Here is a 230,686-nt window from a genome sequence, read left to right as displayed (position 1 = left end):
CCGCAAGCGCCACCGACCACACGACGCCGAACGGGAACTCCCCCTCGGCCGCCTGCGGGACGACGACGGATCCGCCGGGCCCCTCCCCCGAGTACACCGTGAGCGCGGCGAGCATGCCGAGGCCCGCGGCGAGCACGGCGCCACGGTCCACGACGAGGAGCCGGATCGCCACGAGCAGGGCCAGGCAGCCCGCGCCCCCCGCGATCAACCCGATCGGCAGCCGCCCCCACGCGACCACGGGGTGTGAGATCGTGCCCGCCACGCCGAAAACCGCGCCCGCGACGGCGGCGAGGAGCCAGGACACCAGGCGAGAGGGGATCGGGGCGCGCATGGGCCCAGAATACGCCGAGGGCCCCGGGAAACCCCGGGGCCCTCGGAACGCGCGGATTAGTTCTGGCGCTTCAGGCGTGCGGTCGCGCGGCTGCGCTCCGTCTGGTCGAGGATGACCTTACGGATCCGGACCATCTCGGGCGTGACCTCGACGCACTCGTCCTCGGCCGCGAACTCGAGCGACTCCTCGAGCGACAGGATGCGCGGCGGCGTCATGGACTCGAAGGAATCGGCGGTCGCCGAACGCATGTTCGTGAGCTTCTTCTCCTTCGTGATGTTCACGTCCATGTCGTCGGCGCGCGAGTTCTCGCCGATGACCATGCCCTCGTAGACCTCCTCCGTCGGCCGGACGAAGAAGGACATGCGCTCCTGCAGCGCGATCATCGCGAACGGCGTCACGACGCCCGCGCGGTCAGCGACGATCGAGCCCTGCGCGCGGGCCTCGATCTGGCCCGCCCACGGGCCGTAGCCGTGCGAGAGCGCGTTCGCGATGCCCGTGCCGCGGGTGGTGGAGAGGAACACCGTGCGGAACCCGATGAGGCCGCGGGAGGGCACGACGAACTCCATGCGGATCCAGCCCGTGCCGTGGTTCGTCATGGTCTCCATGCGGCCCTTGCGCGCCGCGAGGAGCTGGGTGATCGCGCCGAGGTACTCCTCGGGGACGTCGATCGTCAGGTGCTCGAACGGCTCCTGCACCTTGCCGTCCTCGTCCTTGCGCGTGACGACCTGGGGCTTGCCGACCGTGAGCTCGAAGCCCTCGCGGCGCATGTTCTCGACGAGGATCGCGAGCTGCAGCTCGCCGCGGCCCTGCACCTCCCACGCGTCGGGCTTGCCGATGTCCTTCACGCGGATCGACATGTTGCCGATCAGCTCGCGGTCGAGGCGATCCTTCACCATGCGCGCTGTGAGCTTGTGGCCCTTCACCTTGCCAACCAGCGGCGAGGTGTTCGTCCCGATCGTCATCGAGATCGAGGGCTCGTCGACCGTGATCGCCGGCAGCGGGCGCACGTCCTCCGGGTCGGCGATGGTCTCGCCGATCATGATGTCCTCGAAGCCCGCGATGGCCGCGATATCGCCGGGGCCCGCCTTCTCGGCGGGGAAGCGCTCGAGCGCCTTGGTCATCATGAGCTCGGTGATGCGGGCCGACTGCTGCGTGCCGTCGCTGCGCACCCAGGCCACGGTCTGACCCTTCTTGAGTTCGCCCGAGAACACGCGCAGGAGCGCGATGCGGCCGAGGAACGGGGACGAGTCGAGGTTCGTCACCCACGCCTGCAGCGGCGCGTCGTCGTCGTAGGTCGGGGCGGGGACGTGCTCGAGGATCGCCTCGAACAGCGGCTCCAGGTCCTCGCCGTCGGGCAGGGTGCCGTCGGCGGGGCGGGTGCGCGAGGCCACACCCGCGCGGCCCGAGGCGTAGACGACGGGGACGTCAAGCAGCGCGTCGACGTCGAGGTCGGGAACGTCGTCGGCGAGGTCGCCCGCGAGGCCGAGGAGCAGGTCCTGCGCCTCCGACTCGACCTCCTCGATGCGCGAGTCGGGCCGGTCCGTCTTGTTGATGAGGAGGATCACGGGGAGCTTCGCCTCGAGCGCCTTGCGGAGCACGAAGCGGGTCTGCGGGAGGGGACCTTCCGACGCGTCGACGAGGAGGACGACGCCGTGGACCATCGAGAGGCCGCGCTCGACCTCGCCGCCGAAGTCCGCGTGCCCCGGGGTGTCGATCACGTTGATCGTGATGGGCTCGTCGGTGTGCGCGCCGTTGTAGGAGATCGCCGTGTTCTTGGCGAGGATTGTGATCCCCTTCTCCTTCTCGAGGTCGTTCGAGTCCATGGCGCGCTCGTCGACGTGCTCGTGGTCTCCGAACGATCCGGTCTGTCGCAGCATGGCGTCGACGAGGGTCGTCTTGCCGTGGTCGACGTGCGCGACGATCGCGACGTTGCGGAGGTCGGAACGGTGGACAAGCGCCATGAAGGGGTCCTTCGAGGTAGGGAATCACCCCGAAACCGGGGCACCCCATCCTATCGCGCGCGCCTGTGCGCTCCCACCACGGGCCGTCAGGCGGCACCGGGGACGACGAAGCCGCCCGTCACGCCCAGCGAGAACGCGATCCACACGAGGATGACCGCGCCGGCGGCGACGGCCGGCCAGTCCCACCCGCGCCGCACGTCCGCCGGCTCGCCCTCCGCCTGCGCGTGCAGCTGCTCGAGGGACTCCACCTGCAGCTCCGCCGGATCCACGTCCTGGCGCTTCAGCGAGCGGTGCATGCGCCGGGACGCACCTCCCCACGCCGTCACCGTGCCGCCGGAGCGCAGGGTGAGCTCGACGCTGTAGCGCAGGCGCAGGCTCCGGACGGCCGACCACGGCACGTCGACGATGCGGAGCACATTGTGGAAGCGCACGCCGCGCGTGTCGGCGACGATGCGGGGCGCCGTCTGAAAGATCCACACGAGCCAGACCACGCCCGCGAGCCACGGCGCGACGAGGAACGCGTCCCAGGCGGTGGCGCGGGCCGCCATGTCGGCCACGAGGAACACGCTCACGGCGGCCGCGAGGCCCAGCCACACCCACCCGAGCACAGAACGGAACACGACGGGGTAAGGCGAGGAGGGCATGGCGCCCAGCATACGAAACGCCGCTGGGCGCCCTCCCCGCAAGGAGGGCGCCCAGCGGCGCGTCCGGCTCGGCGTCAGGCGCCGAGCGCCAGGTCCCGGCCCGGGATCGCGTCGAGGAGGCGACGCGTGTACTCCTGCTCCGGCGACTCGAAGACCCGGTCGACCGAGCCCTGCTCGACGACGCGCCCCTTCTCCATGACGCACACCAGGTCGGCGGCGACGCGCACGACCGCGAGATCGTGCGTGATGAAGAGATAGGTCAGGTCGAGCTCCGACTGCAGGTCGGCCAGCAGCTGGAGGATCTGGTCCTGCACGAGCACATCCAGCGCCGAGACCGCCTCGTCGAGGACGACGATCGAGGGCTTGAGCGCGAGCGCGCGCGCGATCGCGATGCGCTGGCGCTGACCGCCCGACAGCTCGTTCGGGTACCGGTACGCGAGCTCCTGCGGGAGCGCGACCTGCTCGAGCAGCTCCTCGACGCGCGCCTTCTGCGACGCTCGGTCCCCCACGCCGTGCAGGCGCAGCGGCTCGGAGATCAGCGCGCCGATCGAGCGCAGCGGGTCCAGGGATCCGTACGGATCCTGGAAGACGGGTTGCATGCGCCCGCGCAGCGAGAACACGTCGGCGCGGCTCATCTCGGTCGTGTCCCGACCCTCGATGCGCACGGCGCCCGACGTCGGCTTCTCGAGTTGGAGCACCATCTTGGCGACCGTCGACTTGCCCGACCCCGACTCGCCCACGAGCGCGAGCGTCTTGCCCTTCGGGATCTGGAACGACACGTCGTCGACGGCGCGGAACGGCTCCGCGCGGAAGCCGCCCTTGCGGATCGAGAAGTCCTTCGTGAGGTTCTCGACCTCGACCACGGCCTTCTGCTCCGTGAGCGCCGTCGTGGAGGCGATGTCGCCCGACTCGACGACCCGCGTCTGGATCCGCGTCGAGGCGAGGCTCGGCGCGGCGGCCACGAGGCGCTGCGTGTACGGGTGCTGCGGATCCGCGAGAATCTCCCGGCTCGGCCCCGACTCCACGATGCGCCCGCGGTTCATCACGATGATCCGGTCGGCGCGGTCGGCCGCGAGGCCGAGGTCGTGCGTGATGAAGAGCACCGCGGTGCCCTTGTCGCGCGTGAGCGACGCCAGGTGATCGAGGATGACCCGCTGCACCGTCACGTCGAGCGCGCTTGTCGGCTCGTCGGCGATCAGGAGCTTCGGGTCGGCCGCGAGGCCGATGCCGATCAGCGCGCGCTGGCGCATGCCGCCCGAGAACTGGTGCGGGAACTGGTGCATGCGGCGCCCCGCGTCGGCGAGGCCCGCGTTCTGGAGCACCTCCACCGCGAGCTTCTCCACGTCCTTGCGGCCGGAGGCGAGCCCGTTCGCGCGGATCGTCTCCTTCACCTGGAAGCCGATCGACCACACGGGGTTGAGGTTCGACATCGGGTCCTGCGGGACGTAGCCGATCTCCCGGCCTCGGATGTGCTCCATCTGGCGGCGTCCGAGGCCCGTCAGCTCGCGGCCGTCGAGCGACACGGATCCGCCCGTGACGGCGCCCGTGCCCGGGAGCAGGTCGATGATTGCGGTCGCCGTCGTCGATTTGCCGGATCCCGATTCGCCGACGATCGCGACCGTCTCGCCCGGGTAGATGTCGAGGTCCACGCCGTGCACGACCTCGCGCTGGTTCTTGCCGCGGCCGAACGCAATGCGCAGGTCGCGGACGGACAGAAGCGGCTCGCTCATCGCTCAGCCCTCGCCTTCGGATCCAGGGCGTCTCGGAAGACCTCGCCCAGCGTGATGAATGCCAAGACAGTGATGGTCAGCGCAAGCGACGGCCAGAACAGGGCCATCGGCGCGGTGCGGATCGAGGTCTGCGCCTGGCTGATGTCGGCGCCCCACGAGACCACCCCGCCGCCGAGGCCGACGCCGAGGAAGGACAGGACCGACTCGGCCACGATCGCATTGCCGAGGCTGATCGTCGCCACCACGATGACGGGCGCCATCGAGTTCGGGAGGACGTGCACGAGGAGCGTCTTGAAGCGGCTCATGCCGAGCGCGATCGACGCCATGACGTAGTCCGATTGCTTCACGCGCAGGATCTCGGCGCGCACGATGCGCGCCGTGGACGCCCACGAGAATCCGCCGATCGCGAAGGCGAGCGTCAGCATGGTGCGCTGATCCGCCGGCATCACGGTCATCACGACGATCGCCGCAATGATGTAGGGAATCGTGAAGAAGATGTCGCCGACGCGCGACAGGAGCGAGTCGAGGAACCCGCCGTAGAAGCCCGCGAACGCCCCCATCACGAGGCCGATGGTCGTGCCGATCAGGGTCGCAAGCAGGCCCACGACGACGGACGTGCGCGCCCCGTACGCGAGGCGCGACCAGATGTCGCACCCCTGGCGCGTAAAGCCGAGCGGGTGCCCGGCGGTCGGGTCGCCGTTGCTGTTCGCGAGAACGCAGGCGCCGCCCGACGGCTGGACGCTCGTGAACAGGCTCGGGAACGCCGCGACGATGACGATGATGACCGCCACGACGACGGAGACCCAGAACAGGGGCCGGCGGCGCATGTCACGCCACGCGTCGAGCCAGAGGTTGCTGCGCTTGTCCGACACGCGCACCTGGTCGACGACGACCTCTTCCGCGCCGGTCGGCGCCACGAAGTGAGAGTTACGAGACATAGCGGATCCTCGGGTCGAGCAGGCCGTAGAGCAGGTCGATCAACAGGTTGATCAGGACGTACACCACGACGAAGACGGTCACGAACGACACGATCGTCGGCGTCTCGTGCTTGAGGATCGCCTGATAGAGCGTGTTTCCGACGCCGGGGATGTTGAAGATTCCCTCGGTCACGGTCGCGCCCACCATGAGGATGCCGAACACGGTGGCCATGTCGGTGACCATGGGGATCAGCGAGTTGCGGAGCACGTGCACCGGGATCACGCGGCGGCGCGGGAGGCCCTTGCCGTACGCCGTGCGCACCCAGTCCTGCCCGAGGGTCTCGATGGTCGAGGCGCGCGTCAGGCGCATGCTCGTCGCGTACACGCCGACGGCAAGCGTCATGGCGGGGAGGAGCAGGCCCGCCCAGCCGTTGTTCGCGCCCACGGTCGGGCTGAACCAGCCAAGCTGGACACCGAAGATGAACTGCGCGCCAAAGCCGATGACGAACACGGGCACGGCGACGAAGATCAGCGCGATGACAAGCATGAGGTGGTCGAACCACGAGTTCTTCGCGAGCGCCGAGGCCAGGCCGATGATGATCGCGAGCGCGAACGCCATCACGACCGCCTCGACGGCGAGCCGGAGGGTCACGGGGAAGGTCCGCAGGAGCGTGTCGAGGACGGGCTGGCCGTCGAACCCGACACCGAAGTCGAGGCGGAAGATCCCCCCGAGGTAGTTCAGGTACTGCACGATGAACGGCTGGTCGAGCAGGTACCGCTCGCGCAGCTGTTCGAGCAGGGCGTCCGGCGGAACCTTGTCGCCGAACAGTGCCGCAATGGGGTCGCCGGGCATGGCGAACACCATGTAGTAGATCAACAGGGTGGCGCCCAGGAACACCGGGATCACCTGCAGGATCCGTCTGAGGATGTAGAAAGCCACCCTCATCCTCCCTTCGGGGATGGGTCAGGTTGTCGGGCGGCCTGATGCCGCCCGCGTGGCGACGCGGGGCCGGATCGCGGCCCCGTCACACCACAGGCCGCGGGGCGGTGACTGTCGTCACCGCCCCGCGGCTCACGAAAAGGCTCGGGTCAGCCCTTCGTGATGTTGTAGTACAGCGGAACCGAGTTCCAGCCAAACTCCACGTTGTCCACGGTGTCCGCCCAGCCGGCGGTCACGTTCGAGTACCACAGCGGCGTCGCGGGCAGGTCCTGGAGCAGGACGGCCTGCGCCTCCTCGTAGAGCTCGTTCGCCTCGGCGGGATCGGTGGCCGAGATGCCATCCGAGAGCAGCTGGTCGAACTCCTCCGAGGAGTAGTCACCGTCGTTCGAACCGGCGTTCGTGGCGTACAGCGGGCCGAGGAAGTTGTACAGGCCCGGGTAGTCCGCCTGCCATCCCGTGCGGAAGGCCGACTGGATCGTGCCGTTGGTTACGTCCTCGCGGAGGCCCGCGAAGTCCGGGTAGGGCTCGCCCACGGCGTCAATGCCGAGCGTGCCGGCGATCTGGTTGACCGTCGCGTCGACCCAGGCCTGGTGGCCGCCGTCCGCGTTGTAGGCGAGGGTGAAGGTGCCCTCGTACGGGCTGATGGCGTCGGCCTCGGCCCAGAGATCCTGAGCGGCCTCGGGGTCGTAGGACAGGACCTCTTCGCCCTCAAGCTCGTCGGTCCAGCCGTCGATGACGGGCGACGTGAAGTCGCTCGCGGGGGTGCGGGTGCCCTGGAAGATCACGTCCGTGATCTCCTCGCGGTCGATCGCCATCGAGATGGCCTGGCGACGCAGCTGGCCCTCCTCGCCCTGGAAGTGCTCGAGCCAGCCGGGGATCGTGAAGGACTGGAAGATGGCGGCCGGGTCGTTGACCCAGTTGTCGCCGAGCTCGTCCTGGTAGGTCTCGAAGGCCGAGTCCGGGATCGCGTCGATGACGTCGAGGTCGCCACCGAGGACGGCCGAGTACGCCGCGTCCTGCGTCGAGTAGAAGACGATCTGGAGGCCGTCGTTCTGCACCTCGCGCGGGCCGTCGTAGTCGGGGTTCGCCACGAGGTCAATCTGGACGTCGTGCTGCCAGGCGTCCTCGCCGTCGAGCATGTACGGGCCGTTGCCGACGGGGTTCTCGCCGAAGGCCTCCATGTCCTCGAACGCGACGTCGGGCAGCGGGTAGTAGGCCGAGTAGCCCAGGCGCTGCGCGAAGTCCGAGGCCGGCTTGTTCAGCGTGATCGTGAAGGTGTAGTCGTCGACCTGCTCCAGGCCCGACAGCTCCTCGACGTTCTCGTCCCAGCTGAAGCCCTCGATGTCCTCGAAGAAGTAGCTGGACAGCTGCGCGTTGTCGAGCGCGGCGCCGTAGTTCCAGGCGTTGATGAAGTTGTCGGCCGTGACCTCTTCGCCATCGGTGAACGTCAGGCCCTCGCGGATCTTGACGGTCAGCTGGGTCGGCGAGTCGACGGTGATCTCCTCGGCGACCTCGTTCTGCACCGCGCCGTCGGCCTGGTACGAGATCAGGCCAGCGAAGATGCTGTCGAGGATCTTGCCGCCGCCGACCTCGTTGGTGTTCGTCGGGATCAGCGGGTTCTGCGGCTCGTTGCCGTTCGCCGTGATGATGCCGCCTCCGGCCGCCTCACCGCCGCCGGTGTCGCCGCTGTCGCTCGAGCAGCCCGCCAGGGCGAGGCTGCCGACACCGACGAGCGCGAGGCCCGAGAGGGCGATCTTGTTGCGCTTCACGTGTGCTCCTAGTAGAAGGGTTGAATACCGCCCGCGGGGTCATGCTGTGACATGCGGGCTGCGCGGTTGACTTTAGGCGCTGGTTCGGATTGCTCCAAATCATTCTCCGAACCGTTACACAGGCTTTATTCAGACCCGCGGATGCTTGGCAGATTGCTCCAAGGTTGCTGGGAAGGCGTCCGATTCGACCCTCATGCTTCCGTGACAACCTATTGATGTGACCACTTCGCTCTCGCGCACCCGGATCCGCTGGGAGATCGGGATCGTGCTCGCGCTCTCGCTCGGGCAGTCGGCGCTCTACTCCGTGCTCTCGTTCGTGCGGTCAGCGACGGCGGGGGTGGCGCTCTCGGAGCAGGCGACCGCCCTGAATCCCGAGCGCGCCGACCAGGCGCTGTGGGACGCGGTGTACCGCGTGTGTGACGTCCTCTTTGACCTCTGCCTCGTCGCGCTCGTCGTCTACCTCCTCTGGGAGCCCGGCCGGAGCGCGCTTCGCCGGATCGGCCTCGACGTCTCGCGCGTCGGGCGCGACGCGGCCGTCGCGATCCTGCTACTGGCGGCGATCGGCATCCCGGGCCTGGCGCTCTACGCCGCGAGCCGGCTCGCGGGGCTCACGCTCGAGGTGCAGGCCGGATCCCTCGACGCGGCGTGGTGGACGATCCCCCTCCTCGTGCTCTCGGCCGCGCGCGCGGGGCTCCTCGAGGAGGTCATCCTCAACGGATATCTCGGCGAGCGCCTCGACGAGCTCGGCTGGCGCGCGTGGCGGATCCTCGCCGCGATCGCGCTCTTGCGCGGCCTCTACCACCTCTATCAGGGCCCGGCAATGGCGGTCGGAAACGTCGCCATGGGGCTCGTGTTCGGAGGGGTGTACCTCCGGTGGCGCCGCGTCATGCCGCTCGTCATCGCTCACACCCTCCTCGACACGTTCGCCTTCGTCGGCTACCCCCTCGCGGCGCCCTACCTCCCCTAGCTATGTCCGCATTTCTCCGGCAATTCTTGCCCTCAGGGGCGTAGACATACCGGAGAAATGTGGACTTGCCCGGGCGGCGGCCTCGTTCACAGGACGCCTTGTGGATCCGATCGTCCCCATCGGCGGCCTCGGCGACCGCGCAACCTGCCCAGGGCGGGCAGGGTGAGCGCATGACGCTCGCCCCGACGCTCGCCCGGCTTCGCCCCAGCCCCGTTTCGCTGTTCTCCCGGGCGCTGCTCGGGCCGTCGTTCGACCACGCGGTGCGCGGCCGGGCGCTCGCACGCGTCGAGCCGGGGGTCTACGCCGATGCCGCGGAGTGGGACCCACTCCCGCCCTGGGGTCGGTACCTCGCGCGCGTGCACGCCGTGGCTGCGCGCCGACCCCAGGCGGTCTTCGCCCTCGATTCCGCGTGCGCGCTGCACAGTCTCCCGGTTCTCGGGCACCCGCCGCACGTGCACATCCTCGCCGATGCGCGCGGACGCGCGCGGATCACGGGATCCGTGCAGACGCACTTCCGCACGGACGCCCTCCTCGCCGTGTCGGAGGACGAGGTCCGCGCATCTCGACCTCGACCGGTTCGTAGCCGAGAGCGTCGTAGAACCCGAGCACGCCCGCGTTGTCCCGGCGCACCATCAGCTGCACCTTGGGGCAGCCGAGTGCCGTGAGCCGTCGCTCCGCCTCCGCCACGAGCGCCACCCCGATGCCCTCGCCGCGACACGCAGGATCCGTCGCGAGATACGACAGCCACCCGCGGTGCCCGTCGTAGCCAGCCATGACGGATCCCACCACCGCACCGCCCGCATCCGCCACGAGCAGGAGGTCGGGCCACACCGAGCGCGCCCGGGCGATGTCGGCCCGCGGATCGTTCCACGGACGCGTGAGCGCAGCGGCCTCCCACAGCGCGACGACCGCGTCCTCGTCGCCGGAAGCGAAGGAGCGGATCCGGACCGTCACCGCGCCCGCTCCACGCGCGCCTCGAGCCCCCGCCGCACCGCGGGCCACTCCCCCGCGAGGATCGAAAACACGACGGTGTCGCGCACGTGTCCGTCGGGCATGATGCGGTGGCTGCGCAGCACGCCGTCCTGCTTCGCGCCGAGCCGGGCGATGGCCTGGCGCGAGGGGTGGTTGTGCCAGTGCGTGCAGAACTGGACCGCGATGCATCCGAGCTCGTCGAATGCGCGCTCGAGGAGCAGGAGCTTCGCCGCGGGGTTGATACCGGTGCCCTGGGCCGACGGCCGCAACCAGGTGTATCCGATTTCCAGCCGCCGGTTGGGTTCGTCGAGGGAGCAGAACGAGGTCATGCCGACCGCGGTGCCGGAGGACGGGTCGACGATCGCCCACGGCGCCATCTCGCCCGCCCGCTGCCGGGCGAGGCGACGTTCGATCTCCGCCGCGACGTCGTCCGGCGCCGGGATCGAGGTGAACCACAGCCGCCACACGTCGCCGTCGGCCGACGCCACGCGCAGATCCGCGGCATGCTCCGGCGCGAGCGGCTCGAGCCGGGCACGGGCGTTTTCCAGGAGCGGCGCGTTCTCGAAGACCATCCGCATAACCTATCGTCATGGGCACACCGGAATTCGTCCTCGACCTGCGCGCAAAAATCGGGCACGATCCCCTCTGGCTGGCGGGCGTCACCGCCGTCGTGGTCCGCGACGGCGACGTGCTGCTCGTCGAGCGCGCGGACAACGGCCGCGTGACGCCCGTGACCGGCATCATCGACCCGGGCGAGGATCCGATGACCGCGGGCATCCGCGAGGTGAGCGAGGAGGCGGGCATCACCGCGAAGCCCGAGGCGCTCGTGTGGGTGCACGCGCTGCCGCCCATGACCTACCCGAACGGGGATCAGTCGCAGTACCTCGACATCGTCGTCCGGTGTCGCGCGGACGGAGGCGATCCGCACCCCGCGGACGGCGAGAACACACGGGCGTGGTGGTGCCCCGTCTCGGAGCTCGACGCGGCCGGCCTGGACCCGGACATGCGCGAGCGGATCCGCGTCGCGCTCGAGCACGAGGGATCCGCGAGGTTCACCGCGTGATCGATCACGAGGCGCGGCGGATCCACGTGAGCGCCGTCGTCTTGCGGCACCCCGACGACGGCCGGATCCTCACCGTCCGCAAGCGCGGCACGAACATGTTCATGCAGCCGGGCGGCAAGCCCGAGCCGGGTGAGACCGCCATAGACGCGGCCGTGCGCGAGATCCGCGAGGAGCTCGGCGTGGCGCTCGATCCGACGGCCATGCGCCTGCTCGGCGTGTTCGAGGCGCCCGCCGCGAACGAGGGCGGATACGCCGTGCGGGGAACGGTGTTCACGCATCCTCCCGTGGAGGTGCGCGCGCCCGCCGCGGAGATCGAGGAACTGCGGTGGGTGGATCCGGACGAGGCGCTCTCGGACGACCTCGCGCCGCTCATGGTCACGCGGATCCTGCCGGCCCTCCGTGCCGCGGCCGCCTAAGTCCACAATTCTCCGACATGTCTCCGCCTCAGGGGGCAAGAGTCGTCGGAGAATTGTGGACTTAGGGTTAGGCGAATGCCTCGATGGGCGGGCAGGCGCAGACGAGGTTGCGGTCGCCGTAGGCCTGGTCGATGCGGCGCACGGGGGGCCAGTATTTGCCGGTGGGGCCCGCCGGGAACGCCGCGAGCTCGCGCGGGTAGGCGTGCGGCCAGTCGCTCGCCGCGACGGACTCCGCCGTGTGGGGCGCGCCGACGAGCGGGTTGTCGTCCGCGGGCCACTCCCCCGCCGCCACGCGCGCGGCCTCGTCCGCGATCCGGATCATGGCGTCGCAGAACCGGTCGAGCTCGCCCAGGTCCTCCGACTCGGTCGGCTCGACCATGAGCGTGCCCGCGACGGGGAACGACATCGTCGGCGAGTGGAACCCGTAGTCGACGAGGCGCTTGGCCACGTCGTCCACCGTGATGCCCGTCTCCTCGCGGAGCGGGCGGAGATCGACGATGCACTCGTGCGCCACGCGACCGTCGTCGCCCGTGTAGAGGATCGGGAAGCGGTCCGACAGGCGCGCCGCGACGTAGTTCGCCGCGAGCACGGCGGACGCGGTCGACTCCGCGAGGCCCTCCCGGCCCAGCATCCGGATGTACACCCACGTGATCGGCAGGATGCTCGACGACCCGTAGGGCGCGGCCGACACGGGGCCGATGCCCTCGCGGTGCTCCTGCGCCATCGCGTGCGACGGCAGGAACGGCGCGAGGTGCGCCTTCGCCGCGACGGGCCCGACGCCGGGGCCGCCGCCGCCGTGCGGGATGGCGAACGTCTTGTGCAGGTTGAGGTGCGAGACGTCGCCGCCCAGGTCGCCGAAGCGCGCCTGCCCGACGAGAGCGTTGAGGTTCGCGCCGTCGATGTAGACCTGCCCGCCCGCGTCGTGGACGGCGGCGGTGACCTCGAGCACGTCGTGCTCGAACACCCCGTGCGTGGACGGGTACGTGATCATGAGCGCCGCGAGCGTGTCCGCGTGCGTGGCGATCTTCGCCCGCAGGTCCGCAAGGTCCACGTTCCCGCGCTCGTCGCACGCGACCACCACGACGCGCAGCCCCGCGAGCACGGCGCTCGCCGCGTTCGTGCCGTGCGCGGACGAGGGGATCAGGCACACGTCGCGCCCGCCGTCGCCGCGGGAATCGTGGAAACGGCGGATCGCGAGGAGCCCCGCGAGCTCGCCCTGCGAGCCCGCGTTCGGCTGCAGCGACGCTGCGTCGTACCCCGTCAGGTCGGCGAGCCACTCTTCGAGCTCGCGGATCATCTCGAGGTAGCCCGTCACGCGCTCGGCTGGCGCGAACGGGTGGATCCGGCTGAACTCGGGCCACGACGACGCCTGCATGGCCGCCGCGGGGTTGAGCTTCATCGTGCAGGACCCGAGGGGGATCATGCCGCGGTCGAGCGCGTAGTCCTTGTCGGCGAGGCGCTTGAGGTACCGCATCATGGCCGTCTCGGAGCGGTGCTCGCGGAAGACGGGGTGGGTCAGGTAGGCGTCGCGGCGCACGAGCGCGCCCGGCAGGGCGGATCCGCCCGCCTCGCCCAGCCGGGCCCCGAAGGCCGCCGCGACGGACGCGAGGTCGGCCGGCGTGGTCGCCTCGCCCACGGAGATCCCGACCGTGTCGGCGTCGACGAGGTGGAGCAGCACGCCGTCGGCGTCCGCCCGCCGGACGATCTCGGCGGCCCTTCCGGGCACGACCGCCCGCACCGTGTCGAAGAACTCCCCGTGCGCGAGCGCGACCCCGCCCGCGCGGAGCGACGCCGCCAGGCCGGCCGCGCGCGCGGCGATGTCCGTCGCGATGCCGCGGATCCCGTCCGGTCCGTGGTACACGGCGTACATCGAGGCCATCACGGCCAGGAGCACCTGCGCGGTGCAGATGTTGCTCGTCGCCTTCTCGCGGCGAATGTGCTGCTCGCGCGTCTGGAGGGCGAGGCGATAGGCCGGCTGGCCGTCGGCATCGCGGGACACGCCGACGAGGCGCCCCGGCAGCTGTCGCTCGAGCCCCTGGCGCACCGCCATGAAGCCCGCGTGGGGCCCGCCGAAGCCGAGCGGCACGCCGAAGCGCTGCGTGGATCCCACGACAATGTCCGCGCCCAGCGAGCCGGGCGAGGCGATGAGCGCGAGGGCCATGAGGTCCGCCGCGGCGACCGCCTGGGCGCCCCGGTCGTGCGCCGCCTGGATCACCGCGGACGGGTCCCAGACGCGGCCCGATGCGCCCGGGTACTGCACGAGCACACCGAAGAACGCCTCCGGCAGGTCCTCGCCGCCCGCGAGGTCGCGCTCGGCGAGCTCGATCCCGACGGCCGACGCGCGCGTCGCGAGCACGGCCTTGGTCTGGGGCAGCGCATCGACGTCCACGACGAACACGGGCGAGGCCTGTCCGCGCACGGCCCGCCGGGCGAGCAGCATCGCCTCGACCGCGCTCGTGGCCTCGTCGAGCATCGACGCGTTCGCCACCGGCACGCCCGCGAGGTCCGCGACCATGGTCTGGAAGTTCAGCAGGGCCTCGAGCCGCCCCTGGGAGATCTCGGGCTGGTACGGCGTGTAGGCGGTGTACCAGGACGGGTTCTCGAAGACGTTGCGCTGGATCACCGCCGGGGTGATCGTGTCGCTGTACCCGAGCCCGATCATGGGGCTCGCGACGCGGTTTTTCGCCGCGAGCGCGCGCAGCTCCGCGAGGGCCTGCGCCTCGCTCACGCCCTCCGTCGGGACGGCGCCCGCCGCGTCGACGGAGCGGATCGCCTCCGGAACGGCCGCGCGGAGGATGCCGAGCGCCGAGCTGCCCTCCGCGCCGATCGTGGCGGCCATGTGCTCCTGCGCGCCGATCGTGCCGACGTGGCGCTCGAGGAACGGGCGCGTCACGCGTCGGCCCCCGTGAGCGCGGCGTAGGCGGCGCGGTCGAGGAGGCCCGCGACCTCGCTGGCCACGCGCACCTTCACGAGCCAGCCGTCGCCGAACGGATCCGCGTTCACGAGCGCCGTGTCGGCGTCGGCCGCCTCGTTGATCTCGACGACCGTGCCCGACACGGGCGCGTAGAGCTCGGACACTGACTTCGTCGACTCGATCTCGCCCATGACGTCGCCGGCGGCGATCTCCTGGCCGACGGTCGGCATGTCGATGTAGACGACGTCGCCGAGCTGCTCGGCGGCGTGGTCGGTGATGCCGATCGTCGCGATGTCGCCCGAGACGGCGACCCATTCGTGCTCGGCGGTGTAGGACAGGGTGGTGAGATCGGTCATTTCTGGCTCCGGTAGAAGGGAAGGTCGGTGAGGGTGGCGGGGATGCGCGTGCCGCGAACGTCGATCGCGAGGGCCGCGTGGACGGCGCCCGGATCGACGTACGCCATCGCGATGGGGTGGCCAAGGGTGGGGCTGAGGGCGCCGCTCGTGACCTCGCCGACGACGCGGTCGCCCGCGTAGACCGCGTATCCGGCGCGGCCGGCCCGGCGGCCCTCGCTCGCAAGTCCGACGAGCACGCGGGCGCCCGGCCGCGGCGAGGTCGCGGCCTCCCCGACGAACCCGGTCTTGTCGGCGGGGATGATGCGCCCGAGGCCGGCCTGCGCCGGCACGATGCCGCGCCCGAGCTCGTGGCCGAAGAGCGGCATGCCCGCCTCGAGGCGGAGCGTGTCGCGCGCGGCGAGGCCGGCCGGCACGAGGCCGTCCTCGGCCCCGGCCGCGAGGAGCGCGCGCCACAGGTCCGCGGCGAGCGCCGCGGGCACGTACAGCTCGAAGCCGTCCTCGCCCGTGTAGCCCGTGCGGCCGACGAGGAGGTCGGATCCGCCGAACCTCGCCCAGGCGAACCCGTAGTTCTTCAGCTCGCCGAGGCGGCCCGCCCCGTCGATCTCGCCCGTGCGCTCGAGGATCCGCCGCGACGCGGGGCCCTGCAGTGCCAGCAGCGCGTAGGCGTCCGACTGATCGTCGACCGCGACATCCGCCGCCCCGGACGCGCGCTCGGCGAGCGCGGTGGCGACGTCCTCGCGGTTGCCGGCGTTGGCTACGACCAGGAACGCGTCGTCCGCAAGGCGGTAGACCACGAGGTCGTCGATGATTCCGCCGTCGGGCGCGAGGATCATCGTGTACTTCGCCCGGCCCACCGCGACGCGGGAGAGCCGGCCCGCGAGCGCGGCGTCGAGGAAGGATCCGGCACCCGCGCCCGAGATGAGAATCTCTCCCATGTGGGAGATGTCGAACAGGCCGGCGCGCTCGCGCACGGCGCGGTGCTCGGCGAGGTCGGAGGTGTAGCGCACGGGCATGCGCCACCCGCCGAAGTCGGTAAACGTCGCGCCGAGCGCGGCGTGTTCGGCGGCGAGCGGGGTCTCGCGGAGGGGCGGTGGAGGGGACGACATGGAGTTCTCCCGGTCGGGCGGACGCGCCCCGGTCGAGGCGCGATGAGAACTCCCCCTCTGTCATGAACCTGAGAGCTTCGACGCGACCGGGGTCGCGCCTTTCACCGTCGGCGGCAGCGCGGCACTACCTGCGCTGCTCTTTTCAGAGCGGCCGGATCCGACAGCGGTAACGACACCTGAGAGATTGGCGGGGAGGCTTGCTCCTTCGGTGACCGGGGTACCCCGGTACTCTCCCGCGCGGATCGTGCGGCCTGTATTCGGTTGTGCGCCCTCAGCGTACCCGCGGCGGGACCGCCTGTGCCACGGCCCCTCCGCGCGTCACGGGCGCTGCGCGAAGAAGGCGCGCTCGTGGCGGGCGGAGACGACGAACGCCTCGCGCATGCGCTCGAGCGCGGCGTCGTCGGCGCGGTGCGCCGCCCGCTGGGTCCAAGCGATGGCCTCGCGCGTGGCGTCGCGAAACGCCGGGTCGTCGTAGGTCTGGAGCCAGTCCTCGTAGGGGTGCCCTGACCGTGAGGCGCGGGCCAGCCGTCTCCCCACGTCGTCGTAGATCCAGAAGCACGGCAGGACGGCGGCCGCGAGGACACCGTGGTCGCCCGCGGCCGCGGCCGCCTCGAGATGTCCCAGGTAGGCGCGGGTCTCCGGCGAGGGCTCGGGCGGATCCCCGGCGACGCGCGAGCGGTGCAGCGCCATCTCGGTCTCGACGCACGCTCGCGCGGACGCGGCCCAGAAGGCGCGCTCGTCCGCGCTCGGCGCGATCTCGCCGAGCCCGGCCAGCACGCGCGCATAGGCCCCGAGGTAGACGGCGTCCTGCGCGAGGTAGTGCGCGAACCGTTCCTGCGACAGGGACCCGTCCCCGAGCGCGGCGACGAACGGATCGCGATCGATATCCGCCCGGATCGGCGCGATGTCCTCCCACCACGACGCGCACTCGGCCCGGCGGCGCGGCGGCAGGGCGCCCGCGCGGTGGGCGTGCGCGTGATCGACGGGACCGGATCCGTGCCCCACGTCGAGCGCGTCCGCGGCCGCGAGCGCACCGCGGAGCCAGTCGCGGGCGAGGCGCGTCGCCCAGACCCAGTCGGCCTCTCCGGCGGCGATCGTGGCGAGCGCGGAAGAGAGCGAGCATCCGGTCCCGTGGGTGTGCGGAGTGTCGATGCGATCACCCTCGAACCACACCACCTCGCCCCCGGGGCGGACGAGGGCGTCCGGGCAGTCCGCCGAACCCAGGTGTCCGCCCTTCGCCAGCACCCGCACGCCGTGCCGCGCCGCCAGGGTCCGTGCCTGCGCGGCCAGCTCGTCGCGCGTGCGCGCGGCGGGCGCCCTCACCAGCGCGGCGAGCTCCGGGACGTTGGGCGTCACGACATCCGCGAGCGGGAGGAGTGCGTCGAGCGCGCCCTCGGCCTCGGCGCGGAGCAGCCGATCCCCGCTCGTGGCGACGAGGACGGGGTCGAGCACGATCCGGGGCGCACCCAATAGCCCCGCGAGCCAGCCCTGCACGACGTCGATCGTCGCCCGGTCCGCGAGCATCCCGATCTTGACGGCGTCGATCCGCACGTCGGCCGCGAGGGCGTCGAGCTGGTCGGCGAGCACGCCCGGCGGCGGCACGTGCACGGCTTGCACGCCCCGGGTGTTCTGCGCCGTGAGGGCCGTGATCGCGGCCATGCCATACCCGCCGCACGCGGCGATCGACTTCAGGTCCGCCTGGATCCCGGCGCCCCCCGACGGATCCGACCCCGCGATCGAGAGGACGTGGGGGATGCGCGTCATGCGGCCCCCCGCCATTCGGCCGCGAGGTCCGCCGCGGCCCGGCGCGGGTCCTCCGCGAGGCACACGGCTCGCACGACGGCGACGCCGGCGGCGCCCGCCGCCCGCGCCGATGCCGCGTCCCCCGTCCCGAGGCCCCCGATCGCGACGACCGGCACCTCCCGCGCCGCGCGGCACGCGCGCGCGAGCCCGGCCCAGCCGAGGGGATCCGGATGGTCGGGCTTCGTGGGCGTCGCGCGGACGGCGCCCGCGCCGATGTAGTCGACGGTCCCCGCGGGCAGCGCGTGGATCGCGGCGATCTCGCGCGGCGTGCTCGCGCTCACCCCCACGACGGCGCCCTGGCCGACGATCCCGCGGACGTCGCTGGCGGACAGGTCGGACTGTCCGACGTGGACGCCGTGGATCCGCGCGCCGGCCGCCGCGGCCGCGAGGTAGACGTCCACCCGGTCGTTGATGAGAAGGCGCGCCGTCCCCGCCAGCGCCGCGGCGCACTCCGCCACCAGGTCCCGAAACGCCCCGGCCCCCAGCCGCTTCGCGCGCAGCTGGATCGTCCCCGCTCCCCCGGCCTCCGCCGCGGCCACGACCGCCGCGACGTCTCGCCCGGCGAGCGTCGCGAGGTCGGCCACGACGTAGGTGGCGAGCGCCGCGCGGGCGCTCACGCGGCCACCTCGATCGGGCGGGACGCGAGGTCGGCGGGCGCCACCTCGGCGAGCGCGTCCAGGAACGCCACGGCGAAGGATCCCGGACCGTCCGCGCGGCCCGCGGCGCGCTCGGACGCCTCGGCGTACAGCGCGTGCGCGGCCGCTACCGCCGCCGACGGGCCCGCATCGGCGGCGCAAGCGACGAGCGCCGCGACGACGGCGCCGAGCGAGCACCCGCCCCCGGTCATGCGCGTGAGCCACGCGCTGCCCCCGGAGATCCGCAACTCCCGCTCGCGCGCGACGACGAGGTCCTGCGGCCCGCTGACCGCGACCACGGCGCCGGTCTCGCGCGCGAGGCGGCGCGCCGCAGAGAGGGCCGCGTCGACGTCGCACGTCGCGTCCACCCCGCGCCCGGCCGCGGCCTCCCCCGCGAGCGCCCGGATCTCGGACGCGTTGCCGCGAATCGCGGCAGGCCGGTCGGCGAGGAGCTCGCGCGCGAAGCCCGTGCGCAGGGTCAGGGCGCCGACGCCGACGGGGTCGAGCACCCACGGGGTTCCGGAGGCGCGCGCCGCGGCGACGGCCTCGCGCATCGCCACGCGGGAGGCATCGTGCGGCGTGCCGACGTTGACGAGGACGGCGGAGGCGGCCACTGCGCACTCCCCGGCCTCCCCCGGCAGATCCGCCATGACGGGCGCCGCCCCCGCCGCGAGGAGCGCGTTCGCCGTGACGTTCGTCACGACGGCGTTGGTCAGGCACTGGACGAGAGGCGCCTCGCGCCGCATGCGTTCCAGCGGGCCAGCGAGGTCGACGCCGTTCGGGCGCGCAACAGTGTGCATGGACATCCCTCCGCTCGTGTCACCGAGATCAGGTTCAGCGGGTGTGTTCTCAGTCCCCGGCGGGGACACCCCGTGTCTCGCGACGACCCTATCGCACGGGTCCGCAGGCCCCCGACTTGCCCTTATGGTCCAAAGCACCTAACGTGTGGCACATCTTCAGGTCATACCGACCTTTCCCATTCGAGGATCCTCATGCCCGCCACCCGCATCACCCTCGCCTCCCGCGCCGACGCCTCCGTGGCCGCCGCCCTCGCCGCCGGGACGGACGACTCCTGCACGACCGACCTCCAGGCGCCGCCCTGGGAGTTTGACCGCGTTCCCGGGTACGGCCCCGGCTCGTCGATGGCGGACGCCTTCCCGCCCGCGTCGCCGGTCCAGGGCGAGCTGCCCGCGTCCTATCGCGCGGCGTCCGACGAGGAGCTGCACGACCGGATCCGCCGCGCGAAGGAGGCCCTCGGCGAGCGCGCGGTGATCCTCGGGCACTTCTACCAGCGCGACGAGATCGTCCAGCATGCGGACTACGTCGGCGACTCCTTCCAGCTCGCGCGCGCGGCGACGGAGCACCCGGAGGCCGAGGCGATCGTCTTTTGCGGCGTGCACTTCATGGCGGAGACGGCGGACCTCCTCTCGGGACCCGACCAGGCCGTGGTCCTGCCGCACCTCGGCGCGGGGTGTTCCATGGCCGACATGGCGGACATCGACGAGGTCGAGGACTGCTGGGAGCAGCTCGAGGACGTGCTGGGGCCCCTCGACGAGCCGGACGAGGACGGCCTCGTCCCCGTCGTGCCCGTGACGTACATGAACTCCTCGGCCGCGATCAAGGGGTTCGTCGGGCGCCACGGCGGCATCGTGTGCACCTCCTCAAACGCCCGCGCGGTGCTCGAGACCGCGCTCGCCCGCGGCCGGCGCGTGCTCTTCTTCCCCGACCAGCACCTGGGCCGCAACACCGCACGGGCGATGGGCATCCCCCTCGACCAGATGCCGCTCTGGAACCCCCGCCGGCGCCTCGGCGGATCCTCCGAGGGCGACGTGCGCGCGTCGCGGGTCCTGCTCTGGCACGGGTTCTGCTCGGTCCACCGCCGCTTCACGGTCGCGCAGATCGACCAGGCGCGCACGGAGCACCCCGAGGTGCGCGTCATCGTGCATCCCGAGTGCCCCATGGACGTCGTCGACGCGGCGGACGAGTCGGGATCCACCGACGTCATCCGCCGCGCGATCGAGGGCGCCACGGAGCCCACGACGTTCGCGATCGGCACGGAGATCAACCTCGTGCGCCGGCTCGCGGCCGAGAACCCGCAGCACACGATCTTCTGCCTCGACCCCGTCGTCTGCCCCTGCTCGACGATGTACCGCATCCACCCCGCCTACCTCGCCTGGGCGCTCGAGAAGCTCGTGGACGGCGAGGTCGTCAACCGCATCCGCGTCACGGGCGAGGTCGCCCGGCCGGCGCGCGTGGCGCTCGAACGCATGCTCGCGGCGACCCCCTCATGACGCGGGTGCTTATCGTCGGCAGCGGCGTCGCGGGCCTTGCGGCGGCGCTCGCCGCGGACGCGGCGGGGGCGGAGGTCGAGATCGTCACGAAGGCGGACCCTGCGGGCGGATCCACCTGGCACGCGCAGGGCGGCATCGCCTGCCCCGTGGACGCGGGCGACCGCGCCGCGCACGCCCGCGACACGATGGCCGCGTCCGCCGGGCTCGCGGACGCTCGCGCGGTCGCCGCGCTCGTGGACGGATCCGCCGGCGCCGTCCGCGCCCTGGCCGACGCGGGCGTCGCGTTCGACCGCGACGCCGCGGGCGCCCTCGCCCGGGGTCGCGAGGGCGCCCACTCGCGGACCCGCATCCTTCACGCCGGCGGGGATGCGACCGGCCGCGCGATCTCCCGCGCGCTGCTTCACGCGTGCCGCGCCCGGGGGATCCGCCTGCGCTCCGGCGCGATGGTCGCGGATCTCCTCCTCGATCGCGGCCGGGCCCGCGGGGTGCTCCTCACGGACGGCCGGATCCTCGAGGCAGACGCCGTCATCCTCGCCACGGGCGGGATCGGCGAGGCGTACCCGACCTCCACGAACCCCGCCGTCGCGACGGGCGACGGGATCGCCGTCGCCCTCCGGGCGGGCGCCCGCGTCGGCGACATGGAGTTCGTGCAGTTCCACCCCACCGTTCTCGCCCGCGGGGGGCGTTTCCTCGTCTCTGAGGCCGTCCGCGGCGAGGGCGCCCGGCTTGTCGACCGCGACGGGCGCCCCGTGATGGCGGGGATACACCCGGCGGGAGACCTCGCCCCGCGCGACGCCGTCGCCCGCGCGCTCGCCCGGGTCGAGGCGCGGCAGGACGGCGCCCCCGCGCTCCTGGATGCGACGGGCCTCGGCCGGGCGTTCCTCGCCCGCCGATTCCCGACGATCGACGCCGCGACCCGGCGCGCGGGGCTCGACTGGTCGCGCGAGCCGATCCCGGTCTCCCCCGCCCAGCACTACCTCATGGGCGGCGTGGTCGCCGACCTCGATGGGCGCACGACGGTCGCGGGCCTGTGGGCCGCGGGCGAGACCGCGCGCACGGGCGTGCACGGGGCGAATCGCCTCGCCTCGAACTCCCTCCTCGAGGGCGCCGTCTTCGGCGCCCGGGCCGGCCGCGACGCGGCGACGGCGCCGCTGTCCGCGCCGCGGCGCCCGGATCCCGTCCCGCCGGCCGAGGGAGAGGGAGGAGCGTTCACCCGCGCCGAGCTGCAGGCCGTGATGTGGGCGGCCGCGGGGCTGTTCCGCGACGCCCGCGGCCTCGCCGACGCGCGGCGCACCCTCGCCGCGTGGGGTGGCACGAGCGCCACACAGGAGGATCGCAACCTCCTCGCGGTCGCGCGGGCCGTGGTCGACGCGGCCGCTCGCCGGCGCGGATCCGTGGGCGCGCACGCGCGCACGGACGACGACGCGAGGGCCGCCGCGTGACCGCGCGAGGGCTCGTCGAGGACATCGTCGCCCGCGCGCTGCGCGAGGATGCCCCCTGGGGCGACCTCACGGCCGCCGCCTTCCTCCCCGAACCCTCGACGGCCACGGCGGACCTCGTCGCCCGCGAGGCGGGCGTCTTTAGCGGCGGCGACGCGTTCCGCGCCGCGTTCGCGCTCACGGATCCGGCCATCCGCGTGTTCGAGGTGGCCGCCGAGGGCACCCCCTTCCAGCCGGGCGACGTGCTCGCGCGCGTCGCGGGGCCGGCGCGGAGCGTGCTGGAGGCGGAGCGGGTCGGGATCAACCTCGCGCAGCGGCTCTCTGGCGTCGCAACCCTGACCGCGCGGTTCGTCGCGGCCGTCGCCGGCACCGGCGTACGCATCGCCGACACGCGCAAGACGACGCCGGGCCTGCGCGTCCTCGAGCGCGCGGCCGTCCGGGCGGGCGGGGGCGCCAACCACCGGTTTTCCCTGTCGGACGCGGTCATGGTGAAGGACAACCACCTGGTCGTCCTCACCGCCAGCGGCGCGTCGCTGACGGAGGCGCTCCGCGCGGGGATCTCCCGCCTCCCCCACACGGCCCACGTCGTCGTCGAGGTCGACCGGCTGGACCAGATCGAGCCCGTGCTCGCGGCGGGCGTAGACACGATCCTCCTGGACAACTTCTCGCTCCCGGATCTCCGGGCGGGCGTCCAGCAGGTCGCGGGGCGCGCGCAGGTCGAGGCCTCGGGCGGCGTGACGCTCCGGCGCGTAGCCGAGATCGCGGCCACAGGGGTCGACGTGATCTCGGTGGGCGCGCTGACGCACTCGGCCACCGCGATCGACCTGGGGCTCGACGTCCGCGTCGCCTGATGCGCTACGTCGACAACGCCGCGTCGGCGCCGGTCACGGCGGAGGTGCGCGCCGCGATCGCGCCATTTCTCACGACCGGGTACGGCAACCCCTCCAGCGCGCACGACCTCGGCCGGGCCGCGCACGCCGCCCTGGATCGCGCCCGCCGGGTCGCGGCCGCCGTCGTCGGGATGCGGCCCGCCGACGTTGTGTTCACCTCCGGCGGCACGGAGGCGAACAACCTGGCGGTGAAGGGCATCGCCCTCGCCGCCCGCGGCCGGCACATCGTGACGACGCCCATCGAGCACTCGTCCGTCCGCGGGTCCGTGGCCTACCTCGAGCGCCTCCACGGCGCGCGGGTCACGGTCGTCCCCGTCGACCGCGCGGGGCGCGTGGACCCGGACGACGTCACGGCCGCGCTCACCGACGACACGGCGCTCGTCACGGTCGGCCTCGCGAACAACGAGATCGGGACCGTCCAGCCCGCCGCCCGGATCGCGGCCGTCTGCCGCGCGGCGGGCGTGCCGCTGCACCTCGACGCCGTGCAGGCCGCCGGCTGGTTGCCGCTGTCGTCCCTCGGCGCCGACGCCGTCTCGCTCGCCGGCCACAAGATCGGCGCCCCGCAGGGCACCGGGCTCGTCGCGATCCGGTCGCGGATCCCCGTCGAGCCGCTCCTGCACGGGGGCGGCCAGGAGCGCGGCCGCCGCGCGGGCACGGAGTCGGTCGCGGGCGCCGTCGGGCTCGCCACGGCGCTTGCCGCGGCCGAGGCGCACCGGGAGGACAACGCGCGACGCGTCCGCGACCTCCGGGACGCGTTCGTCCGCGACGTGAAGGCGCGGATCCCCCAGGTCGTCCTGACGGGTCACCCAACCGAGCGCCTGCCGTCGATCGCGAGCTTCTGCGTGCCGGGGGTCAACGGCGAGGCGCTCCTCGTCGAGCTCGAGCGCGACGGGGTGATCGCGTCGAGCGGATCCGCCTGTCGCGCGGGGAGCACGGATCCGTCCCCCGTCCTGCTCGCGCTGGGGCTCACGCCCGACGAGGCCCGCACGGCCGTGCGGTTCTCGCTGGCGCACGACGATACGCGGCCTCTCGGCCCGGTCGCCGAGGCGCTCGCGGCGGCGGTGGGTAGGCTCGCGGTGTGACGAGCACAGGCGACGACGATATCCGCGTGGCGGTGTCCACCGTGATCTTCTCGCTCCGCGCCCGCCCGGACGGCGACGTGCTGATGATCCCCCTCGTCCGGCGCACTCGCGAGCCGTTCGCCGACAGGTGGGCGCTCCCCGGCGGGTGGCTCGGCGGCGCCGAGGGGCTCGAAGACGCCGCGCGGCGCACGCTCGGCGAGACCACGGGGCTGCAGGCGAGCTGGCTCGAACAGCTCTACGCGTTCGGCGACGTCGACCGCTCCCCCACCCGCGTCGTCTCCGTCGTGTACTGGGCGCTGCTGCGCAGCGACCTCGTCGAGCGGCAGCGCGCCGCGGCCGACGCCCCGGAGAACGTCACGTGGTTCGACGTCGACGACCTGCCCGCGCTCGCCTTCGACCACAACCGGATCGTGGACTACGCGGTGTGGCGGCTCCGCAACAAGGTCGGATACAGCCGCATCGCGGCGGGCCTCCTGCCCGACGAGTTCACCCTCGCCGAGCTGCGGCAGGTCTACGAGACCGTGCTCGGCCGGCGGCTCGATCCGTCCAACTTTCGGCGCCTGCTCGAGGGATCCGAGGCCCTGCTCCCGACGGACGGGTTCCGGACGGGCCCGCACCGACCCGCGCGGCTGTTCCGATACAACGCTGACGTCGAGATGGCCGACCGCGGCCCGCTGTCCGCGTAGGGCGCCCTACTCAAGCGCGCGCCCCGTCGCGAGCTGCTCGGCCGCGAGCTCCGCGTAGAGCCCGCCCGCCCGCACGAGGGTCTCGTGGGTCCCGGACTCGACGATGCGCCCGCCGTCGAGCACGTGAATGACGTCGGCGCCGATGACCGTCGACAGCCGGTGCGCGATCGTCAGGGTCGTGCGCCCGCGCGCCGCCGAGGCGATGGCCTCCTGCACGACGCGCTCGCTCACCGTGTCGAGCGCGCTCGTCGCCTCGTCCAGGAGCAGGACGGGCGGATCCTTGAGGAGCACGCGCGCGATCGCGATCCGCTGCTTCTCGCCGCCCGAGAGCCGATACCCACGCTCGCCGACGACGGTCTCGTACCCCGCCTCGAAGCCCGCGATGCGCTCGTGGATGTTCGCCTGGCGGCAGGCGCGCTCGATCTCGGCGTCGGTCGCGTCGGGCTTCGCGTAGCGGAGGTTTTCCCGGATCGTCGCGTGGAAGAGGTAGGTCTCTTGGCTCACGATGCCGACGTGATCGACGATGTCCTCGCCGGCCAGGTCCCGCACGTCGGCGCCCGCGAAGCGGACGGATCCCTGGGCCGCGAGATACAGGCGGGGCGTGAGATAGAGGACGGTGGTCTTCCCCGCCCCGGACGGACCGACGAAGGCGACGTGCTGCCCGGGTTCCGCGACGAAGCTCACGCCATCGAGCGTCGGGGCGGACTCGGCCGACGCATCGGGGTATCGGAATGTGACGTCCCGGAACTCGATGCGCCCGAGCGGCCCTGGCGCGGCAGCCAGCGGGAGCGGATCCGGCCGGTCGACGATCGCGGGCGTGAGGTCCAGGTACTCGAAGATGCGCGCGAACAGCGCCGCCGACGTCTGCACCTCGAGAGCGACGCGCATGAGGCTCGTCAGCGGCATGAGGAGCCTCGCCTGCACCGTCGTGAACGCGACGATGGCGCCGGCGGTGATGGATCCGACGTCGCCCGCGATGAGAAAGCCCGCCGCCAGGTAGATGATCGCGGGAATGGCCGACATGAGGACGGTCACGACCGCGAAGAAGCCCTGCCCGCTCATGGTCTGGCGCACCTGGAGCGCGATCTGGTTGTCGTTCTCCGCCGCGTAGCGGGCCAGCTCCGCGCGCTGGCGATTGAACGACTTGGACAGCAGGATGCCGGACACGCTCAGGGTTTCCTGCGTGATGGCCGTCAGCTCCGACAGGGACTGCTGCGTCTCGGACGCGATCCGCGCGCGCACCTGCCCCACGCGGCGCTGGATGAGAACGAGCGGCGGCATGACAACGAGCGCGAGGATCGTGAGCCGCCAGTCGATGAGGGCCATCGCGACGATCGAGGCGATCACCGTGACCGTGTTCCCGAGAATGCTCGTAACCGTGCTCGTGAGGACCCCGGACACGCCCCCGACGTCGTTCTGCAACCGGGACTGGATCACGCCCGTCTTCGTGCGCGCGAAGAAGGACAGCTCCATAGACTGGAGGTGCTCGAACATGCGGACCCGCAGGTCGCCCGTGACGCGGTTGCCGACGCTCGCCGTGAACCACGTCTGCACCACCTGGACCAGCGCGCTCGCGACGTAGAGCCCGATCATGAGCCCGACGAGCGCGGCGAGGAGCGGAATGTTCACGCCGCCGGAGGCGGGAAAGAGCGCGTCGTCGAAGACGCGCTGAATCACGAGCGGCGGCACGACGCCGAGCGCCGCCCCGATCACGACGAGGAGAGCCGTCACGACGATGCGCGGCACGTAGGGGCGGAACAGTCCCGCGACGCGAGAGCCCAGGTGATCCACGCGCGGCGCCTCCGCGTTCAGCCGGCGCTGCGCGCGCTCGTCGATCGGCCGCATCCCGCGCCCTCCACCCATCGGTCGTCCCATGCTCACGGCTCGAGCCTATGCCCGCGCGGAGGGGGTGAAATCCGCGTAAATCTCGCGGGGAACGGAATGCTGGAAACCGAAGGGCGGTTAGTCTTGAACGTCTGCCTGCGAGGCGCCTTTTCGCCTGGCCCGAGGCGGACTCGGACCCTTCATACACGGAGTACTTCTTGACGACCGGAACCGGACCCGTGCGCGCCTCGAGCGCGACGCACGACACGATCGACCCCGCAGGGATGCGGGTCATCTGGCTGCTCCTTATAGCCGCCTTCGTCGCCATCCTCAACGAGACGACGATGGCCATCGCCATTCCCGAGCTGAACGTCACGCTCGGGATTCCGCCTGAGCAGGGGCAGTGGCTCACGAGCGCCTTCATGCTCACGATGGCCGTCGTGATCCCCACGACGGGCTTCCTCCTGCAGCGTTTCACGACGCGCCAGGTGTTCCTCGCCGCGATCTCGGCGTTCGCGCTCGGCACGCTCGTGTGCCTCGTCGCCCCCGGATTCCTCACGCTCCTCGTCGGGCGCATCATCCAGGCCGCCGGAACCGGCGTCATGATACCGCTGCTCATGACGACCATGATGAACGTCGTCCCGGCCCGCTCCCGTGGGCGCATGATGGGCCGCGTCGGCATGGTCATGTCGCTCGCCCCCGCGATCGGCCCGACGCTCTCGGGCGTCGTCCTCGACACGCTCGGCTGGCGCTGGCTCTTCGGGATCATCCTGCCGATCGCGCTCGTGGCGATGGGCCTCGGCGCGAAGTGGATGACGAACCTCGGCGAGACGACGCACGCGCCCATCGACGTCGCCTCGATCATCCTCTCCGCCCTGGGCTTTGGCGGCATCGTCTACGGTCTCAGCCAGTTCGGCGGGCACGGCGCGGACGGATCCTCCGGCCCCGGCGCGCTGCCGTGGATCATCATCGCCGCCGGCGTCGTGTTCCTCGCGCTGTTCGTGTGGCGTCAGCTCGTGCTGCAGAAGAAGGACGACGCCCTGCTCGACATGCGGGTCTTTCTCTCGCGCAACTACGTTCTGTCCGTCATCATCATGGCCGTCGTCGCGCTGTCGATGTTCGGCACGTTCTCGCTGCTGCCGCAGTACCTCCAGAACGTCGTCGGGCTCGACGCGACCCAGTCGGGTCTCGTCCTGCTTCCGGGCTCGATCCTCATGGGCGTCCTCGGCCCCGTCATGGGCCGGATCTACGACGCCCGCGGGCCGCGGACGCTCCTCATCCCGGGCACGATCATGATCGCGGCCGCGATGTTCTTCTACGCGCAGGCCACGGTGGTCACCCCCGTCTGGATGCTCGTCGGCATCCAGATGATCATGTCGCTGGGGCTCGCCGGATCCTTCACTCCACTGTTCTCCGCGTCGCTCGGCTCGCTCGAGCGCCGGCTGTACTCGCACGGATCCGCGGCGCTCAACACGCTGCAGCAGGTCGCGGGCGCCGCGGGGACCGCGCTGCTCATCTCGATCTACTCGACGTACCTGCACGCGGGCGAGCTCGAGGGCCTGTCGACCCCCGAGGCGGGCGCGCCGGGCGCGCAGGCCGCCTTCCTCGTCGCGGCGTTCATCGCGCTCGTGCCGGTCGTCCTGGCGTTCTTCATCCGCAAGCCGGAAGAGGACGACGCGGCGCCGCACGTCGGCCACTAATCGCCTCCTGACGCGACCCCCACCCCCTCGCATCGAGGGGGTGGGGGTCGCGTCCTTATCGGCCGCGGATCTACTCGCTCTCGGCGGCGCGGACCTCGTCGCGACGGGTCTTGGCCAGGCTCGCCACCGTGGCCACGGCGACCGTGGCGCCGATGAACAGCAGCGAGAACCAGATCGGGATCTCCGGCGCCCACTCCACGTGCTCGCCGCCGTTGATGAACGGCAGCTCGTTGACGTGGAGCGCGTGCAGCAGCAGCTTGACGCCGATGAAGGCGAGGATCACGGCGAGCCCCTGCGCGAGGTACACGAGCCGCTCGAGCAGCCCGCCGATGAGGAAGAACAGCTGTCGTAGCCCCATGAGCGCGAACGCGTTCGCGGTGAAGACGATGTACGCCTCCTCCGTGAGGCCGTAAATCGCAGGGATCGAATCGACGGCGAAGACGAGGTCGATGAATCCGATCGCCACGATGGTCATGAACATGGGCGTGACCAGGCGCGACCCGTCGCGCACCGTCGTGAGCCGGTCGCCGTCGTACACGTCGCTGACCGGAAGGAACCGCCGCACGATGCGCATGAAGCGCCCGTTGGCGGGGTTGTGGTCGTCGTCGCCGAAGGCCTGGCGATACGCGAGGAACAGCAGGAGCGCGCCGAAGATGTAGAAGATCCACGAGTAGTTCGCGATGAGCCCGGCGCCCAGAGCGATGAACGCGCCGCGCATGACGAGCGCGATCACGATCCCGATCATGAGGACCTTCTGCTGGTACTTCTTCGGCACCGCGAAGCTCGTCATGAGCAGCAGAAAGACGAACAGGTTGTCGATCGACAGCGCCTTCTCGGTGAGGTAGCCGGCGAAGTATTCGCCGCCGTACCCCCAGCCGGAGACGACGCCGATGCCGACGCCGAACAGGAGCGCAAGGCCGATGTAGAAGACCGACCAGCGGGCGGATTCGCCGACGGTCGGCTCGTGCGGGGTGCGGACGTGCGCGAAGAACTCGTACACGAAGAACGCGATTGTGACGGCGATCGTGATCGCCCAGGTTAGGGGGCTGACGTCCATGCAGGACTCCTCGGGGTGGGTGGCACGGAAATGACGCCAAGGTCTCCTCCGTCCCGGCGGTGACCGGGCCGGCGCCGCGGGACGACCTCGTTGTGTCCGTATTGACGCGTGCGCCGCAGGCGGGAGTACTCCCCTTGCTTCCGGATAGCGTACACGGCGCGGGAGGCGAATCCGCCCCGCGGCCGCTCAGGCGCGCGCCGCGTCGAGCGCGAGGCCGGACGCAAAGCGGCGCTCGGCGCCCGTAAACGGGTCGCGGAAGGCGAGCTCCGCCGCCAGCAGCTGGAGCTCGTGGGAGAAGTCGTACGGATCCGGATCCGTGTCCACCGGATACACCGGGTCGCCCATCAGCGGCAGCCCCAGAGCGTTCATGTGCACGCGCAGCTGGTGCGTCTTGCCCGTGTACGGCGCGAGACGGAACTCTGCCACCCGGCGGCCCGCGTGCGCGAAGGTGCGGAGGAGGCGGATCCCCGTCACGGCGTTGTCGGGCCCCGGCACCTCCTCGACCTGGCGCTGGCCGTCGCGCTTGACGAGGCGGGAGCGATAGACGACCTCCTCGCCGCGCTCCGCCCCGAGCGGAAGCGGGTCGCCCTCGCGCCAGCCGTCCGGAAGCAACGCCAGGGCGCGATAGGTCTTCCGCATCCCGCGCTCCTGAAACATCCGCTGGTACGCGCCGCGCGTCGAGGGGCGGCGGGACAGCGCGAGCAGACCCGCCGTCACGCGGTCGAGCCGGTGGATCGCGACGAGGTCGTCCTCGCCCCGCTCGACGCGCAGTCGGGTGACGACGCATTCGCGCACGAAGAGCCCGTTCGGCGTCGAGGCGAGGAAGTGCGGCTTGTCCACGACGAGGAGATCCGCGTCCTCATGCACGATGCGCACCTCGAACGGCACGCGCCGCTCGGGGAGGACCGGCTTGTGGAAGACGTAGAAGCCGCCGGGGATGAGCGGATCCTCGAGCGCGACGCGGCGACCCTCCTGATCCGTCAGCTCGCCCGGCCCCGTGAAGTACGCGGGGCCGATCGGGATCGCGCCGAAGGCCTGCTCGCGCCCCAGCGTCCGCGGCAGCACGACCTCCGCGAGCCACTCCCCGACGCTCGCGGGCACCGGATCGTCGCGCTGCGCGTGCGTGGCGGACCCGCCCGGCGCGCGCAGGCGCGCCGCCGTGATCCCGTCCCGCGGCGCGAGGATGCGCTTCCCGAACCTCGGCACGGCGGTCAGCGGCGGTGCGGGACCTCGAGCGGCCCCGTCACGCTGAGCTCGTCCTGCCAGCACTCGATGCCCGACACCCCGGGCAGGAGGTCCCGTGTGAAGACCGGGTCGCGGCCCGCGCGGCGCTGGCGCTGGTAATCCCTCAGGAGGGCGAAGACGATCCCGGACAGCAGGGCGAGCGCCACGAGGTTCGTCAGCGCCATGAATCCCATCGCGGCGTCCGCGAAGCTCCACACGACGTCGGCCGACAGGACGGATCCGACAAGCACCGCAATCACGACGAACGCGCGGTAGCCCATGAGCACCGACCGGCGGGTGGAGATGAACTCGATGCTCGCCTCGCCGTAGTAGTAGTTGCCGATGATCGAGCTGAAGGCGAGCAGGAAGATGATGACAGCGAGAGCCAGGAGCGACCAGCCCCCGAGGGCGCCGACGAGCGCGATCTGCGTCAGCTCGAGACCCACCGGCGCGCCCGCGAGGTCGGGCACGGCGGTGAGGATGATGAACGCCGTGATCGAGCAGATGAGGAACGTGTCGAAGTAGACGCCGAGCGACTGCACGAGGCCCTGCTTGACCGGGTGCGTCACGGCGGCGCTGGCGCCCGCGTTCGGGGCGGATCCGAGCCCCGCCTCGTTCGAGAACATGCCGCGCTTGATGCCCGTAAGCACGATGTATCCGAATGCCGCTCCGACGACCTCGTTGTAGCCGAAGGCGTCGGCGAAGATCGTCCCGACGGCCTGCGGGATCCGCTCCCACGACACGGCGACGACGGCGAGGCCGATGAGCAGGTACGCGAGCGCCATGAGCGGAACGACCGCCTGCGTCACGTGCGCGATGCGACGCACGCCGCCGAACACGACGAGCGCGGTGAGAAGCGCGACGACGACGCCCGCCACCCACGGCAGCCACGCCGGCGCGGATCCGCCGGTCGCCGACGCGACGGCTCCGTCGAGCGCCGCGGCGATCGTGTTGGCCTGCAGCGAGCTGAACGCGAACGGGAAGCAGACGATGAGGATGACGGCGAAGATGACGCCGAGCCAGCGCGCGTTCAGGCCGCGCTGCATGTAGTAGGCCGGGCCCCCGCGGAAGCCGTCGCGGTCCCGCACCTTGAACAGCTGGGCGAGCGTCGACTCGGCGAACGCGGACGCCGCGCCGATGAACGCCATCAGCCACATCCAGAACACCGCGCCGGGGCCGCCGATGGCGATCGCCGTGGCGACGCCCGCGATGTTGCCCGTCCCGACGCGAGAGGCCGCCGAGATCGTGAAGGCCTGGAACGCGGAGACCGACTGCAGCTCCCCGTTCGCGTCGCGGGGGGTGCGATCCCCCAGCGTGCGAAACATCTCGGGGATGAGGCGGAACTGCACGACGCCCGACCGGATCGTCAAATACAGGCCGAGGAGAACGACGATGGGGAGCACGACCCACGTCCAGAAGAGATCGCCTTTGGTCGCGAGCCAGGTTGCCACGGATTCCATCGCGCCAGTATCGCCCGTCGGGACGCGTGCGGGCGGCAAAAGCGCGGCCCGGCGCGCGAATGGGGTGCCCCCGGTGGGACTCGAACCCACACTGTGCCGAGTTTAAGTCGGCTGCCTCTGCCATTGGGCTACGGGGGCCGGATACGCGCGGGGCGCCCCGGCGGTCGTCAGACCTGCTCCGGGGCGCCCCGCGCGCGGCATCACGCCTGCGCGTCGTCCGCCTTCGGCTTCGGCCGGGACGCGAACGCCTCGAAGAAGGCGCGCGGCCGCTCGACGGCCTTGATCTGCACCTGGTCGCGGCCGAGGAAGAAGTTGTGGTACCAGCCCCACAGCACGCGCCACTTGCGCTCCCACGTGGGCATCGCCAGGCCGTGGTACCCGCGGTGTGCGGCCCACGCGAAGAAGCCCGTCAGCGCAATCTTCCCGGACTGGAAGGCGCCGTTGTACAGGCCGAGGCCCGCAACCGCACCCATGTTCTTGTGCACGTAGTCGACGGGCTCCTCGCCGCGCAGCACGGCCACGAGGTTCTTCGCCAGCCGCTTGGCCTGGCGCACGGCGTGCTGCGCGTTCGGCACGCACATGCCGCCGACGCCGCCGCCCGTGAGGTCGGGCACCGCCGAGACGTCACCCGCGGCCCACGCACCCTCCACCACGACGCCGTTCTCGTCGACGACGCGGAGGTCGGCCTGCGCCGAGATGCGGCCGCGCGCCTCGCGCGGCAGGTCGCTCCCGTTCACGACCTGCGGGTTGGCCATGACGCCCGCGGTCCAGATGATGAGGTCGCTCGGGTATTCCTCGCCCGTGTTCGTCTTCACGACGCCGTCGGTGGCGTCGGCGCACTGCGTGTCGAGGTGCACGTGCGCCCCGCGGCGGGCGAGGTCCTTCATGACCTTCTCGGCCGTCTCGAGCGACACCTCGGGCATGATCCGACCCATCGCCTCGATGAGGTGGAACTCGGTCTCCTCGAAGTCGATCTCGGGGAACTTCTCGAGCAGCGCGTTGGCCGCCGAGCGCAGCTCGGCGAACGTCTCGATGCCCGCGAAGCCGCCGCCCACGACGACCGTCGTCAGCAGGCGCTTGCGCAGCGGGTCGCCCTTCGGGAGCGCCGCGGCCTTCTCGAAGTTCGCGATCAGCGTGTCGCGGGCGTACTGCGCCTCCTCGATCGACTTCATGCCGATCGCGTTCTCGGCGATACCCGGGATCGGGAACGTGCGCGAGACGGATCCGGCGGTCACGACAATGTGGTCGTACTCGTACTGCCACGGCTCCGCGCCCTCGGGCGAGATGGTCGCCGTCTTGTTCGCGTGGTCGATGCCCGTCACCTTGGCGTTTATGATCCGCGTCTTCTTCAGGTGGCGGCGGTGCGAGACGACCGCGTGACGCGGCTCGATGGCGCCCGCGGCGACCTCGGGGAGGAAGGGCAGGTAGGCCATGTACGGGAGCGGGTCGACCATGACGACCTCGGCCTCACCGGCTCGCAGGTGCCTCTCGAGCTTCCACGCGGTGTAGAAACCGGCGTATCCGCCGCCGACGATGAGAATCTTGGGCACGGAAACTTATCTCCTTGGACTTGTCAGGGGTTCGGCCCGCGCTGCGCGCGAGCCGAACGAATGCGCCGGGACACTGCGACGACGCCGAGCACGAACAGGATACCAGCGGCGGAGAGCGCGACGAGCGGCAGCGTGACGTCCCGGAGGCTCTCGGCGGACGGGAGGAACGGGCTCCCCGCCTCTGCGGGGCCGTCCACGGCCGGGAGCGCGGGCAGCTCGACGGGGTCGGGCGTCGGGGTCACGGCGGCCTCCGGCTCGCTCCCCGCCGCGCGGTTGATGCGCACCCACTCCGCGAGGCTGCCCATGGGGTTCTCCGAGACGAGCGGCACGTCGTCCTCGATCGCCGCGCGCGCGTCGACGATCCCGAACCCGTAGAGCGGATCCCGTTCCCCCGTCTGCTCGGGGGCCGGATCCGCGGTCTGCACGATGCGGTTGATGACGTTCACGGCGTCGAGGCGGGGGTAGGCCGAGCGCACGAGCGCCACGATCCCGGAGACGATCGGGGCGGATCCGCTCGTCCCGCTCCACTGCTCGACCGTCCCCGTCGGGCTGATCCCGAGCAGCTGCTCGCTCGGCGCCGAGACGCCGATCGTGATGCCCTGCGTCGAGGCGTCCTCGCTCGCCCGCCCGTCGGGGTCCACGCCGGCGACCGTGAGGACGCCGGGGATCGTCGCGGGCGCCCCGACCATGGTCGTGCCGCTCACGCGGTTACCCGCCGCGACGACCACGACGACGTCGTTGTCGTAGGCGTACTGAAACGCGTCGTCCCAGCTCTCGTCCCACTGCGTCTGGTTCGTCGTGAATGACAGGTTGATGACGTCGGCGCCGTTGTCGACGGACCACCGCATCGCGTCGGCCACCTGGTCCGAGAAGGGCACGTCGCTGACGGATCCGAACCCGAGGGACACGGCGAGGAGGTCCGCCTCCGGGGCCACGCCGATCATGCCCTCCTCCTCGCCCGTGCCGCGCGCGGCCGCGAGCGAGGCGACCCAGGTGCCGTGGCTCCGGGTGTGCACGTCGCTCCCGAGCGGCGTGCGCCCGTCGGCCGCCCCCACGCCCGAGACGTCCGTGCCACCCGCGACCGCTCCGTCGAGCTCGTCGATGTCCGCCGCGACGCCGCTGTCGATTACGGCGATCGTCACGCCCTGGCCGCGCGCGGTGTCCCACGCGTCCTCGATGCCGTAGGCCTCGAGCCAGTACTCGGCCGCGCGGGTCGGGTCGGGCTCCTCCGTCGGGGTCGGCGTGGGGGTGCGTTCCGCAGCTACCGCGGCCCCGGGGAGCGCGACGGCACACGCGACCGCCAGCGCGGCGCACGCCGCGGCGATCGCACGGGCCGCCCGCCTCATGCCGCGGGGTCGCCCTCGGACAGCGCCGCGCCGGGCTCCGCGCACGCGCAGCGCTCGGGCGACCAGGCGGATCGCTCGAGCGCGAGGTCGCCGATCGGGTTCACGCCGGGGCCGGCCGCGAGCGCGTGCCCGGCGAGCGCGTGGAGGCACTTCACGCGCGTCGGCATGCCGCCGGCGGAGATGCCCTCGACCTCCGCCACGTCGCCGTACTGCGCGCGATCCGCCAGGTACGCCGCGTGCGCCCGCGCGTACGCCGCGCGCACGTCGGCGTCCGCCTCCAGGAGCTCGGTGAACTCGACCATCAGCTGGCCCGACTCGAGGCGCGACATCTCGGCCGTGGCCTCGGGATGCGTGAGGTAGTAGAACGTCGGGAACGGCGTGCCCTGCGGGAGGCGGGGGGCCGTCGCGACGACGGTCGGGTTGCCGCACACGCAGCGCGCGGCGATGCCCACGACGCCGCGCACCTCACGGCCCAGCTGGGCGGTGAGCACGCGGAGCTCGGCGGGGCGGACGGCGTCAAAGGGGGGCGTGGTCACCCTCCGAGGGTACCGGCCCCGCCCGACGAAACCCTGGTGGGGCGGTCGGGGCTAGTCCTCGGGGAAGACGTCGGGGTCGATCGCCGTGGCCTGCTCGGCGAGCCCCGAGGCGACGACCGAGCGGAGCATGGATCCCATCCAGTCGTCCTCCCGCTCGGAGACCTCGGGATCCACGGCGTCCGGCTCCGTGGCCGCCGCCGCGTCGGCCGGCAGGTCGTCCTGCACGAGGAACACGACCTCCCCGGGAAGCACGTAATAGAGGCGCTCGCGCGCCTGCGTCATGATGTACGCCGGGTCCTGCCACCGCGCCTGCTCGAGCTCGAGGGCGGCGATCTCGTCCTCCGTCGCCGCGACGCCGGCGCTCGCCTGCGCGATCTGCTGCCGCATGTCGATGTATCCGCCGACGGACGGCACGAGCACGAACGCCCCCAGCACCACGAGGCCGGCCATGATCACGGCGAATCCCGAGAGGCGGATGCCCGCGAGCCAGCCGCGCACGTCGACGCGGGGCGAACGCGAAGGGGAAGCCGCGCGTGATGACATGCGGCTTCCCCTTTCGTCGTGCGTGATGTCGCTCAGCCCTGGAAGCGCGGGTAGGCGCCGCGACCGGCGAACGTCGCGGCGTCGCCGAGCTCCTCCTCGATGCGCAGGAGCTGATTGTACTTCGCGACCCGGTCGCTCCGAGCGGGCGCGCCGGACTTGATCTGACCGCAGTTCACGGCGACCGCGAGGTCGGCGATCGTCACGTCCTCGGTCTCGCCGGAGCGGTGCGACATCATGGCCGTGTAGCGGGCGCCGTGCGCCATGGCCACGGCGTCGAGCGTCTCGGTGAGCGTGCCGATCTGGTTGACCTTGACGAGCAGCGAGTTCGCCACGCCCTGGTCGATGCCCTGCTTCAGGCGCTCGGGGTTCGTGACGAACAGGTCGTCGCCGACGAGCTGGACCTTCTCGCCGATGCGGCCGGTGAGCTCCTTCCAGCCCTCCCAGTCGTCCTCCGCGAGCGCGTCCTCGATCGTGACGAGCGGGTAGTTGGCGAGCAGCTCCTCGTAGTAGCCCGTGAGCTGCTCCGCGCTCCAGTCCTTGCCCTCGAAGCGGTACACGCCGTTATCGAAGAACTCGGTCGAGGCGACGTCGAGGCCGACCGCAATGTCGCTGCCCGGCGTGAACCCGGCCTTCTCGATCGCCGCGAGCAGGAAGTCGAGCGCCTCGCGGTTGCTCGGCAGGTCGGGGGCGAAGCCGCCCTCGTCGCCGAGGCCCGTCGCGAAGCCGCCCTTCAGCAGCTCCTTCTTCAGGACGTGGTACGTCTCTGCGCCCCAGCGGAGCGACTCGGCGAACGACGACGCGCCGTGCGGGACGAGGAAGAACTCCTGCATGTCGATGCCGTTGTCGGCGTGCTCGCCGCCGTTGATGACGTTGAGCGCCGGAACGGGCAGGACGTGCGCGTTCGCGCCGCCGATGTAGCGGTACAGAGGCAGGTCGGCCGAGTCGGCGGCGGCCTTCGCGACGGCAAGGCTCACGCCGAGGATGGCGTTCGCGCCCACGCGCTTCTTGTTGGCCGTGCCGTCGACCTCCATGAGGGCCTGGTCGACGAGCCGCTGGTCGGACGCGTCGAGGCCCTCGATGGCCGGGCCGAGCTCGTCCACGACGCTCTCGACGGCCTTGAGCACGCCCTTGCCGCCGTAGCGCGAGGCGTCGCCGTCGCGCAGCTCGTATGCCTCGAAGGCTCCCGTCGAGGCACCGGAGGGCACGGCGGCCCTCTGCACGATGCCGTCGTCGAGGAGGACCTCGACCTCGACGGTGGGGTTGCCGCGCGAGTCCAGGATCTCGCGAGCGCCTACTGCTTCGATCTGTGCCACGGAATGACTCCTTAGAAGGTGACGATGTGGGGCGCCGAGCGCCCGCCGCCAGTCTATGACCCTCGGCGACGCCCGTCACATGGGCGCCGCCTGGCGCGTCACCGGGCGGCGTGAAGCACGCGCCCCTCGCCCCAGACCTCGACGACGCGCCAGCCGGGGGTGAGGAGCACGGCGTCCGCCGCGAAGCCGGGGTCCAGGGATCCGAACGCGTCGCCCTGGCCCAGGGCGCGCGCGGGCACCTCCGTCGCGGCCCGCACGGCCTCGCCCACGCCGACGCCGGCCTCGTCCACGGCGCGCGCGATCGCCCGGTCGAGCGTGAGCGTCGAGCCCGCGATCGCGCCGCCTCCCGCGAGGCGGGCGACCCCGCCCTGGACCGCGACGTCGAGCTCGCCCAGCCGATACGCCCCGTCCGGCGCCCCCGCGGCGGCCATCGCGTCGGTCACGAGCGCCACGCGTCCTGGCGCGGCATCGAACGCCATCCGCACGACGGCGGGGTGCACGTGCACGCCGTCGTTGATGATCTCAAGCGTGACGTCGGCGCGCGACAGCGCGGCGACGACGGGGCCGGGCGCGCGGTGATGGATCGCCGCCATCGCGTTGAACGCATGCGTGAGGATCGTGGCGCCCGCGTCGAACGCGGCCGCGGCGCCCGCGAAGTCGGCCGACGTGTGTCCGACCGCGACGCGCACGCCGGCGGCCCGGAGCTGGCGCGCCGCGGCCGCCGCACCGGGAAGCTCGGGCGCGAGCGTCACCTGCACGAGGGCCCCGGCCGCCTCGGCCAGGAGGGCCGCGACCTCCTGCTCGGTCGGCGCGCGCAGGAGGTGCTCCGCGTGCGCGCCCTTGTGCGCGGCGTCGAGGAAGGGCCCCTCGAGGTGCGCGCCCACGACCAGCGGATCCGCGCGCGCGAGAGACGCCACACGGCCGAGCCGCTCCGCGAGGTCCTGGCGGGAGGCCGTGACGAGCGAGAGGACGTGCCGCGTTGTGCCGTGCGCACGGTGAGTCTCGAGCGCGCGCCGGATCTCTGCCTCGTCCCCGTCGTAGCTGGCGCCGCCCCCGCCGTGCGCGTGGATGTCGACGAACCCCGGCGCGAGGAGGAGCCCGGACGCGTCGACGACGCGGCCCGCCGGCCCCGCCTCCTCGCGCCACGTCCCGCCCGCGCCGCGGGCCGCGATCCGGCCGTCCCGCATGAGGATCCAGCCGTCGTCGATCACCTCGCCCGACGAGACGAGGCGAGCGGAGTGGATCAGCGTCATACGTCGATCTTGCCACCCGCCTGTCGCCCGCCGCGGGCGAACCCGAGGTGAACAGCGCACGACACGCGGCGCGCGACGCGCGCCCGCGCGGGGCGCCGTCACTACGCTCGGCGTATGTCGTCGACGCTCGCCCGCCGCCTCAGACTCCCGGACGCCGTCGCGATCGGCCTCGGTTCGATGATCGGCGCGGGGGTGTTCGTGGTCTTCGCGCCTGCGTCGGAGGCCGCGGGCGCGTGGCTGCTCGCGGGCCTCGTCATCGCGGCGTTCGTCGCCTACTGCAACGCGACGAGCTCCGCGCAGCTGGCCGCCGTACACCCCGTCGCGGGCGGCACGTACGCCTACGGCCGCGCGGAGCTGGGCGCGTGGTGGGGCTACGTCGCCGGCTGGGGGTTCGTCATCGGCAAGACCGCGAGCGCCGCCGCCATGGCGCTGACGTTCGCGGCCTACGTGGCCCCCGGGTGGGAGAAGCCCCTCGCGGCGGCGGCCGTCGCGGCGCTGGCGGGCCTCAACCTGCTTGGCGTCACGCGCACGGCGCTGGCGACGAAGATCATTGTCGTGCTCGTGATCGGCGCGCTCGCGGTCGTCGCCGTGGCGGGCGTCGCCGCGGGTCCGGCCGGCCAGGCCGCCGACGCCGGCGCTCCGGCCGGCGTATACGGCGTCCTGCAGTCCGCGGGCCTGATGTTCTTCGCGTTCGCGGGCTATGCGCGCATCGCGACGATGGGCGAGGAGGTCGTGGATCCGGCCCGCACCATCCCCCGCGCGATCGTCGTCGCGCTCGCGGGCGCCGTGGCGGTCTACGCCGTCGTCGCCGTCGCGGTTCTCGTGGCGCTCGGGCCATCGGGCGCGGCCGGATCCGCCGCTCCGCTCGCCGACGTCGTGGCCGCCGCCGGGTGGGACGCGGCGGGCCCCGTCGTCCGGGTCGGCGCCGCGCTCGCGAGCCTCGGCGCGCTGCTCGCCCTCCTGGCGGGCCTCGGGCGAACGAGTCTCGCCATGGCCCGCGAGGGCGACCTCCCCCGCGCGCTCGCGGCCGTGAGCGCCACGCGGCGCGTCCCCCACCACGCCGAGATCGCGATCGCGGCCGCCGTCATCGTGGTCGTGCTCGTCGGGGACGTGCGCGGGGCGATCGGGTTCTCGTCGTTCGGCGTCCTGATGTATTACTTCGTCGCCAACGTCGCGGCGCACCGGCAGGGCCCCGCGGTGCGCCGATACCCCCGCGCCCTGCAGGTCGCGGGGGCGATCGGCTGCGTCGTGCTCGTCGCGACGCTTCCGTGGCAGTCGATCGCGATCGGCCTGGCGGTCACCGCGATCGGCGTCGCGCTACGCGTGGCGCGCCTCGTCGCCGAGCGCCGCGCGCTCTAGGGTCGGCCTGCCTGGCCGCTCAGCCGAGCGACTGCGTCTCGAGCGAGCCGGGTGCCGCCCCCGCACGGACCGTGACGAAGGCCGTGTATCCGTCGGCCTCGGCGCGGGCGAGCAGGTTTTTGAGGTTCTTCGTGCGCTGCTCGAGGCGCACGCGCGCGCCGGTCTCCACGAGGGCGGCCTTGTGCGCGAGGAGCTCGGCCAGCGGCACGTCGCGATCGTGCACGAGGACCACCGCGGGCGCCGCGGCGCGATCCGCGACCTCGACGAGGTCGACGATGCGCTCGAAGCCAATGGAGAATCCCACCGCCGGGACGTCCTGCCCGAGGAACCGGCCGATCATGCCGTCGTAGCGTCCGCCGCCGCCGAGCGAATACGACACGAGCGGGTGGGCGATCTCGAAGATCGTGCCGGTGTAGTAGCCCATCCCGCGCACGAGGAACGGGTCGAAGACGAGGGGCGCGGCGCCGCCCGTCGCGCTCGCGACCGCATCGCCGACCGACACGAGGTGGTCGACGACCTCGTCCGGCACACCCTCGGGAAGGCGCGAACGGATCTCCGCGGGCCCGAAGGCGCCGCGGGCGGATTCGGCCGGCAGCGCACCGAGGAAGGCCTCCAGCCGGTCGACGGCCGTCTCGTCGGCCCCCCGCTGGCGAAGCTCGGCCGCGACGCCGTCCGCGCCGATCTTGTCCAGCTTGTCGATCGTGATGAGGACCGCCGGGCGCGCCGCCTCGGGGAAGCCGAAAGCCTCGAGCATCGCGTCGAGCGCGCGGCGATCGTTGATGCGGACGCTCGCGCCCTCGAGCCCGAGGGCGGAGAGCGCGTCGAGCGTCGCGGCGATGAGCTCGGACTCGGCGCGGCCCGTGGCGTCGCCGATGATGTCGATGTCGCACTGGACGAACTGACGGTAGCGCCCCTTCTGCGGGCGCTCCGCGCGCCACACGGGCGCGATCTGCACGGCCCGGAACACGCTCGGCAGCTCGCCGCGGTGGGTCGCGTAGAAGCGCGACAGGGGCACGGTGAGGTCGTATCGCAGCCCGAGGTCGCTCAGCGCCGCCGGGTCCTCCGCCGCCGCGCGCACGCCGTCGGCGTCGAGCCCGCGGCGCAGAACGTTGAACGCCAGCTTCTCGTTGTCGCCGCCCACGCCCGCGTGCAGGCGGTCGTAGTCCTCCAGGACGGGCGTCTCGATCTCGTCGAACCCGTGGGCGCGGTAGCGCTCGCGGATGACGGCGAGCACGCGCTCGCGGCGGGCCTTGTCGGCGGGGAGGAAATCGCGCATTCCGCGCGGCGGGTTCACGGTGGCCATAGGGTCCCTATTCTTCCACCTCCGCGCGCCGCACCTCGTCCGCGAGCGCGCGCACGCGGGCGCGGAGCGCCCGCTCGGCGTCCCAGCCGCGCGCGCGGGCGAGGGCGGCAAGCCCCGCGAGGACCTCGCCGAGCTCCTCCTCGCTCGCGGGCAGGAGGGCCTCTCCCGAGTCCGCCTCGATGGCCTCCGACGCGGCGATCTCCTCGCGGAACTCCAGGCCCACGCCCGCGCGCTCGGCGCGACCGAGCACCTTCTGCGCCAGCGCGAGCGCGGGCATCGCGGGCGACACACCGTCGAGTACCGAGGTGCGCGCGGGCTTCTCGGCGGCCTTCGCCGCGTTCCAGAGCTCGAGCACGCGCTCGGGCGTCTCGGCCACTTCGCCCGCGAACACATGCGGGTGACGGCGGGTCATCTTGTCCGCCAGCGTCGCGGCCACGTCCTCCAGGGTAAACGGGTCGGCCTCGTCGGCCGCGGCCACCTCGGCGTGGAAGAGGACCTGCCAGAGGAGGTCCCCCAGTTCCTCGCGCAGCCCGGCACGGTCGCCGCGCTCGATCGCGTCCACGACCTCCGCCGCCTCTTCCGTGGCGTAGGGCGCAAGGGCGTCGTGGGTCATCTGCCGCGACCACACGCAGGTCTGGTGCACGCGCCGCATGACATCGACGGCGCGCAGAAGCTCGGGGGTGTGGGAGGAGGCCATGCCCCCATTGTCGACGACGAACGGCCCGCCGGGATCGCTCCCGACGGGCCGTTCCAGGGCGCTCAGGCCGCGGCGTTCTCCTCCGCCGCGATCCGGCGATGGTGCGCCGCGCGCCAGGACACGAGGAATCCCGACAGCACGAGCGAGATGAGAGATCCGATCAGCACGCCGAGCACCGCCTCGTCGGCGACCTCGGGCCGCGAGGCGAACGCGAGGCGCGACAGGAGCAGCGACACCGTGAACCCGATCCCGCCGAGCGCCGCGGCGGGCAGGATGTCGGCGAAGGCCACCTCGGGCCGCCCCCTCTCGTCCCGCCCGATGAAATTGGCCAGCCACCCGAACAGCGTGATCCCGATGAGCTTGCCGACGGGGAGCGCGATGACGATGCCCCACATCGCGGGCGAGATCTCGGCGACGCTCTCGACCTGCGGGATCATGACGAGCGCCGAGAAGAAGGCGAACACGGGCAGGACGAGGCCGTTCACCCACGGTTCGAGCGCGTGGCGCGCGCGCATGCCCTCGTCCTGGCGAATGACGAGCCCCAGCATCACGCCGGCGAGCGTCGCGTGGATCCCCGCGAGGTAGATGAACGCCCACGCCACGAGTGCGATCGCGATCATGAGGGGCACGACGAACGCCTGGTTGCGCCGCGACCGGAACCGGCTGAGCACGGCGAACAGCGCGACCAGGGCGAACCCGATGAGGAGGTTCAGAAGGTTCAGGTCGGTCGTGAAGAGGATGGCGATGAAGAGGATCCCGACGATGTCGTCGATGATCGCGAGCGCCAGCAGGAAGACGCGCACCTTCGTCGGCAGGCCCTTGCCGAACATCGCCAGCACGCCGAGGGCGAAGGCGATGTCGGTCGCCGTGGGGATCGGCCAGCCGTGCACGGCGTATTCGTCGCGCCCCGCGATCGCGAGGTAGATCCCGATCGGGACGATCACGCCGCCCGCCGCGGCGATCGCGGGCTTGATGGCCTTGCCGACGCTGTTGAGCTGCCCCCACGTCAGTTCGTACTGGAGCTCGACGGCGACGGTGAAGAAGAACACGGCGAGCAGCAGGTCGGCGACCCAGTCCGACAGCTCGAGCTTCAGGCCGAGCGTCTCGGGGCCGAACTCGACGTGGCTCGCGTGGATAAGGTCCTCGCCGAACGGGAGGTTCGCGAGGATCAGGCCGAGCGCGGCGGCCCCCAGAAGGAGAAACGCGGGGAAACGCTCGGAGCGGAGGAGTTTCATCGATGCCTTTCGGTTGCCGATTGACCGCGGACCGTACGGGCCGCGGCGCCGACCAGACTTCCCGGCACACCGCGTCCCACCCTATCGGGACCGCGCGCCGTGACCTGTCAGGCTACTGCGCGCGATCCTGCCCCTCGCCGGCCGCGGCCGCGGAGAGGGGGAACAGGGCGTCGAGCAGCTGGCGTACCCAGGCCAGCAGGTCCGCGTCCGCGAGGGCCTCTCCGCCGGCCGTGGGAAGCGGAACGAGGAGGGCGTCGCCGGAGCCGATGAGCTTCGCGCCGGGGTACAAGCGCTTCAGCCGTACCTGCATCGAGTCCGGCAGCCCGGCGGGCGCGATCCGCAGGTTCTTTCCCATCGCGACGACGTCCGAGAGGTTCGACTGCGCGGCGCGCCGGCGCAGTCGCGCGACGTCCACGAGACCGCGCACGGGGGCCGGCGGCTCGCCGTAGCGATCCGCGAGCTCCTCGACGACGCGGTCAATCGCGTCCTCCTCGGCGCCGGCAGTCGCCGAGGCCGACAGCTTCTGGTAGGCCTCGAGCCGGAGGCGCTCGCTGTCGATGTAGTCGTCGGGGATCCGCGCTTCGAGCGGCAGCTCGAGCCGCAGCTCGACCGGCCCGTCGCCCTTCTCGCCTCGGAACTCGCTCACGGCCTCCCCGATCATCCGCAGGTAGAGGTCGAACCCGACGCCCGCGATGTGACCGGCCTGCTCCGCGCCGAGGAGGTTCCCCGCGCCGCGCAGCTCGAGATCCTTCATCGCGACCTGGATGCCGCTGCCCAGGTCGTTGTGCACGGCGATCGTCTCGAGGCGGTCCGCCGCGGTCTCCGAGAGCGGGCGATGCTCGTCGTAGACGAAGTAGGCGTAGGCGCGCTCGCGCCCGCGCCCCACCCGGCCGCGGAGCTGGTGGAGCTGGGCCAGACCGTACTTGTCGGCGCGGTCGACGATGATCGTGTTCGCGTTCGCGATGTCGATGCCGGTCTCGATGATCGTCGTGCACACGAGCACGTCGAACTTGCGCTCCCAAAAGTCGTCGACGACCTGCTCCAGCTGGTGCTCACCCATCTTGCCGTGGGCGACGGCGATCCGGGCGTCGGGCACGAGCTCGGCCAGGTGGCTCGCGACGCGCTGGATGCTCGTGACGCGGTTGTGCACATAGAACACCTGCCCCTCGCGCAGCATCTCGCGTCGGATGGCGGCGGCGACCTGTTTGTCGTTGGACGGGCCCACGTAGGACAGGATCGGGTGGCGCTCCTCCGGGGGCGTGGCGAGCGTCGACATCTCGCGGATCCCCGTCACCGCCATCTCGAGCGTGCGGGGAATCGGCGTGGCGCTCATCGCGAGGATGTCGACGTTCGTCTTGAGCTTCTTCAGCGCGTCCTTGTGCTCGACGCCGAAGCGCTGCTCCTCGTCGATGATGAGGAGTCCGAGGTCCTTGAACACGACCTGGTCCGTGAGGATTCGGTGCGTGCCGATCACCATGTCGACGGATCCGTCGAGCAGCCCGCGCAGCGTGTCCCGCGCCTGCTGCGGCGTCTGGAAGCGGCTGAGCGCCTTCACCTTCACGGGGAAACCCGCGAAGCGCTCCTGGAACGTCTCGAGGTGTTGCTTGACCAGCAGCGTCGTGGGCACGAGCATCGCGACCTGCTTACCGTCCTGGATCGCCTTGAAGGCGGCGCGCACGGCGACCTCGGTCTTGCCGAAGCCGACGTCGCCCGAGAGGAGGCGATCCATGGGGGTCGCGCGCTCCATGTCGCGCTTGACCTCGTCGATCGTCTGGAGCTGATCGGGGGTCTCGGCGAACGGGAACGCCTCCTCGAGCTCGCGCTGCCAGGGCGTGTCCGGCCCGAAGGCGTGGCCCTTCGACGCCATCCGGGCCGAGTAGAGCTTCACGAGCTCCACCGCGATGTCTCGGACCGCCTTGCGCGCCTTCTTCTTCGCCTGCGCCCAGTCGGACCCGCCCATCTTCGACAGCTGCGGGTTCTCGCCGCCGACGTACTTCGAGAGCAGGTCGAGCTGGTCCGTGGGGACGAACAGCTTGTCGCCCGGATAGCCGCGCTTCGAGGGCGCGTACTCGAGCACGACGTAGTCGCGCGTCGACTTCTGCGCGCCGCGACCCCCCGTGGACACCTCGCGCTGGACCATCTCGACGAAGCGGCCGATGCCGTGCGTCGCGTGCACGACGGGATCCCCGGGCTTCAGCTGGAGCGGATCCACGACGTTGCGCCGCCGGGAGGCGAGCTTCTTCACGACGCCTGCGTCCTGCGCGATCGTGCGCCCGTAGAACTCGGAGTCGGTGAGGACGGCGACCCGGGCCTCCTCGGACACGAATCCCTTCTCGACCTGCGCGCGCAGGAGAGTCGCGACCCCCCGCTCGGGCGCCTCGGCCAGCGCGTCGACGATCCGCGCGGCGACACCGCGCTCGGACAGCACGTCGCGCGCCCGGTCCACGAGGCCCGTGCCGGTACCGGCGACGACGACCGCCCACCCGTCCGCGACGAGCCCGCGCACGAACTCCGTCGCGCCGTCGACGTTGCCCTGGAAGGACGCGGGCGCGTCGGCCCGGATCCGCATCGAGGACGCTCCGGGGGCGAGCGCCTCCCCCGCATCCGCCAGCTCCTCCGCGATCTCCCCCAGCCCGGAGTCGAAGGGGCTCAGGGTCCACCACACCCCGCCGCGCGCCGCCGCCGCCTCGCGCAGATCGCCGACGCCGACGAAGCCGGCGTGCGCCAAATCGAGCGGCGCCTCGCCGCCGGCGGTGGCGGCGTTCCACGCGGCCTCGAGGAACTCCGCGTTCGTCTCGGCGAGGCTCGTGGCGCGCGCGAGCGCGCGCTCGGGGTCCACGAGCGCCACGGCCGCGCCCTCCGGGAGATAGTCGACCACGCTCACGAGCGGACCCGCGACGAGGCTGGAGAGCGACTCCATCCCCTCCGTGGGGATTCCCTCCCCCATTCGCTCGAGCATCTGGCCGATCCCGGGGTATTCGGCCTGGAGCTCCCGCGCGCGCTGCCGGACCTCGGGGGTGAGCAGCAGCTCGCGGCTCGGCATGAGCTCGATCCGCGCGATCGTGCCGGGGGCGGAGCGCTGGTCGGCGACGGAGAACTCGCGGATCTCGTCGACCTCGTCGCCGAAGAACTCGACGCGATACGGGTGATCGGCCGTCGGCGGGAAGACGTCGAGGATCCCGCCGCGCACGGCGAACTCGCCGCGCCGCGACACCATGTCGACCCGGTGATAGGCGAGCTCCACGAGGCGCGGGGCGATGTCTTCCAGCCACAGATCGCGGCCGCCGGCGGCGAGCACGATCTCCTCGGCGTCGCCCAGCCCCGGCGCGATCGGCTGCATCGCCGCGCGCACGGACGCCGTCACGATGAGCGGGGTCTCGCCGTCCCAGCGCGCGAGCCTGCGGAGGGTTTGAAGCCTCCGGCCGACGACCTCGGGGCTCGGGCTCAGGCGCTCGTGCGGGAGGGTCTCCCAGGCGGGCAGGTCGACCACGTCGGCGACCGGCAGGTAGGCCGCGAGGGCCGCGGCTAGCTGCTCCGAGCGGCGGCTCGTCGGCGCGATCGCCACGAGCACAGGCGGGTGGCCCGCCCCGCGGCGCCGCTCGAGGAGGGCCGCGAGCGCGGGCGCGTCCAGGCCGTCCACGGCCGAGAACTCCGCGTCGACCGAGGAGCAGGCGATCGCCTCCCGGAACGAGGACGACGTGTCGAGGGCGCGCAGAATCCCGGAAAGAGTCACGGCACCAGTCTACGAGGGACCCCCGACGCGCGGCCGTAGGATGGCCGCGTGACGACGCCCCCGCCCCCGCGACCCCGCGCGCTCGGGGTCGTGGCGTTCGCCGGAGCGGTCGCCTCGCTCGTCCTCGGCGCCGCGGCGATCATGCTCGCGGGGTGGTCCATCTCGCGCGCGCTGCACTTCACCGACTACCCGGACCTCGTCCAGGACACGGAGGCGCAGCTGTGGGAGAGCGCCGGATCGCTGGCCTTCTCGGCCGCGTGGCTCGCGGCGGCGTGGATCCTCCACGCGCTGCTCGCGGCGTGGGCCCTCGTCCAGGGCATCGTCGCCGTCGCGGTGGGGCGCGGCCGGGCGTGGGGCGTAGCGGCGATCGTCATCGCCGCTCTCGCGTGGCTCCCGCTCACCTGGGTGGCCCAGGAGGCCGTCCTCGCGGGATTCCTCGGCCTCGTGCCCTTTTTCGGGTGATCAGGCCCGCGGCGCGTGCACGCGCTGTTGCGCCGCGGTCAGACCCTCGTCCGCGATCAGCTCCGCGGCGTCCGCCGCGTCCGACACGAGAATGGGGAGATTCTGGCGTTCCGCGGATCCGAACTCGGCGAGCACCCAGTCGGCCGGATCCTGCCGCCCCGCCGGGCGGCCGATGCCCACGCGCACCCGCGCGAAATCTGGCGTGCCGAGCGCCTTCTGGATGTCGCGGATCCCGTTGTGCCCGCCGTGTCCGCCGCCGGACTTGAGCTTCAGCTGGTCGAACGGGATGTCGAGTTCGTCGTGAACGACGATGAAGCGCTCGGGCGCGACGCGGTAGAAGGACGCGAGCGCCGCGGCGGGGCCGCCGGAGGTGTTCATGAAGCCGTTCGACTTCGCGAGCACGAGCTTCGCGGCGCCGGGGCGGAGCCACGCCTCGGCCACGCGCGCGCCCGCCTTGTGCTGCCGCCACGAGGCATCGCGGCGGGCCGCGATCTCGTCGACCACCATCTGGCCGACGTTATGACGCGTGCGTTCGTACCGCGGGCCGGGGTTCCCGAGGCCCATGATCAGCCAGGTCTCCGCCATGGCGCTCTCCTCTGTCGTCGCCGAGACGGGATGAGGGGGCGCGGTGTCCCCGCGCCCCCTCATCCCGGTGTCGATACCGAAATCGTTACTCGGCCGACTCCGCGCCGTCCTCGGCGGGCGCGGCGGCCTCGTCGTCGTCGTCGGACGCGCTCGGCGTCGAGATGCCCACCACGAGCAGCTCGGGGTCGTCGGCGAGCGTGACGCCGGCGGGGAGCGTGAGGTCCTTGGCGTAGACGTGCTGCCCGTCCTCGAGGCCGTCGATGTTCACGACGATGTGCTCGGGGATGTGCATTGCCTCGGCCTCGACCGTGATCGCCGTCGCGCTGAGCGTCGCGATCGTGCCGGAGAACGACTCGCCCTCGGTGACGTAGGGCACATCGACCGTCATCTTCTCGCCGCGCGTGACGACGACCAGGTCGATGTGCTCGATGATCTGGCGCACCGGGTCGCGCTGCACGTCCTTGACGAGCGCGAGCTGGCTCTCGCCGTCGAGGTCGAGGTCGATCACGGCGTTCGCGTGACGCACGATGAGGCCCGTCTGGTGCCCCGGGAGGGCGAGGTGCTTGACCTCGGTGCCGTGGCCGTAGAGGACCGCGGGGATCTGGCCGGCGGCGCGCAGGCGGCGGGCGAAGCCCTTGCCGAACTCGGTGCGAACCTGGACGGTGAGCTTGTTGCCATCGCTCATGGGTGTCTCCTGTCTCGGTGCACGCGTACCGAGGCGGGCCGCGTGAGTGAACGTGTGTCTCGACTCCAACGCAGGACGTGAGGAGAGCAGTTCTGCCCGCATCACCGCGTCGATAACGGAGGCGCCGAAGCGCTTCCCTCGCCGAGGTCGTCGTCTATCGTACCCGATCGGCGCGATAGGATCGATTCTCGTGCGCGTTTCGCGCGCCCCCACCCCAAGCACCTACGGAGACCCCCGCGCATGGACGCTTCGCACATCGTCGCCCTCGTCATCGCCGCCCTCGCCACGTGCACGACGATCGGGTTCGTCGGCGCCCTGTTCACGCTCGGTCGGCAGTCGTCCTACAAGGACTGATCGCCCCCTCCGTTTCGCCCGCGGCGCGGGGAGGCCCCGCGACGGGCTAGCCTGGGGTCATTCCTGATCCCCCTTCTCGAAGGAGTCGTGCGTGAACCAAGCCGCAGCCAACATCGGGGTCGTCGGCCTCGCCGTGATGGGCTCGAACCTGGCCCGGAACCTCGCGAGCCGTGAGGGCAACACGGTCGCGGTGTACAACCGCAGCCGCGAGAAGACCGACCAGCTGGTCGCCGAGCACCCCGAGGCCGGCTTCCTGCCCGCGTTCGACTACGCCGAGTTCGCGGCCACGCTGTCGAAGCCCCGCACGGCCATCATCATGGTCAAGGCGGGCCGGGGCACCGACGCCGTCATCGACGAGCTCGTCAAGGTCTTCGAGCCGGGCGACATCATCGTCGACGGCGGCAACGCCTACTTCCCCGACACGATCCGCCGCGAAAAGGCGGTGCGCGAGACGGGCATCAACTTCGTCGGCGCCGGAATTTCGGGCGGCGAGGAGGGCGCGCTGAACGGCCCGTCGATCATGCCCGGCGGATCCGACGAGTCGTGGGTGACGCTCGGCCCGATCCTGAAGTCGATCGCCGCCGTCGCCCCGGACGGCGAGCCCTGCGTCACGCACGTCGGCCACGACGGCGCGGGCCACTTCGTGAAGATGGTCCACAACGGCATCGAGTACGCCGACATGCAGCTCATCGCGGAGGCGTACGACCTCATCCGCCGCGGCACGGGCAAGACCCCGACCGAGATCGCCGACATCTTCGCGGCGTGGAACACGGGCGAGCTCGAGTCCTACCTCATCGAGATCACGGCCGAGGTCCTGCGCCAGGTCGACGCCGAGACGGGCAAGCCGCTCGTCGACGTCATCCTCGACCAGGCCGGCGCCAAGGGCACGGGCGCGTGGACGGTCCAGACCGCGCTCGCGCTCGGCGTCCCCGTGTCGGGGATCGCCGAGGCGACCTTCGCGCGCTCGCTGTCCTCGCACCCCGAGCAGCGCGCGGTCGCCTCGGCCCTGCCCGGCCCGGCCGAGCCGTTCGAGGTCGCCGACGCCGACGCCTTCATCGCCGACGTCGCGCAAGCGCTGTTCGCGTCGAAGATCATCGCCTACTCGCAGGGCTTCGACGAGATCCGCGCCGGCGCCGCCGAGTACGGCTGGACGATCGACCTCGGCGCCGTGTCGAAGATCTGGCGCGAGGGCTGCATCATCCGCGCCCAGTTCCTCAACCGCATCGCCGACGCCTACGCCGGCGAGCCGGACCTGCCGGTGCTCGCGACCGCGCCGTACTTCGCCGACGCGCTCACGCGCGGACAGGCCGCCTGGCGCCGCGTCGTCGTCGCGGCCACCGTCGCGGGGATCCCCTCGCCGGCGTTCAGCTCCTCGCTGGCGTACTACGACGGTCTGCGCGCCGACCGCCTCCCGGCCGCCCTCGTGCAGGGGCAGCGCGACTTCTTCGGCGCGCACACGTACAAGCGCATCGACAAGGAAGGCACGTTCCACACGCTGTGGTCCGGCGACCGCTCCGAGATTGAGGCCGAGGACACGCACTGACATCGTCCGCGCGAAACGAGGATCGCCCCCGCCATGCGGCGGGGGCGATCCTCGTTTCTCAACGGTGCGCTCAGGCCCACGCGGTGACGTCCTTCACCCGGCCGCCCTCGAGCCGCAGGCGGCGGCGCGCGCGACGGAACACGGCGGAGTCGTGCGTCACGAGGATCAGGGTCAGCCCGTCGCTGTTGAGGCCCTCGAGAAGCGCCATGATCTCGTCGCGCGTGCGCTCGTCGAGATTTCCCGTCGGCTCGTCCGCGAGGAGCACGCGGGGCCGGCCCGCGATCGCGCGGGCGATCGCCACGCGCTGCTGCTGTCCGCCGGAGAGCTCCGCGGGGAGGTGATCGGCGCGTTCCGCGAGACCCACCTGCGCCAGCGCCTCCGCGACGCGGCGCGCGCGCTCGGCGGCGTCGAGCCGCAGCGGCTCGAGCCCCATGTTCACGTTCTGGGCCGCCGTGAGGGTGGGGATCAGGTTGAACCCCTGGAAGACGAAGCCGATCTCCCCCGCGCGCAGCCGCCCGAGCGTCCGCGGCGAGGCGTCCGTGAGATTCGTCGTGCCGAAGGCGATCGCGCCCGACGTGGGCGAATCGAGCGCCCCGAGCATCTGCAGGAGCGTGGACTTGCCGCCGCCCGTCGGGCCCTGGATCGCGACGAACTCGCCCTCCTCGATCGCGAGGTCGACGCCGCGGAGCGCCTGCACCTCGCGGCCCTTCTGCGCGTAGGTCTTCGTGACGGCATCGAGCGTGTACAGCGCGGTCATGGGGTTCTCCTGGTCCGTGGGGGTGTGCGCGATCGTCGACATCTCAGGCCACCGACCTCAGCGCCTCGGCGGGGCTGAGCCGCGCCGCGCGCCATCCGCCGATCGCGCCGGCGACGAGGCCGCCCGCGATCGCGAGCCCGACGGCCGCGAGGATGACGCCCACGCTGACGGGCGCCGACAGGACGACGTCCGCCGCCGTCTCGGCCGCGGGGGCCGCCCCGAAACCTCCGCCCATGCCCTCGCCGCCGGGCGCACTCGCCGCGGCGTCGCCCGCCGACGACGAGAGCGTCGGGTGCACGAGGTTGATGACGAGGACGCCGACCAGCCCGAGCGCGACGCCCGCGACGCCGCCGATGATGCCCTGCACCACCGACTCGCCCGCGACCTGGCCGACGATCCGGCCGTTCGTCCAGCCGATTGCCTTCAGCGTGCCGAACTCGCGGGTCCGCCGCGAGACGCCGGAGATGGTGAAGAGCACGGCCAGCAGGACGGCGACGGCCAGGACGATGATCGACAACCAGGTGCCGAGGCCGGAGATGAGGCTCGAGGCGCTCGTGAGGGATCCGGAGACCGTCGCGGCGAGGTCGCTCTGCGAGCTCACCGTGGCGTCCGGCAGCTCCTCCTCGAGCGCGTCCTGCACCTCGGCGATCGCGTCCGAGGAGGTCGCCTGGACGTAGACCGTCGAGATCGCGTCCGTCTCGCCCGACAGGTCCTGGGCGACGTCCAGCGGGATGAACACATCGGCGGCCGTGTCGGCCTCGTCCGTCGCCGACGCCACGACGCCGACGATCTCGACGTCCTCGCCGCCGAGCTCGACCGTGTCGCCGACCGCCAGCTCGTTCGACGTCGCGTAGGTCTCGTCGACCACCGCGACGAGCGCGCCCGCGTCCGAGGCCTGGAGGGCGCGGCCGTCCACGACCTCCGCCGAGGAGAGCGGGCCGACCGTGGTCGCGGCGTCGTCCACGCCGAGGACCGACAGCGAGTTCAAGTCGAACGCGCTCCCGCCCGCGCCGTCGAACCCGCCCGAGGGCGGCGCCTGCATCTCGCCCTCGCCGGGCGGGGCGGCCTCGCCGGACTCCGACGCCTGCGACGGGATCTCGCCGCTGAACTCCATGTTCGACAACGCCAGCGCGGCCGAGACCGCCTCCACGCCGGTCGTGCTCGCGGCCGTCTCGCTGGCGGAGGCGTCGAGCGTTCCGCGCCCGCGCTCCACAGAGAGCGTGGACTGCGACAGCTCGGTGGTCCCGTCCTCGCCTGCCTGCTCGCCGCCGAACTCGAAGCGCTGGCCGCCGCCTTCGCCCGGCTCCGCCGCGGCCCCCGTAACGGTCAGGTCCGTCCCCACGCCGTACACCGACGCGAGCGCCTCCTCCTGTGCGTCGGACACGCCGCGCGCCAGGGACGTGGCGATGATGACGAGGGCGATCGCGACCGCGAGGCCCGCCGCGACGATGGCCGTCTGGCGCTTTCTCCCGGCGAGCTCGCGCCGGAGATAGGTGCCGTACATGAAGTCTCCTTTCGCCGCCCGCTCGGGCGGCCAGGAGAGACGCTATGAACCGCGTCAATGGGAGTCGTCAGCCGTTCTGATGAGAAGGTGATGAATCCCGAACCGCGTGAGGCTTGGCCGGCAGGCTCACGATGAACCGCGTCGCGCCGGGCCGGCTGTCCACCGAGATCTCGCCGTGGTGCGCGTCGACGATCGCCTTGACGATCGAGAGCCCCAGCCCCGATCCGCCGGTCTTCCGGGCTCGGCTGACGTCCCCGCGCGCGAACCGCGTGAACAGGGTCGCCTGGATCTCCGGCTCGATTCCGGGCCCCGTGTCGTCGACGGTGAGGATGGCGCGAGTCTGGGATCCCTCGCCCGTCGTCGCCAGCGAGACGGTCACCGAAGTGCCCTCGGGCGTGTGCGTGCGCGCGTTCGCGAGGAGGTTGGTCACGACCTGTGTCAGCCGGGCGCGGTCGCCCGCGACGAGCACGGGCTCCTCCCCCACCTCGGCCCCCCAGTCATGCTCCATGCCGGCCATGGCCTGGTCCCCGACCGCGTCGACGACGACCTGGCGCAGGTCGACCATGTCGTAGACGAGCTCGTGCCCCTCGTCGAGGCGGGCGAGGAGGAGCAGGTCCTCCACGAGGCCCGTCATGCGCTGCGACTGCGCCTCGATGCGCTGCAGCGACTGGCGACTGCCCTCGCTGAGCGTGCCGTCGCGCAGCGACAGCTCGCTGTAGCCGCGGATCGAGGCGAGCGGCGTGCGCAGCTCGTGGCTCGCGTCCGCCACGAAGCGGCGCATCGTCTCCTCGTTGCGCTGGCGGGCCGAGAGCGAGTCCTCCACGTGGTCGAGCAGCGTGTTGAGCGCGGCGCCCACCCGGCCGACCTCAGTCGCCGGATCCGCCTCCTCGGCCGGGACGCGCTCGGCGATCCGCACGTCGCCCTGGTCGAGCCGCTGACGCGAGACGCGCGTCGCTGTGGCCGCGACGCGGCGGAGCGGGCGGAGGCCCCGGCGGATGATGCCGGAGGTCGCGACGCCGAGCAGGAGCATGCCGCCGACCGTCGCGAGCCCGATCGACCAGAACATCTGCTGCAGCGTGAGCTTTTCGGCGGCCGTGGACATGCCCAGGGCCGCCACCGGCTCGCCGCCCTGGGACGGGATGCCCATGACGCGGAACTGGCCGAGCCCGCTGATCGTCACGGTCGTCAGCCCCTCCGTGCCGTCGATCGCGCTGAGGAGCCCCTCGATCTGGGCGTCGGAGAGCGTGTACCGGTCGTAGTCGTTGCCGACGACGGCGCCCGTCGCCCCCGTGAAGGGGCTGTCGATCACGAGGAGCATGCCGGGGGACGCGCGGGTGCGCTCGAGCTGCTCGCCCGCCGTGCCGTCGAGCATCGTGATGCCGAACTGCCCCGTCAGGGCGCTCGTTGCCTCGCGCAACCGGCTGTCGACCTGCCCCGTGAGGACGTTATTGAGGATGACGCCCGTGACGACGGACACCACGATGAGGATCGCCGCGACGATGGCGAACACCGCGAGCATCAGACGCGTGTGCAGCGCCATGGGCGGCTTGACGGGCGCGTCCGGCGCCTGTGCCGCCCCCGGGCGGCGCGACATCACTGCGGGGCCTTGATCATGTACCCGACGCCGCGGACCGTGTGGATGAGCGGCTCGCGGCCCGCGTCGATCTTCTTGCGGAGGTAGGAGATGTAGAGCTCGACGACGCTCGACTTGCCGCCGAAGTCGTAGTTCCACACGCGGTCGAGGATCTGGGCCTTCGACACGACGCGGCGCGGGTTGCGCATGAGGAACCGCAGGAGCTCGAACTCCGTCGCGGTGAGCTCGATCTCCGCCTCGCCGCGGAGCACCTCGTGGCTGTCCTCGTTGAGGCTGAGGTCGCCGACGCGGAGGATCGGCTCGGGCTCCGCCGCGAGCGCCGTGCCCGAACGGCGCATGAGCGCGCGCAACCGGGCCACGACCTCCTCCAGGCTGAACGGCTTCGTGACATAGTCGTCGCCTCCCGCCGTGAGCCCCGCGACCCGGTCGCTGACGGCGTCCTTCGCGGTGAGGAAGAGCACGGGCACCATGTTGTCCTGCTGCCGCAGGCGCTGGAGGACGGCCATCCCGTCGAGGTCCGGCATCATGATGTCGAGCACGATGGTGTCGGGCTGGAAGTCCTTCACCGACTGCAGGGCCTCGGTGCCGCTCCCGGCCGTCCGAACCTCCCACCCCTCCATGCGTAGTGCCATCGACAACAGGTCGGTGAGCATCTGCTCGTCGTCGACGACGAGCACGCGTACGGGCGTGCCATCGGGCCGGGTCAGCGCGGTCGAGGTCGTGGGGTTCGTCATGCTTCTCATTGTCCGCGCATACCTATGCGAACGCTATGGGGTCAGCTATGTCCGACCTGTGAGTCCCGCCCCGGGTGGTGGCGGTCTAGGCGGCCCCGTCGAACATGCTCGTAACGGATCCGTCGTCGAAGACCTCCTGGATCGCGCGCGCGAGCAGCGGCGCGGCCGACAGCACGGTCAGCGACGCGAAGCGGCGGCGCTCCGGGATCGGGATGGTGTCTGTGACGACGACCCGGTCGATGGCCGGGTCCTGGAGCCGTTCCGCCGCGGGGTCGCTGAAGATCGCGTGCGTCGCCCCGACGATGACCTTCTTCGCGCCGTTGGCCTTGAGCGCCTGGGCCGCCTTGACGATCGTGCCCGCCGTGTCGATCATGTCGTCGACCAGGAGGCAGGTGCGCCCCTCGACGGTGCCGACGATCTCGTGCACCGACACCTGGTTCGCGACCTTCGGGTCGCGCCGCTTGTGGATGATCGCGAGCGGCGCGTCGAGCGAGTCGCTCCACGTGTCGGCGACGCGCACGCGACCCATGTCGGGCGACACGACCGTCAGGGTCGCGCGCTCGACCGGCGTGAGCGTCTCCTGGAAGTGGCCGAGCAGCACGGGCTTGGCGAAGAGGTGGTCGACGGGGCCGTCGAAGAATCCCTGGATCTGCGAGGCGTGGAGATCGACGCTCATGATGCGGTCGGCGCCCGCCGTGTGGATCAGGTCCGTGATGAGGCGCGCCGAGATCGGCTCGCGGCCGCGCCCCTTCTTGTCCTGGCGCGAGTAGGGGTAGTACGGAACGACGACCGTGACGCGCTTGGCCGAGGCGCGCTTGAGCGCATCGAGCATGATGAGCATCTCCATGAGATCCTCGTTGATCTTCTCGCCGAAGGACTGCACGAGGAAGACGTCGGTTCCGCGCATCGAGACCTCGAAGCGCGTGTAGATCTCGCCCGACGCGAAGGTGCGGTGCTCGGTTGGCGCGAGCTCGATTCCGAGGCACTCGGCGACGTCGGCGGCGAGCTCGGGGTGGGAGCGCCCCGTGACGACCACCATGCGCTTTCGGGTCTTCTGCTCCATGCCCGGGGCGATCCCCCGGTCAAGGTCAAGGTCAACCGTCTTGTTCTTGCTGGCCATCGGTCGCTTTCTCTGAGGCTCGGGAACGCCGCGCGGCATCCGCCGCCGCCGTTCCCGCTCTGTTCTTCTCGACCCACCCCACGAGGTTCCTCTGGGGGGAGACACTGAGGGCGAGGGCCCCCGCGGGGACGTCCTTCCGGATGACCGCGCCGGCGCCCGTCTTGGCGCCATCGCCCAGTCTAACGGGGGCGATCATGACCGTATGCGAGCCGGTGTGCACCTGGTCGCCGATGACCGTGCGGTGCTTCAGCACGTCGTCGTAGTTCGCGGTGATGGCGCCGGCGCCGAGGTTGACGCCGGATCCGATCGTCGCGTCGCCGACGTACGACAGGTGCGGGACCTTGCTCCCCTCGCCCACGGTCGAGTTCTTGATCTCGACGAAGGTGCCGGCCTTCGCGCCCGCGGCCAATTCGGCGCCCGCGCGGAGGTACGCCCACGGGCCCACGGTCGCGTTCTCGCCGATCACCGCGAGGGTGACATCGCTGCGCCGCACGGTCGCGCCCCGGCCCACCTCGGCGTCGCGCAGCGAGGTATCGGGCCCGATGATCGCGCCGACGGCGACCGTCGTCGCGCCGAGGATGTGCGTGTTCGGCAGCAGGGTGACGTCGGGGGCGAGCGTCGCGGTGTCGTCGATCCACGTCGAGCGCGGATCCTCGACCGTCACGCCCTCGAGCTGCCAGCGACGGATCACCCGCTCGTTCAGGATCCGGGTCGCCTCCGCGAGCTGGACGCGGTCGTTCACGCCGAGCGCCGCGAGCGCGTCCGGCGCGGCGACCGCGGCGACGACGTCGCCCGCGCCGCGCAGGATCCGGATGACGTCCGTCAGGTACATCTCGCCCTGCGCGTTGTCCGTGCCCACCTCGGCGAGCGCCTGGCGCAGCGCCGCGGCGCGGAAGACGTACACGCCCGAGTTGATCTCGGTCACCGCGAGCTCCTCGGCGGTCGCGTCCTTCTGCTCGACGATCCTCTCCACCAGGCCGTCGGCGCCCCGGATGACGCGGCCGTATCCGTCCGGCTGGGCGAGCTCGGCGCCGAGGATCGTCGCGGCCGCCTCCCGCCGTCGATGCTCGTCGAGCAGCGCGCGGAAGGTCGCGGCCTCCAGGAGGGGCACGTCGCCGGAGAGGACGAGGACGTCGCCCGCGAAATCGGCCGGCAGGTCCGCGACGCCGAGCTGCGCCGCGCGCCCCGTGCCGGGCACCTCGTCCTGGTCGACGGCGCGCGCCCCGGGATAGTCGGCGAGCGACTCGACGACCCGGTCGCGCTCGTGCCGGACGACGACGCGAACGTGCGGCGTGCCGAGGGCCTCGGCCTGGCTCAGCACGTGCCCGAGGAGCGTGCGCCCGCCCAGGCGGTGCAGGACCTTCGGGGTGGCCGACTTCATGCGCGTTCCGCGCCCGGCCGCCAACACCACGATTGCGAGATTGTGCTCAGTCACGCTCCGCCACCAGGATTCGAACCCGGACCTCACGGCTCCAAAGGCCGTCGTGCTGCCATTACACCATGGCGGATCCGCGGCCACGGGCCGCTCGCACCAGTCTTGCACGAGCGGGCCGATTGCCGCCCGAGCGCCCCGGCGCGCGATAATCGTTCGATGGGCACGGAACGGGACGAGGTCGATCGCATCGTCGGCGCGTGGAGCGCCGAGCGCGACGACCTCGATTTCTCCCCCATGGAGGTCCTGTCCCGCGTCGACCGCCTCTCCCACCACCTCGACCGGGCGCGGCGCGAGGCCTTCCGCCGGACGCACATCGAACCGTGGGAGTGGGACGTGCTCTCGGCCCTCCGGCGCGCCGGCGAGCCCTACCGCCTGAGCCCCAAGCAGCTGCTCCAGCAGACGCTCGTCTCGAGCGGGACGATGACGAATCGGATCGACCGGCTCCGCGAGCGCGGGCTCGTCGAGCGGTCCTCGGATCCGTCCGACCGCCGCGGCGTCCTCGTCACGCTCACCGAGGAGGGCCGCACCCGCGTCGACGCCGCGATCACCCGCCTCATCGACGCCGAGGCCGACCTGCTTGCCGGCATGAACAAGACCGACCAGAAGCGCCTCGCGGCGCTCCTGCGCCACCTGCTGATCTCCTTCGACTGAACAGGACTCCCCCTCCATGGCACATCTCCTCGGCGGCGAGGACATCCACGTCGAATTTCCCGCAAAGGTCGTCCTCGACGACGTCACGATCGGCATCGCCGACGGCGATCGCGTCGGCATCGTCGGGCGCAACGGCGACGGCAAGTCGACGCTGATGAAGGTCCTCATGGGCGTGTCCGAGGCCGACAGCGGGCGGGTCACGCGCCGCGCGGGGCTCCGCGTGGGCATGCTCAGCCAGGACGACGACCTGCCGGAGGGCGGATCCGTGCGCCACGCGATCGTCGGGGACGCGCCCGAGCACGAGTGGCTGGGCGACGCGCGGATCCGCGACGTGCTCGCCGGGCTCACCGGCGACCTCGACCTGGGCGCGAACGTCGCCTCGCTCTCGGGCGGCCAGCGCCGGCGGGTGGCGCTCGCGCGGCTCCTCGTCGGCGACTGGGACGTCGTGGCGCTCGACGAGCCGACCAACCACCTCGACGTCGAGGGCATCTCCTGGCTCGCCCAGCACCTCGCCCGCCGCTGGCCGGACGGCCAGGGCGCGCTCCTCCTCGTCACCCACGACCGGTGGTTCCTCGACGCCGTCTGCACCCGCATGTGGGAGGTGCACGACGGCATCGTCGATCCCTTCGAGGGCGGGTACGCCGCCTACGTGCTCCAGCGCGTCGAGCGCCAGCGCCAGGCGGCGGTCGTCGAGGAGAAGCGCCAGAACCTCATGCGCAAGGAGCTCGCGTGGCTTCGGCGCGGCGCGCCCGCGCGCACCTCGAAGCCGAAGTTCCGCATCGAGGCGGCCAACCAGCTCATCGAGAACGAGCCGCCCGCGCGCGACGCCGTCCAGCTCACCCAGCTGGCGACGGCGCGGCTCGGCAAGGACGTCGTCGACCTCCTCGAGGCGGGGGTGACGTACGGCGAGCGCGAGGTCCTCTCCCGCGTCGAGTGGCGCATCGCTCCCGGCGAGCGCACGGGGATCCTGGGCGCCAACGGCGCGGGCAAGTCCACCCTGCTGGGCCTGATCTCGGGCACCGTCGCCCCGACCTCGGGCCGCGTCAAGCGCGGCAAGACCGTGCAGATCGCCTACCTCGACCAGCGGCTGTCCGAGCTCGACGCGGTCGCCGACCTGCGGGTGCGCGAGGTGCTCGCCGAGCAGAAGACCTCCTACGTCGCCGGGGGCAAGGAGCTCACGCCCGCGCAGCTCCTGGAGCGGCTCGGCTTCCGGACGAGCGAGCTGTCCACGCCCGTGCGCGATCTCTCGGGTGGACAGAAGCGCCGCCTCCAGCTGCTCCTCGTACTCCTCGACGAGCCCAACGTCCTGATCCTCGACGAGCCCTCGAACGATCTCGACACGGACATGCTCGCGGCGATGGAGGACCTGCTGGACTCGTGGCCGGGGACGCTCCTCGTCGTCAGCCACGACCGCTACCTGCTGGAGCGCGTGACCGACCAGCAGTACGCCGTCATGGGCGGTCGCCTCAGGCACCTCCCCGGCGGGGTCGACCAGTACCTCGAGCTGCGGCGCGCGGAGGCGGCGGGCCCGTCCGCCCGCGCGGCCGAGCCGGCCCGCGAGCCCGGCCTCACGGGGGCCGAGCGCCGCGCCGCGGAGAAGGAGCTGAGCGCGATCGACCGCAAGCTCGCGAACCTGCGCTCCGACGCGGCGCGCATCCACGACCGGATGGCGGCGCACGATCAGGAGGACTTCGTCGGCCTCGGCGCGCTGAACGACGACCTGCGGGCGATCGGCACCGAGGTGGACGCTCTCGAGGAGCGCTGGCTCGAGCTCGGCGAGGCGCTCGAGTAGCCGCTCAGCGCTCGGGGACGAACCGGACGCGCGTGCCGGGGCGGAGCTGGCCCGCGCGCGGGAGATCTGCCGCCGCGACGACCGCGATGACCGGGTATCCGCCGGTCGTCGGGTGGTCGGGGCCGAACAGCACGGGCTCGCCCGACGGCGGCACCTGCAGGGATCCGATTTCGACCCCCTCGCTCGGGAGGTCGAGGCGCGGCGCGCGCAGCGGCCGGGCGCCGTCCGCCGGGACGAGGCGCGCACCCACCCGGTCCGCCTGACCGCTCACGCTCCACGCGGTCGCGACGAGATGGGCCCGTTCGGCGGCCGCGAAGGCGTCGGCGCGCGGGCCGAAGCGGATCCGCAGCGTCGCCACCGGGCCGAGCGACGCCAGCGGCTCGGGCGCGCCGACCGCGCCCCGCGGCGGGGCCCCGACGGCGAGGAGGTCGCCGGCGGCGAGCGGCGCCGGGCCGAGCCCGCTCAGGCGGTCGTGGCTGCGGCTCCCGAGCGTGGCGGGCGCCACGATCCCGCCGCGCACGGCGAGATAGGCGCGGAGCCCGCCGGCCGGCGACCCGAGGCGGAGCGTCTCGCCGCCGCGCAGGAGGAACGGTGCCCCGGACGGGGCAGGGTCCTCGCCGGCGTACGCGTCGAGGGCCGCTCCCGACAGCGCGAGCACCTGGTCCCCCACCGCGCGCACCTCCAGCCCGCCCAGCGTCTCGATGACCGCGGCGTCGGCGCCGTTGCCGACGAGGCGATTCGCCTGCCGCGCGGACGCGGCGTCCGCCGCCCCGGACGCCGTGACGCCGAGAGCCGCATAGCCCGGACGTCCCCGGTCCTCGAGAAGCGACAGCGGACCCGGGTGAACGACCTCGATCGCCGAGCCCGGGCGCGGGTCCGCCCGGCCGGGGATCGGCGCCGGGCCCGGCGCAGCCGGTGCGGCGCCCGTCGCCCCGCGCGCGGCCGCGCGCACGGCGCGAAACCGCACGGCGTCGCCGGGGGCGATTAGCGCTGGCGGGTCGCGCTCGATGTCCCACAGGGTCCGATCGGTGCGGCCGATGAGCCGCCATCCCCCGGGCGACGCGCGCGGATACACCGCGGAGAACTCGCCCGCAAGCGCGACGGATCCCGCCGGAACCGACGTGCGGGGGCTCTCGCGGCGCGGCACCGCGAGGCGCGGGTCGCCGCCCGCGAGGTACGCGAAGCCCGGCGCGAAGCCGCCGAACGCCGCGACCCACGCCGATGCCTGGTGCGCGGCCACGACCGTCTCGGGCGACAGGCCCGCGACCTCCGCGACGTCCCCGAGATCCGCGCCGTCGTAGACGACCTCGATCTCCACGGTGCGGCGCGGCTCGGGCGCGACCGGCGGCGCGTCGAGGGCCGCGAGGAGCGGCTCGGCCCGGCGCGCCGCCCGGGCGCTCGCGAACCGCACGAGAACGGTGCGCGCGGCCGACACGACGTCGACCTGCCCGAGCGACTTCTCGTCGACGAGGGTGCGGAGGGCGGCCACCTCGGCGAGCGAGCGACACTCCACGAGGAGCGCGCGCTCACCCGCGGGCCGCACGCCCACCGGCCGCGTCACGCGAAGCTCGCGATCTCGACGCCGGTGCGCTCGAGGCCCGCTCGCACGGCGCGGGCGAGCTCGACCGCGCCGGGGGTGTCGCCGTGCAGGCACACGCTGTCGGCCGGAACCGACACGACGGATCCGTCGATCGCGAGGACGGAGCCCTCCTCGCAGAGGCGCACGACCCGGCTCGCGACCTCCGCGGGGTCGTGGAGGACGGCCCCCTCGGCGTTCCGCGGCACGAGCGAGCCGTCGGGCGCGTACGCGCGGTCGGCGAATGCCTCCCGCACGCCGCGGAGACCGCGCCGCTCGGCGACCTCGAGCGCCACGGATCCGGGAAGCAGGAGCACCGGCAGCGCGTCGTCCACGGCCGCCACCGCGGCTATCACGGCGCGCGCGTGCGCCTCGTGCGTCACGATCGCGTTGTAGAGCGCCCCGTGCGGCTTGACGTAGGAGACCGCGCCACCCGCGCGCCGCGCGAGCGCCTGGAGCGCGCCCACCTGGTACACGATGTCGTCGGCGAGCTCGCTCTCCGTGTAGTCCACGAAGCGCCGGCCGAAACCCGCGAGGTCGCGGTAGCCCACGTGCGCGCCGATCGCGACGCCCCGGTCCACCGCCCGGCGGCAGGTGCGCGCGATGACGGTGGGGTCGCCCCCGTGGAACCCGCAGGCCACGTTGGCGCTCGTGACGACATCGAGCATGGCCGCGTCGTCCCCGAGCGTCCACGCCCCGAAGGACTCGCCGACGTCGCTGTTCAGGTCGATGGCTGCCCGCATGCCCCGACCCTATCGAGCGCGCAGCTCAGACAACGCGGGCGCCGTGCGCGGGCGCCGAGACGTGCAGCGCCTCGTGCCCGCGGCGCGCGAACATCTGCTGCAGGCCGCGCGCGTCCTCCGCCGACTCCGCGAGAAAGGCGAGGGTCGGCCCGGAGCCGGACACGATGCCCGCCAGCGCCCCCTCACGCTCGCCGAGGTCCAGCACCTCCGCGAGGTCGCGCCGCATCCGCAGCGCGGGCGCCTGGAGGTCGTTCGCGAGCGCCCCGGCCAGCCGACGGGCGTCCCCCGCGACGAGCGCGTGCAGGACGTCGGGGTCCACGACCGGCACCTCGGCGGGCGCCGGGACGACGGCCCCGCCGCCTTCGCGCTGCCGGTCGAGCTCCGCATAGACCTCGGGGGTCGACAGGCCGTCCGGGTTCGGCACGATGACCCACTCGAAGCGGCCGCGCGCGAGCGCGGGGCTCAGTCGGTCGCCGCGCCCGGATCCCACCGCCGTGCCGCCCTGGAGCGCGAACGGCACGTCCGCGCCGAGGCGGGCGCCCAGGGCGTGCAGCTGCCGCATCGACAGGCCAGTCCCCCACAGCGCGTCGCAGGCCACGAGCGCGGCCGCGGCGTCGGCGGATCCGCCACCCATGCCGCCCGCGACGGGCACCTCCTTGCGCACGTCCAGGTGGACGCCGCCGGGATGACCCGTCTCGGCCGCCAGCAGGCGCGCGGCGCGCAGCGCGAGGTTGCGGTCGTCGGTCGGGACGCCCGATACGTCCACCGTGCCCGACACCTCGATCGTGAAGTCGTCGGACGGCGTCGCGACGAGGTCCTCGTACAGGGACACCGCCTGGAAGGCCGTCGCCAACTCGTGGTACCCGTCGGGCTGTAGCGCGCCAACCTCGAGGAACAGGTTGATCTTGCCGGGCGCCCGGACGCGCACCCCGTCGAAGGTCTCCGCCAGTGTCATTCCCCCACCCGACTCACTCGCCCGAGGGCGCGGCCCAGATGTCGCCCGCGAGGGCCGCCGAGGCGCGGTCGATGGCCCGGAGCTCCTCCGCGTCGAACGCGGGCCCCGTCAGCGCCCCGAGGTTCTCGTCGATCTGCTCGGTGCGCGACGCGCCGATCAGCGCCGAGGCCACGACCTCGTCACGCAGCACCCACTGGATCGCCAGCTGCGCGAGCGTCTGCCCGCGCGCCTCGGCGAGGGCGGCGAGCTCGCGCAGCCCCGCGAGGGCGGTCGGCGTGAGGTGTTCCCCGACCGACCATCGCTTCTGGGAGCGCGCCGCCGTGCCGTCGCCGAGGTACTTCCCCGTGAGCAGGCCCTGCGCGAGCGGCGTGAAGACGATGGCGCCCATGCCCGCCGTGCCGAGCGCGTCGGTCAGCCCGTCCTCGATCCACCGGTTCGCGATCGAGTAGGAGGGCTGGTGGATGACGAGCGGCGTGCCCATCGACCGCGCGATCTCCTTGGCCTGGAGCGTCCGCTCCGGCGAATACGACGAGATGCCGACGTACAGCGCCTTGCCCTGCCGCACGAGCGTGTCGAGCGCGCCGATCGTCTCCTCGAGCGGCGTCACGGGATCCTCGCGGTGCGAGTAGAACACGTCGACGTAGTCCAGCCCCATGGCGGCGAGCGAGGCGTCGGCGCTCGCGAGGAGGTACTTTCGCGAGGCCCAGTCGCCGTAGGGACCCGGCCACATGTCGTACCCCGCCTTGGTCGAGATCACGAGCTCGTTGCGATACGGCGCGAGGTCCTCGCGGTAGATCCGGCCGAAATTCTTCTCGGCGGATCCGTAGGGCGGACCGTAGTTGTTCGCGAGGTCGAAGTGCGTGATGCCGCGGTCGAGCGCGTGGCGCAGCAGGGCGCGCTGGTTGTCGATTGGGACGTTGTCGCCGAAGTTCCACCACAGGCCGAGCGAGAGCGGCGGGAGGTACAGCCCGGAATCGCCCACCTGGCGGTACGTCACCCCGTCGTAGCGGTCCCGCGCGGCGTGGTACGGCTCGTGCAGCTCTGCGACGGGTCGGGCGTGGAATCTCGGCGAATCGGTCACGCCCTCAGGCTACCCGTGCGCGGCCTGCGCCCGCGCCACGGCCAGGAAGTCGGCGAGGCTGAGGGACTCGCCGCGCGCGGTCGGGGCGACGCCCGCCGATTCGAGGATCTCCGAGGCGCGGGCGGCGGATCCGCCGAGCGCGCCGGCGAGCGCCTGCCGCAGCATCTTGCGGCGCTGCTGGAACGCGAGGTCGATGAGGCGGAAGGTCCTCTCTCGCTCCTCGAGCGTGCCGGCAGGCGATTCCGCGCGCTCGAACGCGACGAGCACGCTGTCGACGTTGGGGACCGGCCAGAAGACGTGGCGCGAGACGGTGCCGGCGAGACGCCAGGCCCCGTACCACGCGGCCTTCAGGCTCGGGGCGCCGTAGATCTTCGACCCGGGGCCGGCCGCGAGGCGCTCGCCGACCTCGGCCTGCACCATGACCACGCCGCGCTCGAGGCGCGGAAAGGTCCGCATGAAGTGCAGGAGCACGGGGACGGAGACGTTGTACGGCAGGTTCGCCACGAGCACGGTCGGGTCGCCCGGAAGCTCCTCGACCGTCATGGCGTCGTGGAGGATCACCTTGAGGCGCCCCTCCGGCACGCCCCGCTCCGCCGCCGTCTGCGCCAGGCGCGCGGCGAGGCGCGGGTCGATCTCGACCGCGCTCACGCGGGCCCCGGTCTCGAGGATCGCGAGCGTGAGCGACCCCAGCCCCGGCCCGATCTCCACGACGCTCTCGGCGTCCGTCACGCGCGCCGTCTGGACGATCTTGCGCACGGTGTTGGCGTCCACGACGAAGTTCTGGCCGAGCTTCTTCGTCGGTGTGACGTCGAGCTCGGCCGCGAGCGTGCGAATGTCGGCGGCGCCCAGCAGGCGTACGGGGGTCATCTCGCCATCCTCTCACCCGCGGCCGCCCCGGCCTCTCAGGCGTCGAAGGATCCGTACACGTCGCGTGTATTCTGCGCGACGTGGGCGCAGAGCGCGTCGAGGTCGGCGCCGAGGTGCTCCGCGATGAAGCGCATCGTCAGCGGGACGAGGTAGGGCGCGTTCGGACGCCCGCGGTACGGGACAGGGGTGAGAAACGGCGCGTCGGTCTCGACGAGGATCCGCTCCGGGGGCGTGACCGCGAGCGCGTCGCGAAGATTCTGCGCGTTCTTGAACGTGACGTTGCCCGCGAACGAGAGCCAGCACCCGGCGTCGAGGGCCTCCCGCGCGACCTCGGCGTCGCCGGAGAAGCAGTGAAACACCGTGCGCTCGGGCGCGCCGACCCGCGCCAGGGTGTCGAGGACCTCGCGATGCGCGTCGCGGTCGTGGATCTGCATCGCGACGCCGTGCTTCTTCGCGATCGCGATATGCGCCTCGAACGAGGAGAACTGCGCCGGGCGCCCCTCCTCGCCCGTGCGGAAGAAGTCGAGCCCCGTCTCGCCGATGGCGCGCACGCGCGGGCGGGCGGCGAGCTCGTCGATGACGCCGATCGCCTCCTCGAGGCGCCCCTCGCCTTCGTAGACGGGCGCGTCGTTCGGATGGATCGCGACGGCGGCGAGCACGCGCGGGTCCCGCTCCGCGGCGTCGGCCGCCCAGCGCGAGGACGCGATGTCCCCCGAGGCCTGCACGACGCCCGCGATCCCCGCCGCCTGCGCGGCCTCGAGCTGCTGCTCGAGCGAGAGCCCCTCCTCGCCGTCGGCGATGTCGAGGTGGCAGTGGTTGTCGTACACCGGGACCGCGAGGGGCTCCGGGATCTCCGGGCGCGACAGGTCGCGCCGCCCGGAGGTCGACCGCGCCGTGACGTAGGTGTCGGCCATCGGCGCCGTCAGTCCTCCTCGATGCGCGGGAACAGCGGCTGGATCTTCGACACCGTCGCGCCGGCGCTCAGCTGGCCCCACCGCCCCGCCTCGCGCAGCGGCTGCGCGCGCAGCTCGCCGAGCGCGGCCTCCGCGCCGAGCGCCTCCCACAAGGTCTCGGTCGACTTCGGCATGATCGGCGAGAGCAGCACCGCGAGCGCCCGCAGACCCTCGAGGCAGGTGTACAGCACGGTCTGCAGCCGGCCGCGCAGGTCCTCGCTCTTCGCGAGCGCCCACGGCTCGTTCTCCGTGATGTAGCCGTTCAGCGCGTCGACGATGGTCCAGATCTCGTCGATCGCCTGGTCGATGCGGAACCGCGCGACGGCCTCGTCGGCGCGCTGCGCGGCGCCCTCGACGAGCCGCTGGATCTCGAGGTCGCCGTCGGTGTAGTCGCCCGACTCCGGGACGGATCCGTCGAAGTACTTGGCGGTCATCGCGACCGACCGCGACGCGAGGTTGCCGAACCCGTTCGCGAGCTCCGCCTGGTAGCGCGCGGACATGTCCTCCCAGGAGAAGGATCCGTCCTGGCCGAAGGCGATCGCGGACAGGAAGTAGAACCGGTACGCGTCGCTGCCGAACGTCGACACGAGCGTCTCGGGAGCGATGCCGGTCGCCTTCGACTTCGACATCTTCTCGCCGCCGACGAGCAGCCAGCCGTGCGCGAAGACGCCCTTCGGGACCTCTAGGCCCGCGGCCATGAGCATGGCCGGCCAGATCACGGCGTGGAAGCGCAGGATGTCCTTGCCGACCACGTGGTAGCCGGGCCAGCGGCGCGCGAAGTTCTCCTCGTCCGAGCCGTATCCGATCGCGGTCGCGTAGTTCAGCAGCGCGTCGACCCACACGTAGATGACGTGCGAGGAGTCCCACGGCACCGGGATGCCCCAGTCGAACGCGCTCCGCGAGATCGACAGGTCGTTGAGGCCCTGCTGCACGAAGGCGACAACCTCATTGCGCGCCGACTCGGGCTGCACGAAGTCGGGCTGGTCGCGGTAGAGCTCGAGCAGGCGGTCGCCGAACTCGCTGAGCTTGAAGAAGTAGTTCTTCTCGTGCAGGAGCTCGAGCGGCTTCGAGTGGATCGCGCACACCTTCAGCCCCTCGAACGCGCCCGTGCCCATCGCGACGTCGCTCTCGGGCTTGAACTCCTCGCACCCGACGCAGTACAGCGCCTCGTACTCGCCCGCGTAGATGTACCCGCGGTCGTAGATCGCCTGGATAAACGCCTTCACGCTCTCCTCGTGGCGCTCCTGCGTCGTGCGGATGAAGTCGTCGTTGGCGACGTCGAGCGTCTCCAAAAGCGGGTACCACGCCTCGGCGACGAGCTTGTCGACCCACTGCTGCGGGCTCACGCCGTTCGCTGCGGCCGCGCGCATCATCTTCTGGCCGTGCTCGTCGGTCCCCGTGAGCATCCACGTGTCGTCACCCGCCTGGCGGTGCCAGCGCGCGAGGGTGTCCACGGCCACCGTCGTGTACCCGTGCCCGATGTGCGGGACATCGCTCGGATAGTAGATGGGCGTGGTGATATAGAACGAACCGCCGGAAGTCACGCCTCTAGTCTATTGGGTGTCCCGCGGCGACTCCCGCGCGCGGGCTCTCAGGCACCGTGCGCGAGCGGCAGGCGGGAGCCGATGTCCTGGAGCGTGATGTTCGCGGGCAACAGCGCGCCGTAGAGGCGCTCGAACACCGGCAGGAGCTCGCCGTACACGCCCGCGTCCGCCGCGATCGGCTCGACGACGTCGCGCACGGGTACGAGGTCGGCGGCCACGTCGATCGACTCGATCGCGCCGAGCGCCTCCATGCCGAGCAGGGCGGCGCCGAAGCCGGATCCCTCGTGCCCGTCGGGCATGCCGATCGCGCCGCCGAAGGCGCTGGCCAGGGTCTGGCGCCAGATCTGGTGCTTCGTCACGCCGCCCGTCGCGCGGATCTCCGAGATCGGCAGGTCCGCCTGCCGCATGGACTGCAGCACGAGCGTGAGCTGGAGGGCCACGCCCTCGACTGCGGCGCGGACGAGGTGCGCGCGCCGGTGCGCGCGGGTGAGCCCGACGTACGCGCCGCGCGCGACGCCGCCCCAGCGGGGCGCGCGCTCGCCGAGGAGGTACGGGAGCATCACGAGCCCACCCGCGCCCGCGGGAACGGTCATCGCCTCGTCGAGCAGCTGCGCGGTCGACAGGCCCGCGTCGCCCCCGGCGATCTCCGAGCGCACCCAGTCGAGCACGACCCCGCCGTTGTTGATGGCCCCGCCCGTGACCCACCGGTTCTCCGTCAGCGCGTAGCAGAACACGCCGCCGTTCGGATCCACGGCGGGGCGGTCGACCGCGACCCGCAGGGCGCCGCTCGTGCCCACGGAGCAGGCGACCACGCCCGGTCGGACCGCCCCGACCCCGAGGTTCGCGAGCGGGCCGTCGCCGGCGCCGACAACGACCGCGGCGTCGCGCGGCAGGCCCGTCTCCCGCGCCGCCTCCGCGGTCACGCCCCGCAGCACGGCGGTCGTGGGGACGAGTCCGGGGAGCTGGTCGGCTCGGATCCCCGCGAGGGAGAGCGCCTCGTCGTCCCAGCGCACCGCGTGGATGTCCATGAGGCCCGATGCCGAGGCGAGCGAGTGATCGATGACGAGCTCGCCCGCCATGCGCCACAGCACCCAGTCCTTGATCCCGGCCCACGTCGCGGCGCGCCGGACGAGGTCCGGATCCGTGCGCCGGAACCACATGAGCTTCGCCAGCGGCGACATGGGGTGAATCGGGGTGCCGGTGCGACGGTGCAGCGCGAGCCCGGCGCCGGAGTCGCGCAGCCGCGCGACGTCCTCGGCGGCCCGCGTGTCCGCCCACGTCACGACGGGCGTGAGGGGCGCGCCGTCGGCGTCGAGCGCCATGATCGAGTGCATGGCGCTCGAGAAGGAGACACCCGCGACCCGCGCCGCGCCGATCTCCGCCACGACCTCGCGAACGCCGCGGTAGACGGCGTCGAGGATCTGGTGCGGGTCCTGCTCGGCGTGGCCCGGGTGCGGCTCCGACAGCGGGTATCCGTGCGAGGCTTGCGCGATCGCGCGGCCGTCCACCGTGTACGCGACGACCTTCGTCGCCGTCGTGCCCATGTCGATGCCGACGACGACGTCGGGTGCGCTCATTGTGGTCCTTCTCCTTCTGACTCGCTCAGGCCGCGTCGCCGAGCGACACGACCACCTTGCCCGACTGCCGCGAGTCGCGCGCGAGCTCGAACGCCCGGTCGACCTCCGCCACGTCGATCACGTGCGTCACGACGTCGCCAACCCGCGGGTCCGCCGCGAGGATCCGGATCGCCTCGTCGATCTCGTCGCGGAAGCGGAACGCGCCCCGGAGCGCGATCTCCTTCGAGATGAAGGGCGCGAGGTTGACGCCGATCGGCTCGTTCGGCACCATCCCGACCTGCACGACGACGCCGCGCCGGCGCGCGGCGACCCCCGCGGCGCTGATCGCGACGGGGGCGCCGGAGCACTCGAAGACGACGTCGAACTCCTCGGCGGGAAGCGCCTCCTCGGTCACGCGCACGACGCGATCGGCGCCGAGCGCGAGGGCGCGCTCGAGCGGCTCGGGCAGCACGTCGCTCACGACGACGTGCGCGGCGCCGCGCGCGCGGGCCGCCACGAGCGCGAGCAGGCCGATGGGTCCGGCTCCCGACACGAGAACGCGGGCCCCGGAGAGGTCCCCCGCGCGGGTCGCCGCGTGCAGCGCGACGCCGAGCGGCTCGGCGAGCACGGCGCGGTCGACGCCGAGCCCCTCCGGCAGCACCCGCACCATGCCGGCGTCGACGACGAGGAGCTCCGCCATCGCGCCCTGCGTGTGCGGCCACGTCGAGGCGCTCCCGAGGTAGGAGCCGCCCGGCCACAGGTGCGGCTGATCCGCCGTGCCCGGCACCTCCGACCCGAACCGGGCGGGGTGGACCGTAACCGGCGTCCCGGGCGCGAGGGCGCCGGACGGATCATGGTCCACGACGCCCGAAAGCTCGTGGCCCGGCGTCAGCGGCTCGCGCACGATGTACTCGCCGTTCGCGCCGTGGAAGAAGTAGTGCAGGTCGGACCCGCAGATCCCGACCCGCTGAACGCGGATCCGGACCTCGCCGTCGCCCGTCTCCGGCGCCTCGCCCTCGCGGACGGCGATCTGGTCCTTGCCATCGATCCATACAGTGCGCATCAGTGCTCTCCTTCTCACACGACCGCGGTCATGCCGCCGTCGACGACGATGTTCTGGCCCGAGACGAAGCTCGACGCGTCGGACGCGAGGAACAGCAGGGCCCCGCGCAGCTCGCGGACGTCGCCCCACCGGTGCGCCGGCGTGCGGTTCACGAGCCACCCGTTGAACTGCTCGTCCTCGACGAGCGCGCGGTTCATGTCGGTCGCGAAGTAGCCCGGAGAGATCGCGTTGACCTGGATGCCGTAGCGCGCGAGGTCGGCGGCCATCCCCTGTGTGAGCAGCGCGACGCCGCCCTTCGACGCCGAGTACGGGGCGATCGTCTGACGCGCGAGCTTGGACTGCACGGATCCGATGTTGATGACCTTGCCGGAGCCGCGCTCGACCATGTGCGGCGTCACGAAGCGCGAGACGTAGAACATGCTCGAGAGGTTCGACGCGATCACGGCGTCCCAGTCGGCGACCGGGAACTCCGAGATCGGCGCGCGGCGCTGCAGACCCGCGTTGTTGACGAGGATGTCGGGCGCCCCGTGCTCCGCGACGACCTGGGCCGCCGCCTCCTCGACGGCGGCCGCGTCCGTGACGTCGAAACGCACGGTCGCGGGCGCGGTCCCCGTCGCCTCGCCGATCTCGGCGGACGCGGCGGCGAGCTGGTCGGCGTCGCGGCCGTGGAGCACGACGCGCGCGCCCGCCTCCGCGAGACCGGTCGCGAGGGCGCGACCGAGGCCGCGCGAGGAACCCGTCACGAGCGCGAGGCGCCCGGACACGTCGAAGAGGTCGGTGGACATGTCTCCTCCTAGAGGATCGCGTAGACGACGAGGACGAGGACGAATCCGACGACGGACTCGATCGCCTGCTGAACCGTCCACGTCTTGAGCGTGGTCTTGACGTCCATCTGCATGAGGCGCCCGACGAGCCAGAAGCCCGAGTCGTTCACGTGGCTCGCGAAGACGGATCCGGCGGCCGCGGCGAGCGTGATCGCCGCGACGTCGACGGTGCTGAACGATCCGCCGGTGACGGCGGGGGCGAGCAGGCCCGCCGTCGTCACGAGGGCCACGGTCGCGGATCCCTGCGCCAGGCGCAGGATCACGGCGATGAGGTAGGCCGCGAAGATGATCGGCAGCCCGAGGTCGGACAGCGTGTCGGCGAGCGCGTCGCCGATGCCCGAGGCGCGCAGGACGCCGCCGAACATACCGCCGGCGCCCGTGATGAGGATGACGGAGGCGACGGGACCGAACGTCGAGTCGACGAGCTTCTCGAGCGCCGAGCCGTTCTCGCCGCGGAACTTCCCGAGCACGAGGAGCGCGATGAGCACCGTGATGAGCAGCGCGATCGGCGAGCTTCCGATGAGCATGAGCGCCTGCACCCACACCTGGGTCTCGTCGACGACGCCGATCGAGCCGAGTGCGTCGAGGCCCGTGTTGAGGAAGATCAGCACGAGCGGGATCAGCAGGATCCCGATGACGGTGCCGGCCTTCGGCGGGTTCGCGGGCTGGTCGTCGTCGCTCGCGCCGAACAGCGGCGGGACGATCATCGGGAAGCGCTTGTTGACGAACTTGCCCCACAGGTAGCCCGAGACGTACCAGGTCGGGAACGCGATGACGATACCGATGAGCAGGACGACGCCGAGGTTCGCGCCGAAGAACTCCGAGGCCGACACGGGGCCCGGGTGCGGCGGCAGGAAGACGTGCATGACCGAGAAGGCCACGGCGCCGCTGAAGCCGTACAGCAGCAGGTTCTTCCCGCCGATGCGGCGCGCGACCGCGAAGATGATCGGCAGCATGACGACAAGGCCCGCGTCGAAGAAGATCGGGAAGCCGAGGATGAGCGAGGTCACGCCGAGCGCGAAGGCGGCGCGCTTCTCGCCGAAGACGCGCACCATCATCTCGGCGATGACCTTCGCCCCGCCGGAGGACTCGATGAGGCGGCCGAGCACGGCGCCGAGGCCGATGAGCAGCGCAACGGATCCGAGTGTGGATCCGAAGCCGCCCACGAGGGTGCTCACGATCTCCCCGGTGGGGATGCCCGCGGCGACCGCGGTGAGCAGCGACACGAGCACGAGCACGAGGAAGGCGTGCAGGCGCAGCTTGATGACGAGGAACAGGATGAGCAGGACGGCGCCGGCTGCGATGCCCAGCAGCGGCCCTGCTCCGAGTGTCTGAGTCCACTCTTCGGTCATGGGATTCTCCGTTGAATTCGGTCCGGGCGCGATCCGTCGGCGGACGCGCTCGGCGAAAAAGTATTACTTATCGACACAGTAAAGTATCACTATTGAAAGCGAGAGGGGACCCGATGGCGGGTGGCATCCACGGCGGCGTGGTCGATGACCTCGGCACGCTCATCGCGTCGGGCGAGATCCCGCCCGGCTCCGTCCTCACCCTGGCGCGCCTCGAGAGCGACTTCCAGGCGTCTCGGACCGTCGTGCGGGAGGCCGTGCGCGTGCTCGAGAGCCTCGGGCTCCTCGCCGCCCGGCGGCGGGTGGGCATCACCGTGCGCCCCCGGGAGGAGTGGGACGCGTTCTCCCCGCAGCTCATCGGGTGGAACCTGCACGGACCATTCCGCCAGCAGCAGCTTGAGGCGCTCATGGAGCTCCGCGTCGCCGTCGAGCCGATGGCCGCCCGCCTCGCCGCCCAGCGCGCGAGCGACGCACAGCGGGCCGAGCTGCGGCGCCTCGCGGAGGAGCTCCGCCACCTCGGCGCGCGCGGGCTCGGCGCGAGCGACGCCTTCCTCGCCGCCGACGTCGCGTTCCACGATGTGCTCCTCGCCGCCAGTGGGAACCCGCAGCTGAACGCGCTGCGCGCGCCCGTACGCGAGGTCCTGACCGGCCGGTCCCGCCTCGGAATGACGCCGTCGGTGCCCGCCGCGGGCACCCTGGAGGAGCACGAGGCGGTGGCCTCGGCCATCAGTCAGGCCGATGGCGCCGTCGCCGAGGCCCACTCCCGCCACCACATGATGACCGTCTGGGACGAGATCCAGCAGGACCACTCGCTGCGCTGACGGCTCACCCGTCGCGCAGGGCGGCCTCGTACAGATCGCGCGCGGCGTGGCCGGTCGCCTGGGCCACCTCGCGCGTGGCGTCCTTCAGGCGCGTGCCGGATCCGACGAGCTCCCGCACCCGCCGGAGCGCGTCCTCGAGCGGGACCTCGCGCGCGGCCGCACCGCCGATGACGAGGACCACCTCGCCGCGGACCCCACCCTCGGCCCATGCCGCGACCTCCGCGAGCGTGCCGGTCACGACCTGCTCGTGGAGCTTCGTCAGCTCGCGCGCCACGGCAGCGGGCCGGTCCGCGCCGAACGCCTCGGCCATGTCGGCGAGCGTCTGCGCCGTGCGCGTCGGCGCCTCAAAGAACACGAGGGTCCGCGGATCCGCCGCCACGGCCGCGAAGGCGCGGGCCCGCTCCCCCGGCTTGCGCGGGACGAAGCCCTCGAACGCGAAGCGATCGGTCGGCAGGCCCGACACCGCGAGCGCCGTGAGCACCGCGCTCGGCCCTGGGACCGCCGTGACCTCCACCCCCTGCTCGCGCGCGGCGCGCACGAGGCCGTAACCCGGGTCGCTGACCGTCGGCATGCCCGCGTCGCTCAGCACGACGACGTCGGTCTCGCGCGCGAGGCGGACGATCTCCGGCGAGACGCGCTTTTCGTTGTGGTCGTGGAGCGGGATCAGGCGCGGCCGGTTGTCGATCGCGAGGGCCGCGAGCAGGCGCTGCGTGGTCCGCGTGTCCTCGGCGGCGACGACCGTCGCCTCGCTCAGCAGTTCGACGAGGCGGCGAGACGCATCGCCGAGGTTGCCGATCGGGGTGCCCGCGAGGATGATCATGCGACTCAGCCTAGGCTGGCCGGGTGACCGTTCGCCCTCCGGCCGATAGCCCCGCGCGTCTCGCCCGCTGGGCCGTGCCCGTCGCCGTCCTTGCGGCCGCGGCGGCCCTCCGAATCCCGGGCGTGGGCGGCCCCGAGGCCCTCATCTTCGACGAGACCTACTACGTCAAGGACGCGCTCACGCTGTGGCACCTCGGCTACGAGGGCACGTGGGGGCAGGACCCGAACCCGGCGTTCGAGGCGGGCGACACGTCCGGCTACACGGCCGCGGGTTCGTTCGTCGCACACCCGCCGCTCGGAAAGTGGATCATCGCGCTCGGGATGGCCGCGTTCGGCGACGGCCCGTTCGGCTGGCGCATCGCGACGGCCGTCGCGGGGACGCTCCTCGTCGGGCTCGTGTACCTCGTCGGCCTGCGCCTCTCGCGCTCCGCCCCGATCGCGGGGGTGGCCGCGGGCCTCGTCGCGATCGACCCCCTGGCGATCGCGATGAGCCGCGTCGCGCTGCTCGACACGCACCTCGCGGTGTTCCTCCTCCTGGGCTTCTGGTTCGTCCTCCTCGACCGAGACCGCACCGCGCGCGCGATCCGGGCCGGGGCGGGGCGGGATCCGATCGCGGGGCCCGTCGTCTGGGCGCGCCCATGGATCCTCGCGGCGGGCCTCGCGTTCGGGTGCGCCACCGCCGTGAAGTGGTCCGGGCTCTACGCGATCGCCGTCGTGGGCATCGCCCTCGTCGCGGCCGACGCGATCGACCGGCGGCGCGCGGGGATCCGGCTCTGGGCGCCCTCGGCGATCGGCCGCCAGGGCCCCGCGACCTTCCTCCTCTTCGTGCCCCCCGCCGCCGCGGCCTACCTCGTCGCCTGGAGCGGCTGGCTCGTCACGTCCGGCGGGTACGGGCGCGCAGCGTCCGCGAACCCGCTCGCCGCACTCGTCGAGTACCACCGGGCGGTCTTCGCCTTCCACGCGGGCGTCGACTCGCCGCACACGTACGCGAGCCCCGCCATCGAGTGGATCGCGATGCTGAACCCCACGCTGATGTACCGCGAGACGCCATCGTGCGCGGGCGGCAGGGAGTGCGTCGCGCTGATGGCCGCCCTCCCGAACCCCCTCATGTGGTGGCTGGGCGCCGCGGCGGTGGCCGCGTTCGCGATCCGCCTCGTCGGCGGCGCGATCCGGCGTCGGCCTGTGCGGGGGGCAGAGGCCTTCGTCCTCGTCGGCGTCGCCGCCACCTACGCACCGTGGCTCCTGCTTCCGGGGCGCACGATGTTCAGCTTCTACGCCGTCACGGTCCTCCCGTTCGTGGCCCTCGCGTACGCGCTCGCGCTGCAGCGGATCCGGGCCCCGCGGCCGCTCGTGCTGCTCCGCGATGCCTCGGTCGGGGAGATCCAGCGCGAGCAGGCGCGAGCGGACGCAGCGCAGCGCACGCGGCGGGCCGTGACCTCGGTCGTCCTGGGAGCCACGGTCGTCGTCGCCCTGTTCTTCCTGCCCTTCGGGACGGGCTGGCCGCTCCCCGAGCCGCTCTACCGGGCGCACCTCTGGCTCCCGAGCTGGTTCCTGTAGGCCCGCACGACGACGGGCGCCGGACCCCCGAGGAGATCCGGCGCCCGTTGCGAGGCCCTAGTTGAACTCGAGCGGGTGGGAACCCACGCGGCCCGACCCGTCGCCCGGGTCGATCGCGTCGATCGCGGCGATCTCGTCCGCCGACAGGGCGAAGTCGAGCACGTCGAAGTTCTGCGCCATCCGCTCGCGGCGGGACGACTTCGGGAACACGATGAAGCCGCGGTCGAGGTGCCAGCGGATGACGACCTGCGCGGGCGTCTTGCCGTGCGCCTCGGCCGCCGCCACGACGGCGGCGTTCTCGAACAGCGGGTACTTGCCCTGGCCGAGCGGGCCCCACGACTCGGTCTTCATGCCGTGCTCTTCGCCCCAGGCGGTGACGTTCGCCTGCTGGTAGGCGGGGTGCAGCTCGATCTGGTCGACCGCCGGGACGACGCCGGTCGCGGCGACGACGGCGTCGAGGTGCTCGGGCAGGTGGTTGGACACGCCGATCGACCGCGACAGCCCCGCGTCGCGGATCTCGACGAGCTTCTCCCACGCGTTCACGAAGGTCTTCTTCTCGGGCGTCGGCCAGTGCGTGAGATAGAGGTCGACGTAGTCGAGGCCGAGCTTGTCGAGGCTCTCGCGGATCGCGGCGTGCGGCTCCTCGCCCGCCTGGCGGTCGTTCCAGAGCTTCGTCGTGACGAAGAGCTCCTCGCGCGGAATCCCGCTCTTCGCGATGGCGGCACCCACGCCCTCTTCGTTGCGGTAGATGGCGGCGGTGTCGATGTGGCGATAGCCGACCTCGAGCGCCTCGGAGACGGCCTGCTCCGCCTCGTCCGCGGGGACGAGGAAGACGCCGAAGCCGAGCTGCGGGATGTCGAAGCCGGAGTTGAGGGTCACGGTGGGAACGGTCATGACCCCACGATAGGCCCGCGCGACAGGGGCGGGACGGGACGGGAAAGAATCCGCCCCGCCGCGCCCCGCGCGCTCAGGCCGCGACCCGCTCCCGGCGCGCCACGCGCGCGAACAGCCGATCGAAGACGTTCATCCGGTCGAACTGCAGCGCGAACGCGCGTGCCCTCGCCTCCCAGTCCGCCCGCTCGAGGGAGGACATCTGGAGGATCCGGTCGAGCGCGGCCGTGATCTGCGCGGGCGCCTCCACGTCGACGATGAGCGCCGTGTCGCCCACGGCCTCCCCCACGCCGCCCGTCGTCGTCGTGATCGCCGGGCCGCCGCCCGCGAGCGCCTTCTCGGCCAGCGCGATCCCGAACGTCTCGACGAACTCCGGGCGCGGCTTCGTCGGGAGGGCGTAGGCGACGGCGCCCGCGAACAGGAACGGCTTCTCCGCGTCGTCGACGTCGGTCAGGAACACGATCCGGTCCGCGGCCGAGGACGCCGCCGCGTAGTCGCGCAGCTCCTGCTCCTCGGGTCCGCGCCCCGCGATGACGAGCTTCTTGTCGGTCGCGGCCGAGGCCGCGAAACCGTCGATGAGGTCGTCCACGCCCTTCGCCGCCGCGAGGCGCGAGAGGTAGAACACGTATCCGTCGCGCACGAGGCCGCGCGCCGCGAGCCGCGCCTCGACCTCGGCCGGGTCCAGGTCGAGGAACAGCGACGAATCGATCGCGGGATACGAGATGTCGATCCGCTCGGTGCAGCGGCGCGCGTAAGCCGTGCCGTGCCGCTCGTCCAGGCGCTGTGCCTCCTCGACGATCAGGTCCTTCGTGTACTGGCTGACGGCGACGCAAACGTCGCTCGCGAGGTACCCCTCCAGGACGTGCGCGGCGGCGCCGAAGCGGTCCTCGATCACGCACTGCCGCACGACGTTCGTGACGTCGGAGCCCACGGCCTCCGCGATGGTCACGACGTCGACGGGAAGGCCCGTCCGGCGCGCGACCTCGACGGCGTCGGTGACGGCGGTCGTGTGCGGCGAGAGGTACAGGGACATCGCGACGGTCGGGACCCCGTCCGTGAACAGCTCCACGAGGCGCCCCACGAGACCCCCGATGTAGCGGCCGTCGACGACCTTGTAGTCGCCGACCGGGTCCGGCCGCTCGACCGTGATGCCGGGGCTGTACGGCATGACCGTGTCGAGCGGCTTCAGCGGCAGGCCCGCGGCCTCCAGGCGCTCGATCGGCCAGGTGACGATGCGGACCTCCTCGAAGCCGCGCGCGATCGCGGCCTCCGCGAGATTTCGTGCCTCTCCCGAGTGTCCGCAGATCACCGGATCCGCTCGGACAACGATGACGAGTCGACGGTGCATGATGGCTCCTCACTGTGTGCCGGGTGGCCCGAGACTACGTTCCGCGTGTAACGCGGGTGCACCCGGCGTGTTACGGCTGGGGACGGGCCGGATGAACGTCCGTCGTCACAGCCGCCGCGTGACCTCGGCGGCCTCGGACGGGTACGAGGGCGGGCGGTGCTCGCGCGCCCACTCGCCCGGTCGCGCCGCGAGCTCCAGGCGCAGCACGCCCCCGCCGCGCACCTCGGATCCGGTCAGCCACCCGCGGTCCAGGTCCTCGCCGTTGAACCGCGCGCCGACCACGTAGCGCGGGCCCCCGCCCGCGCCCGCTTCCGCGAACCCGACCGCCTCCACGCGGAGGTGCTCGCCGGACGGGAGGTCGATGCCGGCCTCCGGCCAGGCGGGCGCGTTCACGAGGAAGAGGTCCTGGCCCGCGACGGGAAAGAGCCCGAGGCTCGCCCACACGACCCACGAGGACAGGCCGCCCGAGTCGTCGTTGCCCGGGAGCCCCCCGCGCCCGACCCCGAACATATTCGTGAGCGCCGCGTGCACGATCTCGGCCGTGCGGTCGGGCCGGCCCGCGTACATGTAGGCCCACGGGGCCTCCATGTCCGGTTCGTTGTTCAGGCCCTCGAAGCGGCCGAGCGCATAGCCCGCCTCCATCTCCTCGCCCGACGGGTTCACGCCCGGCTGGACGACGGGATCCGCGCCGTACCCGAAGAAGCGGTCCAGCATCGCGACGAAGGCCTCGTCTCCCCCGGCGAGCGCGATCCGCCCGGCCATGTCGTGGGTGAGCCGGTAGGAGTAGTTGTACTTCGTGCCCTCGTAGAAGGTGGACTCGCGCAGGAGGCCCGTCCCGGGGTCGAAGGCGTTGCGCCAGCGGCCGGCCAAGAGGCGGCACTCGGCCGCGACTCGCGCGTCGCCCACCCGCTCGGCCACCCGCGCCGTGCACCAGTAGGCGAAGGCGATGTCGAGGGTGTGGCTGATGGGCTCGGCGCGGCCGCCGGTGAGGAAGTCCTCGCCGTAGGCCCGCCGGAGGTCGGCGAGCATGTGGACGAGGGCCCAGTCCCAGTCGATCCCGGGCACCCCCGCGGCGCACAGGTCCGCGAGCATCGTGTGCGCGAGCCCCGACGCCTGGCGGGAAAACCGGTCGGATCCCTTCGCCATGCGGTACCCGATGGGGAAGTTCCCCTCCTCCTCGCACACCTGGATCAGCGCGTTGGCCAGGTCGGCGCTGCGCTCGGGCGCGAGGAGGCTTACGAGGGGCAGCTGGGTCCGATAGATGTCCCACATCGTGCAGATGTCGAAGGCGTAGGGCCCGGGCGTCGGCCACTGCGGGCTCTCGTTCGGCGCGATCGCCGGCTTGATGAAGGAGTGATACATCGCGGTGCCGAGGACAGTGCGGGCATCGGGCGCGCCGGCGTCCGTGCGCCCCTCGACCGCGATGGGGTCGAGGTGCTGCGACCAGGCGGCCCGCGTGGCGGCGTGGCGGGCGTCGTATCCCGTGCCCCCGGGGCAGTCGCCGAGGAGGTTGGCGCGGGCCTGGTCGACGCCGCGCAGCGAGAACCCGATGCGCAACTCGATCGTCTGGCCCGCCGTGACGGAGCCCTGCCACATGAGCCCGAAAGGGCGCATGGTCGTCGGGCGGATCGCGTCGAAGTCGAGGCGGCGCCCGCCCGGCATGAGCCGCCGGTCGTACCAGAGCAGCTGCCGCCAGTGCGGGGTGTCCGCCTCCATGTGCAGGGCGAGCGGCGTGCCCTCCACGACGATCTCCCCCTGGGCCTGGCCGATGTCGAGCGATTCGAGGTGGGCCCGGAGCGGCACGGTCGCGCCGTACGGGATGTCGAGGCCGCCGACCGAGAGGTCGATCACGAGGCGCGCGTCGGCGGTCTCGGGGAAGGTGTAGCGGTGAACGGCCGACTTCGGCCCCACCGTCACCTCGCCGCGGATCCCGTTGGACAGCGTGAACGCGTAGGCGCCGGGGGACGCCGCCTCCTCCGTGATCTCCCACTCCCGGCCCAGCTCGTCGAGCCGGTCGATCATCGGGGTCACACGCACGTAGTTGTAGTACTTGCGGATTGCGCCCGTGCCGGACTGCTGGAAGTGCGTCACCCCGCTCGCGACCGGGCGTTCGCGCATGCGGGGCGGCACGCCCTCCGTCGACAGCGCGTACTCGCCGTACCCGGTGGGGTACGCGCCCGAGTAGGCGCACGCGGAGACCATGCCGAGCGGGTACGTCGCGCCGGGGTGCGTGTTCCCGATCTGGGGCTTGGGCCACCACCAGGTGGCCGCGAGCCCCGTCGGCTGAGGCAGGTCGGTGGGCTGCGTTCCGATGAACGGATCGACGTCCGCGAGCTTCATCTCCCCGAAGGTAGCGGGCCCACGTGTCCGGAATATGACGCGCGTGCGGCGCGCGGTCGCGGATAGACTGAAACGCTATGTCCGAACCCGTGCTGTCGTTCCCGCCCGAGCTGCCCGTCAGCGCCGCGCGCGCGGAGATTGCGGACGCGATCCGGGACCACCAGGTCGTCGTCGTCGCCGGCGCGACGGGATCCGGCAAGACGACCCAGCTGCCGAAGATCGCCCTGTCGCTCGGGCGGGAGCGGATCGCCCACACGCAGCCGCGCCGCCTCGCCGCGCGCACGATCGCCGAACGCGTCGCGGAGGAGATGGGCGTGCCGCTCGGCGGCGCGGTCGGATACAAGGTGCGCTTCACGGACCAGGTGTCGGACGACACCCGGATCGCGCTCATGACCGACGGGATCCTTCTCAACGAGATCCATCGCGACCGCCTGCTCACGCGCTACGACACGATCATCATCGACGAGGCGCACGAGCGCTCGCTCAACGTCGACTTCCTCCTGGGCTACCTGAAGCGGATCCTGCCGGAGCGGCCGGACCTCAAGGTCATCATCACGTCGGCGACGATCGATCCCGACTCATTCGCGCGACACTTCGCCTCGCCCGATGGCACGCCCGCCCCCGTCATCGAGGTCTCGGGCCGGACCTTCCCCGTCGAGATCCGCTATCGGCCGATCGGCCGGCCCGACGCCGACCAGGCGCCGGAAGCGGACGTCGACGAGCGCCCCTACGACGTCGACGACGAGGTGCAGGCGATCGTCGAGGCGCTGAGGGAGCTCGATCGCGAGCCCCGCGGGGACGTCCTCGTCTTCCTCCCCGGCGAGGCGGAGATCCGCGACGCGGCCGACGCCGTGCGGGGCGCGTTCTCGAAGGACGCCGCCCCGACCGAGGTGCTGCCGCTCTATGGCCGGCTGAGCGCGGCGGAGCAGCACCGCGTGTTCGAGCCGTCGCGCGTCGCCGGTGTGAGGCGCCGCGTCATCATCGCCACGAACGTCGCGGAGACCTCGCTCACCGTGCCCGGCATCAAGTACGTCATCGACGCCGGCACCGCCCGCGTCTCCCGCTATGCCGCGCGCGCCAAGGTCCAGCGCCTCCCGATCGAGCCGGTCTCGCAGGCCTCCGCGCAGCAGCGCTCGGGCCGCGCGGGCCGCACGAGCGCGGGCGTCGCGATCCGCCTCTTCTCGCACGCCGATTTCGCCTCGCGCCCCGAGTTCACGGATCCGGAGGTCCTCCGCACCTCCCTCGCCGCCGTCGTGCTGCAGATGCTCGCGCTCGGCTTCGGCGACATCCAGGCGTTCCCGTTCCTCACGCCCCCGGACGGGCGCGGCGTGAAGGCGGCGTTCGATCTGCTCACGGAGCTCGGCGCGGTCCAGCTCGGGCGGGGAGGAGCGGATCCGCGGCTCACCCGGACGGGGCGCCAGATCTCGCGCCTGCCGATCGACCCGCGGTTCGCGCGGATGATCGTCGAGGGCGAGCGCCGCGGCGTCGCGGGCGACGTGCTCGCCATCGTCGCCGGCCTCTCGATCCAGGACGTGCGCGAGCGCCCCGAGGAGCGCCGGGAGCAGGCCGACGCCGCCCACGCGCGGTTCGCGGATCCGACGAGCGATTTCCTGTCGCTCCTCAACCTGTGGAACTACCTGCGGGAGCAGCAGCGGGAGCTCGGGTCGAGCGCGTTCCGACGGCTCGTGCGATCCGAGTTCCTCAACTACGTGCGCGTGCGGGAGTGGTTCGACGTGCACCGCCAGCTGCGCTCCCTCACCCGCGGCGCGACCGAGGGGGCGTCGGCCGCGACCGGATCCGCCGACGCCGACGCGCTCCACCGCGCCCTGCTCGCGGGCCTTCTCAGCCAGATCGGCGTGCTCGACGAGCGCGAGACGCGCAAGAGCCAAGGGCCGCGCGGCCGCCGCACCGCCGAGTACCGTGGGGCGCGCGGGGTGTCGTTCCAGGTGTTCCCCGGATCCGCGCTCAAAAAGCAGCGCCCGAAGGCCGTGATGGCCGCGGAGCTCGTCGAGACCTCCCGCCTGTTCGCGCGCACGGCCGCCGCGATCGACCCGGCCTGGGCGGAGGAGCTCGCCGGCGACCTCGTCAAGCGCCAGTTCTCGGAGCCGCACTGGTCGAAGGATCAGGGCGCGGCGATCGCCTACGAGAAGGTCACGCTGTTCGGCGTCGAGATCGTGCCGCGCCGGCGCGCGCAGTTCGCGCGCGTGGACCGCCCCGCGGCCCGCGAGATGTTCGTGCGGCACGCCCTCGTCGAGGGCGAATGGGATCCGCACGCGCTCCCGAAGCAGGCGACCGCGTTCCTCCGCCAGAACGCGAACCTCCGGCGTCGGCTCGAGAAGCTCGAGGAGCGCGAGCGCCGGCGCGACATCCTCGCGGGCGACGAGGCCGTGTTCGCCTTCTACGACCAGCGGATCCCCGCGGACGTGTTCGACGTGCGCAGCTTCGACGCCTGGTGGCGGCGCGAGCGCGCGGACCGGCCCGACCTGCTCTCGATGCGCGAGGCGGACCTCCTCGACGGCGAGGCGACCGCCGACGCCCGGGACTTCCCGCCGACGTGGCGCCAGGGCGACCAACGGCTCGACCTCGCCTACCGCTTCGAGCCCAGCGCCGACGACGACGGCGTCACGGCCGTCATTCCGCTCGCCCTGCTCGCGAGCGTGGAGCCGGCCGGCTTCGACTGGCAGGTGCCCGGGCTCCGCGACGAGCTCGTGACCGCGATGCTCAAGGCGCTACCGAAGGCGATGCGCCGGCACGTCGTGCCCGCCGCCGACTGGGCGGAAAAATTCTCGGCAGAGCTGCGGGGGCTGGGCCCCGAGGACACCGACGGGCGGCCGGCCACGACGCTCGCCGACGCGCTCGCGCGGCTCGTGCAGCGCCAGGCCAACCAGCGCGTATCCGCGAGCGATTTCGACCTCGCGCGGGTGCCGGCGCACCTCACGATGTCCTTCCGCGCCGTGGACGCCCGCGGTCGCCGCGCGGGGTCCTCGCGCGACCTCGCGTCGCTGCAGCGCGAGCTGTCGGGGCGCGCCCGCGACTCGGTCGCGCGCCAGTTCGAGGCGCCCGCGCCGCGACCGGGGCGCGCCGCCCAACCGGCGCCCGCGCCCATCGAGACCGCGGGCCTGACCGACTGGACCTTCGGGGAGCTCCCCGCCTCCGTCGACACCCGCGTCGCGGGCGGCATCGTGCGCGGCTTCCCCGCGCTCGTCGACGAGAAGACCTCGGTCGCCGTGCGCCTCGAGGCGACGACGGATCAGGCCGCGCGGCTCACGCGGAGGGGCCTCCGGCGGCTCCTCCTGATGACGGTGCCCTCCCCCGTGTCCTACGTGCAGGAGCACCTCTCTTCGGCCGAGAAGCTCGCCCTCGCCGCCGCGCCCGCGCCGTCGCCGAAGGCCGTCATCGAGGACTGCCGGGCCGCCCTCTTCGACGCCGCGATCGCCCGCCACGGCGCGGTGCGCGATCGCGCCGCGTTCGAGGCGCTGCGCGCCGAGGTGACCGCCGGATCCGTCGAGGACGTGTTCGCCGCGGTCTCCCTCGTCGCAAAGATCCTCACGCTGTGGCGCGAGGTCGAGCGCGACCTGAAGAAGACGACATCGATGACGCTGCTCGGCGCGCTGAGCGACGTCCGGGCGCAGGTCGCGGGCCTCGTGCACGCGGGCTTCGTGACGCAGACGGGCATGGAGCGCCTGCGCCACCTCCCGCGGTACCTCGAGGGGGCGCGGATCCGGCTGGCTGCCCTCCCCGACGCGCCCGGCCGCGATCGCGCGTGGATGACCGAGTTCGAACGCGCCGCCCGGGCCTTCCAGGACGCGGGCGGCACCGTTCCGCTCGGCGAGGACGCGGATCCGCGCCTCGAGCGCGCCCGGTGGATGCTCGAGGAGCTGCGGGTGGGGCTGTTCGCCCAACGGCTGGGCACGGCGGAGACGGTCTCGGTGCAGCGGATCCAGAAGGCGCTCGCGGGCTGACGCCCGCACGCGCCTGTCGGCCAGCGTCCCTATAATCGGCGCACATGCCCCCCGCCGCTCCCGCCCCCGCCCCCGCGCACGCGCCGCGCCTCGATGTGCAGGGGCTGCGCGCCGTCGCCGTTCTCGCGGTGATCGCCGACCACGTCTTCGCCTGGCCGCGCGGCGGCTTCGCCGGCGTGGACGTCTTCTTCGTGATCTCCGGCTTCCTCATCACCGGGTTGCTGCTGCGCGAGATCGATCGCACGGGGCGCATCTCGTTCCGCCGGTTCTACGCCCGGCGCGCGAAGCGGATCCTGCCCGCCGCGGCCATCGTCATCTTCGCGACGGTCGTGGCCTCTGTCGTGCTCCTCGGGCGGTCCGAGGCGAAGAGCGTGGCGATCGACGGCGTGTTCAGCGCGCTGTTCGTCGGCAACTGGCGGTTCGCGGCCGAGGGCGTCGACTATTTCGCGCAGGGCACGCCGCCGTCCCCCCTGCAGCACTTCTGGTCGCTGGGCGTCGAGGAGCAGTTCTACCTCGTGTGGCCGTGGCTGATGCTCGCCATCGTCGTGTTCGCCACCTCGCGGGCGGGCAAGAGCCTCGTGTCGGCCCGCCGTGCAACCGTCGTCGCAATCGCGCTGCTCACCGCGGCGTCCTTCGGGTGGGGGCTCTATGAGACGGCCACGAACCCGGCCGTCGCGTACTTCTCGACCTTCTCGCGCGCGTGGGAGCTCGGGGTCGGGGCGCTTCTCGCCTTCGCCCCCGCGCTCGCGCTCTCGCCCGGACTCCGGCGCGCGCTCGCGTGGGGCGGGCTCTTACTCATCGCCCTGTCGCTCGCCGTCGTCTCGGGGGACTCCCCGCTCTGGCCCGCGCCCCTCGCCCTCCTCCCCGTCGCCGGCGCGTTGCTCGTCATCGTCGCGGGCGGCGGCGGATACCGCGGGCCCGCGCCCCTCACGGTGCGCCCCGTCACCTACGTCGGCGACATCTCGTACAGCCTCTATCTCTGGCACTTCCCCGTCGCGATCCTCCTCGTCACGCTGCTCCCCGCGGGCAGCGTCGCCTACGGCGTCGTCGCCCTCGCTGCCACGGCGATCCTGTCGGTCGCGAGCTACCACCTCGTCGAGGATCCCGCCCGCCGCGCCACGTGGTTCCGCCGGCAAGGCGCGATCGCGGCCCCCACGCGGGCGTGGCTGCCCACCATCGCATCGCTCGCGGTCGTCGGGCTCGGGGGGGCCGCCGCGTTCGTCGCGGTCGACGCCGTGCGCGCGCCGGCCGGGGCCGCCACCGCGGCCGTCGTCGAGACGGCGGACGGTGAGATCGACTGCCGCGGCGCGGGCACATCCGCGCACCCGGACGCCTGCGCGGACGCCTCGATCGAGACGCTCGCCCCGGCCCCCGCGGACCTCCTCGACGACACCGGCGGCGCCTACGCCTGCTATTCCACGACCGACGTAGAGATGCAGACCTGCCACTACGGATCCGAGGACCCGGACGCGACGCGCGTCGCGCTCGTCGGCGACAGCCACGCCGCCGCGCTGCTGCCGGGGCTGGAGCCGCAGCTCGCGGACCGCGAGTGGTCGCTCGACACCTACGTCGGGCGAGGGTGCATCCTCCGCGAGAACGCGGACGTCGCGGACGACTGCTCGCGCGCGCGCGGCGACATCAACGCGCGCCTCACCTCCGGCGACTACGACCTCGTGATCGCGACGTCCTCCCGCGCGTACTCGCCCGACGTCCCGTCGCAGCAGGCCATGCTCGAGGCGATCGCGGGGGCGGGCACGACGGTCGTCGTGGTCGCCGACAACCCCCTCCCGTCCGAGGACGCGATCGCGTGCACCACGCGCCTCGGGGTCTCGCCCGCGAGCGCGTGCGCCACGGCGGCGGCGGCGGCCCTCGGCCCCGAGCACACCCTCCAGACCGCGGCGGAGGGCGCCGGGGTCCCGGTCGTCGACCTCACGGACCTCTACTGCACCGAGGAGGCCTGCGACGGGATCATCGGGGGCGTCCTCGTCTACCGCGACGCGGCGGGGCACACGACCGCGACGTGGGCGCGCAGCATCGGCCCGTACCTCGCCGACGCGATCGCGCGCGCCGCGGCCTGAGGCCCGCCGCGGGACACGCGCCTGCGCCGCGCGGCGCGAGCTTGGTATCTTGATGTCGAGAGATTGCTGGGCCGAACCGGCACACCCCGACATCAGGAGCGCCACCGAAGCATGTCCAAGATCATCTACACGAACACCGACGAGGCGCCGCTCATGGCGACCTACTCGCTGCTTCCCATCATCGAGGCGTTCGCGAAGAAGGCCGGCGTGGAGTTCGAGACGCGAGACATCTCGCTCGCGGGCCGCATCCTCGCGCAGTTCCCCGAGCGCCTCGCGGACGACCAGCGCATCGGCGACGCGCTCGCGGAGCTCGGCGAGCTCGCCGAGGATCCGTCGGCGAACATCATCAAGCTGCCGAACATCTCGGCCTCGATCCCCCAGCTCAAGGCCGCGATCGCGGAGCTCCAGCAGCTGGGCTTCGACGTCCCGAACCTGCCCGAGGACCCGCAGAGCGAGGACGAGAAGGACATCGCCCAGCGCTACGACAAGGTCAAGGGCTCGGCCGTCAACCCCGTCCTCCGACAGGGCAACAGCGACCGCCGCGCGCCCGGCGCGGTCAAGGCCTACGCCAAGGCGCACCCGCACCGCATGGGCGCATGGTCGCCCGACTCGAAGACCCGCGTCGCGACGATGGGCGAGAACGACTTCTTCTCGAACGAGAAGTCGTACGTCTCCCCCGCGGACGACACGCTCCGCATCGAGCTCGTCGGCGCCTCGGGCGAGACCACCGTGCTCAAGAGCGCGCTGCCGGTGCTCGCCGGCGAGGTCGTCGACGGCACCTTCATGAGCGCGAAGGCGCTCGACGCGTTCCTCGCGGAGCAGGTGCGCCGCGCCCAGGAGGACGGCGTGCTGTTCTCCGCCCACCTCAAGGCCACCATGATGAAGGTCAGCGACCCCATCATCTTCGGCCACGTCGTGCGCGCGTATTTCGCCCCCGTCTTTGAGGCGTACGGCGACGACCTCTCGGCCGCGGGCCTCTCGGCGAACGACGGCCTCGGCGCCATCTTCGCGGGCCTGTCGGCCCTGCCGAACGGCGCCGAGATCCGCGCCGCCTTCGACGAACGCCTCGCCGCCGGGCCGAAGCTCGCGATGGTCAACAGCGACAAGGGCATCACGGGACTGCACGTGCCGAGCGACATCATCATCGACGCCTCGATGCCCGCCATGATCCGCATCGGCGGCCACATGTGGGGCCCGGAGGGCGAGGAGGCCGACACGCTCGCCGTCATCCCGGACTCGTCCTACGCCGGCGTCTACCAGGCCGCGATCGACGACTGCAAGGCGCACGGCGCGCTCGACCCCCGCGAGATGGGGACTGTGCCGAACGTCGGCCTCATGGCGCAGAAGGCCGAGGAGTACGGCTCGCACGACAAGACCTTCGAGATCCCGGAGGCCGGCACGGTGCGCATCGTGACCGGATCCGGTGAGGTCGTCATCGAGCACGACGTCGAGGCGGGCGACATCTGGCGCGCCTGCCAGACGAAGGACGCGCCGATCCGCGACTGGGTGAAGCTCGCGGTCACCCGTGCGCGCCTCTCCGGCACGCCCGCGGTCTTCTGGCTCGACGAGAACCGCGCGCACGACGCGCAGCTCATCGCGAAGGTCACCGAGTACCTGGGCGAGCACGACACCGACGGCCTCGACATCCGGATCATGGCGCCGGCCGCCGCGACCGCCCTGTCGTTCGAGCGGATCCGCCAGGGTCTCGACACGATCTCGGTCACGGGCAACGTCCTGCGCGACTACAACACGGACCTCTTCCCGATCCTCGAGGTCGGCACGTCGGCGAAGATGCTCTCGATCGTCCCGCTCATGGCGGGCGGCGGGCTCTTCGAGACAGGCGCGGGCGGATCCGCCCCGAAGCACGTCCAGCAGCTCATCGAGGAGGACTACCTCCGCTGGGATTCGCTCGGCGAGTTCTTCGCGCTGGCGGCGTCGTTCGAGCACCTCGGGCAGACGACCGACAACGCCAAGGCCCGCGTGCTGGCCGCGACGCTCGACGCCGCGACGGCCACCTTCCTCGAGCTCGACCGCTCGCCCGGGCGCAAGCTCGGCACGATCGACAACCGCGGCTCGCACTTCTACCTCGCACTGTACTGGGCCCAGGAGCTCGCCCAGCAGACCGAGGACGCGGAGCTGGCCGCGGCCTTCGCCCCGCTCGCGAGCTCGCTCGCGAGCGACGAGGAGAAGATCGTCGCCGAGCTCATCGCCGTGCAGGGCCGGCCGGCCGACGTGGGCGGGTACTACCGCCCCGACGACGCCAAGGCCGCGGCGGTCATGCGGCCGTCGGCCACGCTGAACGCCGCGATCGACGCGTTCTGACGCCCCTCTCCCGAAGGCTCCCCGCCGCCCGCGCCCACCGCGCGGGACGCGGGGAGCCTTCGGCCGTTGCCGGGCCGCGCGGGCTCGGGCTTCCGTGAGGTCGGGCGCGTAGGCTCGAGGCATGACCTCACCTCAGGACGATGGGCGCGTAGCCGTCTACCTCGACTTCGACAACATCGTGATGAGCTGGTACGACCGGGTGCACGGGCGCAACTCCTACAATCGCGACCGCGCCCGCATCGCCGAGGATCCGACGGAGCCGGAGATCGCCGAGCGCCTCGCCGCCGCCACGGTCGACGTTGGCGCCATCCTCGACTACGCGGCCAGCTACGGCACGCTCGTTCTCACGCGCGCGTACGCCGACTGGTCCTCCCCCGTCAATGCGATCTACCGCCGCCAGCTCGTCGGCCGCGCCGTGGACCTCGTGCAGCTGTTCCCCGCGGCCGCATACGCCAAGAACGGCGCGGACATCCGGCTCGCGGTCGACACGGTCGAGGACATGTTCCGCCTCGCCGACCTCACGCACGTCATCGTCGTCGCGGGCGACAGCGACTACGTGCCGCTCGCGCAGCGCTGCAAGCGGCTCGGCCGCTACGTGATCGGCGTCGGCGTGGCGGGGTCCACCGCCAAGTCGCTCGCCGCGGCGTGCGACGCGTTCGAGCCGTACGACACCCTCCCCGGCGTGCCCCCGATTGAGAAGCCCGCGAAGGTCGAGAAGAAGCGGGACCAGCCCGCGGACGACGCCTCACCCGCGCCGGAGAAGAGCGACCAGAAGCCGACCCGGCGACGGCGGTCGGCCCGGCCCGCGGAGGAGCCCGCGTCGAACGACGCCGTGCCCGCGTTCGGGGACACCCCGCCGGAGGACCTCCACGCGGTCGCGACCCGCCTCCTGGAACGGGCGCTGCGCGTCGGGCAGGACAAGGGGGACGCGCAGGGCTTCCTCTACGCCTCCGCCGTCAAGCAGCACATCCGCCGCATGGATCCGTCCTTCAGCGAGAAGGCGCTCGGCTACCGCTCCTTCAACGACTTCCTCACCTCGCGCGACCAGCTGGCCGAGGTCCGTGAGGACGGCCACGAGCGCCTCGTGCGCCTGAAGGCGTAGGGCGCGGCGCCGGGAGCCCGCTCGATCACGCGGGGCCTCCCGTGCTCGCCCGCGGCGCGAGCTCCGGGGCGAAGATGACGGGCGTGCGGTCCGCCTCACCGCGCATCTCGGCGCGGAGCGTCTCCCACAGCCGCTCCCCGATCTCGGCGAGGCGGGCGGTCATCGTCGTGAGGGACGGCGAGGAGAACTGGGCGAACGGAATGTCGTCGAATCCCGCGACCGCCAGGTCGCCCGGCACGCGCACACCCTCCTCCGCCAGGCGCCCGAGGAGCCCGAGCGCCACGACGTCGTTGAACGCGACGACCGCCGTCGCACCCGACGCGCGCACCGCGGGCCACGCCGCGTGGCCGTCGGCGAACGCGTGTCCGCAGGGAATCTCGAGCACCTCTACGTCGGCGCGGTCCGCGCGCACACTCTCCAGGCCGCGCTGACGCGCCTCGTTCGAGCGGCTTTCGGGCGGGCCGGCGAGATAGGCGAGGCGCCGGTGCCCGCGGTCGACGAGGTGCTCCGCCAGCTCGCGGACGCCCGCCTCGTAGTCGACGAGCACCGACCCGGCGCGTTCCCCCGTGGTCCGGTTCAGCACGACGACGGGAGCGACGCGCGGCAGAAGGGCGTCGAGTTCCTCGCGCGTCATGCGCGGTGCGAAAAGGACGACGGCGTCCGTGCGGTTGCGCACATCCACGACCACCGCCGCCTCCCCCGCGCTCTTCTCGAGCGTGTCCGCGATCAGCACACGATAGTCCTCCCGCGCCGCGGCGCGATGCAGGCCGTGGAGCACCTGGTGGAACATGGGGTTCGCGAGATCCGGAACGACGACGCCGATGGTCCGGCTGACGCCGAGCGAGAGCGAGCGGGCGGTCTCGCTGCGGGTGTACCCGAGCTCCTCCACGGCGCGCCGTACCCGCTCGGCGATGTCCTCCCCGACGGTCGCGACGCCGTTCATCACGCGGGACACGGTCGCCTTCGACACGCCCGCGGCCTCGGCAATGTCGGAGATCGTCGTCTCGCGGGCGGGGGTGCGTCGGGCGCGCTTGCCAGTCATGTGCCTATCCTCGCCGCCCCCGGCCCCGATGTGTGCGAGCGCCGCGATGGCGGGAGACCTCCCCCACGCGAATCGCGTCGGGATCCGGAAGATCGGCATCGATGATCGGATTGCGGTATCGGCACTCGCCCGTGAGTCGTGACACACTCGGAACAGTACACGAGAAACCGGTTACCGGTACGGTGGATCCACCCCGACCCCAGGACGGACACGATGACCTCCCCCCGCAACGACGCGGCCTCCGAGCGCGACATCAAGATCGCGCGCCTCGCGCGCCTCCTCGACGATCGCGACCGCGACGCCCTCCACCTCACCTCCTCCGCGAGCCTCGCGTGGCTGCTCGGCGGCGCGCGTACCGCGGTGCCGCTCGGCGGCCCGCCCGTGCTCTCCGCGACCGTCGCCCGCGACGGGGCACTCGTCGTCACGACCCTCGCGAACGAGGTCGACCGGCTCGCGAACGAGGAGGTGCCGGACGCCGCGTGGCGCGTGATCCCCTGGCACGGGAACCTCGCGGCCGCGCCGGCGGGCGCGCTCACCGAGGGCGAGGTCGCGGCCGAGCTGCGCCACGCGCGCGCCGCGCTCCTCCCCGCGGAGGTCGACCGCTACCTGGCGCTCGGCGCCGACACGGCGCGCGCGCTTCGGCGCGTCCTCGAGCGCGCGCGGCCGTCCTGGACCGAGCGCGAGCTCGCGGCGGAGATGGCGCGCGAGGCGTACCTGATCGGCGCCGAGCCCGCCGTGCTCCTCGCCGCGGGGTCGGCGCGCGGCCACGTGCCGCACCCCCTCCCCACGCACGCCCCGCTCGGCGGCCGCGCGATGGCGGTCGTGACGATGGTGCGCCACGGCCTCCACGCCAGCGCGACGCGCTGGGTGGAGTTCGATGCCGACGGCGCACGCGCCGACGCGGACGCCGCGCTGCGCGAGGTCGAGGCCGACGCGTTCCGCGCGACCCGGCCCGGCCGCGCGGTCGCCGACGTCCTCGCGGATATCGCCGCAGCCTACCCCCGTCACGGCTTCGCGGACCGCGCGTGGGAGGCGCACCACCAGGGCGGCGCGACGGGGTACGCGGGCCGGGATCCCAAGGCGAGCCCCGCCCTGTCCGATTGCGTGAGGTCGCCGCAGGCATTCGCGTGGAACCCGTGGGTCCCGGGCGCCAAGGTCGAGGACACGGTGCTCGTGTCCGAGGGGAAACTCGAGGTCCTCACGGCGGACCCGGAGTGGCCCGCCACGGTCGTCGCGGGACGACCGCGCCCCCTCCCGCTGGCGCGCCACGCCGCCCCATCGGATTGACGCGGCCCGCGTCCGCCCGCCATACTCTCCCGTGAGAAACCGCTTTCTTCAAAGCCGAAGGATTGTCATGCCCCTCCGCCGCTACGCGCTCATCGGCACCGGATCCCGCGCGCAGATGTACCTCGCCGCCCTCGCGAACGACTACACGGACGTCGCCGAGCTCGTCGCCTGGTCCGACCCGAACCCCGGCCGCCTCGACTGGTCCGCGGCTGCCCATCCGGCGCTCGGCGCGCCGCGCCGGTTCGACGCCGCCCGCCTGGCGGACCTCGTGCGCGAGGAGGCCGTCGACGTGGTGATCGTCACGAGCCCCGATCACACGCACGCCCGCTACGTCGTCGCCGCGCTCGAGGCCGGCGCGGACGCGGTCGTGGAGAAGCCCCTGACGGTCGACGAGGAGGGGATCCGCGAGATCGCGGCGGCGGCCGAACGCACGGGCCGGCGCGTGACGATCACCTTCAACTACCGCTACTCCCCCCGCAACTCGGCGCTCAAGCAGGTCATCGCCGCGGGCGAGATCGGCGAGGTCACGAGCGTCCACTTCGAGTGGGTCCTCGACACGGCCCACGGCGCGGACTACTTCCGCCGGTGGCACCGACAGAAGGAGAACTCCGGCGGCCTCCTCATCCACAAGTCGAGCCACCACTTCGACCTCGTGAACTGGTGGATCGGCGACGTTCCGGCGCGGGTGTTCGCCTCGGGAGGGCTGCGCTTCTACGGCGCGGACAACGCCGCGCGGCGCGGCCTCGGATCGCGGCCCGAGCGCGGGACCACGGACGACCCCGCGCGCGACGCCTTCAGCCTCGACATGCGCGCCGACGACAAGCTTCGCGGGCTCTACCTCGACCAGGAGCACCACGACGGCTACGTCCGCGACCGCGACGTCTTCGACGCGGGCATCACGATCGAGGACAACCTCGCGCTGATCGTCGACTACGCGCGCGGCACCACGCTGAGCTACGCGCTGAACGCGCACTCGCCGTGGGAGGGGTACACGGTGGCCGTCAACGGCACGAAGGGCCGCGCCGAGCTGACGGTCGTCGAGCGCGGCAGCGTGCAGGTGGACGAGGACGGCCGCACCGTCGTGGATCCGAGCGCGCGCCCCGACCTGGTCGTGGGCGACGCGGCCCGGCCCGCGGGCGAGCGCCTCGTCGTGCAGAACCACTTCGCGCCCGCGCGGGAGGTGCCGATCCCCGAGGGCGTCGGCGGCCACGGCGGCGGCGACCGCGTACTCCTGGACGATGTCTTCCGCGGCGCGGGATCCGATCCCCTCGGCCGCACGGCCGACTGGACCGACGGCGTGCGCAGCGTCGTGGTCGGCGTCGCCGGCAACCTCTCCCTCGACCGCGGACTCCCGGTGCGGGTGGGCGACCTCGAGATCGGCGCGGCCTCCGGCGCCGTGTCTGACGCGCGCGACGAGCGATGAGTCGCGTCGTCGTCACGGGCGGCGCCGGCCGCCTCGGCCGGAGCGTCGTCGGCGCCCTCGTCGACGCCGGCCACGAGGTCGCGTCGCTCGACGCCGTCACGCTCGAGGGCCTCCCGGCCGAGCAGGAGCGACTGGACCTCCTCGACGCCTCCGCCACGAGCGCGGCGTTCTCGCGGATCCGGCCCGACGCCGTCGTGCACCTCGCCGCGATCGCCGTGCCCGGCGCGCTCCCGGATCCGGAGATCTTCCGGATCAACACGCAGCTCGTGTTCTCCGTGCTGCAGGCGAGTCTCGACGCGGGCGCCGGGTCGATGCTGCTCGCGTCGAGTCCGACCGTCATGGGGTACGGGGCCCCGCGGGGCTGGGCCCCGGACTACCTGCCGCTCGACGAGGCCCACCCGGCCGCGCCGTGGAACGGTTACGGCGCGTCCAAGGTCGCGATGGAGACAATCGTGCAGATGGCCGTCCGCCAGCACGGCGATCGGGTCCGGTTCGGCGTCTTTCGCCCCTGCTACGTCATCGCCCCCGAGGAGTGGGAGGGCGCCGCGACCCAGCAGGGGCACACCGTCGAGGAGCGCCTCGCGGATCCGGCGCTGTCCGCCGTGGCCCTGTTCAACTACGTCGACGCGCGCGACGCGGGCGAGTTCGTCGCGGCATGGCTCGCGGCCACGGGCGTGCCGAACGGGGCGACCTTCTTCGTGGGCGCGCCCGACGCGCTCTACGACGGCGACACGGCCGACGCCGTGCGCGCCCACCTGCCCGCACTCGCGCACATCGCGGACCAGCTCGCGGGCACGGCGTCCGTGTTCTCGAGCGACCGCGCCGCGGCGCTCCTCGGCTGGCGCGCCACGCGGTTGTGGCGCGACCAGCTCGTCCGACACACCCCGCCGCTGGAGGCATCCCGATGACGAACCTGGCCATCCCCGACCGCGTGCTGTTCTTCCCGGTCACCCCCTTCGACGACCATGACCGCGTCGACGAGGATCTGCTCGCGCGCCACGTCGCGGAGCGCGTCGCGAGCGGGCCCGGCGCCGTCTTCGCGGCGTGCGGGACGGGCGAGTTCCACGCGCTCTCGCTCGAGGACTACCGCGTCGCGATCCGCGCGGCGGTGACCGCGACGAGCGGATCCGTGCCCGTCCTCGGCGGGGCCGGCGGACCCCTCGGGCACGCCCTGGCCTGCGCCCGGATCGCCGCGGAGGAGGGCGCCGACGGCCTGCTCGTCATGCCGCCCTATCTCGTGGGTGCGCCGCAGGAGGGCCTCCTCGCGTACGTCGAGCGGATCGCGCGGGAGACCCCCGTGCCGCTCATCGCCTACCACCGCGCCAACGCGCAGTTCACGCCGGCCTCGGTCGCGCGCCTCATCGAGAACCCCCGAGTCGTGGGGATCAAGGACGGCGCGGGCGACCTGGCCGTGGCGCAGCAGTTCGTGCTCGAGGCCGAGCGATCGGGGCGCGACGTGCTGTTCTTCAACGGCCTCCTGACGGCCGAGATGACCCAGGCCGCCTACCAGGCGATCGGCGTGCCGATGTATTCCTCGGCCGCGTTCGCGATGGCCCCGCGGCCCGCCGTGCGCTTCTTTCGTGCGCTGCGCGAGGGCGACACGCACACGCAGCGGGCACTCCTCGAGGGGTTCTTCCGGCCGCTCGTCGCCCTGCGCGACGAGACGCCGGGCTTCGCCGTCTCGCTCGTGAAGGCGGGCGTGCGCCTCGGGGGAATCGCGGCGGGATCCGTGCGCGCGCCGCTCGTGGATCCCACGCCCGAGCAGACCGCACGGCTGGCGCGCATCCTCGAGCGCGGCGAGGAGCTCGCGGCGTGAGCACCCCCGCGATCGCCTCGCTCAAGACGCGCCTGATGCGGATCCCGCTGCGGCGGCCGTGGGGCGCGGACGTGCGGGAGATGCACGTCGTCGAGACGGTCGTGCGCGATACGGCGGGCGGCGCGGGGTGGGGATTCAGCTGGACCCCGACCATCGGCGCGCACGCCGTGGAGCAGCTCCTCGCGCGAGACATTGCGGATCACGCGCGCGGTCTCCCGGCGGATCCGCGCATCTGGCAGGGCGTGTGGGAGCACCTCCACGAGGCCGGCTCCGGCGGCATCACGACGATCGCGCTCGCGGGCCTCGACCTCGCGCTGTGGGATCTCGCCGCGCGGCGAGAGGACCGGTCGGTCACCGACCTGATCGGGCGCGCCCACGACCGGCTCCCCGCGTACGGCAGCGGCGTGAACCTGCACTACTCGACGGACGAGCTCGCCGCGCAGGTGCGGCGCTGGATCGACGCGGGCTTCGACGCCGTGAAGATCAAGGTCGGCAACCCCGACCTCGCGCGCGACGTCGCCCGTGTCGAGGCGGTGCGCGAGATCCTCGGCGCGGACCGCACGCTCATGATCGACGCGAACCAGCGGTGGGACCTCGAGCGCGCCACGACCGCGATGGGCGCCCTCTCGCGCTTCGACGCGGCGTGGATCGAAGAGCCGCTGCGCGCCGACGACATCGCGGGCCACGCCGAGCTGCGGCGCCGCATCGACGTGCCGATCGCGCTCGGCGAGAACCGCCACACGATCTACCAGTTCCGCGACGCGATCGACGCCGGCGCCGTGGACATCATCCAGCCGAACGTCGTGCGCGTAGGCGGGATCACCCCGTTCCTCGCGATCGCGGAGCTCGCGCGCGAGCGAGGCGTGCGCATCGCCCCCCACCTGCTGCCGGAGCTGTCGTCGCAGCTCGCATTCTGCCTGCCCGACGAGACCTGGGTGGAGGACGTCGAGGACGCGGGGCTCTTCGACCTTGGCGCCCTCGCGGCGCCCACGGGCCTCGACATCCGCGACGGCGTCGCCACGGGCGGGCCCGCGCGGGGCCTCGGCATCCGTTTCGCCTAACCGTCCCGACCCGCACCTCGACCGACAGGAGATCCTCCGTGACCGATTCGACCACCCAGGACGTCGACGCCCTCTGCCGCGCCGCGCGGATCGCCTTCGGCTCCTCCGCAGCCGCCACCGACCGCGAGCGCGCGGCGTGGCTGCGCGCGGGGGCCCAGGCGCTCGACGCCGCGGCCGGCGAGCTCGTTCCGCTCGCCGACGAGGAGAGCCGCCTCGGCTCCGCGCGCCTCACGGGCGAGCTCGCGCGCACGACGAGCCAGCTGCGGCTGTTCGCGTCCGTCATCGAGGAGGGGTCCTACCTCGAGGCGACGATCGACCACCCGAACCCCGACGCGACGCCGCCGATCCCCGACCTGCGTCGCGTGCTCCGCCCGCTCGGCCCCGTCGCCGTGTTCGCGGCCTCGAACTTCCCGTTCGCGTTCTCGGTCGCCGGCGGCGACACGGCGTCCGCGCTGGCGGTCGGCTGCCCCGTGATCGTCAAGGCACACTCGGGGCACCCGCGCCTGTCCGCGCGCGTGGCCACCATTCTCGGTGACGCCCTCGTCGGCGCGGGGGCGCCCGCGGGGATCCTCGCGCTCGTGTCGGGTCGGGACGCCGGCCTCGCGCTCGCGGACCACGAGGAGATCACCGCGATCGGGTTCACCGGCTCGATCCCGGGCGGCCGCGCGATCCACGACCGCGCCGCCGCGCGGCCGCGCCCCATCCCCTTCTTGGGGGAGCTCGGGTCCCTCAACCCCGTCGTCGTCACCGCCGCGGCGGACGCCGCCCGCGGCGCGGCGCTGGCCGAGGGCCTCGCGGGCTCGTTCCAGCTCGGCGTCGGGCAGTTCTGCACCAAGCCGGGCATCGTGTTCGTGCCGGTCGGATCCGCCGTCGAGTCCGCCATCGCGGCGCACGTGGGCGACGCCGGGCCGATGCTCACCGACCGCATCGCCGCCTCGTTCGCGGCCGGGGCCGAGCGCGTGCGCGAGGTGACGGGCGTCGACGCGGTGGCCGCGGGCGACGGAGCCCTCGTCGCGGCCTGCGATACCGCGACGCTCGCGGCGCACGCCGGCACCCTGCTCGAGGAGGTGTTCGGTCCGTTCACCCTCCTCGTCCGCTACCGCGACGAGAGCGACCTGCTCGCCGCCCTCGATCTCCTCGAGGGCAACCTCACCGCCACCCTCCACGCGGAGGAGACGGACGAGATCGGTCGGATCCTCCCCGCGCTGGAGGAGCGCGCGGGACGCGTGCTGTTCGCGGGCTGGCCGACGGGGGTCGCCGTGAGCTGGGCGCAGCACCACGGCGGACCGTGGCCCGCGACGACGAGCCAGCACACCTCGGTCGGCGCGACGGCGGTGCGGCGATTCCAGCGCCCCGTGGCCTACCAGCAGGCGCCCGAGCGCGCCCTTCCCGCCGCGCTGCGCAAAAACAACCCGCTCAGGATCCCCCGTCGGGTCGACGGCGCGCTCGTCGTCCCCGGGGACGCGGGCGCGTCGTCCCGCTGACGCCGGCGCGACGGTTCGATCCCCCGTTTCGCGCCGCGCGCCCCCTGCTCCGCGAGGAGCCGGGGGCGCGCGGCCGTCCGAGGGCGCTTACAGCGTCGCCGAGAAGGGGTCGAAGCCGGCCGGAACGGTCGGCACGGGGGCCGAGATGGAGCTGTCGACCGCGAGGAACTCGCCGGTCGCGGCGGACTCCTGCGCGGAGAGCATGACGTCGAGCACGTGATATCCGAGCTCCCCCGTGGCGACATGCGAGCGGTCCTCCGCAATCGCGCGCACCATGTCGAGCACACCGAGTCCGCGCCCGACGACCACGCCCTCCTGCGCGACGTCGAGGAACTCCTGGCCGCCCCAGTCGCCGTCGGCGAGGGTGGTCTGCGCCTTGACGTACTGGATCGTGCCGTCGAACATGTTCGGGTCGGGGAGGAAGATGGACCCCTCCGTCCCGTGCACCTCGAAGACGCCGTGGCGCTCGAGGGCCGAGTCGAAGCTCAGCAGGCTGGCCGACTGGGCACCGCTCTCGAAGCCGGCGATGACCTGCAGCGAGGTGGGCACCTCGACGGGGAAGGTCTCCCCCGCCTTCGGGCCCGAACGGATGACGCGCTCGGCGAGCTTCTTGCGGCCGACGGCGGCGACGCGATCGACCGAACCGAACAGACTCACGAGGCCCGTGAAGTAGTACGGCCCCATGTCGAGCAGCGGTCCGGCGCCCGCGGCGAAGAGGAACGCGGGATCCGGATGCCACAGGTCCGGCCCGATCGTCTGGAAGGTGGTCGACGCGAACATCGGCTCTCCGATCAGGCCCGATTGGATCGCGCGCTTCGCCGACTGAAAGCCCGGGCCGAGCACGGTGTCGGGGGCCTGACCGATGCGCAGCCCCTTCGCCGCCGCGTCCTCCAGCAACTGCTGGGCGCCCGCGCGGTCGAGCCCGATCGGCTTCTCGCTCCACACGTGCTTGCCCGCGGCGATCGCAGCCGAGGAGACCTCGATGTGCGCGGCGGGGATCGTCAGGTTGACGACGACCTGCACGCCCCGGTGCGCGAGCACGTCCTCGGCCGAGCCATGGCCGGGCACGCCGTGCTTCTCCGCCTGCGCCTTCGCGCGCTCCGGCAGGAGGTCGCCGACGATGAGCACCTCCACGTCCGGGAACGACGCGAGGTTCTCGAGATAGGTGTCGCTGATGACACCGGCGCCGATGACGCCCACACCGACGGCGGTCACGCGACGTACCCCCCGTCGCGGAGGAACGCGAAGCTGGCCGCGATGTCCTCGAAGACGTCGCCCGGGGCGTTGTCGTACTCGATGACCGCGTACCGCAGGCCTGTGGCGGCGTGCAGGGACTCCGCGAGGGGAACCTCGGCGGTGCCCGCATGGCGCTGATCGAGCTCGGCGCTGGCGAACGCCGGCGCGTCGGGCGCGAACGGGTTGGATGAGGGCACGATGCCGTCCTTGACGTGGACGGCGACGAGCCGGTCGCCCAGGCGAGACACGAGCCCCGGCACGTCCTGCTGTCCGGCCGCGGCCCAGAACAGGTCGAGCTCGATCTGCACGTCCTCGCCCGTGAGCGCGAGGAAGCGCTCGTAGGCGGTCACGCCATCGAACGACGCGACGAACTCCTGCGAGTGGTTGTGGTAGCCGACCTGGAGTCCGAACCCCTGGGCGACCTCCTTGAGCGTGGCGAAGCGCTCGGCGATGTCCGCAACGCCCTCCTCCGTCGACCACCGGTCGAGCGCCACGAAAGGATCGATGACCGTCGTCATGCCGATCTTCGCCGCGGCCTCGAACACCACCTCGGGGGCCGGCGTGGGAATGGATCCGTCCGGCGTCCAGAGCACGTCCGAGAGGATCGGCGCGTGGCCGGTCGGGGCCGCGAGGCCGGCACCGTCGAGCGCGGCGCGGATCTGGTCGGGGCGGCCCACGAAGTCGAAGGCCTCCACGTTCTTCAGACCGATCGCCGCGATCTTGTCGAGCGAACCAGCCATGTCGGCGGTGAATTCCTGGGCCAGGCTGTACAGCTGGACGGAGGCTTCGGGCAATGCCATGACGTGACCTTCTTTCGTACGTCGTTGTGATCGAGCGGGTCGCGCGTCCGACGGTGCGGGCGCTACATCGCCACGCTAACACCAAAAACCTTCCTTTGGAGGTTTTCGGCCGACTATGTTGGCGTCATGCCCAGCGAAGACGATGTCATCGGCAGACGGGGCTCGTATGCGAAGGGCGTCGCTCGCCGCAAAGAGATCCTCGACCGCGCGATCGAGGTCTTCACCGAGCGCGGCGCTGACGGCACCAGCCTGCGGCGCATCGCGCAGGCCATCGGGGTCTCGCACGCGGCGTTGCTGCACTACTTCGACTCGCGCGAGCAACTCCTCGTCGCGGTCTACGAGCACGCCGAGGAGCTCCGCGCGGCCGGCGAGGACGACCCGGGCCCGGGTCGCGCGATCGACATCATCGTCGGCGCGGCCGTCTCGAACCTCCGGGTCCCGGGGCTGGTGGAGCTCTACAGCACGCTCGTCGCCGCGTCCCTCGAGGCGCGCAGCGAGACCGGGAAGGCGTACTTCACCCAGCGCTTCGAGCGGGTGCGTGCGGATCTGGCCGAACGACTCCGCGCCGATCAAGCCGCGGGCGTCGTCCGTTCGGACGTCGACCCGGAGCCGATCGCCGCGTTGATCGTCGCCGCCTCCGACGGCCTGCAGATCCAGTGGCTGTTGGATCCATCCATATCCCTGCAGGACACGCTGGGCGCCTTCGCGACGCTGCTGCGCCCCTGACCCGCCGGGCGCGGGAGCGCCCGTGAGGCCAGGACGGCCCGGCGGTCAGCGGGGATCCGCGAGCGGATCCGCGACGAGCGCGTCAAAGACCCGTTCCGCGGCGCCGATCAGCAGCCGGTCGGCGCCGAGCGCCGCGGCACGAATCTCAAGGTTCTCCGCGGGAGCGGGGAGCATCTGGTCGCGCACGCCGCGGTCGAACGCGCGCGGGTCCGACGCCCGGAGCAGCGCGAGGAAGCCCCCGAGGACGATGACGCGCGGGTTCAGGACGTTCGCGGCGTTGGCGAGGGTCGCCTGCAGGATGCGGCGCTGCCGAGCGACCTCGTCCGCCACGTCCGGCCCCGTCGCCGCGGCGAGCGCGCGGCCGAGGGCGTCGTCGTCGGCCGCGCTCATCCGCACCGCCGCGAGGAGGCGGCCGCGGTTGACCTCGTCCTCCAGCACGCCGCCCGGCACGCGGCGATCCGCGCCCGCGGAGATCGAGGGCTGATTCTGCCCCCACTCCCCGGCGTATCCGCCCGCACCCCCGACGTGGGAGCCGGCGAGGATGAGCCCGCCGCCGATGCCGCTCGCGCCACCGTTCAGATAGACGACGTCGTCGCAGGCGCGCGCGGATCCGAAGAGCCCCTCGGCAACGGCCCCCGCCGACGCGTCGTTCGTGGCGACGGCGGGCAGGCCCGTCGTGCGCGCGAGCTCGCCCGCGAGATCGGCCTCGCGCCACCCGAGGTGCGGCGCCACGCGCACGAGGCCGTCCGCGGCGCGCACGAGGCCGGGGACGGCGGCGGCCACGCCCCGCACCCGGGCGCCGGCGAGCGGCCCGCGGCGCCACGCGGCGAGCGCGTCGCCGACGTAGCGCGCGGTCTCGGCCGGCGTCACCCGCCGCTCCACGGGGTGCCGGATCCGGGCGACGACCCTGCCGCCGAGCGCGACCGCCCCGATCTCGACCGCGTCGACTTCGGGGTTCACGGCGAGGGCGAGCACGCCCGGCCCGGGCTCGACGACGGGCGACGGCCGCCCGACGCGCCGGGTGGGGTCCGGTTCGCGCTCCGCGACGAGGCCCGCCTCCGACAGCGCGCCGACGAGGTCGGAAATCGTGGAGCGGTTCAGCCCCGTCCGCGCCGTCAGCTCGGCGCGCGAGAGCGCCCCGTCGCGGTGCACGAGCCGCACCACGGATCCGAGGTTCGCGCGGCGGACGTCTCCCGCGCTCGACCCCCGGCTCGTCATGCTCGTTACCCTAGCCGCCCCTCCGCGCCTGTCAGCCCGCGGGCTCGGCGGGTCCCCCGGGCCGCGCGTTCCGTGTTATGTTGCCGACAACAACTTTTTACCGACGGCAACGACGACAAGGTGGTCTCACATGTCCCTCACCCCCACCCCCGCGGACCGGTTCTCCTTCGGCCTGTGGACGATCGGGTACAACGGCACGGATCCGTTCGGCGGCCCGACGCGGCCGGCGCTCGACGTCGTGCACGGCGTCGAGAAGCTCGCGGAGCTCGGCGCGTACGGGCTCACGTTCCACGACGACGACCTCTTCGCGTTCGGATCCACGGACGCGGAGCGCCAGAAGCAGATCGATCGTCTGAAGGGCGCGCTCGCGGACACGGGCATCGTCGTGCCGATGGTGACGACAAACCTCTTCAGCGCCCCCGTCTTCAAGGACGGCGGCTTCACGTCGAACGACCGCCAGGTGCGTCGCTTCGCGCTGCGCAAGGTGCTCCGCAACCTCGACCTCGCCGCCGAGCTCGGCGCGAAGACCTTCGTCATGTGGGGCGGCCGCGAGGGCGCCGAGTACGACACGGCCAAGGACGTCCAGGCGGCGCTCGAGCGCTACCGGGAGGCCGTCAACCTGCTCGGCGACTACGTCACCGACAAGGGATACGACATCCAGTTCGCGATCGAGCCGAAGCCCAACGAGCCCCGCGGCGACATCCTGCTCCCGACGCTCGGCCACGCGCTCGCCTTCATCGACTCGCTGGAGCGCCCCGAGCTCGTCGGCCTCAACCCCGAGACGGGCCACGAGCAGATGGCGGGCCTGAACTTCACGGCGGGCATCGCGCAGGCGCTGTACCACGGCAAGCTCTTCCACATCGACCTCAACGGCCAGCGCGGCATCAAATACGACCAGGACCTCGTGTTCGGTCACGGCGACCTGCACAACGCATTCTCGCTCGTCGACCTCCTCGAGCATGGTTCGCCGGAGGGCGGCCCCGCCTACGACGGCCCGCGCCACTTCGACTACAAGCCGAGCCGCACGGAGGACGAGGCGGGCGTGTGGGAGTCCGCCGCCGCCAACATGCGCATGTACCTCCTCCTCAAGGAGCGCGCCGCCGCGTTCCGGGCGGACCCCGAGGTCGTCGAGGCGCTCGCGGTCGCGCGAGTCGCGGAGCTGCGGCAGCCGACGCTCGGGGCCGGAGAGTCGTACGACGACCTGCTCGCCGACCGCTCGGCCTACGAGGACTTCGACGCCGACGCCTACCTCGGCGGCAAGGGCTTCGGATTCGTCCGCCTGCAGCAGCTCGCGACCGAGCACCTGCTCGGCGCGCGATCCTAAGGGCCCGGCACCGTGAGGCTCGTCGCGGGGGTCGACTCCTCCACGCAGAGCTGCAAGGTCGTCGTCGTCGACGCCGAGACGGGGGCGCTCGTGCGCTCGGGCCGCGCGCCGCACCCGGACGGATCCGAGGTGGATCCGGAGCACTGGTGGCAAGCGCTCGTCGCGGCGATCGACGACGCGGGCGGGCTGGACGACGTCGACGCGTGGGCGATCGCCGGCCAACAGCACGGGATGGTCGCGCTCGACGGCGACGGCCGGGTGATCCGCGACGCCCTCCTGTGGAACGACACGCGCTCGGCGGGCGCCGCGGCCGACCTGACCCGCGAGGTCGGCGCCGGCGCGTTCGCCACGCGCACGGGCCTCGTGCCCGTGGCGTCGTTCACGATCACGAAGCTGCGGTGGCTCGCCGATCACGAGCCCGCATCGGCCGCGCGCGTCGCGGCCGTCGCCCTCCCCCACGACTGGCTCACATGGCGCCTCCGCGGGTTCGGCCCCGCGGGCGGGTCTCGGCGGGGACCCGTCCTGGAGGAGCTCGTCACGGACCGGTCGGACGCGAGCGGCACGGGATACTTCGACCCCGAGCGCGCCGCGTACGACCGGGAGCTGCTCGCCGCGGCGCTCTGTCGGGACGCGGCGGGTATCGTCCTGCCGAGCGTTCTTGCCCCGGACGCCGCGGTCGCCGACGAGGCGGGCCGCGTGGTCGCCGCGGGGTGCGGTGACAACGCGGGCGCCGCGCTCGGCATGGGCGCCCGCGCCGGCGACGTGGGCGTCTCGATCGGGACGAGCGGCACGGTCTTCGCCGTGGCCGAGCGCCCCGTCCGAGACCCCACGGGGACGGTCGCCGGGTTCGCGGACGCCTCCGGGCGCTATCTGCCCATCGTGACGACCCTGAACGCGGCCCGCGTGCTCGACGCCGTGGCGGCCCTCCTCGGAGTGGACCACGACGAGCTTTCCCGCCTGGCGCTCGCGGCGGATCCCGGATCCGCAGGGCTCGTGCTCCAGCCGTGGTTCGAGGGCGAGCGGACGCCGAACCGGCCGGACGCGACCGCCACGCTGTTCGGCATGACGCTCGCCACGACCACGCGCGAGAACCTCGCGCGGGCCGCCTTCGAGGGCGTGCTGTGCGCGCTCGCCGACGGGCTCGACGCGATGCGCGCGGGCGGCGTCGAGGCGCGGAGGGTGCTCCTTACGGGCGGGGCCGCCACCTCGGCCGCGACCCAGCGGATCGCCGCCGAGGTGTTCGGGCTGCCCATCGTCGTCCCCGCGCCCGGCGAGTACGTCGCCCTCGGCGCGTCGACGCAGGCGGCGTGGGCGCTCGCGGGTGAGCGCCCGTCGTGGGCCGCCGCCGCCCAGGCGGAGCTGCCCGCGGCCCCGCGCCCCGACACGCGCACCCGCTACCGCGCCCGCCTCTGAGGGTAGCGTGGGGGCATGGCTCAGGCAGTGCAGTTCACCCGTATCGGCGGCCCCGAGGTCCTCGAGCTCGTGGAGGTTCCGGATCCGGTGCCCGCGGCCGGCGAGGTCGCGATCCGCGTCGAGGCCGCGGGCGTCAACCCCATCGAGCGCAAGCTGCGCACGGGCGTGCGCCCGCTCGCGGGCGACGGCCCGTGGCGCGCGGGCTCCGACGGCGCGGGAATCGTGACGGCCGTGGGCGCCGACGTCGACGGCCTCCGGGTGGGCGACGCCGTCGCGTTTTTCGGCGCGCACGGCGCATACGCGACCGACGTGCGGGTGGACGCCGCGCACGTGTTCCTGCGCCCGGCCGGCGTCTCGGCCGCGCAGGGTGCGGCGCTCGGCATCCCCGCCGGCACCGCCTATCAGGCGCTCCGCTCGCTGGGGATCCGCGAGGACGACACGCTGCTGATCCACGGCGGGTCGGGCGCCGTGGGGCAGGCCGCGATCCAGTTCGCCGTGCTGTTCGGCGCGCACGTGATCGCCACGACGAGCGCGGGTCGCGCGAGCCGGGTCCGCGACCTCGGCGCGGAGCCCGTCGTGTACGGGGACGGGCTCACCGGCCGCGTGCTCGAGGCCGCACCCGACGGCGTGACGGCCATCCTGGACTGCGCCGGGGCCGACGGCGTGCTCGAGGCGTCCCTCGAGCTGCTCGAGGACACGAGCCGGATCGCCACGATCGTCCTCGGCCAGAAGGCCGACGAGCTCGGCCTCCGGGCCTTCGCCGGCGGGTCGCGCCGCCCCCTCACCCCGCAGCAGAACGCGTGGCGCGCCGAGGCCGTGCCCGTCGCCCTCGCGCTCATCGCGGCGGGGTACTTCGACGTCGAGATCGGCGAGTCGTTCTCGCTCGACGAGGCCGGGCGGGCGCAGTCCGCGGGCGAGGCAGGCGCGCCGGGCAAGCTCCTCCTCGTTCCCTGACGCGGGCCGTCATGCGCCGTCACGGGGCGTCACACGCGCTCGACCGCGGGCGCGCGCCGGGCGAGAATGAGGGCATGACGACCGACGGATTCGCGACGACCCAGCTGCACACGGGATACGTCCCCGGGACCCCGCAGAACACGGTCGCGACGCCGATCTATCAGTCGTCGGCATACCAGTTCTCCTCGCTCACCGAGGCGCGCGAGCTGTTCGCGCTCCGGCGCCGCGGCAACATCTACAGCCGCAACGGCACCCCTACGCAGGCGGTTCTGGAGCAGCGCATCACCGCGCTCGAGGGCGGCGTCGGCGCCGCCGCCGTGGGATCCGGCCAGGCCGCGACCGCGGTCGCAGCGCTCGCCCTGGCGGGCCGCGGCGGGCACATCGTCGCGGCGAGCTCCCTCTACGGCGGCACGGTGGACCTCTTCGACACCACGCTCGTCGACCTCGGCATCGAGGTCACGTTCGTCGATCAGGACGACCTCGCGGCGTGGCGCGGGGCGGTGCGCCCCACGACCCGACTCTTCTTCGCGGAGACGGTCGCCAACCCCGTCGCCCAAGTGCTCGACATTCGCGCCGTCGCCGACATCGCGCACGCCGCCGGCGTCCCCCTCGTCCTCGACAACACCGTGGGCACGCCCTACCTGATCCGCGTGCGCGACCACGGCGCGGACGTCGTGGTGCACTCGGCGACGAAATTCATCGGCGGCCACGGCACGTCGCTCGGCGGGCTGGTGGTGGACCTCGGGACCTTCGACTTCGCGGCGGATCCGGCGAAATGGCCCGCGCTGTTCGAGCCGCACTGGCGTTTCGGCGACGTCGCGCTCTGGGACGCGTTCGGGCGGACGGGAGCGCTGACGACGCTTCTCAAGAGCCGCTTCGTCGCCGACCTCGGCCCCGCGCTCAGCCCGTTCAACGCCTTCCAGCTCCTCGAGGGCCTGGAGACGCTGGACCTGCGCGTCGGCCGGCACGCCGCCTCAGGGCTTGAGGTTGCGCGCTTTCTCGCGGACCACCCGGCCGTCGGCCGCGTCTTTCATCCCGGGCTTCCCGACAACCCGTACGCGGCGCGCGCCGCCGAGTACTATCCCCGCGGCGTGCCGTCGGTGTTCGCCTTCGAGCTCGCGGATCCGGGCGCGGACGACGAGGCCGCGTTCGCGCGGGTCGCCCGCGTGGTGGACGCGCTTAACACCATCAAGCTCGTGGCCAACATCGGCGACGCGCGGACGCTCGTGTGTCACCCCGCGTCCATGACCCACAACCACATGACGCCGGATCAGCTGGCGGCCGCCGGAATCTCCTGGGCGACGATCCGCATCTCCGTCGGCCTCGAAGACCCGGGCGACCTCATCGCGGACCTGGACCGCGCGCTCAGCGCTGCCTGACCGCCGGCGGCGCGCTAGCGTGGTCGCTCGTGATCCTTCCTGACCTCGGCGCCGTCGCCTGGGCCGCGCTGGCCATCGGCGCGCTCACGATCGGCGTCTCCAAGACCGGACTCCCGGGCGCGAACACGCTGGGCATCGCTTTGTTCGCCAGCGTACTGCCGGCCAAAGAGTCCACCGGCGCGATGCTCCTCCTCCTCATCGTCGGAGACGCGCTCGCGCTGTGGCTGTATCGCCGCCACGCGGACTGGCGCGCGCTCGTGCGCCTCGCGCCCTCCGTCATCGTCGGCCTGCTCGCCGGCGTCGTCTTCCTCGCTCTCGCCGACGATGCATGGGTGCGGCGGACGATCGGGGTCGTCCTCCTCGGCCTGATCGCGCTCACGCTCTGGCGCCGGCGGGCGTCCTCCGAACAGGTCGGGCAGGGGCCGGGAGCGCGCGCGCTCTACGGCTCGCTCGGCGGATTCACCACCATGGTCGCGAACGCGGGCGGGCCCGTCATGTCGATGTACTTCCTGGCCTCGCGCTTCTCGATGGAGGCGTTCCTCGGCACGGCGGCGTGGTTCTTCGCGGTCGTGAACGTCACGAAGGTGCCGTTCTCGATCGGCCTCGGCCTCATCACCCCGACGACCCTCGCGATGGACGCCCTCCTCGTCGTTCCGGTGCTCGTCGGGGCCGCCATCGGGCGCTGGGCCGTGACGCGCCTCAGCCAGCGCCTGTTCGATGCGATCGTGATCGGGCTGACGGTCGTCGGGGCCCTCTACTTGCTCGTCTGACGCGCGGGCCCCGCTCCGGAAAAACCCAACGGCCCCGGGAGGAGCACTCCCCCGGGGCCGTTCACAGCAGGATCAAACCTATGCGGCCGTTCTGTCAGACCGCTGAACGCGGAGTGAACATCCACCGCATTGTGCCGTGGTCAGCGGCCGCGACAGCATCATACCGCTCGCTCTCACCGCGCAGATTGCTCACGCCGCCCGGGCCTCGTTGGCGTCGGTGGCGTCGTCGACGCTCAGGCCATGCGGCCCGGCGTCGACCACGACCTCGCGCGGCGCGCCCGCGACGAGCAGGTCGGCGAGGCGATCGTCGACCTCGCGCTGGATCAGCCGCCGGAGCGGGCGCGCCCCAAACTCGGGCTCGTGGCCGTGCTCGGCGAGCCACGCCACCGCGGCCGGCGTGACGACGAGCTCGACGCCCTGCGCGGCCGCCCGCGCGCGCGTCGCCTCCAGGAGCAGCTCGACGATGCGCGCGAGCTGCTCACCCTCGAGCCGGCGGAACAGCACGATCTCGTCGATGCGATTGATGAGCTCGGGCCGCATCGTCTCGCGCAGCCGCCCCATCACGCGCGCCCGTAGGTCGTCCGAATCCGCGTCGGCACCCGCACGGGAGAACCCGATCGCCCCCTGCCGCGCGGTCAGGAACTCGCTGCCGATGTTCGAGGTCATGATGACCACGGTGTTCCGGAAGTCGACGGTCCGGCCCTGCGCGTCGGTCAGGCGGCCGTCCTCGAGGACCTGCAGGAGCAGCGTGAACACGTCGGGGTGCGCCTTCTCGATCTCGTCGAAGAGGACGACGGAGTACGGGTTACGGCGCACGCGCTCCGTGAGCTGCCCGGCCTCGTCGTGACCGACGTACCCGGGAGGGGCCCCGACGAGCCGGCTGACCGTGTGCTTCTCCGAGTACTCGCTCATGTCGAAGCGCGCGACGGCTGCCTCGTCGTCGAACAGGCTGTCCGCGAGGGCCTTCGCGAGCTCGGTCTTGCCGACGCCGGTGGGACCGAGGAACAGGAAGGATCCGTCCGGCCGGCGCGGATCCGCCATGCCCGTGCGGCTCCGCTGCACGGAGCGGGCGATGGCCGCCACGGCCTCGTCCTGACCCACGACCCGGCGGTGCAGCTCGTCCTCGAGGGCCGCGAGGCGCTCGCGATCGGCCGCGCCAATCCGGCCCGCGGGGATCCCCGTGAGGCGGCTGATGACGCCCGCGATCTCCTCGGCGCCCACGACCGGAACCGCGGCATCGGCGCGCGCCAGTTCGGCCTCGACGGCCACGATCTCGTCGCGGATCCGCGAGGCTTCCTCGTACCGCTCCGCCGCGACCGCGTCGCGCTTCGCCTCGTCCAGCTCGGCCCGGCGCGCCCGCAGCTCGTCCGGGCGCGCCGCCGGGCCCGTCCGCAGGCGGCGGCGGGCGCCCGCCTGATCGATCAGGTCGATCGCCTTGTCGGGCAGGACGCGCTCGGGGAGGTACCGCGCGCCGAGAGTCACGGCCGCGGCCAGCGCCTCGTCGGTGAACCGCACCCCGTGGTGGCTCTCGTACGCCTCGCGAAGTCCCCCGAGGATCGCGATCGCGTCATCGATGCCCGGCTCCCCCACGCGCACCTGCTGGAACCGCCGCGCGAGCGCGGGATCCTTCTCGATCCGCCGGAACTCCGCGAGCGTCGTGGCGCCGATGAGCCGCAGCTCGCCGCGCGCGAGGCGCGGCTTCAGGATGTTGCCCGCGTCGATCGCGCCGGATTCCCCGCCGCCCGCGCCGACGATCGTGTGGAGCTCGTCAATGAAGAGCACGATGCGCCCGTCGGCCGCCGCGACCTCCGCAAGCGTCGACGTCAGGCGCTCCTCGAAATCGCCGCGATAGCGGGCGCCCGAGAGCATGCCGGCGATGTCCAGGCTCACCACGCGCGCCTGGCTGAGCGCCGCCGGGACCTCACCGGCTGCGATCTTGCGCGCGAGCCCCTCGGCGATCGCGGTCTTGCCGACCCCGGCCTCACCGACGAGGACGGGGTTGTTCTTCGTGCGGCGCGCGAGGATCTCGATCGCCTGCTCGATCTCGGCGTCGCGGCCGATCACGGGGTCGATCAGGCCTTCACGCGCGCGCTCGGTGAGGTCGGTGCCGTACCGCTCGAGCGCGGTCGGCTCGGCCGCCTGCTGCGACTCGCGCACCTCGCTCTCCGGCGCGGACTCGCCGCGCGCGGCGTGCACGAGTGCCTCGGCCGTGACGCCGGCCGCCTCGAGGATGCGCCCGGCCGCCGCGTCCTGGGCCAGGACGAGGGCGAAGAAGAGGTGCTCGGGATCCACGTAGGTCGACCCCGTGGAACGCGCGACCTGCACGGCCTGAAGGAGCGCGCGCCGCAGCGCCGGGGTCATCGTCGCCGCGTCGGCGTCGGCGGCCGCGGCCGCGGCGGGCAGCGACGCCTCCGCCGACGCGGCGATCTCGCGCGGATCCGCGCCGATCGCGTCGAGCACGCGCGCGATCGCGGGATCCGCGACGAGGCCACGGAGGACGTGCAGGGCGTCGAGCTCCGCCTGGCCGCGCTCCAGCGCGAATCGCCCCGCGGCCTGCACGGCGTCCATCGTGCGCGCGCTGAGCACGCGGGTCAGGTCGATCGAGCGCGCCGAGCGGGCACGCTCGGACGCCAGGTAACGCGCGAGGAAGTCGTCGAACGACCGCGCACCGTCGTCGGGCTGGGTGGTGTCGGGCATGGCCCTCCCCTTCGTGAGGTTGACTCGATACGGCTCAACTTTCAGACATTGAGTCGAGCCATGTCAAGTTCAACGACACCCGGTCGGAGGTATTCCCGATCAGTCGCTCGGGGTCGACGGGTGCGCCTCTCGAGCGGATCCGAGAAGCGCGACGAAGCCGACGATCGCGGGCGCGGCAAACAGCGCCGCGATCCCCCAGTGCGCGTACGCGCCGGTGACGGATCCAACCGCGATCGCGAAGATGAGCACCTGGACGACGATGCCACCCGAGCGCCCCCAGGATCGCCCGCGCCACACGCCCGTCGCGAACGACGCGATCGCGAAGGCGCCGAGGGCGGACAGGACGATGAGCGCGATCGCGGTGGGCATCGCCGCGACGGGCGTCGACGCGGCCCAGACGACCTGCCAGCCGGTGACGACGGCGAGCGCGAGCGCCTCGAGCGCGAGCAGCCCCACCGCCACGTATGTCGCGCGGCCGCGGGCGAGCGAGGGAGAGGACATGGGCGCCTTTCCGAAGGCGCCCGGCCGACGGATCGGCTCGCGACCGGGCAATTTCGAAAAACCCTTGATCGACGGGGGCACCTGTATGACAATTGTTAACGGTGTGTTTCCCACAGCGTGGTGGGGCGCGTGGCCACGAGCCCCGTCGCACATCCAGCCTAATCGACCCGACGATGAACGCTGAATCTCCCCCGGAAAGACCCCACCTCGCAAGGAGCACCACCACATGGATTGGCGTGACAAAGCCGCCTGTTTGACCGTCGACCCCGAGCTGTTCTTCCCCGTCGGAAACACCGGGCCGGCCGTCGACCAGATCGAAAAGGCCAAGTCCGTGTGCGCGCAGTGCACCGTGACCGAGGTCTGCCTGCAGTACGCCCTCGAGACCGGGCAGGACTCGGGCGTGTGGGGCGGCCTCAGCGAGGACGAGCGTCGCGCGCTCAAGCGCCGCGCCGCGCGCGCCCGCCGCGCCAGCTGACCGTCCGCGCGACCGAACGCCCCGCCTCCGGCGGGGCGTTCGCCGTCTCAGGAGCGGATCCAGCGCATCGGGATCTCGATGACGACCTCCGTGCCGCCGTCGAACGCGGTGCCCGTCCCGGAAATCGTCTGCCACTCGATGGATCCGCTGAGCTCGCCCTGGATCAGGGTCCGGACGATCTGCGTCCCGAGGCCGCGCCCCACCTGACCCTCGGGCAGCCCGCTGCCCGTGTCCCGCACCCGCACGGTCAGCGTGTGCTCCGACCGCTCGGCGACGATCTCCACGTCGCCCTCGCGGCCCGCGAGGCCGTGCTCGACGGCGTTGGTGACGACCTCGGTCAGCGCGAGCGCGAGGGGCGTCGCGTACTCGCTCGGCAGGGTCCCGAAGGTCCCGGTCTTGCGCGTGTGCGCCACCGTGTTCTGCGCCGCCGCGACCTCCGCGACGAGGCGCAGCACGCGCGTGAACACCTCGTCGAAGTCGACCTTCTGCGACAGCCCCTCGGAGAGGGTGTCGTGCACGACGGCGATGGCCGCCACGCGCTGCATCGCCTGCAGGAGCGATTCGCGCGCCTCGTCGCTCGAGGTGCGCCGCGCCTGGATCCGGAGCAAAGACGCGACGGTCTGCAGGTTGTTCTTGACGCGGTGGTGGATCTCGCGGATCGTCGCGTCCTTCGTGATGATTTCCTGCTCCTGGTTGCGAAGCTCGCTCACGTCGCGGCACAGCACGATCGCGCCGATGCGCTCGCCGTGATCGCGGAGCGGGATGATCCGCAGCGCGACCGTCACGCCGCGGGCCTGGATGTCGCTGCGCCACGGCGACCGCCCCGTGAGGAGGACCGGGAGCGAGGACTCGTCGGCCGACGCGTCGCGCTCGGTCGGCATGATCGTGCGCGCGACGTCGGAGAGCGTCTCGCCCTCGAGCTCGTCCACGAACCCGATCCGGTTGAACGCGGACAGGCCGTTGGGGCTCGCGAAGGTCACGACGCCGTCCACGTCGAGGCGGATCATGCCGTCGGCCGCGCGGGGCGCGCCGCGGCGCGGCCCCATGGGCGCCGTGGTGTCGGGGTAGTCCCCCGTCGCGATCATGCCGAAGATCGCGTCGGCGCACTCGTCGAACGTGAGCTGCTGGCGCGACGGCGCGCGCACCTCGCTGAGGTTTGTGTGGCGCGTCAGCACGCCGAGCACGGAGCGCCCGTCCGTGCCGCGGCGCACGATCGGCACCGCCTTGACCCGCGTGGGCGTCTCCTCGAACCACTCGGGGCTCGTCGAGTCGACGATGAGTCCGCTCTGAAAGGCCTCGCGGACCTGGCTCTGCCACTGGGGGCGCACCTTCTCCCCGACGATGTCGCGGTAGAAGAGAGTCGCGGATCCACTCGGGCGCACGTGCCCGACGGCCTGAAACGAGTCGTCGGTGGTCTGCCCCCAGATCACGATGTCGGCCGATGCCAGGTCGGCGAGCAGCTGGCCGTCGCCGTGCACGCGGTGGAGCCATTCGATGTCCGTCTCGCTGAGACGGTCTTGGGCGGTGAGGAGATCGCTGAGGGTCGACACCCTCTACAGCGTAGCCGCGAGCCGCGACACCGCGTGTGCGAGCGGGGCGCGGCGCCGCGGCAGCACGGGCGCGGCCGCGCGCAGCGCCCTGTCGCACCCGGCCGGATCGTCCGGCAGGAGGTGCGCGGCGTCCGCCCCCGCGTGCTGGGCGAGCGCCTCGCGAACCTGGCCGCGCGGGTCCAGACCCAACGGGCCCGGACGCACGCGGTTGACGACGGGAATCACCTCGGCGCGCGGCGCCGCGGCCTCGAGCTGGTCCAGCCCGCGCACGAGGCGCGCGAGGCCCACGGGATCCGCCTGGCCCACGGCAATCACGCGGTCGGCGGTCGACAGGGCCGCGAGCGCGGCCTGGTTGCGCCGCGGCGCCTCGATGTCGCTCACGATCTCCTCGTCGCGCTCGACGGGCGCCGCGACGTCGACGATGACGGCGTCGGCCCACGAGCGCGCGACCTGCAGCGCCTCCGCGACCCGCCGCGCGGAGAGCTCGGGCCAGCGCTCGGGTCGGTTGATGCCGGTGAGAACCTCGAGCGACCAGTCCCCGGCCGACACCTGCGCGCTCAGTCGGGTGAGCTCCGCGCCGTCGAGGACGCCGTAGTCGGTCTGTCGACACGCGGCCGGGAACCCCGGCGCCTCCGGCGGGAGCGCGAGCCGCTGCGCGACTGACGGCGCGTGCGTGTCGGCGTCCACGAGCGCGACGCGGTCTCCGCCGCGGGCGCGCGCGGCCGCCAGTGCGAGCGCAACGGTCGTCCGCCCCGGCGCCCCGTGCGGGCCCCACACCACCGTCACCGACCCCTCCGCCACGGCGTCGTGACGCCGTTCGTCGAGCTCCTCCGCGCGAATCGCGGCGACGATCTGCGCGCCCGTCGCGTCCGGCGACACGGGGCTGGCCAGCCCGAAGGCGGCAACCGCCCGCCGCTCGGACGGGCGCTCGGCGAGCATCACCAGCCGCGCCCCGCTGCGATCGCACATCGCGATCACCTCGGGGGCGAGCACCTGGCGCGTCGCCGGCGCGACCACGCTGTCCGCCTCGCGCAGGGCGTCCCAGACGCGGGAGGCCGGGTCCGCGACGGCGCCCACGAGCTCGTCCGCCCGCACGAGGGCCGCGACCTCGACGCCCTCCGCGCGGATCTCCTCCGCCACGCGCGGCCCGATGGGTGGGTCGACGGCGACGAGGACGCTCACCCGGCGCCGCCCGACGTGGGCACAGCCGAGAGGGCGGATCCGCCCGCGGTGTGCCCGAGGACGTCCGCGACCTCGTCGCGGTCGATCACCAGCTCCAGGCGCGACCCCGGGTCGGCCACGACGCCGTCGTCCTCGAGAACCGCCGCGACGACGGCGCGCTCGACCACCACGACCGGCTCGCCATACGACCCCGGCGCGACGAGGGGCGCCGCCCACAGCTCGACGGGCGTACCGGGCACGACGCCCGCGGGCGCCTCCAGCGCACTGCGCACCACCACGGTGGTCGTGCCGGCCGAGGCGGCCGCCCCGACCGCCGCGGCCGGGACGAGCTCGCCCGGCGCGATGGTCCGCACGGCCACGACGCCGTCGGCGAGGTCGTCCGGAGTCAGGTAGGCCTCCTGGGACGCGGCCAGCTGAACATCGACGGCCTCGACGTCGCCCGCCGTGACGGCCTGGCCCGGCACCAGCGCCTCCCGGGCGACGAGGACCGGCTCCGTGTTCCGAGCGCCGTCGACGATCGCCCACACTCCCGCGACGGAGCCCAGCACGAGGACGATGCCGACGAAGAAGCGCGGATCGAGCCGGCGCCGGCGCCGCGAGACGGTGGTTGCCATGCCGCGATCGTGGCAGATTCTCCCGCTGCGGCCCGAAAGTTATCCACAGGCTCCCGCGCGCGGTGCGACCGGACGCGGCACGCCGCATAATGGAGGCATGTCGACAGGCCCCGGCGCGCACCTGCTCACGCCCTCCGCGGTCGCCGAGCTGCTCGCGATCGCGCCCGACGAGGTCGTTGCCCTCATCGAGGAGGGCGCGCTCCGCGGCGTGCGCGTCGGCTCGCCGCCGGTGTGGCGCGTCGAGAAGGACAGCGTGCGGGACTACCTCGAAGACCGCAACGAAGAGAGCCGCCGGCACGCGCTCTGGCACGAGTCCAACGTCGCGAGCATGCCCGACGTCTGGGGCACGCACTCGCCCTTCTGAGCGCTCGTCAGAATTCCCGCACGTCCGCCGCCCGCGGGATCCGGATCGACGAGATCGCCCCGAACGCGATGATCGCCACGCCCGTGACCTCGGACGCGCGCGGCGCGCCCGCGAGATCGTGGAGCGCGAGGTCGAGGTGATCCGCCCCGACCTGGCGCGGGGTGCCGCTGGCGACGCGCCCGTCGCGCCGGTGCACCCGGATCGCCTGCCGGCGCCGGGTCAGCGCGCGCAGCACATAGCCGAACCCCGCCCGCCTGCGGAGGGGATCCTCGGGCCCGGCGGCGCGGACGGGCTCCGCGCCCCGCCAGCCAACGACTGCGTCGATCGGCGCGACGAGCCCCGCGCCGTCGTCCCCCTCGGCGGCGACCCAGTCCGCGCCGACCGCGACGATCCGCGCGGGGACCGATCCCTCGCCCGCGAGCTCGAGGACGACGCGGCCGCCGCCCGCGAGGTCCACGAGTCGGTCGCGCAGCGTCCGCGCCGCGCGCCGTGTCCGCTCCCCCTCTTCGTCGTGCGCGCGCCGCTCGGCAGCGCGCTCCTCGGCGAAGCGCCGCTCCAACTCGTCGAGGAAGTCGCCCCCGGTCGGGTCCGTCATGCGAGCGAGACTAGCGGCCGGCCGCAGGGGGCGCCGAGGCGCCCACAGGCATATCTGCCTCTCCCCTCGGCGGCCGCCCCGTGGTGTCCTAGGCGGCACCGATATCCATGGGCATCGCCGAACGGTACGGGGGGAAGAAATGACTCTTGGCGCACGCACCAGACACACCGAGAACGAAATACGCGACCTGTTCGCGCCGCAACACACGCGCACCGACGCGTTGCCGGATCCGGAGCCACTCATCGCGACGCTCGCGGGCGGCGTCCTCGAGGTCATCGCGGGGGTCCGCGAGGTCGACCAGCTGGCCCGCTGGCTGGCGGAGGACCCGTACCGCGCCCTCGTCGTCCGCGCCAACCTCGCGGCCCGGGCACGGAGCGCCCGCGCGCAGTCGGCGCTCCGGCCGACCTACGCGATCCGCTCCGTGCACGTGTCCCACCCCGCCGACGGCGTCGTGGAGGCGACCGCGGTGGTCGCGACACCGCTGCGGACGCGCGCCGTGGCCCTGCGCCTCGAGGGCTACGACGCGCGCTGGCGCGCCACCAGCCTCGCCGTGCTCTGAGCTCCTACTGCCGGTACGACGCGAGGAAGTTACCGAGGCGCTCCACGGCCTCGGCGAGCACGCGCTTCTCCGGCAGCGTCACGACGCGGAGGTGGTCGGGGGTCGGCCAGTTGAAGCCCGTTCCCTCGACCAGCAGGATCTTTTCCGCGACGAGAAGGTCGTAGATGAGCTGCTTGTCGTCGTGAATCTCGTGCACGTTCGGGTCGAGCCGGGGGAACGCGTAGAGCGCGCCCTGCGGCTGTACGCAGCTCACGCCGGGGATGGCGTTGAGGCCCTCCCACGCGACGTCGCGCTGGTCGTGCAGGCGGCCGTCCGCCGCGATGAGCGCGTCGATCGATTGCGTGCCGGTGAGGGCGGCCAGCACGGCGTGCTGCGCGGGCACGTTGGGGCACAGGCGGGTCGAGGCGAGCACCTGGATCCCCTCGAGGAACCCGCCCGCGTGGCCCTTCGGCCCCGTGATGACCATCCAGCCGGAGCGGTACCCCGCCACGCGGTAGGTCTTCGACAGCCCGTTGAAGGTCAGGCACAGCAGGTCCGGCGCGAGCGACGCGGTCGGGATGTGCGTGGCGCCGTCGAACAGGATCCGGTCGTAGATCTCGTCGCTGAGCAGCAGGAGCGAGTTCTCGCGCGCGATCTCAACGATGCCCTCGAGGACCTCGCGCGAGTACACCGCGCCCGTGGGGTTGTTCGGGTTGATGACGACGATGGCCTTCGTGCGCGGAGTGACCTTGGCGCGGATGTCCTCGAGGTCGGGCTGCCAGGCGTTGTCCTCGTCGGCGAGATAGTGCACGGGCGTGCCCCCCGCGAGGCTCGTCATGGCCGTCCACAACGGGTAGTCCGGCGCGGGGATGAGGACCTCGTCGCCGTCGTCGAGTAGCGCCTGCATCGTCATGGTGATGAGCTCCGACACGCCGTTGCCGAGGTAGACGTCATCCACATCGACGCGCGGGAACCCCGGCTCGTTCTCGTACCGGCTGACGATCGCGCGGCGCGCCTCGACGATGCCGCGGCTGTCGCTGTATCCGTGCGCTGCGGGGACCGCGCGCAGCATGTCGCGCACGATCTGATACGGCGCCTCGAAGCCGAAGATCGCCGGGTTTCCCGTGTTCAGCTTGAGGATCGTGTGCCCGTCGGCTTCCAGCCGCGTCGCCTCTGCCAGTGCGGCGCCACGGATCTCGTAGAGAACGTTGCGGAGCTTGGAGGACTGGTCCAGGGGACGGGGGCTGTTCATCCTGCCAGGATACGGTCCGCCATACCCCCGGGGCGACACGCGAGCGGGCCCGCGGCGGATTCCTCCACCACGGGCCCGCTCGACGCGCGTTAGCCGCGGTCCTTCTTTGCCTGGCGCCGCCGCTCCTCGCGGTTCTGGGGCGCGGCGGATCCGCCCGTGGGCCGCTGCGCGCGCGCCGTGTCGCCGCTGCGCACCTGCCCCGTGTCGTCGCGGACCTCGACGGCCCCGTCCTCGTCGGGCGCGGAGTACGCCAGCTGCTGCGGCGCATCCGGCGTCGCCTCGAGCCCCTTCGCCTCGACCTGCTCCGCGCCGTCGGCGGAGGTGCCGACCTTGACCTCGAGGTTGAAGAGATACCCGACGGTCTCTTCCTTAATCTGGCCCATCATCGACTCGTACATCGAGTGACCCTCGCGCTGGTACTCGATGAGCGGATCCCGCTGCGCCATCGCCCTGAGGCCGATGCCGTCCTTGAGGTAGTCCATCTCGTACAGGTGGTCGCGCCAGCGGCGGTCGAGCACCTGCAGCACGACGCGGCGCTCGAGCTCGCGCATCGCCTTCTCGCCGAGCGCCTTCTCGCGCGCGTCGTACGCGATCCGCGCGTCGCTCAGGATCTCGCGGATGAGGCCCGCCTGATCGATCCCGCCCTTGCGGCCCGCGGCCTCGGCGGCCACTTCCTCGATCGTCACGCCCACGGGGTAGAGCGCCTTAAGCTCCGTCCAAAGCGCGTCGAAGTCCCAGCTCTCGTTGTGGCCCGTCGCGGTGTGCTCGCGGATCACCTGGGTGATCGCGTCCTCGCGGAAGCGCTCCACGCGCCCCTTGATGTCGTCGCCCTCGAGGATGACGCGCCGATCGGAGTAGATCGCGAGGCGCTGGCGGTTCAGCACGTCGTCGTACTTCAGGACGTTCTTGCGCGACTCCGCGTTGCGCGACTCGATCTGGGCCTGCGCGTTGCGGATGAGGCCCGTGATGGCGCGACCCGTGATGACCTGCGAGTCGTCGAAGTCGGTGCGCGCGAGCATCGCGTCGGCCAGCGGCGAGCGGAAGCGTCGCATGAGCTCGTCCTCAAGCGAGAGGTAGAAGCGGCTCTCGCCCGGGTCGCCCTGACGACCCGATCGCCCGCGGAGCTGGTTGTCGATGCGGCGGGACTCGTGGCGCTCCGTGCCGAGCACGTACAGGCCGCCGACCTCGCGGACCTTGTCGCCCTCGGCGTCGACCGTGCGCTTGACGGACTCGAACACCTCGTCCCAGGCGGCCTCGTACTCGTCGGGCGTCTCGTCAGGGTCGAGGCCGCGCGACTTCATCTCCTGGACGGCGAGGAACTCGGCGTTCCCGCCGAGCATGATGTCGGTGCCGCGGCCGGCCATGTTTGTCGCGACCGTGACGGATCCGAGCCGTCCCGCGCGGGCGACCAGTTCCGCCTCGCGCGCGTGGTTCTTCGCGTTGAGGACCTCGTGGCGGATCCCCCTTTTCGACAGGAGCGTGGACAGCAGCTCGCTCTTCTCCACGCTGACCGTGCCGACGAGCACGGGCTGCCCCGTCTCGTGGCGCTCGGCGATGTCCTCGACGACCTGCGCGAACTTGCCCTGCTCCGTGCGGTAGATCAGGTCCTGCTCGTCCTTGCGGACCATGGGCTTGTTCGTCGGGATCGGGATCACGCCGAGCTGGTAGGTCGACATGAACTCGGCGGCCTCAGTCTCGGCCGTACCGGTCATGCCGGCGAGCTTGTCGTAGAGGCGGAAGTAGTTCTGGAGCGTGACGGTGGCGAGGGTCTGGTTCTCGGCCTTGACCGGCACGTTCTCCTTCGCCTCGATCGCCTGGTGCATGCCCTCGTTGTAGCGGCGGCCGGCCAGGATGCGCCCCGTATGCTCGTCGACGATCATGACCTCGTCGTTCATGACGACGTAGTCCTGGTCGCGGTTGAACAGCGCGATCGCCTTGATGGAGTTATTGAGGAACGAGATGAGGGGCGTGTTCGCCGACTCGTAGAGGTTCTCGACGCCGAGGTAGTCCTCGACCTTCTCGATGCCGGGCTCGAGGACGCCGACCGTGCGCTTTTTCAGGTCGACCTCGTAGTCGACGCCCTCCTCGAGGGTGCGGGCGATCTTGGCGAACTCGGCGAACCAGCGGTTGGCCTCGCCCGCGGCCGGGCCCGAGATGATGAGCGGCGTGCGCGCCTCGTCGATGAGGATCGAGTCGACCTCGTCGACGATGGCGAAGAAGTGCTCGCGCTGGACGAGGTCCTCCTTGCGCCACGCCATGTTGTCGCGCAGGTAGTCGAAGCCGAACTCGTTGTTCGTGCCGTAGGTCACGTCGCAGGCGTATTGCTCGCGGCGCTGCGCCGGGGTCTGGCCGGACACGATGACGCCCGTCGTCATGCCAAGGGCGCGGAAGATGCGCCCCATGAGCTCGGCCTGGTAGGACGCGAGGAAGTCGTTCACGGTGATCACGTGGACGCCCTTGCCCGCGATCGCGTTGAGGTACGCGGGGAGGGTGGCGACGAGGGTCTTGCCCTCACCGGTCTTCATCTCGGCGATGTTGCCGAGGTGCAGGGCCGCGCCGCCCATGAGCTGCACGTCGTACGGCCGCATGCCGAGCGTGCGGCTGGCGGCCTCGCGAATGGCGGCGAACGCCTCGGGCATCAGCTGGTCGAGGCTCTCGCCGTTCTCGTGGCGCGCGCGCAGCTCGGCGGTCTCGTTCCGCAGGTCCTCGTCGGTGAGCTGCGCGTAGTCCTCCTCGAGCGCGTTGACCGCGTCGACGACGCGCTGCAAGCGGCGCCGCAGCCGTCCCTCTCCCGCGCGGAGCAGCTTCTCGAACGGATTTGCCACGTGTCACTCCTCGATCCGATGCGGCGGGTGCGTTGATCACTCGCCGGCGCCCGCCGCCGTCCGGCCGCGGGCATACCCGCCCATGCTATCCGCCCGACCCGATGTTCGCGCTCAGGGCTCGGGGCGCCCCGGCCGATCCATAGGCCGGGCGCGGAGGGAGACACGCCCTAGGATCGAGGCATGGTGTTCTGGGGCAAGAGGAAGCGCGTCGAGCAGGAGAAGCAGGACGCCGCCGACGCGGACCTCGCCGTGCGCGCGCAGCAGGCGCTCGTCGCGGCGGACGAGCGGATCCGCACGACGCGCGACGAGCTCGAGTTCGCGTCGGCCGAGCTCGGCGACGCCGCGACCAAGGACCTGCGCGACGGCCTCGACGCGGTCGCGACGCACATGCGCGAGGCCTTCGAGCTGCACCAGCTCAACCACGACCACATCCCCGACACCCCCGAGGAGCTCCGCACGCGCAACGCGCGCATCGCGCAGCTGTGCGACTGGGCGGAAGACGTGCTCGACGAGCGGACCGAGGTGCTGCGCGAGCGCATCGAGAAGGTCCGCGAGGCGCCGCAGACCCTCGAGCGGGTGCGCGCCGAGGCCGCGGCACTCGCCGAGCGGCTGCCCGGCGCCGAGGAGACCATCGCGCGGCTGGGCGCGCGGTACTCCCCTGCGGCGATCCAGCGCATCGGCGCCAACCCCGCGGAGGCGCGCCAGCTGCTCGAGTTCGCGCGACACTCCGCGGAGGTCGCGGGGCGCCGGCGCGCGGACGGGCGCCGCGACGACGCCATGGTCGCCCTCGAGACGGCGACGGAGGCCGTGCGCCGGGCGCGCACGATCCTCGACGCGGTCGATGACTTCGAGATCGAGGCGATGCGCACCCAGACGACCCTGTCGGACGTCGTCGCCGATTCCCGAAGCGATCTCCTCGAGGCGCGCGCGGAGAGCGGATCCGCCCGGGTGCGCCAGGCGATCGCCGAGCTCGAGCAGGCGCTCGCCGCCGTGACCCCTGCGGGCACCCCGAGCGACCCGTTCGCGGAGCTCGCGGCGCTCAGCGAGAAGAACGCCGCGCTCGACGCCGCCCGCGAGCGCGCGCAGCGCAACATCCCCTCGATCGACCACGTGCGCCACGACGTGGACGCGGCCGACCGGGCGATCTCGCACGCCCGCAGCCTCATCGACGGGCACCGCGGCTGGGTGGGAGCCGACGCGCGCACGCGCCTGGCCGAGGCCGAGCGCGTGCGCATCGACGCGGGCACGCTCGTCGCCGACGAAGACACGCGCGAGCGCGCGCAGTCGCTCGCCCGCCGCGCGGCGCAGCTCGCCCACGAGGCGATGCAGCTCGCGCAGCGCGACATCGACTCCTCCCGTCACGGCGGGTACGACGACGGCATGCGGGGCTACCGGGGCGGCTTCGGCGGCCGCGGCGGCATGGGGGGCATGGGCGGCGGCGACATGATCGGCGGCCTCATCGGCGGGGCGCTCCTCGGCGGCCTCATCGGCGACATCTTCGACTGAACGGTCGGCGCCGGGCGCGCCACATCGCTCATAGAATTGTGCGGATGACTACTTCCTCCGATCGCGCCGCCTGGGACGCGTGGCGCGCCGCGCGCCGCGACGCCCTCACCGCCCCCGAGGGAAACCTCGCGCTCGTCGAGACGCGCTGGCTGGCGCCCGGCGAGGCGCCCGACCTCGACGCGGCGCAGCGCGGCCTGGCGCCCTCCGTCCACGTGACGACGCTCACGCGCGAGAACATCGACACGGGCGCGCCCGAGCACGGGCTGCGGTTCTGGGACGTCGACTCCCCCGCGAACCGCCGGTTCGCCGGCGTCGAGAGCTTCGCGTACGACCCAGACTGGGTGATCCCCGCCCGCTACGAGCGCGCGCCCGACGGGCACACCGTCGCCTTCGAGCACCTCCGCGACAACGGCGGCACGCGCGAGAAGGCGGTGCCGGGCACGATCCACGCCGCGATCGCCGGGCACGAGTACGCGCTCAGCGCGTTCGACGACGACGGCCGGCTCCTCCTCGTGTTCGGGGATCCGACGAACGGATCCGAGACGTACGGCGCCGGCAGGTTCCTCTTCGTCGACGACCCGTCGGGCGGCGCCGTCACGCTCGACTTTAACCGCGCCTTCGTCCCGCCGTGCGGTTTCAGCGACCAGTACAACTGCCCCATGCCTCCCCTCCAGAACCGCCTCGCCGTCCCCGTCACGGCCGGCGAAAAGACACCGCGCTTTCGCGACTGACACACAGCAGAAAGATCCCCATGCGCCTCACGACCCCGCTCGCGGCCGCCGCACTTGCCGGCGCGCTCGTCCTCACCTCGTGCTCGTCGAGCCAGAACCCCGGCCCCGATGAGGGTGGCGTCGCCCAGGCCGACGCCACGATCTATGTCGGATCCCTGTACGAGCCCCAGAACCTCGACAACACCTCCGGCGGCGGGCAGGGCGTCACGGAGGCTCTCACGGGCAACGTGTACGAGGGCCTGTACCGCCTCGCCGACTCGGGCGAGGTCGAGCCGCTGCTCGCCGCCGCGCACGAGGTGAGTGAAGACGGCCTGACGTACACGTTCACGCTGCAGGACGGCGTGTCCTTCGCCAGCGGCAAGACGCTCACGGCCGACGACGTCGTCTACTCGATCGAGAAGGTCATCGCGGACGACTCGCAGTCGGCGCGCAAGAGCCAGCTGGAGGTCATCGACTCCGTCGCCGCGGTCGACGACCAGACCGTGCGGGTGACCCTCTCGGAGCGCTCCATCTCCTTTCTCTACAACCTCTCGTACGTGTGGATCGTCAACAGCGCGTTCGAGGGCAACCGCTCCTCCGAGGCCGACGGCACGGGCCCGTACGTTCTGGACACGTGGACCCGCGGATCCGCCCTTAGCCTCGTGCGCAACGACGACTACTGGGGCGAGGCGCCCGCCAACGGCGGCGTCGTGTTCACCTACTTCAGCGACGCGACCTCGCTGAACAACGCCCTCCTCACGGGCGCCGTCGACGTCGTCACGAGCCAGCAGTCCCCCGACGGGCTCGCGCAGTTCGAGCAGACCGACGACTTCACGATCACCGACGGAAACTCGACGACGAAGCTCCTGCTGGCTTTCAACGACGCGGCCGCGCCCTTCGACGACGTCCGGGTGCGCCAGGCCGTGTCCGCCGCGATCGACGACGAGAAGCTCCTCGAGTCCGTGTGGGGTGACTACGGCACGCTCATCGGCTCGATGGTGCCGCCGACGGATCCGTGGTTCGAGGACCTGACCGACCTCGACACGTACGATCCGGACCGCGCCGCGGACCTCCTCGCCGAGGCGGGCTACGAGGACGGGTTCACGTTCACGCTCGACACGCCGAACTACGATCCGCACCCGACCGCCGCCACGTTCATCCAGTCGCAGCTCGCCGAGGTCGGTATCACGGTGGAGATCAACACGATCACCTCGGACGAGTGGTACACGAAGGTCTATCAGAACCGCGACTTCGAGGCCACGATGCAGGAGCACGTGAACGACCGCGACCTCGTCTGGTACGGCAACCCCGACTTCTACTGGGGATACGACAACGCCGAGGTCCAGGAATGGGTCGCCCAGTCCGAGCTCGTCTCGAGCGAGGCCGAGCAGACCGAGCTGCTGAAGCTCGTCGCGCGCACGACGGCCGAGGAGGCCGCGAGCGAGTGGCTCTACCTGTACCCCCAGATCGTCGTGGCCTCGTCGGCGCTGTCGGGCTACCCCGTCAACGGCCTCAACTCGCAGTTCTTCGCGTACGACATCGAGAAGGCGGCGTGACGCGCGCGTGACGCGATTCCTGCTGCGGCGCGCCGCCTTCCTTCTCGTCTCGCTCGCGCTCGCGAGCGTCGTCGTGTTCTTCCTCCTCCGCGTACTGCCGGGCGACCCCGCCAACGCGCTCGCGAGCGTCGGGGCGACGGAGGAGCAGATCGAGGCGGCGCGCGCCGCGGTGGGATCCGACCAGCCCCTGCCCGCGCAGTTCGCCGCGTGGATCGCGCAGGCCGCGACGGGCGACCTCGGCACGTCCCTCGTCAGCGGGCTCCCGGTCGGCCCCGAGGTCGTCCAGCGCCTGCGCGTGACGCTCCCCCTGACCGCCGCGGCGTTCGCGCTCGCGGTCGCCATCGCGCTGCCGTGCGGCTACGTCGCCGCGACGCGCGCGCGGACGTGGTACGGCCAGGCGCTCGGCGCCGTGGCGCAGCTCGGCATCGCCGTTCCCGTGTTCTGGCTCGGGATGATCCTCGTCGTGGTCTTCGCGCTGCGCCTGCGGATCCTCCCCGCCGGCGGGTTCCCCATCGACGGATGGGCGGATCCGCTCGCCGCCGCGACCGACCTCGTGCTGCCCGTCGTCACGGTCGCGATCGTCATGAGCGCGTCCCTCATCCGTTACGTGCGCTCGGCGGTCCTCGACGTCGCGGGGAGCGACTTCGTGCGCACGGCGCGCGCGATGGGCGCCACCTTCGGTCAGGCGATGCGCCAGCACGGCGCGCGCAGCGCCGCCGCCCCCGTCGTCGCGGTGCTCGGCATCGAGCTGGCCTCCGCGTTGCTCGGCGCCGTCGTGGTCGAGCAGGTGTTCGCCCTCCCCGGGCTCGGATCGCTCCTCGTCACCGGCATCGAACAGCACGACTACCCGGTGATTCAGGGCGTGCTCGTCGTGACGACGCTGGCGGTCCTCGTCATCGGCTTCGTCGCGGACATCTGCCAGCGCCTCATCGACCCGCGCGTCGGCGCGGCGGGGGCGGCGTCATGACGCGACGTCGCGCGACGCTCGCCGCCGGCATCGTGCTGGCGGGTCTCATCGCCCTGATCGCGGTCGTCTCGTTCGTCTGGCTGCCGCACCCGCTATCCGATACGTCGGGCGGCCGCCTCGTCCCTCCCGGCACGGACGGATACCCGCTCGGCACCGACCGGCTTGGGCGCGACCTCGTTACCCAGGTCATGATCGGCGCTCGGATCGCGCTGGCCTCGGGCCTCGGCGCCGTGGCCATCGCCGCGGTGCTCGGCGTCGCGTGCGGCATCGCGGCGGCCTTCGCGCGCGGCTGGCTCAACGACACGATCGCCGCGTTCCTCGACATTCTCATCGCCTTCCCCACGCTCCTCGTCGCGATGCTGATCGTCGCGGCGCAGCCCGCGAGCCTCGGCACGGCCATCCTCGCGATCGGCATCGCGCAGAGCGCGATCATCGCGCGGCTGACGCGGATCCTCGCGGTGCGCGTGCTCGAGTCCGACTTCGTCACCGCCGCCCGCGCCGCGGGAACCCGCTGGCCGGGCCTCGTTTTCGGCCACGTCCTGCCGAACGTGTGGACGACGCTGGCGGTCAGCCTCGCGCTGCAGTTCGGCCTCGCGGTCCTGGCCGAGGCGAGCCTGTCGTACCTCGGCCTCGGGGCCCCGCCGCCCAACGCATCGTGGGGTCGCCTCCTGCAGGAGGCGCAGCAGACCGTACTCGTGCAGCCCGCCGGCGCGATCGTTCCGGGGATCCTCCTCATCGTCCTCGTCGTGGGCGTGAACCTCATCGCCGATGGCCTGCGGGACGTGCTCGACCCCGGCACCCAGCGCGTCGGGAGGGCATCGTGACCGCGCCCGTGCTCGAGGTGGATGCCCTGTCGATCCGCGCCGGCGACCGGGTGCTCGTGGACGACCTCAGCTTCTCCGTGCGCCCGGGCGAGCGGGTCGGCCTGATCGGGGAATCGGGCTCCGGCAAGTCGCTCACGACGCTCGCGATCCTCGGCCTGCTCCCGGAGCAGCTGACCGCGTCGGGGCGGATCCACCTGGGCGGCGTCGACGCGATCACGGCGCCCGAACGCGACCTCGTCCGCGTGCGCGGGCGCATCGCCGCGCCGGTGTTCCAGGAGCCCGCGACGGCGCTCGACCCGCTCATGCGGGTGGGGCGGCAGGTCGCGCTCCCCCTCGCCCGGCACCGGCGGTTGCGCGGCGCGGCGCTCCGCAGCGAGGTCGCGCGGCTGTTCGCCGACGTCGCCCTCACGGATCCGCGGATCCCGCGCGCCTTCCCCCACGAGCTGTCGGGCGGACAGCGCCAGCGCGTGGCGCTCGCCATCGCGCTCGCGGCGGATCCGCGGGTGCTGCTCGCCGACGAGCCGACGACCGCGCTCGACGTGTCGGTGCAGGCGGAGGTCCTCGCCCTCATCGACCGCCTCGCGCGCTCCCGCGACATGGCCGTCGTCTTCGTCAGCCACGACCTCGCCGTCGTCTCCCGAATCGCCGATCGCGGCCTCGTGCTGCGCGCCGGGGCCGTGGTCGAGGAGGGGCCCGTCGACGCCCTCCTGCGGCGGCCGCGCGCGGCCTACACGGCCGACCTCGTCGCCGCCGCGCGGCGCTTCGAAAACGCCGCCCGCCCCGGGAGGACCGCATGAGCACCGACCCCCTCCTCGCCCTCGACCGGGCCACCGTGCGGTATCGCGGATCCACCGCGCCCGCGCTGTCCGACGCCTCGCTGGAAGTGCCCGCGGGCGGGCGCCTCGCGATCGTCGGCGAGTCCGGCGCCGGCAAGTCCACCATCCTCCGGCTGTTGCTCGGGATTGAGGCCCCGACGACCGGGGCCGTCCGCTACGCCGGACAGGCGCTCGCGCGCCGCGACCGCGCCCGGATGCGCGCGTTCCGCCGCGACGTGCAGTGCGTCTTCCAGGATCCGCGCGCCTCCCTCGATCCGCGCCGGCGCGTGGGCGCGACAGTTGCGGAGCCACTCGTCTCGCTCGGCCTCGCCCGCGGCGCCGAGGTCCGCGCGCGCGTGGGCCGGGCCCTCGCCCGCGTCGGGCTCCCCGAAGACGCGGCGCGCCGCTTCCCGCACGAGTTTTCCGGCGGGCAACGTCAGCGCATCGCGATCGCGCGCGCGATCGTCGCGCGGCCGCGCGTGCTCCTCGCGGACGAGCCCGTCAGCGCGCTCGACGTGACGACCCGCGTCACGATCGTCGACCTCCTGCAGGAGCTCCTCCAGGGCGAGGAAATGGCGCTCGTTATGGTCTCGCACGACCTCGGCGTCGTCGCCGAGCTGTGCCGCGAGTCTATCGTGCTCGAGCGGGGCCGCATCGTGGAGCGGGGCGCGACGAGCACCGTGCTCGCCGCGCCCCGCCATCCCTACACGCGGGCGCTGGTCGAGGCCGTGCCCCGCCTGCCACCCACGTGAGGGGTGTGTCTCCCTAGCTCGCCAGCTGCTCCTCGGGCGGGGCCTGCGTCTCGAGCGAGATGACGCCGTAGTCCCAGCCGCGGCGGCGGTACACCACGCTGGGGTGGTCGGTGCGCGCGTCGACGAAGAGGAAGAAGTCGTGGCCGACGAGCTCCATCCGGTCGACGGCCTCCTCGACGGTCATCCACTCCGGGCCGAACGTCTTCGTGCGGATGACGACGGGCGAGTACTCCTCCTCCGTCTGCTCCTCCTGCACCGGCACGGATCCGGTCGAGACGGCGTGGAGAGTGGCCGCGTCGACGGGGGTGATGTCGATGCCGGCCAGGGATCCCGTGCCCTTCTCGAGGTGCGCGCCGTGCGGGCGCTGGCGATCCGTCACTTTCTTGTCCTTCGCGCGACGCAGCTGCGTCGTCAGCTTGTCGAGGGCGACCTCGAGCGCCTGGAACTTGTCCTCGGCGCGGGCCTCCGAGCGCGCGACCTTGCCCTTGCCCGTGACGGTCAGCTCGACCTTGGCCTCCTCGACGCGGCCCCGATGGTGCGCCGACTGCGTGACCTTAACGTCGAGCCGATCGGCCCGGGGAGCGAGGGTCTCGACGCGCGAGAGCTTCTCATCGATCACGGTGCGAAACCGATCGGTGATGCTGACGCCCACGCCGACGATGCTGGTGTCCATCCTGTGCCTCCCATTCCGGTTCGCCCGGAGTGAGCGAACCTCGGTCGCTACGTGGTCTCACCGTACTGAGAGTTCACCGCCGTGTCACCCATCGATTGCTTTCCGTTCCGAATGAATCTCCTCGCGGGGCTCGCCGCCCCGTCCGGCGCGGGGACGCGGGCAGGGGTGGCGGCCAGCGCGGCGACCCCGACGACGTCGAGCCGGGCGTGTCGCGCGGCGCGCACGGCCTCCGCGAGGGTCGCGCCCGAGGTGAGCACGTCGTCGACGAGCACGACACGCCCGGCGCCGCGGGCGTCGGCCACGAGGGCCCCCGCCAGGTTCTCCTCGCGGGCGCCTCGGCCCAGGCCGCGCTGGTCGCCGACGGCGCGGCCCCAGCTCAGCACGCGGCGGGGGCGGGCGCCCGCGGCGCCGAGGAGCAGCTCGGCGACGTGGAACCCGCGCCGCCTCGCCGATTCCGGCCGTTGCGGGACGGGAACGGCCCACACGGGGCGCCCGTCCGAGGCGGCCTCGAGCGCCGCGGCGAGGGCCGGGGCCAACGCCCTGGCGACGCCGGTCCGCCCCGACTGCTTGAGCGCGCGCAGAACGCGCGCGGGGACGCCGTCGTACGCGAGCCCCGCCCACGCCGCGCCCGCGTCGCCCGGCAGCGCGACCGCGAGCGGCGCGGGCCGGCATGCGCGGCGGCACGGCCCGCACACGGCCTCGCCCGGCGCCCCGCAGCCCGCGCACGCGACGGGCAGCACGAGGGCGAGGGCCTCGTGCCACCGCGGACGCATCGGATCCATTCCTCGACCCTGCCGGATCCGAGCTCCTGGCGCCCCGCCGGCGGCCGCGCGCCGGGGAGGACACGCCGCCGGCGCGGGGTGGGGACGCGTCAGAGGGCGGGGGGAGCGCCCATCTGCGTGGCGAGCACGACGACGCCCTGTCCCGCCTGTCCCCAGCCCGTCGTCGCGCGCACATAGAGCGAGCCGTCCGAGGTGAGGATCCGCTCCCGAGACTGCGGATTGCCGTATGTCATGGCCGTGACGACATACGGCGCCGTTATCGACGTCGATGTTCCTCCCACAATCTGCTCGCGGATGATGGTGCGCCCGTCCGACGGGATCGTCGCCGCAACGACGGCGTCCGTCACCCAGGCCACGCCGTCGATCGGCTCGGTGTACGCCCCGATCTCGATCGGCTCGGTGAGGCCCACGGGCGCCCCGTCCTCGTCGCGCTCGACGCCCGCGACGAGGAGGACCGAGCGATCGTCCTGGATGCCCGCGATCGCCACGCGTGCCCCGTCGCGCGAGACCTCGACCGCGACGATCTCCGAGAAATCGGACACCTCCGCGAGGGCGCGCCCCTCGCCGTCGCCCCAGACGCGCACGGGGGCCGTGCCGCTCGCCTGCGCCGCCCACGCGTACCCGAACGGATCCAGCGAGGGCTCGACCCAGCCCCCCTCGTAGCTCAGCGCTTCGAACGTCCCGTCCGCGCGCACGCGCCACAGCTGTTCGCTCGCGGTCTGCACGATCGCCTGGCTCAGGTCGGCCGAGACCGTGATCGCGGTGGCAGGATCGCCCTCCCCCGAGTCGGGCGTGAACCGCGCGATCATCGCCTCGGTCAGTCCCTCGATCGGGGTGATCTCGCCGCCCGAGAGATAGCCGAAATCGTCCTCGGTCAGGGCGATGGCACGGGCGTCCGGCCGGACGTCCACGACGTTGTCCAACGGCGCCGACACCTCCCGGCCGGCCACGGTGATCCGCACTTCGGTCGCCCCGACACCGGCGAGCGTGTTCTCGAGCTGCGAGCGCATGCGCGCCCGCACGGCGTCCGCGGCATCGAGGGCCTCCTCCGACAACGCAACGGTAGCGACGCCGTCCTCGACCGTCACGCTGCCGGCGACCGTCACGTTGGAGAACGCGGTCGTCACCGCGGGCGCGAGCCACGACGACGGGTCGCCCTCGACGAGGAGCTCCGTGAGGCGCTGGGTCTGATCGCCCGTGTCGGCGAGCCAGCGCACGTCGGGGACGAGCCGTCCGCCGGGTGCGGAGAAGAACACGGCCTGGGCGGTGAAGATGCTCTCGAAGCTCCCGCTCTGGACGACGACGCCGTCCGGCGCCTCGGCGATCCGCCACTGGCCGTCGACCAGCGCGAGCTCGTACTCCAGGCGGCGGACGATGCCCGCGCTCGCCGCGTATTGCCCCTCGTCGGAGACGACCGCCGTCGGGGTCACCCGCGCCGTGACGACGCCCGCCTCGTCCGACGTGTCGCTCGCCACGAAGTCGCTCACCTCACGCTCGTTCACACTGTCGACCGTGACGCGGGCCTCAGGTTCCCACTCCGCCGCGGCGTCGGCCGTGAGGAACTCGCGAGCGATGGCCCAGTCGCCCGCCGGGCTCTCGCTCGCGTCGAGGAACCCGAGCACGATGTCCTCCGGCGAGGCGCCGTCCGCTGGACCCTCCGGGGTGAACTGCCAGCGGACGTCCGACGACGTGCTTCCGACCTCCTCGCCCGGCTGCACGTACCCCGTGGTCGGGAGCCCGGCGCACCCCGCGAGCAGCAGCGCCGCCCCGATCGCCGCCACCGCCGACGCGCGCCGCATCCTCATTCCTGCCCCTCCCGCGTGTTCTCGTGGTGCACGACGAGCGTCTCGGTGCTCGGGCCGTTGCCCGCGAGCTGGTCGCCGACCGTCAGCGCCTCCGGCGGCTCGACGGCGATCGGGGAGACCGCAAACCCCGCGTCGCGATCCCGGGGCAGCGTCAGGACGAAGTGCGTGCCGACGCCCAGGTGGGACCAGACCTCGAGCGTGCCCCCGTGCAGTGTCGCGTCGCCGAGGGCGATCGACAGCCCCAGCCCCGTGCCGCCGAGCGTGCGCTGACGCGAGGGATCCGCCCGCCAAAATCGGTCGAAGACGCGTTCGACGTGCTCGGGCCGCATCCCCAGCCCGTAGTCGCGCACGCCGACGGCGACGGCGTCGCGCCCCGCGACGACCGTGATGTCGATGGGCTGCCCTTCGCCGTGCTCGATCGCGTTGCCGACGAGGTTGCGGAGGACGCGGCGGACGCGGCGCGCATCCATCTCGACGATGTCATCGCCGTCGGCTGGCCGCACGCGCAGATCGGTGCCCTGCTGGCGGGCGATCTCCGCCATGCCGTCGACCACTGCGACCGCGAGTTCGGACAGGCCCACGTCCTCGCGCTCCAGCTCGACGGATCCCGCGTCGTAGCGGCTGATCTCCAGGAGGTCGGTGAGCAGTTCCTCGAACCGGCTCACCTGCTCGTGGAGCAGCTCGGCCGAGCGCGCCGCGATGGGCGCGAAGGTGCCGCGCTCGCCGTAGAGCACGCCGGCGGCGAGCCGGATCGTCGTGAGCGGCGTGCGGAGCTCGTGCGAGACGTCGGAGACGAAGCGCTGCTGCACGAGGGAGAGATCGGCGAGCTCGCGGATCTGCGACTCGATGCTGTCAGCCATCTGATTGAACGAGCGAGCGAGGGTCGCCAGCTCGTCGTCGCCGTGCGCGGCCAACCGCGCGGAGAGGTCTCCCGCCGCGAAGCGCTCGCTCGTCGCCGAGACCTCGACGATCGGCGCGGTAACGGCGCGCATGACGAGCCACATGATCCCCGCCACGAGGATCACGAGCGCGACGCCCGTGATCCACAGCGTGAACTGCACGAAGGCCAGGGTATCGGCGACGTCGACGAGCGGGTACGCCAGGTACACCTCGTACACCCCGACCCCCGGCATCTCGAGCTGCTGACCGACGACGATCGCGGGGATCTCGCTGCCGTCCTCGAGCGTGAGCGCGATCGACTGCCACCACTGCGTGTCCGAGACCGTGCGAACCTGCTCGCGCAGGGCGTCCGACAAGAGCTCGGGACCGAACAGGTCGGGCCGCAGCGTGAACGCGCTCGGAGCCAGGTCGGTCGACTGCTCCGGGATGGGAAAGCCCAGGATGAACTCGGTCGAGGACGAGGCCGTCTTGAGGTTGTCGAGCATGGTGTTGCGCAGGGCCTGCACCGCCGCTCGGTCGGTCGCGAGCGGCGCGGCGTCCGCGACGCTCTCCTGCGTGAACTCGATCGTGCGGTTGGTCGCCTCCGTCACCTGCTGCCGGCGCGCGTCGAAGAGGTCGGTCTGGATCGCCAGCGCGGCCCAGACGATCGCGATGAGGATCGCGATCGTCGTCGTCGCGGTCGTGAGCAGAATCGTGCGAAAGCGCATCGATTGCCGCCAGGCGACGACCGGCCGCCGGAGCGCTCGCCGCGCGATGCGAGCGATCGCGCGCACGCGGGGCCGGAGCAGGGGCATGTCGACGTCAGGCGACGGCGCCGGCGCGGTATCCCACGCCGCGCACCGTCATCACGATGCGGGGGTTGTCGGGGTCGATCTCGATCTTCGAGCGGAGGCGCTGGACGTGCACGTTCACGAGGCGCGTGTCGGCCTTATAGTGATACCCCCACACCTGCTCCAGCAGCTGCTCGCGCGTGAACACCTGCTGCGGCTTCGAGGCGAGCGCGACGAGCAGCTCGAATTCGAGCGGGGTCAGGGAAATGACCGCGTCGCCGCGGTGAACCTCGTGCGCCGCGACGTCGATCGCGAGGTCGCCGATCCGGAGGCTCTGCGCGTCGTCCGCGGGGACGGGGCGCAGGCGGGTACGGATCCGCGCCACGAGCTCCTGCGGGTTGAAGGGCTTGACGATGTAGTCGTCGGCCCCCGCCTCGAGCCCCGAGACGACGTCGGTCGTGTCCGACCGAGCCGTGAGCATGATGATCGGCACGCCGCTCTCCGCGCGAATCTCGCGGCAAATCGCGATGCCGTCCTTGCCGGGGAGCATAAGGTCCAGAAGCACGAGGTCGGGCTTCTCCGCGCGCCAGGCCGCGACGGCCGCCTCACCGTCCGCGCAAAACGCCGTCTCGAAACCGTCCGTGCCGAGGACGATGCCGATCATCTCGGCGAGAGCGGTGTCATCGTCGACCACGAGGATGCGTCCAGTCATGCCCCCAGCGTAATCGGCGCGCCGCCCGACGAGCCGTGCCACACCGCGCACGGGCCGAGGGCGTGTGGAACGATAGGTGCGGGGAGGATTCACGTGACATATCCATCGACGCCGGGCTGGACGCCCGCGCCGCGACCGGGCCTCGTGCCGCTGTATCCCTACGGGTTCGGAACGATCCTCGGCGCATCGTTCCGGGTCCTCAAGGGCAACCCGAAGGTGCTACTGCTCTTCGTCGTCGGGGTGCAGACCCTCGCGATGGTGCTGTTCCTCGCCGCCATCGGCGGGATCTCCTTCGCCGCCTTTTCCCGGGCCGACACCGTGTCCCCGACATCGCCCGAGTTCGAGCAGCTGATGTGGGGCGCCACCGCGATCGTGCTCATCGCGAGCCTCGTGATGGCGTTCGCGCTCGCCGCGGTGACCATCCTCGCCCAGGGCGTTGTGGTCGCGGAGGTCGCGCACGCGGCGCTCGGCGAGCGGGCGCCGCTCTCCCGCCTCTGGCGACGGGTCGGGCCCGCGTTCTGGCGACTGTTCGGCTATTCGCTCCTCGTCGCCCTCGCCACGACGCTCGCGCTCGCGCTCCTGGCGGTCCCCGCCGTCGCGCTGGCGCTCGTGAATACGCCGCCTGCATGGGTCGCGTTCGTGTTCGTGATCCTCGCCGCGATCCTCGGCGGATTCGTCGTGTACGCCTGGCTCGGCACCAAGCTGTTCCTCGTTCCCTCCGCGATCGTGCTCGAGGGCGCGGGACCCATCGCCGGGATCCGCCGTTCCTGGGCCCTCACGCGTGGACGGTTCTGGGCCACGTTCGGCGTCGTCGCGATCCTGGCGGTCATCACGAACACCGCCGCGGGCGTGGTCTCGGGGCTGGGGTCACTCGTCTCGCAGATCGTCATCGGGCTCTTCATCCCGTTCGCGGCGGGAGCGGGCGGCGAACCCTCCGCCGCGGCGATCGCCGGATCCCTCGGGGTCAGCTTCCTGGTGTCACTGTTCTCGTTCGTCGTCTCGGCCGTCCTCACGATCGTGCTGTCGGCCGGCGGCGCCTTGACCTACCTCGACGCGCGCATGCGCGACGAGGGGATCGACCTGCGCATGCAGCGATACGTCGAATCCGGCGGCGCGTCGGGCGACCCGTACACCGTCGAGCGGGACCGGGCCGCGGCGGATCCCGCGGGCGGCGCGCCCATGTACGCGGCGCCCTCCCCCGTCGCCGCCCGCACGCCCACGCCCGCACCGAGCGCGTACCCGGAGCCCCTCCCTCCCCGGCCGGCGCCGCAATCCGGCCCGGGAACGTGGGCGCCCCCCGCGCCGCCCACGTGATCCGGGGCGCGGCCGCGCTCGTCGATCGCGACGACGCGCGGGAGTGGGCGGAGCAGGAGCTGGCGGATCCCGTCTATCGAGAGGCCGAGCCGACGCTCTTCGATCGCGTGGCGCAGGCGATCGGCGAGTTTCTGCAGTCGCTGTTCTCGCCGAACGTCGCGGGCACGGGGTGGAGCCCCTTGTGGACCATCCTCGCGGTCGTGCTCGTCGCGGTCGCGGTGCTCGTCGCCTTCTGGATCTGGGGTCGACCGCGGGGCGAACGCGGGAGCCAGGCGCCGCGGCCCGCCGCGCTGTTCGACGGCGACGCGCGCCCCGCGACCCAGCTCCGCCGCGAGGCCGCCGCGGCGGCCTCGCGCGGAGACTTCGACGCCGCGGTCCTCGCCGGGTACCGCGCGCTCGCGCGCTCCCTCGCCGAACGCGGCCTCGTCGAGGAGCGCCGCGGGGAGACGGCGCAGGCGTTCTGCCCGCGCGCGCAGGCCTTTTTCGTGCGCGAACGGGCGGAGCTCCAGGCCGCCACAGATGCGTTCGACGACGTGCGCTACCTCCGCCGCGCGGGCACGCGCGCGCAGGCGGACCGGATCGCGGAGCTCGACGCCCGGATCCAGGCCGCGCGGCCCGACCGGGCCCCCGACGAGGCGTTCGCGTGAGCGTCCTGCCCGCGCAGGCGGCCCCGTCCCCGCGCCCGCGACGCCGGGCGCGAGCGATCGCGGCCTGGGCCGCGATCGCGGTCTTCGTGCTGGCCGCGGCCGGCATCGGCGCCGCGCTCGAGCGCGAATGGACGGCGCCGGAACCCCTCGCGCCCGACAGCCCGCGGTACGACGGCGCGCGCGCCGTCGTCCAGCTCCTGGATGGCCGCGGCGCGCGGGTCACCCCGGCGCACGACCTCGACGAGGCGCGCGCGGCGCTCACGCCGGACTCCACATTGGTCGTCACGGACGCGCGGATGGTCGACGTCGACGTGCTCCGCGCCCTCGCGGATGACGCCGCGGGGACGGTGCTGCTCGATGCCGACACCGTCGCGCTCGGCGCGTTCTTCCCCGACATCGGATATGGCGGCCGCGGAGACGGCTCACCGGTGGCCCCCGCGTGCGACCTCCCGGTCGCATCGAACGCGGGCGCGGCCACGGTCGGCGCCGCGTACGCGACGGGCGCGACGCGCGGCGTCACCGCGTGCTACCCCGTCGACGAGGGGTACGGCCTCGTCCGCGCCGAGCTGGGCTCGGGGTCCTGGGTCGCCGCGCTCGACGGCCGCGCGGTCCTCGCCAACGAGGCGCTCGCCGACGAGGGCAACGCGGCGCTCGCGCTCGGCCTCATCGGCGGCACGGGCGAGGTCGTCTGGTACGTCCCCTCGCCGAGCGACGCCGGGGCGACCGGCGCGGCGCCCGGCCTGGGGGATCTCACGCCCGCGTGGGTCACGCCCGCGATCACCCTCGGCGTCCTCGTGGTCGTCGCCGCGGCGCTCTGGCGCGGGCGCCGATTCGGGCCGCTCGTGGCCGAGCGGCTCCCCGTCACGGTCCGCCAGTCCGAGACGCTCGAGGGGCGCGCCCGGCTCTATCGGGCGGCGGGAGAGGCCGACCACGCGGGCGCGGCGCTGCGGGCCGGCGCCCTCGCGCGGATCCGCCGTCGCCTGGCCGTCGCTCCCGATCTTTCCGCGCCGGGCGTCGTCCAGGCAATCGTCGCCAGCGGTCGCTCCGACCCGGCCGCCGCCGAGGTGCTTCTCGCCGACCTCCCTCGCGACGAGGCGGCGCTCCACCAATTCGCCCACGACCTGCGCGCGCTCGAACGCGCCGTCTCACGACACGATCCGGGGGAAGGACCCACGACATGACCGAATCCGCCCAGACGCCCGGCCCCGACGCCGACCACCTCCGCGAGGCCGTCGCGCGCGTGCGCGGCGAGGTCGCCAAGGCCGTGGTGGGCCAGGACGGCGCCGTAAGCGGGCTCCTCATCGCCCTGCTCGCGCGCGGGCACGCGCTCGTCGAGGGCGTGCCCGGCGTCGCGAAGACGCTCCTCGTGCGCAGCTTCGCCCGCGCGCTCGGGCTCGACACGGCGCGCGTGCAGTTCACGCCCGACCTCATGCCCGGAGACGTGTCCGGCTCGCTCGTCTACGACGCCACGGCGGGCGAGTTCACCTTCCGGCCCGGCCCCGTGTTCACCAACGTGCTCCTCGCCGACGAGATCAACCGGACCCCGCCCAAGACGCAGTCGGCGCTCCTGGAGGCGATGGAGGAGCGCCAGGTCTCGAGCGACGGGGTCACGCGGGCCCTGCCCGAGCCGTTCCTCGTCGCGGCGACGCAGAACCCCGTCGAGCACGAGGGCACGTACTCGCTCCCCGAGGCGCAGCTGGACCGCTTCCTCCTGAAGCTGACGATCTCCGTGCCGGACCGCGACACCGAGATCGGCGTCCTTCGCCGCCACGCCGAGGGTTTTTCGCCCCGCCACCTCGAGGCGATCGAGCCGGCCCTCGCGCCCGCCGACATCCTCGCGGCGCAGTCCGCCGTAGACGCCGTGTCCGCGACGGCCGACGTGCTGGCCTACATCGTCGACCTCGCGCGGGCCACGCGGGACGCGCCGTCGGTGGAGCTCGGCGCCAGCCCGCGCGCGGCCACGGCCCTCCTGGCCGCGGCGAAGGCGTGGGCCTGGCTCGGCGGCTACCCGGCGATCACCCCGGACCACGTCCAGGCGATGGTCGTGCCGGTGTGGCGCCACCGGATCCAGCTGCGTCCCGACGCCGAGATCGAGGGCGTCTCCGTCGACGCCGTGCTGCGATCGGCGCTGGCCCAGACCCCGGTCCCCCGCTAGCGGCGTGTTCGTCACCGGCCGATTCCCGATGCTCGTCGCCGCAGGCGCCGTGCCGCTCGTCGCGCTCGGCGCCACGGCGCCGCGCGCCTGGGCGATCCTCGGCGCGTGGGCGGTGGTGTGCGTCGCGGTCGCGGCGATCGACGCGCTCGCGGCGCCGCGCACCGATGGCCTGCGGATCGGCCGGGACGCGCCGGCACGCGCGCGGCTGGGCGAATCCGTCCGCACGCGGATCCGGTTCGTCAACGCGGGCGGGCGCACGGTGTCGCTCCGCGCCCGCGACGCGTGGCAGCCGACCGCCGGCGCGCCGGCGGAGCGCCTGAGCGCACGCATCCCGCCGCACGAGTCGCGGACCCTCGAGGTGCCCCTGCTCCCCCGGCGGCGGGGCGAGATCGTGAGCGCGTTCGTCACCGTGCGCACGCTCGGACCGCTCGGGGTGGCCGGGCGACAGGCGAGCATCCCGTCGGAGGCGCGGATCCGCGTGCTCCCCCCGTTCCGGGCGAGGCGGCACCTCGCCAGCCGCGTCGCGCGCCTCCGCGAGCTCGACGGATCCACCTCTCTCCTCGTGCGGGGGCGCGGCACCGAGTTCGACTCGCTGCGCGCGTACGTTCCGGGCGACGACGTGCGCTCGATCGACTGGCGCGCGACGGCGCGGTCGCGCGAGACGGTTGTGCGGGCCTGGCGCCCCGAGCGCGATCGGCACGTGACGATCGTGATCGACACGGGGCGGACGTCGGCCACCCGCGTCGAGGACGGCACGCGTCTCGACGCGACGTTCGAGGCGGCGATGCTCGTGGCGGCGCTCGCCGACCGCGCGGGCGATCACGTGCACCTCCTCGCCTTCGACCGCGAGGCCCGCGCGCGGGTCTCGGGCGCGTCGGGCGCCGACCTGCTCCCCGCGATCGCGGACGCGCTCGCCGGCGTCGACCCGCGGCTCATCGACACGGACTGGGACGCGGCGCTCGCCGAGGCGCGCCGGATGGCCCGGCGCCCCAGCCTCGTCGTCCTCCTGACGGCGCAGGACGACGTGACGAGCTCGCGCGCGTTCCTCGCGCGACTCCCGGGCCTCGCCCGCGGCGGGACCGCGGTCCTCGTGGGCACCGTCACCGACACGGACCTGACCGGAGCCGCGCGGTCGGCGGGGAGCATGACGGAGGTATTCCGCGCCGCCGCCGCCGAGGCCGCTCTGCGCGAGGCCGAGCGGGTCGCCTCTGCGATCTCCCGGGCGGGCGCGGAGGCGCTCGCCGACGGGCCCGAGGCCCTCCCCCCGCGGATCGCCGACCGCTACCTCGCCCTGAAGCGCGCCGGGCGGCTGTAGCTCCTTGCGCCCGGCGGCGATCGGGGGCATGCTGGCGACGCGTCCGCCAGTGGTCGCGGACGCCTCCCCGAGGAAAGGATCCGCCGTGGCCGAAATCGACTTCACGACGACGCAGACCGGAACGCCCGTCACGAGCGACGAGCACTCCCTCACGACGGGCGCGGACGGGGTCACCGCGCTCCACGACCGCTACCTCGTGGAGAAGCTGGCATCGTTCAACCGCGAACGCGTGCCCGAGCGCAATCCGCACGCGAAGGGCGGCGGCGCCTTCGGCACCTTCCGCGTCACCGAGGACGTCTCCCGGTACACCAGGGCGGCGGTCTTCCAGCCCGGCGCGGAGTCGGAGGTCCTCCTCCGCTTCTCCTCGGTCGCCGGCGAACAGGGCTCGCCGGACACGTGGCGCGACGTGCGCGGGTTCGCGCTCCGGTTCTACACGTCCGACGGCAACCTCGACATCGTGGGCAATAACACGCCCATCTTCTTCATCCGGGACGCGATGAAGTTCCCCGACTTCATCCACTCCCAGAAGCGCACGGGCGCCGCGGGGCTGCGCGACGCCGACATGCAGTGGGACTTCTGGACGCTGTCCCCCGAGTCCGCGCACCAGGTGACCTACCTCATGGGCGACCGGGGCCTGTCGCGATCCTGGCGCCACCTCAACGGCTACGGGTCACACACCTACCAGTGGGTCGCGGCCGACGGCGAACGCTTCTGGATCCAGTACCACTTCGTCTCGCGCCAGGGCGTCGAGCTCATGACCGCCGACGAGGCCGAGAAGATGGCCGGGGCCGACGCCGACCACTACCGGCGCGACCTGTTCGAGGCGATCGAGCGCGGCGACTACCCGACGTGGGACGTGTTCGTGCAGGTGATGCCGTACGAGGACGCGAAAACCTATCGCTTCAACCCGTTCGACATGACGAAGGTGTGGCCGTTCCGGGACTACCCGCGGATCCGCGTCGGCGAGTTCACGCTCGACAGGAACCCGCAGAACTTCTTCGCGGACATCGAGCAGGCCGCGTTCTCGCCGGGGAACCAGGTTCCGGGCACGGGAATCTCGCCGGACAAGATGCTCATGGCGCGCGTGTTCGCGTACAACGACGCGCACCGCCACCGCATCGGCGCGAACTTCAGCCAGCTGCCGGTGAACCAGCCGCACGCGGCGCCCGTGTTCACCTACCAGCACGAGGGCGCGATGCGTTATCACGCGAACCCCGCCGGGACCCCGGTCTACGCGCCGAACTCGTTCGACGGGCCGCGCGCCGACCCCGCCCGTGCGGTCGAGGCGTCCTGGGAGTCGGACGGCGAGCTCGTGCGCAGCGCGTACACGCTGCACAGCGAGGACGACGACTTCGGGCAGGCCGGGACCCTCTACAGCGAGGTCTTCTCGGACGCCGCCCGATCGCGCTTCCACGACACGCTGGCCGGCCAGTACCGGGCGCTCACGGTCGAGGCGATCCGCGAGCGCTTCCTCGCCTACTGGGGCCAGGTCGACCCGCGGATCGTCGACGGGATCCGCGCGGCGCTCGGCGAATGACGGACGCGGGGGCGGGCGCCCGCCCCCGCTCATCGGAATCATTCAGAACACGGTAGGATCGCGAGAGTGACCTCCGACCCGATGCCCGACGCCGCGGACCTGCTCCGCGGCGCGGGCCTGCGCGTCACGATGCAGCGCCGCGCCGTGCTGGAGGCGCTCGCCGGTCGCCCGCACGCCCCGGTCGACGAGCTCCACGTGGCGGTGCACGCGCGCATCCCGGGGATCGCGGTCCAGACCGTGCACGGCATCGTCAACGACCTCACCAACGCGGGCATCGCGCAGCGGGTGAGCCTGCCCGGCGCCGCGTGCGCGCTGTACGAGATCGCGGCCAATGACAACCACCACCACATGCAGTGCGTCGTGTGCGGCCGCGTGGAGGACGTCGCGTGCGCCGTGGGCGAGGCGCCGTGCCTGCACCCGTCCCACGATCACGGCATGCGCCTGCTCGAGGCGAGCGTGACCTACCGCGCCGTGTGCGCGGCCTGCGACGCCGCGTAGCCCGACGTCGGGATCAGCCCGCGACGAGCCGGGGCGTGCCCGCCTCGTACTCCGTCACGTCGCCCGTCTCCCCCGCGCGCGCCGCGCGCCCGCCGAGGCCGAGCATGTACGCGAGGAAGACGCCGAGCGCCGCCGCGCCGATCCCGATCTTCACCGCGGGCGGCCAGTCCTGGCGCGTCACAAAGCCCTCCACGACGCCCGACAGGGCGAGCGCGAGAACGAGACCCACGACGACCGTCGCGAGGGCTCGCCCCTCCGCAGCGAGGGCGGATCCGCGCGACGCGCGCCCCGGGCTCACCCACGCCCAGAAGATCCTGAAGCCCGCGGCGCCCGCGACGAAGATGGCGGTCATCTCGAGGAGGCCGTGCGGCAGGATGAACGCGAAGAACTCCGGCCCGTGCCCGAACCACGTCATCACCGCGGCGGAGGTCCCGATCCCGACGGCGTTCTGCAGCAGCATCCACGCCGGCCAGAACCCCGTCACCCCGAACATCACGCACTGCGCGGCGATCCACGCGTTGTTGGTCCAGACGAGCCCCGCGAACACGCCCTCGGCGTGCTCGCTGTAGTAGCCCACGAAGTCCTCGTCGGCGTACTGCCGCAGCTGGGCCTCGTCCCCGAGCGCGGCCATCGTCTGCGGATCCTGTTGCAGCCACCACGCGACGAGGGCCGCGATCGCCACGAACGCCGCCGCGATCGCGAGCGTGAGCCAGCGCAGCCGGAACAGCGCGGCCGGCAGCTGCCGGGCGAAGAACCGCGGCACCTGCCGCCAGGGGTTCTCCGGCGCCCCCGTCAGGCGCAGGCGGGCGCGGGAGAGCGTGCTGGAGAGGTGATCGCCGGCGGTCGATCGGCCGAGGGCGGTCTTGATCGTCGCGAGGTCGGCCGACGCGGAGCGGTAGAGCCGCACGAGCTCGTCGGTCTCGGCGCCGGTGAGGCGGCGCCGGCGCGCGAGCGCGTCGAGGCGGTCCCACTCGGCGCGACGGACGTCGATCAGCGCATCGATGTTCACCTGATTTACTGTACGCATGTCGCCGACCGCCCATCCCACCGGATCGACCGACGCCTTCGCGGTCCACGACGACGAGGTGCTCACCGGCGAGGCGGTCGCCCTCGACCTGCAGCCGCTCGGGCTCGGCCTGCGCATCGCCGGCGGCCTGATCGACGCGGTCGTCGGGTGGGGCCTGGTCCTCCTCATCGTCGGGTGGGGCCTGCAGAGCCTCGCGGCGGGGGGCGTGCTCGACGAGGCGACGCTCCAGATCGCGACGATCATCGCTTACGTCGTGTGTTTCGCCGGGATCCCGATCACGGTCGAGACGCTCACGCGGGGCCGCAGCCTGGGGCGTCTCGCGGTCGGGGGCCGGATCGTGCGCGCCGATGGCGGCGCCGTGGGATTCCGGCACGCCTTCGTGCGGGGCCTCGTCGGGGTCCTCGAGATCTATCTGACGTTCGGCGGCCTCGCGCTCGTCGTGGCGGCCTTCACGCCGCGCGGGCAGCGCCTCGGCGACCTCGTCGCGGGCACCCACAGCGAGCGCGACCGGCGGCCGCCGCTCCCGGCCGCGCCGCCCGAGGCGCCGCCGGCGCTCGCCGACTGGGCCCGCGTCGCCGACGTCGCGCGCCTACCGGACCGCACCGACCAGCGCATCGCGCGGTTCGCCGCGGGCGCTCACCGGATGCACCCCGCCGTGCGCGCGCGGCTCGCCGCCGATCTCGTGCGGGAGGCCGCGCCGTTCGTCTCGCCCGCGCCCGCGGCGCCGCCCGAGGCGGCGCTCGCCGCGATCGCCGCCGTGCGCCGGACGCGCGAGCGCCAGGCGCTCCTCGCGGAGAACGCGCGCGCCGGGGCGCTGGCGCCCGGCGGCTGAGGGCGAGAGTTAGGCGTCGTCGCGAAAGAGCGCGTGGCGGAGGACGGTCCAGCCCTGCGGCACGGACAGGCGGTCGGTGTGCAGCGCGCACAGGTCGTGCGCGTGCGGATCGTTCCCCGCGCCGAGCGGCCCGAGCGCCGCCATCCGGCCCGCGTAGTCGAACGTCATCGTCGCGAGCGCCTCGCGCTCGCAGCCGACCTTCGAACAGATTCTCTCACCCACGCGCTCGAGCCTATGCTGAGGGGATGAAGTGGTGGGACCGCGCGCGCCGCGCCGAGCATGATCAGGCGGTGCCCCGCCCCGCGGCCGGGCGCCACGGCCGGCACGGCCGCGTCGGGCGAAGCGCGCTCACCCGACCCCCCGTCCCCGCGATCGGCTCGCGGTTCGACCGATTCGAGATGACGGTGACCTCGACGGCGGATTTCCTCCGCGGCACGTGGAGCGACCTCCGCGACGTGCGGTTCGAGATCGCGAGCATGCCGATCGCGGAGTCCGACGAGACCGTGCCGCGCTGGAGCGTCGACGTCCCCCGGCGCCGCATCGTGCTCTACCGGGTCGCGATCGAGCGCCTGTCCAAGGCGCACGGCGTGCCGCTGCTGCAGGCCGACGAGTTTCACCGCCGCGCGCTCGTCGAGGGCGCCGTCTTCCGCGCCGCGGCCGAGTACCTCGGGCGCGATCCGTTCGACCTCGGCGCGGATCCATACCACTGAGCCGCGCGGCTCGGCCCGCTACGGGACGACGGTGATCGGCTCCGGCGTCGCCACGTCCGGCGCGAGCGGGAACGCCCCCATCGCCTCGTCCGTGGCGGAGGAGACCATGCCGAAGACGGCGCCGTCCTCGACGACCACGCGATAGGTCGCGTCCGCGTCCAGGACGAGGGACTCCGAGGCGCCCGCGGCGACGTCGAGGACTTCCTCCTCGTCCGCGCCCAGGCGCACCACCCGCACCCGGGCGGGCCCGTCGGCGGCCGCGGCCACCGAGAGCCGCGCGCGGCCGTTCTCCGTCTCGGGCACGGCGACGAGTGTCTCGCCCTCGACCACCTCGGGCGCGGCGAGCCACGCGAAGTCGCGCGTCCCGGTCTCCTTGACCGCGGCGACGACGGCCGCGGCGCCGTCCACGCGCACGGTGTAGCGGCCGGGCTCGAGCTCGTCGAGCGCTACGTCGATCGGCGCGGCGTTCTCGATCGGGACGGCGGTCGAGGACGCGGTCTCGCCCGTCTCCTCGTCGATCACCGCCACCGTGACCTCCTGGGCCTCGCCCGAGGTGCCGAGCAGGCGCAGGAGGGGTTCCGCGCCCGGTGTCTCGGCCGCCTGCTCGGTGACCACGACGCCCGGGATCACGGCCGAGGTGGCCGGGGTCGTCGGCGCCTGGATGTCGATGCCGCGCGGCTCGAGCGTGTCGATGATGCTCGTCTGCAGCGCCGATCGCACGGGGGCGCCCTCGGAGGTCACCCGAATCACGGGCGCCTGCTCGCCGCCCGCGATGCTCGCCACGGGGACGGCGCGCGTCGTGTGGGCGGGGAGCGCGAGCTCGCCGCCCGGGGGAACGGATCCGCCGTCGACACCGAAGACCTCGAGCGTCACGGTGGCCGTCACGTCGGAGGAGTTGGCGAGCGTGATGATGCCGGTCGTCCCCGTCGCGGTCGCGCCGCCGACGAGCCAAGCCTCGGAGGCGCCGGTGCGGCACGCCGACATTGCGTACCCGCCGAGATCCTCCTCGTCGAGCGACGCGGACACGGCGCCGGCGACCGATACCGCCTCGTCGCCGTCCGGGCGCTGCGAGACGACCGGGGCGTCGCCGACGCCCTCGAACTCCAGCGCGTCCGCCACGGCGGGTTCCTCGCCGCGAGCGTTCTCCGCCGTCAGCGTCGTGCCGGCGGCGGACGAGACGCCGGCGGCGTCGGCGGCATCGCGGCCGAGGGCGACGATGTCGCCGTCGCAAGACATGACGATCTCGGCCGGGACCGGCGCCACCTCCACGCGCGGCGCCGCGGCCTCGCCGCCGCCTCGGCCCGTCAGCGTCGGCCAGGGGGCGACCGCGACCGCGGCGACCGCCACGGCGAGGACGAGGCCCGCCGCGACGCCGGACAGGCGCGCGGGACTCACGCGGATCCTCATGCGTCGGCCTCCTGCCGTTCGCCGATGATGCGGGGAGAGGCGGACACCGCGGGGCGGGTCGCGCGCGTCGGGAAGGCGAGGAGGAGCGCGGCGACGAGGAGCGCGACCTGCAGCGCGGTGACGAGCCATACGGCGGTGGTCTCGGAGGCCGTCAGCCCGTCGCGCTCCGCGATGTCGCCGTCGACCCGCCACAGCACGCCGCTCGTCGTCTCGCCGACCCGCACGAAGCCGGCGCGCTGGTCCATGGAGGCGGTCGCGGTGAGCGCCATCACCCGCTGGTCGGCGTTCTGCGCCCCGGGCTCCTCGCGCAGGAGCACGAACGAGATCCCGGCTTCGGCGAGCGGCTCCGTCACGGCGGTCGCGCCGCCGGAGACGATGTCGGCGGCAAGGGACGCCAGCCAGACGTCCTCGTCCGTCGCCTCCAGCGCCGTCGCCTGAACGCTCGAGCGCCCCCCGAGCGTCTCGCTGGCGCCCCAGATCACGGTCGCGGCGGCGGATCCGTCCGCGAGCGGCGTGAGCGCCAGCGTCCCGATCTCGCGATCGTTCTGCGCCTCGGCGGCGACGTACGCCGGCAGCGTCGTGTCGCTCGCGTCGTGGATCGCCGCCGCGCCGCGGTGCAGCGCGGTCGCCTGCGGAACGATCGCCACGGCCGCGAGCGCCACCGCGACCGCGGCCACGAGTCCGGGGCGAACGCCGATGGTCCCCATCCGATCGATCGTGATCGCGCTCGCCGCGACGAGCCCGAGCCAGGCCAGGCTCGCGGCGGCCCCGGCCCACACGGGCACGGCCTGGCCGTTCGCGAACGACAGCAGGGCCGTCGGGGCGACGAGCGCGGATGCCGCGCCGAGCGCCGCGACGGCGAGCGCGCTCACCGCGAGACGCGTGCGCCGGGTCGCGGGCGCCGCCAGGGCCAGCACCACGACGGGGACCGCGAGCACGAGGTACCACGGCGAGAGAGTCTCGGCGAGGTCGGCCGGCGCGCCGAACCCCGCGAGAAGGCCCTCCCAGGCCCCCGCCCCGACGGCGTCGCCCGCGGGCTCCACCATCCCCGGGTCAGACAAGATGGCCCAGGGCGTACCCCGGCGGACCTGCTCGACCACGAGCGGGGCGAACATCGCCGCCGACGGCACGATCACCCAGATGACGCGGCCGACCGCGTGCTTCGCCCAGACGGCCGCCGCGACGATCCCGAGGGCCCAGGCGACGAGAACGGGCGGCCACAGCCACGGCCCGCAGGCGAGTACCCCCACCAGGAGGAGCGAGGCGGCGCCGGCGGTCGTCCAGGATCGGTGCGCCGCGGCGACCGCAAAGGCGAGCCACGGGAGGAGCAGGTGGAGCAGGACGGCAGCGGGCCGTCCCGACATCAGGGCGTCCCAGAACGGCGGCGCGACGCCCCACAGCACGGCGAAGCCGATCCGGGCGGCGGATCCGTTCGCGACGCGGGTCGCCGCGAACCACCCGCCCAGCACGGCGAGCGGGAGCGCCGCGACCCAGAGGATGACGAGCGCGAACGAGGGCGCCGCGGGCCACAGCGACCCCACGAGGGCGACAACCGCTCCGAAGGGATCCGCGGCCCCGACGTCGAAGACACCCTCCGCGCGGAGGCCGAACAGCGCGTCCGACCATAGGCCCGCGAGCGTGCGCCGGAGCGGGAGGAGCGCGCCCCCGCCGATCCCGGACCAGGTGAACAGCGCCACGAACGCGGCCACGCTCACCGCGAGCGCCGCGAGCACCGCCCACGCGCCGCCGCCCGAGAAGAAGCGCAGGGGCGCCCGGGAGCCGACCCGCGCGTCCTCGGCGGCGTGCTGGCGCTCGCGCAGCTCGCCGCGCGGAATGCGCAACGGGTCGACCTGACGCCAGCTCCCCGTGCGCCCCTGGGCGATGCGTCGGCGCGAGCGCACGATCGCGCCGACGCGCACGAACTCCGTGGCCGCCGCCATCCACTCGGGGGCCACGCGCCCCGGCGTCTTCGCGAAGAGCGCGACGCCCGAGCTCCACAGCGCGAGGGGAAAGAGCAGGATCCACAGTACGGGCGCGAGCGCGACGGGCGCGTACGCAATCCGCCGGTGCAGGTACGCGACGCGCGCGACGTAGGCCCGCGTCAGCGCGAGCTGGGTCGTCGGCGCCACCTGGACCCGCGCCTGCGGTGCGAGCGCGACGCGCCGGCCCGCGAGACGGGCGCGCACGCCCATGTCGAGACCCTCATCTGCGCCGAGGAGCGCGCGGTCCGGCACGAGCTGCGCCACAACGTCCTCGCGGACGAGCATCCCGCGCACGTCGGCGCCGAGCACGTCGTCCGCGTGATCGTGCTGGCCCTGGTCGTACTCGCCCCGCGCGAGCTCGACGCTGCGCCCCGAGGCGGTCATCGTCACGCCGAACGACTCGAGCACGCGGCGGTTCGCGGCCCGGACCACCTTCGGGGCGGCGAGCGCGACCGACGGCTGCCGCTCGAGCGCGGCCGTGAGCTCCGCGAGCGCGGCCGGCTCCGGGAGCGTTCCCTCGTCGAGCAGCCACACGGCGCGACCGGCCGGCACGCGCGCCAGGGCGAGCTCGACCGCGCCGCCGAAGGGGATACTCTCGGGCGCCTGGACCGCAGCCTGCGCCCGCGAGGCGTCGACGGCCTGGCGCAGGGGCGCGGGGTCGCCGCAGACGACGACGGTGAGCCCCGCGATCGGGACGGTCTGTGTGCGGAGCGCCGCGAGGGAGCGCTCGAAATCCGCCACGGCGTGGGGGGACGACCGCGCGATGAGGACGACGTGAACTGGGGCGGGCATGACCCGGCAAGCCTAAGCGCCGCGCGGCGTCACGCCGTCAGGGACACGCGGGCTCGCGGGCGAGTCTAGGAGGCCTGCTGCGCGCGCTTGAGGCGGCGACGCTCGCGCTCGCTGAGACCGCCCCAGATGCCGAACCGCTCGTCGTTCTCGAGCGCGTACTCGAGGCACTGCGCGCGCACGTCGCACGAGTCGCAGATCCGCTTCGCGTCGCGCGTCGAGCCGCCCTTCTCCGGGAAGAAGGCCTCCGGATCCGTCTGCGAGCAGAGCGCCTCCGACTGCCACGACAGCGCGCCGTCGTCGCCCTCGTCGTCCCCGCGACGCGGGACGCCCGGGACCCCGAGCTCGACGGGGTCGACGAACCAGTCGGCCGGCGCCTCGGAACGGTTAAGCGGTGCGGTCATGGTGCTCTCCCCCTCGGTCAGTCCTGATGCAGGTACCTTCCCTGGGTAATTACACCCGTGTGATTCACGAATTTCAAGTCGCGGATCGTAGAGGGTTCATGCGCGGATTGAAGGTGTGAGGGATATCGGCGTGTCGCGGGCGGACCTCAGGCGCCCTCCTCGGCCAGGAAAACCTCGCCGGATCCCTCGACGCTGACCTCGCCCGCGCCCGCGATGATCACCGCGCGTCCCGCGGGAATCGTGGCCTGGTCTGCCCCCTCCCACACCGTCACGGATCCCGCGACGCACAGCGCGATGGCCGGACCCGACACCGCGACGCGCGCGGGCTGCTCGGACGAGACCTCCGCGCGCAGCAGGCGGAAGTCGCGCACCGGCGCGGGGTACTCCTCGAAGCCGTGGCTCCCCCCGTTGAAGGCGCGCGGCAGCACGACGGGCACGGGGCCCGCCTCGGGGGCGATGATTCGCATGAGCTCGCCGACGTCGATGTGCTTCGGCGTGAGGCCCCCGCGCAGCACGTTGTCGCTCGCGGCCATGATCTCGACCCCGAGGCCCGACTGGTAGGAGTGCAGCTGACCCGCGCCGAGGAAAAGGCCCTCGCCGCGCCGCAGCACGACGAGATTCATGAGCAGGCCGACGACGACGCCCGCGTCCCCGGGGAAGTCCGCGGCGTTGTCGCGCGCGACCGACAGCTCAGTCGCGAACTCCGTCGAGCGGGCGTCGCCGAGCGCCGCGAGGATCGCGGTCACGGCCTCGTCCGCCTCGCCCGAGAGGAGCCACCCGACTGCGTCGGTCAGGGAGGCCGCGTCGGTCGCGCGCGCCACGAGCGGAGCGGCCGCCTCCCCCAGAGCGGCGAGGAGGCGCCGGGTCGCCGCGGGCTCCCGGAGACCGCACAGCGCGACGAACCGGTCACTCAACGCCACAATCATCTCGGGCTTGTGGTTGTCATCGACGTAGTTGCGCACGGCGGGCGCCTCGTCGTTCTCCCGCCGGTAGCCCGCCTCCGCCTGCGCCTTCGTCGGGTGCACCTGGATGGACAGGGCCTTCGAGGCCGCGAGGAGCTTGAGGAGGTACGGCAGCCGCGCGCCGCCGCCGACGCGCTCGTCGCGGATCCACGCCTCGAGCGTGCGGCCCGTGCCGTCGAGCACGTCGGCGGGGTCGGACGGGTGATCGCCGAACCACACCTCCGCCTCGGGCGCGTCGGCGTGTGCGCGCCCCTCGAGATCCGCGATCAGCGATCGCGAGCCCCAGTCGAATCCGCGCGGGGCGTTGGTCAGTGTCGCGAGCATGCCTCCAGAGTAGGGCCGCGCGGGCCGGGCACGCGCACGTAGCCGCGTAGTCTGAGGGGCATGGCGCACCGCACCCGGCACCCCGTCGCTCCCGCGCCGCGCGCGCCCCAGCGCGAGTCGACGGCGCACCTCGCCCTGCGCGCCTACGCGACGTTCGTGCTGTTCTCCGCCCTCGCGTACTCCTGGTGGTACAACCTGCTCGGCACGGTCGGCGCCGGGGTCCTCATCGCCGCGTGCGTGCTGGGGACGCTCGGCATCTGGATCCCGCACCTCGCCCGCCGGCGCGGGCGTCGCGCGTACCCGTGGCGCCGCCTGCCCTGGGTCGCGCTGGCCTACGTGGCCCTCGCGCTCGCGTCCACCGCGTGGTCGGCCTGGCCGCTCGCGACGGTCGGCACCTGGGCCGTCATGGTGGCGTTCACGCTCCAGGCGCTGTTCCTCGCGGACATGCTCACGTGGGGCGAGATCATCCGCGCCCTCGAGGTCGCGCTCCGCTGGGTTCTCGGGGCCTCGCTGGCCTTCGAGGCCTGGGTCGCGCTCTTCGTCGGTCACCCCATCCTGCCGAACTTCTTCGCGACGGAGGGCACGCCGGATCCGCACTGGTACTGGGTCCGGGGGAACCTCTTCGACGACTGGTTCGTGGGCGACCGCATCCAGGGCATCGTCGGCAACGCGAACCTGATCGGCATGCTCGCCCTCGTCGCGCTCATCGTCTTCGGTGCGCGCCTACGGCTCGCGATCCTCAACCGGGCCTCCGCCGAGACCCTCGTGTTCCACGGCCTGTGGATCGCGCTCGCACTGTGGATGCTTGCGCGCGCCGGGTCGGCGACCGCGCTGGCGGCGGGCGCGGTCGCCGCGGGCGTGCTGCTCGTCGCGCTCGTCATGCGCCGCCAGCGCACCGCGCGGGGCCGGACCCGGGTGTACGCCGGCTTCACCGCGCTCGCCGTCGCGCTCGCGGCCGCCGGGTGGGCGCTGCGCGGGCCGCTCCTCGACGCCCTCGGCCGCGACGGCGGGCTCACCGGCCGCGACGCGATCTGGTCCGCCGTATGGGAACGGGCGGCCGCCCACCCCGTCGTGGGCAACGGGTTCTCCTCGCCCTGGGTCCCCTGGCACCCCGCGTTCGCCGGGTGGATCGTCGACCACGACATCACGGTGTTCCAGGCGCACAACATGTGGCTGGACACGTTCCTGCAGCTCGGCACCCTCGGCGTCCTGCTCGTCGCGGCGGTGTACGGATCCGCCCTGTGGCGCGCGTGGTTCTTCGCGGTGGACCGTCCGCGGTGGGACGCGCACGCCGAGCGCGCGTACTCCCCGCTGACGCTCGTGCCGATTCTCCTCATCTGGGCGCTCCTCGCGCAGGGCCTCACCGAGTCGAACCCCGTGATGTTCTGGGGCTGGCTTGTCGTGGTGATGTTCGTCGCGAAGCTGAAGGTCTCCCCCGTCCTCACCCACCCCGACTCTGGCGCCGACATCGGCCGCCGCCGCCCGCGCCGGGGCGTTCCGCGCGTCGCGCAGCCCGCGGTCACCCCCGCCTCATGACCTCGATGCGCCGGGCTGCGCGGACGGCGATCGCGGACTCACTGCGGTCGGCGGCGTTCGCCCGCGCCTACACGGTCACGGCGCTGGGGGCGGGGCTGCTCACGGCGGCGATCGATCGCGTCAACGGGCCCGTCACGCTCGCCACGATCGTGACGGGGCTCGCCGTCCTCGGCGGCGCCGCGCTGTTCGCCCGGCGCGACGAGCTGTCGCTCGTCGGGTTCGCGCCCACAAGCCTCGTCGCCTTCCTCGCCTGGGCCGCGGCGAGCGCCGTGTGGGCCATCGACGGGGCGCACGCGCGCGCCGTCGCGGCGTGGCTGTCGCTCGCGGCGTGGGCGCTCATCGGGGCGACGATCGCGCACCTGCGGGACACCCTGCAGATCGCGCGCGCCGCGGGCGACGTCTTCCGCGCCCTCCTGGCGTTGTCGCTCGCCCTCGAGGTCCTCTTCGGGATCCTCCTCGACCAGCCGCTGGGCCGCCTGGGGATCGCCGGGGACCTCGCCTACGGCGGCCCCATCCAGGGCCTGTTCGTTACCCGCAACCTCCTCGGGTTCGTCGCCGTCCTCGCCCTCGTCACGTTCGCGATCGAGTGGCGGGCGCGCGCCGTGGCCCGCCCCGTCGCCGTCGCCTCGCTCGTGCTGGCGGGGCTCATGACGGTGCTCTCCGGCTCCCCCGTCGCCTTCGTCCTCTCAGCGACGCTCGTCCTCGCGGAGCTCGCGCTCGCCCTCGCGCGGCGCGCCCCGCGCGGGCGGCGCGCGCGCGTCCACCTGACCCTGGCCGGCGGCGCGCTCGTCCTCGTCGCCCTCGCCTTCTGGTTCCGGCACGCGATCATCCGCTTCTTCGCGGCGCGGTCGGGGTTCGCCGCGCGCGCGGACCTCTGGAACGCACTGATCGACTGGGTCCGCCACAAGCCGGTGACCGGTTGGGGACTGTTCGGATCCTGGCAGGGCGAGCCGTTCCCCACGAACATCCTCGCCGTCGAGCTCGGCGGCGCGCACGGATCCGCGCTCAGCGCGTACTTCGACGTGCTCCTGCAGCTCGGGTGGGTGGGCCTGCTGCTGTTCCTCCTCGTCGGGCTCTTCGCGCTCGGGCGGGCCTGGCTCGCCGCGGCCGACCGCCGCTCCGTCGTGTACGCGTGGCTCCCGCTCGTCCTCGTCGCGATCCTCGTCGAGTCCGTTTTCGAGAGCTACGCGCTGCACGACATCGGGTGGCTCCTGCTCGTCGTGTGCGCCGTGCGCGCGGGCCGCGAACGGTCGTGGCGCGCGCGCCTCGACCCGGCCGCGCCGGTGCCGTCCCCGCTCCGACCTCAGGGCAACGCGGGGCGGGCCGGGTAGAGTTCGTCACGGCCTGTCCGCGCGCGAGCGGGCACCGATTCCTCACTCCTCGGAGCAATGCGCCTATGCCGACTGTCCTCCAGCACGTCGTCCTCCCCACGGAGAACGACCCGGACCTCCTGCCGCTGTACCTCGACGCCGACACGTGGTCGACGATCGACGGCGAACCCGTGCGGGTCGCGAGCAACACGCAGATCGGCGACGTCCTCGGCCGGCGCAGCGTCCGCGTGCGCGCGGGCGGCCGCACCTCCTTCGGGACGTACTTCAACGCGTTCCCCGCGTCCTACTGGCAGCACTGGACGGGCGTGCGCCAGATCGCCCTCACGGTCCACACGAGCGGGCCCGCCACGGTCCTCGTGTATCGCTCGAACGGATCCGGCATCTCGCAGCGGGTCGACCTGGCGTCCGTCGCGGACGACGCGGAGACGACGTTCGATCTGCCGCTGACGCAGTTCTCCGACGGCGGCTGGATCTGGTTCGACGTCGTCGCCGGTTCCGAGGACGCCACGGTCCTCTCGGCCGAGTGGACGACGGACCACTCCCCCGCGCGCACGGGCCGCGCGTCGGTCGGCATCACGACGTTCAACAAGCCGGACTTCTGCGTCGCGACCCTCGCCGCGCTCGCGGAGAGCCCCGAGGCGCTCGAGGTCATCGACCGGATCTTCCTCATCGACCAGGGCACCCGCCGCGTCGACCAGCACGAGGGATTCGCCGCGCCGGCCGCCGCGCTCGGCGACACTCTCGAGGTCATCGCGCAGCCGAACCTCGGCGGATCCGGCGGATTCTCGCGCGCCATGGTCGAGACGCTCCGCCGGCCCGAGAGCGACTTCGTGCAGCTCCTCGACGACGACGTGCGCATCGAGCCCGAGGCCATCCGGCGCTCCGTGCTGTTCGGCCGCTACGCCACGACACCGACGATCGTCGGCGCGCACATGTTCGATCTCCTCGACCGCGCGAAGCTCAACGCCTGGGCCGAGGTCGTCGACGAAGAGCCGTTCATGTGGCGCCCGCTCCATGACGACGTCTTCCCGCACGACTTCCGCCAGGCCAACCTGCGCCAGTCGCCGCTCCTGCACGCCCGGATGGACGCCGACTACAACGGGTGGTGGATGTGCCTCATCCCCACCGCGGTCATCCGCGAGGTGGGACTCGCGCTCCCGGCGTTCCTCAAGTGGGACGACGCGGAGTTCTGCCTGCGCGCCCGTGAGGCGGGCTTTCCGACCGTGTCCCTCCCGGGCGCCGCGCTGTGGCACGTGTCCTGGGTGGGCAAGGACGACGCGATCGACTGGCAGGCGTACTACCACGCGCGCGGGCGGCTCGTCGCGGCGCTGCTGCACTCCACGGCCCCGCGCGGGGGCACCGTCCTCCGGCACAGCCGGAGGGCCGACCTCAAGCACCTCATGATGATGCAGTACTATCCGACCGAGCTGCGCCACCTCGCCCTCGAGGACGTGCTGTCCGGTCCCGGGCACCTGCACCGCACGCTCACAACCCGCATGCCCGAGGCGCGCGCGCTCGCGGCGTCGTTCCCCGAGACCGTCGTGCACACGGATCCGGACGACGTGCCGCGGTCCCGCCGCGGGATGCGCGTGTTCCCGCTGCCGCGCCGCGGCGAGAGGGCGGGCCCGGCGGGCCTCGCCCGCGCCGTGTTCACGGCGCGCATGCTCGCCCGCCAGTTCCTCCGCGCCCCCGCCGCGCACCACGCGGAGATGCCGGACGTCGAGTTCGGCAAGCGCGACGCCGACTGGTGGCGCGTGTCCCACGTCGACTCCGCGCTCGTCAGCGCGGCGGACGGCTCGGGAACCCAGATCTACACGCGCGACCGCCGCTCCTACCGCCGGCTGCTGCGTCGCTCGCTGCGACTCCACCGCGAGCTGGCGGCCCAGTGGCCCCGGCTGGCGCGCGAGTATCGCGCCGCCCTCGACGACCTCGTCTCGGAGCCCGCCTGGCGCGCGCACTTCGAGCACAACGCATGACCGCCTCCCGCGAAAGGGCCACCCCCGTGAGCGCACCCGAGTTCGACCCGACGACCGCGACGATCGTCGCGGTGACCTTCAACCGGTCCCACCTCCTCGCGCGGCTACTCGAGTCCATCGAGCGCATGGATCCGCAGCCGGGCCGCGTCGTCGTGATCGACAACGCCTCCTCCGACGACACGACCGAGGTCGTCGCCGGCTTCCGGGACACGATGGGGCCCGAGCTCGTCTATCGACGCCTGGAGGAGAACACGGGCGGATCCGGCGGGTTCAGCGAAGGGATGCGCACGGCGTACGAGCTCGGCTCCGAGTGGATCTGGCTCATGGACGACGACGTCGAGGTGCTGCCGGACGGGCTGGCGGCGATGGGCCGCTGGACGCCGCGATTCCAGAGCATCCAGGGCCGCCGCTACGACTACGACGGCTCCGAGTTCTATTGGCAGTACCGAGTATCGACCTCGCTCGGCATTCCCATTCCGTTCGCGCCCGCCGACTTCGACGACTCCGGCTACCGCGAGATGAACTCCGGCTGCTTCGAGGGGATGTTCATCCACCGCGACCTCGTGGCGAAGCTTGGCCTGCCGGATCCGCGGTTCTTCATCTACTGGGACGACACCGTCTACGGCTACCTCGCGTCGCTGCACACGCCCTGCGCGATCGTCAATGAGTTCGTCCTGCAGCGCACCCGCGAGATCAAGCAGTGGGACATGGGCACGCGACACCTCAACGCGTCGAGCGACATGTACCGCTACTACATCATGCGCAACCGCGGCATCATGCGGCACTACTACGCGGCACACGGAGACTATCGCCCGGTGCGGTTCGCGATCGGCACCGCCGCGACCTTCGCAAAGGAGCTGATCCGGCTCGGCTTCGTCGAGCGGAAGGTGACGGGCACGGGGTGGCGCAACCTCTGGCGGGGCATGCGCGACGGCCTCCGGATCTCGCGCGACACGAGCTTCGCGATCATGCCCCCGCTCGAGGCGGCGGACCACGATGCTCGAGGTTGACGAGACCGCGCGCGTCGACGAGACCGTGCGGTTCAATCACGGCCGCGAGGCCGTGCGCATCGGCCCGGGCACCCGGATCTACCGCGGGAGCGAGCTCACCGCTCCCGTCACCGTGGGAACCGACGTCTTCATCAACCGCGACGCGTACGTCCGCCCGCACACGACGATCGGCGACCGCGTGAACCTCGGTCCCTTCGTCCGCCTCGTCACCGACTCGCACGCGATCGGCCCGCACGAGCGGCGCGCCGGGACGGTGCGCCACGACCCGATCGTCCTGGGCGACGGATGCTGGATCGGCGCGTCCGCCACGGTCCTCGGGGGCGTCACGGTGGGCGCCGGGGCCATCGTCGCCGCGGGCGCGATCGTGACCGAGGACGTCCCCGAGGACGTCGTCGTGGCGGGGGTGCCGGCCCGCGTCGTCAGGCGTCTCGAGCGCTGACCTCCGCCACGGGCGCCGTCCTCCCCGCCGCGATCGCGGCGACGATCGGGAACGCCGCCATATAGGCGAGCGCGTAGCGCGTGTTGCCGGACACCGGCCCCGCGAAGAAGGTCAGCCACATCAGGGCGGTCGGGATGACGACGCCCAGCCCGCGGCCGTCGCGCCGCCGGATGAGGATGACGGCCGCGATCACCCACAGCCACGCCACGAATCCCGCCGACATCAGCGAGGACAGCACGGGCACGTCCTGGTACGCGCCCCCGAAGAAGTTCACGCGCGTGTTCAGCCCGCGCAGCCCCGACGGCTCGTCGTTCGCGGGGATGTCGAGCGACAGCCCGCGCGAGGGAACGTCGTTCGTGTGGTACCGCATCATGGTGTGCGGCGAGATCCCGTTCGGGGACCACCACCCCGCGGTGTTCGCGAGCGTGGCGGTCACGGCGCTCCCGGGGAAGCGCTCGACCAGGCCCCACCACCCGACGAGGAACTCCGACATGCTGCGGTCGTCCCAGTTCTCGCGCGCATCCGCCTTGACGGGATCCGACACCGACGGGTTGTACGCGTTGCCGATGCGCTCCGCACCGCGGTCCGCGAACACGTCGTCAAGGAAGGCAACGTCGGCCGGCGTGAGCTCGCCCTGGTGCTCGCCCGCGATGCGCGCCAGCTGCTGCAGCGGAAGCGAGTATGCCTCGGTGGGCGGGCCGGGCTGCATGCCGACCGCCCGATAGAACGGCCCGACGACCAACGCCCACACGATGGCCGTGGCGACGAACACCGCGGCGAAGCCCTTCCAGTGTCGTCGATACGCGATCGCGAGCACGATGAGGCTGAGGAAGACGACGTACACGCCGTTGCTCCGCAGCGCGCACAGGGCGATCCCCGCGACGAGGAAGACCGCCCAGGGCCAGCGCGCCGGGCGCGGGCGCGCGGGCTTCAGAATCTCGACGAGGGCGACCGCGTAGACGACGAACGCGCTCATGAACGGCGTGTCCTTGAGCACCGAGACCGACGCGATGCTGATCTGCGGGAGAAGCGCGAGCCATGTCGCGGAGGCGACCCATACCCATCGCGGCGCGCCCCAGGCGGCGATGCGCACGAGCACGAACGTGAACGCCGCGCTGGTGGTCAGCAGCTGGACGCACGCGGCGAAGCCGACGGCGAACGCGTCAGACCAGCCGAACAGGTCCCAGAGCCACTGCCACAGCTGCACGATGACCGTGTGGCCCACCGGCTCGTAGCTCTCCCAGGGCCCCAGCCCCCGCACGTACGAGATGCTGCGGTAGCTGTCGAACGAGATCAGCCCCGGCCACCACACGAGCCAGTACGGCACCCGCGCGAGGACCAGGCCCGCGAACACCGCGGCGATCCACGCCCACCGGCGCCGTCCGCCCCGAGCCGACAGCCCCTCGATGACGCGACCGCGGCGGCGCTCGTCGCCCGCTTCGGCGCGGAGGAGCCTCGCCTGCCGCCGATCGGCCGCCGTGAGCACGGCGGCCACCGCGATCGCGGCGAGGTAGGCGACGCCCACGAGACGCACCGCGGCCCACGCCGTCGGATCCAGCGCGGAGAGATCCGCCTTCTCCGACTGCAGGGAGAGCGCCGCCAGCTCGGTGAGCGAGAGGAGCGCGCCGAGCGGAACGCTCCACGCCCACACCGACCGGCCGGGCTCCGCGGCGAGCAGGCGCGCGCCCGCGAACCACAGCGCGGCGCACACGATGACGGCGGCGACGGAGGATCCGTCCCACGCGGCCAGGAGCCCGTCCTGCCCGCCCGTGGCGGCGAAGATCGCGCCCGTCGCGACGAGCGCCCCCGCGCCGGCGATCACATGATGCCGGACCCTCACGCGCCATCCACCTCCGGCGAGCGCCAGCCCCGCCACTGCTCGAAGGACCCCTGCACGAGCTGCGAGGCGGTCCGCTCCCACGTGTGCTTGGACGCGTGGCGAATGTACATGTATCCGAGGCTCTGGGTGCGGTACGCGACCCCGCCCTGCGTCTCGACGCGGATGAGCACGGAACGGTCGGTCGAGTTCGGCGTCGGCCGCCACCCGCCGAGGGCGTCGAACGTCGACCGCGAGAGGAGCATGGCGCCGCCCGCGACCTGATCGTGGTACCGCTCCGTCGCGAAGGTCCGGTGGACGGTCTGTCCGACCTCCTCGAAATAGAGGAACTCCGTCGTCTTGCCGACGATGTCCGCCCGCGAGTAGAGCGCGGCCAGCACGAGGTCGGACACGTGATGCTCGCTGTACCAGTCGTCGTCATCGAGCTTGGTGATCAGGTCGCCGGACGCGTGGCGCACGCCCTCGGCGAGCGCGCCGCCGAACAACACGGATCCCGGCACCTCGACGATGCGCACCGCGAGGTCGCGCAGGTCGACGCCGTCGAGACTCGGCGCGGGCACGCCGTGGACGACGACCACGACCTCCATGTGCGGATAGGTCTGGCGCGCCATCATCTCCAGGACGCCGGGCACGAGCTCGCTGCGCATGGTGGACAGCACGACGCTCACGCGCGGGAGGTACCGCGTGCCCGTCGCGGACGCCACGGCGCTGGCGAGCCGGAAGAATCCGCCGTGCTCGTGCATCGCGAGGCGGCGCCCCTCGACGGCGCGCAGGTCCCGCTCGAGGCCCAGCTGCTGCCGGTAGGGCCGCCGGATGACATCCGCGAGGGCGGGGGCGAGGGCCTCCGCCGGGACGTCGACGGCGGCGGGGAGGCTGTGAAGGATCGTGTCGGTGGCGGTGATCTCCGCAAATCGTGCGGCCAGGCCCTCCGGCAGCGCCGACAGGCCCGAGAGGTCGATGCTCTCGACCCGACGCAGCGCGCGCACGGTGGGCGCGTCGAGGGGACGGCGGACGTCGAACTCGACGGGGTGCGCCGTGGCGTGTTCGACCGGCAGGACCCGGGCGCGGTTTCCGTCCACGACGAGCCGCCTGGCCGGCGGCGAGGGCTGGAACGTCAGCGGCCGGCCGATCGGGTTGTGCGTCAAGAGGTCGAGGACGGGCAGCTCGGTGCGCGGCCGCCCATGCGCGGCCTCGTCCGTCGAGAGATGATGCGTCGCCATCTCCTCCGCGAGGCGGCGCGGCCCGCCGATCGCGACGTCGGCGCGAAAGAGGCCCACGCCCTGCAGCCGGTCCACCATCGGCTCCACGGGCGGCACGGTCCGCGTCGGAAGGAGCGCGAGCGCGTCGCGCCCCGCGCCGGGCGCGACCGCGACGAGCGGAAAGCCCGCGCCCGCGTGGGGCGCATCGGGCGCGAAGACCCCGATCAGAGCCGCGGCGATCTCGGTCACGCTCGTCGGCTCCGTCACTGTCACGGTCGCGGACGCGCGGGAGCCGCGCGCATCGAAGTCGGACGAGAAGCCCGACAGCGCGCGGATCTGGCCCAGGCGACCGCGCCAGCGCGGCACGGGGGCCTCCCAGTGGGCGAGCCGCACGACCATTCGCGTGACGCGCGCGACCGGATCGCGCGGGAGGGCGAGGACCCGCAGCGCGTCGACGCCCTCGAGCTCGAGGTCGAGGACTCCCCCCGCGACCTCGGGCCGGCCGACGAGCGCGTCGATCTGCTCGGTCGCGACGCGGACCCTGCCGCCCGGCGAGGAGTCGCCGGAGGCGGTGCTCGTGCGTCGGATTCTGGGCATGCGCATCCCCTTGTGGTGTCGAGAGAAGGTCACGGAACAGGCTAGCCGGGCGGCGCGGGCGCGCTCAGCGGCGCTCGGTCAGGCGTGTCACGAGGTCCGCGTATGCCTCGCCCATGGCGCGCGGCGGGCGGGCGTCCGCGAACGCGCGCGCGGCCGCGCGCGCCTCGGGCGCGAGGAACCACTCGTCGGCGAGGAGCCCGGCGATCGACTCCGCGGGATCGTCATGATCGAAGAAGCGGATCCACGCCTGGTCGCCGTAGTCCTCGACGAGGTGCGGCTCGTTCGGGAGCAGGACCGGCACGCCGTAGGTGGCGGCGAGGTGCATCGTCCCCGAGTTGAGCACGCGCCGGTAGGGCAGGACGAGCAGGTCCGCGGCTCCGAACCAGGACGGCAGGTCCTCGTCGAGCACACGCTTCAGGTGGCGCGTGATGCGGGCGCCGCTCTCGTCGAAGGACTTCAGCGCGTTCTGCACGGGCCCGAGCGGCCGCCCCGCGATCAGCACCTCGAGGTTCGCGCCGCGCGAGGCCGCCAGCGCGGTCGCGCGGGACAGGTCGACGATGCCCTTGTAGGGGCGGATCCACCCGAAGAACATGACCGTCGTGCGGTCCGCGCTCGCGCCGATCGCGGACCGCGCCTCGGCGGCGGGGACGGGATCGCCGTACACGCCGTCGTAGCTGCTGTGCTCGATCACGACGACCTTTTCGGGCGGGATCGAGTAGAAGTGGCGCGCATGCTCGACCGTGTGGGGGCTCAGCACGTGAATCGCGTCGGCGAGCTTTCCCAGCACCCGGTGGAGCCGCACGGCCTGCGGGCGGTACGCGGTGTCGTGCGGGAGGACGTTGTGCACCGTCCAGAGGATCGGCCGCCCCAGCGTCTTCGCCGTGAACAGCGCGTCGAGGAACAGATCGACGCGGCGCTCGGCGTCCGCCTCGTCCTCGGCGTCCTCCGTGACCGGCGTCGGCCACTGGATGTGCACGAGACCGCGGCGCTCCGGGCTCGTCAGCTCGATCAGCGTGTCGCGGAAGGTCGTGCGCCCCGTCGGCTCGAACCCCCGCTCGATGGCCACGGCCTGCAACATCCGGACGTACGGGTTATCGAGCCATCCCGGATAGTTGAAGATCCGAGTCTCGTAGGGCGCGTCGGGCATGGGGGCGAGTCTATCGGCCGGCCGCTCGGCATTCCCGGCGGGCCGCCAGGACGCGTCGGGCTACACTTTCGGGGTGACTTCTGCCGATCTTCGCACCGACGCCCCCGCGATCGTCACCCGCAACCGCTGGCGCGACGCCTTCGACGGAACGCTTCCGGAAGGGTGGGAGCCGACGATGTCCGTCTCGGTGATCATCCCCGCGTTCAAGAGCAAGACGCTCGAGTTCACGCTCGCCTCGCTCGCCGCGCAGGACTACCCGGAGCACCTCCTCGAGGTCGTCGTTCTCGACGACGGCGGCGGTGAGGAGCCCGTCGAGATCGGCGAGTACGCCCACCCCAACACGCGCCTCATTCGCGTGCACGAGGTGAACGACGGCTGGGGCCGCTCGAACGCCACCGATATCGGCATCAAGGCGACGACCGGCGACATCATCTACTGGGTCGACTCGGACATGATCCTGTTCCGCGACAACGTGCGCCAGCACGCCAAGTGGGCGCACTTCATCCCGGAGGCCGCGACGATCGGCGACAAGGGCTTCATCGAGGAGTGGGACTACACGCCGGAGGAGGTCTACCGGAAGGTCCTCGACGGCACGATCGCGGACGACTACGACCGCTCGACGCTCCACGAGCACTGGTCGAAGGAGATCTACCGGAAGACCGACGACCTCAACGACTCCGATGGCCGCAACTACTCGACGCACATGGGCGCCTGCGCGTCCGTGACGCGCGAGGTGTACGACCGCACCTTCGGCCAGGACACGCGCCTGCACCTCGGGGAGGACACGGAGATCGCCTACCAGCTGTGGCAGGCCGGCGCCGTGTTCATCCCCGCGCACGACGCGCTCTCGTGGCACATGGGCCGCGGCACGATCCAGGATCACGCCGCCAAGGTCTCCTGGCACAACGACGTCCACTTCGCGCAGCGCATGCCGATCCCCCGCTACCGGCGGCGCGCGGAGAATCGCGTCTGGGAGGTTCCGCTCGTCACGGTCGTCGCCGAGGTGACCGCCGAGACCGCCGCCTGGGCGCGCCCCGCGATCGACCGCGTCCTCAACAACACGCAGACCGACCTCCGCGTGGTGCTCGTCGGTCCGTGGTCCGAGCTGCACGAGGGGCGCCGGCGCATGCTCGCCGACCCGATGAACGAGCTCTACCTCGTGCGGGAGTGGTTCCGTTCGGATTGCCGCGTCGTGCTCGCCGAGGAGCGCCCGGAGTCCGTCTTCCCCTCCCCCTTCCGCATCGACATGCCGATCACCGCGGAGCTGTCGAGCACGAGCATTCACGACATGTACCGGGCGATCGACACGCGGTGGCTCGGCGCGATTCGCTTTTTCACCCCGGGCCACGACAACGCCGACGCGGTCACGATCTGGAACTCGGCCGCGGTCGCGCGCGCCCGGCGATACGTCTCGCCGGACTTCCCAATCGAGGACGCGGTTGCGCGCGTCGCCGGGTTCGAGTGGGCGTCGAGCGAGGTGGCCTCGGTGAGCGATCTGCGCGAGTCGGGCGAGACGGAGACGAAGATCGTCCGCGTGGATCCGCGGGTCGCGCAGCTGGAGAAGGACCTGTGGCGCATGCAGCGCCGCGCAGAGGCCGCGGAGGCGGCCGTGCGCGACCAGGTCTCGCTCGCGCGCGGTGTGGCCCGCAAGGCGAACGCGCTCACGGGGGGACGCGCGGGCGTCGTGCTCCGGAAGGGCAACCGCCTGCTCGGCGGCAACCCGTCCCGCATCGCCCGGCGCCTGCTGGGGCGCTGACCCCGGCGGGTCCCGCACGCGGCGCGCGTTCCTCCGGGCGCCCTCGCCGGGCGGCGGATCAGCTGTCGGCGTTGTAGGCGTCCAGGACGGCCTCGATGTCGTCGTCCATGACCAGGCGATGATCGCGAATGTAGAGGCCCCGGCGGCAAAAGCGCCGGAGGTCCGATTCGCGGTGGCTGACGAAGAACAGGGTGCGCCCCTCGTTGAGCATCTCGTCGATGCGCGCGTAGCACTTTTCGCGAAACACCTTGTCCCCGACGGCGAGCACCTCGTCGACGAGCAGGATCGGCTCGTCGAGTTGCGAGACGACGGCGAACGCCAGGCGCACCTTCATGCCGTTGGACAGGTGCCGGTAGGGCGTGTCCTGGAAATCCTCGAGCTCGGCGAACCGGATCATCTCGTCGTACCGGGAGGCCACCTCGGCTCGGCTCATGCCGTGCAGGCCCGCGGTGAGCGCGACGTTCTCGCGCACCGTGAGGTCGCCCACGAAGCCGCCCGTGATCTCGATCAGCGGCGCGACGCCCCCGCGCACGCGCACCGTGCCCTCGTCCGGGAGGAGCACCCCGGCAACGAGCTTCAGGAGGGTCGACTTGCCCTCGCCGTTGCGCCCCACGACGCCGATAGCCTCGCCACGGCGCACCGAGAAGCTCACGTCCCGCAGCGCCCAGAACTCCCCGCGCGGGGTGCGCCGCGAGGCGCTGGCGAAGAGCGACTTGAGCGAGCGTCGACCCCGCCGGCTCCGGCGAAAGCGCACGCCGAGCCCCTCGACCTCGATCGCATTCGCGACGCGGTCACTGCCCATTACAGCTCCTTCAGAACGGCCGGCTCGAGGCGGCGGAACACGAGCGTCCCCACCGCGAGGAGGGCGATGCTCATGCCCACACTCACCCAGACGGCGAACGCGTCCCACTGATCCGGAAAGAACGCGGCGCGATACATCGTCATGATGCCGGCCAGCGGGTTGAACGCGCCCAGCTCGCGGAAGACGCCCGGCAGGTCGTGCATCCCGTAGATAATCGGCGTCGCGTAAAACAGCGCGCGCAGGATGAGGCGCGTCGTTCGTTCGAGGTCGCTGAAGAGCACGCACAACGGAGCGACGAGGAGGCCGAGGCCCGTGAGAAAGACCAGCTGCACCACGACAGCGACCGGGAACCACAGCGCGCCCCAGCCGACACTCGCGCCCGCGCACACGGCGAACAGCACGAGCACGGGCAGCGAGAACAGGAACTCCACACCCTTCGAGACCACGATGCGCCCCACCCAGATGGACCGCGGGATCGCCGTCGAGCGAACGAGCTTCGCGTCGCGATTGAACGCGCGCGTGAAGTCGGTCACCGACTGGTTAAACCAGACCCACGGCAGGAGGGCCGAGATGAGGAAGACGATGTACGGCTCCGCCCCCACCGAGCGATGGAAGATCACCGTGAACACGAACCAGTAGATCCCGCTCATGACGAGCGGATCCAGCACGCTCCACACGTAACCCAACCAGCTCGTCGCGTACCGCACGCGCAGGTCGCGCGCCGAGAGGAGCCACAGCGAGTGCAGGTAACGCCGGAGCGTGCCCGGCGCGCCGACGCCCGCTGGACGCTCGCGCCCCGCGGGCGTCATCCGTGTCGCCGAAGACGTCGCCGCGCGCCGCCGGCAAGCCGGCGCGCGCGATCCGCGAGCCGGCGGGCGGCTCCCGCGACGAGCTCCCGACCGGACGCGTCGTCGAGGGAGCGGGGATGCTCGGGCGTCGCGTCAGCCCGCGACGCCGCTTGCTCGCGCAGGGCGGCCTCGCCGTGCTGCCGCGCATCGGCCGCCAGGCCGATGGCCGCGCGGACCGCGAGATCCACCGGCACGCGGGCCGCGACGTTGTGCCCGTCGTCCTCGGTAAAGCGGGACGGCGCGCGGAGTGCCGCGAGGTCGCCGACCACGCGTACCCCGGACGCCTCGATCTCGTCGGCGTGGGCGGCGCCGCGCGCATCGGCGATCTGCGCGGCCCAGCGCGGCAGGAGGAGGCGTCGCTCGTCTTCGCCCGGCGTGCGGTTCAGTAGCGCGTGCGGGAGATCGATCGGGAGCCGCCCGCGGCGGCGCTCGAGCGCCGTGTTCGGCCGGTCGTACTCGCGGTTGAGCGCGAGCATCACGGATGCCTCGTCGACCGTCATGCTGCGGTTCGACACGCTCCCGCGCTCCTCCGCCTGGAGCATCGTGCGCGGGAGGCCGAGCATGTCTTCGAACGCGTCGGTCAGCTGGCTCCGGTGCGCGGGGTCCACCACGACGACCGTGACGTTCTCCGGGCCGAGGACGCGCGCCCACCGAGCGACGACCTCGCCCTGCGAGGCACGGCGGCGAAACGCGTCCACCTGCCAGCGTGTATGCGCGTCGGGCGCCTCGTCGTCGGTCAGGATGTAGCGGATCCACGTCTCGAAGTCGTGCAGCATCGTCGACTTGAGAAATTCCTGCCACGTCGAGGTGACGATGGTGCCGAACTGCCGCACGGACACGACCGCGTGGAGCTGCGGGCCGAGCTCGTCCCGGAAGCGGCGTGCCTGGTCGTCATCGCACTCCGAGATCCACTCGTGCGAGACCCACACCCGCGCGTCCTCGGCCTCCTCCACGCGGCGACGGAGGTCCTCCCAGTGCTCCCGGCCGGGGACCCCGGAGGTGTCCGCCACCTTCTTGTTCATCAACGCCGCGGCGGGCAGAAGGTGATCGTGACGCTTGGTCAGCGTGCGCGGGTACACCACGCCCGACGACGCCAGACGCCCGCGCAGGCGCACAGCCGTGCGCTGCAACGCCGTGGTGCCGGTCTTCGGGAGGCCGATGTGCAACAGGCGGGCGCCCGGCGGCAGGAGAAGCGGGGAGGCACCGGCCGGCGGCGCGTCGGTCCCGAGAGCGGCGTCAGAGTGCGAGGCGGTCATGGCGCGGCTCAGGCGAGCTTGTTATTCCACATCGACAGCGCCGAGCCGATCGCCATGTGCATGTCGAGGTACTGGTACGTGCCGAGTCGGCCGCCGAAGTGGACGTCCCGCTCCCCCTTGGCGAGGTCGCGGTAGGCGAGCAGCCCCGAGCGGTCGTCGGCCGTGTTGACCGGGTAGTACGGCTCGTCGTCGCGCTCGGCGAAGCGCGAGAACTCGCGCATGATGACCGTCTTGTCGGTCGGGTAGCTCTCGGCGCGCTCCGGGTGGAAGTGCTTGAACTCGTGGATCCGCGTGAAGGGGATGTCGGCGTCCGGGTAGTTCATGACCGGGGTGCCCTGGAAGTCACCGACGTTCAGCACCTCCTCCTCGAAGTCCAGCGTGCGCCAGCTGAGGGCGCCCTCCGCGAAGTCGAAGTACCGGTCGACGGGGCCCGTGTACACGACGGGCAGCTGACCCACGACGGCCTGCTTGTGGAAAGGCTGCGAGGCGTCGAAGAAGTCGGTGTCCAGGCGGACCGTGATGTTCGGGTGGTCGGCCATCCGCTCGAGCCACGCCGTGTAGCCGTCGGTCGGGAGGCCCTCGTGCGTGTCGTTGAAGTACCGGTTGTCGTACGTGTACCGGACGGGCAGGCGGCTGACGATGTCGCCCGACAACTTCTTTGGATCCGTCTGCCACTGCTTCGCCGTGTAATCGCGGAAGAACGCCTCGAACAGGGGACGGCCGACGAGGGCGATGCCCTTCTCCTCGAAGTTCTGCGCGGTGGCGGCGTCGAACTCGCCCGCCTGCTCCTTCACGAGCGCGCGGGCCTCGTCCGGCGAGTACGCGGCCTGGAAGAACTGGTTGATCGTTCCCAGGTTGACGGGCATCGGGTAGACGACGCCCGAGTGGTTCGTGTAGACGCGGTGCACGTAGTTCGTGAACGACGTGAAGCGGTTGACGTACTCCCACACGGTCTCGTTCGAGGTGTGGAACAGGTGCGCGCCGTAGCGGTGCACCTCGATCCCCGTCTCGGGCTCGGCCTCGCTGTAGGCGTTACCGCCGATGTGGGAGCGGCGGTCGATGACGGTGACCTTGCGGCCCGCGTTCGCGGCCCGCTCGGCGATGGTCAGTCCGAAAAAGCCGGAGCCGACGACAAGAAGATCCGTGTCCATGCGTTCATTCTTCCATCGACGCCGCGGGAAACCCGACAGGCCCATCCGAATGTCACGAACGGATCACGTGCGTGAGAGATCAACCCGCCGGGAGCTCGCCGCACTGATCGATGCGGTACAGCTCGGTAACGCCGTCCGTGGCCACGCGCTCGAAGAGCCCCGCCTCGACGGCCCGGTGCGGCCCCGGGAAGTGGTTGCCGGACGGGTCTCCCCCGCCGAACTCGTGCGGGTCGTAGAGCACGTACCGCACGCGCAGCGCGTCGAGCGCGCGGCACACATCCGGGTTGTCCTCGATGTCCTCCAGGTGCCAGGCGAGCGCGAGGCGGTCGGCGTCCCACTGTCCGTTGACATGCGGAAACACCGGCTCGCGATCCGCGTAGAGACCGGTCAGCGCGGACCCGTCCCACGGATCCCCGAGCACGCGCTGGTCGGCGGGAACCGTCTCGCGCACCACGGTGTCGAAGAAGTCCTGCTGCGCCGCCGAGATCACGGCCCACTCTGCGCGTTCCGCCGGCTGCGCGAACACCGCGGCGATCGCCGCGGTCGTGCCGGTCAGCGCCAGCACGAGCCCCGACGCGACGACCGCCACGGCGGCGAACCCGACCGACGCGAACGCGGCGACGCGCCGCCCCCGCGCGGTCGCGCGCGCCGCGAGGCGCCCGAGCGCGACGGCGCCCCACGCCGCGAGCGGAACGGCGACGACCGGGAGGGACGCCGCGATGCGGAACCGGTCCTTGTACCAGACACCGGTCGCCAGCTTCGCGACCGCGCCGTCCGACCCCGCGGCGAGGACGTAGAGCGCGGCCGCGATCGCGAACGCGACAATCAGCCACCGCGCGGATCCGCGGCGGACGAGCGCGCCGATTCCGGCTGCGATCAGCGCGGCGAGAACGATCGCCGGGCCCGTCACCGTGCCCACGCCCGTGCCGAACTGCTGGAGAAGCACCTGGGCGACCCCGGCCCCGACGCCCTGCACGGCCGCGGCCTGCGGGCCTTCGAGGCGGTTCTCGAGCGGCTCGTCGAACAGCCCGAGAACCCCCACCGCGTAGACCGCGCCCGCCGCGAGGGCCGCGGCCGCCAGCGCGCCCCCCGCGACCAGCGCACGCACGGTCGCGCGGCGGCGGCTCCCGCCCGCGCACCACCCGCGTCGCACGACAGCGGCGAGGAGCCACACGACGAACGGGGCGACCAGAACGGCCCAGGTCGGCAGGACCCGGGGGTGGGCGACGGCCAGCGCGCCCAGAGCGACGGCGAGGGCGGCGGAGCCGACCAGGATCGCGCGGGCGCGCCGTCCCGGCGGCGCCTCCGCGGCGCCGCGCGCGACGAGCACCCCCGTCGCGCAGGCCGCCGGAAGGAGGGCGTGCGCGAGGAACGTCGGGTAAATCGTGCCCCACGCGAGGAGCGAATAGGGGAAGGCTCCGAACGCCGCGGCGAGGAAGAGGGCGCACACAACCGCCACGTCGCGGCGCGTGCGCGGCAGGACCACCTGCGCACACCACGCGACGCCCGGCACCCACGCCAGCGCCGCGACCGCGAGCCATGCCGCGTGGAAGGCCACCGGAATGCTCGCGCCGGAGACCTGGCTCGTCGCGACGGCGATCAGATGCCACCCGGAGGGGTAATACGCGATGCCCGCATCGGCCGTCTCAATGAGCGAGCGGAGGGTCAGGGGCGAACCCGACCCGCCGTCGAGAATCGATGCCGCCGCCGACAGGTGGAAGACGTTGTCATACGTCTGCGAGATACGCTCGGGACCCGCGACGCCGGCCAGCGCGACGACCGCGATGACGGCGGCACCCGCCAGCCAGGCGCCGGCGATCGCGAGCGGCGGGGCCGTGAGCGGCGACACGACGCGAGCGGGGCTCGCACGCCGGATCAGCCACGCCGCGGCGAGACCGACCAGGGCGGGCGCGAGCGCATACCAGGCCGCGAAGGCGATCCCCAGCGCGCCCGCGACCGTCGCCGCGCCGCCCAGGCAGACGACGCTCACGAGGCCGGCGACCGACACGCGCGCGAGGATGCCCATCCTGAGCGGCGCGAGCGCGATGAGGCCGGGCCCGAGCAGCACGACCGCCGCCGCGGCGAACGCGGGCACGCTCCCGACCCAGCTCATCGCGCGCCCCGGACCGGCGGATTCACTCGGTCGCGCGGTAGGTGAGGTAGTTGAGCCTGCTCACCTCGCGGCGCGACTTGAGCACGCCATCGAGTACGAGGCCGGCGGACCAGGAGAGCGCCCCGCACACCGACAGGCCGATGACCACCACGGCGGTCGGGAGCCTCGGGACAAAACCCGTCTGGGCAAACTCCACGATCAGTGGGATCCCCAGGATGACCGCCACGAGCACGAACAGGGCACCGATGAGCCCGTAGAAGAACAGCGGCCGCTCGTGCCGGATCAGCTGCACGACGAGATTCAGGATGCGGAAGCCGTCGTGGTACGTCCGCAGCTTCGATTCGCTCCCCGCCGGACGGTCCTTGAAGCCGACCGCGACCTCCGCCTGCGGCACCCGAATGCTCATGACGTGAACGGTCAGCTCCGTCTCGATCTCGAACTCGCGCGACGCGGCCGGGAAGCTCTTGACAAACCGGCGCGACATGACCCGATAGCCGCTGAGCATGTCGCTGACGCGATCCCCGAACACGGAGGACACGAGCCAGTTGAAGCCGCGGTTACCCAGTTCGTGCCCCGCGCGGTACGCCGACACCGTCTGCTCCTCGCGGACGCCCAGGACGTGGTCGTAGTGCCCCTCGCGGAGCGTCCGAATCATCTCCGGGAGCACCGCCGCGTCGTACGTGTCGTCTCCGTCGATCATCACGTAGATGTCGGCCTCGATGTCGGCGAACGCGCGGCGCACGACGTTGCCCTTCCCCTTGCGCTCCTCGCGCCGCACGATGGCCCCCGCCTCGCGCGCCACCTCCGCCGTGCGATCGGAGCTGTTGTTGTCGTACACGTAGACGACCATCTCCGGCACCGCAGCACGCAGGTCGGCGACGACCTTCGCGATCGCGAGTTCCTCGTTATAGCAGGGGACGATGGCCGCGATGAGGGGCTGAGGCATGGGGGAACTTCCGGCACGTAGGATGGGTGGGCTCCACGGCGGGAGGTCGCTCAGCGCCGCCGGAGCCGCCCCAGGCTAACACGGCCGCTCGCGCCCTCTCGGGAGGAACACCCATGCCCCGCCACCCCCTCGTTCGGAAGCTCGCGCAGGCAGGCTCGTTCCTCGTCATCGGAGGGATCGCGTTCCTCGTCGACGCGGTGACCTACAACCTCCTGGTGTTCGGATTCTCGGGTCTCGGGCCGCTCCACGCGTACCCGCTGCCCGCGAAAATCTTCGCGATCGTGGTGGCGTCGGTCGTGACGTACGTGGGCAATCGCTTCTGGACCTTCAACGACCGCCACCTCCCCCACCGGTGGTCACGCTACGCGCTGTTCGTCGTCTTCAACCTCGTGGCGATGGGGCTGCAGCTCGGCTGCCTCGCCTTCTCGCGCTACGTGCTCGGCCTCGACGGGATCGTGGCCGACAACATCTCGGGAACGTTCATCGGGCAGGCCCTGGCGACCGCGTTCCGCTTTGTCACCTACGACCGATGGGTGTTTCCCCACGACGGCGCTGGCGCGGAGGCCGACGCGTCAGGCCGGGAGCCAGTGCGAGAGGTCGCGCCCGAGGATCGCCTGTAGCTTCTCCACCTCCGGCGCGTACAGCTCGCTCAGCTGCGCGCGGACGGCCGGGGTGAGGCGCGGAACCGCCGGCCACCCGTTGCGCTTTTGCTTGACGGAGGCCGCGTTGACCTGAAATTCGAGCCCCTCGGGATCGATGTCGTTGTCGAGCCCGATGTCGTTCATGACGCGGCGGATCAGGGCGGGCTTGTCCTGGAGGTCGTCGTAGAGGTAGGTCCGGGTCTGGGGCAGCCATTCCTGCCATGCCTCCAGCAGCGTGCCGTAGCGGCCGAAGTCCACCATGTAGAACTCCGTGTCGACGACGTCGATCTCGGCCGTGTACTCGCGGCGCCCCGCGGCGATGTGGTGGACGTAGGCGGACTCGTACCGGTCGACCGGGTCGCGGAACAGCAGCAGCACCGCCGGGCGATCGAGCGTCGTGGCGATGTTCCGCGCGACGTTGCTCTCGGGGCTCGGGGGGCGGAGGTAATTCGGGCTGCTCTCGTAAAAGTACGCCGCATCCGAATCCTGCGGGAACCGCGCGGCGTACTCCTCGAGGCGCTCCGCGTGACCCGGGCGGTTGAAGTAGTTCAGTTCCTTCGTGTCGGACTTCTGCAGCTGAGCGGACGCCTTCAGCGCGTGGTGCAGCCACGTCGTCCCCGCCTTCTGGGCGCCGCCGATGATGAGATTCGGCAGGCGCGCTCCCGACGCAGTGCGCGTCACGGGCGCGATCTCGGAGGGAGAGGTGTGCTCGGGCGTACTCACAGCGTGCGTTTCTCATCCTGTCGTGCGCCCGCAGGCGCCGTGTGCGCGGTTCACCTTCAGGCTAGGGCATGCCCGGCCCACGCACCGCGCGAGGCCCGCGCGAGGCGACGCGTCAGGAATACCGCACGCGCGTTCCCTCGCCCGAGCGCCACGTGATCGTGCCGCCCTCGAACTGCTGCGTACACGTGCCACCGCCGCAGGCCTCGCTCGCGGTGGGGTACCCGAGCCGGCCCGATTCGTACCCCGTCTCGCGCCATGCCGACAGGATCGCGCCACCCACGCCGTAGGCCCCCGCGGCGGAGGAATAGAACTTGCCGCCGTCAAAGTTCTGCCAGCAGCCCCCGTCGGCGAGGGTGCACTTCTCCACGGAGGTCGGATATCCGAACTTCCCGGATTCCGACCCCGATGCCGTCCACGCGCGCTGGATCGCCCCGAACATGGTCGGGATCGCGCTGGTCATGCCCGCGTGCCAGTACACGCGGCCGCCCTGGAAGTTCTGGTAGCACCCGCCCTCATCCAGCCCGCAGCGCTCATCCGAGGTCGGGTAGCCGAGCGCGCCCGCCTCGTACGCCGCGTCCTTCCAGGTCGCGAGAATAGCGCCGTCCACGGCGTGCCCGCCGCTGGCGGCCGACCAGTAGATCTTGCCACCGTCAAAGTTCTGCCAGCACCCGCCACCGGCGAGCGTGCATTTCTGCACCGTCGTGGGGTAACCGAGCGATCCGGTTTCCATGCCCGACCGTTTCCAGGCGTTGCGGATGGCGCCGACCACGGCGATGCCGTCGTCACCCATCGCGGGCTTCCAGTACACGCGCCCGCCCTGGAAGTTCTGGTAACACCCGTTCTGCGTCAGGCCACACCGCTCGTTGGAGACGGCGGCCCCGAGCTTCCCCGCGAGGCCCCCGCCCGTGCTCCAGCCGGCCTCCAGCGCGCCCGAGACAACGCGCGCCGACGCGCCCGAGGACCACGTGATGGTCCCGTGCTCGAAGGTCTGGGCGCACACGCTAGACGACACGCAGGTCTCGTCGCTCGTGGGGTATCCGAGCTCGCCGCTCTCGTAGCCCGTAGCGCGCCAGGCCGAGAGGATGGCCCCCTGCACGGCGTGCGCGCCGTCGTCCGGAGACAGGTAGACCTTGCCCCCCTCGAAGTTTTGCCAGCAACCGCCGCCGACGAGCGTGCACTTCTGCACCGAGGTGGGATATCCGAGGCTGCCCGATTCCTTTCCCTCGCGGCCCCACGCCGCCTGGATCCCGCCGAACGGCAGCGCGATAGCCGTGTCGCCCATCGAATCCGTCCAGTAGATGCGTCCGCCCTGGAAGTTCTGGTAGCACCCGCCATCGACGAGGGTGCAGCGCTCGTCCGACACGGGATATCCGAGGATGCCCGACTCCCAGCCGTTCGCGCGCCACCCCTGCTTGATCGCGCCGCTCGTCGCGTGGGCACCCGAATCCGCAGACCAGTGAATGCTCCCGTTCTCGAAGTGCTGATAGCACCCGCCGTCGACGAGCGTGCACCGCGGGTCGGTCGTGGGGTACCCGAGCGGCCCGCGCTCCGAAGACTGCGCGACCCACGCGGCCTGGATCTTGCCCGACGTGACGTGCGCGCCCAGGCCGCTCTTCCAGTAGATGCGGCCGTGCTCGAAGTTCTGGTAGCAGCCGCCCCGCGGCAACGTGCATCGCTCCTCGCTCGTGGCGGGGCCGAGGTCGTCCGACACCGTGCGCCACTTCGTGCCGATCGCGCCCGACACGGAGTACTCCGTGCCGCCGCTCCCGCTCCCGCCGCCACCGTGCGTGGACCCGAACCAGTCGGTGTAGTAGTTGTAGAAGTTGCGGTTGCCGTACGACGAGCAGCTGTCGCCGACGCCGTAGCCGGCGTTTAGCGCCGCACGGTTGGGCTGGTAGGGCGTGTAGTAGTACAGCGCCGCGGTCGCGTCGTTCTTGATCGTGACGGCCGCGGATCCGCAGCTCGAGTTCGGGTGCCACAGCACCTGCGACGAGCGGCCCACGGGGTACCAGCTGAAGTAGGAATCCTTCGTGTACCGCTGCAGCTGGTAGGCCGCCATGTACATCTGGTTCTGGAACCCGAAGTACGTCGAGTCGCAGTTCGCGGTGTTGCCGGGGCCCGTGTCGGGGCAGGCGTAGCCCATCGCGGTGTCGTAGCGCCAGTCGCTCGGCCAGACGTGGGTGATGAGGCCCTGCTCCTTCTGGAGCATGACGATGAGGACCTTCTCGCTGACGTTGCAGGCCTTCGCGACCTTCGAGATGATCTGCGCCGCGCTGTCGTTCGAGGAACCCACGTAGCGCGAGGTGCAGTAGCTGTTCGGCTCCTTCGTCGCCGTGCGCATCGAGAAGTCCTTGAGGCAGGTGTAGCCCGCCTCACACGTGCGAACCTTGCCGTTGAAGAAGGTCTGGATCTGCGACGCCGACATCGTGCCCGACGTGTACATCGTGGCGTTGTCGATGATGTCGCCCGCGTCGAAGCCCACGAGCGACGTCGTCTGGAACTCGTCTCCCATCGCCGCGAGGTATCCGCCCGGGTCGACCTCGTCGACCGTGTTCGAGCCGATGTAGTCGCCGTTCTCGGGGGTCGGGATCGCCTGATCGCCGGCTTCCTCGGTCGCGAGTCGCGCGGCGTCGTCCTCCTCGGACGTCGCGTCCTCGCTTGGCGCCTCGTCGGGTGCGTCGTCCTCGGCGGGCGCCGCGTCCGCCTCTGCGGGCGCGGAGGGCGCCGCCGTGGGATCGGCCGAGGGAGTCGTCTCCGGATCCGCGGGCGCGTCCTCCGGCGCTGCCGTCTCCGTCGGGGTGGGCGCGGGAGTCGGCGTGGACGTCACCGCGCTCGCCGTCGTCGGCAGCAGGGCCCCGCACAGCACGGCGATGACCGCCGTTGCCAGCAGGGCGCGCCCGCGCACGGCGGAATCATAGTGGTGACGGATGCGACGCATAGGCACCAGTGTGACAGAAGTACACCGGATCCCCCAGTGTCCGTCCACCCAGCCGTGCGGCCTACGATCGATCCATGCGTTCCGGTCCCCGCGTGCTCGTGTTTCCCGCATATCGAGACAATCCGTTCCTCAACCTCCTGCAGCTCGCGGGGACGGCGGCGGGGTACCGCATCGAGGGCGCGAACACGTACGACGACCTCATGCGTGCGGCGCGCACGCTGAACCGCGGCGATGTCGTGCACCTGCACTGGACAACGCCGATCCTGCAGCAGGCCCAGACGCGGGCCGCCGCGGAACGACGACTCCGCGCCGTGCGCCGCCTCCTGGAGCGCATGCGGGAGCACGGGGTCCGGCTGCTGTGGACCGTGCACAACCGCCTGCCGCACGAGCTCACCTTCCGGGAGCTCGAGATCGAGCTGATGGGCGAGGTGGCGTCCCACGCCGACCTGATCCACATCATGGCCCCGCACACCCCCGCCGCCCTCGCGGACATCGTGCGGCTGGATCCGGAGAAGGTCCGGATTCTCCCCCACCCCAGCTACGAGGGCGTGTACGACACGGGGCTCGGCCCGGACGCCGCGCGGGCGTCGTTCTCCCTCGCCCCGCGCGACCTGGCCGTGCTGTTCCTGGGGCAGATCCGCCCCTACAAGGGCGTCGACGCGCTCGTCGGCGCGGCGGCCGAGGCCGCGGCGCGCCGCGACGACCGCGCCGTGCGGCTCCTCGTCGCGGGCGCGGTCAAGGAGATGTCCCGCGAGGATTTTGCCGCGACGATTCCGGCGGGCCTCGCCGCGGCCACGCACCTCGACTTCGTCCCGGACGGCGACATCGCGCGCTGGTTCGCCGCGGCCGACGTCGCGGTGTTCCCCTACCGCGCGATTCTCAACTCCGGCAGCGTGCACCTCGCCGCGACCTTCCGGGTTCCCGTCGTCCTGCCCGCGGATCCGCACCTCGAGCGCCAGTTCGCCGACGAGCCGTGGGTCGCGTTCTTCGACCCGGCCCGCCCCGCCGAGTCCCTCGCGGACCTGCTGGCCGACCCCGCCTTGTTCGCGGGCGTCACGGCGGAGTCCTTCGACGCGTTCCTCGCCCCGATCTCGCCGTGGGAGACCTCGCGCCGCTACGCCGCGCTCCTCGCCGAGCTGACCGCCGAGTCCCCGCGCGCGCTCAGCGCCTGAGGCGGGCGCGCGCGAGGATCGCGGCGCGACGTGCCGCCCGCGGGATCCAGTGGCGGCGCCGGCGGACGACGAGGATCCCGTCCTGCACGTCGTACAGGAACGCGTCGCGGGGCGCGTAGGGCGGGATCGGCGGCTCGCCGGGCACAGGGACGCACTCCCCGCCCGGCGCGCGCACGACCGGCGTCAGCGGCCGGTGGAGCGGGAGCGCGGCGACCGGATACACGGCGGACCACGCGTCCTCCCCCGTCCACGTGACGCTGACAGGATCGATCACCCTCGCCCCGCCCTCGGCGATCGACGCCTCGCCGTCGAACAGAGCGGGCGCAAGGCTCGGCTCCTGGCCCCGACCCTCGACGACGAGCAGCGGCCCCCCGGCCACGCGCGTGAGGCGCCCCGCCTCGCGCGCGGCCCCCTCGCCCCGCGGATCCGGCGAGAAGAGCGTCGCGCGCGGGCCCCACGCCTCCGTCGCGAGGGCCGCGGCCTCCTGCCACGCGGGATCGGACGCCCGCGTGGCGAACTGGCGCGCGAACCGCTCGGCGATCACGCTCCGCTCGGGGGCCGGCACCCCCGCCGTGGGGTCGTCCGACGCGAGATCGACAAAGCCGGCGAGCGCCGCCGGCGGCGCCGGAGATCCCTCCGCCGCCGAGGCCGCCACCGCGGCCGCGGCGAGCCGCCCGGACGCGGCGAGCTCGAGCGCGAGCCGCCGCAGCGGATGCACGTTGGCGCCCGGCCATCCGGTCGCGGCGAGCAGGCGCGCGAGCTGCTCCGAGACCGCGACGTCGCCCTCGCCCGGCTCCCACGCGGCGAGGAACTTCGCGACGGCCTGGAAGCCGTCACGGTCCCACACGAGGTTCGCGTACACGCGATCGAGCTCCGCGCTGCGCTCGGCGCGCACGAGCTGGGCGCACGCGGTCTCCTGCGTGAGGTAGCTCACGAGCGACGTGGACGCTCCCGCGCGGGCGGTCATCGAGCCCGCGCCCGGACGCTCGCGATACACGTAGACGACGTCCGGGATGATGTCGATCGATGCCGCCCCGACGAGCGCGGACACCATCGGCACGATGTCGTTGGAGCGCGGCACGTCGGGGAAGGCGATGCCGGAGGCCTCCCAGAACTCCCGGCGGTAGGCCTTGTTCCAGCAGGGGCGGCTGTAGAGCAGCGTCGGCTCGTCGGCGAGCGTGATCCCCGACCGGTGGTGCGCGAAGGCGGGCATGGCCGCGGTCGGGCGCCAGGTGTCGACCGCGCGGAACTTGATGTAGTCGCCGACCGCCATGTCGGACCCGGTGCGCTCGAGGCTCCCGACGAGCGCCGCATAGGCCCCGTCCGGGATGAGGTCGTCCCCGTCGGCGAAGATGAGGTAGCGCCCCCGGGCGAGCCGGGCGCCGGCGTTGCGCGCGGATCCGCCGCCCGGCGTCTCGGCGGCGTGCACCGTCACCCGCTCATCGCGCGCGGCGAAGGCCCGCGCGATGTCCACCGTCTCGTCAGTCGAGCGGTCGTCGACGACAAGAACCTCCATGTCGACGCGCTGGGCGAGGATGCTCTCGAGGCTCTGGCGCAGCCAGGGAGCGACATCGTGGGTCGGGACGACGACGGACACAAGCGGTGCGCCGGGGGCGCCGGAAGATTCGCGCATAGCGGATCCAGGATATGCGGCCGCGCTGAGGCCCGGATGAGGGATCCCTCACCTCCCGGCGTGCGGAGGGCTCGCGCCCCCGCGTCGTGGCAGGATGTGAGGGGCGCGCCGTCGGCGTGCGACGACGATCCCCATGAAGGAGAGAATCCATGCAGTTGAGCGTCATCGGATGCGGCTACCTCGGCGCGGTGCATGCGGCAGCGATGGCCTCGCTTGGCCACACGGTCGTCGGCATCGACGTGGACGCCGCGAAGGTCGCCACGCTCTCGTCGGGGAAGGCGCCGATCTACGAGCCGGGCCTCAACGAGATCTTGCAGGCGGGCCTCGACTCGGGCAACCTCTCCTTCTCGACCAACTACGCCGACGCCGCCTCGGCCGAGGTTCACTTCATCGGCGTCGGGACGCCGCAGCGCAAGGACGGCGCGGGCGCCGACCTCACGTACGTCGACGCCGCCGTCGGCGACCTCCTCCCCCACGCGAAGGCGGGCTCTCTCGTCGTCGGCAAGTCGACCGTGCCCGTCGGCACGGCCGAGCGCCTCGCCGGCGTCGTCCGCCCCGCCGGGCTGCGCCTCGCCTGGAACCCGGAGTTCCTCCGCGAGGGCTTCGCCGTCCAAGACACCGTCGCCCCCGACCGGCTCGTCTACGGCGTGGGCGGGGACTCGGCCGACGACGACGTCGCCACGCTCGACGCCGTGTACGCCTCGATCCTCGAGCGCGACACCCCGCGCCTCGTCACGGACTACGCGACGGCCGAGCTGGTCAAGGTCGCCGCCAACTCGTTCCTCGCGACGAAGATCAGCTTCATCAACGCGATGGCGGAGATCGCCGAGGTCACGGGGGCCGACGTCACGCAACTCGCCGACGCCATCGGCCACGACGTGCGCATCGGCCGCAAGTTCCTCAACGCCGGCGTCGGTTTCGGCGGCGGCTGCCTCCCGAAGGACATCCGCGCCTTCACCGCGCGCGCCGAGGAGCTCGGTCGCGGCGAGTCGGTCGCGTTCCTCAAGCAGGTCGACGAGATCAACCTGCGCCGCCGTCAGCGCCTCGTCGACCTCGTCGTCGACTCCTTCGACGGACCGGTGTTCGGCCGCCGCGTGGCCGTGCTCGGCCTCGCGTTCAAGCCCGACAGCGACGACATCCGCGACTCTCCCGCCCTCGACGTGGCCGTGCGGCTGAAGGGCCTCGGCGCCGAGGTCGTCTCCTACGACCCGCAGGCCATGGAGACCGCGCGCCGCGCGCACCCGCAGCTGACCTATGCGGACAGCCTCGAGGAGGCGCTCACCGGCGCCGAGGCCGTCGCGGTCGTCACGGAGTGGAAGCAGTTCAAGGAGCTCGACCCCGCCGCGACGGCCGAGCTCGTCGCGCGCCCGGTCGTGTTCGACGGCCGAAACGTGCTGGACCCGGCTGCCTGGCGCCAGGCGGGGTGGACCTATACGGGGATGGGCCGGTGACGACCGAGCCGCGCGTCGCGGTCGTCGTCCGCACGAAAGACCGGCCGCGATTTCTCGCGCGGGCACTGTCGAGCATCACGGCCCAGACCCTCGAGGACTGGGAGTGCGTCATCGTCAACGACGGCGGCGGCACCGCGCCCGTCGACGAGGCGATCGCGCGCGTGCCCGAGCGCTTCCGCGACCGCGTGCGGGTGCTGCACCGTCAGCGCTCCCACGGCCGCTGGGTGAGCGCGAACGCGGGCGTGCTCGCGAGCACGGCCGATCTTCTTGTCTTGCACGACGACGACGACACGTGGCACCCCGAGTTCCTCGAGCGCGCGGTCGCCTACCTCGACGCGCCGGAGAACGCCGATCGGGCGGGCGTCGTCTCGCGCATCGAGCTCGTGCGCGAAGAGCCCGACGGCGACGGCTTCCGCGTCCTCGAGCGCCAGCTGTGGGAGGCGCAGCTGCCGATGCCGACGCTCGCCGACGAGCTCCTCTACAACCGGTTCGTGCCGATCGGATTCCTCTACCGCCGGTCCGCGCACGAGCGCCACGGCCTGTACGACGAAGCCCTGCCCGTGATCGGGGACTGGGACTTCTACCTCAAGCTGCTGCGCGAGGCGCCGCTGGAGTACCTCGACGACACGACGCCCTACGCCTACTGGCACCAGCGCCCAGGCCAGGGCGGCGCGCACGGCAATAGCGTCATCGCGGCCGGCCGCGACCACCGCCTGCACGACGCCCGCATCCGCGACGAGGCGCTGCGCGCCTACGTCCGCGACAACGGCGACGGCCTCGTCCTCTTCCTATCGAAGATGATCGACGACCGGATCCGGGAGTCCGAGGAGCGGATCATCCGCGAGGTCGAGCGGTATTCGCTGCCGGAGCGCACGGTGCGCACCCTGAAGCGCCTCGCCCGCCGCGCGCGGGGGGCGTAGGCCGCCCGCGCGGCGCCGCGCTCAGTGCGGCGTCGTGCGGATGACCTCGACGGCCTCGTCGATCGGGCCGTCGAAGAGCACCTTGTGCTCGTGGATGACGATGCCCCGCGAGCAGAGACGCTGCACGGTCTGCATGTTGTGGCTCACGACGAGCATCGTCACGCCCTGGCGCGTGAGCTCCTCCAGTTTGTCGTTGCACTTCTTCCGGAACGGCGCGTCGCCGACCGAGAGCACCTCGTCGACGAGAAGCACGTCGAGGTCGACGTGGATGGCCACCGAGAACGCCAGCCGCATGAACATGCCGGACGAGTAGTGCTTGACCTCCTGGTCGATGAAGTCGCCGATCTCGCTGAAGGCGACGATCTCGTCGAACCGCGCCTCCGTCTCCTTCTTCGACATGCCGAGAATGGCGGCGTTGAGGAAGACGTTTTCGCGCCCCGAGAGCTCGGGGTGGAATCCCGCGCCCACCTCGATGAGCCCCGCGACGCGACCGCGCGTGAACACGCGCCCCTCGTCGGGCTCAAGCACGCCGGAGACCATCTTGAGGGTGGTCGACTTGCCGGATCCGTTGAAACCGAGGACCGCAACCGACTCGCCCTCGCCGACCTGGAAGCTCACATCGTCGAGCGCGCGGAAGTAGTCGGCGCGGACCTTCTTCCCCTTGGTCCACCCCACGAACGCCTCCTTGAAGGAGTGCGTGTTCCGCTTGAGGAACTTCTTCGTGACGTGATCGACGATGATCGACGGGCGCGCCGCCGTGGTCTGTTCGAGAGTGTTCGACATCACAGGTCCTGGGCGAAGGTGCGCTCGAAGCGGCGGAAGGTCAGCTGCCCGATCACGACGAACAGCAGGGCGAGGATCACGGATCCGATCGTGTACAGGTCGAAGTGCGGCGCGAACCCAAACCATCCGCCCTCGTTCGTCCCCGTGGCGAAGGGCTCGACGGTGGGCTCCCAGAAGGCATAGTGGAACAGCTCGACCGCGATCGTGATGGGATTCATCATGTAGACGGTCAACACCCAGCTGTCGAGGTTCTCGTCGATGAGCTTCCACGTGTAGAGCACGGGCGAGGCCCAGGTGGCCAGCTGCCGCAGCACGTCGACGAAGTTACCCGCGTCGCGGTAGCGGACATTCATGCCCGCGAAGAACAGGCCCAGCCCGAGCGCCGTCAGTCCGACGATCACCAGGCCCAGGATTGCCGCGCCGATGTGCGAGAGCGACGGCACCCACCCGTAACTCAGCGCCACGATGAGCAGGATGGCGACCTGCGGCAAGAAGTGGATGAACGCGCCGATGATCGCCGAGATCGGGAAGAGCTCCCGCGGCAGGTAGATCTTCTTGACGAGCGCCTTGTTATCGACGACGGCCGTCGTGGCATTCCCGAAGGCCTCGTTGAAGAAGCTCACCATGATGAAGCCGGAGAAGAGATACAGCGGGTAGTTGTTCAGCCCGCGGTCGAGGCCGAAGATAAAGCCCATGACCGCGTAGTAGATGAAGAACTGGATGAGCGGCTTGACGTACGACCAGGTCCACCCCAGCACCGAGTTGCGGTAGCGGGTCGAGGTGCCCTTGCGCACGAGGAGCGAGAGCAGGTAGCGCCGCCGGAAGACGTCGACGAAGCCGCGCCCGCGGCCCGGCCGCTCGAAGTCGGACAGATCGATCGTGGTCACTTTGTTGCGCCTCGCAGTACTCTTCCGCAGAACGTCACACTGGATCCTATCTCCCGGCCCGTGCGGAGCCTGGGAGCCGGTCGCGCGCTCACTCGGCGGAGTCCGCGCCCGCGGGATGCAGCGCCTCGTCGATCATCGCGTGGATCGCGTCCGCGTCGGGCCACTCCTGGTCCACCCCGGCGTCGGGATTCAGCTCGAGGGTCGTGACGGGTTGCGAGCGCGCGTCGACCGCGAGATCGACGAAGGTCGAGACGAGCCCCTGCGGCACGTCCGTGCTCACGACGCTCGTGCCGGCGGCGGCGACCTCCTGGAACCGCGACAGCACGTTCTGCGGCGTCATCTGCGCGATGATCGCGGCCTGCAGCTCGCGCTGGCGCTCCATGCGATCCCAGTCGCTCGTCGTGTAACGCGAGCGGGCATACCAGAGCGCGGTCTCGCCGTCCATGTGCTGCTCGCCCTCCTCGATCCATCCCGTCGCCCATTCCTCGGCGCTCTGCCCCTCGTATGCCGGCCCCGGCCCCTCGGGAAGGCGCTCGTCGACCGTGATGTCGACGCCGCCGAGCGAGTCGATGAGCGACGCGAACCCCTGCATGTCGATCGCCACGTAGTAGTGCACGTCGATGCCGAGGAGGCCCTCCGCGGCGTCCTTGGTCGCCTCGATCGCGGGCGTGGATCCCTCCTCCGCGGCGTCCGGGTACAGCCCCTCGCCGCCGTCCTCGCGGCACGAGACGACGGCGTTGGTCAGCTGGTTGATGCCGCTCGACCACCCGCAGGAGGAGTCGGAGTGCCCCTCGAAGTAGTTCGGGTAGAGCTCCGTCATGGGGCTCGACTCGCTGAAGGGGAAGTGCTGCAGGTCGCGTGGAATCCCCGTGATCGTGACGGCGCCGGTCTCGGCGTTCACGGACACGACGGAGATGCTGTCGAACCGCATCGAGTCTCGCCCGTCGCCCGAGTCGGCGCCGAGGAGCAGCACGTTGTAGTAGCCGTCGCTGGGCGGGACGACGGGCGCCGCGTTCGTGAAGAGCGCGCCGAGGCCGCCCGCGGCCGCGAAGATCCGTGGTGCGGCGACGGCCCCGGTCGCCCCCTGCAGCACGGCGAGCACGATCGCCAGCGCGGCGATCCCCCAGCGCGCGGGCGTGCGGGTCCGCACGAGGCGCACGAGGCGCAGGGTGTCGAGCGAGAGGACGACCCACAGCACCGCGTACGAGGCGACGAGGATCCCCAGGATCCACAGCGTGACGGGGTGGAGGAGCAGCGACATGGTGGCCGAGCGCCACAGGAGAACGCCGAGCAGCGTCAGCGCGCCCAGCACCCACATGATGAGCGTGGCGGCGAGGCCGACCTTGCCGAGCCGCCGCCCACCCGCGACCGCCTGGGCGGATCCGGGAATGACAAAGTTCAACACGACGAGCCACCAGGCGCGCCGCGTCATGAGCCGCGCGTCGTCGACGTCGGGCGTACGCATCGGCTGGGCGGAGAGCAGGCTCTCGCCGGGCCGGGCCTCGGCGACGCGCGTCACGCCAGCGAGTCCTTGAGGCGGCGGTTCTTCTCCTCCACCTGGGTCTCGAGGTCGCGCGCGTACGCCTCGATCCGGTCGGCGACCTCGGGATCCGCGGATCCGAGGATGCGCGCGGCGAGCAGCCCGGCGTTCTTCGCCCCGTTGATGGAAACCGTGGCCACGGGGATCCCGCCCGGCATCTGCACGATCGACAGGAGCGAGTCCAGGCCGTCGAGCGTCGCGAGCTGAACCGGAACGCCGATCACGGGCAGCGGCGTCATCGACGCGAGCATGCCCGGGAGGTGCGCCGCGCCGCCCGCCCCCGCGACGATGGTCCGGAGGCCGCGGGCGCGCGCGCCGCGGGCGTAGGACATGAGCTTGTCCGGGGTGCGGTGTGCCGAGACGACCTCTACCTCGTGCGCGATCCCGAGATCGGTGAGCGCGGCGGACGCATCCTGCATGACGCGCCAGTCGGAGTCGGATCCCATGACGACGCCGACGAGGGGCGTTTCAGACGAGTTCAGCACCGTAACAGCGTAGGGGGCGGGCATGGGAAGGAGACTCAGCGGCACGCGTCAGGCGAAGAAGGCGGCGGCGGCGCGCGCGATGTACGCGGCTTCCTCGATCGAGTCGGCCGTCGCGTTGACGTGCCCCACCTTGCGGCCGGGGCGCGACGCCTTGCCGTAGGTGTGCACCTTGGCCTCGGGCTGATCCGCCATGGCGTCCGCGAAGCGCTCGTCGATGTCCTGGCCGGCCGGCCCGCCCAGGATGTTGATCATGCAGACGGCGTCGGCGCGCGGGTCCGGCGAGCCCAGCGGGAGGTCGAGGACCGCCCGCAGGTGCTGCTCGAACTGGCTCGTCACGGCGCCGTCCTGGGTCCAGTGGCCGCTGTTGTGCGGGCGCATGGCCAGCTCGTTCACAAGCAGGCGCTCGTCGGCCGTCTCGAACAACTCGACCGCGAGCATCCCGGTCACGTTCAGGCCCGCCGCGATCTGGGTCCCGATCTCGGCCGCGACCTCGACGGCGCGCTCGCCGATCCCCGGCGCCGGCGCGAAGACCTCGGCGCACACCCCGTCCTTCTGCACGGTCTCAACGACCGGGTACGGGCGCATCTCGCCGCTCGGGCGGCGCGCCACCTGCTGCGCGAGCTCGCGGCGGAAGTCGACCAGCTCCTCCACGAGGATTCGCTCGCCGGCGAACGCCGCGAACCAGTCGTCGGCCTCGGCGGCGTCGGCGACGACGCGCACGCCCTTGCCGTCGTATCCGCCGCGCGGCGTCTTCACGACGGCGCGACCGCCGTGATCGTCGAGGAAGGCCTGGAGCTCGGCGCGCGAGGCGACGCCGGCCCAGTCGGGCTGCGGAACCCCCAGCTCGGCCAGGCGCCGGCGCATGACGAGCTTGTCCTGCGCGAACTGCAGCGCGTCCGGCCCGGGATGCACGGCGACGCCCTCGTCGACGAGCGCGCGAAGCACCTCCTGCGGCACATGCTCGTGGTCGAAGGTGACGACGTCGACGTCGCGCGCGAACGCCCGTACGGTCTCGAGGTCGCGATAGTCGCCGACCGCGCTCTCGGCGAGCCGGGCCGACATCCCGGGCTGCTCGGCGAGCACCCGGATCTCCACGCCCATCTCGACCGCGGGAGCGATCATCATCCGGGCGAGCTGCCCCCCACCGATTACGCCGACACGCTTCGTCATGGCCCTTATCCTCTCAGACGGGCGGGCGCCTCAGCCGCCGAGGGAGGGATCCGCCGCGTGCTCCTGCGCCTCGCGGTGCGCGAGAATCTGGCTGATCTCGATCTGATCGGACAGCGTTTCGCTGATCAGGCGCGGATTGTGCACGCGCCGCAGCTCGATCTCCTGTCCGCCCGCGCTGAGCACGAGCGTGCCCGTGCCGCTGAGGCGCTGCAGCGGGCCGCGCGTGAGGCCGATCACGTACCCGCCGGCGTGCGCCAGCTCGAGCCGGCGGCGGAAGATCAGGCCGCGGGTCGCGATGATCCGCCGCGTCGTGAGGATGTACTGCCGCGACGCCCACACCCACCACGGGATCACGACCGCGACGAGGACGACCCCCGCCGCCGCGCCGAGGAGCATCCAGTCCTCGAACGGGGAGGGGAGGTTCCCGAGCAGGTAGCCCGTGACGCCCACGACCGCGATGAACACGAGCGCGGGCACGGCGAGGCGTGCCGCGGATCCGCGGAACGTCGCGATGCGCAACTCCTGCTGCGGCGAGCCATCCCTCATGCGGTCATTCTCTCGCGCGCGGCGGGCCGGCGGCGCACCGGCGCGCGGGCGAGGGAGAGACGCGTCTAGGCGGATCCGGTCTGTGCCGGGCGGACGTGCACCACGTCGCCCGCGGCGATCGCGCGCGGGCCCGGCGCAAGGAGGACGAGGCGCCCGTCCTCGTCGATGTCGCTCGCGACCCCGGTCACGGTGTCGCCGCCCGGCAGGTGCGCCGTGACCTCGCGGCCCAGGGTCACGCAGGCCTCCCTCACCACCTCCCGGACCGAGGCGCGCACGAGGCGGGCCGACAGCTCGCGGAGGCGACCGAGGTAGTCCGCCAGCAGGCGATCCTCGTCGACGCGCACGCCCTCCATCGCGAACGACGTCGCCGTGGGCACCGGTCGCTCGTCCTGTCGCATCCGGGTGTTCACGCCGCTCCCGACGACGATCGCCGGGCCCGCGACCTCCGCGAGGATGCCACACAGCTTGCGTTCCCCTACCAGTACGTCGTTCGGCCACTTCACCCCGGCGGGGGCGGGAAGCTGCCGCGACGCGGCGTCGCGCATGGCGACGCCGGCGACCAGGGGGATCCACCCGCGGCGCTCCGGCGGGATCCGCCGGGCGTCCAGCGCCACGGAGATCGCGAGCGAGGATCCGGCGGGCGCCCGCCAGGCCCGGCCCAGGCGCCCCCGGCCGCCGCGCTGGTCGCGCGTGAGGTAGGCCCCGAGGTGCGGCCAGGCTTCCCCCGCGCGGATCCGCTCGGCGAGGTCCTCATTCGTCGATCCCGTCGAGGGGACCTCCTCGATGCGGGGCGAGACGGCGCGCGCGAGAGTCCACATGTCTCGAGCCTACGGGCGCGCCCGCGCCGGAAGAGGCCGACGCGGTGCGCGCGCGGCGCGGCGGATCCGCTCAGCCCGCGAAGCGCCCCCACTCGCGTCGGCGATACCGCCGCATGCGCCCGGAACGCGCCCAGCGGTCGGCCGGCTCGGGCACGGTCGCCGTCTCGACCTCGTGCACGAAGCTCTCGGAGACGACGGCGACGACCGCCGCGAGCTCCTCGTCGGTGGGGTTCCCCGCGACGACGCGGATGAGCGGGCTGTCCTCGCTCACAGCGGGATGTTCCCGTGCTTCTTCGGCGGCAGCTCGGCGCGCTTGTGGCGCAGCGACCGGAGGGCCTTCGCGATCATCACGCGGGTCTGCGCCGGCTCGATCACGCCGTCCAGCTCGCCGCGCTCGGCCGCGAGGAACGGCGACGCCACGCTGTAGGTGTACTCGTCGGCCAACTTGGCGCGCACCGCCTGCACGTCCTCGCCGGCCTCCTCCGCGCGCTTGATCTCGCCGCGGTAGAGGATGTTCACGGCGCCCTGCCCGCCCATCACGGCGATCTCCGCCGTCGGCCAGGCGAGGTTCACGTCGGCGCCGAGCTGCTTGGATCCCATCACGATGTACGCGCCGCCATAGGCCTTGCGCAGGATGACGGTCACGAGCGGGACGGTGGCCTCGGCGTACGCGTAGAGGAGCTTCGCGCCGCGCCGGATGACGCCGGTCCACTCCTGGTCCGTGCCGGGCAGATAGCCGGGCACGTCAACGAGCGTCACGATCGGGATCGAGAACGCGTCGCAGAACCGCATGAAGCGCGCGGCCTTCTCGCCGGCGTCGATGTTCAGCGTGCCCGCCATCTGCTGCGGCTGGTTGGCGATGATGCCGACCGAGCGACCCTCGATGCGGCCGAACCCGATGACGATGTTCGGCGCGAACAGGGGCTGCACCTCGAGGAACTCCGCGCCGTCCACGATGCGCTCGATGACGCCGTGGATGTCGTACGGCTGGTTCGGCGAGTCGGGGATCACGCCGTTGAGCTCGCGGTCCAGGTCTGTCGTCTCGAACTCGAATTCCGAGGTGTAGTCCGGCGCGTCGGACATGTTGTTGTCGGGCAGGTAGCCGATGAGGGAGCGCGCGTAGTCGAGCGCGTCGCCCTCGTCGTCGGCGAGATAGTGCGCGACGCCCGACCGCGAGTTGTGCGTGTGCGCGCCGCCGAGCTCCTCCATGCCCACGTCCTCGCCCGTCACCGTCTTGATGACGTCGGGGCCCGTGACGAACATCTGGCTCGTCTTGTCGACCATGATGACGAAGTCGGTCAGGGCCGGCGAATACACGGCCCCCCCGGCCGCGGGACCCATGACGATCGAGATCTGCGGGATGACGCCGGACGCCTGTGTGTTGAGGCGGAAGATCTCCGCGTACTTCCCGAGGGCGAGCACGCCCTCCTGGATCCGCGCCCCGCCCGAGTCCAGGATGCCGACGATCGGCATGCCGCCCTGGAGGGCGTACTTCATGACCTTCACGATCTTGTCGCCCGCAACTTCGCCGAGGGACCCCCCGAAGGTCGAGAAGTCCTGGGAGAAGATGGCGACGGGCCGCCCGTGGATCGCGCCGATGCCCGTGACGACCGAGTCGCCGTAGGGACGCGACCGGTCCATCCCGAAGGAGTTCGTGCGGTGGCGGACGTACTCGTCGAGCTCGACGAAGCTGCCCGGATCCACGAGCTGCTCGACGCGCTCGCGCGCGGTCTGCTTCCCCTTGGCGTGCTGCTTCTCGACGGCCTTCTGCTCGGGCGCGACGACGGCCTCGTGGTAGCGGGCGCGCAGGTCGGCGATCTTGCCAGCGGTTGTCGACATGTCGGGTTCGGTCACGCGTTCCACCCTATCCGCGCGCCCCGCGCCACCCTTGGCGGACATACACAACGCACGCGCCGTTCCTGTGTCACGATGCCCCATGCGCCTGCGCGCCCGGCGCGCGGCGGCGGTCGCATTTGTCCCCCAAACGGCCGACTGTGCTCGCCGGAAAAAGGCCGTATTGTTCAAGGAGAACGCACAGCGTTCGCCGACGTTTCCGCTCCAGGGTAGGCGGATCCGGTTCGGTTTCACTCGCGGGCGGTTTTCGGGTAATCGTCTCGCACCGCGGCCCGGGGCGGCATCGCCGCCCCGGGCCCTCCCGCGCTATCGGGGCCGTGCGATCTCGTGCCACGCCGTGACGTCGTCCTCGCCGCCGGAACCGCGACCCACGACCGTCACGACGACGGCGCTGGAGCGCGACGTGCGGACGATCAGGCGCTCGGCTTCGACCCCGGCGAGCACCGTCGCCAGTTCGCCGCGCACCGACTGGATCTCGGTGGGGTCTAGCGCCTCAAGGCCGCCGTCGTCGTAGAGCGAGACCACGACGCCGGAGCGGCGCAACCGCGCGAGCTGAGACCGCACGCGCGCATCGAGGAGGCCCCGCCCGCGCAGCTCGTCCCGCAGTGTGGCCTCCACGAAGAGGGCCTCCGCCTTTTCGTCCGCCCCGAGGAGCCCGCGCTGATCGATCACGCGCGCGAGCACCGGACCGGCGAGCCCGATCGCGACCTGTACGCGCTCGCGCCGCTCGCGGCTGCGCCCGTCCTGCACGGCCTCCCACGCGGAAGATTGCTGCTGGATGAGGGCGAGGCGCGCCGTGTCGCGGTAGGCGCGGTCGGTGAACACGACGAGCAGCTGCGCGATGCCGACCCACAGGAGCGAACCCATGCCGCCGGCCGTCAGGACCCCGGGCAAGTCGGACATGACCGTCGTCGCGGCGAACACGTGGGAGATCATTCCGACCCACGCCAGCGCCGCCCGGCGCCGCGCGCACACGATCGTCATGAGGACGCCGCCGGCCCCGAGGAACCAGGTCACCTGCGGCGCGTCGCTCGGCGGGATGCCGAGCGTGGCGACGAGCGGCAGCACGGCGGCGACGGCGCACGCGACGAGCGCCGCCCACAGCGCCATGGTGCCGGGTCCGTGCGGCGTCCGGCGGGCGGACCCGGGCGCGAGGAGCGCGACGAGCGCCGCGGCGACGAACATCGTGACGGCGACGAAGGCGCCCCCGGCGTTGCCGTGGGTCAGCGCGCCGACGATGCCGCGCACGGAGAAGTACGCGACGAGCGCGCCCCCGAGGAGCGACAGGGCGAGGCGGACCTTCACGTCGCGGCCCCCGAGTCGTAGGAGATCACGACGCGGGTGCCGTCGGGGCCCGGCAGCACCTCGACATCGCCGCCGGCCGCGGCCACGCGCGCGAAGATGGATCCCCGGATACCCAGACGGTCGGCCGGAATCGCCTCGAGGTCGAACCCGGGCCCCTCGTCCGAAACGACGACACGCACGCAGGTCGCCGTGGCCTCCACGCGGACGCGGAGCCCGCGGGCGTCGGCGTGCTCGACCGCGTTGGCAACCGCCTGCGTCGCCGCGAGGACGAGCGCCCGGGCCGCGCGCGCGGGTATCCGGGGAGCGGGTCCCTCCGGCGGGGCGACCGTCAGCGCGACCCCCACCTGCGCCGCCGCGCGCTCGAGTTCGGCCGCGATGGCGCGGGCGTCGACGTCCTCGTTCGTTCCCACGGGTTCGTCCGACTCGGCATCGGCCAGGCGGTTGAGCGCCTCGCGCGCCATCGCGACGGCGAGCTCCCGTTCGCGCGGCGACTCGGCGCGCGCGGCTGCGAGAAGAGCCGCGAGCACGCTGTCGTGCATGAGCCCCGCGATCTCGACGAGCTCGCGCTCGGAGGCCTCCGTCGACGTCGCGCGGCCGTAGGTCTCCACGGCGGCCCGGCGGGCCTCGTCGACGCCCGCCCCCACGCCGCGCAGCATCGTGGCCACGACGACGAAGGTGAGGCTGAGGAGCAGCGCGATCGAGACGTCGTAGAACAGCTGAGCCCAGACGTCCGCGCCGCCCCCCGTCGTCGCGATGCGCGCGGCCGCGAAGATCAGGGCGGGCACGGTCGCCACCGCGAGCTGCGCCGGGAGTCCCCAGGCGACGATGGCGGCGCCCGTCGCTGTCGCGAGCAGGAAGTAGGGCCACGGCTCCTCGATGAGCGACGGTGGCGCGACGGGGGTGAACACCGCCCAGGCGACGATCGACAGCGGCATGGCCACGGCGTACACGGCGGCGAGCGCCCGCGCGCCGCGCCCCGCCACGCACGCGACGGCCATGGCGACGAGGAGGAGAAGGACGCCGCCGACGAGCGGGAGCGTGTGCGCGCGGGCGAGGGAATCCTGCCACGCGACGGCGGCCGCCTGCGCCCCCATCACGAGGGATCCGACCGCCACCGTGATCTCGATGGCGCGGTCCAGGAGGGCGCCGGTGAACCCGCGCCGGCGGCCCGGCGCCTGGTCCGGGGCCATCTGCTGCCAGGCGCGCTCGATCGCCGCGGCTCCCGCCGCCTCGGCGTGGCGCGCGAGGGCCGCGGTGTCAGGGGCCATGGGTGTCCGCCTCCGCTCGCGCGGCGGGCACGATGCCGTCCTCGAGCGCCCGGCGGAGCAGGTCGACCTTGGTGGGCGCGGGACGCCCCACGTCGACGTACTTCGCCCGCACGCGGGAGATGTTCTCCTTCGCGGTGGAGTAGGCGATGTTCAGGCGCCCGGCGACCGCCTTGAGCGGCAGGCCGGCCGCGTACATCCGGAGCACCTCGCGCTCGCGGTGCGACAGCTGCGCGTCGGCGAACGCCCGATCGCTCTCGACGGCGCTCGCCCACTCGACGTTGTCGAGCGGTTCGCCGGCCGCGACGGTCCGGACGGCCCCGAGCACGTCCTCGAGGGGCGCCGCCTTGCTCACGACGCCCGCGGCGCCCGCCGCGAGCGCCTCGCGCACGACCGCCGGGCGGTCGGCGACCGAGTGGATGATCACGCGTGTCGCCGACGCGAGCCGCGAGACGTTCTCCGTCACGGTGGTCCCGTCGCCGAGCGTCAGGTCGAGCAGGACCACGTCGGCGCCCGCATCCCGCGCGCCCGCAAACGACTCGTAGGATCCGACCGTCGGGCCGCTGAAGACGACCACCTGGCCGTCGCGGACAAGCGCCGCGGCCAGGCCGAGCCGCACCGACTCGTGATCGTCGATCAGCGCAACCGTGGTCATGTGATTGAGCCTACCGGGGCGCCCGGCCGCGCTCACGCTCGGCGCAGGACGCAGACCGACTCGACGTGGTGCGACGACGGGAACAGGTCGAGCCCGCGCACCCGGTCGGTGTCGTATCCCAGCGCGCGGAACGCGCCCACGTCCCGCGCGAGGGCGACGGGATCGCACGCGACGTAGATCACGGCGGCGGGCTCAAGGCGCGCGATCGCCTCGACGACCTTGAGGCCCGCGCCCGAGCGCGGCGGATCGAGCAGCGTCACGCCCCGCGCCAGGGCCGCCCGCTCCCCCGCGTCCGCGGTGTCGGCCAGGGTGTCGACCAAGTCCTCGACCCGCGCGGTGACGGCGCGCACATCGAGCCCGGCGAGGTTCTCGCGCGCGTGCTCGGTGGCTCGCGGAGCGGACTCCACGGTCGTGACGCGCGCGGCGGATCCGTGCTCGGCGAGCGCCGCGGCGAAGAGTCCGACACCGCCGTAGAGGTCGAGGTGGTGGGCGCCCTCCGCCTGCTCCAGCTCGGCCAGCGCCTCGCGCACCACCTGGTCGAGGCGTCCGGCCGCGAGGCGGTGCACCTGCCAGAAGCCGTCGGCGTCGACGCGGAAGGTGCGCCCTCCGACGACCTCGGAGACGACGGCGCGGCGCGGCGCGCGGCCGCGGGCGCGGCGCGCGGGCCGCGGCACCACCGTCACCTCGCCGTCGGCCGCCTCGACGAGATCCACGCGACCCGCGGAGAACCCGGCAAGCCCCAGCGCGGCGCGCTCGATGGCGGCGGTCGCGAGCGGGTGCGCGCCCACCTCGACGATGTCGTGGCTGCGCGCCGCGAACGGCCCCACGCGCCCCTCCGTGTCGACGTGCAGGCTGACGCGCGTGCGCCAGCGGGTGCCGTCGGGCGTCTCGCCCGGCCCCGCGGAGGCCACTTCGGCGGGCACCGCGCCGCGCGCGAACCGCTCGAACGCCTCGCGGAGCACGCGCGCCTTCAGCTCGCGCTGATGATCGAGCGCGATGTGCCCGAAGTCGGCGCCGCCGGGGCGCTCGGCGGGCGGCACGGCCACGTCCGCCTGCGCCCAGACGTGCGGCCGCCGATGCGCGCTTGCCTCGAGCACCTCGAGCGTCTCGGCGCGCGCGAACGACTTCTTGATCTGCGTCACGCGCGCGCGCACGCGCTCCCCGGGAAGCGTGTCCGGGACGAAGACGACGCGCCCCGGCTCGGCATCCGATGCCCCGTGCCGCGCGACGAAGACGCCCCCGTGCGCCACGCCGGTGATATCGAGCTCGAGCACGTCGCCTGTCTGCATCCCGTCATCCTCGCAGACCACCCTGACATCGCCCCTACGCTGGGGGCATGCTCGTGTGCCTCGCCTCGACCTCGCCCGCCCGACGCGCCCTGCTGCTCCAGACGGGGATCGACCCCCGCCTCGAATCCCCCGGGGTGGACGAGGAGAGGGTGATCGCGGACCTCGAGCGCGCGCGCGGCGCCGCCGTCTCCCCCGCCGAGCACGTGCAGGTCCTCGCGACCGCGAAGGCGCGGGCCGTCGCCCGCCGCCTGGCCGAGGAGGGCTTCACGGGGCTCGTCATCGGCGGAGACTCGATGTTTGTGCGGGGCGAACGCGTGTTCGGCAAGCCGCACACCGCCGCCGCCGCGACGGCGCGTTGGCAGGAGATGCGGGGGCGCACGGGCGAGCTATTCTCGGGCCACTGCGTGATCCGCGTCGGGTCCGGGGCGCCCGCGGAGGCGGAGGCCGTCGCGACGGCGCGCGTCAGCTTCGCGGCGGACGTCACGGACGCCGAGATCGCGGCCTACGTCGCCACGGGGGAACCCCTCGAGGTCGCCGGGGCGTTCACCGTGGACGGGCGCGGCGCGGGGTTCATCGAGCGCGTGGAGGGCGATCCGTCCACCGTGGTCGGCATGTCGCTGTCGACCGTGCGGCGGCTCGCGCGCGAGCTGGGCGCCGAGTGGACGGCGCTCTGGTCCGCCTCGGCCTAACCCAATTGGTACGACCCCACACAGGTTCCCCCGGGATTGTTGTCGAGGTCGCTCAAATCGAGCCGGGCCGGCCTGGATAGGCTCGAGATCATGCCCGCAATCCGCAAGGTGCTCATCGCCAACCGTGGAGAGATCGCCGTCCGCATTATTCGTGCGGCCCGCGACTCCGGAATCAGCTCGGTCGCCGTCTACGCCGACCAGGACCGCGACGCGCTCCACGCCCGTCGCGCCGACGAGGCCTACGCGCTCGACGGCTCGACGAGCGCCGAGACCTACCTCGTCGCCGACAAGATCCTGTCGATCGCCCGGCGTTCGGGCGCCGACGCGGTCCACCCCGGCTACGGCTTCCTCGCCGAGAACGCGGAGTTCGCCCGCGCCGTCATCGCGGCCGGCCTCACCTGGATCGGCCCGAGCCCCGAGGCGATCGAGGCCCTGGGCGACAAGGTGACCGCGCGTCACGTCGCCGAGAAGGTCGGCGCGCCGCTCGCGCCCGGCACGCCCGGCCCGGTCGACACGGCCGAGGAGGTCGTCGCCTTCGCGGAGGAGTTCGGCCTCCCCATCGCCATCAAGGCCGCGTTCGGCGGCGGCGGCCGCGGCCTCAAGGTCGCCCGCGAGCTCGACGAGGTCGCCGAGGCGTTCGACTCGGCCACGCGCGAGGCCGTCGCGGCCTTCGGCCGCGGCGAGTGCTTCGTCGAGAAGTACCTCGACAAGCCCCGCCACGTCGAGACCCAGTGCCTCGCGGACGCCGCCGGCAACGTCGTCATCGTCTCCACGCGCGACTGCTCGCTGCAGCGGCGCCACCAGAAGCTCGTCGAGGAGGCCCCCGCGCCGTTCCTCACGGCCGAGCAGAACGAGATCCTCTACACGGCATCGAAGGCGATCCTCCGCGAGGTCGGCTACGTCGGCGCGGGCACGTGCGAGTTCCTCATCGGCGCTGACGGCACGATCTCCTTCCTCGAGGTCAACACCCGCCTCCAGGTCGAGCACCCCGTCAGCGAAGAGGTCACGGGCCTCGACCTCGTGCGCGAGCAGTTCCGCATCGCCGAGGGCGGCACGCTCGACTACGACGACCCGACGCCGCAGGGGCACTCTTTCGAGTTCCGCATCAACGGGGAGGACCCCGGGCGCGGCTTCCTCCCCCAGCCCGGCCCCATCCACGCCTTCAAGATCCCCGGCGGTCCGGGCGTCCGCGTCGACTCGGGCGTCACGACCGGCGACGAGATCGGCGGGGCGTTCGACTCGATGCTCGCGAAGCTCATCGTCACGGGCCGCGACCGCGCGGAGGCGCTCGAGCGCTCGCGCCGCGCGCTGGCGGAGTTCGAGATCGCGGGCCTGCCGACCGTCATTCCCTTCCACCGCAAGGTGGTGTCGGATCCCGCCTTCACGGCGCAGGACGGCGTGTTCGGCGTGTTCACGCGCTGGATCGAAACGGAGTTCGCGGGCGACATCGCGCCCTGGGACGGCGAGGCCGCCGATGCGGCGGGCCCCGAGGCGCGCCACCGCGTCGTCGTCGAGGTCGGTGGCAAGCGCCTCGAGGTGAGCCTGCCGGACCGCATCACCCAGCCCGCCGGATCCGTCGGGCGCCCCGCGAGCGCCCCGCCGTCGCGTCGCGGCCACCAGGGCGCGAGCGCCGCGGGCGGCGCGTCGGGCGACACCGTGACCTCCCCCATGCAGGCCACGGTCGTCAAGCTCGCGGTCGAGGAGGGCCAGGACGTCGTCACGGGCGACCTCGTGCTCGTCCTCGAGGCGATGAAGATGGAGCAGCCGATCCACGCGCACAAGGACGGCCGCATCCAGGCGATCAACGCCCCCGTCGGTCAGACCGTCAGCTCGGGCCACGCGCTCCTGCAGATCGTCTGACGACGCGCGAAAAGCGCCGCCCCGCATGGCGTGGGGCGGCGCTTTTCGCGCGCGCGGCGCCGGTCAGAACCCGCGCAGGTTCACGCCGTGCATGGCGCGCGCCGCGTCGGTGATGGAGCCCGCGAGCGACGGGTACGCCGTGAACACGCGCGCGACCTGGTCGACCGTCAGGCGCCGGTCCACCGCGATCGCGATCGGGAAGATGAGCTCGGAGGCCTTCGGCGCGACCACGACGCCGCCGATGACGGTGCCGGATCCCGCGCGCGCGAACAGCTTGACGAAGCCGTCCTTCACGCCCATCATCTTCGCGCGCGCGTTCTCGGCGAGCGGCAGCTTGTGCACGACGGCGTCGGCGTGCTGCGTCCAGCCGACCGTCGCGATCTCGGGCGAGGTGAAAATGTTCGCGGCGATCTTGTGCTCGGAGAACGGGATGACGGCGTCGCCCATCGCGTGGAACACGGCCGTGCGCCCGAGCATCGAGGACACCGACGCGAGCGGTACGAGGCTCGTGCAGTCCCCGACCGCGTAGATGTGCGAGACGGAGGTGCGCCCGACGCGGTTCACGAGGACGTGGCCCGACTCGGACATCTGGACGCCGGCCTCCTCCAGGCCGAGGCCGGCCGTGTTGGGCACGGATCCGACCGCCATGAGGCAGTGGGACCCCTCGACGGTCGAGCCGTCGGACAGGGCCACGACGACGCCCTCGCCGGTGTTCTCGACCCGCTCGGCGCGCGACTTCGCGAGCAGCGTCATGCCGCCGCGGGTGAAGACCTTCTCGAGCACGGCCGCCGCGTCGGCGTCCTCGCCGGGAAGGACCTGCTCGCGGCTGGAGACGAGCGTCACCTTCGACCCGAGGTTCATGTACGCCGACGCGAACTCGGCGCCCGTCACGCCCGAACCGACCACGATGAGGTGCTCGGGCACGGACGGCATGTTGTACATCTGCTTCCAGGTGAGCACGCGCTCGCCGTCCGGCCGCGCCGCGGGGAGCTCGCGCGGCGACGCTCCGACCGACACGATGATCGTGTCGGCCTCGATGCGGTCGAAGTCGGTGCCGCCGGGGCCCGTCGACACGACGACCGCGTCCTCGCCCGCGAGCCGACCGTGACCCGAGATGATGCGCACGCCCTCCTCGATCAGGCGCGCGCGCAGGTCCTCGGACTGCTGGCCCGCGAGCGCGAGGATCCGCTTGTTGATCGCGAGGAGGTTGATCGCCACCTCGGGCTTAAGCGGCGCGCCGGACTCGCCGCGCGCATAGAACTGCACGCCGAGGTCGCCGGCGTCATCAATCGCGCGCGCCGCGTCGGCGGTCGCGATGAGCGTCTTGGAAGGGACGACGTCCGTGAGTACCGCGGATCCGCCGACGCCCGTGCTCTCGACGAGGGTGACGTCCGCGCCGAGCTGCGCGCCCGCGAGGGCCGCCTCGTAGCCGCCCGGCCCGCCGCCGATGATCGCGATTCGCTGCTTGCGCTCGAAGTCGAAGGTCATGACCTCCATTGTTCCCCATCGCGAGCCGCGCCCCGCCCCACCCATCCCGCGCGCGGCGCGGCTGGTTAGGGTGTTCCTCATGACGCACGAGACGCACCCGCTGGACCACCCGGCCGACCCGTTCGAGATCGCACAGGTCGCCGCCGCCGACATCGCCCGGCTCACGGGCGTCGAGCGACACGACATTGCGGTCACGCTGGGCAGCGGCTGGGGTCGCGCCGCCGACCTGTTGGGCGAGACCGTCGGGGTGATCCCGGCGACCGAGGTCACGGGTTTTTCGAAGCCCGCGCTCGAGGGGCACGTGGGGACGCTGCGCAGCGTCGTGACGCCCGACGGCCGGCACGTCCTCGTGATCGGGGCGCGCACGCACTACTACGAGGGCCACGGCGTGCGGCGCGTCGTCCACAGCGTCCGCACGGCGGCCGCCACGGGCGCCCGCACCATGGTGCTGACGAACGGCGCGGGCGGCATCAAGGACACGTGGAGCGCGGGCCAGCCGGTCCTCATCAGCGACCACATCAACCTGACGGCCGACTCGCCGCTTGAGGGCGCGACGTTCGTGGACCTCACCGACCTGTACTCGGCCCGCCTGCGGGACATCGCGCGCGAGGTGGACGCCGAGCTGGACGAGGGCGTCTACTGCCAGTTCCGCGGCCCGCACTACGAGACGCCGGCCGAGGTCCAGATGGCGAAGGCCATCGGCGGGCACATCGTGGGCATGTCCACGGCGCTCGAGGCGATCGCAGCGCGCGAGGCGGGCATGGAAGTGCTCGGCTTCTCGCTGATCACCAACCTTGCCGCGGGCATCTCCCCCGACCCCCTCAGCCACGCCGAGGTCATCGAGGCGGGCCGGGCGGCCGAGGGCCGCATCTCCCGCCTTCTCGCCGATGTCATCGGGCGGATCCGATGACGCCCCGCGAGCGCGCGGCGGCCTGGCTCGCCCAGGATCCGGATCCGGAGACGCGCGCCGAGCTCGCGGCGCTCATCGAGGCCGCCGACGCGGGCGACGACGCCGCGCGCCGCGACCTTGAGGAGCGCTTCACGGGACGCCTGCAGTTTGGGACCGCCGGGCTGCGCGGCGCGCTCGGCGCCGGCCCGCAGCGCATGAACCGCGTCCTCGTCGCGCAGGCGGCCGCCGGGTTCGCGCGCTTCCTCCGAGGCCGCGCGCCGGGCGAGCGGCCGCGCATCGTCGTCGGCTACGACGGCCGCAAGAACTCGGACGTGTTCGCCCGCGACTCCGCCGAGCTGTTCCAGGCAGCGGGGCTCGAGGCGATCCTGCTCCCCCGCCGCCTCCCCACGCCCGTTCTCGCGTTCGCCGTGCGCCACCTCGGCGCGGCGGCGGGCGTCATGGTAACCGCGAGCCACAACCCTCCCCAGGACAACGGCTACAAGGTGTACCTCGGCGGCGCCGACGACGGCTCGCAGATCGTGGCGCCCGTGGACGCGGAGATCGCCGCGCGGATCGACGAGGTCGCCGCCGCCTCCCCCGTGTCAGACCTGCCCCGCGACACGGGGTACGCGATCGCGGACGAGGAGGTCGTCGCGGCGTACGTGCAGCAGACGGCGCGCGTCGCGCCGGCACCCGCGGGCGCGGAGGGCCTCCGCTGGGTGTACACGGCGATGCACGGGGTCGGATCCGAGACCCTGCACCGGGTCGCGGCGTCCGCGGGCTACCCCGCCCCGATCGTGGTGTCCGAGCAGATCGAGCCGGACGGCGCGTTCCCCACCGTCGCGTTCCCCAACCCCGAGGAGCCGGGCGCCCTCGACCTCGCGCTCGCGACCGCGGAGCGCGAGAACGCGGAGCTCGTGATCGCGAACGACCCGGACGCGGATCGCGTCGCCGTCGCCATCCCGGGCCCCGACGGCTGGCGCGCGCTCACGGGCAACGAGGTCGGGCTGCTGCTCGGCCGCCGCGCCGCGCGCGCCGCCGCGGGCACGCCGGGCGCCTCGCTCGCCTGTTCGCTCGTGTCCTCCCCCGGGCTCGCGGCGCTCGCCGCGCGCTACGGGCTGGACAGCCACGAGACGCTGACGGGGTTCAAGTGGATCTCGCGCGCCCCCGGCATCGTCTTCGCCTACGAGGAGGCGCTGGGCTACCTCGTCAACCCCGAGACGGTCCGCGACAAGGACGGGATCTCCGCCGCGGTCGCCGTGCTCGGCCTCGCGTCCGAGGCGCGCGCGGCCGGCCGCAGCCTGGCCGACCTCCTGGACGACGTCGCCGCGGAGATCGGCCACCTCGCGAGCGCGCAGGTGTCGCTGCGTGTCGCGGACCTGTCCGTGATCGGGCGCGTCATGGCTTCGCTGCGCGCGGATCCGCCCACCGCGTTCGGGCCGATCGAGGTCGAGCACGCCGAGGATCTCGCCCGGCCCGCGGAAGGGGCCCCGGCCGGGGACATCCTGCGCTACGCGCTCGCGGACGGGTCGCGCGTGATCTTCCGGCCGAGCGGCACCGAGCCCAAGCTCAAGGCCTATCTCGACGCGCGCGGGGAGTCCCCCGAGTCCGCGCGCCGGGCGCTCGCCGCGATCGACGAGGCCGTGCGCGCGCTCCTCGACGAGCGCTCCCGCTAGGGCACGGGACACGCTCGGCGCGCTCCAGTTGAGACGCGCCGAGCACCGGGACAGAATGTGACAGGGGTCGCGGATCGGCGACCCGGAGACTGGCGGCGCCGCGCGCCGCCGATCGGGAGGAAACACCCATGACCGCCGTATCGCGCACCATCACCGTCGCGTCGTCGCACGGACTGCACGCCCGCCCCGCCAAAATGTTCGCGGAGGCCGCCAAGAACTCGGGCCAGGCCGTCACGATCGCCAAGGGCGACGGATCCCCCGTCAACGCCGCGAGCATCCTCGGCGTCATCTCGCTCGGCGCGAACTCGGGCGACGTGGTGACGCTGTCCGTCGAGGGCGACGGCGCCGAGGCCACGCTCGAGCAGCTCACGGCGATGCTCGAGACCGACACGGACGCGGAGTAGACCGCGTGGCCGAGATCCACGGGGTCGGAATCGGCCAGGGCGTCGCCGTCGGGCCCGTCGCGCACATGGCCGGGCGCCTCGCGCCCCCCTCGGACGCGCCCTCCGCGCGCGGCGCGGATGCCGAGAAGGCGGCCGTGTCCGAGGCGGTCCAGGCCGTCGCCGAGGAGCTGAACGCGCGCGGCGAGCGGGCGGGCGGATCCGCCCAGGACGTGCTCGAGGCGCAGGCCATGATGGCCGAGGACCCGACGCTCGCGGACTCCGTCGCGGCCCGCATCGACGCGGGGAGCACCGCCGAGTACGCCGTCCACGCCGCGTTTGCCGAGTTCGCGGAGCAGCTGCAGGCGCTCGGCGGCTACCTGGGCGAGCGCGCGGCCGACCTCGCCGACGTCGCCCAGCGCGTCATCGCGCACCTGCGCGGCGTGCCGGCGCCCGGCGTGCCCGACCCGGGCCACCCGTTCGTGCTCCTCGCGGAGGACCTCGCCCCCGCCGACACCGCGCTCCTCGACCTCGAGCAGGTCCTCGCGGTCGTCACGACCGAGGGTGGGCCGACGTCGCACACCGCGATCCTCGCTCGGGAGAAGGGCATCGTCGCGGTCGTGGGCACGGGCGAGATCGACCTCGCCGACGGCCAGAGCGTGATCGTCGACGCCGCGAACGATCGCGTCGTGCCCGACCCGACGGACGACGAGCGCGCGGAGGCCGAGGAGCGCCGCGCCGCGCGCGCATCCGCGCAGGCCGCGCCGCTCACGCCCGGGGCCCTCGCGGACGGCACGCCCGTGCCGCTGCTCGCCAACCTCGGCTCGCCGGATGGCGCGGCGGAGGCCGCGGCCCTCGGTGCCGAGGGCGTCGGCCTGTTCCGCACGGAGTTCCTGTTCCTCTCCAGCGACGAGGCGCCGTCGGTCGAGAGCCAGCGGGAGAGCTACCGGCGCATGCTGGCGGCGTTCCCGGGCCGCAAGGTCGTCGTGCGCGTGCTCGACGCCGGCGCCGACAAGCCGCTGCCCTTCCTCACGGACGCCGACGAGGAAAACCCGGCGCTCGGCCGGCGCGGGATCCGCGCCCTCCAACACCGGGAGAACGTGCTGCGCGACCAGCTGACGGCGCTCGCCCAGGCGGACGCCGAGACCGACGCCGACCTGTGGGTCATGGCGCCCATGGTGGCCACAACCTCCGAGACGGAGTACTTCACCTCCCTCGCCCGCGAGCTGGGGCTCCGGACCGTCGGCGTGATGGTCGAGGTCCCCTCAAGCGCGCTTCTGGCCTCGGAAATCTTGGCGACGGCCGACTTCGCGTCGGTCGGCACGAACGACCTCGTGCAGTACACGATGGCCGCGGACCGCCTGCTCGGCAGCGTCGCCCACCTCCAGAGCCCCTGGCACCCGGCCGCGCTGCGGCTCATCAAGATGGTGGCGGACGGCGGGCGCGCGAACGGCAAGCCCGTCGGCGTGTGCGGGGAGGCCGCGGCGGATCCGCTGCTCGCGGTCGTGCTCGTCGGCCTCGGCGTCTCAACGCTGTCGATGTCGCCCTCAGCGCTCGCGGACGTGCGCCTCGAGCTGCGCGGGCACACGCTCGAGGAGGCCCGCCGGATCGCGGAGGCCGCCCTCGCGACCGGCAGCGCCGACGAGGCGCGCCAGGCCGCTCGCGCCGCTGCCTGATCCGCGCGCCTGACGGGGCCGCCGCGACGCGCGTGGCGGCCCCGTCAGGCGCGAAAGGCCACCCCCTGGCGCACCGAATCGCCCGGGCGATAGGTTGTCGCACACAGTCGTCCGCGCAAGGACCGCGGGGACCTCGACGCACTCTGACGAAGGCAGGAATTCCCATGTCCACGCAGACCGCAGACCCAAAGGCGCCCGGCGGATTCCGCGTCGCCGTGCAGCGGGTCGGATCCTTCATGTCGGGCATGGTCATGCCCAACATCCCCGCGCTCGTCGCGTGGGGCCTGTTCACGGCGTTCTTCATCGAGCGGGGCTGGACTCCGAACGCCGACCTCGCGACGATCGTCGGCCCGGCGATCCACTACCTCCTCCCGTTGCTGATCGCGTACACCGGCGGCTTCATGATCTACGACAAGCGCGGCGGCGTCGTGGGCGCGATGGCGACGATCGGCGCGATCGCGGGAAGTGACCTGCTCATCGCGAACATCAACGCCGGCCTCCCGGAGGGCGAGGCCCCGCTCGGCGAGATCCACATGTTCCTCGGCGCCATGATCATGGGACCGCTCGCGGCCTGGCTCATGAAGAAGCTCGACCTTTTGTGGGACGGCAAGGTGCGCGCGGGCTTCGAGATGCTCGTGTCGATGTTCTCCGCCGGAATCTTCGGCTTCCTCGCCGCGATCTTTGCGTTCTACGTCCTGGCGCCGGTCGTCAACTGGATCACGGGGGTGCTGAGCAACGCCGTCGCCTTCCTCGTCGACAACAGCCTCCTGCCCCTGACGAGCATCATCATCGAGCCCGCCAAGGTCTTCTTCCTCAACAACGCGATCAACCACGGCGTCCTCACGCCGCTCGGGATCGCGGAGGCGGACGAGACCGGAAAGTCCGTGCTCTTCCTCCTCGAGGCCAACCCGGGCGTCGGCCTGGGGCTCCTCCTCGCGTTCACCTTCTTCGGGGTGGGCGCCGCCAAGGGATCCGCCCCGGGCGCTGCGATCATCCACTTCTTCGGCGGCATCCACGAGGTGTACTTCCCCTACGTGCTGATGAAGCCGGTCCTGCTCATCGCGGTCATCGTGGGCGGCATGTCGGGCGTGGCCGTGAACGTCCTGTTCCAGACCGGCCTGCGCGCGCCCGCCTCGCCGGGATCCATCATCGCCGTGATGCTCCAGACCGCGAGCGGCGACTACGTCGGCGTCATTCTCGCGGTGGCCGTCTCGGCCGCCGTCACCTTCCTCATCGCCGCCGTGATCCTCCGCGCGAGCCGCAAACGTGACCTCGCCGCGGGCGACGCGCTGTTCTCCTCCGCCGTCGCGCAGACGCAGGCGAACAAGGGCAAGGGATCCGCCGCGCTCTCGGGCCTCGTAGCCGGCGGCACGGCGACGGCGACGCGCATCGAGCGGGTCGTGTTCGCGTGCGACGCCGGCATGGGCTCGTCCGCCATGGGCGCCTCCGTGCTCCGCAAGAAGGTCAAGGACGCCGGCGTCGAGGGCGTGAGCGTGACGAACAAGTCGATCGCGGCCCTCGACGGCACGGCCGACCTCGTCGTCACGCAGGCCCAGCTGACGGACCGTGCGAAGCAGAACGAGCCGGGGGCCGTGCACGTCTCGGTCGGCAACTTCATGAACGCGCCGGAGTACGACGACGTGGTCGAGATGATCCGCGCCCAGCGCGCGGGTGCGCCGGCCGCGGCCGCCGAGCCCGCCGCGGAGCCCGACACGGCGGAGGCCGCCCCGTCGAACGGGGTCCTGAAGCCCGAGTACGTGCGGATCCACGAGGGATCCGCGACGCGCGACGAGGCGCTCGAGGAGGCCGCCGGGATCCTCATGGGCGCGGGCGCCGTGACGAGCGGATACGCGGCCGCCATGCGCGACCGCGAGGAGACCGTGTCGACGTACATGGGCAACGGCCTGGCCATCCCGCACGGCACGGACGCGGCGAAGGACACCGTCCTCGGCTCGGCCCTCTCCGTCGTCCGCTACGACGGCGGCGTGGACTGGGGCGACGGTGACACGGCCACCTTCGTCGTCGGGATCGCCGGGAAGGGCGGCGCGCACCTGGAGATCCTCGCCAGCGTCGCGCAGCAGTTCAGCGACGACGAGATGGTCGAGCGCCTGCAGCGGGCCGGGTCGGCCGACGAGCTGTACGCGCTCCTGTCGGACGGGATCAACTGACGTGGCGGGCACGACAAGAAAGGCCGTGCACTTCGGCGCCGGCAACATCGGGCGCGGCTTCGTCGGCATGCTCCTCGCCGAGGGCGGCTATGAGCTGGTGTTCTCGGACGTCGCAGGGCCGCTCGTCGACGCGATCAACGCCGCGGATGCCTACACGGTGCACGAGGTCGGCGACGGCGGGCGCGACGTGACCGTGACGGGGTTCCGGGCCGTGAACAGCGCCGAGGATCCCGGCGCCGTCGCCGCGGAGATCGCCACGGCCGACGTCGTCACCTGCGCGGTCGGCCCCACGGTGCTGCGCTTCATCGCGCCGCACGTTCTCGCGGGGCTCCGGAGCCGCGACGCCGACCGCGTACCGCTGCAGGTCATGGCGTGCGAGAACGCGATCGGGGCGACCGATTCCCTCCGCGCGCACGTGGCCGAGCTCGCGGGGGCGGAGGAGGAACATCTCCTCGCCCGCGCCGTGTTCGCGAACACGGCCGTCGACCGAATCGTTCCGGGCCAGCCCGCGGACGGCGGGATCGACGTGACGGTCGAGCCCTTCTTCGAATGGGCGATCGAGCGGGGGCCGTTCGGCGACGACCTCCCGGTCATCCCCGGCGCGCACTTCGTCGACGACCTCGCGCCGTATATCGAGCGCAAGCTCTTCACCGTGAACACGGGGCACGCGGCGACGGCGTACCACGGCGCGCGCGCGGGCATCGAGCGGATCTCCGACGCGCTCGCGCACCCCGACGTCGCGGCGGCCGTCGCCGCGGCGATCGAGGAGACGAGCGCCGTCCTCGCGACGAAGCACGGTTTCGCCGCGGACGAGCTCGCCGCGTACCGGGCCACGATCCTCGGCCGGTTCCGCAACCCCGCCCTGCCGGACACCGTCCACCGCGTGGGGCGCCAACCGCTGCGCAAGCTCTCGCGGCAGGAGCGCTTCGTGGGGCCGGCGGCCGAGGCGGCCGAGCGCGGGCTGCCGACCGCGGGGCTCGTCGCGGCGATCGACGCGGCGCTCGCGTTCACGGACGCCGCGGATCCGCAGGCCGTCGAGATGCACGAGCGGCTCGCCTCAGGCGACGCGGACGCGTTCACGTCGGAGGTCACGGGCCTCGACGCCGCGCACCCGCTGTTCGCCGCCGTCCGCGACGTCGTCGCGCGCCACATGGCGTAACCCGCGCCGGGGTGGGGGTGTCCCGACACTTCTGCCCCGCGCGTGCGCGGGGCCCCTCGCACGCGCGAGAATCGACTCATGACGACGCCCACGCCCCCCGCCGGATTCCCGCAGGACCCTTCCCCCGCCGGCGCCACCGCGCCGCCGGCCTCCCCGTACCCCGCTCCCGCGTACCCGGCCGCTCCCGGTGAACCCCCGCAGGCCGGGCCCGCGCCGCGCGAGCGCCCGGGGCGCACGCTCCCGGTGCTCGCGCTCGTCTTCGCCATCCTCGGGGCCGCGCTGCTCAGCGCCGGTTTCTTCGTGTTCCTGCCCGGCGCGGGCGTGATCGGCGCGATCTCCCTGATCGGCTGGCCGTTCCTCATCGCAGGACTCGTCCTCGCGATCGTCGCCCTCGCGCGCCGCGCCGCCGGCAAGGGCATGAGCATCGCCGCGCTCATCGTCGCGATCGCGGGCGGCGTGGTGGGCATCGTCTCGGGCGTCGTCGTCGCGATCGCGGCGATCTTCGGCGTCGCGTCGACGGCGATCGACGAGTACGGCGACCTCGTCCCGCCGAGCCCCGAGTCGTCCGTCCCCGACAGCAGCGGATCCGACGTCGAGGCCGACTGCGCGCTCCTGCTGGGCGTCGACCCGGGCGTCCTCGGCTCGGCCTCGGCGGTGGACGAGATCTTCGACGACCTCGCCGACCAGATGACGACCTCCGAGGTGCGGGCGCCGCTCGAGGACCTCGCCGATGCGTATGAGGACCTGCTCGACTTCGACAGCCCCGCCGAGATGCAGGAGGCCACGGCGCAGATGGAGCGCGCGAGCACCGAGCTCGCGGCCGTGTGCGGCGTCGACCTCGGCGGGCTGGAGTAACCCCCACACGTGACGAACCGGGCGGTCGGCGCGTGCGCCGACCGCCCGGTTCTGTGCCCGCGGGCTACCGGTCGAAGCCCTCGCTAATGAGGTCGATGAGCTCCTCGCGCTGCTCGACGGGCAGGAAGGTCGCGCTCGCGGCGTTGATCTGGAACTGCTCGACGTCGTCGAGGTCGTAGTCGAACGCCTCCGCGAGGCGGGAGATCTCGCGGGTCAGGGTCGTGCGGCTCATGAGACGGTTGTCGGTGTTGACCGTCACGCAGAAGCCCAGCTGGTAGAGCAGGTCGAACGGGTGATCCTCCATCGTGGTGCCCCACGCGGCGATCGCGCCCGTGCCGAGGTTCGACGACGGCGACAGCTCCAGAGGGATCTCCCGGTCACGCACCCAGCGCGCGAGTTCGCCGAACTGCACGTGCACCTCGTCGCCCTCGGTCTCGATCTCCTCGAGGTCCTCCGCGATGCGCACGCCGTGGCCGAGGCGCAGCGCGCGGCCGTCGAGCAGCGCGCCGCGGATCGAGTCGAGCCCCGCCGCCTCGCCCGCGTGCAGGGTCACGGGGAAGAACTCCCGCGCGAGCAGGTCGAGCGCATCGGCGTGCCGCGAGGGCGGGAAGCCGTCCTCGGGGCCCGCGAGGTCGAAGGCGACGACGCCCGCGTCGCGGAACTCCAGTGCGAGGCGCGCGATCTCCGCCGAGCGGTCCGACTGGCGCATCGCCGAGAGGATCTGGCCGACGCGGATGGAGTGTCCGCCGTCCTCGGCCTCGTCCTCGCCCTCCTCGAGGCCGTCCTGCACCGCCTGCACGGCCTCGTCGAGGGTCAGGCCGCCCTCGAGGTGCTGCTCGGGCGCCCAGCGCACCTCGCCGTAGATGACGCCGTCGTTCGCCAGGTCGAGCACGTACTCGCGCGCGATCCGCGTGAGCGCCTCGGCCGTCTGCATCACGGCGATCGTGAGGTCGAACGTCGCGATGTAGTCCTCCAGCGAGCCGGAGTCGGCCGTCTCGGCGAACCAGTCCGCGAGGGCGCCGGCCGTGTCGGCGGGCGTCTCGATGCCGCGCTCGCGCGCCAGCTCGAGCACGGTGGCCGCCCGGACGCCGCCGTCCAGGTGGTCGTGCAGCGACACCTTCGGGAGGCTGCGCACGGGGACGCCATCGATCAGCGCCTCGTGACGGGATCCGCGGGCGTTCTTCGGGGGACGGGACATGGGCTTCTCCTGCCGGCGGGTCATCGAGCGGTGATGCGGTCGCGCACGATCGGCGCGACCACGAGTTGAGTATCGCCGATGGCGTAGGCGCCGTTCAACGCCTCGAGCGCGCGGTCGAATCGGCCCGCGTCGTCGGCGTGCAGGGTGAACAGCGGCTCGCCCGCGCGGACGGCGTCGCCGGGCTTCGCGTGCAGGTCGATGCCCGCGGCGTGCACGACGTCGTCGGTCGGCCGCGCGCGCCCCGCGCCGAGGCGCCAGGCGGCGACGCCGACGTCGAAGGCGTCGAGGGTCGAGAGGACGCCGTCGCGCTCGGCGGTCACGACGTGCGACTCGCGCGCCGCCGGGAGCGGCGCGTCCGGATCCCCGTCCTGCGCGCGGATCATGCGGCGCCACTGGTCCATCGCGCGACCGTCGGCGAGGGCCTCGGCCGGATCCGCGTCGACGCCCGACATCGCGAGCATCTCGCGCGCGAGCGCCACGGTCAGCTCGACGACGTCGGCGGGGCCGCCGCCCGCGAGCACCTCGACCGACTCGCGCACCTCGTTCGCGTTGCCGACGGTGCGGCCGAGCGGCGTCGACATGTCGGTCAACAGTGCGGTGGTGTTCACGCCCGAATCGGCGCCGAGGGCCACCATCGTCTCCGCGAGCTCCCGTGCCCGGGCCTCGTCCTTCATGAACGCCCCCGAGCCGAACTTCACGTCGAGCACGAGCGACTCGGTGCCCTCCGCGATCTTCTTCGACATGATGCTCGAGGCGATCAGCGGGATCGCCTCGACCGTGCCCGTGACGTCGCGCAGGGCGTAGAGCTTCTTGTCTGCGGGGGCGAGGCCCGTGCCCGCGGCGCAGATGACGGCGCCCACCTCGCCGCGCAGCTGCGCGAACATCTCGTCGTTCGACAGCGCCGCCCGCCACCCGGGGATGGACTCCAGCTTGTCGAGGGTGCCGCCCGTGTGCCCCAGGCCGCGGCCCGAGAGCTGCGGCACGGCCACGCCGTACACCGCGACGAGCGGGGCGAGCGGCAGGGTGATCTTGTCGCCGACGCCGCCGGTCGAGTGCTTGTCCGCCGTGCGCTTGCCGAGGCCCGCGAAGCTCATCCGCTCCCCCGACGCGATCATCGCGTCGGTCATCACGCGGATCTCCTCGCGCGACATGCCGTTGAGCAGCACGGCCATGGTGAACGCCGACATCTGTGCGTCGACGACGTATCCGCGCGTGTACGCGTCGACGAGCCAGCGCAATGCCTGCTCGGGGACCGTCCCGCCGTCGCGCTTGATCCGGATCACGTCGACGGCGTCGAAGGGCTCGCTCATCGTCCTCTTTCGTGTGGTGCGTGGGCCGGTCTCAGCCGGCCATGTGGTCGAGGTCGCGCGGCCCGAAGGCGTCGGGCAGCACCTCGTCGATCGTGCGGATCCCCGAGACCGTCTCGAGGATCATGTCGGGGTGGGCGTGCTCGTAGAGCAGCTGCCGGCATCGGCCGCACGGCATGATCGTCTCGCCCTTGCCGTTGACGCAAGTGAACGCCACGAGGCGCCCGCCGCCCGACAGGGCAAGGTTCGACACGAGGCCGCACTCGGCGCACAGGCCCACGCCGTAGGACGCGTTCTCGGTGTTGCACCCCACGACGATCCGACCGTCGTCGACGAGCGCGGCCGCGCCCACGGGGTATCCCGAATACGGCACGTAGGCCTTCGTCATGGCGTCGGTCGCCGCGCCGCGCAGCGCGGTCCAGTCGATCTCATTCACGAGGGAGGTCACCCCTTCCGGTAGGGCTTGCCGGTCGCTGCCGGCGCCCGTGAGCGCCCAACGAACCCGACCACCGCGAGGATCGTCACGATGTACGGGAGCATGAGCATGAACTGGCTGGGGATCGGCGTGCCGAACACCACGAGCAGGCCCTGCAGCTGGTTGGCGAACCCGAACAGAAGACCCGCGAGCGCGGTCTTGATCGGATCCCACTGGCCGAAGATCACCGCCGCCAGCGCGATGAAGCCGAGCCCCGCCGTCATGTTCTCGCCGAACTGCGGCACGGACACGAGCGTGAAGTATGCGCCGCCCGCGCCGGCGATGGCGCCCGCCATCGTGACGTTCCAGAATCGCGTCGGGTTGACCTTGATGCCCACGGTGTCGGCGGCCTGGGGGTGCTCGCCCACGGCGCGCACCCGCAGTCCCCAGCGCGTGCGGTACAGGCCCCACGCGACGACGCCGACGAGGATGTACATGAGGTAGACGACGAACGTCTGGTTGAACAGGATCGCGCCGACGACGGGGATCTCGCTGAGGCCCGGGATCGGCCACTTGGGGAACCGGGTCGCACGGTTGAGCACCAGCTCGTTCGGCACGAGCACGATGCCGTAGAGGAATGTCGTCAGGCCGAGGACGAGGACGTTCAGGACGACACCGACGATCACCTGCTCGACGAAGTACTTGATCGAGAACACCGCGAGGACGAGCGCGACGAGAACGCCGCCGACCATGGCGCCGACCAGCCCGACGAACGGGTTGTCCGTGATCGAGGAGAGCACGGCCGCGCTGAACGCGCCGAGGAGGAGCTGCCCCTCGATCGCGACGTTGACGACGCCCACGCGCTCGCCGATGACGCCGCCGAGGCCGCCGAGCACGAGCGGGACGGACAGCGACAGCGCGCCCGAAAGCAGGCTCACGACCGGGATGAGGCCGTCGGCGCCGGCCCAGGCGAGGAATCCGAAAATCCCGAAGGCCGCGAAAGCGATCGGCACCCAGATGGTCGTGCGGCGGTACGCGAGCGCGTCGACGACGGCCCACACCGACAGCGCCGCCAGCAGCACGAGGCTCCCGAACGCGGCCGGCATCGCGGGCACCGACACGTCGCCGAGCTGGAGGGTGGAGGGGCCGCCCGCCAGCCGGAAGACCGCGAGGCCGGGCCGCGGGGAGAAGGCGAAGAGGAGAGCGAGCAGCACCGTGACGGCGCCGAGAGTGATCGCGAGCTTCCACGAGCGCGTGCGCACGCGGCGCATCTCGATCGGCCGCTCGTCCGGCGTCACTGCGCTCGCGGAGGAGGTCGTGTCGCTCACTGGGCCACCGCCTTCCTGGCCTGTCGGGCCCGCTGTTTCGCCAGCTTCTCCTGCTCGGTCTGGGGGAGGAAGAAGATCGTGCGCACGAGCGGGGGCGCCGCGACGAACAGCACGACGACCGCCTGCACGACGAGCACGATGTCGACGGGGATCCCCTCGGATGCCTGCATCGAATAGGAGCCGGCCTTCAGCGCGCCGAAGAGGAGCCCCGCGGCGACGGTGCCGAACGCGCGGCTGCGCCCCAGCAGGGCCACCGTGATGGCGTCGAATCCGAAGCCCGCGTCGATCGAGCTTGTGAATCCGCTCGTGACGGCGCCCTGGATCTGCTGCGCCGCGGCGAGGCCCGCGAGCCCGCCGGCGAAGAGCATCGCGTAGACGTAGATGCGCTCGACGTTCACGCCCGCGGCCCGCGCGGCGTGCGGGTTCTCCCCCACGGCCCGCATGCGCATGCCGAGCGACGAGCGCTCGATCAGCCAGTAGACGAACACGGCCGCGAGGAGCACGAACACGAAGCCCCAGTCGAGCGCGGGGTACTGCGGCCCCAGGAGCTTGGGGAAGATCGCGGCCTCGGGGGTCGCCTCCGAAATGGGCTGGTTGCTGCCCTCGCGCTGCAGGACGCCCGCGGTCGACACCATCCACGTCACGAGGTACACCGCGACGTAGTTCAGCATGATCGTGAGGATGACCTCGTGCGCGCCCGTGAGTGCTTTCAGCACGCCGACGATGCCGGCCCAGACCGCGCCGCCGACGACCGCGCCGAGCATCGTCATGACGATCTGCAGCGGGGCCGGGAGGCCCATCGGGAAGGTGATGAGCGCGGCGAAGGCCGCGCCGAAGATAATCTGGCCCTGGGCGCCGATGTTGAACATGCCGACGCGGAAGGCCAGCGCGACGCCGAGCCCCGCGGCGATCAGCGGCGCCGAGTACCCGATCGAGTTGGTGAGGGAACGGATCCCCGTCGCGAAGGCGTCGGCGCGGGTGTTGTAGATCGCGCCGCGGAAGAGGGCCTCGTAGCCACCGGCAACCGCGTCCCAGATGGCGGCGAAGGTGTCGCCCGGCCGGGCGAAAAAGTATCCCGCCGCCTGGCGCACCTCGGCGCTCGTCACGGCGATGAGGACGCCGCCCACGACGAACGCGATCACGAACGCGAGGATCGTCGTGACGACGCTCCCGCGGAGGATGTCGCGGATCACCGCGTTCGAGCGCGGGGCGGCGGTGGACGTTGCGGTGTCGGCGCTCACGCGGCGGCCTCCTCGATGTCGGCTCCGGCCATCATGAGGCCGAGCGTGTCGCGCGGGGTGTCGCCGGGCACGATTCCGACGATCCGTCCCCGATACATCACGGCGATGCGGTCCGCGAGCGCGACGACCTCGTCGAGCTCAGTGGACACGACGAGGACCGCCATGCCCTCGTCGCGCGCCCGCACGATGCGGCTGTGGATGAACTCGATCGATCCGACGTCCACGCCGCGCGTGGGCTGGGCGGCGATGAGGAGCCGGATGTCGCGATTCATCTCGCGCGCGACCACGACCTTCTGCTGATTGCCGCCCGACAGCGTGCCCGCGGCCACGCCCGGGCCCTGCGCGCGGATGTCGAACTCCTCGATCCGCGCCTCGGCGAACTCCCGCATCGCGGTGCGATGGAGCGTCCCGGCCCGGGTGAACTCGCCGGTGTCGGTGCGATCGAGGATGAGGTTCTCGGCGATCGTCATGGATCCGACGAGCCCATCGACCGTGCGGTCCTCCGGCACGAAGCCGACGCCGGCCTCGAGGATCGCGTGCACGCTCCGGCCGCGCAGCTCGGTGTCCCCCAGCCGCATGGACCCGTCCACGTGCTCCTCGAGACCCATGAGCGCTTCGGTCAGCTCCGTCTGGCCGTTGCCCTGCACGCCCGCGACCGCGAGGATCTCGCCCGGCCGCACGTCGAAACTCACGCCGTCCACCGTCACGTTGCCCTCGGCGTCGCGCACCCGCAGGTCGCTCACGCGCAGGCCACCCTCGCCGGGCTGCGCGGTCTCCTTGTGGACCGTGAGCTCGACCGCGCGGCCGACCATCAGGCTCGCGAGCTCCGCGTTCGTCGACGTGGGCGAGGCCTCGCCCACGACGGCGCCGCGGCGGATGACCGTGATGCGGTCGGCCACCTCGCGCACCTCGCGGAGCTTGTGGGTGATGAAGACGATGCCCTTGCCCTCCGCGCGGAGCTGACGCATCATCGCCATCAGCTCGTCGGTCTCCTGCGGGGTGAGCACCGCGGTCGGCTCGTCGAACACGAGCACCTGGGCGTCACGCGCCAGCGCCTTGATGATCTCGACGCGCTGCTGCACGCCCACGGGGAGCGTCTCGACGATCGCGTCGGGGTCGACGTGGAACCCGAAGCGGTCGGCGACCTCGCGGACCTGGCGGCGCGCGACCTCGAGGTCGAGCGACCCCGCGCGCGTCGAGGTCTCGTGCCCGAGCGCCACGTTCTCGGCGACCGTGAAGACGGGCACGAGCATGAAGTGCTGGTGCACCATGCCGATGCCCGCCGCCATCGCCTCGCCGGGCCCACGGAAGGCGCGCGGCTCGTCGTCGATGAGAATGTCGCCCTCGTCGGCCTGATAGAGGCCGTAGAGCACGTTCATGAGGGTCGACTTGCCGGCGCCGTTCTCGCCGAGTAGCGCGTGGATCTCTCCCGGCGCGACGGTGAGGTCGATGTGGTCGTTAGCGACGAGGCTGCCGAACCGCTTGGTGATGCCGCGGAGCTCGAGCTTCATGGGGTCAACCTAACGCGAAGGTCTGGATAAGAGACAGGGGGAACCGCCCTCGCACATCGCACGGGGCGACCGGATGGATATCCGGTCGCCCCGTGCGATCCGCGGATCAGGCGGCGATGCGAATTACGGCGAGTTCGGCGAGTCGACCGTCAGCTCGCCGGCGATGATCTGCTCCTGCAGCGTCGCGAGCTCGTCGGTCAGGCCCTCGGGCAGCTCGCCCTCGAAGTCGTGGAAGCTCGACAGCCCCACGCCCTCGTTCTCGAGAGTGCCGACGTACGGCGTGACGTCGAAGTCGGCGCCCGCGTCGGCCGCCTCGATCGTCGCGTCGTAGGTCGCCTGGTCGATCGCCTTCATGATCGACACGAGCGTGACGTCCGCGATGTCCGGCTCCTTGACGGCCATGTCGCTGTCCACACCGAGGATCAGCGAGTCGGGGTAGGACTCGCGGATCGCGGCCACGGCCGACGTGTAGATCGGGCCGCCGACGGGCAGGACGACGTCCGCGCCCTGCGACAGCACCTGCTGCGCGGTCTGGCGCGCCGTGTCGTTCGCCTCGAACGAGCCGGTGAAGAGGCCGGACTGCGCCTCGGTGTCCCACCCGACGACCTCGACGGCCGCGTCCTTGTCCTCGTTGTACTTCTCGACGCCGAGCTGGAAGCCGTCCATGAACACCATGACGGACGGGATCTCGCCGCCGCCGAAGGTGCCGACCTTCTCAACGCCTGACTGCGCCGACCACGCGGCCGCCGCGTACCCGCCGAGGTAGGCCGCCTCCGCCGTGTTGAACACGAGCGGACGGATGTTCGGTGCGTCCGCCTCGCCGTCGTAGTCGTTGTCGGCCCAGTCGTCGATGATCGCGTAGCTCACCTCGGGGTTCGCCAGCGCCGACTCGACCGTCGCGGCCGAGAGGTTGAAGCCGACGGACACGATGAAGTCGCAGCCCTGCGCGACGAGCTCCTCGAGGTTGGGGCCGTAGTCGTTCGCGTTGGTCGACTCCATCTCGATCGGCTCGACGCCGAGCTCCTCGACCGCGCGGTCCATGCCCTCCTTGGCCGACTGGTTGAACGAGCGGTCGTTCCAGCCGCCCTCGTCGGAGATGAGGCAGGGGAGGAAGTCGATCGACTCCTCGCCGCCGTCCGCCGTGCTGTCCTCGGGGGCCGAGCCGCAGCCGGCGAGCAGAACCGCCGCGCTGGCGACGGCGAGGCCGCCGAGGGCCTGGCGCTTGATCGTCTTGGTCACGCTGAACTCCTCAAGAGAAAGGCCTCGCCGCGCACGGACCCCAGGTGGGCCGCTGCTTCGGAGGCATTGTGCACACGCTACCCCGGACTTCCTTGGCGATTCGAGCAGGCTCTGCGGCCGAAACGGGATAGTTACAAAAGCGCCGCCGCGCGTTCAGAGAACGCTGTCGCGCCCGCGCTGGTGGAGCGAGCTAACGGCCCCCTTGACGCGCTGCGCGTGCTCCGGGGTCGTCACGAGCAGCGCGTCCGGCGTGTCGACAACGATGACGTTCTCGACGCCGATCATCGCGACGACGCGGTCCGTCTGGGAGACCACGAGGGCCGACGACTCGTCCGACAGCACGTTCTCGTTGCGCCCGAGGACCGTAACGTCGCCGCGGTGCCCGTCGGCGACGAGGCTCCAGAGGCTCGCGAAGTCGCCCACGTCGTCCCAGTCGAACTGGCCGGGGACGACAGCGAGCTTGCCCTTCTCGGCGGCCGGCTCCGCGATGGCGTAGTCGATGGCGATTTTCTTCAGGGTCGGCCATACCCGGTCGCGAACGGCGTCCCGCTCCGGCGTGTCCCACGCCGCGGCGATCTCCGTGAGGCCCGCGTGCAGCTCGGGCTCGTTCGCGGCGAGCTCGTCGAGGAGCACGTCGGCGCGGGCGATGAACATGCCGGCGTTCCACAGGTATGAGCGGTCGGCGAAGTAGGCGCGGGCCGTGTCGAGGTCGGGCTTCTCGACGAAGCGCTCGACAAGGGCCGCGAGCGGGGCGTCGTCGATCACGAGCTCCTCCCCCGTCTTGATGTAGCCGAAGCCGACCGCCGGCTCGCTTGGCTGGATCCCGATCGTCGCGATGTAGCCCTCGCGCGCGGCAGCGACGGCCTGGCGCACCGTGAACTCGAACACCCGCTGGCGCTTGATGACGTGGTCGGCCGCGAAGGAGCCCACGACGACGTTCGGGTCGCGGCGGAGGAGGACGGCGGCCGCGAGCCCGATCGCCGCCGCCGAGTCGCGCGGATCCTGCTCCGTGAACACGTTCTCGGGCAGGATGTCGGGCAGGCTCTCCTCGACCTTCACGCCGTGCGCGCGCCCCGTGACAACGCCGATCCGGTCGCGGCCGGCGAGCGGAAGCAGGCGGTCCCAGGTCGAGCGCAGCAGCGACACCCCGGATCCGGTCAGGTCGTGCAGGAACTTGGGCGACTCCGCGCGCGAGAGCGGCCAGAGCCGGGAACCGATGCCGCCAGCGGGGATCACGGCGAAGAAGTCGTCGATGGGGTGGGCCATGCGGACACGGTATCCCACCGATGTTTCGCGGCCGCGACGCGCCGAGCAGACCCGCCGCGTTCCCGCGACGACCGGGAGATCTCTCTCGACGTCGAGAGAGTTAGGCTCGCCTTCGTCGCCGCCGTCGGGGTGCGGGGAGTATCGTCGTGCGTAGTCCTCTGGACGCCGCCGCGTGTCTGCGCGGGTGTCGGAGGCACCCGAATCGATCAGAGAGGACGACCGTGTCCGCAACCGCGCGTCTGACACCGGATGTGTCCCAGACCACGTCGAAGGTCCCGCGCGGCACTCTGTACCGCGGCCGCGAGGGCATGTGGTCGTGGGTGCTGCACCGCATTACCGGCGTCGCCATCTTCTTCTTCCTCCTCGTGCACGTGCTGGACACGGCGCTCATCCGGGTCTCCCCCGAGGCGTACGACGCGGTCATCGGCACGTACAAGAACCCGATCATGGGCTTCGGCGAGGTCGTTCTGGTCGCCGGCATCGCGTATCACGCGTTCAACGGCCTGCGCATCATCCTCGTGGACTTCTGGTCGAAGGGCGCGAAGTACCAGCGCCAGCTGTTCTGGGGCGTCATCGGCATCTGGGCCGTCACGATGATCGGGTTCAGCGCCCGCCACATCCCGAACGTCCTCTCGCACATCGGAGGTGGGCACTGATGTCCGCGCAGACCCTCGACGCGCCGCGCGCCCCGCAGCGCCGCCGCGGCTCCAACCTCGAGAAGTGGGGCTGGCTCTACATGCGCGCCTCCGGCGTGCTCCTGGTCGTGCTCATCTTCGGCCACCTCTTCGTCAACCTCATGGTCGGCGACGGCATCAGCGCGCTCGACTTCGCCTTCGTCGCGGGCAAGCTCTCGAACCCGTTCTGGCAGTGGTGGGACGTCCTCATGCTGTGGCTGGCGTTCATCCACGGCGCGAACGGCATGCGCACGATCGTGAACGACTACGTGCTCCACCGCACGGCCCGCGCCGTGCTCGTCTGGGTCATCGGCATCGTCGCCGCCCTCATGATCCTCCTGGGCACCCTCGTCGTGTTCACGTTCGACCCGTGCCTCGGTGTCACCGAGTCCAGCACGCTCTGGAACGCCTGCGTGGCGCAGGGCACCGTCGGCTGACGAAACAGATTGACAAAGGAATGACTTCTCAGACCTACCCCGACGCCGAGCTTATCGACGGCGTCTACCACCACCAGTTCGACGTCGTCATCGTCGGCGCGGGCGGCGCGGGCATGCGCGCCGCGATCGAGGCGGGCCCCGGCGCGAAGACCGCCGTCGTCACGAAGCTCTACCCCACGCGCTCCCACACCGGCGCGGCGCAGGGCGGCATGGCCGCGGCGCTCGCGAACGTGGAGGAGGACTCCTGGGAGTGGCACACCTTCGACACGATCAAGGGCGGCGACTACCTCGTCGACCAGGACGCGGCGGAGATCCTCGCCAAGGAGGCGATCGACGCCGTCATCGACCTCGAGAACATGGGCCTGCCCTTTAACCGCACGCCCGACGGCAAGATCGACCAGCGCCGCTTCGGCGGCCACACGCGCGAGCACGGCAAGGCGCCGGTGCGCCGGGCCTGCTACGCCGCCGACCGCACGGGGCACATGATCCTTCAGACCCTGTACCAGAACTGCGTGAAGCTGGGGATCAACTTCTTCAACGAGTTCTACGCGCTCGACCTCGTCACGGTGAAGGACGACGACGGCACGACGCGGATCGCGGGCATCGTCGCGCTCGAGCTCGCCACGGGCGACCTGCACGTCTTCCAGGCCAAGTCGGTCGTGTTCGCCTCGGGCGGCTTCGGCAAGATGTTCAAGACGACGTCCAACGCGCACACCCTCACGGGCGACGGCGTGGGCATCGTGTGGCGCAAGGGCCTGCCGCTCGAGGACATCGAGTTCTTCCAGTTCCACCCGACCGGCCTCGCGGGCCTCGGCATCCTCCTGACGGAGGGCGCCCGCGGCGAGGGCGCGATCCTGCGCAATGCCTCGGGCGAGCGCTTCATGGAGCGCTACGCCCCCACCATCAAGGACCTCGCGCCGCGTGACATCGTGGCCCGCTCGATGGTCAAGGAGGTCCTGGAGGGCCGCGGCGCCGGCCCGAACAAGGACTACGTCTACCTCGACTGCACCCACCTGGGCGCCGAGGTGCTCGAGACCAAGCTCCCGGACATCACGGAGTTCGCGCGCACGTACCTGGGCGTCGACCCCGTCGTGGAGCCCGTGCCCGTCATGCCGACGGCGCACTACGCGATGGGCGGCATCCCGACGAACACCGACGGCGAGGTCCTCGCGGACAACGACACCGTCGTTCCCGGCCTGTTCGCGGCCGGCGAGTGCGCCTGCGTCTCCGTGCACGGATCGAACCGCCTCGGCACGAACTCGCTCCTCGACATCAACGTCTTCGGCAAGCGCTGCGGCACGAACGCGGTCGCGTACGCGCAGACGGCCGAGTTCGTCCCGATGCCCGAGGACCCGGCGCGGGGCGTCCGCGAGATGGTGGAGCGGATCCGCTCCTCTCAGGGCACGGAGCGCGTCGCGGACATCCGCAAGACGCTGCAGGACGAGATGGACAAGAACGCGCAGGTGTTCCGCACCGAGGAGACGCTCACGAACGTGCTCGGCACGATCCACGAGCTCCGCGACCGCTACATGAACGTCTACGTCGACGACAAGGGCAAGCGGTTCAACACGGACCTGCTCGAGGCCATCGAGCTCGGCTTCCTGCTCGACCTCGCCGAGATCGTCGCCTACGCCGCGCGCAACCGCAAGGAGAGCCGCGGCGGCCACATGCGCGAGGACTACCCCGACCGCAACGACGAGAAGTACATGCAGCACACGATGGCCTACCTCACGGGCGACCCGCACTCGTCGAACCCGGAGGACCACATCACGCTGGATTGGAAACCCGTCACCTTCACGAAGGATGACGCGGGAGAGTTGCGCTATCCGCCGATGGAGAGGAAGTACTGATGTCGTCCGCAGTCGCCGAGGCGCCTGTCGAGAGCGAAGCCATCCAGTCGTACCTCGTGACGTTCATGGTGCGCCGGTTCGACCCCGAGGTCGACGCCGAGCCGCGCTGGGTGGACTACGACGTCGAGATGTACCCCACCGACCGCGTGCTGGACGCCCTGCACCGCATCAAGTGGGACGTCGACGGATCCCTCGCCTTCCGCCGCTCGTGCGCGCACGGGATCTGCGGATCCGACGCGATGCGCATCAACGGGCGCAACCGCCTCGCCTGCAAGACCCTGATCAAGGACCTCGACATCTCGAAGCCCGTGTATGTCGAGGCGATCAAGGGCCTGCCGCTCGAGAAGGACCTGATCGTCGACATGGATCCGTTCTTCGCGTCCTTCCGCGAGGTCCAGCCCTTCCTCCAGTCGCGCAGCGTGCCGGAGAAGGGCAAAGAGCGCCACCAGTCGATCGAGGACCGCGCGCGGTTCGACGACACGACCAAGTGCATCCTCTGCGCCGCGTGCACCTCGTCGTGCCCCGTGTTCTGGACCGACGGGCAGTACTTCGGACCGGCCGCGATCGTCAACGCGCACCGCTTCATCTTCGACTCGCGCGACGACGAGGCCGAGGTGCGCCTGGACATCCTCAACGACCAGGAGGGCGTGTGGCGCTGCCGCACGACCTTCAACTGCACCGAGGCGTGCCCCCGCGGCATCGAGATCACGAAGGCGATCGCGGAGGTCAAGCAGGCCGTCCTGCGCGGGCGCCCCTGACCCCTGTCCCCGCGACGGCCCGGATCCCGCACGGATCCGGGCCGTCGTCGCGTGTCGGACCTCTCGCATAGCCTGGAGGGCATGACCCGCATCGCCTCCGTCAACGTCAATGGCATCCGCGCCGCCGCACGCAAGGGCATGAACGCCTGGCTCGACGCCTCGGGCGTCGACATCCTCACGATCCAGGAGGTGCGCGGCACGCGCGAGCACCTCGAGAGCCTCCTCCCCGGCTGGCGGATCCTCGAGCACGAGTCGCTGCAGAAGGGGCGCGCGGGCGTCGCGATCGCCTCGCGCGAGCCCGCCGCGGCGTCGCGAATCGCGCTCGGCGGCGAGGAGCTCGACTCGCACGGCCGCTGGCTCGAGGCCGACTTCGCCGTCGGCGACCGTGTCGTCACCGTCGTCAGCGCCTACGTATACACGGGCGAGGTGGACACCCCGAAGCAGGATCAGAAGTGGGCCTTTCTCGAGGCGATGTCCGCGCGGCTCGCGGAGCTGAACGGCGCCGGATCCCTCGCCCTCGTCACGGGGGACCTGAACGTGGGGCACCGCGAGCTCGACATCAAGAACTGGCGGGGCAACCGCAAGAAGGCGGGCTTCCTGCCGCGCGAGCGCGCGTACTTCGACCGGTGGCTCGCCCCCGCAGGCGAGGCCATCGCGTGCGTCGACGGCTCGACCGGCGAGGGGCTCGGCTGGGTCGACGTGGGGCGCGCGCACGCGGGCGAGGTCGACGGCCCCTACACGTGGTGGTCGAACCGCGGGCAGGCGTTCGACAACGACACGGGCTGGCGCATCGACTACCACCTGGCGACCCCCGAGCTCGCCGCTCTGGCGTCGGGATACCGGGTCGACCGCTACCCGTCGTACGACGCGCGGTGGAGCGACCACGCGCCCGTGGTCGCCGACTACGCGCTCTGAGCATTCTCCAAGTCGCGTTCACCGACCGTTTACCTTCAGTCTGGCGCCCGGACAGACACCGCGCTTAGCGTCGTTTCTCGTTGGGTGTCCCTCCCAGCGCCAGACCTGTCCTCCTCAACGGATCGGAACTTCTCGTGAAGCTCACTCGTCTTTCCGGCGTCGCCGCTCTCGGCGCCGTCGCCGCCCTCACGCTCGCCGGCTGCGCCGCGAACGAAGGCACCAGCTCGGACACCTCGTCGGGCGAGACCGCCTCGAGCCTGTCGGGCACCATCGGCGCGACAGGCGCCTCCTCGCAGACCGCCGCTCAGGAGGCCTGGGTCGCCGCGTTCCAGACCGCGAACCCCGACGCCACGGTCAACTACGAGCCCACCGGATCGGGCACCGGCCGCGAGAACTTCATCTCGGGCGCCTCGAACTTCATTGGCTCGGACCGCGCGTTCGAGATGGAGGAGCTCGGCGAGTTCGGAAGCTGCACCTCGGAGAGCATCGTCGAGGTCCCCGCCTACATCTCCCCCGTTGCCCTCGCGTTCAACCTTCCGGGCATCGACACGCTCAACCTCGACGCCGACACGATCGCGAAGATCTTCGCGGGCGAGATCACGAGCTGGGATGACGCCGCGATCGCGGACCAGAACCCCGACGCGGACCTCCCCTCGACGGCGATCACCCCCGTGAACCGCTCCGACGACTCGGGCACGACCGAGACGTTCGTGACGTACCTCGCCGCGACGGCGCCCGACGTGTGGACCTACGAGGTCTCGGGCGAGTGGCCGATCGACGGCACGGAGCGCGGCCAGGGCACGCAGGGCGTGCGCCAGATCATCGCCGACGGTGAGGGCACGATCGGCTACCTCGACGCCTCGCAGGCGCCCGAGGACGCCGGCCAGGTCGCCGTGGGCGTCGACGGCGAGTACGTGTCGTACTCGGCCGAGGCCGCCTCGGCCCTCATCGAGAACTCGCCGCTGGAGGAGGGCCGTGAGGCCCAGGACCTCGTCTTCTCGGTCGACCCCGCCTCCGCGACCGGCGGCGCCTACCCGATCGCGCTCGTGTCCTACCTCATCGGCTGCGTCGACTACGAGGACCCCGAGGTCGCGACGCTCGTCAAGGAGTACTTCAGCTACGTGATCTCGGCCGAGGGCCAGGACACGGCCGCCGAGGCCGCGGGCAGCGCCCCGATCTCGGACAGCCTCCGCGAGCAGGCGCAGACCGCGATCGACGCGATCGTCACGGAGTGACCTCACTCGCCCGACGTTCGGCCGTAGGCTGAATTCGGCACCGGTGCCCCCGCGCCCCTTTCGAGCACGGCTCGACGGGACCGCGGGGGCACCCGCATGACCACCTCTTCTGCACGATCCTCGAAGACTGGGAGCCCATGAGCACCTCTGAGAAGGCGACAGCACCCGAAGCGCCGCCCTCATCGACCCCGGCCGGCAGCATCAAGGCCAAGAAGCGCCCCGGTGACATCGCGTTCTCCGGAACGGCGGTCGGCGCCGGCATCCTGATCCTGCTCGTCCTCGCCGCGACGGCGTTCTTCCTCATCGGGCAGTCGATCCCCGCCATGACAGGCGACCCCGCCGAAAACCCGATCCTCGACGGCGAGTCGTTCTGGAGCTTCGTCGGGCCGCTGATCTTCGGCACGCTCTGGTCCTCGCTCATCGCGCTCGTCATCGCGACGCCGATCGCGGTGGGCATCGCGCTGTTCATCTCGCACTACGCCCCGCGCAAGCTCGCCGCGCTCCTCGGCTACATCGTCGACCTGCTCGCGGCCGTGCCGTCGGTCGTCTTCGGCCTGTGGGGCGCGATCTTCTTCTCCAACTTCCTCCAGCCGTTCTACGTCTGGCTGAACGGCGCCGTGGGCAGCTGGCCAGTCTTCAACCTCTTCTTCGGCGGCCAGGTGTCCCCCACGGGGAACACGATCCTCACCGCCTCGCTCGTGCTCGCGGTCATGATCCTGCCGATCATGACGGCGATCTGCCGCGAGGTGTTCCTCCAGACCCCCAAGCTGCACGAGGAGGCGGCGCTCGCGCTCGGCGCGACGCGCTGGGAGATGGTCACGATGGCCGTCCTGCCCTTCGCCCGCGGCGGCATGGTCTCGGGCGCCATGCTCGGTCTCGGGCGTGCGCTCGGCGAGACGATGGCCGTGACGATGGTGCTGTCCGGATCCCCGATCATCATCCTGCAGCTCCTGCAGTCGGGGAACCCGCTCACGATCCCCGCGAACATCGCGCTCGACTTCCCCGAGGCGTACGGAACGGGCGTCAACGCCCTGATCGCGACGGGCCTCATCCTCTTCATCGTGACGTTCATCGTCAACGCGATCGCGCGCTGGATCGTCAACCGCCGCGCCGAGTTCTCGGGAGCGAACTGACATGACCACCGCATCCGTCTCCGCCCCCACGGGCGCGCTGAGCTCCGGTCGCCTGCCCAAGGGCACGGCGTGGGCCGTGCTCGCCGGCGCCTTCGTCTTGTCGGCCATCATCTTCGCGTTCGCGAACGCCTCGGGCGAGGTCGCCGACTTCAACATCGCCGGCACCCTCTTCGTCGGCATGCTGATCTACCTCGCCGCGATCATGATCCTGTCGTCGATCGCGGAGAGCCGCCGTCACGCGACCGACCGACTCATGACCGGGCTCGTGTCGACCGCCTTCGTCATCGCCTGCCTCCCCCTCGTCTCGGTGCTGTGGACCGTCATCGTCAGCGGCCTGGCCCGCTTCGACGCCGAGTTCTTCAGCTTCTCGATGCGCAACATCACGGGCGAGGGCGGCGGCGCCGTCCACGCCATCTGGGGCACGCTCATCATCACCGGGCTCGCGACGGTCATCTCGGTGCCGATCGGCCTCATGACGTCGATCTACCTCGTCGAGTACGGCCGCGGCGGCCGGCTCGCGAAGGCGATCACGTTCTTCGTCGACGTCATGACGGGCATCCCCTCGATCGTCGCGGGTCTGTTCATCTACTCGGTCTTTGCCCTGATCATCGGGCCCGGGGTCCGGATGGGCATCATGGGCGCGCTCGCGCTCAGCGTGCTTATGATCCCCGTCGTGGTGCGCGGATCCGAGGAGATGCTGCGCATCGTTCCGAACGAGCTGCGCGAGGCGTCCTACGCGCTCGGCGTGCCGAAGTGGCTCACGATCGTCAAGGTCGTTCTGCCCACGTCGATCGCCGGCATCACGACCTCGATCATGCTCTCGATCGCCCGCGTCATCGGCGAGACCGCGCCCCTCCTGCTCACTGCCGGGTACACGAACAACCTGCAGCTGAGCCCGTTCGAGGAGTCGAACGGTCAGATGATGACGCTGCCGGTGTACGCCTACACGCAGTACATGTATCCGAACGCGGCCAACCCCGACGCGTCGCTCGACCGCGCGTGGGCGGCGGCCCTCACCCTCATCGTGATCGTCATGGCCCTGAACCTGCTCGCGCGGCTCATCGCCAAGGTCTTTGCCCCCAAGATGTCCGGTCGCTGACGCGCCACCCGCATCCCGTTCTCGAGACAACACAGAAGGATCCCCCAGGTGTCCAAGAGCATCGAAGTCAACGACCTCAACGTCTACTACGGCGACTTTCTCGCCGTGGAGGGCGTCAACATCGACATCCAGCCCCGCACGGTCACGGCCTTCATCGGCCCGTCGGGCTGCGGCAAGTCGACCTTCCTGCGCACCCTCAACCGCATGCACGAGGTCATCCCCGGCGCGCGCGTGGAGGGCGAGGTGCTGGTCGACGGCAAGAACCTGTACGACTCGGCCGTCGACCCCGTGCTCGTGCGCCGTCAGATCGGCATGGTCTTCCAGCGCCCGAACCCGTTCCCCACGATGTCTATCAAGGAGAACGTTCTGGCGGGCGTGAAGCTCAACAACCGCCGGATGTCGCGCGGCGACCAGGACGAGCTCGTCGAGCGCTCGCTGCGCGGCGCGAACCTCTGGAACGAGGTCAAGGACCGCCTCGACAAGCCGGGATCCGGCCTCTCCGGCGGCCAGCAGCAGCGCCTGTGCATCGCGCGAGCGATCGCCGTCTCGCCCGACATCATCCTCATGGACGAGCCGTGCTCGGCCCTGGACCCGATCTCGACCTTCGCGATCGAGGAGCTGATCGCCGAGCTCAAGAACGAGTACACGGTCGTCATCGTTACGCACAACATGCAGCAGGCCTCGCGCGTGAGCGACAAGACCGCGTTCTTCAACATCGCGGGCACGGGCAAGCCGGGCAAGCTCATCGAGTACGACGAGACGACGAAGATCTTCACGGCGCCGCAGGTGAAGGCGACGGAGGACTACGTCTCGGGCCGCTTCGGGTGATCCACGAGTTCTGAGCGAACATGGAGCCCCGGGGGAATGATCCCCCGGGGCTCCTCGTTACACTGGGTGTGCCGGGCCGCAGTCAAAACCCCGGGCTCCAACTCTTGCCGCTTCGAGCGGCCTTCCGCCGAGAGGCGTTTTCTGCGGCCCGGCACCTCTGCGTTCGGAAGGCGCCGTGCGCCGTGCCGCGCGCGTCGCCTCAGATGAGCTCGTCCCGACGCCACAGCCGCGCGGCGACGTCGAGGTCGTCCGCGATCGACGACAGGCGCAGGGCCCGCGTCGTGAGGGTCGTCGCGCGCTCGGGCTCCGTGGCCTCTGCGTCGTCGGCGAGGTGCGTCGCCCCGGACGCCTCCACCCGGCAGAACGCGGCGGTGCGATCCAGGGCGATCGCGAGGTCGCCCGTGAACGCGCCGCGGAGGATCGTGTCGATGAGCGCGACGAGCTCGGGAGGCGAGACGGGCGTCGGCGCGCCCGCAATGATCGCGTCGCCCGTGTGCAGCGCGGCGCGCCCCCGCTCGTAGAGCAACGCGGCGAGGGCGGCATCGGCGTGGATGCTCGCCTGCACGAGATACAGCCGCCACAGCGTGCCCGGGAGGGTCTTCGCGGGCGAGCGCGACCAGAGCTGCGCGATGTCGTCGATGCCGTGCGTCGAGGCGAACCGGATGAGGCGGTCGACGACCTCCGGGTCCTCCTCCGCCCGCACGCGCGCGAGGAGCGTCGCCGCCGTCTGGTGGGCGGCGCGGGACACCTCGGCCGGGTCCTCCGACGCGAAGAGGCGGTCGAAGGTGCCGGAGGGCCGGAACACGGGCCGGGGAAAGTCGCTCGTCATCGCCCTCCAGGCTACGCTCGCGCGCGGATGTGGGGACCCCGGTGCGGCACAATGTGGAGGGTCCCCGCACATCGGGCGCGGGAGGATCCGGGAGCCTGCCATGCTGATCGTCGGTCTCGTCGCCGCGGCGCTTGCCGCCGCGTTGCACGTGTTCATCTTTTGGCTCGAGTCGGTTGCGTGGACGTCGCCCCGCGCGCGGGCGACCTTCGGCACGTCCCCGGACGAGGCGGCGGCGACCCGGGAGCTCGCGTTCAACCAGGGGTTCTACAACCTGTTCCTCGCGGTCCTCGCAGCGCTCGGCGTCGTTCTCACGGCCGGGGGATGGGTCGCCGGCCCCACGCTGGTCCTCGCGGGGACGGGATGCATGCTCGCGGCGGCACTCGTCCTGCTCATCTCCTCCCCCGACAAGCGGCGGGCGGCCGTGACCCAGGGGGCATTCCCTCTCGTCGCGGTCGCCGCCACAACGATCGCCCTCGCGCTCTGAGGCGCCCGTTTCCCCTCAGACCTCCGTTGATGCCACGCGGTGCGCCGTGCGCGGGGCGTCTTCGGTCATGGCCCAGGACGCGAGGAGGCGCAGGGACTCCTCCGTGGGCGATCCCGGAGTCGCGACGAAGACCGTCATCGAGAGTCCGGGGTCCTGGTCGAGTTCGAGGGTTTGATAGTGGAGCTCGAGCCCGCCGACCACCGGGTGCCGGAAGGTCTTCTGGCCCGCGTAGTGGCGCCGCACGTCGTGCGCCGCCCAGTATTCGCGAAACTCCACGCTTTGAGTGGAGAGCTCGCCCACGAGCGCGTGGAGCCGCTTGTCGCGCGGGTTGCGTCCCGCCTCGCGGCGCAGGATCGTCACGTTCGTCCACGCGGCGCGATCCCAGTCCGGGTAGAAGTCCCGAGCGGACGGATCCAGGAAGATGTGCCGCGAGAAGTTGACGGGCCTGAGTGTCGTGCCCGCGTAAAGCGGCGAATACATGGCGAGTGCCAGCGCGTTGCCCGCGACGAGGTCCATGCGGTTGTTCTGGAGGAACGCGGGCGCGGACTGGATCGCGCCGAGGAGGTACTGCAGCTCCGGGCGCACCGTCGTGTCCGCGGGGGCGAGCGTCGCGCGGACCCCGGCGGGGTTCGCGTTCCGGGCCAGGTCGAACAGGTGCTCGCGCTCGGCCGCGTCGAACATCATGGCCCGAGCGATCGCCTCGAGAACCGCGTCGGAGACGCCGCGGAGGTTTCCCCGCTCGAGGCGTGTGTAGTAGTCCACGCTCAACCCGGCCAGACGGGCGACCTCCTCGCGCCGCAGGCCCGGCACGCGCCGGCGATCGCCGAACGTCTCGATGCCCGCGCGGTCGGGTGTGACGCGTGCCCGGCGCGACATGAGGAACTCGCGCACCTCGGATCGGCTGTCCATCCTGTCACCGTACGACGGTCGCGCCGCGCGAGGGAGGCCCTGTCCGAACCCGTCTCGCCGTGTCGTCCTGGCGCGCGGACCGCCCCTCGCGACGCACGCGCTCACGGAGGACGAGGACGGTCGCGAACGGGCGCGCGTCGCCGAGGCGTCCCGCGACGACGTTGCCGACGAGCGCCCCGGCCCCGAACGCGAGGAGCACGAGGGGCACGGCACCGGGCGCGATGCCGGCGCGGTCCGTGAGGAGCGGCGCGACGAAGCTGTACATCCCCATCACGCCCGCGTTGATGAGCACGCAGGCCGCGAGGGCCAGCCACATCCGCCCGGATCCGAGGGAGCGCACCTCCCCCGCGAGCGGCGGGGCGCCGGCCGCCGACGCCGGCACGAGCCGGAAAACCGGGTAGACAAGGGCGAGGGCCGCGAGAACCGCAAACGGCCCGTGCCACCCCGACGCCTGCCCGAGGAAGGCGCCGAGCGGCACGCCCAGCGCGTTCGCCAGCATGCCCCCGCCGAGCACGATGCCGAGCGCGCCCGCGCTCCGGCCCGGGCCTGCCAGGCGCACCGCCACGACGGCGGCGACCGCCCAGAAGGCCCCCGTCGCGAGCGCGGTCACCGCGCGCATCGCGAGCACGAACGCGAAGTCCGGCGCGAGGACCACGCCGACGTGGCCCAGGCCGAACACGACGAGCGAGAGGACGAGCGTGACGCGGTGAGGCAGGCGCAGCGTGAGGAGCGCCATCGCGGGCGCGCCGACGACCATGCCGATCGCGAACACGGTGATCGCGGGGCCCGCTTGCGAGACCGAGATCTCGAATGCGTCGGCGCCCTCGGGCAGGATCCCGGCGACGACGAATTCGGTCGTGCCCATGAGGAACGTGCCGGCCGCCAGGAGATAGACGGCGAACGGGAGGCAAGACGGGTGCATGCGTCCTTTCCCCGGCGCGCCCCGGGGCGGGTCGTGCGGCGGACACGAGCGTATGGTCCCGCTCGGCGGCGGTGGGAGGCCCCCTCGGAACCCGTTACGCGGATCCCTGGGTGCCCCGCGACGCGCGGATGGTGGGCCCAGAGGGGCTCGAACCCTCGACCCGCGGATTAAAAGTCCGATGCTCTGCCAACTGAGCTATAGGCCCGCGACTACTTTACGGGACCGCGCACGGGGTGCGCCCCGGCCACCTCCGGGACGGGGCGCTTACCGGGTGAGGCCCGATGTCACGAGCGTCGCGCCGGCGCCGACCAGCTCGTCGAGCGCCGCCGCGCTCGCGTCCGCCGAGACCCCCGCGACGAGGTCCGTGAGAACTCGCACGCGGATCCCCTCCCCCAGCGCGTCGCGCGCCGAGGCGAGGACGCAGTGGTCCGTCGCGATCCCGACGACGTCGGCTTCCTCGACCCCCGCGCCCCGCAGGATACCCGCGACCGCCCGACCGTCGTCGGTCGCGCCCTCGAACATCGAGTACGCGGGAATGCCCATGCCCTTCTTCACGTGGTGCGTGACCGCGGCGGGGTCGAGCCAGGGGTCGTACTCCGCTCCGGGCGTGCCCGCGATGCAGTGCGGCGGCCACGTGTCGACGAAGTCTGGGTCCGCGGCGATGTGGCCGCCGTTCGACTCGCCCGCCGTGTGCCAGTCGCGCGAGGCCACGATGACGGCGTAGTCCCGCGCGCGCTCGTTCAGCAGGCGCGTCACTCCGGCGGCCACGGCGTCGCCGCCGGCGACGGCCAGGGCGCCGCCCTCCGTGAAGTCATTCTGGACGTCGACGATGAGGAGTGCGCGGGACATGGCCCGAGCCTACGGGCCGGCGGCCCGCGGGAAAACCCTCGGTTTCGCGGGAGAGCCGCCCGGATCCGCGGGCGGCGGATCCGGGCGGCTCGGGGTCGTGGGTCAGCCGGCGATGGCCTCCGCGATCGGCACGTCGCCGTTACCGAAGGCGATCGTGCGCCCGACGGTCGAGGCGTCCGCGAGCGCGGCGGCGGCAACGGCGGCGACGTCGCCACGCGAGACCACGCCCTGCCCCGGGTGCGCCGTCTCGATGCGCCCCGTCGGCTCGTCGAGCGTCAGCGGGCCGGGGCCGAGGATCGTCCAGTCCAGGTCGGTGCCACGCAGGTACGCGTCGGCGGCCGCCTTGGCCTCGGCGTAGTGGAACAGCCCGTCCTCTTCCGTGAGCCCGTGATCGGGCTTGGATCCGATGAACGAGACCATGACGTAGCGGCGCGCGCCCGCGTGCGCGGCCGCGTCCATGGTGCGGATCGCCGCATCGCGGTCGACGGCGTACGTGCGCGCGGGGCTCCCGCCGCCCGCGCCGGCGGACCAGACGATCTGGTCGTATCCCGTGAACAGCTCGGCGAGCGCGTCGGTGTCGAGCTGCTCGACGTCCGCGACGATCGGCGTGGATCCCGCGGCCGTGATGTCGTCCACGTGCTCCGGATTGCGGATCAGGCTCGCGACGTCGTCGCCGCGCTCGGCGAGCAGCGGCGCGAGACGGAGCGCGACCTTGCCGTGGCCACCGATGATGAGAACGCGCGTCATGGCGTCTCCTTTCTCTCGTCGATCAGGTTCCGCTCCACGCTAACGGCGGAGCGGCCGGCCGGGGCCGCGCCGGCGATATCCGCGCGGATCAGGTCGGCGCGTGCTGCTCGAGGAACGCGTACACGTCCGTCGTGTCCACGCCGGGAAACGCCCCCGTGGGCAGCGTCGCGAGCAGCGTCCGCGGCGTCGCGACGTTCGGCCAGGCGCCCGCGCGCCACTTCTCGGCGAGCCCCTCGGGCGGGCGGCGGCAGCACACCTCGTCAGCGTGCCGGGAGACCCCGCGATGCCGGGTGTCGCGGCCCACGAACCACCGGGTGTCGTCGAAGCGCACCCCCACGCTGACGGAGTGCGCGCCCTGGCTGGAGTGCTCGACCCGCGCCGTGCACCAGTAGGTGCCGCCGCCCGTGTCGGTGTACTGAAAGTAGGGGTTAAACCGGTCGTCCACGTCGAAGACGGCCCGGCTCGTCCACTGGCGGCAGCAGAGCTGGCCCTCGATGGATCCGAGCCGGTCGGTCGGAAAGTTCACGTCGTCGTTCTCGTAGGCCTTCGTGATGGTGCCCGACTCGTGGACCTTGAGGAAGTGCACGGGGATATCGAGGTGCCGCGTGGCCAGGTTCGTGAAGCGGTGCGCGGCCGTCTCGTAGGAGACGGCGTACGCGTCGCGCAGATCCTCGATCGAGATCTCGCGGCGCCTCTTCGCCTCCACGAGCGCCGCCACCGCGTGCGCCTCGGGAACCAGGAGGGCGCCGGCGAGGTAATTCTGTTCGACGCGCTGTCGGAGAAACTCCGCGTAGGACGCAGGCTCGGCGTGCCCGAGGACACGGCTCGCGAGCGCCTGCAGCATCGCGGCGCGCGGATCCGCCGACACCCGGTGCGGCAGGTACAGCCGGCCGTGGCGCAGGTCCACCACGCTGCGCGTGGACGCCGGGAGGTCGGCGACATAGTGGAGCGTCACGCCGAGGTGGGCGGCGATCTCACCGGCCGCGCGCTGCGTGAGCGGGCCGCCGGGATGCCCCACCGCCGCCAGGAGCTCGGCCGCCTGCCGCTCGAGGTCGGGGAAGTAATTGCCCTGGGCCCGCATCAGGCGGCGCAGCTCGAGGTTCGCGCGGCGGGCTTCCTCGGGCGTCGCCTGACGCTCGTCCCGCAGCCGGTCGATCTCCCCCGTCAGCCGGAGGATCGCGGCGATCGCCTCGTCGGGCATGCCCTTGGGGATTCGGAAGGGCGTGAGGCCCAGGGCGCGGAACCGCGGCGAGCGCATCTCGCGCTCGAGCGCGACCTCGAGCGCGCTGCGGGCGTCGAGCGGCTCTTCGCTCACGAGGGTGTCCGCCGAGACGCCTAGGGCCCGGGCGATGGCGCGCAGCATCGACAGGCGCGGTTCGCGACGACCGTTCTCGATCATGGATAACTGGCTGGGGGCGCGCCCCACGGCCGCGGCGAGCTCCGCGAGGGTCATGCCGCGCTCGACCCGGAGCGCGCGCACGCGGCGTCCGACGGCGAGCGCGTCGCCGTCCGGAATCTCGTCGTCGAGGGAATCCATGGCCAGATCATGCCAGACAGATCCGCGATGCGGAACTTCTCGAATATTTCTTCCGAATCCGGCGGTCACGCGGGGAGGTTCTTCCCCGATCGTGGTCTCACCAGACACCGCGGCACCCGCCGCCCGACCGGAGGAGATCGACGATGACCACCACCCCGCACCGCGCCGGAGCGCAGACGCAGACCGCCGCCGAGCTGCAGCTCGAGTGGGACGCGGATCCGCGCTGGGCCGGGATCACCCGCGACTACACGGCCGAGGACGTCATCCGCCTGCGCGGCAGCGTGCGGGAGGAGCCCACACTCGCGCGCCGCGGCGCGGAGAACCTGTGGGACCAGCTCCGGGGCGACTCCTACGTCCGGGCCCTGGGCGCGCTCACGGGCGGCCAGGCCGTGCAGCAGGTCCGCGCGGGCCTGACCGCCATCTACCTCTCGGGGTGGCAGGTCGCCGCCGACGCGAACCTCTCGGGCCAGACCTACCCCGACCAGTCCCTGTACCCGGCGAACTCCGTTCCCGCGGTCGTCCGGCGGATCAACAACGCGCTGATGCGCCAGGACCAGCTCGAGCACGGCGAGGGCGCCGTCACGCGGGACTGGCTCGCGCCCATCGTCGCCGACGCCGAGGCGGGCTTCGGCGGCCCGCTGAACGCGTACGAGCTCGCGCACCAGATGATCCAGGCGGGCGCCGCGGGGATCCACTGGGAGGACCAGCTCGCGAGCGAGAAGAAGTGCGGCCACCTCGGCGGCAAGGTGCTCGTGCCCACGAGCCAGCACGTGCGGACCCTCAACGCCGCCCGCCTCGCGGCCGACGTCGCGGGCGTCCCGACGATCCAAATCGCCCGGACCGACGCGCTCGCCGCCGACCTCCTCACGAGCGACGTCGACGACCGGGACCGCGCCTTCTGCACGGGCGAGCGCACGACCGAGGGCTTCTTCCGCGTCGAGCCCGGCCTCGACCCCGTCATCGCCCGCGGGCTCGCGTACGCGCCCTACGCCGACCTGCTGTGGGTCGAGACGGGTACCCCCGACATCGGGCTCGCGCGCGAGTTCGCCGCCGCGATCCACGCCGAATTTCCGGGGAAGATGCTCGCCTACAACTGCTCCCCGAGCTTCAACTGGTCGGCCGCCCTCGACGACCGGCAGATCGCGCGGTTCCAGGACGAGCTCGCGGAGGTCGGCTACCGGTTCCAGTTCATCACCCTCGCCGGCTTCCATGCCCTCAACCACTCGATGTTCGACCTCGCCCGCGGCTACGCCGAGCGCGCGATGCCGGCCTACGTCGCCCTCCAGAACGCGGAGTTCGCGGCGGAGAAATCCGGCTACACGGCGACCAAGCACCAGCGCGAGGTCGGCACCGGCTACTTCGACCTCGTCTCGAGCGCCCTCAATCCCGCGGCCTCGACCCTCGCGCTCGTCGGCTCCACCGAGTCCGAGCAGTTCCACTGACCCGCCCTCCCCGCCGAACGGATACGATCATGACCCTTATCGACCAGACCATCGCCCCGCACCGAGCGGCGCCCCGCACGCCGCCCGCGATCGACGTCGCCGGCCCCATGCGGGACGGCTTCGCAGACATCCTCACCCCCGACGCGCTCGCGTTCCTCGCCCAGCTTCACGAGCTGTTCGCGGGCCCCCGCTACGACCGCTTGGCCGCGCGGTTGCGTCACGGCTACGAGATCGGCAACGGCCGGGATCCGCGCTTCCGCGAGGACACCCGGCGGATCCGCGAGGACCTGTCCTGGCGCGTCGCGGGGCCCGGCCCCGGCCTCGCCGACCGCCGCGTGGAGATCACGGGCCCGACGGATCCGCGCATGACAATCAACGCGCTGAACTCGGGCGCCCGGGTGTGGCTCGCCGACCAGGAGGACGCCACGAGCCCCACCTGGGAGAACGTCGTCGGTGGGCAG

At 72.4% G+C, this 230,686-nt stretch carries 197 protein-coding genes, 3 tRNA genes and 2 riboswitches (2 of these 202 running past the window's edge); of the genes, 82 read left to right on the top strand and 118 right to left on the bottom strand.

The annotated features are described in order from the left end of the window. The 7 genes from GJQ66_RS01265 to GJQ66_RS01235 all read right to left on the bottom strand — a co-directional run. On the bottom strand, window positions 1-331 hold the 5' portion of the coding sequence (locus GJQ66_RS01265; RefSeq protein ID WP_155047533.1) for a histidinol dehydrogenase. 74 nt of this gene lie to the left of the window's left edge; 331 of the gene's 405 nt are visible here — the first part of the coding sequence; the start codon lies at window positions 329-331; its stop codon lies beyond the left edge, outside the window. A 56-nt stretch (window positions 332-387) separates the two neighbouring features. Beyond that, the gene (gene typA / locus GJQ66_RS01260) at window positions 388-2,292 is read right to left on the bottom strand and encodes a translational GTPase TypA (protein WP_155047532.1); all 1,905 of its coding nucleotides are present in this window, start codon (window positions 2,290-2,292) and stop codon (window positions 388-390) included. An 86-nt stretch (window positions 2,293-2,378) separates the two neighbouring features. After that, a complete protein-coding gene (locus GJQ66_RS01255; protein WP_155047531.1) occupies window positions 2,379-2,936 on the bottom strand; it encodes a PH domain-containing protein in 558 nt (185 codons plus the stop codon). 74 nt (window positions 2,937-3,010) lie between these two features. Beyond that, window positions 3,011-4,666 carry an ABC transporter ATP-binding protein gene (locus GJQ66_RS01250; protein WP_155047530.1) on the bottom strand — a complete coding sequence of 552 codons (1,656 nt, stop codon included), beginning with the start codon at window positions 4,664-4,666 and terminating at the stop codon, window positions 3,011-3,013. Then, window positions 4,663-5,604, bottom strand: coding sequence for an ABC transporter permease (locus tag GJQ66_RS01245; RefSeq protein ID WP_155047529.1), 942 nt, complete (start codon window positions 5,602-5,604; stop codon window positions 4,663-4,665). The genes GJQ66_RS01250 and GJQ66_RS01245 overlap by 4 nt, the downstream gene beginning before the upstream one ends. Continuing rightward, complete coding sequence (locus tag GJQ66_RS01240) at window positions 5,594-6,523, bottom strand: ABC transporter permease (protein ID WP_166318746.1); 930 nt, start codon at window positions 6,521-6,523, stop codon at window positions 5,594-5,596. The genes GJQ66_RS01245 and GJQ66_RS01240 overlap by 11 nt, the downstream gene beginning before the upstream one ends. Before the next feature lie 149 nt (window positions 6,524-6,672). After that, window positions 6,673-8,292 carry an ABC transporter substrate-binding protein gene (locus tag GJQ66_RS01235; protein WP_368732516.1) on the bottom strand — a complete coding sequence of 540 codons (1,620 nt, stop codon included), beginning with the start codon at window positions 8,290-8,292 and terminating at the stop codon, window positions 6,673-6,675. Between the two features lie 217 nt (window positions 8,293-8,509). Between GJQ66_RS01235 and GJQ66_RS01230 the strand changes: the two genes are divergently transcribed. Continuing rightward, window positions 8,510-9,259 carry a CPBP family intramembrane glutamic endopeptidase gene (locus tag GJQ66_RS01230; protein ID WP_368732515.1) on the top strand — a complete coding sequence of 250 codons (750 nt, stop codon included), beginning with the start codon at window positions 8,510-8,512 and terminating at the stop codon, window positions 9,257-9,259. Between the two features lie 489 nt (window positions 9,260-9,748). Here the strand turns inward: GJQ66_RS01230 and GJQ66_RS14550 are convergent, their stop codons facing one another. Further along, on the bottom strand, window positions 9,749-10,213 hold the full coding sequence (locus GJQ66_RS14550) for a GNAT family acetyltransferase (protein ID WP_368732514.1): 465 nt from the start codon (window positions 10,211-10,213) through the stop codon (window positions 9,749-9,751). Beyond that, entirely contained in the window at window positions 10,210-10,803 is a 594-nt protein-coding gene (locus GJQ66_RS14545) for a GNAT family N-acetyltransferase (RefSeq protein ID WP_230379189.1), read from the bottom strand. The genes GJQ66_RS14550 and GJQ66_RS14545 overlap by 4 nt, the downstream gene beginning before the upstream one ends. Before the next feature lie 17 nt (window positions 10,804-10,820). Here GJQ66_RS14545 and GJQ66_RS14540 point away from each other — a divergent pair, with 17 nt between their 5' ends. Further along, complete coding sequence (locus GJQ66_RS14540; protein ID WP_230379188.1) at window positions 10,821-11,294, top strand: NUDIX domain-containing protein; 474 nt, start codon at window positions 10,821-10,823, stop codon at window positions 11,292-11,294. Further along, on the top strand, window positions 11,291-11,710 hold the full coding sequence (locus GJQ66_RS14535; protein WP_368732513.1) for an NUDIX domain-containing protein: 420 nt from the start codon (window positions 11,291-11,293) through the stop codon (window positions 11,708-11,710). Before GJQ66_RS14540 ends, GJQ66_RS14535 begins: the two co-directional genes overlap by 4 nt. 67 nt (window positions 11,711-11,777) lie before the next feature. Here GJQ66_RS14535 and gcvP read toward each other — a convergent pair whose 3' ends face one another. From gcvP to thiM, 6 genes are all read right to left on the bottom strand, one after another. Beyond that, window positions 11,778-14,603 (bottom strand): aminomethyl-transferring glycine dehydrogenase, encoded by a 2,826-nt coding sequence (gene gcvP / locus GJQ66_RS01210; protein WP_368732512.1) that lies wholly within the window; start codon window positions 14,601-14,603, stop codon window positions 11,778-11,780. Continuing rightward, window positions 14,600-14,980: a glycine cleavage system protein GcvH gene (gcvH, locus tag GJQ66_RS01205; protein WP_155047525.1), complete on the bottom strand. Its 381-nt coding sequence runs from the start codon at window positions 14,978-14,980 to the stop codon at window positions 14,600-14,602. The genes gcvP and gcvH overlap by 4 nt, the downstream gene beginning before the upstream one ends. Next, window positions 14,977-16,086: a glycine cleavage system aminomethyltransferase GcvT gene (gene gcvT / locus GJQ66_RS01200; protein ID WP_155047524.1), complete on the bottom strand. Its 1,110-nt coding sequence runs from the start codon at window positions 16,084-16,086 to the stop codon at window positions 14,977-14,979. Before gcvT ends, gcvH begins: the two co-directional genes overlap by 4 nt. 154 nt (window positions 16,087-16,240) lie before the next feature. After that, window positions 16,241-16,332: riboswitch (glycine riboswitch) on the bottom strand. Window positions 16,333-16,404: 72 nt separating this feature from the next. Further along, a complete protein-coding gene (gene thiD, locus GJQ66_RS01195; protein WP_155047523.1) occupies window positions 16,405-17,850 on the bottom strand; it encodes a bifunctional hydroxymethylpyrimidine kinase/phosphomethylpyrimidine kinase in 1,446 nt (481 codons plus the stop codon). Then, window positions 17,847-18,506, bottom strand: coding sequence for a thiamine phosphate synthase (locus tag GJQ66_RS01190; RefSeq protein ID WP_368732511.1), 660 nt, complete (start codon window positions 18,504-18,506; stop codon window positions 17,847-17,849). Before GJQ66_RS01190 ends, thiD begins: the two co-directional genes overlap by 4 nt. Continuing rightward, window positions 18,503-19,324 (bottom strand): hydroxyethylthiazole kinase, encoded by an 822-nt coding sequence (thiM, locus tag GJQ66_RS01185; protein ID WP_155047522.1) that lies wholly within the window; start codon window positions 19,322-19,324, stop codon window positions 18,503-18,505. Before thiM ends, GJQ66_RS01190 begins: the two co-directional genes overlap by 4 nt. Further along, window positions 19,313-19,407: riboswitch (TPP riboswitch) on the bottom strand. It overlaps the preceding gene by 12 nt. A 109-nt stretch (window positions 19,408-19,516) precedes the next feature. Between thiM and nadA the strand changes: the two genes are divergently transcribed. The 5 genes from nadA to GJQ66_RS01160 are packed head-to-tail and all read left to right on the top strand — an operon-like array spanning window position 19,517 to window position 24,912. Continuing rightward, window positions 19,517-20,815: a quinolinate synthase NadA gene (gene nadA, locus GJQ66_RS01180; protein WP_155047521.1), complete on the top strand. Its 1,299-nt coding sequence runs from the start codon at window positions 19,517-19,519 to the stop codon at window positions 20,813-20,815. Then, window positions 20,812-22,257 carry an L-aspartate oxidase gene (gene nadB, locus GJQ66_RS14530; protein WP_155047520.1) on the top strand — a complete coding sequence of 482 codons (1,446 nt, stop codon included), beginning with the start codon at window positions 20,812-20,814 and terminating at the stop codon, window positions 22,255-22,257. The genes nadA and nadB overlap by 4 nt, the downstream gene beginning before the upstream one ends. Next, a complete protein-coding gene (gene nadC / locus GJQ66_RS14525) occupies window positions 22,254-23,105 on the top strand; it encodes a carboxylating nicotinate-nucleotide diphosphorylase (protein ID WP_368732510.1) in 852 nt (283 codons plus the stop codon). The genes nadB and nadC overlap by 4 nt, the downstream gene beginning before the upstream one ends. Next, on the top strand, window positions 23,105-24,226 hold the full coding sequence (locus tag GJQ66_RS01165; RefSeq protein WP_155047518.1) for a cysteine desulfurase family protein: 1,122 nt from the start codon (window positions 23,105-23,107) through the stop codon (window positions 24,224-24,226). The genes nadC and GJQ66_RS01165 overlap by 1 nt, the downstream gene beginning before the upstream one ends. Then, window positions 24,223-24,912 (top strand): NUDIX domain-containing protein, encoded by a 690-nt coding sequence (locus GJQ66_RS01160; RefSeq protein ID WP_368732509.1) that lies wholly within the window; start codon window positions 24,223-24,225, stop codon window positions 24,910-24,912. The genes GJQ66_RS01165 and GJQ66_RS01160 overlap by 4 nt, the downstream gene beginning before the upstream one ends. A gap of 6 nt (window positions 24,913-24,918) precedes the next feature. Here the strand turns inward: GJQ66_RS01160 and GJQ66_RS01155 are convergent, their stop codons facing one another. After that, entirely contained in the window at window positions 24,919-26,787 is a 1,869-nt protein-coding gene (locus GJQ66_RS01155; RefSeq protein ID WP_155047608.1) for an ABC transporter ATP-binding protein, read from the bottom strand. A 233-nt stretch (window positions 26,788-27,020) separates the two neighbouring features. On the opposite strand from GJQ66_RS01155, the gene GJQ66_RS01150 reads away from it, so the two are divergent. Further along, on the top strand, window positions 27,021-28,436 hold the full coding sequence (locus GJQ66_RS01150) for an MDR family MFS transporter (RefSeq protein WP_155047607.1): 1,416 nt from the start codon (window positions 27,021-27,023) through the stop codon (window positions 28,434-28,436). 70 nt (window positions 28,437-28,506) lie between these two features. Here the strand turns inward: GJQ66_RS01150 and GJQ66_RS01145 are convergent, their stop codons facing one another. The 10 genes from GJQ66_RS01145 to nagA form a co-directional block, all read right to left on the bottom strand. Further along, window positions 28,507-29,493 (bottom strand): TerC family protein, encoded by a 987-nt coding sequence (locus tag GJQ66_RS01145; protein WP_155047517.1) that lies wholly within the window; start codon window positions 29,491-29,493, stop codon window positions 28,507-28,509. A gap of 186 nt (window positions 29,494-29,679) precedes the next feature. Continuing rightward, on the bottom strand, window positions 29,680-30,699 hold the full coding sequence (locus GJQ66_RS01140) for a pseudouridine synthase (RefSeq protein WP_368732508.1): 1,020 nt from the start codon (window positions 30,697-30,699) through the stop codon (window positions 29,680-29,682). Window positions 30,700-30,704: 5 nt separating this feature from the next. Next, the gene (locus GJQ66_RS01135) at window positions 30,705-32,177 is read right to left on the bottom strand and encodes a sodium:alanine symporter family protein (protein ID WP_155047516.1); all 1,473 of its coding nucleotides are present in this window, start codon (window positions 32,175-32,177) and stop codon (window positions 30,705-30,707) included. 65 nt (window positions 32,178-32,242) lie between these two features. Then, window positions 32,243-32,315: transfer RNA gene (locus GJQ66_RS01130), tRNA-Leu, on the bottom strand. A 62-nt stretch (window positions 32,316-32,377) separates the two neighbouring features. Further along, window positions 32,378-33,727, bottom strand: coding sequence for an NAD(P)/FAD-dependent oxidoreductase (locus GJQ66_RS01125; RefSeq protein WP_368732507.1), 1,350 nt, complete (start codon window positions 33,725-33,727; stop codon window positions 32,378-32,380). A gap of 23 nt (window positions 33,728-33,750) precedes the next feature. Next, the gene (locus tag GJQ66_RS01120; RefSeq protein WP_155047515.1) at window positions 33,751-35,073 is read right to left on the bottom strand and encodes a S8 family serine peptidase; all 1,323 of its coding nucleotides are present in this window, start codon (window positions 35,071-35,073) and stop codon (window positions 33,751-33,753) included. Beyond that, complete coding sequence (locus GJQ66_RS01115; RefSeq protein WP_368732506.1) at window positions 35,070-35,609, bottom strand: DUF501 domain-containing protein; 540 nt, start codon at window positions 35,607-35,609, stop codon at window positions 35,070-35,072. The genes GJQ66_RS01120 and GJQ66_RS01115 overlap by 4 nt, the downstream gene beginning before the upstream one ends. Window positions 35,610-35,660: 51 nt before the next feature. Then, window positions 35,661-36,152: a septum formation initiator family protein gene (locus GJQ66_RS01110; RefSeq protein WP_155047514.1), complete on the bottom strand. Its 492-nt coding sequence runs from the start codon at window positions 36,150-36,152 to the stop codon at window positions 35,661-35,663. Between the two features lie 32 nt (window positions 36,153-36,184). Further along, window positions 36,185-37,465, bottom strand: coding sequence for a phosphopyruvate hydratase (gene eno, locus GJQ66_RS01105; RefSeq protein ID WP_368732505.1), 1,281 nt, complete (start codon window positions 37,463-37,465; stop codon window positions 36,185-36,187). A 98-nt stretch (window positions 37,466-37,563) separates the two neighbouring features. Further along, the gene (gene nagA, locus GJQ66_RS01100) at window positions 37,564-38,718 is read right to left on the bottom strand and encodes an N-acetylglucosamine-6-phosphate deacetylase (protein WP_155047513.1); all 1,155 of its coding nucleotides are present in this window, start codon (window positions 38,716-38,718) and stop codon (window positions 37,564-37,566) included. A 114-nt stretch (window positions 38,719-38,832) separates the two neighbouring features. Here nagA and GJQ66_RS01095 point away from each other — a divergent pair, with 114 nt between their 5' ends. Beyond that, complete coding sequence (locus tag GJQ66_RS01095) at window positions 38,833-40,077, top strand: APC family permease (RefSeq protein ID WP_155047512.1); 1,245 nt, start codon at window positions 38,833-38,835, stop codon at window positions 40,075-40,077. Window positions 40,078-40,096: 19 nt separating this feature from the next. Here the strand turns inward: GJQ66_RS01095 and hisS are convergent, their stop codons facing one another. The 4 genes from hisS to mfd form a co-directional block, all read right to left on the bottom strand. Next, a complete protein-coding gene (hisS, locus tag GJQ66_RS01090; protein WP_155047511.1) occupies window positions 40,097-41,380 on the bottom strand; it encodes a histidine--tRNA ligase in 1,284 nt (427 codons plus the stop codon). 7 nt (window positions 41,381-41,387) lie between these two features. Then, window positions 41,388-42,077 carry a MazG nucleotide pyrophosphohydrolase domain-containing protein gene (locus GJQ66_RS01085; RefSeq protein ID WP_155047510.1) on the bottom strand — a complete coding sequence of 230 codons (690 nt, stop codon included), beginning with the start codon at window positions 42,075-42,077 and terminating at the stop codon, window positions 41,388-41,390. A 62-nt stretch (window positions 42,078-42,139) separates the two neighbouring features. Then, on the bottom strand, window positions 42,140-43,312 hold the full coding sequence (nhaA, locus tag GJQ66_RS01080) for a Na+/H+ antiporter NhaA (RefSeq protein ID WP_155047509.1): 1,173 nt from the start codon (window positions 43,310-43,312) through the stop codon (window positions 42,140-42,142). A 112-nt stretch (window positions 43,313-43,424) separates the two neighbouring features. Beyond that, the gene (mfd, locus tag GJQ66_RS01075) at window positions 43,425-47,045 is read right to left on the bottom strand and encodes a transcription-repair coupling factor (RefSeq protein ID WP_368732504.1); all 3,621 of its coding nucleotides are present in this window, start codon (window positions 47,043-47,045) and stop codon (window positions 43,425-43,427) included. Between the two features lie 48 nt (window positions 47,046-47,093). On the opposite strand from mfd, the gene GJQ66_RS01070 reads away from it, so the two are divergent. Beyond that, the gene (locus GJQ66_RS01070) at window positions 47,094-47,507 is read left to right on the top strand and encodes a hypothetical protein (protein ID WP_155047508.1); all 414 of its coding nucleotides are present in this window, start codon (window positions 47,094-47,096) and stop codon (window positions 47,505-47,507) included. Here GJQ66_RS01070 and pth read toward each other — a convergent pair whose 3' ends face one another. Further along, window positions 47,508-48,092 (bottom strand): aminoacyl-tRNA hydrolase, encoded by a 585-nt coding sequence (pth, locus tag GJQ66_RS01065; protein WP_155047507.1) that lies wholly within the window; start codon window positions 48,090-48,092, stop codon window positions 47,508-47,510. It abuts the gene before it with no gap. 85 nt (window positions 48,093-48,177) lie between these two features. Next, complete coding sequence (locus tag GJQ66_RS01060; protein WP_155047506.1) at window positions 48,178-48,777, bottom strand: 50S ribosomal protein L25/general stress protein Ctc; 600 nt, start codon at window positions 48,775-48,777, stop codon at window positions 48,178-48,180. A gap of 445 nt (window positions 48,778-49,222) precedes the next feature. On the opposite strand from GJQ66_RS01060, the gene gndA reads away from it, so the two are divergent. Beyond that, complete coding sequence (gndA, locus tag GJQ66_RS01055; RefSeq protein ID WP_368732503.1) at window positions 49,223-50,674, top strand: NADP-dependent phosphogluconate dehydrogenase; 1,452 nt, start codon at window positions 49,223-49,225, stop codon at window positions 50,672-50,674. 70 nt (window positions 50,675-50,744) lie between these two features. Here gndA and GJQ66_RS01050 read toward each other — a convergent pair whose 3' ends face one another. The 7 genes from GJQ66_RS01050 to GJQ66_RS01020 all read right to left on the bottom strand — a co-directional run bounded on the left by GJQ66_RS01050 (window position 50,745) and on the right by GJQ66_RS01020 (window position 57,891). Continuing rightward, the gene (locus GJQ66_RS01050; RefSeq protein ID WP_230379187.1) at window positions 50,745-51,473 is read right to left on the bottom strand and encodes an ABC transporter ATP-binding protein; all 729 of its coding nucleotides are present in this window, start codon (window positions 51,471-51,473) and stop codon (window positions 50,745-50,747) included. 1 nt (window position 51,474) lies between these two features. Continuing rightward, window positions 51,475-52,935, bottom strand: coding sequence for an ABC transporter permease (locus GJQ66_RS01045; RefSeq protein WP_155047505.1), 1,461 nt, complete (start codon window positions 52,933-52,935; stop codon window positions 51,475-51,477). 67 nt (window positions 52,936-53,002) lie between these two features. After that, a complete protein-coding gene (locus tag GJQ66_RS01040; protein WP_230379186.1) occupies window positions 53,003-54,529 on the bottom strand; it encodes a cell wall metabolism sensor histidine kinase WalK in 1,527 nt (508 codons plus the stop codon). After that, on the bottom strand, window positions 54,529-55,263 hold the full coding sequence (locus GJQ66_RS01035) for a response regulator transcription factor (RefSeq protein ID WP_155047504.1): 735 nt from the start codon (window positions 55,261-55,263) through the stop codon (window positions 54,529-54,531). Before GJQ66_RS01035 ends, GJQ66_RS01040 begins: the two co-directional genes overlap by 1 nt. Before the next feature lie 85 nt (window positions 55,264-55,348). After that, window positions 55,349-56,383 carry a ribose-phosphate diphosphokinase gene (locus GJQ66_RS01030; RefSeq protein WP_155047503.1) on the bottom strand — a complete coding sequence of 345 codons (1,035 nt, stop codon included), beginning with the start codon at window positions 56,381-56,383 and terminating at the stop codon, window positions 55,349-55,351. Next, window positions 56,358-57,818: a bifunctional UDP-N-acetylglucosamine diphosphorylase/glucosamine-1-phosphate N-acetyltransferase GlmU gene (gene glmU, locus GJQ66_RS01025; RefSeq protein WP_368732502.1), complete on the bottom strand. Its 1,461-nt coding sequence runs from the start codon at window positions 57,816-57,818 to the stop codon at window positions 56,358-56,360. The genes GJQ66_RS01030 and glmU overlap by 26 nt, the downstream gene beginning before the upstream one ends. Window position 57,819: 1 nt before the next feature. Next, a tRNA-Gln gene (locus tag GJQ66_RS01020) sits at window positions 57,820-57,891 on the bottom strand. A gap of 83 nt (window positions 57,892-57,974) precedes the next feature. Between GJQ66_RS01020 and GJQ66_RS01015 the strand changes: the two genes are divergently transcribed. Both GJQ66_RS01015 and GJQ66_RS01010 read left to right on the top strand, forming a co-directional pair. Then, window positions 57,975-58,469: a MarR family winged helix-turn-helix transcriptional regulator gene (locus tag GJQ66_RS01015; protein ID WP_155047502.1), complete on the top strand. Its 495-nt coding sequence runs from the start codon at window positions 57,975-57,977 to the stop codon at window positions 58,467-58,469. Between the two features lie 16 nt (window positions 58,470-58,485). After that, the gene (locus GJQ66_RS01010; protein WP_155047501.1) at window positions 58,486-60,261 is read left to right on the top strand and encodes an ABC-F family ATP-binding cassette domain-containing protein; all 1,776 of its coding nucleotides are present in this window, start codon (window positions 58,486-58,488) and stop codon (window positions 60,259-60,261) included. A gap of 4 nt (window positions 60,262-60,265) precedes the next feature. On the opposite strand, the gene GJQ66_RS15325 is transcribed toward GJQ66_RS01010, so the two are convergent. Genes GJQ66_RS15325 through GJQ66_RS00955 form a run of 11 tightly spaced genes read right to left on the bottom strand, consistent with a single transcriptional unit; the run spans window position 60,266 to window position 72,775 of the window. Continuing rightward, entirely contained in the window at window positions 60,266-61,822 is a 1,557-nt protein-coding gene (locus tag GJQ66_RS15325) for a carboxyltransferase domain-containing protein (RefSeq protein ID WP_368732501.1), read from the bottom strand. Further along, window positions 61,819-62,580, bottom strand: coding sequence for a LamB/YcsF family protein (locus tag GJQ66_RS01000; RefSeq protein WP_155047500.1), 762 nt, complete (start codon window positions 62,578-62,580; stop codon window positions 61,819-61,821). The genes GJQ66_RS15325 and GJQ66_RS01000 overlap by 4 nt, the downstream gene beginning before the upstream one ends. Window positions 62,581-62,605: 25 nt before the next feature. Beyond that, window positions 62,606-63,535 carry a 4-(cytidine 5'-diphospho)-2-C-methyl-D-erythritol kinase gene (locus tag GJQ66_RS00995; RefSeq protein WP_155047499.1) on the bottom strand — a complete coding sequence of 310 codons (930 nt, stop codon included), beginning with the start codon at window positions 63,533-63,535 and terminating at the stop codon, window positions 62,606-62,608. Between the two features lie 13 nt (window positions 63,536-63,548). Beyond that, window positions 63,549-64,616, bottom strand: coding sequence for an aldo/keto reductase (locus GJQ66_RS00990; protein WP_368732500.1), 1,068 nt, complete (start codon window positions 64,614-64,616; stop codon window positions 63,549-63,551). A 9-nt stretch (window positions 64,617-64,625) separates the two neighbouring features. Beyond that, entirely contained in the window at window positions 64,626-65,483 is an 858-nt protein-coding gene (gene rsmA / locus GJQ66_RS00985) for a 16S rRNA (adenine(1518)-N(6)/adenine(1519)-N(6))-dimethyltransferase RsmA (protein WP_155047498.1), read from the bottom strand. 35 nt (window positions 65,484-65,518) lie between these two features. Continuing rightward, window positions 65,519-66,397, bottom strand: a complete 879-nt coding sequence (locus GJQ66_RS00980; protein WP_155047497.1) for a TatD family hydrolase — start codon at window positions 66,395-66,397, stop codon at window positions 65,519-65,521. Window positions 66,398-66,405: 8 nt separating this feature from the next. Continuing rightward, complete coding sequence (gene metG, locus GJQ66_RS00975; protein WP_368732499.1) at window positions 66,406-67,980, bottom strand: methionine--tRNA ligase; 1,575 nt, start codon at window positions 67,978-67,980, stop codon at window positions 66,406-66,408. Window positions 67,981-68,027: 47 nt separating this feature from the next. Continuing rightward, complete coding sequence (locus GJQ66_RS00970) at window positions 68,028-69,557, bottom strand: gluconokinase (protein WP_155047496.1); 1,530 nt, start codon at window positions 69,555-69,557, stop codon at window positions 68,028-68,030. A 25-nt stretch (window positions 69,558-69,582) separates the two neighbouring features. After that, window positions 69,583-70,599 carry an L-idonate 5-dehydrogenase gene (locus GJQ66_RS00965; protein WP_155047495.1) on the bottom strand — a complete coding sequence of 339 codons (1,017 nt, stop codon included), beginning with the start codon at window positions 70,597-70,599 and terminating at the stop codon, window positions 69,583-69,585. 14 nt (window positions 70,600-70,613) lie between these two features. Beyond that, a complete protein-coding gene (locus tag GJQ66_RS00960; RefSeq protein WP_155047494.1) occupies window positions 70,614-71,384 on the bottom strand; it encodes an SDR family oxidoreductase in 771 nt (256 codons plus the stop codon). Window positions 71,385-71,392: 8 nt separating this feature from the next. Continuing rightward, window positions 71,393-72,775 carry a GntP family permease gene (locus GJQ66_RS00955; protein ID WP_155047493.1) on the bottom strand — a complete coding sequence of 461 codons (1,383 nt, stop codon included), beginning with the start codon at window positions 72,773-72,775 and terminating at the stop codon, window positions 71,393-71,395. 113 nt (window positions 72,776-72,888) lie between these two features. On the opposite strand from GJQ66_RS00955, the gene GJQ66_RS00950 reads away from it, so the two are divergent. Next, window positions 72,889-73,593: a FadR/GntR family transcriptional regulator gene (locus GJQ66_RS00950; protein ID WP_155047492.1), complete on the top strand. Its 705-nt coding sequence runs from the start codon at window positions 72,889-72,891 to the stop codon at window positions 73,591-73,593. Between the two features lie 4 nt (window positions 73,594-73,597). Here the strand turns inward: GJQ66_RS00950 and rsmI are convergent, their stop codons facing one another. Then, window positions 73,598-74,413, bottom strand: coding sequence for a 16S rRNA (cytidine(1402)-2'-O)-methyltransferase (gene rsmI, locus GJQ66_RS00945; RefSeq protein ID WP_155047491.1), 816 nt, complete (start codon window positions 74,411-74,413; stop codon window positions 73,598-73,600). A gap of 23 nt (window positions 74,414-74,436) precedes the next feature. Here rsmI and GJQ66_RS00940 point away from each other — a divergent pair, with 23 nt between their 5' ends. Further along, complete coding sequence (locus tag GJQ66_RS00940; protein ID WP_155047490.1) at window positions 74,437-75,969, top strand: phospholipid carrier-dependent glycosyltransferase; 1,533 nt, start codon at window positions 74,437-74,439, stop codon at window positions 75,967-75,969. Between the two features lie 57 nt (window positions 75,970-76,026). On the opposite strand, the gene GJQ66_RS00935 is transcribed toward GJQ66_RS00940, so the two are convergent. The 3 genes from GJQ66_RS00935 to GJQ66_RS00925 form a co-directional block, all read right to left on the bottom strand. After that, window positions 76,027-76,863 carry an aldo/keto reductase gene (locus GJQ66_RS00935; RefSeq protein WP_155047489.1) on the bottom strand — a complete coding sequence of 279 codons (837 nt, stop codon included), beginning with the start codon at window positions 76,861-76,863 and terminating at the stop codon, window positions 76,027-76,029. 73 nt (window positions 76,864-76,936) lie between these two features. Beyond that, window positions 76,937-78,208 (bottom strand): glycosyltransferase, encoded by a 1,272-nt coding sequence (locus GJQ66_RS00930; protein ID WP_155047488.1) that lies wholly within the window; start codon window positions 78,206-78,208, stop codon window positions 76,937-76,939. Between the two features lie 105 nt (window positions 78,209-78,313). Then, a complete protein-coding gene (locus GJQ66_RS00925; RefSeq protein ID WP_155047487.1) occupies window positions 78,314-80,548 on the bottom strand; it encodes a glycoside hydrolase domain-containing protein in 2,235 nt (744 codons plus the stop codon). Window positions 80,549-80,625: 77 nt separating this feature from the next. Between GJQ66_RS00925 and hrpA the strand changes: the two genes are divergently transcribed. The 4 genes from hrpA to GJQ66_RS00905 all read left to right on the top strand — a co-directional run bounded on the left by hrpA (window position 80,626) and on the right by GJQ66_RS00905 (window position 90,012). Beyond that, window positions 80,626-84,510, top strand: coding sequence for an ATP-dependent RNA helicase HrpA (gene hrpA / locus GJQ66_RS00920; protein ID WP_155047486.1), 3,885 nt, complete (start codon window positions 80,626-80,628; stop codon window positions 84,508-84,510). 44 nt (window positions 84,511-84,554) lie between these two features. Beyond that, window positions 84,555-86,588 carry an acyltransferase family protein gene (locus GJQ66_RS00915; RefSeq protein ID WP_155047485.1) on the top strand — a complete coding sequence of 678 codons (2,034 nt, stop codon included), beginning with the start codon at window positions 84,555-84,557 and terminating at the stop codon, window positions 86,586-86,588. A gap of 111 nt (window positions 86,589-86,699) precedes the next feature. Then, on the top strand, window positions 86,700-88,910 hold the full coding sequence (locus GJQ66_RS00910; protein ID WP_155047484.1) for an NADP-dependent isocitrate dehydrogenase: 2,211 nt from the start codon (window positions 86,700-86,702) through the stop codon (window positions 88,908-88,910). A gap of 121 nt (window positions 88,911-89,031) precedes the next feature. Then, window positions 89,032-90,012 carry an NYN domain-containing protein gene (locus tag GJQ66_RS00905; protein WP_155047483.1) on the top strand — a complete coding sequence of 327 codons (981 nt, stop codon included), beginning with the start codon at window positions 89,032-89,034 and terminating at the stop codon, window positions 90,010-90,012. A gap of 25 nt (window positions 90,013-90,037) precedes the next feature. Here the strand turns inward: GJQ66_RS00905 and GJQ66_RS00900 are convergent, their stop codons facing one another. Next, window positions 90,038-91,054 (bottom strand): LacI family DNA-binding transcriptional regulator, encoded by a 1,017-nt coding sequence (locus GJQ66_RS00900; RefSeq protein WP_155047482.1) that lies wholly within the window; start codon window positions 91,052-91,054, stop codon window positions 90,038-90,040. A gap of 213 nt (window positions 91,055-91,267) precedes the next feature. On the opposite strand from GJQ66_RS00900, the gene GJQ66_RS00895 reads away from it, so the two are divergent. The 6 genes from GJQ66_RS00895 (at window position 91,268) to GJQ66_RS00870 (ending at window position 98,125) form a co-directional block, all read left to right on the top strand. Continuing rightward, window positions 91,268-92,341, top strand: a complete 1,074-nt coding sequence (locus GJQ66_RS00895) for a Xaa-Pro peptidase family protein (protein ID WP_155047481.1) — start codon at window positions 91,268-91,270, stop codon at window positions 92,339-92,341. A gap of 67 nt (window positions 92,342-92,408) precedes the next feature. Further along, the gene (locus tag GJQ66_RS00890) at window positions 92,409-93,764 is read left to right on the top strand and encodes a Gfo/Idh/MocA family protein (RefSeq protein ID WP_155047480.1); all 1,356 of its coding nucleotides are present in this window, start codon (window positions 92,409-92,411) and stop codon (window positions 93,762-93,764) included. Next, entirely contained in the window at window positions 93,761-94,672 is a 912-nt protein-coding gene (locus GJQ66_RS00885; protein WP_155047479.1) for an NAD(P)-dependent oxidoreductase, read from the top strand. The genes GJQ66_RS00890 and GJQ66_RS00885 overlap by 4 nt, the downstream gene beginning before the upstream one ends. Next, window positions 94,669-95,580, top strand: a complete 912-nt coding sequence (locus GJQ66_RS00880) for a 5-dehydro-4-deoxyglucarate dehydratase (protein WP_155047478.1) — start codon at window positions 94,669-94,671, stop codon at window positions 95,578-95,580. Before GJQ66_RS00885 ends, GJQ66_RS00880 begins: the two co-directional genes overlap by 4 nt. Beyond that, entirely contained in the window at window positions 95,577-96,641 is a 1,065-nt protein-coding gene (locus GJQ66_RS00875) for a mandelate racemase/muconate lactonizing enzyme family protein (RefSeq protein ID WP_368732498.1), read from the top strand. The genes GJQ66_RS00880 and GJQ66_RS00875 overlap by 4 nt, the downstream gene beginning before the upstream one ends. 38 nt (window positions 96,642-96,679) lie before the next feature. Then, the gene (locus GJQ66_RS00870) at window positions 96,680-98,125 is read left to right on the top strand and encodes an aldehyde dehydrogenase (NADP(+)) (protein WP_368732497.1); all 1,446 of its coding nucleotides are present in this window, start codon (window positions 96,680-96,682) and stop codon (window positions 98,123-98,125) included. An 87-nt stretch (window positions 98,126-98,212) separates the two neighbouring features. On the opposite strand, the gene GJQ66_RS00865 is transcribed toward GJQ66_RS00870, so the two are convergent. Together GJQ66_RS00865 and GJQ66_RS00860 are read right to left on the bottom strand one after the other, a co-directional pair. Then, window positions 98,213-99,340, bottom strand: a complete 1,128-nt coding sequence (locus tag GJQ66_RS00865; RefSeq protein ID WP_368732496.1) for a Gfo/Idh/MocA family protein — start codon at window positions 99,338-99,340, stop codon at window positions 98,213-98,215. Beyond that, the gene (locus tag GJQ66_RS00860; RefSeq protein ID WP_155047477.1) at window positions 99,337-100,161 is read right to left on the bottom strand and encodes a sugar phosphate isomerase/epimerase; all 825 of its coding nucleotides are present in this window, start codon (window positions 100,159-100,161) and stop codon (window positions 99,337-99,339) included. The genes GJQ66_RS00865 and GJQ66_RS00860 overlap by 4 nt, the downstream gene beginning before the upstream one ends. Window positions 100,162-100,287: 126 nt before the next feature. Between GJQ66_RS00860 and GJQ66_RS00855 the strand changes: the two genes are divergently transcribed. Further along, window positions 100,288-100,887 carry a TetR/AcrR family transcriptional regulator gene (locus GJQ66_RS00855; RefSeq protein ID WP_155047476.1) on the top strand — a complete coding sequence of 200 codons (600 nt, stop codon included), beginning with the start codon at window positions 100,288-100,290 and terminating at the stop codon, window positions 100,885-100,887. 45 nt (window positions 100,888-100,932) lie between these two features. On the opposite strand, the gene GJQ66_RS00850 is transcribed toward GJQ66_RS00855, so the two are convergent. Further along, window positions 100,933-102,105, bottom strand: a complete 1,173-nt coding sequence (locus tag GJQ66_RS00850) for an ROK family transcriptional regulator (RefSeq protein ID WP_155047475.1) — start codon at window positions 102,103-102,105, stop codon at window positions 100,933-100,935. A gap of 130 nt (window positions 102,106-102,235) precedes the next feature. Between GJQ66_RS00850 and xylA the strand changes: the two genes are divergently transcribed. The 5 genes from xylA (at window position 102,236) to GJQ66_RS00825 (ending at window position 107,945) form a co-directional block, all read left to right on the top strand. Continuing rightward, the gene (gene xylA, locus GJQ66_RS00845; RefSeq protein WP_155047474.1) at window positions 102,236-103,429 is read left to right on the top strand and encodes a xylose isomerase; all 1,194 of its coding nucleotides are present in this window, start codon (window positions 102,236-102,238) and stop codon (window positions 103,427-103,429) included. 12 nt (window positions 103,430-103,441) lie between these two features. After that, on the top strand, window positions 103,442-104,842 hold the full coding sequence (xylB, locus tag GJQ66_RS00840) for a xylulokinase (RefSeq protein ID WP_368732495.1): 1,401 nt from the start codon (window positions 103,442-103,444) through the stop codon (window positions 104,840-104,842). Window positions 104,843-104,857: 15 nt separating this feature from the next. Beyond that, a complete protein-coding gene (locus GJQ66_RS00835; protein WP_155047473.1) occupies window positions 104,858-105,796 on the top strand; it encodes an NADP-dependent oxidoreductase in 939 nt (312 codons plus the stop codon). Window positions 105,797-105,870: 74 nt separating this feature from the next. Continuing rightward, window positions 105,871-107,175 carry an O-acetylhomoserine aminocarboxypropyltransferase/cysteine synthase family protein gene (locus GJQ66_RS00830; protein ID WP_155047472.1) on the top strand — a complete coding sequence of 435 codons (1,305 nt, stop codon included), beginning with the start codon at window positions 105,871-105,873 and terminating at the stop codon, window positions 107,173-107,175. Window positions 107,176-107,207: 32 nt separating this feature from the next. Further along, a complete protein-coding gene (locus tag GJQ66_RS00825) occupies window positions 107,208-107,945 on the top strand; it encodes a sulfite exporter TauE/SafE family protein (protein ID WP_368732541.1) in 738 nt (245 codons plus the stop codon). 189 nt (window positions 107,946-108,134) lie between these two features. On the opposite strand, the gene GJQ66_RS00820 is transcribed toward GJQ66_RS00825, so the two are convergent. Both GJQ66_RS00820 and GJQ66_RS00815 read right to left on the bottom strand, forming a co-directional pair. Then, on the bottom strand, window positions 108,135-110,642 hold the full coding sequence (locus GJQ66_RS00820; RefSeq protein ID WP_155047471.1) for an ATP-dependent Clp protease ATP-binding subunit: 2,508 nt from the start codon (window positions 110,640-110,642) through the stop codon (window positions 108,135-108,137). A 99-nt stretch (window positions 110,643-110,741) separates the two neighbouring features. After that, window positions 110,742-111,143, bottom strand: a complete 402-nt coding sequence (locus GJQ66_RS00815) for a histidine kinase (RefSeq protein WP_155047470.1) — start codon at window positions 111,141-111,143, stop codon at window positions 110,742-110,744. Between the two features lie 226 nt (window positions 111,144-111,369). Here GJQ66_RS00815 and GJQ66_RS00810 point away from each other — a divergent pair, with 226 nt between their 5' ends. Beyond that, on the top strand, window positions 111,370-111,618 hold the full coding sequence (locus GJQ66_RS00810) for a WhiB family transcriptional regulator (RefSeq protein WP_155047469.1): 249 nt from the start codon (window positions 111,370-111,372) through the stop codon (window positions 111,616-111,618). A 47-nt stretch (window positions 111,619-111,665) separates the two neighbouring features. Here the strand turns inward: GJQ66_RS00810 and GJQ66_RS00805 are convergent, their stop codons facing one another. From GJQ66_RS00805 to GJQ66_RS00795, 3 genes are read right to left on the bottom strand one after another with little or no spacing between them, the layout of a single operon-like run. Next, entirely contained in the window at window positions 111,666-113,168 is a 1,503-nt protein-coding gene (locus tag GJQ66_RS00805; RefSeq protein ID WP_368732494.1) for a sensor histidine kinase, read from the bottom strand. Between the two features lie 3 nt (window positions 113,169-113,171). Further along, on the bottom strand, window positions 113,172-114,350 hold the full coding sequence (locus GJQ66_RS00800) for a hypothetical protein (RefSeq protein WP_155047468.1): 1,179 nt from the start codon (window positions 114,348-114,350) through the stop codon (window positions 113,172-113,174). Then, complete coding sequence (locus GJQ66_RS00795; RefSeq protein ID WP_155047467.1) at window positions 114,347-114,964, bottom strand: SAF domain-containing protein; 618 nt, start codon at window positions 114,962-114,964, stop codon at window positions 114,347-114,349. Before GJQ66_RS00795 ends, GJQ66_RS00800 begins: the two co-directional genes overlap by 4 nt. A 97-nt stretch (window positions 114,965-115,061) precedes the next feature. Between GJQ66_RS00795 and GJQ66_RS00790 the strand changes: the two genes are divergently transcribed. Beyond that, window positions 115,062-115,328: a helix-turn-helix domain-containing protein gene (locus tag GJQ66_RS00790; RefSeq protein ID WP_196215768.1), complete on the top strand. Its 267-nt coding sequence runs from the start codon at window positions 115,062-115,064 to the stop codon at window positions 115,326-115,328. A 7-nt stretch (window positions 115,329-115,335) separates the two neighbouring features. Here GJQ66_RS00790 and GJQ66_RS00785 read toward each other — a convergent pair whose 3' ends face one another. Then, window positions 115,336-115,923 (bottom strand): hypothetical protein, encoded by a 588-nt coding sequence (locus GJQ66_RS00785; RefSeq protein WP_155047466.1) that lies wholly within the window; start codon window positions 115,921-115,923, stop codon window positions 115,336-115,338. Window positions 115,924-116,062: 139 nt separating this feature from the next. On the opposite strand from GJQ66_RS00785, the gene GJQ66_RS00780 reads away from it, so the two are divergent. Then, window positions 116,063-116,482, top strand: coding sequence for an Rv3235 family protein (locus tag GJQ66_RS00780; protein WP_155047465.1), 420 nt, complete (start codon window positions 116,063-116,065; stop codon window positions 116,480-116,482). 4 nt (window positions 116,483-116,486) lie between these two features. On the opposite strand, the gene GJQ66_RS00775 is transcribed toward GJQ66_RS00780, so the two are convergent. Beyond that, window positions 116,487-117,713, bottom strand: a complete 1,227-nt coding sequence (locus tag GJQ66_RS00775) for a pyridoxal phosphate-dependent aminotransferase (protein ID WP_155047464.1) — start codon at window positions 117,711-117,713, stop codon at window positions 116,487-116,489. Window positions 117,714-117,802: 89 nt separating this feature from the next. Continuing rightward, window positions 117,803-120,538, bottom strand: coding sequence for a preprotein translocase subunit SecA (gene secA / locus GJQ66_RS00770; protein ID WP_368732493.1), 2,736 nt, complete (start codon window positions 120,536-120,538; stop codon window positions 117,803-117,805). A gap of 180 nt (window positions 120,539-120,718) precedes the next feature. Between secA and GJQ66_RS00765 the strand changes: the two genes are divergently transcribed. The 7 genes from GJQ66_RS00765 to GJQ66_RS00735 are packed head-to-tail and all read left to right on the top strand — an operon-like array spanning window position 120,719 to window position 127,668. Next, the gene (locus GJQ66_RS00765) at window positions 120,719-122,044 is read left to right on the top strand and encodes a hypothetical protein (protein ID WP_155047463.1); all 1,326 of its coding nucleotides are present in this window, start codon (window positions 120,719-120,721) and stop codon (window positions 122,042-122,044) included. Window positions 122,045-122,088: 44 nt separating this feature from the next. Further along, window positions 122,089-122,775 (top strand): DUF1684 domain-containing protein, encoded by a 687-nt coding sequence (locus tag GJQ66_RS00760; RefSeq protein ID WP_155047462.1) that lies wholly within the window; start codon window positions 122,089-122,091, stop codon window positions 122,773-122,775. A gap of 20 nt (window positions 122,776-122,795) precedes the next feature. Further along, complete coding sequence (locus GJQ66_RS00755; RefSeq protein ID WP_155047461.1) at window positions 122,796-124,310, top strand: ABC transporter substrate-binding protein; 1,515 nt, start codon at window positions 122,796-122,798, stop codon at window positions 124,308-124,310. 7 nt (window positions 124,311-124,317) lie between these two features. Beyond that, entirely contained in the window at window positions 124,318-125,277 is a 960-nt protein-coding gene (locus GJQ66_RS00750) for an ABC transporter permease (RefSeq protein WP_368732492.1), read from the top strand. Beyond that, entirely contained in the window at window positions 125,274-126,101 is an 828-nt protein-coding gene (locus GJQ66_RS00745) for an ABC transporter permease (RefSeq protein WP_155047460.1), read from the top strand. The genes GJQ66_RS00750 and GJQ66_RS00745 overlap by 4 nt, the downstream gene beginning before the upstream one ends. Next, window positions 126,098-126,898, top strand: a complete 801-nt coding sequence (locus GJQ66_RS00740) for an ATP-binding cassette domain-containing protein (RefSeq protein ID WP_368732491.1) — start codon at window positions 126,098-126,100, stop codon at window positions 126,896-126,898. Before GJQ66_RS00745 ends, GJQ66_RS00740 begins: the two co-directional genes overlap by 4 nt. Then, complete coding sequence (locus tag GJQ66_RS00735) at window positions 126,895-127,668, top strand: ABC transporter ATP-binding protein (RefSeq protein WP_155047459.1); 774 nt, start codon at window positions 126,895-126,897, stop codon at window positions 127,666-127,668. The genes GJQ66_RS00740 and GJQ66_RS00735 overlap by 4 nt, the downstream gene beginning before the upstream one ends. 13 nt (window positions 127,669-127,681) lie before the next feature. On the opposite strand, the gene raiA is transcribed toward GJQ66_RS00735, so the two are convergent. The 5 genes from raiA to mtrA all read right to left on the bottom strand — a co-directional run bounded on the left by raiA (window position 127,682) and on the right by mtrA (window position 133,310). Beyond that, window positions 127,682-128,341 (bottom strand): ribosome-associated translation inhibitor RaiA, encoded by a 660-nt coding sequence (gene raiA / locus GJQ66_RS00730; protein ID WP_155047458.1) that lies wholly within the window; start codon window positions 128,339-128,341, stop codon window positions 127,682-127,684. A gap of 47 nt (window positions 128,342-128,388) precedes the next feature. Next, complete coding sequence (locus GJQ66_RS00725; RefSeq protein WP_155047457.1) at window positions 128,389-129,123, bottom strand: ComF family protein; 735 nt, start codon at window positions 129,121-129,123, stop codon at window positions 128,389-128,391. Window positions 129,124-129,212: 89 nt separating this feature from the next. Further along, window positions 129,213-130,928, bottom strand: a complete 1,716-nt coding sequence (locus tag GJQ66_RS00720) for an LpqB family beta-propeller domain-containing protein (protein ID WP_155047456.1) — start codon at window positions 130,926-130,928, stop codon at window positions 129,213-129,215. After that, complete coding sequence (gene mtrB, locus GJQ66_RS00715) at window positions 130,925-132,622, bottom strand: MtrAB system histidine kinase MtrB (RefSeq protein WP_155047455.1); 1,698 nt, start codon at window positions 132,620-132,622, stop codon at window positions 130,925-130,927. Before mtrB ends, GJQ66_RS00720 begins: the two co-directional genes overlap by 4 nt. A gap of 7 nt (window positions 132,623-132,629) precedes the next feature. Beyond that, window positions 132,630-133,310 carry an MtrAB system response regulator MtrA gene (gene mtrA, locus GJQ66_RS00710; protein ID WP_155047454.1) on the bottom strand — a complete coding sequence of 227 codons (681 nt, stop codon included), beginning with the start codon at window positions 133,308-133,310 and terminating at the stop codon, window positions 132,630-132,632. Window positions 133,311-133,403: 93 nt separating this feature from the next. Between mtrA and GJQ66_RS00705 the strand changes: the two genes are divergently transcribed. From GJQ66_RS00705 to GJQ66_RS00675, 7 genes are all read left to right on the top strand, one after another. Further along, window positions 133,404-134,624: a hypothetical protein gene (locus GJQ66_RS00705; RefSeq protein ID WP_155047453.1), complete on the top strand. Its 1,221-nt coding sequence runs from the start codon at window positions 133,404-133,406 to the stop codon at window positions 134,622-134,624. After that, window positions 134,597-135,271 carry a DUF4129 domain-containing protein gene (locus GJQ66_RS00700; RefSeq protein WP_155047452.1) on the top strand — a complete coding sequence of 225 codons (675 nt, stop codon included), beginning with the start codon at window positions 134,597-134,599 and terminating at the stop codon, window positions 135,269-135,271. Before GJQ66_RS00705 ends, GJQ66_RS00700 begins: the two co-directional genes overlap by 28 nt. Then, window positions 135,268-136,452 carry a DUF4350 domain-containing protein gene (locus GJQ66_RS00695; RefSeq protein WP_155047451.1) on the top strand — a complete coding sequence of 395 codons (1,185 nt, stop codon included), beginning with the start codon at window positions 135,268-135,270 and terminating at the stop codon, window positions 136,450-136,452. The genes GJQ66_RS00700 and GJQ66_RS00695 overlap by 4 nt, the downstream gene beginning before the upstream one ends. Continuing rightward, a complete protein-coding gene (locus GJQ66_RS00690; RefSeq protein ID WP_155047450.1) occupies window positions 136,449-137,426 on the top strand; it encodes a MoxR family ATPase in 978 nt (325 codons plus the stop codon). The genes GJQ66_RS00695 and GJQ66_RS00690 overlap by 4 nt, the downstream gene beginning before the upstream one ends. A gap of 4 nt (window positions 137,427-137,430) precedes the next feature. Continuing rightward, window positions 137,431-138,741: a DUF58 domain-containing protein gene (locus GJQ66_RS00685; protein WP_368732490.1), complete on the top strand. Its 1,311-nt coding sequence runs from the start codon at window positions 137,431-137,433 to the stop codon at window positions 138,739-138,741. An 85-nt stretch (window positions 138,742-138,826) separates the two neighbouring features. Continuing rightward, entirely contained in the window at window positions 138,827-140,278 is a 1,452-nt protein-coding gene (locus GJQ66_RS00680; protein WP_368732489.1) for a catalase, read from the top strand. A 66-nt stretch (window positions 140,279-140,344) separates the two neighbouring features. Then, window positions 140,345-140,776 carry a Fur family transcriptional regulator gene (locus GJQ66_RS00675; RefSeq protein WP_368732488.1) on the top strand — a complete coding sequence of 144 codons (432 nt, stop codon included), beginning with the start codon at window positions 140,345-140,347 and terminating at the stop codon, window positions 140,774-140,776. 13 nt (window positions 140,777-140,789) lie between these two features. Here the strand turns inward: GJQ66_RS00675 and GJQ66_RS00670 are convergent, their stop codons facing one another. Further along, complete coding sequence (locus GJQ66_RS00670) at window positions 140,790-141,785, bottom strand: stage II sporulation protein M (protein ID WP_368732487.1); 996 nt, start codon at window positions 141,783-141,785, stop codon at window positions 140,790-140,792. Between the two features lie 16 nt (window positions 141,786-141,801). On the opposite strand from GJQ66_RS00670, the gene GJQ66_RS00665 reads away from it, so the two are divergent. Beyond that, the gene (locus GJQ66_RS00665; protein ID WP_155047447.1) at window positions 141,802-142,635 is read left to right on the top strand and encodes an RDD family protein; all 834 of its coding nucleotides are present in this window, start codon (window positions 141,802-141,804) and stop codon (window positions 142,633-142,635) included. Between the two features lie 9 nt (window positions 142,636-142,644). Here the strand turns inward: GJQ66_RS00665 and GJQ66_RS00660 are convergent, their stop codons facing one another. After that, window positions 142,645-142,857, bottom strand: a complete 213-nt coding sequence (locus tag GJQ66_RS00660; RefSeq protein ID WP_368732486.1) for a DUF3499 family protein — start codon at window positions 142,855-142,857, stop codon at window positions 142,645-142,647. A gap of 23 nt (window positions 142,858-142,880) precedes the next feature. Here GJQ66_RS00660 and GJQ66_RS00655 point away from each other — a divergent pair, with 23 nt between their 5' ends. Continuing rightward, the gene (locus GJQ66_RS00655) at window positions 142,881-143,345 is read left to right on the top strand and encodes a hypothetical protein (protein ID WP_306461789.1); all 465 of its coding nucleotides are present in this window, start codon (window positions 142,881-142,883) and stop codon (window positions 143,343-143,345) included. Between the two features lie 18 nt (window positions 143,346-143,363). Here the strand turns inward: GJQ66_RS00655 and GJQ66_RS00650 are convergent, their stop codons facing one another. The 4 genes from GJQ66_RS00650 to manA form a co-directional block, all read right to left on the bottom strand. After that, window positions 143,364-144,740 (bottom strand): DUF5719 family protein, encoded by a 1,377-nt coding sequence (locus GJQ66_RS00650; protein WP_155047446.1) that lies wholly within the window; start codon window positions 144,738-144,740, stop codon window positions 143,364-143,366. Window positions 144,741-144,748: 8 nt separating this feature from the next. After that, on the bottom strand, window positions 144,749-147,526 hold the full coding sequence (locus GJQ66_RS00645; RefSeq protein WP_155047445.1) for a glycosyltransferase: 2,778 nt from the start codon (window positions 147,524-147,526) through the stop codon (window positions 144,749-144,751). A gap of 65 nt (window positions 147,527-147,591) precedes the next feature. Further along, entirely contained in the window at window positions 147,592-147,927 is a 336-nt protein-coding gene (locus tag GJQ66_RS00640; RefSeq protein WP_155047444.1) for a WhiB family transcriptional regulator, read from the bottom strand. Window positions 147,928-148,073: 146 nt separating this feature from the next. Further along, a complete protein-coding gene (gene manA, locus GJQ66_RS00635; RefSeq protein WP_155047443.1) occupies window positions 148,074-149,213 on the bottom strand; it encodes a mannose-6-phosphate isomerase, class I in 1,140 nt (379 codons plus the stop codon). 60 nt (window positions 149,214-149,273) lie between these two features. On the opposite strand from manA, the gene GJQ66_RS00630 reads away from it, so the two are divergent. The 5 genes from GJQ66_RS00630 to GJQ66_RS00610 all read left to right on the top strand — a co-directional run bounded on the left by GJQ66_RS00630 (window position 149,274) and on the right by GJQ66_RS00610 (window position 155,505). Then, window positions 149,274-150,749, top strand: coding sequence for an O-antigen ligase (locus GJQ66_RS00630; RefSeq protein ID WP_155047442.1), 1,476 nt, complete (start codon window positions 149,274-149,276; stop codon window positions 150,747-150,749). After that, on the top strand, window positions 150,746-152,080 hold the full coding sequence (locus GJQ66_RS00625; RefSeq protein WP_230379185.1) for an O-antigen ligase family protein: 1,335 nt from the start codon (window positions 150,746-150,748) through the stop codon (window positions 152,078-152,080). Before GJQ66_RS00630 ends, GJQ66_RS00625 begins: the two co-directional genes overlap by 4 nt. Window positions 152,081-152,145: 65 nt before the next feature. Continuing rightward, window positions 152,146-154,056, top strand: a complete 1,911-nt coding sequence (locus GJQ66_RS00620) for a glycosyltransferase (protein ID WP_155047441.1) — start codon at window positions 152,146-152,148, stop codon at window positions 154,054-154,056. Further along, the gene (locus GJQ66_RS00615) at window positions 154,053-155,066 is read left to right on the top strand and encodes a glycosyltransferase family 2 protein (protein ID WP_155047440.1); all 1,014 of its coding nucleotides are present in this window, start codon (window positions 154,053-154,055) and stop codon (window positions 155,064-155,066) included. Before GJQ66_RS00620 ends, GJQ66_RS00615 begins: the two co-directional genes overlap by 4 nt. Then, on the top strand, window positions 155,053-155,505 hold the full coding sequence (locus GJQ66_RS00610) for a DapH/DapD/GlmU-related protein (protein WP_155047439.1): 453 nt from the start codon (window positions 155,053-155,055) through the stop codon (window positions 155,503-155,505). Before GJQ66_RS00615 ends, GJQ66_RS00610 begins: the two co-directional genes overlap by 14 nt. Here the strand turns inward: GJQ66_RS00610 and GJQ66_RS15320 are convergent. The 3 genes from GJQ66_RS15320 to GJQ66_RS00595 form a co-directional block, all read right to left on the bottom strand. Continuing rightward, a complete protein-coding gene (locus GJQ66_RS15320; RefSeq protein ID WP_155047438.1) occupies window positions 155,486-157,345 on the bottom strand; it encodes a DUF6020 family protein in 1,860 nt (619 codons plus the stop codon). The two genes, GJQ66_RS00610 and GJQ66_RS15320, sit on opposite strands and share 20 nt — an antisense overlap. Beyond that, window positions 157,342-159,138 carry a glycosyltransferase family 2 protein gene (locus GJQ66_RS00600; RefSeq protein ID WP_196215767.1) on the bottom strand — a complete coding sequence of 599 codons (1,797 nt, stop codon included), beginning with the start codon at window positions 159,136-159,138 and terminating at the stop codon, window positions 157,342-157,344. The genes GJQ66_RS15320 and GJQ66_RS00600 overlap by 4 nt, the downstream gene beginning before the upstream one ends. 64 nt (window positions 159,139-159,202) lie before the next feature. Beyond that, a complete protein-coding gene (locus GJQ66_RS00595) occupies window positions 159,203-160,285 on the bottom strand; it encodes a glycosyltransferase (protein ID WP_155047436.1) in 1,083 nt (360 codons plus the stop codon). Between the two features lie 73 nt (window positions 160,286-160,358). Between GJQ66_RS00595 and GJQ66_RS00590 the strand changes: the two genes are divergently transcribed. Beyond that, a complete protein-coding gene (locus tag GJQ66_RS00590; protein ID WP_196215766.1) occupies window positions 160,359-162,041 on the top strand; it encodes a glycosyltransferase in 1,683 nt (560 codons plus the stop codon). Window positions 162,042-162,099: 58 nt separating this feature from the next. On the opposite strand, the gene GJQ66_RS00585 is transcribed toward GJQ66_RS00590, so the two are convergent. The 6 genes from GJQ66_RS00585 to GJQ66_RS00560 are packed head-to-tail and all read right to left on the bottom strand — an operon-like array spanning window position 162,100 to window position 169,157. Next, window positions 162,100-162,843 carry an ABC transporter ATP-binding protein gene (locus tag GJQ66_RS00585; protein ID WP_155047434.1) on the bottom strand — a complete coding sequence of 248 codons (744 nt, stop codon included), beginning with the start codon at window positions 162,841-162,843 and terminating at the stop codon, window positions 162,100-162,102. Beyond that, window positions 162,843-163,652: an ABC transporter permease gene (locus GJQ66_RS00580; protein ID WP_155047433.1), complete on the bottom strand. Its 810-nt coding sequence runs from the start codon at window positions 163,650-163,652 to the stop codon at window positions 162,843-162,845. Before GJQ66_RS00580 ends, GJQ66_RS00585 begins: the two co-directional genes overlap by 1 nt. Continuing rightward, a complete protein-coding gene (locus GJQ66_RS00575) occupies window positions 163,649-164,947 on the bottom strand; it encodes a hypothetical protein (RefSeq protein WP_155047432.1) in 1,299 nt (432 codons plus the stop codon). Before GJQ66_RS00575 ends, GJQ66_RS00580 begins: the two co-directional genes overlap by 4 nt. An 8-nt stretch (window positions 164,948-164,955) precedes the next feature. After that, window positions 164,956-166,143 (bottom strand): UDP-galactopyranose mutase, encoded by a 1,188-nt coding sequence (gene glf / locus GJQ66_RS00570; RefSeq protein WP_368732485.1) that lies wholly within the window; start codon window positions 166,141-166,143, stop codon window positions 164,956-164,958. A gap of 34 nt (window positions 166,144-166,177) precedes the next feature. After that, window positions 166,178-168,211, bottom strand: a complete 2,034-nt coding sequence (locus GJQ66_RS00565; protein WP_155047430.1) for a DUF6541 family protein — start codon at window positions 168,209-168,211, stop codon at window positions 166,178-166,180. Between the two features lie 22 nt (window positions 168,212-168,233). Then, window positions 168,234-169,157 (bottom strand): glycosyltransferase, encoded by a 924-nt coding sequence (locus GJQ66_RS00560; RefSeq protein WP_155047429.1) that lies wholly within the window; start codon window positions 169,155-169,157, stop codon window positions 168,234-168,236. A 113-nt stretch (window positions 169,158-169,270) separates the two neighbouring features. On the opposite strand from GJQ66_RS00560, the gene GJQ66_RS00555 reads away from it, so the two are divergent. Further along, window positions 169,271-169,777 (top strand): GtrA family protein, encoded by a 507-nt coding sequence (locus GJQ66_RS00555; RefSeq protein ID WP_155047428.1) that lies wholly within the window; start codon window positions 169,271-169,273, stop codon window positions 169,775-169,777. Here the strand turns inward: GJQ66_RS00555 and GJQ66_RS00550 are convergent. Then, window positions 169,730-170,521, bottom strand: a complete 792-nt coding sequence (locus tag GJQ66_RS00550) for a sulfotransferase domain-containing protein (protein ID WP_155047427.1) — start codon at window positions 170,519-170,521, stop codon at window positions 169,730-169,732. The two genes, GJQ66_RS00555 and GJQ66_RS00550, sit on opposite strands and share 48 nt — an antisense overlap. Window positions 170,522-170,633: 112 nt before the next feature. Then, complete coding sequence (locus GJQ66_RS00545; RefSeq protein WP_155047426.1) at window positions 170,634-173,459, bottom strand: LGFP repeat-containing protein; 2,826 nt, start codon at window positions 173,457-173,459, stop codon at window positions 170,634-170,636. Window positions 173,460-173,533: 74 nt separating this feature from the next. On the opposite strand from GJQ66_RS00545, the gene GJQ66_RS00540 reads away from it, so the two are divergent. Further along, window positions 173,534-174,631 carry a glycosyltransferase gene (locus GJQ66_RS00540; RefSeq protein ID WP_155047425.1) on the top strand — a complete coding sequence of 366 codons (1,098 nt, stop codon included), beginning with the start codon at window positions 173,534-173,536 and terminating at the stop codon, window positions 174,629-174,631. Here GJQ66_RS00540 and GJQ66_RS00535 read toward each other — a convergent pair. Beyond that, the gene (locus GJQ66_RS00535; RefSeq protein ID WP_155047424.1) at window positions 174,621-176,264 is read right to left on the bottom strand and encodes a glycosyltransferase family 2 protein; all 1,644 of its coding nucleotides are present in this window, start codon (window positions 176,262-176,264) and stop codon (window positions 174,621-174,623) included. The genes GJQ66_RS00540 and GJQ66_RS00535 overlap by 11 nt on opposite strands. A 149-nt stretch (window positions 176,265-176,413) precedes the next feature. On the opposite strand from GJQ66_RS00535, the gene GJQ66_RS00530 reads away from it, so the two are divergent. Both GJQ66_RS00530 and GJQ66_RS00525 read left to right on the top strand, forming a co-directional pair. Beyond that, complete coding sequence (locus GJQ66_RS00530; protein WP_155047423.1) at window positions 176,414-177,715, top strand: UDP-glucose/GDP-mannose dehydrogenase family protein; 1,302 nt, start codon at window positions 176,414-176,416, stop codon at window positions 177,713-177,715. After that, window positions 177,712-178,635, top strand: coding sequence for a glycosyltransferase (locus tag GJQ66_RS00525; protein ID WP_196215765.1), 924 nt, complete (start codon window positions 177,712-177,714; stop codon window positions 178,633-178,635). Before GJQ66_RS00530 ends, GJQ66_RS00525 begins: the two co-directional genes overlap by 4 nt. 21 nt (window positions 178,636-178,656) lie before the next feature. Here the strand turns inward: GJQ66_RS00525 and GJQ66_RS00520 are convergent, their stop codons facing one another. The 13 genes from GJQ66_RS00520 to GJQ66_RS00460 form a co-directional block, all read right to left on the bottom strand. Further along, the gene (locus GJQ66_RS00520; RefSeq protein WP_155047421.1) at window positions 178,657-179,418 is read right to left on the bottom strand and encodes an ABC transporter ATP-binding protein; all 762 of its coding nucleotides are present in this window, start codon (window positions 179,416-179,418) and stop codon (window positions 178,657-178,659) included. After that, entirely contained in the window at window positions 179,418-180,305 is an 888-nt protein-coding gene (locus GJQ66_RS00515; protein WP_368732484.1) for an ABC transporter permease, read from the bottom strand. Before GJQ66_RS00515 ends, GJQ66_RS00520 begins: the two co-directional genes overlap by 1 nt. 88 nt (window positions 180,306-180,393) lie before the next feature. Continuing rightward, the gene (locus tag GJQ66_RS00510; RefSeq protein WP_155047586.1) at window positions 180,394-181,770 is read right to left on the bottom strand and encodes an LCP family protein; all 1,377 of its coding nucleotides are present in this window, start codon (window positions 181,768-181,770) and stop codon (window positions 180,394-180,396) included. Window positions 181,771-181,820: 50 nt separating this feature from the next. Then, window positions 181,821-182,291 (bottom strand): 5-(carboxyamino)imidazole ribonucleotide mutase, encoded by a 471-nt coding sequence (purE, locus tag GJQ66_RS00505; protein ID WP_155047585.1) that lies wholly within the window; start codon window positions 182,289-182,291, stop codon window positions 181,821-181,823. A gap of 87 nt (window positions 182,292-182,378) precedes the next feature. Then, on the bottom strand, window positions 182,379-183,500 hold the full coding sequence (locus GJQ66_RS00500) for a 5-(carboxyamino)imidazole ribonucleotide synthase (RefSeq protein WP_155047419.1): 1,122 nt from the start codon (window positions 183,498-183,500) through the stop codon (window positions 182,379-182,381). A 30-nt stretch (window positions 183,501-183,530) separates the two neighbouring features. Further along, window positions 183,531-184,046, bottom strand: coding sequence for a PH domain-containing protein (locus GJQ66_RS00495; protein ID WP_155047418.1), 516 nt, complete (start codon window positions 184,044-184,046; stop codon window positions 183,531-183,533). A 65-nt stretch (window positions 184,047-184,111) separates the two neighbouring features. Further along, complete coding sequence (locus GJQ66_RS00490; RefSeq protein WP_155047417.1) at window positions 184,112-184,864, bottom strand: biotin--[acetyl-CoA-carboxylase] ligase; 753 nt, start codon at window positions 184,862-184,864, stop codon at window positions 184,112-184,114. A gap of 70 nt (window positions 184,865-184,934) precedes the next feature. Beyond that, window positions 184,935-185,135: an acyl-CoA carboxylase subunit epsilon gene (locus GJQ66_RS14505; RefSeq protein ID WP_155047416.1), complete on the bottom strand. Its 201-nt coding sequence runs from the start codon at window positions 185,133-185,135 to the stop codon at window positions 184,935-184,937. Next, on the bottom strand, window positions 185,132-186,763 hold the full coding sequence (locus GJQ66_RS00480) for an acyl-CoA carboxylase subunit beta (RefSeq protein ID WP_155047415.1): 1,632 nt from the start codon (window positions 186,761-186,763) through the stop codon (window positions 185,132-185,134). The genes GJQ66_RS14505 and GJQ66_RS00480 overlap by 4 nt, the downstream gene beginning before the upstream one ends. A 261-nt stretch (window positions 186,764-187,024) precedes the next feature. Continuing rightward, complete coding sequence (locus tag GJQ66_RS00475) at window positions 187,025-188,023, bottom strand: hypothetical protein (RefSeq protein WP_155047414.1); 999 nt, start codon at window positions 188,021-188,023, stop codon at window positions 187,025-187,027. Next, window positions 188,020-189,291, bottom strand: coding sequence for a sensor histidine kinase (locus tag GJQ66_RS00470; RefSeq protein ID WP_155047413.1), 1,272 nt, complete (start codon window positions 189,289-189,291; stop codon window positions 188,020-188,022). Before GJQ66_RS00470 ends, GJQ66_RS00475 begins: the two co-directional genes overlap by 4 nt. Next, window positions 189,281-189,943 (bottom strand): response regulator transcription factor, encoded by a 663-nt coding sequence (locus GJQ66_RS00465; protein WP_155047412.1) that lies wholly within the window; start codon window positions 189,941-189,943, stop codon window positions 189,281-189,283. The genes GJQ66_RS00470 and GJQ66_RS00465 overlap by 11 nt, the downstream gene beginning before the upstream one ends. Window positions 189,944-189,975: 32 nt before the next feature. Beyond that, entirely contained in the window at window positions 189,976-191,232 is a 1,257-nt protein-coding gene (locus GJQ66_RS00460) for a class I SAM-dependent RNA methyltransferase (RefSeq protein WP_155047411.1), read from the bottom strand. A 47-nt stretch (window positions 191,233-191,279) separates the two neighbouring features. Between GJQ66_RS00460 and GJQ66_RS00455 the strand changes: the two genes are divergently transcribed. After that, complete coding sequence (locus GJQ66_RS00455) at window positions 191,280-191,921, top strand: nucleoside triphosphate pyrophosphatase (protein WP_155047410.1); 642 nt, start codon at window positions 191,280-191,282, stop codon at window positions 191,919-191,921. Between the two features lie 90 nt (window positions 191,922-192,011). Then, complete coding sequence (locus tag GJQ66_RS00450) at window positions 192,012-193,781, top strand: biotin carboxylase N-terminal domain-containing protein (RefSeq protein ID WP_155047409.1); 1,770 nt, start codon at window positions 192,012-192,014, stop codon at window positions 193,779-193,781. Window positions 193,782-193,844: 63 nt separating this feature from the next. Here the strand turns inward: GJQ66_RS00450 and GJQ66_RS00445 are convergent, their stop codons facing one another. Beyond that, window positions 193,845-195,269, bottom strand: coding sequence for an NAD(P)H-quinone dehydrogenase (locus GJQ66_RS00445; protein WP_155047408.1), 1,425 nt, complete (start codon window positions 195,267-195,269; stop codon window positions 193,845-193,847). Between the two features lie 79 nt (window positions 195,270-195,348). Here GJQ66_RS00445 and GJQ66_RS00440 point away from each other — a divergent pair, with 79 nt between their 5' ends. From GJQ66_RS00440 to GJQ66_RS00410, 7 genes are all read left to right on the top strand, one after another. Beyond that, complete coding sequence (locus GJQ66_RS00440) at window positions 195,349-196,179, top strand: purine-nucleoside phosphorylase (protein ID WP_155047407.1); 831 nt, start codon at window positions 195,349-195,351, stop codon at window positions 196,177-196,179. Continuing rightward, window positions 196,176-197,834, top strand: coding sequence for a phospho-sugar mutase (locus tag GJQ66_RS00435; protein ID WP_155047406.1), 1,659 nt, complete (start codon window positions 196,176-196,178; stop codon window positions 197,832-197,834). Before GJQ66_RS00440 ends, GJQ66_RS00435 begins: the two co-directional genes overlap by 4 nt. A gap of 128 nt (window positions 197,835-197,962) precedes the next feature. Further along, complete coding sequence (locus GJQ66_RS00430; RefSeq protein ID WP_155047405.1) at window positions 197,963-198,238, top strand: HPr family phosphocarrier protein; 276 nt, start codon at window positions 197,963-197,965, stop codon at window positions 198,236-198,238. A gap of 5 nt (window positions 198,239-198,243) precedes the next feature. After that, window positions 198,244-199,890, top strand: a complete 1,647-nt coding sequence (gene ptsP / locus GJQ66_RS00425) for a phosphoenolpyruvate--protein phosphotransferase (protein WP_368732483.1) — start codon at window positions 198,244-198,246, stop codon at window positions 199,888-199,890. Window positions 199,891-200,054: 164 nt separating this feature from the next. Beyond that, window positions 200,055-202,058, top strand: coding sequence for a PTS mannitol transporter subunit IICBA (locus tag GJQ66_RS00420; protein ID WP_155047404.1), 2,004 nt, complete (start codon window positions 200,055-200,057; stop codon window positions 202,056-202,058). 1 nt (window position 202,059) lies between these two features. Further along, window positions 202,060-203,217, top strand: coding sequence for a mannitol-1-phosphate 5-dehydrogenase (locus GJQ66_RS00415; protein ID WP_368732482.1), 1,158 nt, complete (start codon window positions 202,060-202,062; stop codon window positions 203,215-203,217). A gap of 78 nt (window positions 203,218-203,295) precedes the next feature. Continuing rightward, a complete protein-coding gene (locus GJQ66_RS00410; RefSeq protein ID WP_155047403.1) occupies window positions 203,296-204,072 on the top strand; it encodes a DUF308 domain-containing protein in 777 nt (258 codons plus the stop codon). Window positions 204,073-204,136: 64 nt separating this feature from the next. On the opposite strand, the gene GJQ66_RS00405 is transcribed toward GJQ66_RS00410, so the two are convergent. From GJQ66_RS00405 to GJQ66_RS00370, 8 genes are all read right to left on the bottom strand, one after another. After that, window positions 204,137-205,270: an adenosine deaminase gene (locus tag GJQ66_RS00405; RefSeq protein ID WP_155047402.1), complete on the bottom strand. Its 1,134-nt coding sequence runs from the start codon at window positions 205,268-205,270 to the stop codon at window positions 204,137-204,139. A 20-nt stretch (window positions 205,271-205,290) separates the two neighbouring features. Next, entirely contained in the window at window positions 205,291-206,580 is a 1,290-nt protein-coding gene (locus GJQ66_RS00400) for a thymidine phosphorylase (protein ID WP_155047401.1), read from the bottom strand. Between the two features lie 31 nt (window positions 206,581-206,611). Next, the gene (locus GJQ66_RS00395) at window positions 206,612-207,013 is read right to left on the bottom strand and encodes a cytidine deaminase (protein ID WP_368732481.1); all 402 of its coding nucleotides are present in this window, start codon (window positions 207,011-207,013) and stop codon (window positions 206,612-206,614) included. 8 nt (window positions 207,014-207,021) lie between these two features. Continuing rightward, window positions 207,022-208,263, bottom strand: coding sequence for an ABC transporter permease (locus tag GJQ66_RS00390; RefSeq protein ID WP_155047583.1), 1,242 nt, complete (start codon window positions 208,261-208,263; stop codon window positions 207,022-207,024). Between the two features lie 53 nt (window positions 208,264-208,316). Then, window positions 208,317-209,561 carry an ABC transporter permease gene (locus tag GJQ66_RS00385; protein ID WP_368732480.1) on the bottom strand — a complete coding sequence of 415 codons (1,245 nt, stop codon included), beginning with the start codon at window positions 209,559-209,561 and terminating at the stop codon, window positions 208,317-208,319. Next, a complete protein-coding gene (locus GJQ66_RS00380) occupies window positions 209,558-211,072 on the bottom strand; it encodes an ABC transporter ATP-binding protein (RefSeq protein WP_155047400.1) in 1,515 nt (504 codons plus the stop codon). Before GJQ66_RS00380 ends, GJQ66_RS00385 begins: the two co-directional genes overlap by 4 nt. A 123-nt stretch (window positions 211,073-211,195) precedes the next feature. After that, a complete protein-coding gene (locus GJQ66_RS00375) occupies window positions 211,196-212,311 on the bottom strand; it encodes a BMP family protein (protein WP_368732479.1) in 1,116 nt (371 codons plus the stop codon). 153 nt (window positions 212,312-212,464) lie between these two features. Further along, window positions 212,465-213,577, bottom strand: a complete 1,113-nt coding sequence (locus GJQ66_RS00370; RefSeq protein ID WP_155047399.1) for a mannose-1-phosphate guanylyltransferase — start codon at window positions 213,575-213,577, stop codon at window positions 212,465-212,467. A 221-nt stretch (window positions 213,578-213,798) separates the two neighbouring features. Here GJQ66_RS00370 and sdhC point away from each other — a divergent pair, with 221 nt between their 5' ends. The 9 genes from sdhC (at window position 213,799) to pstB (ending at window position 222,506) form a co-directional block, all read left to right on the top strand. Beyond that, complete coding sequence (gene sdhC, locus GJQ66_RS00365; protein ID WP_166319228.1) at window positions 213,799-214,233, top strand: succinate dehydrogenase, cytochrome b556 subunit; 435 nt, start codon at window positions 213,799-213,801, stop codon at window positions 214,231-214,233. Beyond that, window positions 214,233-214,688, top strand: a complete 456-nt coding sequence (locus GJQ66_RS00360) for a succinate dehydrogenase hydrophobic membrane anchor subunit (RefSeq protein WP_155047398.1) — start codon at window positions 214,233-214,235, stop codon at window positions 214,686-214,688. The genes sdhC and GJQ66_RS00360 overlap by 1 nt, the downstream gene beginning before the upstream one ends. 20 nt (window positions 214,689-214,708) lie before the next feature. Further along, window positions 214,709-216,538 carry a succinate dehydrogenase flavoprotein subunit gene (sdhA, locus tag GJQ66_RS00355; RefSeq protein WP_155047397.1) on the top strand — a complete coding sequence of 610 codons (1,830 nt, stop codon included), beginning with the start codon at window positions 214,709-214,711 and terminating at the stop codon, window positions 216,536-216,538. Then, window positions 216,538-217,296, top strand: a complete 759-nt coding sequence (locus GJQ66_RS00350) for a succinate dehydrogenase iron-sulfur subunit (RefSeq protein ID WP_155047396.1) — start codon at window positions 216,538-216,540, stop codon at window positions 217,294-217,296. Before sdhA ends, GJQ66_RS00350 begins: the two co-directional genes overlap by 1 nt. Before the next feature lie 81 nt (window positions 217,297-217,377). Continuing rightward, on the top strand, window positions 217,378-218,211 hold the full coding sequence (locus GJQ66_RS00345; RefSeq protein ID WP_155047395.1) for an exodeoxyribonuclease III: 834 nt from the start codon (window positions 217,378-217,380) through the stop codon (window positions 218,209-218,211). A 134-nt stretch (window positions 218,212-218,345) separates the two neighbouring features. Then, window positions 218,346-219,446, top strand: a complete 1,101-nt coding sequence (locus tag GJQ66_RS00340; protein WP_368732478.1) for a phosphate ABC transporter substrate-binding protein PstS — start codon at window positions 218,346-218,348, stop codon at window positions 219,444-219,446. 137 nt (window positions 219,447-219,583) lie between these two features. After that, window positions 219,584-220,579, top strand: a complete 996-nt coding sequence (pstC, locus tag GJQ66_RS00335) for a phosphate ABC transporter permease subunit PstC (protein ID WP_155047393.1) — start codon at window positions 219,584-219,586, stop codon at window positions 220,577-220,579. Window position 220,580: 1 nt separating this feature from the next. Next, on the top strand, window positions 220,581-221,678 hold the full coding sequence (pstA, locus tag GJQ66_RS00330; protein WP_155047392.1) for a phosphate ABC transporter permease PstA: 1,098 nt from the start codon (window positions 220,581-220,583) through the stop codon (window positions 221,676-221,678). A gap of 48 nt (window positions 221,679-221,726) precedes the next feature. After that, window positions 221,727-222,506, top strand: a complete 780-nt coding sequence (pstB, locus tag GJQ66_RS00325; protein ID WP_166319244.1) for a phosphate ABC transporter ATP-binding protein PstB — start codon at window positions 221,727-221,729, stop codon at window positions 222,504-222,506. 199 nt (window positions 222,507-222,705) lie between these two features. Here the strand turns inward: pstB and GJQ66_RS00320 are convergent, their stop codons facing one another. Further along, window positions 222,706-223,335 carry a DNA-directed RNA polymerase subunit beta gene (locus tag GJQ66_RS00320; protein ID WP_155047391.1) on the bottom strand — a complete coding sequence of 210 codons (630 nt, stop codon included), beginning with the start codon at window positions 223,333-223,335 and terminating at the stop codon, window positions 222,706-222,708. A 100-nt stretch (window positions 223,336-223,435) separates the two neighbouring features. Here GJQ66_RS00320 and GJQ66_RS00315 point away from each other — a divergent pair, with 100 nt between their 5' ends. Beyond that, window positions 223,436-223,819, top strand: coding sequence for a DUF1304 domain-containing protein (locus GJQ66_RS00315; RefSeq protein WP_155047390.1), 384 nt, complete (start codon window positions 223,436-223,438; stop codon window positions 223,817-223,819). Window positions 223,820-223,834: 15 nt separating this feature from the next. Here the strand turns inward: GJQ66_RS00315 and GJQ66_RS00310 are convergent, their stop codons facing one another. The 6 genes from GJQ66_RS00310 to GJQ66_RS00285 form a co-directional block, all read right to left on the bottom strand. Next, window positions 223,835-224,728, bottom strand: coding sequence for a helix-turn-helix transcriptional regulator (locus tag GJQ66_RS00310; protein ID WP_155047389.1), 894 nt, complete (start codon window positions 224,726-224,728; stop codon window positions 223,835-223,837). A 4-nt stretch (window positions 224,729-224,732) separates the two neighbouring features. After that, a complete protein-coding gene (locus GJQ66_RS00305; protein WP_155047388.1) occupies window positions 224,733-225,650 on the bottom strand; it encodes an MFS transporter in 918 nt (305 codons plus the stop codon). 129 nt (window positions 225,651-225,779) lie between these two features. Further along, window positions 225,780-225,855, bottom strand: a tRNA-Lys gene (locus GJQ66_RS00300). 59 nt (window positions 225,856-225,914) lie between these two features. Further along, window positions 225,915-226,499 carry an isochorismatase family protein gene (locus GJQ66_RS00295; protein ID WP_155047387.1) on the bottom strand — a complete coding sequence of 195 codons (585 nt, stop codon included), beginning with the start codon at window positions 226,497-226,499 and terminating at the stop codon, window positions 225,915-225,917. A 102-nt stretch (window positions 226,500-226,601) separates the two neighbouring features. After that, a complete protein-coding gene (locus GJQ66_RS00290) occupies window positions 226,602-227,246 on the bottom strand; it encodes an SDR family oxidoreductase (RefSeq protein ID WP_155047386.1) in 645 nt (214 codons plus the stop codon). A gap of 88 nt (window positions 227,247-227,334) precedes the next feature. After that, window positions 227,335-228,783, bottom strand: a complete 1,449-nt coding sequence (locus GJQ66_RS00285; RefSeq protein WP_155047385.1) for a helix-turn-helix transcriptional regulator — start codon at window positions 228,781-228,783, stop codon at window positions 227,335-227,337. A gap of 143 nt (window positions 228,784-228,926) precedes the next feature. Here GJQ66_RS00285 and aceA point away from each other — a divergent pair, with 143 nt between their 5' ends. Then, window positions 228,927-230,225, top strand: coding sequence for an isocitrate lyase (gene aceA / locus GJQ66_RS00280; protein ID WP_155047384.1), 1,299 nt, complete (start codon window positions 228,927-228,929; stop codon window positions 230,223-230,225). Between the two features lie 29 nt (window positions 230,226-230,254). After that, window positions 230,255-230,686, top strand: the 5' end (the start) of a protein-coding gene (gene aceB, locus GJQ66_RS00275) for a malate synthase A (RefSeq protein WP_155047383.1). 1,221 nt of this gene lie beyond the right edge of the window; 432 of the gene's 1,653 nt are visible here — the first part of the coding sequence; its start codon is at window positions 230,255-230,257; its stop codon lies off the right edge, out of view.

Source organism: Microbacterium sp. ZXX196 (genome assembly GCF_009709595.1).
In the GTDB taxonomy this organism is placed as follows: domain Bacteria; phylum Actinomycetota; class Actinomycetes; order Actinomycetales; family Microbacteriaceae; genus Microbacterium; species Microbacterium excoecariae.
The sequence above is the reverse complement of the archived record's forward strand: the minus strand, read 5'-3'. Positions and strand labels throughout refer to the sequence as shown.

Coding starts and splice junctions, on each gene's coding strand:
- GJQ66_RS00620 (WP_155047441.1), top strand. CDS start 152,146: ATGCCGACTGTCCTCCAGCACGTCGTCCTCCCCACGGAGAACGACCCG.
- GJQ66_RS00790 (WP_196215768.1), top strand. CDS start 115,062: ATGTCGACAGGCCCCGGCGCGCACCTGCTCACGCCCTCCGCGGTCGCC.
- typA (WP_155047532.1), bottom strand. CDS start 2,292: ATGGCGCTTGTCCACCGTTCCGACCTCCGCAACGTCGCGATCGTCGCG.
- GJQ66_RS00610 (WP_155047439.1), top strand. CDS start 155,053: ATGCTCGAGGTTGACGAGACCGCGCGCGTCGACGAGACCGTGCGGTTC.
- GJQ66_RS01035 (WP_155047504.1), bottom strand. CDS start 55,263: ATGACGAACCCCACGACCTCGACCGCGCTGACCCGGCCCGATGGCACG.
- GJQ66_RS00435 (WP_155047406.1), top strand. CDS start 196,176: ATGACGCCCCGCGAGCGCGCGGCGGCCTGGCTCGCCCAGGATCCGGAT.
- GJQ66_RS00285 (WP_155047385.1), bottom strand. CDS start 228,783: ATGGATTCCCTCGACGACGAGATTCCGGACGGCGACGCGCTCGCCGTC.
- glf (WP_368732485.1), bottom strand. CDS start 166,143: ATGGGCCTGTCGGGTTTCCCGCGGCGTCGATGGAAGAATGAACGCATG.
- GJQ66_RS01085 (WP_155047510.1), bottom strand. CDS start 42,077: ATGGCCTCCTCCCACACCCCCGAGCTTCTGCGCGCCGTCGATGTCATG.
- GJQ66_RS00540 (WP_155047425.1), top strand. CDS start 173,534: ATGCGTTCCGGTCCCCGCGTGCTCGTGTTTCCCGCATATCGAGACAAT.
- GJQ66_RS01010 (WP_155047501.1), top strand. CDS start 58,486: ATGGCACATCTCCTCGGCGGCGAGGACATCCACGTCGAATTTCCCGCA.
- GJQ66_RS01255 (WP_155047531.1), bottom strand. CDS start 2,936: ATGCCCTCCTCGCCTTACCCCGTCGTGTTCCGTTCTGTGCTCGGGTGG.
- GJQ66_RS00580 (WP_155047433.1), bottom strand. CDS start 163,652: ATGACGCCCGCGGGGCGCGAGCGTCCAGCGGGCGTCGGCGCGCCGGGC.
- GJQ66_RS00980 (WP_155047497.1), bottom strand. CDS start 66,397: ATGGCCGACACCTACGTCACGGCGCGGTCGACCTCCGGGCGGCGCGAC.
- gcvH (WP_155047525.1), bottom strand. CDS start 14,980: ATGACCGATCTCACCACCCTGTCCTACACCGCCGAGCACGAATGGGTC.
- GJQ66_RS00885 (WP_155047479.1), top strand. CDS start 93,761: ATGAGTCGCGTCGTCGTCACGGGCGGCGCCGGCCGCCTCGGCCGGAGC.
- GJQ66_RS00820 (WP_155047471.1), bottom strand. CDS start 110,642: ATGCCCGACACCACCCAGCCCGACGACGGTGCGCGGTCGTTCGACGAC.
- GJQ66_RS01250 (WP_155047530.1), bottom strand. CDS start 4,666: ATGAGCGAGCCGCTTCTGTCCGTCCGCGACCTGCGCATTGCGTTCGGC.
- GJQ66_RS01030 (WP_155047503.1), bottom strand. CDS start 56,383: ATGGCCAGCAAGAACAAGACGGTTGACCTTGACCTTGACCGGGGGATC.
- GJQ66_RS00950 (WP_155047492.1), top strand. CDS start 72,889: ATGGCGGGTGGCATCCACGGCGGCGTGGTCGATGACCTCGGCACGCTC.
- GJQ66_RS01120 (WP_155047515.1), bottom strand. CDS start 35,073: ATGAGGCGGGCGGCCCGTGCGATCGCCGCGGCGTGCGCCGCGCTGGCG.
- aceA (WP_155047384.1), top strand. CDS start 228,927: ATGACCACCACCCCGCACCGCGCCGGAGCGCAGACGCAGACCGCCGCC.
- GJQ66_RS01045 (WP_155047505.1), bottom strand. CDS start 52,935: ATGTACGGCACCTATCTCCGGCGCGAGCTCGCCGGGAGAAAGCGCCAG.
- GJQ66_RS00370 (WP_155047399.1), bottom strand. CDS start 213,577: ATGGCCCACCCCATCGACGACTTCTTCGCCGTGATCCCCGCTGGCGGC.
- GJQ66_RS00450 (WP_155047409.1), top strand. CDS start 192,012: ATGCCCGCAATCCGCAAGGTGCTCATCGCCAACCGTGGAGAGATCGCC.
- pstA (WP_155047392.1), top strand. CDS start 220,581: ATGACCACCGCATCCGTCTCCGCCCCCACGGGCGCGCTGAGCTCCGGT.
- GJQ66_RS00320 (WP_155047391.1), bottom strand. CDS start 223,335: ATGACGAGCGACTTTCCCCGGCCCGTGTTCCGGCCCTCCGGCACCTTC.
- GJQ66_RS00430 (WP_155047405.1), top strand. CDS start 197,963: ATGACCGCCGTATCGCGCACCATCACCGTCGCGTCGTCGCACGGACTG.
- GJQ66_RS00655 (WP_306461789.1), top strand. CDS start 142,881: ATGAAGTGGTGGGACCGCGCGCGCCGCGCCGAGCATGATCAGGCGGTG.
- GJQ66_RS01040 (WP_230379186.1), bottom strand. CDS start 54,529: ATGTCGCGCCGCCCGGGGGCGGCACAGGCGCCGGACGCGCCCGTCAAG.
- nagA (WP_155047513.1), bottom strand. CDS start 38,718: ATGACGCTGATCCACTCCGCTCGCCTCGTCTCGTCGGGCGAGGTGATC.
- GJQ66_RS00725 (WP_155047457.1), bottom strand. CDS start 129,123: ATGGATCCGATGCGTCCGCGGTGGCACGAGGCCCTCGCCCTCGTGCTG.
- manA (WP_155047443.1), bottom strand. CDS start 149,213: ATGCTCGCGACACTGACCAACGCCCCGCGCGGATTCGACTGGGGCTCG.
- GJQ66_RS00470 (WP_155047413.1), bottom strand. CDS start 189,291: ATGGCCCCTGACACCGCGGCCCTCGCGCGCCACGCCGAGGCGGCGGGA.
- GJQ66_RS00465 (WP_155047412.1), bottom strand. CDS start 189,943: ATGACCACGGTTGCGCTGATCGACGATCACGAGTCGGTGCGGCTCGGC.
- GJQ66_RS00555 (WP_155047428.1), top strand. CDS start 169,271: ATGCCCCGCCACCCCCTCGTTCGGAAGCTCGCGCAGGCAGGCTCGTTC.
- GJQ66_RS00495 (WP_155047418.1), bottom strand. CDS start 184,046: ATGAGGGATGGCTCGCCGCAGCAGGAGTTGCGCATCGCGACGTTCCGC.
- GJQ66_RS00305 (WP_155047388.1), bottom strand. CDS start 225,650: ATGCACCCGTCTTGCCTCCCGTTCGCCGTCTATCTCCTGGCGGCCGGC.
- GJQ66_RS00480 (WP_155047415.1), bottom strand. CDS start 186,763: ATGTCCGCCAAGGGTGGCGCGGGGCGCGCGGATAGGGTGGAACGCGTG.
- GJQ66_RS00520 (WP_155047421.1), bottom strand. CDS start 179,418: ATGTCGAACACTCTCGAACAGACCACGGCGGCGCGCCCGTCGATCATC.
- xylA (WP_155047474.1), top strand. CDS start 102,236: ATGTCCCTCACCCCCACCCCCGCGGACCGGTTCTCCTTCGGCCTGTGG.
- GJQ66_RS14540 (WP_230379188.1), top strand. CDS start 10,821: ATGGGCACACCGGAATTCGTCCTCGACCTGCGCGCAAAAATCGGGCAC.
- sdhA (WP_155047397.1), top strand. CDS start 214,709: ATGACTTCTCAGACCTACCCCGACGCCGAGCTTATCGACGGCGTCTAC.
- GJQ66_RS00595 (WP_155047436.1), bottom strand. CDS start 160,285: ATGCCCGACGCGCCCTACGAGACTCGGATCTTCAACTATCCGGGATGG.
- hisS (WP_155047511.1), bottom strand. CDS start 41,380: ATGGCCACCGTGAACCCGCCGCGCGGAATGCGCGATTTCCTCCCCGCC.
- GJQ66_RS00410 (WP_155047403.1), top strand. CDS start 203,296: ATGACGACGCCCACGCCCCCCGCCGGATTCCCGCAGGACCCTTCCCCC.
- GJQ66_RS00405 (WP_155047402.1), bottom strand. CDS start 205,270: ATGTCCCGTCCCCCGAAGAACGCCCGCGGATCCCGTCACGAGGCGCTG.
- GJQ66_RS00850 (WP_155047475.1), bottom strand. CDS start 102,105: ATGACGAGCCGGGGGTCGAGCGCGGGAGACGTCCGCCGCGCGAACCTC.
- GJQ66_RS00900 (WP_155047482.1), bottom strand. CDS start 91,054: ATGACTGGCAAGCGCGCCCGACGCACCCCCGCCCGCGAGACGACGATC.
- GJQ66_RS00760 (WP_155047462.1), top strand. CDS start 122,089: ATGACTACTTCCTCCGATCGCGCCGCCTGGGACGCGTGGCGCGCCGCG.
- thiM (WP_155047522.1), bottom strand. CDS start 19,324: ATGCACACTGTTGCGCGCCCGAACGGCGTCGACCTCGCTGGCCCGCTG.
- GJQ66_RS00400 (WP_155047401.1), bottom strand. CDS start 206,580: ATGAGCGAGCCCTTCGACGCCGTCGACGTGATCCGGATCAAGCGCGAC.
- GJQ66_RS00965 (WP_155047495.1), bottom strand. CDS start 70,599: ATGCGCACTGTATGGATCGATGGCAAGGACCAGATCGCCGTCCGCGAG.
- mtrB (WP_155047455.1), bottom strand. CDS start 132,622: ATGCCCCTGCTCCGGCCCCGCGTGCGCGCGATCGCTCGCATCGCGCGG.
- pth (WP_155047507.1), bottom strand. CDS start 48,092: ATGGCGGAGACCTGGCTGATCATGGGCCTCGGGAACCCCGGCCCGCGG.
- GJQ66_RS00640 (WP_155047444.1), bottom strand. CDS start 147,927: ATGACCGCACCGCTTAACCGTTCCGAGGCGCCGGCCGACTGGTTCGTC.
- mtrA (WP_155047454.1), bottom strand. CDS start 133,310: ATGACTGGACGCATCCTCGTGGTCGACGATGACACCGCTCTCGCCGAG.
- GJQ66_RS01000 (WP_155047500.1), bottom strand. CDS start 62,580: ATGCGGGCAGCCATCGACCTGAACAGCGACGTCGGCGAGTCCTTCGGG.
- GJQ66_RS00530 (WP_155047423.1), top strand. CDS start 176,414: ATGCAGTTGAGCGTCATCGGATGCGGCTACCTCGGCGCGGTGCATGCG.
- rsmI (WP_155047491.1), bottom strand. CDS start 74,413: ATGATCATCCTCGCGGGCACCCCGATCGGCAACCTCGGCGATGCGTCT.
- GJQ66_RS00600 (WP_196215767.1), bottom strand. CDS start 159,138: ATGCCCAGAATCCGACGCACGAGCACCGCCTCCGGCGACTCCTCGCCG.
- GJQ66_RS00960 (WP_155047494.1), bottom strand. CDS start 71,384: ATGTCCACCGACCTCTTCGACGTGTCCGGGCGCCTCGCGCTCGTGACG.
- GJQ66_RS01150 (WP_155047607.1), top strand. CDS start 27,021: ATGCGGGTCATCTGGCTGCTCCTTATAGCCGCCTTCGTCGCCATCCTC.
- hrpA (WP_155047486.1), top strand. CDS start 80,626: ATGTCCGAACCCGTGCTGTCGTTCCCGCCCGAGCTGCCCGTCAGCGCC.
- GJQ66_RS00970 (WP_155047496.1), bottom strand. CDS start 69,557: ATGAGCGCACCCGACGTCGTCGTCGGCATCGACATGGGCACGACGGCG.
- GJQ66_RS00995 (WP_155047499.1), bottom strand. CDS start 63,535: ATGACACTGGCGGAGACCTTCGACGGGGTGCGCGTCCGGGCGCCCGGC.
- GJQ66_RS00855 (WP_155047476.1), top strand. CDS start 100,288: ATGCCCAGCGAAGACGATGTCATCGGCAGACGGGGCTCGTATGCGAAG.
- GJQ66_RS00795 (WP_155047467.1), bottom strand. CDS start 114,964: ATGGCAACCACCGTCTCGCGGCGCCGGCGCCGGCTCGATCCGCGCTTC.
- GJQ66_RS00815 (WP_155047470.1), bottom strand. CDS start 111,143: ATGTCCTCTCCCTCGCTCGCCCGCGGCCGCGCGACATACGTGGCGGTG.
- GJQ66_RS00545 (WP_155047426.1), bottom strand. CDS start 173,459: ATGCGTCGCATCCGTCACCACTATGATTCCGCCGTGCGCGGGCGCGCC.
- gcvT (WP_155047524.1), bottom strand. CDS start 16,086: ATGTCGTCCCCTCCACCGCCCCTCCGCGAGACCCCGCTCGCCGCCGAA.
- nhaA (WP_155047509.1), bottom strand. CDS start 43,312: ATGAAACTCCTCCGCTCCGAGCGTTTCCCCGCGTTTCTCCTTCTGGGG.
- GJQ66_RS00780 (WP_155047465.1), top strand. CDS start 116,063: ATGACTCTTGGCGCACGCACCAGACACACCGAGAACGAAATACGCGAC.
- GJQ66_RS00380 (WP_155047400.1), bottom strand. CDS start 211,072: ATGAAGCTCGAGCTCCGCGGCATCACCAAGCGGTTCGGCAGCCTCGTC.
- GJQ66_RS00630 (WP_155047442.1), top strand. CDS start 149,274: ATGGCGCACCGCACCCGGCACCCCGTCGCTCCCGCGCCGCGCGCGCCC.
- GJQ66_RS00455 (WP_155047410.1), top strand. CDS start 191,280: ATGCTCGTGTGCCTCGCCTCGACCTCGCCCGCCCGACGCGCCCTGCTG.
- GJQ66_RS00935 (WP_155047489.1), bottom strand. CDS start 76,863: ATGACCGTTCCCACCGTGACCCTCAACTCCGGCTTCGACATCCCGCAG.
- GJQ66_RS01110 (WP_155047514.1), bottom strand. CDS start 36,152: ATGTCATCACGCGCGGCTTCCCCTTCGCGTTCGCCCCGCGTCGACGTG.
- GJQ66_RS00350 (WP_155047396.1), top strand. CDS start 216,538: ATGTCGTCCGCAGTCGCCGAGGCGCCTGTCGAGAGCGAAGCCATCCAG.
- GJQ66_RS00755 (WP_155047461.1), top strand. CDS start 122,796: ATGCGCCTCACGACCCCGCTCGCGGCCGCCGCACTTGCCGGCGCGCTC.
- pstC (WP_155047393.1), top strand. CDS start 219,584: ATGAGCACCTCTGAGAAGGCGACAGCACCCGAAGCGCCGCCCTCATCG.
- nadA (WP_155047521.1), top strand. CDS start 19,517: ATGCCCGCCACCCGCATCACCCTCGCCTCCCGCGCCGACGCCTCCGTG.
- GJQ66_RS00925 (WP_155047487.1), bottom strand. CDS start 80,548: ATGAAGCTCGCGGACGTCGATCCGTTCATCGGAACGCAGCCCACCGAC.
- GJQ66_RS00775 (WP_155047464.1), bottom strand. CDS start 117,713: ATGAACAGCCCCCGTCCCCTGGACCAGTCCTCCAAGCTCCGCAACGTT.
- GJQ66_RS00930 (WP_155047488.1), bottom strand. CDS start 78,208: ATGCACCGTCGACTCGTCATCGTTGTCCGAGCGGATCCGGTGATCTGC.
- GJQ66_RS01050 (WP_230379187.1), bottom strand. CDS start 51,473: ATGTCGACGATCGCGCACACCCCCACGGACCAGGAGAACCCCATGACC.
- GJQ66_RS00830 (WP_155047472.1), top strand. CDS start 105,871: ATGACGACCGACGGATTCGCGACGACCCAGCTGCACACGGGATACGTC.
- GJQ66_RS00745 (WP_155047460.1), top strand. CDS start 125,274: ATGACGCGACGTCGCGCGACGCTCGCCGCCGGCATCGTGCTGGCGGGT.
- GJQ66_RS01135 (WP_155047516.1), bottom strand. CDS start 32,177: ATGGAATCCGTGGCAACCTGGCTCGCGACCAAAGGCGATCTCTTCTGG.
- GJQ66_RS00585 (WP_155047434.1), bottom strand. CDS start 162,843: ATGGGCAGTGACCGCGTCGCGAATGCGATCGAGGTCGAGGGGCTCGGC.
- GJQ66_RS00420 (WP_155047404.1), top strand. CDS start 200,055: ATGTCCACGCAGACCGCAGACCCAAAGGCGCCCGGCGGATTCCGCGTC.
- GJQ66_RS00390 (WP_155047583.1), bottom strand. CDS start 208,263: ATGCGCCGCGTGCGCACGCGCTCGTGGAAGCTCGCGATCACTCTCGGC.
- GJQ66_RS00735 (WP_155047459.1), top strand. CDS start 126,895: ATGAGCACCGACCCCCTCCTCGCCCTCGACCGGGCCACCGTGCGGTAT.
- GJQ66_RS00765 (WP_155047463.1), top strand. CDS start 120,719: ATGGTGTTCTGGGGCAAGAGGAAGCGCGTCGAGCAGGAGAAGCAGGAC.
- GJQ66_RS00890 (WP_155047480.1), top strand. CDS start 92,409: ATGCCCCTCCGCCGCTACGCGCTCATCGGCACCGGATCCCGCGCGCAG.
- thiD (WP_155047523.1), bottom strand. CDS start 17,850: ATGACGCGCATCCCCCACGTCCTCTCGATCGCGGGGTCGGATCCGTCG.
- GJQ66_RS00860 (WP_155047477.1), bottom strand. CDS start 100,161: ATGGCATTGCCCGAAGCCTCCGTCCAGCTGTACAGCCTGGCCCAGGAA.
- GJQ66_RS00915 (WP_155047485.1), top strand. CDS start 84,555: ATGCCCCCCGCCGCTCCCGCCCCCGCCCCCGCGCACGCGCCGCGCCTC.
- GJQ66_RS00290 (WP_155047386.1), bottom strand. CDS start 227,246: ATGACGCGCGTTCTCATCATCGGTGGCCACGGCAAGGTCGCGCTCCGT.
- GJQ66_RS14545 (WP_230379189.1), bottom strand. CDS start 10,803: ATGGTCTTCGAGAACGCGCCGCTCCTGGAAAACGCCCGTGCCCGGCTC.
- GJQ66_RS00645 (WP_155047445.1), bottom strand. CDS start 147,526: ATGCCCGCCCCAGTTCACGTCGTCCTCATCGCGCGGTCGTCCCCCCAC.
- purE (WP_155047585.1), bottom strand. CDS start 182,291: ATGGGATCCGACTCCGACTGGCGCGTCATGCAGGATGCGTCCGCCGCG.
- GJQ66_RS00690 (WP_155047450.1), top strand. CDS start 136,449: ATGACCGAATCCGCCCAGACGCCCGGCCCCGACGCCGACCACCTCCGC.
- GJQ66_RS00720 (WP_155047456.1), bottom strand. CDS start 130,928: ATGAGGATGCGGCGCGCGTCGGCGGTGGCGGCGATCGGGGCGGCGCTG.
- GJQ66_RS00575 (WP_155047432.1), bottom strand. CDS start 164,947: ATGACCGCCTCGCACTCTGACGCCGCTCTCGGGACCGACGCGCCGCCG.
- GJQ66_RS00905 (WP_155047483.1), top strand. CDS start 89,032: ATGACCTCACCTCAGGACGATGGGCGCGTAGCCGTCTACCTCGACTTC.
- GJQ66_RS00565 (WP_155047430.1), bottom strand. CDS start 168,211: ATGAGCTGGGTCGGGAGCGTGCCCGCGTTCGCCGCGGCGGCGGTCGTG.
- GJQ66_RS01145 (WP_155047517.1), bottom strand. CDS start 29,493: ATGGACGTCAGCCCCCTAACCTGGGCGATCACGATCGCCGTCACAATC.
- GJQ66_RS00360 (WP_155047398.1), top strand. CDS start 214,233: ATGTCCGCGCAGACCCTCGACGCGCCGCGCGCCCCGCAGCGCCGCCGC.
- GJQ66_RS00310 (WP_155047389.1), bottom strand. CDS start 224,728: ATGGACAGCCGATCCGAGGTGCGCGAGTTCCTCATGTCGCGCCGGGCA.
- GJQ66_RS00315 (WP_155047390.1), top strand. CDS start 223,436: ATGCTGATCGTCGGTCTCGTCGCCGCGGCGCTTGCCGCCGCGTTGCAC.
- rsmA (WP_155047498.1), bottom strand. CDS start 65,483: ATGACCCCCGTACGCCTGCTGGGCGCCGCCGACATTCGCACGCTCGCG.
- GJQ66_RS00895 (WP_155047481.1), top strand. CDS start 91,268: ATGACCTCCCCCCGCAACGACGCGGCCTCCGAGCGCGACATCAAGATC.
- GJQ66_RS00910 (WP_155047484.1), top strand. CDS start 86,700: ATGTCCAAGATCATCTACACGAACACCGACGAGGCGCCGCTCATGGCG.
- GJQ66_RS01015 (WP_155047502.1), top strand. CDS start 57,975: ATGGGCACGGAACGGGACGAGGTCGATCGCATCGTCGGCGCGTGGAGC.
- GJQ66_RS00535 (WP_155047424.1), bottom strand. CDS start 176,264: ATGCGCGAATCTTCCGGCGCCCCCGGCGCACCGCTTGTGTCCGTCGTC.
- GJQ66_RS00880 (WP_155047478.1), top strand. CDS start 94,669: ATGACGAACCTGGCCATCCCCGACCGCGTGCTGTTCTTCCCGGTCACC.
- GJQ66_RS00625 (WP_230379185.1), top strand. CDS start 150,746: ATGACCTCGATGCGCCGGGCTGCGCGGACGGCGATCGCGGACTCACTG.
- nadB (WP_155047520.1), top strand. CDS start 20,812: ATGACGCGGGTGCTTATCGTCGGCAGCGGCGTCGCGGGCCTTGCGGCG.
- GJQ66_RS00460 (WP_155047411.1), bottom strand. CDS start 191,232: ATGCAGACAGGCGACGTGCTCGAGCTCGATATCACCGGCGTGGCGCAC.
- GJQ66_RS00295 (WP_155047387.1), bottom strand. CDS start 226,499: ATGTCCCGCGCACTCCTCATCGTCGACGTCCAGAATGACTTCACGGAG.
- GJQ66_RS00510 (WP_155047586.1), bottom strand. CDS start 181,770: ATGCGTACGCCCGACGTCGACGACGCGCGGCTCATGACGCGGCGCGCC.
- GJQ66_RS00665 (WP_155047447.1), top strand. CDS start 141,802: ATGTCGCCGACCGCCCATCCCACCGGATCGACCGACGCCTTCGCGGTC.
- GJQ66_RS00445 (WP_155047408.1), bottom strand. CDS start 195,269: ATGACCTTCGACTTCGAGCGCAAGCAGCGAATCGCGATCATCGGCGGC.
- GJQ66_RS00810 (WP_155047469.1), top strand. CDS start 111,370: ATGGATTGGCGTGACAAAGCCGCCTGTTTGACCGTCGACCCCGAGCTG.
- raiA (WP_155047458.1), bottom strand. CDS start 128,341: ATGGACACCAGCATCGTCGGCGTGGGCGTCAGCATCACCGATCGGTTT.
- GJQ66_RS01245 (WP_155047529.1), bottom strand. CDS start 5,604: ATGTCTCGTAACTCTCACTTCGTGGCGCCGACCGGCGCGGAAGAGGTC.
- GJQ66_RS01155 (WP_155047608.1), bottom strand. CDS start 26,787: ATGGGACGACCGATGGGTGGAGGGCGCGGGATGCGGCCGATCGACGAG.
- GJQ66_RS00345 (WP_155047395.1), top strand. CDS start 217,378: ATGACCCGCATCGCCTCCGTCAACGTCAATGGCATCCGCGCCGCCGCA.
- GJQ66_RS00490 (WP_155047417.1), bottom strand. CDS start 184,864: ATGTGGACTCTCGCGCGCGCCGTCTCGCCCCGCATCGAGGAGGTCCCC.
- GJQ66_RS00560 (WP_155047429.1), bottom strand. CDS start 169,157: ATGCCTCAGCCCCTCATCGCGGCCATCGTCCCCTGCTATAACGAGGAA.
- GJQ66_RS00785 (WP_155047466.1), bottom strand. CDS start 115,923: ATGACGGACCCGACCGGGGGCGACTTCCTCGACGAGTTGGAGCGGCGC.
- GJQ66_RS01060 (WP_155047506.1), bottom strand. CDS start 48,777: ATGAGCGATGGCAACAAGCTCACCGTCCAGGTTCGCACCGAGTTCGGC.
- GJQ66_RS00835 (WP_155047473.1), top strand. CDS start 104,858: ATGGCTCAGGCAGTGCAGTTCACCCGTATCGGCGGCCCCGAGGTCCTC.
- GJQ66_RS00955 (WP_155047493.1), bottom strand. CDS start 72,775: ATGACCGAAGAGTGGACTCAGACACTCGGAGCAGGGCCGCTGCTGGGC.
- GJQ66_RS00440 (WP_155047407.1), top strand. CDS start 195,349: ATGACGCACGAGACGCACCCGCTGGACCACCCGGCCGACCCGTTCGAG.
- GJQ66_RS01095 (WP_155047512.1), top strand. CDS start 38,833: ATGTCGTCGACGCTCGCCCGCCGCCTCAGACTCCCGGACGCCGTCGCG.
- GJQ66_RS01165 (WP_155047518.1), top strand. CDS start 23,105: ATGCGCTACGTCGACAACGCCGCGTCGGCGCCGGTCACGGCGGAGGTG.
- GJQ66_RS00615 (WP_155047440.1), top strand. CDS start 154,053: ATGACCGCCTCCCGCGAAAGGGCCACCCCCGTGAGCGCACCCGAGTTC.
- GJQ66_RS00500 (WP_155047419.1), bottom strand. CDS start 183,500: ATGACGAAGCGTGTCGGCGTAATCGGTGGGGGGCAGCTCGCCCGGATG.